The sequence below is a fragment of the Chlamydia sp. genome, assembly GCF_017472245.1.
Classification (GTDB): Bacteria; Chlamydiota; Chlamydiia; order Chlamydiales; family Chlamydiaceae; genus Chlamydia.
Genome location: NZ_JAFUQR010000008.1, coordinates 115,344 through 278,578, shown reverse-complemented (window position 1 = coordinate 278,578; position 163,235 = coordinate 115,344). Strand labels below are relative to the sequence as shown.

The window sequence follows — 163,235 nt, the reverse complement described above, 5'->3', positions numbered from 1 at the left end:
GAGGGATTCGAACCCTCGGTACCCTTTAAGGGGTACGCGTCCTTAGCAGGGACGTACTTTCGACCACTCAGTCATCTTTCCAATGAAACAACCGAACTAACAACCAGCTCGGAAAGAACGAATTTACACAAGAGTAATTTTTTTGAAAAGCAAGAGTTGCCATCTAGCTTCCTTGAGAAAGAACTAGTCCCTGCTGTCCACCGACAGACGATATTCTCTTTGCCCCCGTTTCCTCTTGAGGATATATCACTTAATCCCCTACCCTGACCGAGAAAGTCTCTTCCCTAATGGAATAACAGAATAAAGTGAAACCTGCCATGGCAACCCAAACTAAAAAACCTCATTCTACTCAACTCCTTTCCCTTCCTAATTCAAAAGAATCTGAAATGATTGTGTTGGGGTGCATGTTGACGAATGTCAATCACCTGAACCTTGCAGCGAACCTTTTGCAGGAGGATGATTTTTATTTTTTGGAACATCGTATCATCTTCCGCGTGCTGCAAGATGCCTTCAAATTAGATCGCCCCATGGATCCTCATCTTACGGGAGAAGAGCTGAAGCGACGAGACCAACTTAACGTCATTGGAGGCGCTGCTTACCTGATTACTTTATCAGAATTTGCAGGAACAGCTGCTTATATTGAGGAGTACGCTGAGATCATCCGCTCTAAGTCAATTTTGAGAAAAATGATCCAAGCAGCCAAAGATATAGAGAAGAAAGCTGCTGAAGAACCCCGAGATGTAACTACAGCCCTAGATGATGCTCAAAATATCCTGTTTCGCATAAGTCAAACGACAAACTTAGCCCCTTACGTTCTTGTCGCAGACAAACTCAAGGGTATTTCTTCCACTAAGGATAAATCTTTTTTACTGGCTTTACAGGAACGCCAAGAGGCTTTCCAATCCAGCCCTCATGATGCAAGCATACCAACGCTTTCAGGCTTTCCCACTCACTTTCTGGATCTAGATAGAATGATTAATGGGTTTAGTCCATCTAACCTCATTATTCTTGCTGCACGGCCTGCTATGGGGAAAACAGCTTTAGCACTAAATATTGTAGAAAATTTTTGTTTTGAAAGTCGTCTTCCTGTCGGGATTTTCTCTCTAGAGATGACAGTTGACCAGCTTATTCATAGAATAATCTGCTCACGCTCTGAGGTAGAAGCAAAAAAAATCAGCATCGGAGATATTTCTGGAAGAGATTTTCAACGTGTTGTCTCCGTGGTTAGAGAAATGGAAGAACACACTTTACTGATTGATGACTATCCGGGTCTAAAGATTACGGATCTTCGAGCCCGAGCAAGAAGAATGAAAGAAAGCTATAACATCCAGTTCCTTGTTATCGATTACCTACAGTTAATCTCCAGCTCAGGTAATTTAAGAAACTCAGATTCGCGGAACCAAGAGATCTCTGAGATTTCCCGAATGCTTAAAAACTTAGCTAGAGAACTTAATATCCCTATCCTTTGTCTTTCTCAGCTGTCAAGAAAAGTCGAAGATAGAGCAAATCATAGACCTTTGATGAGCGATTTACGAGAGAGTGGAAGTATTGAACAAGATGCCGATCAGATCATGTTTTTACTTCGCCGGGAGTATTATGACCCCAACGACAAACCAGGAACAGCTGAATTGATTGTTGCTAAAAACCGACACGGCTCAATTGGATCTGTACAATTAGTTTTTGAGAAAGATTTCGCCCGATTCCGCAATTACGCTGGATGCGAGTTCCCCGGATAAACAAGTTTATTCCCAAAAATTGACTGCCATTGTAAACTTCTGCCCATCGCCCGGTGGAAGCTGGGGGGTACTTTAAGGACAAGCCTGAAGAAAACGGAGCTTTCGCTCGGATCTTTAGGAATTAGCTGGGTCTTCTAAAAGACTCACCTATTATTCTTTGCGTAAACTATTAAGAAGAAAACCATGTCATCTGTTAAGAAAAAACGAAGACTTAAGATCGCCAAGCACAAGCGTAAAAAAAGACGCAGAAGAGATCGTCATAAAAATAGATAGTTAGATTGTTTGGGCTCTATGTGGACGTTTCCCGTTGATTACGATGTGATAGTCGTTGGTGCAGGGCATGCTGGCTGTGAAGCTGCGTGTTGCGCTGCTAAAATGGGGGCGTCTGTCCTACTTCTAACCTCAAATCTAGATACTATCGCAAAACTCAGTTGTAATCCCGCTGTGGGAGGTATCGGTAAAGGGCATATCGTCCGAGAAATCGATGCCCTAGGTGGGGTTATGGCTGAAGTTACCGATTTATCTGGGATTCAGTTCCGTATTCTCAATCAAACTAAAGGTCCCGCAGTCCGAGCTCCTCGTGCTCAAGTGGATAAACAGCTTTATCATATCCACATGAAGCGCTTATTAGAGCAAGTGTCAGGTTTGCACATCATGCAGGGTTCGGTAGAGTCTCTCTTAGATAATGGGGAGCGGATTTTGGGAGTGTCAACAAAAGAAGGATGGGCTTATCTAGGGAAGACGGTAGTGCTATCTTCTGGGACTTTCATGCGAGGGCTAATCCATATTGGAACTCAGAATTTTTCTGGAGGGCGCCTAGGAGATGCAGCTTCTTCAGGTCTTTCTGAAAATCTGAAGCGGTTGGGTTTCCCCTTAGGGCGCTTGAAAACTGGGACTCCTGCCCGTCTGTTAGCTTCGTCTATTGATTTTTCGGTAATGGAGGAACAGCCTGGAGATCAAAACGTTTGTTTTGTACATCGAAACGAAGCTTTTGTCCCTCAATTACCTCAAGTTTCTTGTTACATCACTCATACGACAGACAAAACCAAAGACCTTATCATCAATAATTTGCATCGTTCTGCTTTATATGGTGGACGCATAGAAGGTGTAGGACCTCGGTATTGTCCTTCAATAGAGGACAAGATTGTTAAGTTTTCGGATAAGGATCGCCATCATATTTTTATTGAGCCAGAAGGCCTCAATACGCAAGAAGTTTACGTTAACGGGCTATCTACATCGATGCCTTTCGATGTACAGTATGAGATTGTTCACTCAGTAGCAGGCTTAGAAAATGCGGTAATTACGCGCCCTGCTTATGCTATAGAATATGATTACATCCAAGGGAATGTGATTCTCCCCTCTATGGAATCCAAACTTCTTGACGGACTGTTCTTGTGTGGTCAGATCAATGGAACTACAGGATACGAAGAAGCTGCTGCGCAAGGCTTAATTGCCGGGATTAATGCTGTGAATAAAGTCTTGGGGCGCCCAGCATTTATACCTACTCGTCAAGAGTCTTATATTGGAGTTATGCTGGATGATCTCACAACCCAAGTACTAGATGAGCCTTATCGTATGTTCACGAGTAGAGCTGAGCATCGACTACTTTTGCGCCAAGATAACGCTGGCATACGCCTCTCCCATTATGGGCATTCTTTAGGACTACTGTCCAACGAGCGTTTCGCTATGTTTCAACAGCAAAAAGAGTGCATAGAACAAGAAAAAGAACGTCTCGCAAAAATTTTTAGAAAATATGGTGATACAGTTGTTCCTTTGACCAAGGTCTTATGTCGTCCAGAAATTTCTTACCAACAACTTCTTGCAGAGTTTCCTGAAGATGTCAAAAGTTTAGGGCCCATTGTTGAAGCTTCCTTAGAAATGGAAATTAAGTACGCAGGTTACATTTCTCGACAGCAAACCCTAATTCGTAATATGGAGAAATCTGAAAACATTTTAATTCCCGAAGATATGAACTATAACAGCATATCAGCACTAAGTTTGGAAGCTAGAGAAAAGCTTTCTAAATTTACTCCACGTACGATTGGATCCGCTGCCAGAATTTCAGGAATTTCTGTAGCAGACATTCAGGTACTTATGATCTCTTTAAAAAAAGATGCTCATTGATTGTGTTTTTGTCGACTGCGAAGGACTTCCTATTTTTCAACAACTTCAACTTGAAGAAGCCCTTTTACGTACTTCGACTCAAAATTTTTGTTTGGTGAATATATTTCTTCCAGAAGCTGTGGTGTTAGGGATCTCCCGGATCCCAGAAAAGGATCTATACCTAGAACACTTAAGACAAGATAATATTCCCATTATCCGTCGGTATAGTGGTGGAGGAACAGTTTTTCTGGATGCTGATAGTCTAATGGTCTCTTGGATTATTAATTCCCCTTCTCCTTTACCTGCTTCAAAAGATCTTATGCAATGGACAGGAGATCTTTATGCACCAATTTTCCCACCAGGATTTGCAACTACGGAAAACGATTACACCTTTTTTGGTAAAAAAATTGGGGGGAATGCTCAATATATTCAAAAACATCGTTGGGTTCACCACACTACATTTCTTTGGGATATGAACCCCCAAAAGCTTGCTCGTTACCTTCCTATCCCTCAAATACAACCATCTTACAGGAAGAACCGCCCACATAATGAGTTCTTAAGAACCATCCATTCTCTATTTAACTCAAAAGAAGACTTTATATCGCAATTACAGCACGCAGCAGCAGATAAGATTATTTGGGAAAGAGGTTCTGTTCAAGAATTAGAAAAAGCACTGCGACTCCCCCATCGACAGGCGACTCAGATGATTTAAAAAATCCCCTTCCTCTATTCTATACAAGAGAGAAGAAGGGGCCAGCAAAATCTCAAAAACAATTATGCTGCGGAGTTGACTATCTCTGTTTTAGCAAAGAAATACCCCACCTCAACGGCAGCATTCTCTAGACTGTCAGATCCATGAACAGCATTAACTCCTATAGACTCTCCGAATAAAGCTCGTATAGAGCCTTCCACAGCTTCTCTAGGATTCGTTGCTCCCATTAACTCTCTGTTACGAGCGACAGCATTTTCCCCTTGCAGTACCATTACTACAACAGGGCCAGAGATCATAAAGTCTACCAGTTCTTGGAAAAAAGGTCTCTCTTTATGAACAGCATAAAATCCTTCTGCTTCTTTAACCGAGAGATGCACCATTTTCATTGCAGCAACACGCAGCCCAGCTTTTTCAAAAATAGAAATAATTTCCCCTATATGAGCCTTGCCCACAGAATCAGGTTTGATTATTGATAATGTTTGTTCCATATATTCTCCTTTTGCCTCTATTCTTCTTTTGCAACGGCACGCGGCAAGCAATCATCTCCATACAGAAAAGAGGCCATTTTAACACAATTGTGAGAGAACTATAACTGAGCTAAACATTTTCAGAAACTCTCGAAACAAGGCTATAAATTCTAAGCTTTTCTTAAAGCTACAGGAAGGAGTTCCGTTACAGAGGCATCTTCAGATAACTCCTGAACAGCTTCGGTCATCATACGGTCCGCTGCGAACCTGGAAAAGCCTAAGTTCATTAGAGCGCTTATGCCTTCTTTGAAAGAAGAAGAGATAGGTGAAGTCATAGGCTCTTCCAAAGACAGAGGCATTAAAGCAAAAAGCCTTTGTTTAAGATCAATCATAAGCTTCTCTGCTGTTTTTTTCCCTATACCAGGAACCGAAGCAATAGCCTTTATATTTTCAGAACGAACTATAGAACATAGCTCCTGTAAAGGGAACATATTCAAAATAGCCAAGCCAGTTTTGGGGCCAATACCAGAAAAAGAAATTAACAAACGAAAGCATTCCCTTTCCGCTCTTGAGCTAAACCCGTATAAGACATGTTCTGTCTCATTGAAAATACTATGAATATAAACTAGAACTTCTTGGTGCATTAGTTCACGTAAATCAGCCCGAAACCTATCTGAAAGCATGACGGCATAACCTATACCAAAACTTTCAATAACAACATAAGCCCCATCAGACTGGGTTAATTTTCCTTTAATATATTCATACATCTGCGTCTAACGTTATTGATTACAAAAGAACTTTCTTTAAGTTCTGATAAGGAGATAGGTGTGCATGACACATAGCTAGAGCAAAAGCATCCGCAATATCCTCATTATCAGTGGCTAAAAGATCAGGGACATTCAGCAATTTACTTACCATAAGCTGTACTTGCTGTTTCGAGGCATTTCCTTTACCTACAGCGGCCTTCTTAGCAGTATTAGGAGAATACTCAAATACAGAAACGTCGTGTAAAGACGCCGCTAATAACAACACTCCTTTAGCCATTCCTAGCTTAATTGTACTTTGAGGATTTTTATGAACATACTGTGTTTCTAATACAACTGCTTGAGGAGATTCTTGCTGAAGAATTGTGGAAATCTCTGTAAATAACTGCTTATATCTGTGAGACAAAGGCTGTTTCTGAGGAAGTTTGATTTTTCCAAAACTATGTGGGAAGATTTGGTATCGATTCTCCACACGAATGAGTGCATATCCACAAACCAAAGTTCCTGGATCTATTCCCATAATCAGATCCGCCATGCCCCTTTCACCCGAGTCTTTTATTTTCCTTATGTCGTTGTGAATTTTATACAATAAAGGAAAGCGTTACCAAAGGATCTGACAAATTAAACCTCTTCTTTTGCTAAAAATCGATCTATTTGTTCTTCTAGTATCTTAATTTTATGCTCATAGCACAATCGTCTACCTTCGCTAACTTCCATTTGCTGGACGCTCTCAACTAAATCACGTTTCAGCTCATCAATAACATCATTTTGGTGACGTGCTTGCTGCAACTTTTCAGCTAAACGATTTTGCAACCAGCTATTTTCCGCTTGTAACTTAGAAATCTCCTGCCGACTTTCATCTTCTTGAGATGCGAGTTGTGATTTCAATTCACAGACTGTCTTTTCCCATTCTGCCTGTGACTGTTCTCTATTTGCGGATTGTATTTGTATCTGCTTCTGGTTTCTAAGCAAATCTTCGCTCATTTTGGTACAAACACCAAACAGAATCTGGCAAGTATTCTCCCACTCCATAATATCGGCGTCCTTCCAAAGACAGAACAGCTGAAGCATAGAACGAGAATACTCTTCGTATTGATTTGGTGGAATAAACGAACGAATCTTGCGAAACTGCAATAAAGACAGCAGACGTAGCTTAACTAAAGACCAAAGCCACATCAAAAAGATCCCTCTAGTTAAATAGCCTTCCTTACCTATAAATCAAAAAGGCATTATTGTCTCAAGACCTAAGAAAAAAGATGTGCTCAGAACAAGACTCGAACTTGCACGGGCCAAAGCCCAAGGGATTTTAAGTCCCTAGTGTCTACCATTCCACCATCTGAGCAAAAACAACGAGGACTTCTTGAGCCCTCGCCATCCTTTTGAAAAAGGAACCTGCGTACGCAACTAACAGGACCTCAGGGGGATTTTATGTTAAATACTGAAAAAATACAACAAACTTCTCACTCTTCTGAAGAAACACTATCATGAGCAGGAACTTCTAAAGACAAGCTAGGCAGCTCTTCTTGAGGCTCTTGAACAGGCTTTTTATTGTTTTCTCTAGTAAAGACAACCGTATCCTCATCCGCTAAAATAGATTCGATGACATCACTGCTTTCATTTACCAAAGCATTTAAAGACTCATTCAAATCCACAGACGTTACAGGCTTAGACTCTTCAGATGATTGCTCAGGCCCTTCACAAATCAACCGAGTAGGAGGGGGAATTAAAGAAAATCTTCGTTCAGTAGAATCTCCTTCTTCTGAGGAAGACTCTTGCAAACATTCCTCCACAACTGTATCGATCATTTCTTGAGAAGACCCGACCGCATCAGCTATTTCTTTGCTACTACGACGCCGTCCCTGTTTTTTCTTTTCTTTCCACTTCTCGCTCTTAAACTCTTTACGTCTTTCTTTTCTAGACATAGGAGCTGCTGGAGCAGGCTCTGAAACTTCCTCTTCAGCAGAACTTGTATCCTCTCCTGAAGGAGCAGTAATTGGAGCAACCTTCGGCATTTTTAATAAAGCTTCGCGTCCGCTAACAATCTTAACTCCTCGGTCCAAACCAACTGCTTTAAGATTAATTTTGGCATCACGAACTTCCATAACTTCATAATCAGCTGCAGGAACCAAAAATGGCTTACTGTGATCACAATTACGAAAGAAACAAGTACCCCCTAAACGGACTACCTCTATAGCTTCCACAATAAAGGGATCCTGAGATAAATGTTTTGAATTACGAACGGATAACTTGTACCCTTCTTTAGATGTAATAACAGTCTCAATGACTGGATCTCTTGTAAAATACACAACCAAACCTTTATTTAGAGTTTCCTTGTATATACTCTAATAAATCTACTATACGAGTCGCATAGCCTATTTCATTATCATACCAAGCTATCAATTTGAAAAATCGATCATTCAAAGCAACCCCAGCCTGAGCATCAAATACGGACGAATACTCACAACCAATAAAATCAGAAGAAACTACAGCTTCTTCTGTATAATGCATAATACCTTGCATACTCGTATTGGCTGCAAGCTTCACAGCCTCACAGATAGCCTCATAGGTCGTAGCAGAACTCAACTTAACCGTCAAATCCACTACAGAAACATCCGCTACAGGCACCCTAAAAGCCATTCCTGTCAACTTTCCTTTAAGCTCAGGCAAGCACAATCCTACGGCCTTAGCAGCCCCTGTGGAAGCAGGAATAATATTTTGGAAAGCTCCGCGTCCTCCTCTCCAATCCTTCCGAGAAGGTCCATCCACCACACTTTGTGTAGCTGTAGCTGCATGAACTGTTGTCATCAATCCTTCTTCTATACCGAAGTTATCCAACAGCACCTTTGCTAAAGGAGCCAAACAGTTAGTTGTGCAAGAAGCATTAGAAATGATTACGTCATTAACTGAATCGAACTGGTGATGATTAACCCCCATAACAAACGTAGGGACATCCCCTTTGGCAGGAGCTGTTATCAATACTCTCCTAGCTCCAGAATCCAAATGCTTCGCAGCATCATCCCTATTAACAAATAATCCAGTGCTTTCAATGACGACATCAACATCCAAATCCTTCCAAGGTAGCTTTTGAATGTCTTTCTCTGCTAAGAAACGGATCTTTCTCTCTCCAACCACCAAACACCCTTCGGCGAAAGTAGCTTGCGAAGCGAAAGATCCGTGTGTAGAATCATATTTAAATAAATAAGTTAAAAGATCACCTGCGACTAAATCATTAATGGCTACAACTTCAATGGGAGAATTCCTTTTCAGAATCTGTCTTAAAACTAATCGCCCAATTCGTCCAAAACCATTAATTACAACTCTCATTATCAAATCCCAGGTAGTCAGTGTTTTCGAAAAATTAGCGTTAATCCGCTAAAAATTCTATAATACACTTTTGAGCATTATCACCAACCCTATTTTGCAACTTCAAAATACGTGTATACCCACCATTTCTCGAAGAAAATCTGGTTGCTAATACATCAAATAACTTCCCAATAACTCTTCTATCAACATTATAAGCGGATAGGTCTCCTGCCTTAGCCTGACGAGCCTCCTTGCTAGTTAGCGTATTATATCTAACCATAAGACGCCCAACAGCAAGTCTTCTTGCAGCTAAAGTATTTTTCTTGGCTAAAGTCACCATTCTATCTGCATGACGACGCAACTCTTTGGCTTTAGGCAACGTAGTCTCTATTCTTTCATTGTGAATTAAAGACTTTAACATATTAGCCAACATGCAACGATTATGCGAAGAAGTACGACCAACCCTAAATTTTTTTCTAGCGTGTTGCATATCCCTTTTTATCCCTTGGCATTCTTACTCGACCGAATTTTTTCGGCATACCATTTCATTTTTTCTTTGACATTATCTAAGCCAACACCAAATTGGCTGAGGTCCATGCCTAACTCTAATTTCATTTCTTTCAGTTTATTTTTAATCTCACAAAGAGACTTTTTCCCGAAATTTCTAAACTGTAACAGACGAGGTTCTGGCATAATTACTAGCTCCCCAATCGTCTCAATATTAGCATTAGACAAACAATTTGTAGATCTTACTGAAAGTTCGATCTCATTAATGCCCAAAACTAATTTGTGAAGAATATCGTCTTTGTTCTCTTTTTCTACCGATATGGCTTCTTCAAAAACGATCCTTTTCTCGTCCATTCTTTCAAACACTGAAAAATGTTTGCTCAAGATCTGTGTAGCAAAAGCCACAGCCTCTTTAGGAGCCACACGCCCATCAGTTTCTACTTGTAATACTAAACGATCAAAATCTGTATCTTGTCCAACACGGGTATCTTCAACAAAATAATTTACCAAAACAACAGGAGAAAATGCCGCGTCTAAAACAATCTCATTGATCTCTTTTTCTTGAAGAACAATTCTTTCAGAAGGAGTATATCCTCTACCAAAAGCAACCCGCAACATTACTTCAAGCTGCATGGGACGCGTTACCGTAAAAATGACGTGATCTGGATTTACAGCCTCAAACGCCCCTTCCTGCAACAAGTCTTCTAAAGTAACAGCCCTTTGACCTCCGGCAGCAGCTAAATCAGAAGCATCAATAGAGATTGTAGCTCTCAATTTTTGAGAAGATCTTCCCCCTTCACAATCTTGCAGAGGGTATTTTTTAAGCAAAGCACCTTTCAAATTCAAAACGATATTGGTAACATCTTCAATAATTCCCTCTACCGCCATATATTCATGCAAAACCCCTGTCATAGAAAAGGAAACAATAGCAGGAGCTTCCAAGCCGATTAGCAGAGCCCGTCTCAAAGCGCTCCCCAATGTGTGCCCCATTCCCTTCTCCAAGGGATCTGCAACAAACCGAGCTACTTTATCTACGCCACCTGAGGCTCCTTCAATGGGAGACATTTTTACTGATTTTGGCAACTCAAATTTATTATAAAGTAAATTATGCGAACTATCCGACATCCCAAACTCCTTAGCTATACTATACTCTTCGTCGTTTTCTTGGCCGACACCCGTTATGTGGGACGGGAGTTTCATCTCGGATAACAGAAACAATAAGCCCAGAAGAAATCAATGCCCGTACAGCAGACTCTCTTCCAGCCCCTGTTCCTTTTAAGCTTACTTCAACCTCTTTCAAACCAGAGCTCATAGCCGTTTTAGCTGCGTCTTGAGCCGCAACAGTCGCGGCAAATGCAGAAGATTTTCGAGATCCGGAGTAACCAACTTTCCCTGCAGAAGCCCACGAAATTACATTACCAGCAGGGTCCGTTATGGTCACAATTGTATTATTAAAAGTAGCCTTAACATGGACAACGCCCGAAGGAATGTTTTTTACTTGCTTTCTTTTTACGCCTTTTTTTTGCGCTTGATTTTTAACCAAAACACTCTCTCCTAAAAATTATTATTTCTTCTTACCTGCAACAGTTTTACGTTTACCTTTACGCGTGCGAGAATTTGTTTTCGTTCTCTGGCCACGAACAGGCAAAGAAAGTCTATGTCTTTGTCCACGATAAGCATGGATCGTAATTAAACGTTTGATATCAGATTGCACACGACGGCGCAAATCTCCCTCAACAACGTAATCCGACTGCAAAAGAGCGTTCAATCGACCGACTTCTTCTTCAGTCAATTCTGCAGCTCTAGCCTCGGGATTCAACTGCAACTTAGCAATGATCTCTTTAGAAAGAGCTGGCCCTATTCCATAAATATATGTAAGACTTATTTTTAATTTTTTTTTCGCGGGAATATCTATTCCAATGATGCGTGGCATACGAAGGGCCTCCCTTAAAGTAGTATAAGCATCTTAGGTCAAAAATTGTTATTTTTCAACGTCTTCCTTTGGAGCGGTCCTTCTTTAAAACCCCGTCATAACGCCGGACTAAAAGGAAAGCGTCTACTTGCTTCATCGTATCTAAAATAACTCCGACTACGATAAGCATAGCAGTTCCACCCAAAAAATAACTGACGTTTGCGTCAACTCTTAAAATCCTTCCCAAAATAGAAGGTAGTATAGCTACAACAGCTAAAAACATAGCGCCCAACAAAGTCACCCTATTCATCGTGTATTCGAGATAGGTTTGAGTTGGTTTCCCTTGTCTAATACCAGGAATAAACGCTCCATTTTTCTTCATTTCGGAAGCTATTTGTTCTGGGCGAAACTGTGTAGCAGTCCAAAAATAAGTGAAGAATATAATGAGCAGCACATAAAAAATGGAGTAAAATACGCTACCAGGAGACAGCATATTAGCTATACGTTTCAGCCAAGAAGACTCTGAAGAAAGAAATTGGCTAATCGTAGCAGGAAACATGAGTAGTGAAGAAGCAAAAATAACTGGAATCACTCCGGCATAATTCACTTTCAATGGAAGATAAGATCCTCCACCCAAAACCTCTCTTCGTCCGATAATTCTACGTGCATGCTGAACGGGAACTTTTCTAACTCCTTCAATAATTAACACAGTTGCGACCAAAACGAAGACGAAAACCGCGCAAAGAATCAAAAGAGAAATAATTCCAAATTCAGAAGGATCCTGAGATCCCAAATTTAGCTTATTGAAAATAGATCCCAAAACAGAAGGGAATGAAGCTAATATTCCCAAGGTAATGATCAAACTAATCCCATTACCAACCCCCTTATCGGATATCTGTTCTCCAACCCACATGAGCAAAAGAGTCCCTGTTGTCATTACGACAACAGTTGTCAAATAAAATACCCAAGGGGCGCCAAACAATTTTAAAGACAACACCGCAGGAAGAACTATTCCAGGAACAACAAAATTCATTCGTAAAGCGAACTTCGCAAAAAGCAAAGATTGCACACAAGCCAACACCAGTGTGAACAATCTTGTCATTCTACCTAACTTCCGCTTCCCTTGATCAGGAGCTTCTCGCATTTCCCTCTGCAAAGTGGGCATAAAAACCACCAGCAGCTGTACGATAATAGAAGCTGAGATATACGGAACAACTCCAAGAGCTATCACCGTCATTTGAGCAAAAGCCCCTCCGGAAAAAATATCCGCCAACTGAAACAGATTCTGGCTGGATCCTAATAACTGATTAAAATAGGCTACAGCACGCTCTCCGTTAATTCCTGGAACGGGAATAAATACTCCGATCCTACATAGCGCAAGCAAAGAAAACGTAAAAAATATTTTTTGTCTCAGCTCAGAAATCGAAAACACTTGTCGCAATGTAGCCATAAACTTTACCTAAAAGCTTTAGTTAAACAGCCTCGATAAGACTTTTTACCCCTTCTGACAGCACTATTGCAGCATCTTTCCAGATTAATTTCTTATCTAAAGCTCCTCTAAGGATCACTTTAACGCGAGAAGTTTCTCTGTGAATCACTTTTTTCTGTTTTAAAATTTCTAGAGATACTTCTTCACCGTTTTCAAAAATCTCATTCAAGCGTTGTGTTGCGATTTCTTCAACAAGTTTATCAAAACGTTTATGAGAAAACCCTCTCGTAGGCACTCTTCTATACAAAGGAACGCCACCGCCTTCATATCCAAAACGTCTCTTATATCCAGATCGGCTACCATCCCCTTTATGTCCCCGACCACTTGTTTTTCCATGGCCAGAAGATGGGCCTCTACCCAAGAGCTTAGTTCTTCGCTTACGAGGCGAAGGATCTTGTAAATACTCTAACTTAATCATTAGTAACGGCTCTCCTTTTCATAATATCATCTTTACAAGAGAGTGTCAGGAGAGCTTTAAAAGCAGCTTTTACCTGATTCATAGGATTATTAGATCCCAAGCTCTTTGCTACAATGTCTTTCACCCCGGCCATCTCTAAAATTAAACGAATACGAGATCCTGCAACGATTCCGGTTCCTGGCTTAGCAGGTTTCAATAAAAGTTCTGCTCCATCATGGTTAACAAGAACCTCATGAGGAATAGATCCTCCCTCAAGAGAATTGATAGAGACAAGATTTTTTCGAGCAGCATCCCCGCCTTTACGAATAGCGTCGGTCAATTCATTAGCTTTCGCAAACCCGAAGCCTAAACGCCCTTTTCTATCGCCTACTAGAATAAGCGCAGAAAAACTAAACTTACGGCCTCCTTTAACAACCTTACAACAACGGTTGACGACGAGAACCTTCTCTTCCAGCTGATCTTCCTTATGAGAATTTCTTGATAGCGTCATTATCTAAACCTTCATTAAAACTGTAATCCACCCTCTCTAGCGCCATCAGCAACCATAGCCACTACACCATGATACTTATGAGCTCCTCGATCGAAAACAATCCGATCTATCTGAAGGCATTTCCCTAATTCAGCAATTTTTATCCCTAAAGCCTTGGCATTATCCTGATTTTTCTTTGCTAATCCGGAAGTTTTTGAAGCCTTAGCTAAAGTCGAAATAGATGCTAAAGTCTTTCCTTCAACATCATTAATCAGCTGTACATAAATATGTTTATTTGTCTTTACAACGGATAATCTAGGCTTTAAAGCACACCCTTTTAAAGCTTTTCGTACTCTTAAAGCTCTGCGAGTTTTCCCCAAAGTTTTCTTACATAAAGAACTTTCCATAGTTCGACTCTACTTTACCCTCTATTTTTTACCAGTTTTCGCTGCTTTCCCAGCCTTACGACGCACATATTCGTTTTCGTAACGAATTCCTTTGCCTTTGTAGGGCTCTGGAGGGCGTTTTGCACGAACACAAGCCGCAAATTCTCCAACCAATTGCTTATTGATACCTTTGATGGAGATTAAAGTATTTTTCTCAACAGAGACTTCTAATCCTGCCGGAATCGGCATTTTTGTAAGGTGAGAAACCCCGATTGATAAATCTAAAAAGGCACCTTGCACTGCAGCTCTGAAGCCGACTCCAATCATTTCCAAACGCTTCTCAAATCCAAGATGGACACCTTTGACCATATTTGCTATTAAAGCCCAATAAAGCCCTTGCATACGACCAGGTCTATCCGTCACATGAGCCGCAGGAGAAACAAACACCTCATTACCTTTAACAGCAATCTCAACTTCTTTAGCCAATACCTGTGTCAAAGCCCCTTTAGGCCCATTCACGGAGATTTCATTATTTTGAATAGAGACCTCTACGCCTTGAGGAAGTACAATAGGGTCTCGAGCTTTACGAGACATTCGTTACCGTCCTAATCTTTTAACTTGCTACCAAACTAAACAAAGCAACTCGCCGCCAACATTCTTAGCTCTAGCTACAGAGCCTTCTAAAACTCCTTCAGGAGTCGAAAGAACGGCAATACCCATATTTCCGAAAACATAAGGAATTTTTGCAGCAGAAACATAGACCCTTCTAGAAGGCTTAGATACACGCTTAAGAGCATGAATCACAGGTCTGCGATCTTCCCCGTATCGCAAGAAAACCCTCATAAGTCTTTTGCGATTTTCCTCTTTTACTAAAAAATGTGCAACAAACCCGTGTTGCTTGAGAATTCTCACAATCGCCTCAAGCATCTTACTGTGCTCGATATCAATATACAAATGCTCTGCCATTAAAGCATTTCGAATCCGTGTCAATAAATTTGCAATCGAATCACTCGTCATTCCCATACCGACCTACATCTCCCTTATTGAGCCTTCTTGAAACGCAAGCCCATACACTCTAACAAGGTAAGGCACTCCGCATCGGTTTGTGCTGTGGTTACCCATGTAATATTCATCCCCTGAGATCGTTTAACACGATCTAAATCCACCTCAGGGAAGATTTGTTGATCATCTAAACCAAGAGAATAGCATCCTCGCCCATCCCCTTTACAAGAAAATCCCCTAAAGTCTCGAATTCTTGGAGAGACAATATTGCAAAAACGGTCCATAAAGTCATACATACGAATTCCACGTAGAGTAACTTTTGCACCAATTCCTTGCCCTTCACGTAATTTAAAGCCCGCAATAGAGTTTTTAGCTCTCGTTACCAATGGCTTTTGACCAGAAATAACTGCTAATTCCTCCAAATGAGCCTGAAAAAGGTTTTTATCCTTCGCAGCCTCAGCAAGCCCCATGCTTATTACGATCTTTTTAAGAACAGGGATTTGCATAACATTTTCATACTTAAACTTATCTTGAAGAGTTTTTCTGATCTCTTCAGTATACAGTTTTTTTAACCTGCTCATATTAACCCTTTCTCTCTCTTACCAGTCGGTATAATGAAGAACTTCCATCAGAATGCTTATTCCAAAGCTCTCGTCCTTTTTCTGTAACTTTAACAAACAGTCTAGCAGGCTGATTATCGATACTCAAACGTACGTTAGAAATATGGAGAGGAGCCTCAATATTAATGCGCTTCCCTTTAGGATTTTCTTGAGAGCGTTTAATATTTTTCACTCGGACATTAATTCCTTCAACGACAACCTTATCTTTTAAACAACGTAAAACTTTTCCTTGCTTACCCTTGTCGTTTCCAGCAAGCACATAAACAGTGTCACCGACACATACACTACGTCTCTTCATATCATCTTACCTTTAAATCACCTCAGGAGCCAAAGAACTAATTTTAATGAAGCCGCGATCCCGAATCTCTCTTGCTACAGGCCCAAAAATTCTAGTTCCTTTAGGATTGCCTTTATCATCGATGATTACACAGCTATTTGTATCAAATCTTAATGTAGATCCATCTTTACGACGAATGTTATTTCGAGTTCGCACAATAACAGCCTTAACAACATCCCCTTTCCTTACGGAACTATCAGGCTCAACATCTCTTACAGAACAAACAATCACATCCCCGACTGTTGCGTAACGCCGACGAGACCCGCCTAGAACTTTGAAACACTTTACCTTTTTAGCTCCCGTATTATCGGCAACTTTTAACTGACTTTCTTGCTGGATCATAATCGTTAAACCACCACTAATTTACACGCTCGACAACCCGCCATCTCTTTGTTTTAGACAAAGGACGCGTCTCTTGGATTCGAACAGTATCACCCTCTTTCACATCCAACTCATTATGCGCATAATACTTGCTAGAATCCCTAACTACCTTAGCATATTGAGGGTGCGAGTATACTCTTTCCACTCGAACAACAACAGTTTTTTCCATTTTTGATGAGACAACTACACCAATTTTGGTCTTTCTTCGGCCTCTCACATCACTAGCCATGGACTCTATCCTTTTTTTCTTGTTTTATTGTTAGAGCACGAGCAACATTTTTCTTATACACAGAAAATTGATGAGTTTTTACAGCTTTATTCTGTAAAGCAGCTTCTGCTCGTAATGTGAAAAGAGCTTTTTTGTTATCATGAATAAACTCATCTAACTTTTCTGAACTTTTTTCTCTAAGCTCCGCTAATAAATTCTTTTTTGCTCCCATACTACACCCTTTCCACACGCTTAACAAAGCGAGTTCTGATCCCTAATTTCGCTGCAGCTCTTCTCAAAGCGTCTTGAGCATCTTCTTTCGAAACGTTTGCTACTTCAAATAAAATACGTCCGGGACGAACAACAGCTACCCAATGATCAGGAGCTCCCTTACCTTTACCCATTCGAGTTTCAGCAGGTTTTTTCGTTACGCTTTTATCAGGAAAAATTCGAATCCAGACCTTTCCTTTACGTTTTAAATATCTGTTGATAGCAACCCTACATGCCTCAATTTGGCGACTAGTAATCCATCCTCTTTCTAAAGTCTGCATTCCAAACTCGCCGAAGTCAACAAACGTTGCTCCTTTACTTAATCCAGCAAACTGACCTTTCTGCTGCTTGCGAAATTTTGTTCGTTTAGGCATTAACATAATAATTCACACACCCTTATAACCTGCCTGCATTACGCAGCTGCTGTTGAGACAGTACCTGCATGACTAGCCGCAGGAACGGCCTTATTTTCACCAAGATTAATCCAAACTTTTATGCCGATAATTCCATAAGTAGTCTCTGCAGATGCCGTAGCGTAATCAATATCTGCTCTAAGCGTATGAAGAGGAACACGACCGTTTTTATACCACTCTGATCGAGCAATCTCAGCTCCAGCCAAACGACCTGAAACTTGAACTTTAACTCCAAGAGCTCCAGCATCCATCACCGATTGCAAAGCTTTTTTCATGGCTCTTCTGAAAGACACTCTTCTTTCTATTTGTTTGGCAATACCATCTGCTACAAGCTGAGCATTTAACTCTGGACGTTTAATCTCTGCAATCTCGACCCAAACGTCTTTCCCGGTTAATTTTTTCAATTCAGCTTTTAAAGATTCTACCTCAGCTCCCTTTTTCCCAATCACCAATCCAGGTCTAGCTGTATGAATGGTCACTTCTATTTTACCACTCATACGTTTCACAACAAAACCTGCCGCACCTTGACAAGAGGGTTTCTTTTTCAAGAATTCTCGAATTTTCACATCTTCAATAAGAAATTTTCCGAACTCTTGATTATTCCCGTACCATAAAGATCGCCATTTTTTAGTAACCGCTGTACGGAACCCTACTGGACATCCTTTTTGACCCATATCTTACTCCTACTGCCCTCTCTCGCCAACAATTACAGTTAGATGACTCGTGCGCTTCAAAACAGGGGCTCTTCCCCCACGACTTTTTGATTTCATTCTTTTGAACATTGGGCCAGCATCCACCCGAACTTCAACAACGCAAAGATTTTCACGTTTTATATTTTCATTAGATTCCGCATTCGCAACTGCGCTATCCAAAACTTTCTTAAGACATCTCCCAGCTTTCATTTGAGAAAAGCTGAGCTGCTGTTGAGCCTCAATAACACTACGGTTTCTCATTAACCCCGCAGCTAAACGAGCCTTTCTTGGCTGAACCCGTATGTATCGGGCCGTCGCTTTAAACATAACCTGTCTCCTTATGACTTACCCTTTCTTAACGGGATGGCTCTTAAACATTCTTGTTGGAGAAAATTCTCCCAATTTGTGCCCAACCATGGTTTCAGACACAAAAACCGTCAAAAATTTACGACCATTATGAACTTCAAAAGTGTGTCCAATCATTTCTGGAGTAATCATAGAACGACGAGACCACGTTTTAATTGGAGATTTCTTCTCCAAAGAGTTCATATCTCGAACCTTTTTAAGAAGGTGATGATCAACAAAAGGACCTTTTCTTAGCGATCTACTCATAATCCCTATTTCCTTCTATCCTTAACTATCCATTTATTGCTCTTACGTTTATCACGAGTCTTCAATCCTTTCGTGACTTTACCCCAAGGAGTCTGGGAAATATATCCGTTATGACGCCCTTCACCACCACCATGTGGGTGATCAACAGGGTTCATTGCTGTTCCTCGAACTGTTGGACGAATTCCTTTCCAACGACGACGCCCAGCTTTGCCATCTACGCATAAGTTGTGATCTGCATTGGAAACCTCTCCAATAGTAGCTCGACACATTTCATTTAACATACGAAACTCGCCAGAAGGCATTTTTAAAGTAACATACCCGGCAGTTTTGGCAATAATTTGGGCAGAAAGACCTGCAGAACGAACTAACTTACCTCCAGAACATGGTCGCATTTCCACATTATGGACAGAAATGCCCAAAGGAATACTCTTAAGAGTCATACAACATCCGGTCTTAAAAGGACTTCCTTCACCAGAAATGACACGATCGCCACGCTTAATTCCTTTAGGAGCTAAAATATAACGCTTCTCCCCATCTACATAATTTAACAACGCAATGTAAGCAGAGCGATTCGGATCGTATTCTACAGAAGCAACTTTAGCCTCAATCCCATCTTTATTGCGCTTGAAATCAATGACTCTATAAAGACGTTTAACTCCTCCACCGCGATGACGGCAGGAAATATGTCCTAAATTATCTCTTCCTCCAGAACTCTTTTTGAAAAAAGAAAGCTTTCTGTTTGGACGAACACTTCTCTTGGAACCGGATCCTTCTAATTCTCCTCGAGTAGTAAGCTCGTCAAAAGAAGGCAGAATCAACTGTCTCGTTCCGGGAGTTACTGGTTTAAACTTTTTAAACATGTTATTCTTTTCCTTCTTTACTAACCAATGGAATGCCCTTCAACAAAAGTCACGATAGCCTTCTTAAAAGCGGCTGTTCTTCCTTTTCTACGTCCTCGAAATATTCTCGTGGGCTGAGGCTTAACACAAACAATATTTACCTTTTTAACCTTCACCCCTTTAGTAGAATAAACTGCTTCTATAGCTTCAGCGATCATAGGCTTAGTAGCATCTCCAGCAACAATAAACGTATATTTAGGATGTTTGCAGAAACTGCCTTTTTTCTTGCCGTCTCCACCACCGAGGCTTAATCCTTCCAGCATTTTCGCCTTCTCGGTCACATAATGTCTTTTGACAACATCATAAGGATCTTTCATATCTTAGCTTCCCCTTTAATCTTTTGTTGTAGAGACAAGATTCTCGACAAGTAATTCTAAAGCCTTCTCTGAAATCACGATATTTCTAGCAGCAGCAATGTCATACCCACTGATATTCTCGCCATAGGTAAAGCCTCTTACAGCAGCGAGATTGCGTACGCTAAGTCTCAAGTTCACATTGCTCCCAACATGAGCCAAATCATCTACAAACAACACTCCGCGACACTCTACATTGCATTCTTTCAAAAATCTCAAAGCTTCTTTTGTTTTAGGCGCGTTTAAGCTGCCAACAAACACTGCATTCTCTGCAACTATCAATTTGCCTGTTTGAATTTTTTGAGCTAGAAGCAGCCGAATAGCAGCTCTTCTCTCTTTTTTGTTGATACGAATATGTTGATCGAATTTTGGCTTAGGACCAAAAACAATTCCTCCCCCTCGGAATTGGGGAGCTGCCAAACAACCTTGTCGAGCATTCCCCGTACCTTTTTGTCTGAAAGGCTTTTTGGTAGAATGACTGACTTCCGAACGCCCTCTTGTACAAGCGCTCCACTGTCGTTTATTTGCTTGAATAGCCACTAAATAATCCTTCACAGACTGCTCTTTCCCTTCAGTAAAGAAGGCGTCAGGCAACTCAAACTTCCCAGATTCTTTTCCAGAAAAATCAAATTTTGACAATAAAACCATTCGGACCTCTACCCTTCTACTCCGCAAGAACGCTTCACAACAACAACAGATCCTTTAAAACCTGGAATCGCTCCTTTGACGAGCATCACTTTTTTATCTAAGTCAACTTTCACGACTTCTAAATTCTTAACTGTGACTCGATCACATCCCATATGACTAGGTCGCTTACTCCCAGGGAAACAACGGCCAGGAGTGGATCTCATCCCAATGGATCCCGCATGACGATGGAATCCAGAACCATGGCTCTTAGGCCCCCCTCGAAAACCAAACTTTTTCATTACCCCTTGGAAGCCTTTACCTTTAGAAATTCCACAAATGTCAACACTAGACACTTCGTTGAAAATTTCTAAACCAAATTCATCGCCCAAAGAAACCGACTGAACAGCTTCTTCAGAGACGACGACTTCTTTTAAAATACGATAAGCACGTCCCCCAGATTTTTTGAAATGTCCGAGTAATGCTTTAGAAAAACGCTTTCCAATGGTTTTTTCTGGAGCCTTCAATTCATCAGCCCCCATTTGAATAGCATTATAGCCATCTGAAGATGCGGTTTTCAGCTGGGCGACAACGTTTGGCTCTACGCTAATTACCGAACACGCAACAAGATTTCCATTCTTATCGAAGACATGCATCATGCCTTCCTTTTTTCCTATTAGGCTAAGCTGAGACCGCATACTTAATTACCTTATCACACAACTTGACAACGCTTAATAGACCGCCCTTTGTGCCTAATTACACTAAACGGCCATGCCCTCCACCTCATAAAAGCGACTTCTAAACAAAGAAAACGCGACTCTTTAAAGCAAACAAAGGCGGCGAATGGGCAATGGTATATAACCCGCGACATCCACACAAGAGATTTTTCTTGACGTTAAGAAATCCCACACCAAAAAATCGCAAAAACAAAGCCTGAAAAATCGTTCTAGATTTCACTAGTGGAGCTTCCTTGGAAGAAAACTTAAAACGCCTATCCAAGAAAATTAAAAGAACAGATTATCAAAGGGGGATGATTTTTACAATAAGAAAAGCGAAACATCTTTTAGATAAAAAAGGCTGTTTCTTTTTTAGAAACAGCCCCACTCTTAAAAATGTCAAAAAATCTTTTATACCTTGGAACAAAAAGCGCATAAACCGATAACAGCGGATGTTAACGTACATCCAGCAGCCACAATAGCACGAACACCTTGTGTAATTGGCAACGGAACCAACTTGAAAACATCGGCAACACATTCTAAGAATTTTTCTATCATAGTCAGAATTGCATACTTGATACGGGTTAAAGACTTGGCTTTTTCTTTTGCAATTTTTCCCTGGTTTTGACCATCAACTTCTCCTAAAAGCTCCTGACCATTTTCATGAGCTAAACGCTCACAACGCGCCTGACAATCCGCTCTTTCTGCACTAATACTGAGTCCTGCCCCTAAAACCGTTGCAGCATGGTTTGCTGCCATGATATAGCCAACAGATTGCCCCAGCCCATCTTTTGCCCCAGAAGAAAGAAATGGCTTCGCCAGAAGCTTGTTGACCAACAACGCTGGCCGAATCATTCCGAAAGTAGTCAAGTATGTGACACTTCCAACAAAGCCACAAGCCGCTGCTGCAGCTCTTCGTTTGTGAGAAACACAACCATCTTCCGAATCCTCGTCTTCCCCTCTCTTCGCTGCTCTTATATGAGAGAAGACAGATTTCGCGTTTTGAACTGCTCCAGGTAAGGATCCGTTAAAAATATTTCCCAAAGCAATTACAGTTCGCGCATCCCCAAATCCTTTTGCAAACTTAGTAGCGGAGATAAATGAGTCGGCCTCAGCACCTACTGTTTGCTCCAAAACACTTGCCGTAAACTCAGAAGCGGCCTTTGCAGTTTTCGCTATTTTATCCACTCCTTTCGTGCTGTTCACAATCCTTGCCAGTTTATTACCTGGATGTGTAAAAAAAGCCTTTACGGCCTCCCTTGCACCAAATCCTAAACGCCCACATACAGAAGCCATATTTCACCTACCTGCTTCAATGTTTATACACAACCTAGGGGAACATTGTATCACTTCTGCTACTTAAATCGAAAAAAGAAAACTTCCTACTCCTCCCTTAAATAGGCTCCTCGACTCGAAAACCAAAACATTTTTTTAATTTGCGAACGAACGATTTAGATAAAATGGGAAATCAACCGAGATTGCCCATTAAAAAAATCTTTTGCACTCATAGAGCCCTTCCCTTCGGGTTGCACTACGAGTAGTCTTAAAGCTCCTTGACAACAAGCAACTACTAAATCTTCTCCAGAATTCTGAAGCACTTGCCCAGGAGCACCATAATCACCTGAAAGGAATGCCATCCGAGCAGAAAGAATCCCTAGACGCCGTATCTTCCCATCTTTGGAGGAAAAGCGCGTCCACGCCCCTGGGGAAGGAGAGACTCCACGAATATGTGCGTACACTTGAGACGCAGAAGCACTCCAATTCACCAACCCATCCTCCTTAGTCAACTTAGGAGCTAAGGAAGCCATCTCATTATTTTGGGGAATATGATGAATAGTTCCCGCTTCTATTTCTTGTAAAGTTTTTAACAAAAGTTGCCCACCAGAAGCGGCAAGAACTTCAGAAAGCTCACCTGCAGTCATGTCCTCTCCAATAAGGACATGGTTGATATTTGCGATATCTCCGGTATCCATGCCGGCATCCATGCGGATCACTGTATTTCCAGAAAGAGTTCCACCATCCATAATGCAGCGCTGAATAGGCGCAGCCCCTCGATATGCTGGTAACAATCCAGCATGAAGATTATAACACCCATATTTAGGGATATCGAGAAGCTCCTGCTTTAAAATTACCCCATACGCAACAACGACAAAAACATCCGCCTGCCATTCTCGTAGCTGAGTAAGGAAATCAGGATCTGTTGTTTTGATAGGTTGAAGCAAAGGGATATTTTTAGATAAAGCTAACTGCTTTACAGGCGAGCTGATTAATCTAGACGAACGTTTCTGTGGTTTGTCTACTCGTGTAACAACACCAACAACGAGGATATGCGCATCCAACAGCGTTTCTAAAACAGTAGCCGCAAATTGAGGAGTCCCCAGATAAACGACTCTAAGATTCAACGAATGCTCCTTCTTTTTTCTCTATTGACTCTTCGAAAGGCACCTCACAATCTGTACCCCTCTCTATACCTCGCTTACTTGGCTGTCGACAGAATTCAACAAAGTGACGCACTTCGGAGAATTCTCCAAAATCCTCTAACACGCTTTCTAAAGAATCTTGGAAAGACTCCTCTGAACGAAAAACTCGTTTAAAGGTTTTAATTAATGCTAAGCGAGTTTCAAAAGGCACACAACGCCGCTGTAATCCAACTTTGTTAATTCCCCCCAAAGCATATGGATTCCCCGTTCCTATGGTAAAGGGCGGAATATCGCGGCGAACAGCACTCATAGCCCCCACCATTGCATAAGAACCTATGCGAACAAACTGATGAACTCCCACCATGCTGCCTATAGTCACGCAATCACCAACTTGTACGTGCCCAGCCAACTGTACGTGCGTGCTAAACACCACATTATTCCCCACAGAACAATTATGCGCGATATGTGCCCAGGGCATAATTAAGCAATTATTCCCTACAGAAACCTTAGTTCCCTCAAACGTAGAGGAAGTGATCATAGCAAATTCGCGGATTTCACAATGCTCTCCAATTTCAACAAAGGTTTTCTCCCCTTTGAATTTGAGATCTTGTGGTTTATTCCCAATCATTGCAGAAGGCCAAACTATTGTCCCTCGGCCGATTGTTGTGAACCCATCGATATATGCGTAGGACTTGACCACTACATCATCACAAAGCGTCACATTCTTTTTTACAATAGCATAGGGTTCTATCGTTACATTGTTTCCAATCCGCGCCCCATCTTCCACAATTGCTGTAGGATGAATGTTGGTCATACGCTTCCTCTTTATATAGACTCTTTTTTAACAAGAACAAAGCTAAGCTCTCCTTCAGCTGCGACCTGAGAGTCTACAAAAGCTTGCGCCACAGCTTTCCCTCCTTTAGCGGAGATCAAAGAAAAATCTGCTTTCAAAGTCAACACATCCCCAGGTTTAACAGGCTGACGAAATTTTGCTTTCTGAATACCCAAGAATAGTGCGATCTTCTTATCTCGATCATTCTCTAATATCATCCCCAACAACACTCCGGCAGCTTGGGCTAAAGCTTCTAATATTAGTACTCCAGGCATGATAGGAGCCCCCGGGAAATGCCCTGCAAAGAAAGGCTCGTTAATGGTTACATTTTTTTGAGCTACTATCGAACGAGCATCTAAATCGTAAGAAAGGATCTTATCCACCAGCAAAAAAGGATAACGATGCGGAAGTAAATCTTGTATCTCTCGTATTCCTAAAACAGGTTTTTTACTCATTTTGTTAACTCCTATTCATGCTGCAATGCCTCTAAAATTTTGTTTCCTAATGCAACATTGGAAGAATGGCCTGATCCCACGGCAACAATATGTGCTACAAAAGGTTTGGCAACTAGTGACAAATCTCCTATCAAATCTAGTATCTTATGACGGACAGGCTCATCTGAAAAACGTAACTTGCCCAAGCTTACAACACTATCATCCTTAAACAATACCGCATTGCCTAAACAACCTCCTCCAATCAACCCTTTCTCCATAAGAAAGCAGAGTTCGCTGTATAAAGCAAATGTTCTACAAGGTGCAATCTCTTTACGGAAAGACTCTTCTGAAATAACCAACGAGCGATATTGCGTACCTATCGCAGAGTTATGCGAATAATGAAGGGTATAAGAAATTTTAAACTCTTCCGAAGGAAACGCAGCCAAAATCGTATCCTGCGTCTGGTAATAGACAGGACGAGCTAGCTTCGCTATGCGCACCATCTGCTCTTGCTCTTCGATCCCAGCCCGATCTATAAGATCTATAAACACTTGAGCACTGCCATCGCCTATTGGGATCTCGTCTTCACTGCAATGAATTCGCACATTATCTACGCCGAACGCATACAGTGCCGCCAATAAGTGCTCGACTGTAGACACCACATCACCACACAAAGACAAAGTGGTACTACGCCCCGTCCCACAAACATTAGCTAATTGGGCAGGAATGCATTGCCCAGAAGTCGTATGACGCAAAAAAACCACGCCAGTATTTTCCTCCGCTGGCTCTAGAGTAAGCATCGCCGCTTTTCCAAAATGCACTCCCACCCCAGAATAGCATACTCTACGCTTCAACGTTCTCTGAGCTCGACCCACCATGCAAAACCCTGACAAAGAGACCCCGTATATTATCCTTTTTTTTTTTAGCAAGCAAGCGATATCAAAAAATTACTGCTTCGTTTTAAAACACTTGCTACCTTATACCCTTTTCTTTTCCTTTTTTCTGAAAAAATAGAGCATCATTCCTAACATCGAATTCCATGCCACTAATAATAATGGCATGTCTCCTAACTTTGCATATACAGTATTGTATCGGTAAAGAGGGAGCTTAACCTGAAGTACTCCCGGACAAATAGGGCAATCTTTCGATTCCCAAGGCAGAACTCCCACCGTTCTTCCTAAAGAATCTACGGCTGCAGATACTCCGGTATGACAAGCACGAATACAAGGCATTCCTAATTCTTGATTACGCAATACGCCATGATAAAAATGGACCAAAGGAAGCCTTGAACGAGGATACCATCCATCATTGGTAAGATTGACTAAAACATGCGCTTTTTGCTTTTTGTATGGACGAATTGCATATCCAAATGTCTCTTCATAACAAATAGAAATCCCTGCTTTTACCCAATCCGTTACATTTACGACTCTAGAATTCTCCCCTGGTAAACGTTGAAAAGGAAGAACAAACTTAGGGAAAAATTTTTTACATAGACTCAAACCAAAATTGCCTCCCGGAATGTATTCACCCCCAGGCACAAGAATTCTTTTATCGTAGCTAGCTACTTCTCCTAGAGAAGATAAACACCCCGCAGCATTGTACCAATGCATAATTCCGTTCTTATCTTCCCATCTCTCCATGCCCATAATAATAGCACATTGAAATCGTTCCGATAACACACGCATCCAATCAAGATTAGTAAAAAACGTATTCAGAACCCCTTTACAAGCTAAGCTTTCTAAAACTTGTCGGTTTTCATGAAGAGAGTATACAGGTCTATGCAACCCAAAAGGGACTGTCACCTCAGGGAAAACAATCACATCAACAGGTTCCTGAATCATTTTACATAAGGAGACCAGACTGCTCCAAATCATATTTGCAGATCTTCCTGTATGCATATGAGGACTGTAGCCAGGCTGTACGATTGCCACTCGAAGAAATTCAGACTCTGAAAAATGCTTTTTCACATATTCATAATACATCCCTCCCAATAAATAAGGGAAAGCGCACAACATAAACCAGAGACTATATAGAGAATATCTTCGAGATAAAATCGCTACACAACATCCTAAATTTGCAGCAATGACTAAGAAGCTTTGCCCTGCCCAGCCAAAAAAGCTTCCAAACTGTCTTCCATAAGCTGTTGCGGTCAAAGGCCAGCCAATAAAATCAAAAGAAACCCCTGAAAACAATCCATAATAGCGAACAGCCTCTAAACCAACCCAAATTCCTGGTAGCAAAAAAAGAGCTCTCCAGTCTTGTTTACGAAGACAAAACAAAACAAGACAAGAAAAGGAGGCAAAAACAACTGAAAGATAAGAAACCAATATCCCCCAAACAAAATAGATCCCTGCCCCTACATAAAGATCTTCAAGCATCCAAGAGAAATGAAACCCTACAATACTCCAAGTCCAAAAAAAAGCTATCCACCAAACTTTCTTCCAAGAAAAAACATCGATCAAAGAAAGCAGTCCATACCAAAGCAGCCCATACCCACATATACAACTGATAACAGAGGATAGAACACTAATATCGGGCTGAGCAAAACAAACCAGCCCCCAAGAAAGGCAAATAGACAATAAATTTTTTAACACTAAAAGGGACTCCCTTATCACTTTATGTTAAAGACAGAAAAAAAAAAAGAACCCCTTTAACTATCTACTGAAGCCTCAACCGAAAAGCTCGCCGCTGGTCAGCTTCCTCAAAACGTCGAATTTCTTCCTGACTTTCAGGAATTAACTCAGGAACTTCTACAGGAGAATTGTTTTCATCTACTGCAACAAAAGTAAAATATGCCGAAGTGATATGCCGTTGTTCCTGCTTATAAATATTCTCTGCCCAGACTTTCACACCAACTTCCAAAGAAGTTCTCCAAGACCGGTTCACAGAAGCACAACAAATAAGATTCTCTCCCATATAAGCAGGAGCATAAAAACGCATAGCGTCTACAAATGCAGTTACACAAATACTTTCACAATGACGTTCGGCAACAACCAAAGCTAACCGATCTAACAGACTCATTAATAGTCCACCGAAGATAGTATTATTCGTGTTTAAATCGTTAGGGAATATTTTGTAGATATGATCGTTTATGCAACTAGCAGAAACTTTTTTCTTTTTATCTTTGATATCCTTCCTCACACCATCCTTCTAAGAATCCGTTAGTTGTTATCATGACTAGGCTTGAATTACGGACCTCCACCCCAGTCTCTTTCGTAGCGGATAGTAATCTTGATACCGAAGAAAATCAAGCAATTCCTTGAAAGATTATAATCCTAAAAAAGGGTTATTAGCCTGAGCGAATCCAGTGCCTTTTTTACGAGTCTTAATCTCACTGCGAATAGAAAAAAGTAAATCTTGATCAAAGTCCATTTTGGAAGCCCATAACAAATATTCTAAAGGAATATCTGTAAACAAACGCCCTTTATATTTGCCTAGTGGCATATATTTCATTTTAATTGGCTTAGATAAAATGTGCGTGATCTGGGACAATGTGCGAAACCGTTTCGTCAAATGTTTAAACACTTTAACATTCATTTCAACGTCCTTCATGGCTCGATGATTCCCGTGATGAGGAACATTAAAATGTCTCGCCAAAGCTTCTAAAGAATTATTAGGGCTATCTCCATATTCCTTTGCCAGACGTAAAGTATCTATAACATAATGCTGCTTTGGCAGAAAGGTTTTGCCTAAACGTTCACTTTCTTGAGAAAGGACCTGCAAATCAAATCCTACATGATGTCCAACAATGAGATCTCTTTCTTTAAAAAACCCTTTGATTTTAAAAAATACCTCACTAAATTTTGGTTTATCCTTTAACATTGCATCAGAAATTTTATGAATCTTTTGCGATTCTGCTGAAACAGCTCGCTCTGGATGGATAAGAAATTCTACTGAATCGATAATGGTATCGAATGTAAACCGAATGGCAGCGAACTCAATAACACGGTCTTTTTTTACATCTAATCCTGTTGTTTCACAATCTAAACACACGAACTCAGCATCTTTCAATAGTACCACGCGCTAATCTTTCTCCATAAAAAAGCTCAAATCACAATCTTCTGCGACTTCTATAATTACTTCCCTTTGCGCAACCGTAAGAAAGCGCATACGCACACAAAAACTTTTACGAAATTGCGGAAGGAGATTCACTGCTTCAGGCCATTCGATGCAGATAAGATCCTCTTCTTCCGCATCTTGAAAAAGACTTTCTACACTTTTGACATGCATCATTTCAAGACGGTACAAATCATAATGGCAGACTTTTTGCCTGTTCGACTCGTAAACATGAAGTAAAGCAAAAGAGGGGCTTGCCACCTGACTGGCAGCAGCCTCCCCTAAAAACCCTTGAACAATTCCTCTAACAAACTCCGTTTTTCCTGAGCCATAGTCTCCTGATAGCAGAACAACCATTCCAGGAGCCAGGTGCCTCCCGAACGTGGCAGCCAAATCTATAGTTTCTTCATAAGAATTAGTTACTCTTCTGTATCTACCCATTGGCTAATGTACTCATGAAACGCTGTGTCATCTGCAAGGCTTTCGACAAACTCAGCGATCTTTTCCTCCTCTAAAGCATCCTGCAATAGAGTCAAAAATGAGCTTTCTAATTGGAATTTATTCTGATTTTGCACCTCTTCAAGAGTCATAGGACGCAAATATGAAGTTTTAAAATCTTCCAAGAGAGCTGGCAAACTATGGAATAACTTTCCTGTTATAGCGGAAGCATACACAGTCTTGATGATGGGGTCTTTTGGAGGAACTATATACGCTCTAATCACCTCAGGATCATCGGATACCAAAAATCGTTTTACGGCAACCCCGCTCTGACGTTCTCTATTCTGAGGGCAGGAAGAGAGCCAATCATAAATCGCATCTTGAGGATTTGCATAGACATTATCAGCAAAAACTTTCCCCGTAAATGGACAAATATAAATACGCTTTGTCTGTTCATTTACCTCGGGTTTACCAGAAGAAATTTGAATCTCAGTTTCTCTCCAGATTTTTTTACTTGCCTCTAGAAGCTTGATGGCATCTTCTACGCTTTTAAAAATTATTTTATCTCGAACAAAAACAACCGGACTTAAATGCAAAGACTGCTCTAAATAAAACAAGTACGTTGCTAACAATTCTGGGGATTTTTGTTTTTTCAAAAACTGGAGAAGTTTTTGTTTGATACTTCCAGAAATATTCATACTTATCCTTACTTTTTTCAGCTGCTAAATAACATACCGATTCTTCTTTTCACCCAGCTTTCCTTCCAAAGAAGAAAAGTCTTCCACCCATATCCTTGTTCTCTACCTACTCTCACTTCCTTGCAAAAATATTTTTACAAAAAGCAAAACAGGCCTAACCTCCCCAAACTCTAAAGGTAGGGGCATCCTGAATCGACTACATGCTACCACGATTTTTTGTTAGGCACAAGCTCATTACGTTTTCAATAAGACTTTAAATTCAAACAAAAAGCTGTCTCAGTACAAAAAAATCATATTGCTTAGCCTCTTTTGTATCAAAGATCAAAAATTTCCTGCTCCTTATATCTTATCTTCCTAATTTGTAAAAAGTACTTAAAAGACATTCTTACAAGTTTTGCATGAATTTTTGCTTGAGCTTCGTCTTTTATTAAAAAAGCTTTCCTTCTATACTGCCCTTCACGCAGCTATGGCGGAACCGGTAGACGCGCTAGATTCAGGTTCTAGTGAGCTTTGGCTCATGGAAGTTCAAGTCTTCTTAGCTGCAATTTTCTTTTCGCTAAACGCCTTGAATAAAGGTATCTTTCTTGACTTTTGCGCGAAGATTATGGCTAACTGGCTTTCAGAATTTCTGGCAAAAGGAACTGCTCGAAGTTCTAAAAGACTGCTGCAACCTCGTAGCAAAAAATTACACAAGTTTTTAAATTAGGAACGAGTTTTATGGTCCAAATTGTATCTCAAGATAATTTCTCTGATAGCATTGCTTCTGGGCTAGTCCTTGTTGACTTTTTTGCTGAATGGTGCGGCCCTTGCAAAATGCTTACACCTGTACTAGAAGCTGTAGCGACAGAACTCCCTAGCGTAACCGTTTTGAAATTGGACATTGATGCCTCTCCTCGTCCTGCAGAACAATATGGGGTCTCTTCTATTCCAACTTTAATTTTGTTCAAAGACGGGAGAGAAGTTGAGCGTAGTGTTGGTCTAAAAGACAAAGACTCTTTAATCAGACTAATCTCTGAGCATCAATAAAGAATTATTTCTATAAAAGGCCGAGAAGTATCGGCCTTAAAATTCTTTCAAAAGAAATTCTTGATAATTTTGCCGAATAACTTCATACATCACAATCCCCGCAGAAGTAGCCAAATTTAAAGACCGCGTCCCTTTAATCATAGGAATGAATAAACACTGAGACGGATTAGCATCCAAGATCTCTTGTGGTAAACCTTTTGATTCAGCCCCAAAAATATAAGTCCCATCTAGAGGTAACTCCCTCTCTCCATAATAAGAGGAGGCCTTTGTGGTTAAATAAAAAATTTTTTCTTTGGACTCGCCCTGAACAGCTTCTTCTAAAGAATCGACCACGGATAAAGAAAGCTCTCTCCAGTAATCCATACCGGCTCTTTTTACAAACTTATCCGCTAAAGAAAACCCTAGGGGTCGAACCAGTATCAGTTCAGCCCCTAAAGCTACACACGTCCTACCAATATTCCCTGTGTTCTGAGGAATATCTGGATTATGAAGAACTATGCGCATAAAAATTCCCAGTGATTACTCCGTAACCGACGCGTTATCATCATTTGCCTCAACTAACTTCACTTCAAAAATGAGTAAAGAATTTGGAGGTAATTGTCCCGCGGTACCATAAGCTAAATCAGGGTGAATGTACAGAACCCTAACCTCTCCTTCCTTCATCCCTTGCATTCCTTGGGAAAATCCTGGAATTACTTTTGTTAAAGGTAATAAGATGGGTTCTTTGTTTTTCTCCGAAGTATCAAAAACTTGTCCATTGATAAAGCTTCCTGTGTAATGAAGCAGAGCAGTTGGTTTCCCTGAAAGAACTTTTCCTGTCCCTTCTTTTACGATGCGGTATTGTAGTTTGCTGGGTTCAATTTCAACAACACCCGCTTTATTTTTATTTTCTTTTAGAAACTTTTCCGCAGAAGCTAAGTTCTCTGAACATTTTTTCTCAAAACTTACCTTCTGTACTTCTGCCATCTGTGTTTCATATTCAGAATCTGTGAGGGGAGCACTCTTCCCTTCAATCTCGGCTTGTATTCCCCGAACAACTCCAGCAAGATCTAACGTAAAATCTTCCGTACGCTTGAGTTGACGAGCCAATAAATGTCCAAAAGTCATAGATAATTTTTGATTATCTGTTAGTACAGAGTCTTCTGCCATACTTTTCTCCGTCTCAGATGTTTGCGCTCCGCCTCCATTATCACATCCTACGATAGGCAAAGCAATAGCAAACATAAGCATCCAACTTAATATATTCTTCATTCGCTCCTTCCTTAGTTGCACCCGACTTTTACAGACGCGCTTTTTGAAAATCATTTTCTCAAATGAAGGACTTACACCCTCTCTTAGCGTAAAAAAAGTTCTCTTCGCTCAACTTTTAAAGTAAAAACGATATCACAGTTTCAGCCCTAGCTCCTTTAATTGGATCGGTAAAATTTCCGAAGGTGCTGATATCATTAAATCCCCAGCTTTCTGCGTTTTTGGGAAAGCAATAACTTCTCGAATCGTTTCAGCTCCGGAAAGAACCATCATAATACGATCCAACCCTAATGCAATCCCTAAATGCGGAGGTGTCCCAAAACTTAATGCATCGATAAAAAATCCGAACTTCTTTTTCACACTTTCTTGAGACAACTTTAATAAAGCAAATATTTTATTTTGCAAATCTGGATTATGTATACGTTGAGAGCCTGAAGCAATTTCATATCCGTTCAATACTAGATCGTAGCTAGATGAACGAACAGACAAAGGATCCGTATCCAACAGAGGAATATCTTCTTCTAAAGGAGCTGTGAAAGGATGATGCTCAGGACAAAGCTCTCCTTCTTCCTTCGCAAAAAGAGGAAAGTCTGTAATCCACACAAAATTATGTTGTCTCTCATTATAAAGATGACGGTCTTTTGCAATTAATCTTCGTAAATGATCTAAAGACTGGTTTGCAACAGATTCTGGAGCTGCTATCAACAACAGAATATCGTGCTCTTTAGCCTCAAAAGCCTCAAACATTTCTTGAAAAACCTCTTCTGAAGCAAATTTCGCAACGTTGGAAGAAATTCCTCCATCTTGTTTCTTAACCCATACCAATCCCATGGCGCCATAACGCTTCACAAAATCCGTATAGATATCCAATTGTTTTCTTGACATATCTGCTCCACCAGGAACGCAAAATCCTTTAACAGTTCCTCCTTGAGCTAATTGATCCAAGAAAATGGAAAAAGAAAATTTCTGAGCATACTCACAACAGTTTTTAAGACGTAAACCAAAACGTAAGTCTGGTTTATCGGTTCCATAAAAATCTTTAGCATCCTGATATGTCATTCTAGGGAAAGGTGTCGCTAATTCAATGCCTTTAACTGCAAACAACCGCACAACGAGATCTTCTACTATGGGGAAAAGATCTTCAGGCCCCCCAAAGCTCATTTCCATATCTATTTGCGCAAACTCTGGCTGACGATCGGCGCGTAAATCTTCATCACGGAAACAAGTGGCTATTTGGAAATAACGGTCCAATCCTCCGACCATCAAAATTTGTTTAAACAGCTGGGGAGACTGTGGAAGTGCATAAAAATTCCCTGGATAAATCCGCGAAGGAACTAAATAATCCCTAGCTCCTTCTGGAGTAGATTTACCCAAAATTGGAGTCACAACTTCTGTAAATCCTTGCTCATCCAAATATTGTCGACAAGCCAGCATAATTTTATGTCGACACATCAATCTATCTAGAATATCTCCACGACGCATATCCAAATAGCGATAAGTCAGTCTCAACTCCTCATTCACGTGAATATGCTCGTCAGAAATCGAAAAAGGAAGATTTTGTGCCCGAGATAAAACTTCTAGACGAGACACTTCTACCTCGATACATCCTGTAGCTAAATTAGGATTTTCCATTCCCTCCAATCGAGAACAAACAACTCCCTCTACACAGAGCACCCACTCAGATCGCACTTGATCCATAACCTGATGAAGTTCTGGATTCTCTTCTTGTCGACACACGATCTGTATAATTCCAAATCGATCCCGTAAATCGATAAAAACCACTCCCCCGTGATTACGATAACGATGCACCCATCCAGACAAGCGAACATGTTCCCCTACATGATCAAGGGATAACTCATTACATTTATGTGTTCTGTACTTCATAAACTAACCTTTGTTCTACATCTTGTTGAGCTCCTGAGAAGCTTTGATGCAAAACCATATCCTTAACTATAAACCGTTTTGTCGACAACTCCTGATCTCCAATAAGACAAACAAAACCTATTTGTTGATCGGAAGCATCTCTCAATGCTAACTTAGGCTTCTTATGAGCCCAATCTACCTCTGTCGCTACACCTAAAAGACGCAAGTGTTTCGCCCAGTCAAAACAAAATCGATCCGCGCGCTCATCCATAGGGATTAATCTCAACCGCTTTGCAGAAAGGGGCAAAGAGCCTCCTTGCTCCAACAATGTTTGAATTACTCTTTCTAGTCCAACTCCAAAACCAAAAGCTGGCATAGCAGGGCCTCCAGATTGGGCAACTAACTCATCATAGCGGCCGCCACCACCTAATGCATAAGAGTGCTTACCAAGAACATTTACAGCTTCAAATACTAAATCTGTGTAATAATCCAACCCCCGAACGAGACGTGGATTAATTGTATGAGGAATACCTAAAGCTTTTAATTCTGATAACACAATATCAAAATAGGCTAGATCCTCATCATCCACGTACTCTAAAATAGAAGGAGCTTTTTCAATAAGCTCTTGATCTTCCGGCTCCTTAGAATCTAAAATCCGCAACAAGTTCGTTTGATATCTTTCTCTGCTCAATGCTGATAAGGTATCTAGATCATTACGGAAAAATTCTCGTAAAGCCTCATCATAACGAGCTCGTGTCTTTTGTCCTCCTAAAAAATTTAATTGGATCTGCATATGCTTCAGCCCAATAGCTGCATAAAAATCCCATAGTAAAGACAATACTTCAACATCGCGAAAAGGATGCCTTACTCCAATTGCCTCCAAACCAAACTGATGGTGCTGGCGATAGCGCCCAGACTGCTGCCGCTCATAGCGAAACATGGGCAAAATATAATAGATTTTATTATCTCCACGAATGTCAGAAGAATGGTCCAGCAAAGCACGGACGACAGCTGCTGTTCCCTCAGGGCGCAGAGTCAGAGAGCGCCCTTTTTTGTCCAAAAAAGTGTACACCTCTTTTTTAACAATGTCACTATACTCTCCAACTTTCAAAAAAGTTTCTGTTTTCTCAAAAACAGGAGTTCGAATCTCATCAAACCCGTATAAATTACATATGCGATGGGCTGCGTCCTCAACCGTTTTCCATAGAAAGGAATTTCTCCAAAGATTTTTTGGATTGGTTACATAAGGAAAGATATCAAAAACGCCTTTTGGCAACGCATTACTCATTTTGTATAACCGAATTATTCTCCTACAAAAGAAATTTTTTTTGAGAATCTATTAGCATTTCTTTCAAATTTATTTCTTTACACAAAGAACGAGATCATCATGTTACACCAAAAGAGTTTTCAGGACCACTCGAAAACCCACTCCTTCCCTTCTTATAAAAAAGCAAACAGGTTGTCTTCTAAAACTCTTTGAGCTAAATGAAAAAAAATAAGGAGTATTGACGACATTGCTGTAATCGTCCAATATGATGCCCGGGCTGGTCTAGCCTAGATTGATGGCAAAAAAAACGAGGTCTTAGAAGCTGGTACTTCCGTCTCAGCGCGCGTTCGTATTTTTCTTAAGCTTCTAAAACAAACACATTTGAATCGAGCTAATACTTATGAGTCTATGGACCAAAATTTTTCAGCCTCCTCGCCACGTTAAAGAAATCAGTGACCCGGAGTTGGTTAAAAAGCAATACAAATACTGGAGAGTGCGCATCTTTTACAGCATGTTCTTCGGTTACGTATTCTTTTATTTTACTAGAAAAAGTTTTACCTTTGCTATGCCAACCCTGATAGCTGATCTAGGGTTTGACAAGGCTCAGCTGGGCATTATTGGTAGTACACTTTACATTACTTACGGCATTAGCAAGTTTGTCAGTGGCGTGATGTCGGACCAGTCCAACCCTCGTTATTTTATGGCTGTTGGATTGATTATAACGGGGATTTCTAACATTTTCTTTGGGCTGTCATCTACAGTCCCCTTGTTTGTTTTATTCTGGGGAATTAATGGGTGGTTCCAGGGATGGGGATGGCCTCCTTGCGCTCGTTTACTAACCCACTGGTATTCTAAATCAGAAAGAGGAACTTGGTGGAGCGTCTGGAGCACCTCCCACAATATAGGGGGAGCCCTCATTCCCATTCTAACAGGGATTGCTATCGATTATGCAGGATGGCGAGGAGCCATGTTTATCCCAGGAATCATCTGTATTATTATGGGATTTGTGTTGATCGATCGTTTACGGGATACCCCTCAATCTCTTGGGCTCCCTGCGATAGAAAAATTTAGAAAAGATGAGAAAACCCCTCCACATGAAGAAACTACTGCAGAAATTTTAGAAGAAGAGGCAGAAAGAGAGCTTTCCACCAGAGAAATCCTTTTTACCTATGTGCTGTCTAATAAATGGCTATGGTTCCTATCATTTGCTTCATTCTTCATCTATGTGGTCCGTATGGCAGTAAATGATTGGAGCGCTCTTTACTTGATAGAGACAAAAAGCTATTCCACCGTGAAAGCAAATCTTTGCGTATCTCTGTTTGAAATTGGTGGATTATTTGGTATGCTGTTGGCCGGATGGCTGTCTGATACCATTTCTAAAGGGAAACGCGGGCCCATGAACGTTGTTTTCTCGTTAGGACTTTTGCTCTCTATTTTAGGATTATGGGGAACTCACGATCATTTTGTATGGTGGGTTGATGGAACTTTCTTGTTTATCATTGGGTTCTTCCTTTTCGGGCCTCAAATGATGATCGGACTGGCAGCTGCAGAATTATCACATAAGAAAGCTGCTGGAACAGCCAGTGGCTTCACTGGATGGTTCGCCTATTTCGGAGCAGCTTTTGCAGGGTATCCTCTGGGGAAAGTCGCTCAAGATTGGGGATGGCATGGATTCTTTGTTGCTCTCTTAGCTTGTGCTTTGATTGCATTGTTGTTCTTCTTGCCGACATGGAATGCATCCGAACAAAGTTTGAGAAAACATCACCGTTAAGTGAAGAATTGTTTTGACCTGGATACCTTTACATTGTCACTCTCAGTACTCCATTCTGGATGCAACATGCTCAATTAAAAAGTTTGTTGCTAAAGCAGTGGAATACCAAATTCCCGCGCTCGCTCTTACAGACCACGGGAATTTGTTTGGTGCAGTTGATTTCTACAAAACCTGTAAGCAACATGGAATTAAACCTATCATTGGGTGTGAGTTGTATGTTGCACCAGGTTCCCGGTTCGATAAAAAAAAAGAGCGCAAGAGTCGCGTAGCAAACCACCTTATCCTTCTTTGTAAGAATGAAGAAGGTTATCGCAACCTCTGTCGTCTCTCCTCTCTTGCTTATACTGAAGGGTTTTACTATTTCCCTCGTATAGATAGAGAATTGTTAAGTCAATACGCGAAAGGGTTAATCTGTTTATCTGCTTGTTTATCTGGGTCAGTAGCTCAAGCTGCTTTAGAATCTGAAGAAGCTTTAGAGAAAGACTTGTTGTGGTATCAGGATCTCTTTCAAGAAGATTTTTTCAGCGAAGTGCAACTTCATCAATCTTCAGAAGCAAAAATCGCGCTTTTTGAAGAGGAGTGGCTAAAACAAAACTATTATCAATTTGTTGAAAAACAATTAAAAGTTAAAGAAGCCGTTTTAGCTGTTTCTAAGCGTCTTGGTATTCGCCCTGTTGCTACTAATGATATCCATTATTTAAATCCCGATGATTGGCTTGCCCACGAAATTTTATTAAATGTTCAGTCCAGAGAGCCTGTTCGAACAGCAAAACAGAATACTTATGTCCCTAATCCCAAAAGAAAGACCTACCCTAGTAGAGAATTTTATTTTAAATCTCCGCAAGAGATGTCTGCACTATTTGCAGATCACCCAGAAACTATCTCTAATACTCTTATTGTCGCTGAGCACTGCAATTTAGAACTTGATTTCACCACTAAACATTATCCCATTTACGTCCCAGAAGATTTACAAAAAAAAGGATCTTATTCTGAAGAAGAGCGTTATAAGGCATCATCAGCTTTCTTAGAAAAGCTTTGCGAAGAAGGTTTAAAGACTAAATATACTCCTGAAGTTCTATCTCATATCGCAAAAAAATTCCCTGACAAGGATCCCCTCTCTGTTGTAAAGGAACGACTCCATTTAGAATCAACGATTATCATATCTAAAGGAATGTGCGATTATTTGCTCATCGTTTGGGATATTATTAATTGGGCGAAAGATCATGGAATTCCTGTTGGCCCAGGAAGAGGCTCCGGAGCCGGGTCTGTCATGCTTTTTCTCCTGGGAATTACGGAAATTGAACCCATTCGCTTTGATCTCTTCTTTGAGCGTTTCATTAACCCAGAGCGTATATCTTACCCAGATATTGATATCGACATCTGTATGGTCGGAAGAGAACAGGTAATCAATTATGCCATAGAACGTCATGGGAAAGATAATGTAGCCCAGATCATCACATTTGGTACAATGAAAGCCAAAATGGCTATTAAGGACGTCGGTAGGACTCTGGATACTCCCCTATCTAAGGTAAACTTCATAGCTAAGCGAATCCCAGAACTTAATGCCACCATTTCTTCTTCTTTAGAAACTGATCCTGAATTAAGGCAACTATATGTAGATGACACTGAAGCTGCAGAAGTTATTGACATGGCCAAAAAACTAGAAGGCTCCATTCGCAATACCGGAGTACACGCAGCAGGAGTAATTATTTGCGGAGATCCTTTAACGAATCATATTCCCATTTGCGTTCCTAAAGATTCTTCGATGATCTCCACCCAATATTCCATGAAGCCTGTTGAAAGCGTTGGAATGCTCAAAGTGGATTTTTTAGGCCTAAAAACTTTAACCGGCATTCACATTGCAACCCAAGCTATCCACAAAAAAACAGGAATTTTACTACAAGCTTCAACCCTCCCTCTAGATGATCGAAATACCTTTTCCTTACTTCATCAAGGAAAAACTATGGGGATCTTCCAAATGGAGTCTCGAGGGATGCAAGACCTAGCTAAAAATTTACGCCCCGATGCTTTTGAAGAAATTATCGCTATTGGAGCACTTTATCGCCCTGGACCGATGGATATGATTCCATCATTCATTAGTAGAAAACACGGGAAAGAAAATATTGAATATGACCACCCTTTGATGGAGCCAATCCTGAAAGAAACTTTTGGGATCATGGTTTATCAAGAACAAGTCATGCAAATCGCAGGTTCGTTGGCACGATACTCTTTGGGGGAAGGGGATGTTTTACGTCGAGCCATGGGGAAAAAAGACCACGAACAAATGATTAAGGAGCGAGAAAAGTTTTGCTCACGAGCAGCTGCTAACGGTATCGATCCTACTGTAGCTACAACAATTTTTGACAAAATGGAGAAATTCGCCTCCTATGGATTTAACAAATCTCATGCTGCAGCCTATGGACTCATAACCTACACAACTGCCTATCTTAAAGCAAATTACCCTAAAGAATGGCTTGCTGCTCTTCTTACTTGCGATTACGATGATATTGTAAAGGTTGGAAAACTAATTCAAGAAGCGCACAGCATGAACATTCCTGTGTTGCCTCCAGATATTAACGAATCCGGCCAAGATTTTGAAGCCACGCAAGACGGTATCCGATTTTCTTTAGGAGCCATTAAAGGCGTGGGAATGAGCATCGTTGATAGCATCGTTGAAGAACGAGAAAGAAATGGTCTTTATAAGAGCTTACAAGATTTCGTTCGACGAGCAGATTTTAAGAAAGTATCTAAAAAACAGTTAGAAAACCTAGCTGACGCAGGAAGCTTTGATCGTTTCGAACCCAACAAAGACTTAGCTATAGCTATTCTGAATAATCTTTATGATACCTTCTCTAAAGAGAAAAAAGAAGCAGCAACAGGAGTACTGACCTTCTTCTCTCTCGATAGTATGGCTAAAGATCCTGTAGAGACAACAATCTCTCCTGAAAATATTATTTGCCGTTCTCCTAAAGAATTACTAAAACGAGAAAAAGAGCTACTTGGAGTCTATTTAACAGCTCATCCTATGGATACAATTAGACACATGCTGCCATTGTTATCTGTAGTTCAAGCAAGGGATTTTGAAGGGCTTCCTCATGGAGCTGTTGTTCGCACGATCTTTTTAATTGATAAAGTCACAACAAAAATTTCCGCCGGAGAACAGAAAAAATTCGCACTCTTGCAAGTTAGTGATGAGATAGATTCTTACGAACTTCCTATCTGGTCCGATATGTATGCGGAGCACCAAGACTTACTAGAAGAAGATCGTCTTATCTATGCTATTCTAACAATAGATCGACGCGGCGATTCTCTCCGCCTTTCCTGTCGATGGATGAGGGATTTATCCACTGTCAACGATGCTGTAATAGCAGAGTGTGATGAAGTTTATGATAGACTCAAAAGTCAAAAAATATACTCTTCAGCAAAAAAATTAGCCGGAGGTCAATCACAGACAATGGTAAAAAAAGTAGAAACGAAAGAGCTCCCTACAGTAACTATTTCTTTAGACCTAAATAAGCTCCGCCACAGTCACCTGTTTATTCTAAAAGGACTCATACGTAAATACTCCGGATCTCGTTCCCTCTCTTTGGTCTTCACAAAAGATAATCACCGTTTCGCTTCGATCTCCCCGGATACAGACTTTTTCGTAGCAGAAGACATCTCTTCTCTTCTCCAGGAAATCGCAGCAACAGATATCCCTGCTCGAGTCTTGGCAACTTAGGCATAACAAGTAAGAAGAAGTGTAAACACTTCTCAATAAACTCAGTACGTCAAATATTGACACGCTTAAAAAAATTCTTTACTATCTTGGAGAAATTATTCTTTTCGGTACCAAGCACACAAAAAAATGAAAAACTTTCTCCTTACTATAAGTCTGATCTTATGTACTGCTTCTTCCCGTTTTGCTCAAGGATCTGGTGTTCATTCTGTCCTTCCAGAGAAGGCTCATTTAAAACATTCTTCAGAAGTCATTCCACACTCAAAGCACCACTTATGTGGAAAATCTCGCAGACATCTGAAATTGTGTTCTCAAGAATTGATATCGTCATCCCTTCCCTCTAATACTCTTACACGCTATGTTCTCTCAGATTCACAAGATTCTCTAGATGCATCCAAACCCTTGGCCTCAGTCTACATATTGAATCATCCCTTGATACAACACAAAGTCTCTCTTCTTCGAAATAAACATACTAAATCTAAAATATTTCGAGAGTGTCTGAAAGAAATTTCCTTAGGGATTTGCTATGAAGCAACTCGAGATCTCCCCCTTGAAAATATTGCTATTGAAACACCGTTAATTGAATCTAAATGCCCTCATCTCACAGGCCCTAAAGTTGTTGTTGTACCTGTGTTGCGTGCAGGTCTGGGGATGGTTGATGGATTCCTCTCACTTGTCCCTACAGCTAAAGTGGGACATATTGGTATGAGCCGCGATCATGTCACATTCCAGCCTACCCCTTACTGCTGTAAACTTCCTAAAGATATTACAAAATGCCGCGTATTTATCGTTGATCCTATGTTGGCTACTGGAGGATCTGCATCTGCAACCATTCAATTGGTAAAAGAGCATGGAGCTAAAAACATTACCTTAATCAACGTTTTAGCTGTTCCAGAAGGTATTGAGCGAATTCAAAAAGATCATCCAGATGTAACTATTTACGTAGCAGCTCTTGATGAAAAATTAAATGAGCTCGCCTATATTCTTCCCGGATTAGGTGATGCCGGTGATCGTTTCTGTGGAACAGAACATTCTTCTTAATCTGCCGAAAAATTTTAATAGAAAGAGGGCGGAAGATGTCCTCCCTCTTCTTGAAAGGAAATGGAAAAAAGAAAGGCTAAGTAAGGGGAGATGTCGATAGAAAAAGAAGCACTATTTGCGATGGGAAGGGATAAACTCGAAAGGTTTTCCTGTGATAGCATTGATATATTCAACACGAACACTGCTATCTGAAGCTGCGATAGATACTTTATAGACAGGAACGTGAATATTTTCGGAACTTAAAATAAAGAAATTGTCTCCAAATATCATCTCTACCAAATTTTGAATACGATCCTCTGGATACACAACGGAACACACTGTAGCTCCTTTAGGTTTAGCTAACCAAACAGGAGAAGAGTGAAAGACCGTCATACATCCTTTGATAGGCTGAGGTTGTTGAAAGTGGCTATAAATTAGATTGTCATGGCTAAATATTAATTTCTTCTTCTGACACGCGCGAATCACTCTATCAGCACGAACATTCCGCATAGATAATGCTTGAGAGAGAACTTCTTTCGATGCAGATCCTCCCATACCAGCTAATACCTGCATCAGTTGTACATCTTGTTTCCCAGCTTTTAACATCAAACACTCTCTAAACCCTTTGGAGTAAGCCCAAGATCCGGTATTCAATACCATCTCTCCATTCGACAAACTCCACAGCAAAGCCCCTTCGTGACTTCCTATACGTTTGTCTTCCTCTCCCGCAACTCGAACTCGCAAGAGAATATGCGGCACAAATAACAATTCTGCGGAAGCCTTGTCTTTTGCAAACATTGCCAATACCTGTTCTTCAGATACTCGTCGTTCGAATACACATAGACGTTCGTTCCCGGAAATTTTACGTACCAACTGAGAGCTTTTCTCAAATAGCTCGATCCCATAATCTACAGCGAATTGTTTGATACTATGTGAATAAGGAATCTTTTCCCAAAAGACAACAGAACTAAAAATCGCTGCAATAAAAACAATTTTCTTCATAAACAAACCTTTTTGTTTATTTTAATAAATAAAAACAGCGATGCCAAATAATTTTTTTGTTTTTTCTAAAACAAAAGCTATAAGAGATTTGACAAATTCTCTTTTCCTTTTTTATGATGACGCTTTGTTGCCGTTATCTATTCGCCTAGCTATGAAAGTCATTCTAAAAGCACTTTGCTTGTTTTTTCTATTGCCATGCGGTTGCCATGCACGAGTGCCTTCTTTTGAACCATTCCTCGGCATTATGGCCCCAAAAAAATATACTCCAAAACACTCTCCGGAGCTATATTTCGAGACAGGGAATAACTATTTCAAGGATAAGAAATTTAAACAAGCTCTCCTTTGTTTCGGGATGATAACCCATCATTTTCCGGAGCATGCTCTGCTTCCTAAGGCGCAATTTCTTACAGGGCTTTGTTATTTTGAGCTGGGACACCCTGATTTAGCAGATAAAGCATTAACACGATATCAAGAGCTCGCTGGTACAGAGTACTCCGAACAGTTGTTCGCTGTTAAGTACTCTATCGCACAAAGCTTCGCTAACGGGAAGCGTAAAAATGTAGTCCCCCTCGAAGGTTTTCCTAAACTACTCAACGCAGAGGCTGATGCTCTCAGAATTTTTGATGAAATTGTTACGGCGTCTTCGGATACAGCACTCAAAGCATCTGCGCTCTACGCAAAGGGAGCCCTTTTGCTTAATCGAAAGGAATATGGCGAGGCGATTAAAACTTTAAAAAAGGTCTCTTTGCAGTTTCCCTCCCACCCCCTCTCTCCGGAGGCATTCACTCTCATTGCAAAGATCTATTGTTTGCAAGCTTTACAGGAACCTTACAATGAGCAATACCTTCAAGACGCTCGGGTGAATGCTGCGTCTTTACGCAAACAACATCCCAATCATCCAAGTAACACGGAAGTTATGCATTATATTCACCAGATGAGCGAAGCTTATGCTTCATGCTTATATTCCACAGGACGCTTCTACGAAAAAAAACGAAAAGCCTCCTCCGCAAAGATCTATTATTCAATGGCCTTGGAAAACTTTCCTGAAACCTCTTATGTCTCCAAATGTACTAAGCGCTTGGAGAGACTCTCTAAACAAATCAGTTAAGCGAATAGAAAAAATATTTTATGCTTAGAGTCTCGTGGTTAACTAGTCTTATTTTCTGTACGTTTGTTTTGTCATCGTGCGGTTACACTTTGCTCTCTCCTTGTAACACAAAAAAAATTGCCATATCTGAGGGTATTTATGTATGTCCCATAGCCGAGGACTCTTTAGGAGATATTGTTTCCGCTCTTTCTTATGAATTAGAAAAACGGTCTCTTCCAACACGATCACAAGAATCAGCTGCAGGTTATTTACTTAAGGTCTTTCTTTTCAATGAGACAGACGAAAATATAGGATTTACCTACACTCCTAAGAAACCTAGAGAAAAAACAGCAAAACATTTCATTGTCTCGAACGAGGGGCGTTTAGCTTTGTCTGCAAAAGTACAACTTATCAATAAACGCTCTCAAGAGGTTATTGTAGAAAAGTGCCTAAAAGAAACTGTAACTTTTGATTTTCAGCCTGACTTAGGTATAGCAAATGCTCATCAGTTCGCTCTTGGGCAATTTGAGATGCACAATGAAGCGAAGAAAAGCGCTTCTCGTATATTATGCTCGCAATTAGCAGCAAATATCGTACAACAGGTATATTATGACCTCTTCTAAAGAAGAACAAGTTTTCCCCGCAGCATTAGATGAACTCTACAATATGCTCGATTTTGTAAAGCAAGCAGGTATACAATGTAATTGTCCGCAAGAAAAACTATTGAAATTAGAATTAGCTTGCGAAGAGCTGCTGATAAACATTATTACCCACGCTTACAAAGCTCTTCCTTCTCCAGGCTGGATCCGCATCCTTTGCACAGAAACCTCAGAAGCTCTTTTTGTTCGCATCACAGACCACGGCCCAGCTTTCAATCCCATCACAGCTTCTCCTGATATTATGCGTTTAGATCTCCCAATTGAACAAAGAAGAATTGGCGGACTAGGGATATTTTTGGCCAAACGTTCTGTGGATGTCTTTGATTATGAACGCGTTAACGACATGAATGTCGTGACACTAACCTTATATACAGCCCCCAAAAACTCATAATACATTATTCTTCTGATGGGGGAAGTAATGCTTTCAACTCTTTTTCTGTATCTCGAATATCACACAAGTACCTTCGTAAAGCCTCTAAGATTAGACTTGAATTGTTGTATTTCCCAGATGCTTCAAAAGCTAGCTCAGGAGAAAAGGTCTCTCCTTGATTTACAGCGATATAACCACGAGTAATTGCTTCCCCATTAACTAGTTCAGGAACAAGCCACACTACAAAATTTCCATTAAATAAAGTGAGTTTATCTGGAGATTCTGATACGATGAAGTCGTTAGCAGCGCTATCGGTAAGTCCTTCAGCTTTAAAATCTAGGGTCGAACGTGCTAAGATATCAGAAATATCCAGAATCCCTTCCGGAAAAGCTGTATTGCGATTTGCTATTGAACGACGGAAAAAATCTTCTAAAAAATCTAAACTCACTGCCATTTCCCCTTTTCAAAGGGTAATTTTTTATTTGAGGTGCCGTCAAGAGCTTTTTTAGTACCCATGAATCGAAATTCTTAGAAAGCAGCCCTTAGTGGTTCTATGCGTATTCTTTTCTCCTCTTGCTGGTGTTTTATCTGCGTAATTGCTTTTAGCTTGTCTACTCCCTTACTTGAAGCTTCTTCTACCATCTCTACGAAAGGACTAGCTGCGGCAGTAATTCAGGCAGATTCTGGAGCTATCCTTAAGGAAAAAAATCTTGATATGATGATTTTCCCCGCGAGCATGACAAAAATTGCTACAGCTCTACTGATCTTGCGACGATATCCTGATGTTTTAACTCGTTTCATTACTATCCGTAGAGACCCCATTACCTCTATCACTCCTCAGGCAAAACAACAATCGGGCTATCGAAGTCCTCCTTACTGGCTAGAAACCGATGGCACAGCTATTCAGTTAAAAGTGAAAGAAGAAGTTTCTGGATGGGATCTTCTTCATGCTCTTCTCATTAGTTCCGCAAACGATGCTGCAAATGTTTTAGCTGACGCTTGTTGTCATAGTGTTTCCACGTTTATGCAGCAGCTTAACGATTTTTTAAAAGAAATCGGATGCCGAAATACTCATTTCAACTCTCCCCATGGTCTCCATCATCCGAATCATTATACTACCGCAAGAGATCTTGCAATCATCATGAAAGAAGCTCTTAAAGACCCTCTTTTTCGACAAATTATTTACACTAATTCCTATACAATGGAAGCTACTAACTTAAGTCCAGAAAGAGTCCTATCTTCTACAAATAAACTCCTTTCTTCTTCCTCTGCGTATTTTTACCCTCCTTGTTTAGGAGGGAAAACCGGGACAACAAAAATTGCGGGGAAAAACATTGTCTTTGCAGCAGAAAAAAATAATCGCTCTATTATCGTGGTAGCAGCTGGGTATTTTGGCCCCACAGCACAATTGTATCAAGATGCTATAACTATATGTGAAGATCTATTCAACGAGCCACTGTTGCGCTGCTACCTTCTTCCTCCATCGAGTCAATATAAAGTACAAACGAAATTCGGAACTATAACTACTCTAGTATCCAAGGGAGTTTATTATGATTTCTATCTATCCGAAGGAGATCCTCTCCTCTCTTTTTCTCTCAAAACGGAGAAGCTTTCTTTCCCTATTCAACGAGGGGATCTCCTAGGGCACTGGATTTTATCTACTCCAAAGGGAGAGATTGTGCGCTCTGAACCTTTTCTAGCAGAAAGCGATATCTTTCCTACATTTAGACAATGGCTGCTTATAACTGGTTTACGTATTCTCACCACATACAAAACATACTCTCTGATCCTACTTTTCATATGGCTTCGAAGGAAAAGAAAACAGGCTCGAGTAGCAGAAACTTTTTCTAACTCTTTCTTTTCTTAAATCGCTATTATGTAAATCTTTAGCGGACTTTTTTTTTATTTTTTTCTAAGATTTCCTATTGTTGGAGAAAGTTTTTTCTTTCCGTTTCCGTTCTTTCTCAAGAGCTTTTTTCAGATTGCTTAAAGAACCCGTATGTTTATAAAACAATTATTTACTGTACTTACTTTCCTTTATCTTCTTCCTTTTCCCTCTCTGCTAGCATCGCAATCTGCGGCTTCTATCTCAAAAAGACCTTCTTGGCTTCAACTGTTTAAGCATCACTTACCAGAAACGAACCATGAGAAAAAAGAACGTTATCATCTATTCCTTAAGCACGTGAGTCATGCTCTCAAACGCCCAGAGATATGGAATGATTTACAGAACCTTCTTCTTATTCTCATGCAATTCGAACAATTTGCGAATCAAGAAGTCGGCTCTCGCCGTTATGAAGAAATCCTTGCTCAAGTGATAGAAAAAAGAATTCATTTTCTTCTGTCTGAACAACAAGTTTCAGAACTTACAGATATCCTCTCCCCCACAGCAGTAGACTCATGATCCCGTTCCGTCTTCATCACCTTTATAATTTGTTAAATAGCCTATTTTCTTCTCCAATCGGAGAAAGCAATCGTGTGGCTACCTACTTCAAAGAACACCCTGCCCTGGGTTCTAAAGATCGCCAATGGATTAACTTTCGAGTTTTTACTATCTTACGTCACCAACGTCTGTTAGAAGCATTAATCTTAGAAGAAAAAAAAGAAGTCTCGCCTCAAACATTAGTAGAAAAGGTTGAAGAAGGTGTGACAGAAGATGTTGAACAATTTCAGCGCTTCCCCTGGGCTGTACGCTATTCCTTATCCGATGATTTAGCAGAATGTTTATCTACAGACTACGGGGAAGAAGAAGCCCTCCGCTTAGCCAAAATCTTTTTAGAAGAAGCTCCCTGTTCCATTCGCGTAAATACACGACGCATTTCTTTAGATAAGCTTCAAGAAATTTTACCCTTCCCTTGTCACAAAGGAGCTGCTCCTTCCTCTCTACGCTTTGACAAAAGATATCCTTTACAACACACACGAGCTTTTCGCAGAGGACTCTTTGAAATCCAAGATGAATCTTCTCAGATCATTACCAATGCTATTCTTATCAAAGATTCGGATACAATTTTGGATTTTTGTGCAGGAGCTGGCGGTAAGAGTCTTATCTTCGCGCAGCGCGCTCGCCATGTTACTTTGCACGATAGCCGTCCCCAAATTTTAGAGGAAGCCCGCCAACGCCTTTGTCGATCTGGAATAAAAAATTTCACTATTCATTCTTCTGGAAGTATCAAAAAACAAGCCTTCTCTTTGGTCGTCGTAGATGCTCCTTGTACGGGAAGTGGCGTCTTCCGTCGTCATCCAGAAAAGAAACTTCTATTTTCAAAAAAACTTCTCCTAAACAATGCGGCTGCTCAAGAAAAAATTTTAAAAGAAGCGCAAACTTATGTCGCACCTCATGGACGCCTAGTATATATAACGTGTTCTCTACTTAAAGAAGAGAATGAAAAACACATCTCCCGGATGATGTCCCTAGGATGGAAATGCGTAAAAGAAGTAAAAATTCCACTAATTTCCCAACAAGGAGACGCATTTTTTTCTGTACACTTTATTCGATCTCGAGATCTCTAGAATCTTGATCTTAAACTGTAAGTCTAGGTACTATAGAGCGAAAGCTAACTGTCATTCCTTCTTGGTTTTATTCTTTACCAACACGCATTTATACCTTGGGAAAGGCATTGTTTTTGTTTACAGGTAAAAGTCTACTATTTTTTTTATCATGCATAGAAAAACACACTCACATTCTCATAAAGGACTTTCTATTTGGTCTATTGGAGGATCTATTTTTGCTATGTTCTTCGGCGCTGGCAATGTGGTATTCCCTTTAGCCTTAGGACACCATTTCTATCACTATACCTCTTATGCTTGTTTAGGGATGATCCTGACGGCTGTGCTTACCCCCTTATTGGGGCTGTTCGCTATGATGCTATATTCTGGAGACTACCGCTCGTTCTTTTCTTCCATTGGTAGAATGCCTGGTATGGTATTGATGGTTTCTATTCTGTGCATTATTGGTCCTTTTGGAGGCATCCCTAGGACAATAGCTGTTTCTTATGACACATTGGCTTCACTAGGAGGTTCTCAACCGGGTTTAGTCCCCTCTTTGCCGTGGTTTAGCCTAATATTCTGTACTCTCGTATACCTTTTTGTATGTAAGCTCAGCAAGCTTATCCAGTGGTTAGGATCTGTTTTCTTCCCTATTATGTTAGCAACTTTATCTTGGCTTATTATCAAAGGCTTGCTGCTAACAGCCCACTCACCTTCTTTAGAGAATATCACCTTCTCAAAACAACAAGCTTTTGTTGCTGGACTTACGGAAGGTTTTAACACTATGGATCTACTCGCAGCGTTTTTCTTCTGCTCCATAGTCCTCGTGTCAATTCAACAGTTTCTTACACAACAAAAGCATGAATCTACTGAAGAAAAACCTTTAGAATTTCACTATATTGGGAAATCGGAGAAATATAAGTTGGTAATGAGTTTCCTCTTAGCCGCAGCGCTCCTTAGCCTTGTATATCTCGGTTTTGCTTTCTGCGCAGCTCGCCATGCAGGAGCTCTTTTGGATATTCAAAGAGGCCAAATCTTGGGTAGAATTTCTTCTCTTGTTGTTGGCCCAAACAGCTTCTTAACAGGATTAAGTGTCTTTTTGGCCTGCCTAACTACAGCAATCGCAGCGACAGGGATTTTCGCAGATTTCATCGCAAGAGTAGTGTCCTCTCAAAAAATGAATTATTCCAATGCGCTGATCGTAACCCTGATCCCTACATACTTGGTATCGATACTGAGTTTTGAAAACATTAGTAAAATCCTTATCCCCATTTTAGAAGTAAGCTATCCTGCATTAATAGCTTTAACTTGTGGCGTCATTGCAAAAAAACTTTGGAATTTTCAACACGTAAAGACTTTGTTTTATCTTGTTTTTGCGCTCACAGTGATCTATAAGCTATCTACTTAATAGACTTGGTCACAATGAATTGAAGAACATTCTTTTAATAAAGAATGTTCTTCTTTCTGAGTGCGGTACGAAAAAACGACTCTAATAAGACACCTGTATCTTCCCCTAGACATCGTTCCTTTTCTTATGCAGGATCGTGTGCAAGCGTGGGAACATAAAAGAGATTGATTTTTATGATTCTAAATTCATTATCCATGTTTCGTCATCAAGCTACCCGTTTCCTACAAAATAACCGGGAGTCAATAGTCGTTTCTTTCTCTAAAAATACTTATAAAGTTACGATCCCTGATGACGACTCTCCCGATGGAGAATGGACAAGTACCTTATCATTTCATGATGATGAGCACCTATCCTTTGCGGCTTGTAGCTGCCCGGATGGAGATTGTTGCGAGCACCTTCTTATAGCGACTTTAGCTGCCTATGACCCTAAAGAAGGCGCTCTTCTTCACGTTAAATTCGAAACATCTTTCTGGTGGGGATTATTTTATCACCTCTTTTCCAGCAAAGCATCTTTACAAGCTCCTGGAGAGCAATGCTATACCGCGAAATCCGAACAACTTTTTCTGTCCATTCGTTGTCTTTCTGCAAAATCTTTGAGTTCTTGGCTACCAATCATACATGCTTCTCCCGAACCACAAAAAATCTCGAAAGAGACTTTCCCTCAATCCGTTTTCTACCGAATAGCTCGAGAGTTTTTTCTATTTTCCCAAAAAGGAGCTTCTCTTACTGTCCAGGAAAATCCTCAAGGTTTCCCCTCTTTGTTCTCCTTTCAATGGGAAGGAATTGCTTTGTCTATAGAAATCTTAGACGTGGACACTCTAAAAGAGCTCTTTCCCTTACTAGAATTTTCCCAAACCTCCCTATACAGCGGAGAAGTCTATCTTCTTAGCGATGTTCATGTCATCCCCGAACAAGCTAGAATCTCCTTTACCAAAGAATATCCTCCTCTGCCAAAATCTGTGAGAGAGTATCCAGCGACAATCTTAGGGCCTATAGAATATTTTGCAGGAACCTATAAATGCTCTTCTATTCCGAAAAAGCTTTCCCTCCCTATACATATTATCCCTGCTTTAGACGCATTTTTTAGAGAACAGTTGCTTTCCCAGCTGTGTTATGAGACAGAAGAACGTCCTATTCGCTACTCTATTCATTTCTTACGCGATGCTTCTCTCTCTTTTTCTGCATATTTAGAAACGCCTGGAGATCTTGCTGATGGGCATATTATCTATCCAGGATTTTGCTATATTCCCAACAAAGGACTTTTGGCTGTATCTGGACTATTGTCTCCAGAACCCTCGTTCACTATACGCGCAGATCATATAGAAAATTTCTTAGATGAATATGGAACTTTTATTAAAGAACCTGGATTTGAGACATTTTCTAATCAATCCCCAACAGGCGCTCTATCTTATAGTGTTACCGAACAAGGAGTTCTCTTATTCCATTATGATACTGGGAATCCTGCAGATGTAGAAATCCGCTTCGGAAAATGGACTTATTATTCTAGACAAGGGTTCTTTTTGAATAATCGCCTTGACCTAGCTCTTCAAGATGGATTAACCATAAAAGCCCCTCAAGTTGCCGATTTTATTCTGCAACATAAAGTTGCTCTCAAATCTATTCCAAACTTTTTTGCTCCGCAACCCCCGCTCAAAACTATTCGTTTTGAAGCGCATAGAGAGACGAAAGGAGCAGGAATTTACCTAAAGCCAATCTTTGAAGGTTTGGAAAACGAATCTTGTCGCTTATTCGGCCAGTTTTTGTATCGTGAAAATATTGGCTTCAATTTACTCCCCTCCTCTTTACAAATGATTTGCCAGATTCCTACAGAGATTCCTTCAAATCAAGTAGCGGAGTTTTTATTACAATATTCGAAAGATGATCGCATGATATTCCCAGATCCTCAACTTGCTCTTCCGGACCATGTTGAACTCAACATCCTTGCTATTCAAAGACCTCATCCATCATCTCCTCTTCACCTGAAAATAGAAATTAAAACTAATATCGGTTCTATTCCTTTAGGGATGGTGTTACAAGCTTTAAAAAGGAAGAAAGAATTCTTATTCACCAAAGCAGGTTTTTTAAACTTAGATAATTGTTTATTCATTTTCCTAAAACAATTTCTTTCATCCCAACGCTATGATATTCAAGAGAGTACCCTAATTACCATGGTGACAGACATCTTCAAATTAGATGCTCTTGCTCCTCTTGTAACAGATCCGAATATCCAGGCTTCAGAAGAAGATCTTGCTTATTTCTCACAATTGAAATCTGCTTGCCTTCCTCCTATTCCTGTGAACTTATTTTCCACAGATCATAAACTCCGTCCTTATCAAAATAGCGGGTTGTTATGGCTATGGTTTTTATATAATCATCGACTATCTGGTCTTCTTTGCGATGAAATGGGATTAGGGAAAACACACCAAGCAACAGCATTACTCGATATCGTCGCACAAACAGCGAAAGATCCGAAATTCTTAGTAGTGTGTCCAACAAGCGTATTGCCACACTGGGAGCATGTATTAGCCTCTCATCTACCTAAAACTTCTCTCTTTTCTTTCCACGGCCCTCATAAACCTAAGACGCTTCCAGACTGCGATATTATTATCACTTCATACGGCACTTTAAGACAAAACTATGCTCTATTCTATAAGGTCTCTTTCACTGTTGCTGTATTTGATGAAATTCATACGGCAAAAAATAAATCAAGCCAAATCCATAAAATTCTCTGTCGTTTAGATGCTCAAATGAAACTGGGCCTCACAGGGACTCCTGTAGAAAATAACCTTATAGAATTCAAAGGGCTTTTAGATATTATTCTTCCGAACTATCTTCCATCCGATGGGCTGTTTAAACGTTTATTCGCTCATAAAAATTCATCTGAAACTGACGAGGATATTATCTCTTCTAAAGACTTACTACTTAAACTGACTCGCCCCTTTATCCTAAGAAGAACAAAAAAACTCGTTCTTCCAGAGCTCCCAGAAAAAGTAGAATCTTTAATTCCTTGTCGCTTGTCTCCTGAACAGTCTCAGCTTTATGCTACGACATTGAAAAAAGAAAAATGCCAAATTGAACAGCTTGAAAAAGAAGACGACTCTTCTGCGGTTAACTACCTACATGTATTCGCATTGCTCAATCAACTCAAACAAATTTGTGATCACCCAGCAGTCTATTTCAAAGACCCAGAATCTTATACGAAACACGTTTCAGGAAAATGGTCCATTTTTGTAAAACTACTGAACGATTCTTTGGCTGCAGGCTACAAAGTAGTTGTCTTTTCTCAATACATTCAGATGATTCGTATTATTTCCCTGTATTTAGAAGAGCAGAACATCCAATACGCTTTAGTCCAAGGAAAATCACAAAATAGAAAAGAAGAGATCGAACGTTTTTCCAACGACCCGGAGTGTCGCGTTTTCATAGGTTCCCTGTTAGCAGCAGGAACAGGAATCAACCTAACAGCAGGTAACGTAGTAATCATGTACGACCGTTGGTGGAACCCTGCTAAAGAAAATCAAGCTTTAGATCGTGTGCACAGAATCGGACAAAAAAATACCGTTTTCATTTACAAACTAGTCACTGAAGATACCCTTGAAGAGCATATTCATTACTTAATAGAAAAGAAAATGCGTTTACTCAATCAGGTAACGACAACCCAAGATTCCGCCATTCTTCATGTTTTGAATCGAGAAGATCTGATCACTATCCTTTCGTACAAAGATGAACATGGTCTGGCTGAAGAAGTCCAAGAAGACCAAAGTGATTCCTAAAAGCAAAGAACTGGTTGACCTTTTATTCTTCTTTTTACGTATTACCTTGATTTTTTCCTCCTAGGAACTATAATTCGGGAGGGGTATCGTCTCGCAGCCAAGGGGATGTTGCAAAGACATACAGATGGCAGATTGGAAGCCATAAAAAGGCCTCAAAGATTATTAAAGAGGTGATTTCATGCCATTTGCAAAAGAAGCAGATCTACAACGCACGTGTTGGAAATGCGAAGGAAGTGTGTCTGCCTGCATGCCCCAATGTCCTTATTGCAGCGCTTTCCTCCAAGATCCTCCGATAACATCGAAAGGATTTTCTTCTTGCCATATTACTTTCCCTTCAGAAGTATCCAAAAAAGCTGAAGATAGTGATCTGTTTGCAGTCTCTTCAGAAGATTGGGAAGCTGTACTCAATAGCCAAAATACTTTCGAAGAGCCTATTCAAGAACCTTCCCCCTCTCAGTCGACTTGTCTTCAACACTGGCCGATAACAGCTCTTTTTTTAGGTTTTGGATTTCTTGCTTTCTCACTCATCATCCTCCTATTTTCTACGGACGCAGGACTTACTCTCTCTTGGCCGAAAAATCGATCGTATATCTATGCTTTGGTTGGAGCTCTTCTTGCTTATCAAGGGTATCGCTTGCTTCCAGACGACACAAAGTAAACGCGTCATTTATAAAATTTTCTTTCCCTCTGCTATTTCTCCTGATTGAGATTTTATCCAACCAGATGTACAATCCAAAAAGCATGTTGTCTGGAGAGAACTCGTTTTATCATTCTTAAAGACACTGAAAATGAGGGTTCTCTTTCCTTAGTGTGGATTATTACCCGAGGATCATTGCCATTCTCAAAACTCACAAAAAAAGGGATACTATGACTGAAGCTTTCGACTGTGTAGTCATTGGAGCAGGGCCTGGAGGCTATGTTGCAGCAATTACTGCCGCCCAGCAGGGATTAAAGACAGCTCTTATTGAAGAACGAGAAGCTGGTGGAACTTGCTTAAATCGAGGATGCATCCCTTCTAAAGCACTTTTGGCAGGCGCAGAAGTCGTATCCCAAATACGCCATGCCGACCAGTTCGGTATTCATGTTGAAGGGTTCAGCATCAACTACCCTGCTATGGTGCAAAGAAAAGATACTGTTGTTCGAAGCATTCGTGATGGGCTAAATGGGCTAATTCGCAGTAACAAAATTACAGTGTTCCCTGGGAGAGGCACCCTCGTTTCTTCAACAGAAGTGAAGATTGTAGGAGAAACCTCCTCTATCATCAAAGCCCGATCCATTATCCTCGCAACAGGCTCTGAACCTCGTGCTTTTCCAGGTATTCCATTTTCTCCAACATCTCCTAGGATCTTGTGTTCAACGGGGGTATTAAATCTTAAAGAAATTCCCCAAAAAATGGCTATTATTGGGGGAGGAGTTATCGGTTGTGAATTCGCTTCTCTGTTCCATACATTAGGCACAAAAGTCTCTGTCATCGAAGCAAGTCAACAAATTCTTGCTTTGAACAACCCTGATATCTCCAAAACTATGCTTGATAAGCTTACACGTCAAGGAATTCACTTTACGTTAGGAGCTTCCGTCTCGAATATAGAAGACATTGGGGATCGCGTACGTTTAACTCTCAATGGAGCTATCGAAGAATATGACTACGTTCTAGTATCCATAGGACGTCGGTTAAATACTGATAATATCGGACTCGATAAAGCAGGAGTCATTTGCGATGAACGAGGAGTGATCCCTACAGATACCTTTATGCGTACCAATGTCCCCTCTATTTATGCTATTGGCGATATTACGGGAAAATGGCAGCTTGCTCACGTGGCTTCTCATCAAGGAGTCGTTGCTGCCCGGAATATAGCCGGCCATAGAGAGGAAATTGATGATTCCGCAGTTCCTGCTGTAATCTTTACTTTCCCAGAAGTTGCTATGGTAGGTCTTTCCCCAGCAGCAGCTCAGCAGCAAGGGATTCCGGTTAAAGTGACGAAATTCCCATTCCTAGCTATAGGGAAGGCCGTTGCTATGGGAGAAGCTGACGGCTTTGCTGCCATTATTAGTCATGAAATAACACAGGCAATCCTTGGCGCCTATATTATTGGTCCTCAAGCCTCTTCTCTTATCTCTGAAATTACGTTAGCTGTCCGTAATGAATTAACCCTTCCTTGTATTTACGAAACTATTCATGCACATCCAACTTTAGCAGAAGTTTGGGCTGAGAGCGCCTTGTTAGCCGTTGATACTCCATTACATATGCCTCCTACTAAAAAATGAGTTGTGTACCCCCTCCTGAGTTCCCTAAAGAAAAGAAGTCTTTACCAGAAAGATTTCCTAAGTGGTTGCGACAAAAACTTCCCATAGGACGCGTCTTTTCTCAAACAGACAAAACAATAAAAAATAAAGGGCTTCCCACGGTCTGTGAAGAAGCCTCTTGTCCTAATCGCACCCGTTGTTGGTCCAGACACACAGCTACTTATCTCGCATTAGGGGACGCTTGCACACGTCGCTGTGGCTTCTGCGATATAGATTTCACTAAAAACCCTCTTCCTCCAGATCCTCAGGAAGGAGAAAAAATCGCCGCTTCCGCAAAAGCTTTAGGATTAAAGCATATTGTGATCACTATGGTTTCTCGAGATGATCTCAAAGATGGCGGAGCTAGCGCCCTTGCTCGTATTGTCAAAACGTTACATACCGAACTTCCAGAAGCTACTATTGAGGTTCTAGCTTCTGATTTTGAAGGTAATATTGCTGCTTTGCATCACCTACTTGATTCGCAAATCGCTATCTATAATCACAATGTAGAGACTGTGGAGCGACTTACTCCTCTTGTTAGGCATAAAGCCACTTACCGCCGATCCCTTATGATGCTAGAGCATGCAGCTCAATATCTACCTGATCTCATGATTAAATCTGGTATAATGGTCGGACTCGGAGAACAAGAAAGTGAGGTAAAGCAAACCCTGAAAGATCTTGCCGATCACGGTGTGAAAATCGTGACCATAGGCCAGTATCTTCGTCCTTCGCGTAGACATATTCCAGTAAAAGATTACGTCTCTCCAGAAACTTTTAACTATTACCAATCTGTAGGAGAGTCTTTTGGTCTTTTCGTTTACGCAGGACCTTTTGTTCGTTCTAGCTTTAATGCAGATTCCGTTTTTGAAGCTATGAACCAGAAAAAATCTTCATCCTCATCTTTTCCAATTAACGAAGTTAAAACTTAACACGCTCATTTTGAAAGCTTTTTTGAATACAAAATGTTCCCGATTGGCACTAATCTCCCCATTTGCTATGGTGAGTGAAAAGGTGAGCGTGGGTTATGTTTCGTTATACTTTTTCTCGATCCTTATTTTTGATATTAGCTCTATTTTGTTGTTCTGCGTGCGACAGCCGTTCTATGATTGTACACGGACTTTCGGGACGCGACGCTAATGAAATTGTAGTCCTGTTAGTGAGCAAGGGTGTCTCTGCGCAAAAAGTTCCGCAAGCAGCTTCATCAACTGGGGGAGGTTCTGCGGAGCAATTGTGGGACATTTCTGTTCCTGCAGCGCAAATTACAGAAGCTCTTGCTATTCTAAACCAAGCGGGACTCCCTCGTATGAAGGGAACTAGTCTTCTCGATCTCTTTGCTAAACAAGGACTCGTCCCCTCTGAAATGCAAGAAAAGATTCGCTACCAAGAAGGTCTTTCTGAACAAATGGCAACGACCATTAGAAAGATGGATGGTATCGTTGATGCTAGCGTACAAATCTCCTTTTCTCCAGAAGAAGACCAACTTCCTTTGACGGCTTCTGTTTATATCAAACACAGAGGCGTTTTAGACAATCCTAACAGCATTATGGTTTCAAAAATCAAGCGTCTGGTTGCCAGTGCTGTTCCAGGTCTTTGCCCAGAGAACGTCTCTGTAGTAAGCGATCGTGCTTCCTATAGTGACATCACTATTAACGGTCCTTGGGGTCTTTCCGACGAGATTGATTATGTATCTGTATGGGGCATTATCCTCGCTAAAAATTCTCTTACTAAATTCCGCCTTGTTTTCTACTTCTTAATCTTACTCCTTTTCATCCTTTCCTGCGGATTGCTCTGGGTTATCTGGAAAACACATACGCTAATTGCAGCTTTGGGAGGAACAAAAGGATTCTTCAATCCGGCTCCGTACTCGCAGCTTGCTTTTACACAAAATAAAGCAGCAACTAAAGAAGCTCCAGCAGGAACCACAGAAGGAGCAGAAAATCCAGCAGCTACAGAGGAAGCTCCTAAAGAAAATGCGGAAAAACAAGAAGAGAATAACGAGGACGCTTAAGTGACAGCGAATACCTTTGGGATTCTTAATATCCTGATGAAGCATGCAAAAGCAGATGATCTCGCGCAATTTTTGCCAGAGCATCTTCTGTTAGACTCTCCTCATCATCAGGATATTCCTTTGCAGTCGCTATCTTTTAATATGCGTTGGCTGGCAACCGTTCATCCTTCTTGGGTTAGTGTTGCTATGAAAGAATTCCCTTCGGCTGTACAGTCTCAGCTGTTAGCCTGGTTTCCTCATCCTCTCACACAAGATCTTCTTCCTTTTTTAGAAGCAGGCATTGTTCCTGCATCTAAACGTTGTTCACCTTTTGGAGCCTTCTATCTGCTAGATTTATTAAGTAAAAAGATTCGTCCTCCAGGAATTACAGAAGAAATTTTTTTACCGGTCTCTCCCTTTAATGCTATGCTGTACTATTCTGGACCGACAAAAATGGCTTTGATCAACTGTCTAGGACTTTATGCTCTAGCTCAAGAAATGCGCAATGTAGTTGACCGAGTAGTGATTGATCGAGTGCAACGCATGCTATCTGAAACTGAGCGTATGTTCTTGAAATATTGTAAGACTCATCCCATAAAGAATCTCGATCCGACGGCTTTCTTAGCCTCTTGGGAAGAAGATAGTGCTCTGCGTCATTTTATTCATGTTCAAGGCTTACGCTTCCTAGCTCGATCTCTAGCAAAAGAAGACAGTTCTTTTCTTTGGTACTTTATTCGTAGACTCGATGTTGGGCGAGGCTATATTTTTGAGAAAGCATTACAAAGTTTGATAGATAACCCCCATAATGAGTATTTCCGAGAGCGTTTAGAACACTGTATCAGTATTCTCGTACAATAGATCAGGAGTTCTTTTTACTTCTATTACTCTCCCGTATGCAAAAAAAAGAAGCTATGAATAGCGTTGTAGATTTTTTCTATGATGACTATGTTAAAAATGAGAGCAAGCGAGGCAATGGAACACTTCGCTCTCTTTGTAAAAAAGAATGAGATCCTTGTCTACCTATCGATAAGACATACCTCATCGCGTTGGGAATAAAGTAACGAGCAAAGGAGCGAGGTTCCCTGCCTGTTGGCTTTGCCAAAGGATGCCCACCTCGTCAAAAGAATGAAGTTTTTCAGTTTAATATTTAAAGACCAAGAGGTCGTCCCTAATAAAAAAGTTCTCTCCCCAGACGCCTATACCGCTGTGTTAGATGCTCAAGAACTTTTAGCAAAAACGCAAGAAGATTGTGATACTTACACACAAAATACTCATGAAGAATGCGAGCGGCTCCGGGAAGAAGCAAAAAATCAAGGATTCCAAGAAGGTAGCGACGCTTGGAGTAAGCAACTTGCTTTTCTCATTACAGAAACACACGCTACGCGAGAACAAATCAAAACTGCGCTCGTTCCTTTAGCTATCGCTAGCGTAAAAAAAATCATCGGAAAAGAGTTAGAGACGAAACCTGAAACGGTTGTCTCTATCATCTCAGAGTCCTTAAAAGATCTGACACAAAATAAACGGATCATTATCCACGTAAATCCCCAAGATCTTGCTATTGTTGAGCAACATCGTTCAGAATTAAAAAAACTTGTGGAATACGCCGATGTTCTGCTGCTCTCTCCGAAAGCAAGTGTATCCCCTGGCGGTTGTATTATTGAAACAGAAACAGGAATTGTGAATGCCCAGCTTGATGTGCAGCTTGCTGCCTTAGAGCACGCTTTTTCCGATATCCTTAAACAGAAAAAAAACCCGGAAGCTCCCTCAATAGATCATTCCCAAAGCAAGAAAGACTAGGTAGTGACTTTATGCGATTGATTCTTCGAATTTTCTTCTTTCTATGCGTGCTTCATGCTCCTCACAGTTTTGCCAATGGCTGTTCTGATACCTCTTGCTCTTCGGTGCAAGAAGCCTCTTCTTGTCAGCCTTGTGCTTCTGTTCCCCAGCAAGAAAAACCTAGTTCTCCAGAAAATTCAAAGAAAACCCTTCGCTGCCCTTCTTATAGACAGACAGTAGCAGCTCAAGATCTTCTTCCTTCTCCAAAAGATCTTTCTTCTGGAGCTTTCTCAGAAACTTATCCAGATCTGACTACACAAGCGGTTATCCTGCTCTTTCTAGCGCTCTCTCCCTTTTTGGTGATGCTTCTTACCTCTTATCTGAAAATCATCATCACATTGGTCTTACTCAGAAATGCTTTGGGAGTGCAACAAACTCCTCCTAGCCAAGTCCTCAACGGAATTGCTCTCGTTCTATCGATTTACGTGATGTTCCCTACTGGAATGGCTATGTATAGTGACGCAAAAAAAGGTATTGAATCAAACGCCATCCCTCGCGATTTATTTTCTGCAGAAGGAGCAGAAACCGTATTTGTTGCTTTAAATAAATCGAAAGAACCCCTACGTTCTTTCCTGATTAAAAATACTCCTAAACCCCAAATTCAAAGCTTTTATAAAATTTCACAAAAGACCTTTCCTCCGGAACTTCGCTCACAATTAACACCTTCTGATTTCGTGATCGTAATTCCAGCTTTCATTATGGGGCAGATTAAAAATGCTTTCGAAATCGGAGTATTGATTTACTTACCCTTCTTTGTCATCGATTTAGTAACAGCCAACGTCTTGGTTGCTATGCAGATGATGATGCTTTCCCCACTGTCTATCTCGCTTCCTCTCAAACTTCTTCTGGTTGTGATGGTAGATGGATGGACTTTACTTTTGGAAGGCTTGATGATTAGTTTTAAATAAGAGACTTTCCTATGCTGATGCTTGCAACAAGTTTCAAATCTATTCTGTTTGAATATTCGTATGAAGCCCTCTTATTGATTCTAATCATCTCGGCTCCTCCTATCATTCTGGCTTCTGTTGTTGGGATTATGGTAGCCATTTTCCAAGCTGCAACACAGATTCAAGAACAGACATTTGCTTTTGCTATTAAGTTGGTCGTGATTTTTGGAACATTGATGATTACGGGAGGATGGCTTTGTAATATGATCCTACGATTTGCAGCTCAAATTTTCCAAAATTTTTACAAATGGAAGTAGATTGCCATGGCAACGCTCCCCGAGGTTCTTTCAGGATTGAGCTCTTCCTATATCGATTATATATTCCAAAAGCCTGCTGATTATGTCTGGACGGTTTTTCTTTTGTTGTTCGCGCGGGTATTATCCATGCTCGCAATTATTCCTTTTCTAGGAGCCAAACTCTTTCCTTCACCTATTAAAATAGGAATCTCTCTTTCCTGGATAGCCTTGATTTTTCCTCAAGTTATACAAGACACAAGCATTGTCCATTACCAGGATTTGGATATCTTTTATATTCTTCTTATTAAAGAAATCTTAATTGGCTTTTTAATTGGGTTCTTATTCTCATTCCCTTTTTATGCAGCCCAATCTGCCGGATCTTTCATCACTAACCAACAAGGGATACAAGGATTGGAGGGGGCAACTTCTCTAGTATCTATTGAACAAACCTCCCCCCACGGAATCTTTTATCACTATTTTGTTACTATGGTGTTCTGGCTTGCGGGAGGTCACCGTATTGTCTTATCTGTGCTTTTACAATCACTCGAGATAATTCCTTTACATGCAGTCTTCCCAGAAGAGATGATGTCATTACGAGCCCCTATGTGGGTCGCCATACTGAAGCTGTGTCAACTATGTTTAATCATGACTATTCAATTAAGTGCACCAGCAGCAGTAGTTATGCTCATGTCAGATTTATTCCTAGGGATTATCAACCGTATGGCTCCTCAGGTCCAAGTGATCTATTTACTCTCTGCGCTTAAAGCTTTTATGGGATTACTCTTCTTAACCCTAGCTTGGTGGTTTATCGTCAAACAAATCGACTATTTCACTTTAGCCTGGTTTAAAGAGATTCCCGTTATGCTTTTTGGAACTCATCCTCCAAAAGTTTTATGAAATTTTTCTGAAAAAAAATCCCTTCCCCCTTAAACAGGGGAAGGGACCTCGATACTTTTTGATGTACAACCTTCTCTCTTGAAATGCTCACTTTATCTATTGTGAAGAGGTTTTATCTTTGTGCTGCCCCTGAGCCAACAAAACCACTATGATACAAAGCACAATAAAGGAAAGAACAAAAGAAGGAGCTTTGATTAACCAGAAAAGAGCGACTCCGCATACTAGAGCGTTTTTGATAGGTCCATTTTTGGCATAATAGCTCTGAAGATTTTGCAATACAAACAGTATCTCAGGGTAAAAACCCAGGACTATCCCGGAAGCAACGAATAATCCCCCAACCCAGGACACACAGTTCGCTATAATCCCAAAAACAATCAATGCTCCACTAATTGCTTCGCAAGCATGCCGAGACAAAAATCTCTTCATGCCTCCAACTTTTGGATTTGCGTGCAAATCACGAACTTTTTGTCTAAATGAACCTAACTTAGAGGACGAAGGTTGTTGTGAGGAGCTCTCTTTTTGCGTCTCGTCCGCCATAAGCCATACCTGATTTTTTTCTTTTTATTAAACTAATCTCGTACTAAATAACTATCAAAAGATAATTTAAATATAAACATAAAAAACTATTTAATTAATTTTTCTTCTTGAAACGCAACGACTTCTGATAATTCTTTCATTTTCCGGATCCATTACAAAAATGAAATCGCCTGCAGTTCCTAGTGTGTAATCAAAAACTTTTTTATTCAAAAGAGGCAGTAAGTCGTATCGATGAAGAATTACCTGTGTTTTGTCCTGCAATTCTACACGAAAGTCCGTACGGGTTTTAAACATTTCTAATGCAGCAGCTTGCCCATAAGTTTTAACTGCGAGCTCTTGCTGCCGAGCACTCTCCCAAACTTCTTGGCGTACACGCTCCAATTCAACATAAGCCTCAGAATTATTAATAAAAGCTTGGAGAATTATTGGATCTGCAAATAGTAAATTCAACTTTCCTTGATTCGTGTTCTTTTCTTCATACTGTAGGAAATGTAGCAAAGAGCGCACCGTCTTTGTTCCCTTTAACATCGTGTATAACCACCCCGCCTCCTCAGGAGGTAACACTATAGTCTCTATAGAATCAGCTCCTAATTCCCGAGCCCTCGCAATGAGTATATCCTTCTGATCTAATAAAGCGTGCATCACTCGATATTCTGCCCCCTGAGGAATTAAACCGGGCTGGACATACAATGTGTATAATAAACGAGCAAAAATCGCATACGCCGAAGCGGGATCCGTATAGTTCTCTGGAGATTCTTTAAGAAAAGAATACATATTGAACCTGGAGTTATTCGGAGGCCGCGAAAAAGGGACTTCTAGCAAACGATAACGCTTCTGCCGAACGGTTACGCTATCCCGCTCTTTATTTTGCACACGGTGCTCTTCTTTCTTCACAAGTGAAGCTATTCGCTTATTTTTACCTCTATAAATGATCTCAGAAGTCGCGGACTCTCGGGCAGAAAACATTTCTTCTTCTTTTTCTAATGTTTTTGCATAGAAGATTCTCTTACGAGCCCCCACAGCATCAAACGACACCACAGTCAACAGAGAGGTTAAACATAACAATGTGAAAATAAAATGCATGCACCCCTACCCACATACAGAAAACATATATGAAAGAGTTCTTGGAGGCAAAGCCCTTGTTTTTCTAACCAAAGTTAAACTCACTCTATCCACGTCGTCTAACTTCTGGTTTCGGAAAACTTTCCATTCGACAGCGAGCACTTGGTTCCATAAAGGAAGTTTTTCCTGATGCCCCTGCTTTCTTTGACTTGCTAAAATGAGGAACACTTCCTGAGATTCTGGATCGTAATGCAAAGTCCCTTGAACGAAACCAGCTAAATCTGGGTCAATATATACCCCTCGATCAAAAGAAAAAACCAATCCTTCTCTTGTTTCCTTTATTGAAGTCGTCGACAAAAAAAACTCTCTGAGCAAACGATACATTTTCTCTTCATGAAGAAAAATTCTATAAACCTGTTCCTTCTCTTTATGAGAGACCCATATCCGACGAGTCCAGTACCCTAAAGAGCCAAGTAATAAACTAATGAGTACACAGGCGATCAGCAGCTCTGAAAGTAGAAACGAACGTCTCCTCTTTACCGTTCCACACATAAGCACCTCTGCACAGTGGCCCCTCTTTTCTGCCCAGGAAATAGATCCACGGTCACATCTATAGAGCACAGAACAGGTTTTTCTGCGTCGCGTTTTTCTTGTCGAAGATCTATCGTGTAGTTGTAAGGAACCGTTCTTGCCTCGCCTTTACTGGTGTATATATAAACCCCAGAAAGCTCTCCTGATCCTTGAAGCGTGAGCGCTCCTTTTTCCATTTGTTGCTGTATTTTATCCTTCACGGCAAAAAAACAACGATCCGTTAATGCTGGCAATTGTAGGCACAAAATATCCTCCTCAAAAGAACGACTTATCCTCATATAAAAAGCTACACTCGGGATCAATACGGTACAAAGTAGGGAAAGCGAGAGCAACACTTCTACGAGTAAAAAACAGCGTTTGCGCTTGAGGGACATTTTCTTCCTCACCCCCGCTGTTCGTTTCTTACTTTTTTGGATAGCACAACGATATCATCTCCTTTATCGTTCATTTTAACGATTAGATCTTCTCCCCAAGCATCTTTAAGAAGCTTTTTGCCTTCTTTACACCACGCAGAATGCTCTAGGATAGCCTCTCTGTTTGCAATTACCTCTTTCAAAGATACATTCCCGGAAGCATATTCCATCATGAGGACATCATAAACGCGAGCACAGTTCTGCTCTGTTTGGAATATTTTTCCTTTTTGCAAACTTCCTCGCATATTAAAAGCCAATGCTCCCCCGATAATCCCAATGAGAGTGATGACAACCATCATTTCAATTAATGTGATTGATTGTTTTCTTCTTACTTTCCTCACCGCTTTCCTCCTATTTAAAATACTTGAAGACTGCTTGTTAGAGGCAATAGAATTGACAACATAATCAACCCTATAAACCCTCCTAACAACACAAGAACAATGGGCTGACACCAAGCAGTTACCCAAGTTAAAACTCTCTGAATATCATCGTTATAGATCTGTGCCACGTGTGTGAATACCACAGCAAGATCTCCAGATTCTTCTCCTAAAGAGATCATCCTTACTACTAATTTAGGCGTCCATGTACGACGTGATAATTCACGACTTAAGGAGCCCCCACGAACTACGGCCTGGATCACTTCCTGCAAATCTTTTCGCAAGAAATCCTGAGGAATAGCCCCACAACCGAGCGTAAGAGCTTCTATCAAATTTCCTCCCCCCTGTAAAACTGCTGAAGAAACGGAGCAGAATCGACAAAAACTTACTTTAATAACTAGCTTCCGTAAAAAAGGAATATGTTTGACTAAAGCTTCTACCAATCTTCTTCCTGCCCTTTTTTTCGAAATAGCACGAAGTGTAACTCCTCCACCCAGTCCCCCGACTAGAACGAGAAACTTATACTTACAAAACCAAGTACTACAAGAGAAAATAGTCTTAGTAAGACCTGTCATTTCTATATCTTCAAAAGACTCTTTCAAAGAAGGAATGACTCCCACTAGAAAGAATATGACGATAGCACAGGAAAAAACCAATAATATTGCAGGATAACTAAGCGCTGCAGTGATGTTTTTGGATAATTTTTGCTTCTCTTCCAACACCCTAATGATGTTGGCTAAAGCGCCTTCTAAATTCCCAATACTCTCTCCTGAACGCACACTATTTTGATAAAAAGAATCAAAAATTTTAGGGAATCGTCCTAACGCTTCTGAAAGCACCCTTCCTGAACGTAAAGCTTCCATTAAAGAGGTAATCACTCCTGCTAAAGCTCGTCCTTGATACTGATCTCGTAAAGAGGAGAATGCATCGTATAAGGAAATCCCCGAATGTAATAGTAAGGCTAGCTGTTTCGTAAAAATCACAAGCTCCTCTGCTTTTACGTGATAGCCTCGCTCTCTGACTCTTCGAATATCCAAGATCTGAGCACCCTGACTAACGAGAAAATCTCTAACCTCTTGCTGATGGAAAGCTTCTACGAAAGAACGGCGCTTCTTCTCTGTCTGATCAAGATAGATGCAAAGGAACCTCGCCATAATCCCCTCCTGCTACTCTGACCGTTTTGCAACACGCAAAACTTCAGAGAGAGTTGTCTCTCCTGCAAGAGCCAGATCTACTCCGTGCTCCAAAAGAGGTTGATATCCTTCTTGTTCAGCTACACCTCGCAAAATGTGATAGGGTTTCCCTAAAGCAATCTCAGAACGCAGTGTCGTCGTCATATCGATAAATTCATAAATTCCTTGTCTTCCCTTGTATCCCGAACGAAAACATTGAGAACATCCACGACCTTTGTATAAAGCGGCAAAAGGATCTTTTCCTAATGCTCGCAACAAAGCCTGCTCTTGTACATCTGCGTTACATTCTTCCTTACAATGAGAGCATATCTTACGGACTAATCGCTGAGCAACTGCCCCTATCATCGTTGCCGATAATAAATAAGGCTCCACTCCCATATCCAATAAACGGGGAATTGCAGATACTGCGTCATTAGTATGTAATGTAGAGACCACTAAGTGACCTGTAAGAGCTGCTTGAATAGCAATTTCTGCTGTTTCTTGATCACGGATCTCCCCTACCATGAGGACATCAGGATCTTGTCTTAATAAATGACGAAGACCTTTAGAAAAAGTTAGTCCTATTTTAGGTTTTACAGCTATTTGAGCAACTCCGGGGAGTTTATACTCTGGAGGATCTTCGATCGTCATGATATTTGCAAAAGGACCAGAAAGGTGCTGTATCACGCTGTATAAAGTTGTCGTCTTTCCACTTCCTGTAGGTCCTGTAACTAATAAAATCCCCTCAGGGACTCCTATTGCTTTTCTAAACGACGATTCCATTTTTGGGGGCATACATAACCCTGCTATATCCAGAATCACATTACGCTTGTCAAGTATGCGCAACACTACCCGTTCTCCGTGAATCACAGGTACCGTGCTCGCACGCATATCTATTTCTTGCCCACCTAACTGCAATTTAATACGGCCGTCTTGAGGCAATCGATGTTCAGCAATATCCATCTTAGCAAGCACCTTGATACGGGTGACAAGCGCTGCTCGAAGATGGTTAGGAGGCGCGTGACGGTCATGTAGCACGCCATCTATACGATAACGGATACGTAGCAAGTCTTCCACAGGCTCAAAATGAATATCTGAAGCTCGCTCCTCAATAGCCTCCTTAAGGATCAAATTCAACAGCCGTACGACGGGAGCACTATTTTCCTGATTCTCAAGAAGCTCTGTTGTCTCACTTTCAGACTCTTGAACTGTCGACTCTTGCATAGACAACAACATTTCTGAAGCTTTACCGTCTTTATCGCTGTAAAGCTTTTGCAATCCATGAATAATTTCAGATTCTTCCTTAGCAATGAGCGAAAGTGGTTTTTGCACAATCAATTGGACTTCATCCAAAGCCTCTAAAGGAGTCTTTTTAGGATGTCTTGCAAACACGATTCTATCCGATACAGCTTCTACGGGTAGAAGGAAATTTTTCTTTAAAAAAGAATAAGGAAGAAGATCTAATAGGTCTTGCACCATGTACTTATTCTCGTCCATTATACTCCACCCCTTCCTGAAGATGCGAGGAGTCCCCCTCAGGAGATTCTTTTCTTTCCATCGCCAATTTAGCAGCCTGTTGTCCAGCTACTAAAGCTCTACGAAACTCATCGCTCTCTCCTGGTCGGGAAGCTAAGAACGCACATTCTAACTTCTCTTCTTCTTCAACAGGATTGTCTAAAATCTTAGGAGTAATAAACATAAACATTTCTGTTTGAGAGTCAGAGGCTGTATCCATACCGAATAATTTCCCAATCCCCGGTAGCTCTCCTAAAAACGGGATCCCGTCTCGAGAATCCATTGCCTGATTGCAACGAAGCCCTCCAATAATCACCGTTTCTCCATCTTGGATGCGAACTTTATTCGTAATATTTCTTCGCGTAACGTCAGGACGATCTGCTTGATTTTTCCCAGTCGAATCAAACGTAATATCTGTCTCTAGAGTGATAAAGCTTTTCCCTTCCTCTTCTCCAATATTAATTACTGGAAGAATCTTAATCATAATCCCGTACTGGGCTCGATTATATTGTGCCTTATCCTTATCCGAAGACACTGCTATGGACATCTCTTCCACAATGGCAATCCTTGCTGGCGTTTGATTCATAGTAACAACAGAAGGACTTGCGTTAATGCGAACATCTTCTTGAGCCATGAGAAATTGATAAGCGAAATCATAACTGGGGACAATCCCTTTAGCCCCTCCTTTGAATAAGAATTCTAGAATCCCTCCACTTGCCCAAGAGGCTGTATGCGCTCCCTGCTTACAAACTTCTTCACTCAAACGTAATAAATTTAGTCCTGATTTACGCTGACTTGATAATTTTCGCTCAAAGAGTAAGACCTCTATACGCACCATCTTTTTCGGCACATCAAGCTTCTTCAGCAACATTTTGATCTTAGGTAACGCCTCTTTTTCGATAACCATAATCAAAGTACCAGTCTTGGAATCCGCAATAAAACTCCCATATTTTGCGGAACCTTCCTTTACAGAAGCACCTAGAGTCGTATCTATATGTACGGCTAATCCATTCGTCGAAGAAGTCCCGGAATTACTGGAAGAAGCCTCGCTATTACCTGTTGTTCCAGCTCCATTGGAAAAGATATCATGAACCTGCGAAAGGAGAGCTGCGAGTTCCTGAGGATCTGAGTGCTTGACATTGTACCAAAATACTGTCTTGTCTGTAGGATTTTCTATTCCTGCTTCTAATTCTCGAATAAGATCAATTGCTTTCTGGACTATAGGCAGAGCCCCACTTAAGAAAAGAGAACGCCCATGATTCTGCAAAGGCACTACCTTCAATCCAGAACCCGAAGACTCTTCTCCCTCTTTGGCTAAATCTTCTCGAAAAGCGGCTTTCAAAATAGCCAGCATCTCCGAAGGCTCTATTTTCGACAAAGAAATGATGCGATGTTCCTGACGAAGATTGTCTGACTGTAGAAATTCATATATCTTCAAAAGCTCTGCAATTTCGCAGACAGACCCAAACAACCAAACCTTACCCCCAATAAAATCCAGCAACACCGTGTCACTATTAGCAAATTTCCTCAAAGCTTGGACATCAGTTCTTACATCTAAATTCTTGGAAGAGAGAACAAAAGCAATACGAGCAGTTGAAGGCAAAATATCTAGATCTTGTCTGGATCCAAAAATCCCTACAACTCCTGCCTCTTCCCGATTAGCTAAGTATAATTCCTTAATCCAGGGACTTACTTGTCTCACTCCGATTCCCAGACGAGAAAGAAGTAAGGATAAACACTCCTCAAATCCCTCCTTCGGTACAACGAGCCTCGACATAGCAGTAATCCGCATCGCCCCGATATTCTGGGGAATGATATAGATACTTAGTTCATCTCCATAATCGCTGACAAGGTTGTAAATCGTGGTCTCGGGATGATTCCAAAGAGCATAATCTTCAGGATCGCCTCCTTTTTCCCTGACTTCTGATGACCATAAATCTTCTAATGCACGCACTCGTTGTTTGGCATTCATCAATCGATGACGCAAATCACTCCAAACTTCTTCGGAAGTCTCATTTTGAATACGTAGCGACAATGCCTCATCATACAAGGATTTCAGTAAACTATTCGCCTCTTTCAACTCAGCATTGAATGATGAAATATGTGCAAAAGGAGCCTGCGCTTCTATTTTGCCTTCTATAGAAGCTAACTTCTCTGCAACAGTGATTGGAAATACCTGAGTACCAAGACTTCCAAAATAAAAAGTCGCAAGGAAAGTATAGCGCGATAATTTTTTCACTTAAGATCCTCCCCCCATACGAGCATTTTTATTCCCATTCTCTTGCAGCGAATGGCCCTGAGAAGTAACCTCCGTAATCTGCTTTAAAGGCAGAGAAATGGATTCAACAGCAGTACGCTGAGCATTGAACACATGTCCTTTGAAAACAAATTCTCCCCCTTCTTTATCCATTCTTTCAAAGACTAGAAGCGGTGTGCGAAGCTTCCCTGAAAGATAATCTTCTAACCGTTTCCTTGACGTTAGACGTTCCCATCGCTCGCCTGTATAAATTACCCAATCATCCACAGAAAGCACTAATCGATCCTTCCCTGCCATAATGATAGGGCGAGACCATGTTCGTATGCCAACAAACGAAAATTCTTTCACCAACTCTGCAATTTCAATAGGCGATGAGACTTGTTTTACTAGCGTGATCTGCTGGCTCATCAATCCGTCAGGACTCCACAACTCGATCACCATCATTCGCTCGTCAATATGCTTTACTTCAAAAAGAGGAACTTTTGCTCGATCTCCAGAATACGTTCCATAAGAAACCCAGCGATCTTCGTCCCATAAAAGAATATCTCCAACAGCCAGATATTGGCTGTATGCTTCTCCAGATAAAGACTCAAAATCTACACGTTCTTTTACAGCTTGTACGGCATAATCTGCCCCCCCATGCATGAGTAAGAACTTATCACTCCCCACACAGCGTATCCGCTGCTTTACAGCAATACTTGGCTCAACTCGCATCCCTCCTATCTCCCAAGTTTGAGAGCATCTAGGGGCCATTGGTAAGGAAAAACACGCATGATCTCTCGGAGAAGAGATTATCCCCCCTGATCCCCCTTTCATTCGGACGGAAACTTCTAAAGAGTATCCGTCTGTGGAGGGCCGACACTCTAACCATAAAGGAGTAGGGTCTGAACTAAAAATAAGCTCTTCCTCATCCGGATTTTGCTGAAGAAAAACCTTGTCCCCTAAAGCAACCTCTCGAATTTCACTTGTTGATATCAATTCTAAAAAAAATTTACCGCCAAGAACATCGGGACGTTTATTACATCCAAGAAAAAGAATTTGATTACGCAAATCAGGAAGTTTTTCTTCTATAAAAAACTCCTGCAGCTTCCAAGCTCCTGCACAAGCAGGGTGTCTCTCCTCTGCTGCAAGAGGAGAGAATATTCCGGTGATCGCTCCTACTAGAGCAGCGCCCCCTATCCATCGATAAAAAAAGAAACGAAGTCGGCGCATAACAACAAAAAAAACAAAAAAGAATTGTATAAGGTAACTGATTTCAGAAAAAAAATCAATTTTACAAAGAAAACAAGAAAAGCCGTTTCTATTTTTAACAATAAAACAACGGCTTTTATAGAAATTAAATAATAATTATCTCAGGAGAGACTGGCCGATTTGTTAAATTTAAATTTTCCTTGTCACCAATCACAAGTGTATCTTCAATACGAATCCCTCCTATACCAGGGAAATATACTCCTGGCTCTATGGTCACAGCCATATTCACCTGCAGATTTGCCTCCGAAGAAGGAGATAAACGAGGATATTCATGAACTTCTCTACCCACTCCATGGCCTAAACCATGAATAAAAGCTTTCTCTATTCCATACTCTCGCAACACACGCACAGCCTGCTCATGAACATCTCGGCAGGGCACTCCTTCCCGACAAAACTCTAGAGCTACGCGTTGCGCCTCCGCAACAGCAACATACCCATCTAGTATCTGCTGTTCCGGTGCTCCTCCAAAAGCTACAGTACGCGTCATGTCTGAGCAATATCCTTCGTAACAAACACCGATATCGATCAGAACAACATCTCCTTTTTTCAAAGCCCTATTCGTAGGGATAGCATGCGGGAAAGCCGCATTCTCTCCGAATGCTATAATGGGGGGGAAGGAAACCTTTTCAATACCAAGATTAGCCCAAAAAACATGGAGCAGACGCACAACCTCTCTTTCTGTGATCCCAGGACACAACGCAGTTAATATAAAATCATACCCAGCAGAACCAATTTCGGCAGCTCGTAACATCTTTTGAATCTCATCAGGACCTTTCAGACAACGAAGCTTCTCTGCAACTAAGCTCCGAGGTGAAAAATTATACCCGCTACTTATGCGATCTTGCGCTATTCTATAAGGGGTATATTCCCCATCAAACCCTATAGTTTTTAGCCCTTTATCTTCGACATATGTAAACAGTTCTTGATCCACACTTTTAGAACAAAAAACAAGTGCAACACCTTGCACATGAGCATAAAGATCACGGTCTAAAGGAGAGATAAAAAAAACCGCTTCATCACGAGAAACCAATAAGGTCCCGGATCGGGCCTGGTCTCGAAGAAAATAACTAATATCCTCATCTTTCTCTATTAAGAAAGCATCCAAGGCATAATCTGCCAAAAAGTGCTGTAACCGAGTAATCGGATCCTGGTTCATTCCCCTCTCCTACATGAAATCGTCATCCAAAACTAACCGACGTATCGTCTCTCCGTCAAACGCTTTTTCAGGTTTCCCCATTTGCCACAGTAGATCTAGCCAAGAATAATCGAAGGTACGCACATTTCTAGATAGCACTAACTTTTGAACAGTATTTTTAACAAGCTGTTCAAAAGACTCTATCACCTGAAAAGCTCCTTCCTGAGCTAAAGCAACAAGCCAATCCTTTAATTCATCTTCTTGAATAAAAGCGGGAGCACTTTCTACAGCAAAACTATCTGGGCTAATTCGACACAGATCTATCCCTATCGCAGCAAAATCCTCTAGGCGCGTCTGTAAAAAATCAGCTTCTAGCTTAGTCACTTGTATAGATGGCGGAAGAAGAAAGGTTTGACAAACGAATCGCGTATCAGCACGTTCTACCATTAGGGAAGAGTAAAACAAATGCTTACGCGCAGCCTGTACAAATATAGCGTGAACACCTTCTGAATCTTCTACTAATAGTATCTTTCCCAAAGAAGCAAGGAATCGTACTTTCTCTTTAACAGGGCAAGAAACTTGCTCTTGTTTGTTATGAGAACATTCTAATAGCGCGGTTTGTTGGGGATCTTGTTCTTGAAACACAGGAGAAGAAAGTAAAGTCGAAACACGTTCCGGCTCAAAAAGAGGCTCCTTAATATTCCAGCTTTCAACGGTTGAAGACTTTCTGGGTTCACTTGTCTCTAAAGCTGGAGAGCGGTGTAATAAGGTTTCGGAAATAGCTTCTACGAGAAGAGCTCCTATTTTCCCTTCCTGTAATAAACGCACTTCTGTTTTTTGCGGATGCACATTAAAATCACACCACTGGGAGGGCACAAAGAGCTTCAATACAAATACTGGGTACCGCTGTGCTGGAAGCATCCAAGAATAGGCTTCTGCTATCTTCTTAGATATAGAAGAAGATTCCACAGCACGATTGTTGATAAATAACCTTTGTCCCTGTCTAGTAGAGCGATGTATATTGGGAGCTCCTAAAAATCCTATTAACTGCAATTCATTCTTCCGCTTGTCAACAAAAAATGCCTCTTTGACAAAAGCTTCCCCCATTACCAAAGCTACGCGTTCAGTAAAACCCTGTTTCTTGGCAACACTTAATTCTTGCCGTCGTTCACTAATCCATGTCCATCCAATATTATCTGTGGAAAGGATGCTGTTCTCTAGTAATCGCCGAATCGCTAATCGATCCATTTGCAAAGATTTTTGAAAAGATTGCCGCACGGGAACGTTGTAGAAAAGAGAGTGGACCGAGATAGTAGTCCCCGGTTGTCGAGGGCAAGTTTCACAAGAAATCGGCTCTCCTTTTTCCACTAAAGTTTTCGATCCTAGCCCAGAGGATCGTGCCGTATGAATCTCCATTTTGGAGATAGAAGCTATTGCAGGTAAGGCTTCTCCTCGAAATCCAAAACTTGATAGAGAGAAGATATCTGTAAACTGGGAGATTTTTGATGTTGCGTGACGCTGAATAGCTACAGGCACCTCCTCCTGATCCATCCCCGCGCCATTATCCCGAACAATAATCTGTCCTCTTCCGCCTCCTAGTGTTTCTATACTGATTTCATCTGCTCCAGCATCTAACGCATTCTCTATCAACTCTTTAACAACAGAGGCGGCATTTTCTATAACCTCACCAGCCGCTATCTGGTTCACGGTCGCGCTATCTAATAACCGAATCCGAGAAGGTGGTAATGACACAAGGAATCTCCATTCTAGAAACGTTACTTAAAAGGAAATAATAAGAGTGGGGTCTGTGCCTTACGCACAGGAAGCAAAGGTACCTTCTGAACAAAAAAATTGCAAGATAGCAACCTCCCCCTCTTCCAAAAACTAACTTAAGTAAAAAGAATTAGTTACATTTATTTCTGTAATAAAGATTAAAATCATTTTTTATGAATTAAGTTGTTAAATCAATTCAATAAAACTTATTATTGTTAGTAAGAAATATTGTTTTTATTTTTTTAGGAATTATCGCGATGAGTACCCCATCTTCTAATAATTCTAAAAAACCTTCAGCCTCTTTTAATAAAAAGTCGCGCAGCCGTTTGGCCGAAATTGCGGCTCAAAAAAAAGCAAAAGCTGAAGATCTTGAGCAAAAGTATCCTGTTCCTACGGAAGAGGAAACAAAAAAAGTCTTGATGGAGATTTTGCAAGGGTTAAGTGACGGATTAACTCTTCAGCAGATCCTAGGTCTTTCTGACGTACTTCTTGAGGAAATCTATACAGTAGCCTACACCTTCTACTCTCAAGGGAAATATCAAGAAGCTATCGGACTGTTTCAAATTTTAACAGCTTCTAAACCTCAATGTTACAAGTATATTCTGGGATTAAGCTCTTGCTATCATCAATTGAAGATGTATAACGAGGCAGCTTTTGGCTTCTTCCTTGCTTTTGATGCTCAACCAGAAAACCCTATCCCCCCCTACTATATCGCGGATAGTTTAATGAAATTGGATCAGCCTGAAGAGTCCCAGGACTTCCTAGATATCACTATTGATATGTGTAAGAACAAACCAGAATACAAAGTTCTTAAAGAGCGCTGCAACATTATGAAGCAATCTTTAGACGCTATGTTGAAAAAGATGAAAAACACACCAACGGACTCTGAATCCAAAACAACGTCTAAAAGTGCGAAAACAAAAAAAACTCCTTCTAATAAGAAAAAAGGAAAGTAAAGAAGAAGGGCCGAAATATGAGCAAAAAACATAAGGCACATCAAACACGAGCTTCTTCTCAGCCTCAAGTAGAACCTGCGAACATTTCAAAAAAAGAATCCCAAGCCTTGCAGGAATTGCAAGAAGTCATGGTTTCTTTCTCACAGGATCTACCTTTGGCACAGATGTTTGCAGGAATGCAGGATGAAAAACAATTGGCAAAGATGATGGCAGCTTTAAGCGGGATATTAGATTCTTTGCCAATAGAAACGCTTACACAAGGCCTTCTTAATAATCCTAAAGAGGAAGAGCTGCTTTCCAAAGAGATTTCTAACATATTCTCAGGCCTAAAACATCTAACGGAAACAGTAAATAAACATGTTGCTGATGAGAAATAAATTTCTCGTCTTATGAAAAGTTTTTAGAGAGGTCATATGTCCCTTTCATCTTCTTCATCTTCTGACAGCAGCAATCTGAAAAGCATTGTGTCTCAGGTAATTACCTCGACTCCACAAGGTGTTCCCAATGCAGATAAGCTAACAGATAATCAGGTTAAGCAAGTTCAGCATACTCGCCAAAACCGCGACGACTTGAGTATGGAAAGCGACGTAGCCGTTGCAGGAACTGCAGGGAAGGATAGAGCCTCCTCTGTTTCCCAAATGGAAGGGCAAGAGGCGATAGAGCAACAGGGCTTAGCCGCAGGTAAAGAGGCCTCTTCTTTCAGTACAGCGTCTTTATCCTTTAGCTCTACCAGTGGAGCATCCTCTCAAAAGCAGATAGAAGAGGCGAACAAATCTTTAGAACTTTCTTCTTTAAGTTCTTTAGCGTCTACAGATGCAGCTCAACTGCAAGAAATTCAAAATATTGTAGCATCTGCAACAAGCGCCACTGGTAAGCTTTCTCTCACAAATCTAGATACTCCTGGACTACCTAAACCTTCGACGACTCCTCGTCAAGAAGTTATGGAAGTCAGCTTAGCTTTGGCAAAAGCAATTACAGCTCTTGGAGAATCTACACAAGCAGCTTTAGAAAATTTCCAAAGTACGCAATCCCAATCCACTACTATGAATAAAATGTCCCTGGAATCTCAGGGACTTAAAATTGACAAAGAACGCGAAGAATTCAAAAAATTACAAGAGATCCAGAATAAGTCTAATACCAACGCTACGATGGACACAGTCAATAAAGTCATGATTGGGGTCACTGTAGCCATTACTGTGGTTTCGGTTGTAGCAGCATTATTTACTTGCGGTCTTGGCTTAATTGGAACGGCTGCAGCAGGAGCAGCTGCGGCAGCTACGGGAGCAGCTGCGGGAGCAACAGCAGCAGCAACAACAGCGACCTCCGTGGCAACAACAGTAGCTACCCAGGTTACGATGCAAGCAGTGATGCAAGCAGTTAAACAAGCTATTATCCAAGGAGTCAAGCAGGCTATTGTCCAAGCTATTAAAGCAGGGATTAAGCAAGGAATCAAACAAGCTATCAAGCAAGCTATTAAAGCCGCTGTTAAAACTCTTGCTAAAAACATCAGTAAAATCTTCAGTACTGGGAAAAATGCTATTAGCAAGTCTTTCCCCAAATTATCTAAAGTCATCAACACTCTCGGAAGTAAATGGGTGACTATGGGGGTTGGAGCACTTACTGCTGTACCGCAACTTGTTTCAGGGATTAACAGCATTCAGTTATCTGACATGCAAAAAGACCTGGCACAGATCCAAAAAGAAGTCGGAGCACTTACTGCGCAATCTGAAATGATGAAAGCGTTCACATTATTCTGGCAGCAAGCAAGTAAGATTGCTGCTAAACAAACAGAAAGCCCTAGCGAAACACAGCAACAAGCAGCCAAAACAGGAGCTCAAATAGCAAAAGCCTTGTCTGCAATAAGTGGCGCCTTAGCCGCTGCAGCTTAATATTAACCTTTTGATGGAGATCGCGTGTTATGACAACAGGAGTACGTGGAGATAATACCCCAGATCCCTCATTGTTAGCTCAGCTAACCCAAAATGCTAACTCAGCGTCTGCTGCCTCGACAGGGAAAAATGGGCAAGTCAATCAAGCAGCTCAAGAAGATGTTCAAGCAAGTTTTGAAGACTTGATACAAGAATCCCAAGGGTCTGGAAAAAGCAAAAAAACTAGCACTAGTCAAACATCAAAAAACGAGAAAACACAAAAGACTAGCGGATCAACAACGACATCGTCTGTTGCCCAAGCTACCCAAACAGCTACTGCACAAGCTATTCGTGGTGCCAGAAGTTCTGGGTTCAATGATGACGGCTCTCCTTCTCTCCCCTCTCCTTCTGGTGGTGGACAGGTTAATGGGGTCGTTTTGAGAAAAGGAATGGGAACATTAGCGCTCATGGGTCTAATCATGACTTTGTTAGCCCAAGCAAGTGCTAAATCCTGGTCCTCTTCTTTCCAACAACAAAACCAAGCAATCCAAAACCAAGTGGCAATGGCACCAGAAATTGGGAATGCTATTCGTACGCAAGCAAACCACCAAGCACAAGCTACAGAATTACAAGCTAAGCAAAGTTTGATCTCCGGGATTACTAATATTGTTGGATTTGCCGTTTCAGTAGGAGGAGGAATCCTATCCGCATCAAAAAGTCTGGGGGGATTAAAATCTGCTGCCTTCACTAACGAAACAGCAACGGCCGCAAGCTCTGCGGCTAGCTCTGCATCAAAAGTGGCAGCCAATACTCTTGATGACGTTGCTAATATAGCCTCTACAGCTGGGACTAAAGCTGCAGCAGGAGCTTCATCTGCGGCTTCATCTGCAGCAACAAAACTCACACAAGGTATGGCAGAAAGTGCTTCGAAGACAGTCTCACAGACCGCAGGAAAAGCTACGGGAGGTTTATTCGGACAAGCCTTAAATACACCAAACTGGTCTGAAAAAATCTCTCGCGGAATGAACGTGGTAAAAACCCAAGGAGGCCGTGCAGCAGCGTTTGCAGGACGAGCTCTTTCTTCAGCTATGAGCATTTCTCAAATGGTACACGGCTTAACAGCTGGTATTGACGGAATCACAGGAGGAATCATTGGAGCACAGGTAGCTCAAGAGCAAAGAATGGCAGGTATGGCTGAGGCCCGTGCAGAAGAATTGAAATCTCTAAACTCCGTTCAAGCACAATATGCATCTCAAGCACAGCAGCTCCAAGAACAATCGCAACAAAGCTTCAACTCTGCTCTCCAAACTTTACAAAGTATCGCAGATTCTCAGCTACAAACAACAGGAGCCATGTTCAACTAATCCTAATTTTTCTTTTTGATTTTTTCTTTGCACAAAAAAACCGTAAAGCCTCTACTTTACGGTTTTTTTGTTACTAGGAACGCTCCGAAGTAAGGACGTATCCCTGGCGGAATTCTTCATGATAGATGAGCCGGCATCCTAATATCATAAACCCTACAGCAAGTAACAGACCCGGTGGAAAGTGCTCTCCAAGAAGCAGCCAACCAAAGAAACTTGCGAACAGCGGCATGACTAAATTACAAAATGACAAGAAAGTAGAAGAGAAGGAGCGCAATAGTCTGGCAAACAGGTTATAGCAAATCAGATTTGAAAAGATCACTAAAGCTCCTATTGCCTGCACAAATAGTAAAGGCTTTTCCACAGGGAAAGGATCCCAAACTTCAGTAATCCTAGAGTGAGTTAACGATAACACACCGGCGACAACCATAGCGTATGCATTAATCATCGTAATAGGTAAAGACTCACATCCTCGTCCTAATTTCCGAAGCAACGTCCAACCATAAGAAGAAAGACACGTGGCGGCGATTAATAGGAGTTCTGGAAGGCCTAACTGCCACCCCCATTTAGACAAATCTGCCTCACCACCTCCGAAAAATAAATACACCAAATAACTAACTAGACCTAAACTCAGCCCCCCTAACTTTTTCCAAGTAACGATTTCTCGGAGTTGAATATAAGAACAAAATGCTGCAGTAAAAGGGGAAAACCCATAAATAAAACAAGCTTTGGATGAAGAAAGTCCCTGTAGTCCTATAAATTCTAAAACATTTGTTAGATAAAACCCGACTACAGATAGTAACATAATAGGCATGATCGCCTGACGCGGTAAACGTAGATTCTCTCGTTTAACTAGCAAAATCCCAAATAAAACTATCCCTGCTAACAACATCCGACTCCCCGTAACAAATAAGGGAGCTGCGGCCTCCATTGCAAACTTACTTAGGGCAAATGAAGAAGACCAAATAAAAGCATTAAAAAAAATTAAGAAAATCGCCATCTTACAAAAGGATCTAACTCACAGGTTCGCGATACGAGCAACCGCACCACTATAGACCGGGATATACCGATCTGCGATCGGCTCTATGAAGAAACTTATCGCTAATAAAAACGCAAGAGATCCATTGTAAGCGATCTATTCAAAAAAACCCAGTTTGAAAAATTTTTTCTAAAAATTCTATTGTCCTTAGCTTTGCCATCATTATCCTGCATAAAACCCTTTTGCTTAGTTTTCCAAAACGCTACAATAGCTACACTTCGTGAAAGAAGAAATGCTTTCTCGGAAACCTAAAGTCAATTTTTTATTTTATGGAGAAGGAATGATCCAGGTAACTTGTAATCAAGAAGCTTTCGAATTACCAGAAGGCGCCTCGGCAATGGATCTTGCAAACCAGATGAAACATTCTCATGGTCTTGCAGGAGCTCTTATTAACGGTCAAGAAAAGGATCTTTCCACCATCTTAACGAATGGAGATACCATTCTCTTTTTATCTTGGGACGATCCTAAAGGACGTGAGATCTTTCTACATACTTCAGCACACATTCTAGCTCAAGCGGTCTTACGATTATGGCCTTCTGCACAGCCAACTATTGGGCCTGTTATTGACCAGGGGTTCTATTACGATTTTGCGAATCTTTCCATCAGTGAAGAAGACTTTCCTGCTATAGAAGCCATGGCTAAACGGATCGCAGAGGAAAACCTCTCGATTACACGTAGAGTATTCGCAGATAAGGAAGCGGCTCTTTCTTATTTTCCTCAAAATCCATTTAAGACAGAGCTAATTGTTGAGCTTCCCGAAGAAGCAATTATTTCTGCTTACGAGCAGGGAGAATTTTTAGACTTGTGTCGTGGTCCTCACCTTCCATCAACAGCACCTGTTAAAGCTTTTAAACTTCTACGTACTTCTGCTGCCTATTGGAAAGGAGATCCTTCTAAAGAGTCTCTTGTTCGAATATATGGAATCGCATTCCCTACAGCCAAAGAGCTGAAGGAACATCTTCACCAATTAGAAGAGGCTAGAAAACGCGATCACCGTGTGCTCGGGACTAAGTTAGATCTCTTCTCTCAACAACCTTATTCTGCTGGAATGCCCTTTTTCCATCCTAGAGGAATGGTCGTTTGGAATGCTTTGGTGAATTACTGGAAACGGCTCCATCAACTTGCTGGCTACCAACAAATCCAAACTCCTCAGCTTATGAACAAAGAGTTATGGGAAATTTCCGGCCACTGGGAAAACTACAAAGAAAACATGTATACCCTCAAGGTTGATGAAGAAGATTATGCCATTAAACCGATGAACTGCCCAGGATGCATGCTGTATTACAAAACACAACTGCATAGCTACCGAGAATTTCCTCTACGTATTGCAGAAATTGGTCATGTGCATAGACACGAACTCTCCGGAGCGCTGTCAGGTCTTATGCGAGTACGTACGTTCCATCAGGACGATGCCCATGTATTCTTAACTCCCGAACAGGTTGAAGAAGAAACTTTGAACATCCTTAGCTTAGTTTCTGAGTTATATGGGACTTTCGGATTGAAATATCACTTGGAATTGTCCACTCGGCCAGAACAAGGAACTATCGGAAGTGATGAACTTTGGGAGCTTGCTACGGAAGCATTGAAGCGTGCTCTGGTTAAATCAGAAACACCGTTTATTATCAGCCCAGGGGAAGGAGCCTTTTACGGACCTAAAATTGATATCCATGTAAAAGATGCTATTAACAGAACTTGGCAATGTGGAACTATTCAACTAGACATGTTCCTTCCAGAACGGTTCGATCTAAAATATACCAATCCTCAAGGAGAAAAAAGAACTCCAATTATGCTCCATCGAGCATTATTTGGCTCCATTGAGAGATTTTTAGGCATTTTAATCGAACATTTCAAAGGACGGTTCCCCTTGTGGCTGAGTCCAGAACATGTCCGGATTATCACTGTCGCAGATCGCCATGAAGCGTATGCCCAAGAATTGGCAAAACATTTCAACCGGCTTGGAATTATCATTTCCGTCGATTCATCGAGTGAATCTGTGAGCAAAAAAATTCGGAATGCTCAAAACATGCAGGTGAACTACATGATCACTATTGGTGATAAAGAATTAGAAACGCGTTTATTAGCAGTTCGTACACGAGATAATCGTGTATTGAACGACGTTTCTGTCGAGAATTTCACTGAAGCGATTCTCGAAGAGCTTCACTCTCTATCTTTAACACCTTCTTTATAAAAAACCTTGGCTTGTACAGACATAATCTGTACAAGCCATCTATTTTCCTAGATCAACTCCTATCCATTCTTTGCAAACGATCATAGATTTCAAATAGTTGAAATTTATAAGATGTTCGCTGTAGCAAAAAATCCTCAATACGGATAAAACGGACTAGTCTAGAGCTTTGAAGCTAAGCGAAGTTCTACACAGTTTCTATGCGCGCTCTAAAAGAATCCGCATGATGGTTACTACAAAGACCCTTTCCGTTTATAAGAGGATGCTTTCAAATGAGGCTACTCTTTCGGAAAGATACTATACCCAAAATATAGACAACAAGGCATCCGGAGACTTTTCTGATTTTCATTTTTCCGCCTGCCTAATCCGTCCTTACATACGGACAAATCAATATAAGGAATTAAAGCAACTAAAAAGGAGCGAGGATTCCTCCCTATAAGGGCTTCACCTCGTTATGAACATGAAAACAATCGCTGTTAACAGTTTTAAAGGCGGCACAGCAAAAACTTCAACTACTCTCCATTTGGGAGCTGCGCTGGCGCAATATCACAAGGCTCGGGTTCTTCTCATTGATTTTGATGCTCAAGCCAATCTTACAGCTGGATTAGGACTTGATCCTGACTGTTACGATAGCCTTGCTGTTGTGCTACAAGGAGAAAAAAAATAGAAGATGTAATTCGTCCTATAGATTCATCAAGATTAGACCTTATTCCTGCAGATACATGGTTAGAACGAGTTGAAGTATCTGGATCCCTGGCAGCAGATCGCTATTCTCATGAACGCTTAAAAGCAATTCTCTCCACAATAGAACACCGTTATGATTATGTCATCATTGACACTCCGCCTTCTTTATGCTGGCTCACAGAATCTGCTCTGATCGCTGCTCAACATGCTCTCATTTGCGCAACTCCAGAATTTTATAGTGTCAAAGGTCTAGAGAGGCTGGCTACCTTTATTCAAGGAATTTCCTCTCGCCATCCGCTCAATATTTTGGGTGTCACACTATCTTTTTGGAACTACAGAGGAAAAAATAACGCTGCTTTTACAGAGCTGATTCAAAAAACTTTCCCTGGAAAGCTTCTCAATACACGCATACGTAGAGACATTACAATCTCAGAGGCTGCAATCCATGGAAAACCGGTCTTCTCAACCGCCCCCTCCGCACGAGCCTCAGAGGATTATCTAAAATTAACTGAAGAACTGTTATTTTTGTTAAGGGATATGTAACGCTATGGGAAACATTAAAACCCTTTTAGAAAATCGCTTTAAAAAACCCGCTCCCGATAAAATGGAGTCTCTCGCTAAAAAGCGATTAGAGGGAGAACTCTCTCCTTTCCTGAATGGGTTTACAAATCCTAAACTTTCCTCTCAAGAAGAAGCTCAATTCCGACAACTATTAGAAGATTATTCTTTTTCCAAAGAAGTTGCGAATAGTGATGTGCACCAATTGTGTTATTTATCTGCACAAGTCAAACAGATTCACCACCAAGCAGTATTACTCCATGGCGAACGCATCAAAAAAGTCCGTGAATTATTAAAACCTTATCGAGAGGGAGCTTTCTCCGCATGGTTAATGCTAACTTACGGAAATCGACAAACTCCCTACAATTTCCTTGTTTATTATGAGCTTTTCTCTGTTCTTCCTGATACCTTGAAACTCTTATTAGAAAAAATGCCTAGGCAGGCAGCCTATACCTTAGCTTCCCGAGAGGGCTCTCAAGAAAAAAAAGAAGCAATTATCCGTAATTACCAAGGAGAACCTAAGGCAGAACTCCTGGAAATGATCCGTAAAGAGTTTCCCCTACTGCCCACAGATCGACGCCAATCGTCTCTTGTTCAACAAGCTGCATCTTTTTTTGCAAAAGGAACCAAACTATTGCAGCAATGTACCGATCTTTCAGAAGCAGAACTCTTCATCTTGGAAAAATTGATTAAAAAGTTCCAAAAAGTTACAACTAACCTTCTTTCTCATACTAAGGTGTCCCGTAATGACGACGAAACCAAAACCTCTAGAAATTGATAACAACACGTTCCTGCTATTGGAAGGAAATTTAAAAAGAATTTTTGCAACTCCCATTGGATATACGACCTTTAGAGAATTTCAGAACGTAGTGTTTAACTGTGCACAAGGACAGCAAGAACTCGCTAATTTCCTATTTGAAATGTTAATCAATGGAAAACTTTTACAAGAGTTGCCTGCAGGGCAGAAACAATCTGCTCAAAGTCTTATCGTACAATTCATGATGTTGATTCGTGTAGCTAAAGATATCCACGAACGAGGGGAATTTATTAACTTCATTACCTCAGATATGCTTGCTCAACAAGAACGTTGTGTATTCTTGAATCGCTTATCTCGGGTTGATGGTCAGGAATTCTTGCTCATGACCGATGTGCAAAATACCTGTCATCTCATTCGCCATTTACTATCACGTTTACTTGAGGCTCAAAAAAATCCTATTGGAGAAAAAAATCTCCGGGAAATTCAAGAAGATATAGATTCTCTACGCGCTCATTTTGAAGAATTGACGAAATCTATGTAATCGACTAGCCTTCCTAACAACTATTTCCCTGAAAATAGTTAAATCGCCTCTGATGCAGACGGCCTTAGATAAAGCCAAGTCTTTAGGGGCATGTTTTTCATAACTATCAATAACTGATTCGAATCAGCAAATAAGAATTAAAGAAAATGCAAGGAGCGAGGTTTCTTTCCAGGGTTGGGTTCCGCCTCGTTAGTCAGCAATGAATAAAAAACGAGTTCTTACTGGAGATCGTCCTACTGGGAAACTCCATTTGGGACATTGGATTGGATCTATAGTTAATCGTCTCCAATTACAAAACGATCCTCTCTACGAATGTTTCTTCATTATCGCAGATCTTCATACGCTAACAACCAAAACGCGAAAAGAAGAAGTTCTTCATGTCGATAATCATATTTATGATGTCCTTGCTGATTGGCTCAGCGTAGGTATCAATCCTGATCAATCAGCGATCTACTTACAATCAGCAATACCTGAGATTTATGAATTGAATCTAATTTTTTCTATGCTGACCCCACTGAATCACATCATGGGTATTCCAAGTATTAAAGAAATGGCTCGCAACGCTTCTTTAAACGAGGAAAGTTTATCACATGGGCTTGTAGGCTACCCTGTATTGCAAAGCGCAGATATTTTGCTCGCTAAAGCTCAGCTTGTTCCTGTAGGGAAAGATAACGAGGCCCATGTAGAATTGACACGAGACATAGCAAAAACTTTCAATCGACTCTATGGGCCAGTATTTTCGGAACCCGATATCTTACAAGGAGAATTGACCTCTCTGGTAGGAACGAACGGACAAGGGAAAATGAGCAAATCGGCGAATAACGCCATTTATCTCTCGGATGATGCGAAGACTGTACAGGAAAAAATACGGAAGATGTACACAGATCCTAACCGAGTTCATGCAACAACTCCAGGAAGAGTGGAGGGGAACCCTTTATTTATTTATCATGACCTTTTTAATCCTCATAAAGAAGAAGTCGAGGAATTTAAGGCCCGTTATCGTCAGGGGTGCATTAAGGACGTGGAAATCAAAGCTCGCTTAGCAGAAGAAATTAACCTCTTCTTGAATCCTTTTCGAGAAAAACGTAGCGAGCTTGTTGCTCAACCTAAGCTTCTTGAAGAAGCCTTACAAAAGGGTACAGAAAAGATGCGGTTAGTGGCTAAAGAGACAATGGAAGAAGTCCATCATTGTTTAGGATTAAGTCACAAATGGCGGTCTATTCTAGCCTCCTCTAAATAATTGTAACACTATTGTCTAAAGAAGGGAGTTCTAAACCATGTCGTTTGTATTACAAGCTCCCTTCTCTCCTTGCGGAGATCAACCGGAAGCGATTCGTAAGCTCTCCGAAGGCGTTTTACATGGCATCCCTTCACAGGTTCTTCTGGGAACAACTGGCTCGGGGAAAACATTCACCATGGCGAATGTTATTGCAAATATCAATGTCCCCACGTTAGTACTTGCTCATAATAAGACTCTTGCTGCACAACTTTATCAAGAATTTAAAGCATTTTTCCCTAAAAATGCAGTCGAATACTTTATCTCCTATTACGACTATTATCAGCCCGAAGCCTATATAGCTCGGAGCGATACCTATATTGAAAAAAGCCTTCTTATCAATGATGAGATTGACAAACTTCGCCTGTCGGCTACACGCTCAATCCTAGAACGTCGGGACACTCTCATCGTTTCTTCTATCTCATGTATTTATGGTATTGGATCTCCAGATAACTATTCCTCTATGGCTCTCACGTTAAAAGTCGGGGAAGAATACCCACGCTCCCAGCTTTCTTCCCAACTCGTACGCATGCACTACCAAGCTTCGTCTACCCCCCAGCGAAGTGCTTTTCGTGAACGCGGTAGCGTTATAGATATTTTCCCTGCTTATGAAAGCGACCTTGCTATACGCCTAGAGTTCACCAATGATACGCTTGTTTCTGTGGAATACACAGATCCTTTAACTATGATCCCTTCTCATACCACTTCTTCTGTGACCCTTTACCCAGGTTCTCACTACGTCACTCCTGAAGCTGTTCGGGAACAAGCTATTCGCACAATCCGAGAAGAACTTGAACAACGTATGCTTTTTTTTGAAGGACGTCCTATAGAACAAGAGCGACTCTTTCAACGCACTACACATGATATAGAAATGATCAGAGAAATCGGATTCTGTAAAGGTATAGAAAATTACTCACGGCACTTCACAGGATCTGCTCCTGGAGAACCCCCAACCTGTCTCCTTGACTATTTCCCTGAGGATTTTCTTTTAATCATTGATGAATCCCATCAGACTCTTCCACAGTTGCGAGCTATGTACCGAGGAGACCAGTCTCGTAAACAATCTCTTGTTGAATATGGATTTCGTCTCCCCTCAGCTTTCGATAATAGACCTCTTACCTATGAAGAAGCCCGTCGATATTTTCACCGTGTAATTTATGTATCTGCAACCCCAGGCGACCTAGAAATCCGAGAAAGCCAAGGACACATTGTTGAACAGATCATCCGCCCAACAGGAATTCCTGATCCGCTACCAGAAATTCGCCCGGCTACAGGACAAATTGATGACCTTTTAGAAGAAATTCGTCTGAGACTCCATAAGGATAAAGAAAAAATCCTCGTCATTTCTGTAACCAAAAAATTGGCTGAAGACATTGCTGCTTTCCTAGCAGAACTCGGAATCGCTGCGGCCTATCTCCACTCAGGCATCGAAACAGCAGAAAGAACGCAAATTCTTACTGATTTACGATTGGGCGCCATCGATGTCCTCATTGGAGTAAACCTTTTACGAGAAGGGATTGATTTGCCTGAAGTTTCTTTAGTAGCCATTTTAGATGCTGATAAAGAAGGATTTTTACGTAGCAGCGCCTCTCTGATTCAGTTTTGTGGGAGAGCTGCACGGAATATTCACGGAAAGGTCATTTTCTATGCCGACCGAATCACTCCCTCCATGGATCATATGCTCAAAGAAACGGAGCGTCGTAGACAAATACAGTTAGACTACAACAAAAAAAATAATATTACTCCTAAACCTATTATTAAACCAATACTCGCAAACCCTATTACCAAAGAAGGCTCGCAAGAACAACCCTTACTAAATCAATTTTCCCCTGAAGAGCTTGAAACTTCGATAAAAAAATACGAGGAAGCAATGTACAAAGCCGCAGAAGCTTTTCAGTTTGATGAAGCTGCGAAATATCGCGATCTCATGAATGCTGCAAAAAAACAGCTTCTTTTTCATGAAGGCGAAGAACACCCTTCACATTGAAAATGGGTATCCCAGAATTTAATCTCTAGATATGATCCTTTTCTTCCCGTTAACGCATCAGGATCTCTACCCCAGGAAACAGATACAGCGCACTAACAGCTTTGATTAACTATTCTAGAAGAGGATTTTGTTATGTTTGATGTCGTCATCTCTGATATAGAAGCTAGAGAAATTTTAGACTCTCGAGGATATCCTACATTATGCGTTAAAGTAATCACTAATACTGGGATTTTTGGAGAGGCTAGCGTCCCTTCTGGAGCATCTACAGGAATGAAAGAAGCTTTAGAGCTTCGCGATCAAGATCCTAAACGTTATCAAGGGAAAGGAGTTTTACAAGCTATTTCTAATGTCAAAAACGTTCTCTTACCTGCCTTACAAGGATTCAGTATATTTGATCAGATGACAGCGGATGCTATCATGATCGATGCTGACGGTACTTCTAATAAGGAAAAATTAGGAGCTAATGCCATCCTTGGCGTCTCTTTAGCATTAGCAAAAGCCGCTGCTAATACTTTAGAAAGACCTCTTTATCGATACTTAGGAGGATCCTTCTCTCACGTCCTCCCATGCCCTATGATGAACCTAATTAATGGTGGCATGCATGCAACCAATGGACTCCAATTTCAAGAGTTTATGATTCGTCCTATCAGTGCACCTTCTCTCACAGAAGCTGTAAGAATGGGTGCAGAAGTCTTTCATACTTTGAAAAAAATTTTACAAAATCGCCAATTAGCGACTGGTGTTGGTGATGAAGGAGGCTTTGCTCCCCAATTATCCTCAAATTCTGAAGCTCTTGATCTCCTATTAAAAGCAATCGAACAAGCAGGATTTATTCCGGGTGAAGATATCTCACTCGCTCTCGATTGCGCAGCTTCATCTTTCTATAATACTCAAGATAAAACATATGATGGAAAATCTTCCGCAGATCAAGTAGCAATACTCGCTGAGTTATGCGATCGCTATCCTATAGATTCTATTGAAGATGGCCTCGCCGAAGAAGATTTCGAAGGTTGGAAACTTTTGTCTGAAACCTTAGGAGATCGTATCCAACTAGTTGGAGATGACTTGTTTGTAACCAATTCTGTTTTGATTACTGAAGGGATTGCTCAAGGATTAGCTAATGCTGTCCTTATTAAACCAAACCAAATAGGAACTCTTACGGAGACAGCTGAAGCGATCCGTTTAGCAACTTCACAAGGATACGCCACAATCCTCTCTCATAGATCAGGAGAAACAGAAGACACCACAATAGCCGATCTTGCTGTAGCCTTTAATACGGGACAAATCAAAACGGGATCTCTTTCTCGTTCAGAGCGCATAGCTAAGTATAATCGTCTGATTGCTATCGAAGAAGAAATCGGTGCTGAAGGAGTATTCCAAGACTCTAATCCTTTTTCTAAAATATAGCCATTATCAAAACAAAGAGAGTTGAGAAGGGATTTATGAAAAACCCCTTCTCCTCTTTGCTTGTAGATTTTTCTCTAGAAGAGTATGTAGAACCTCAAGACTCTATTCATTCCTTTAGGAGAAAAGTAGAGAAAAGCGGCTTCTATTCACCACAAGAACAGATATTCCATGATCTCTTTCACACGAACTATAGGATTTCGTCTGTGGCTCATCTGCGTAGCCGCTATCATGTTTCCATTAGGCATCAACATTTTCCAACTAAATCTCCAGCAGTACAAAAAAACACTGGCCTCTACGACCTCAGATTTGCGCGAAAATGCTCTATTTAAAGCTCATACACTACAACAAATTATTCCTCTAAATGTAGATATTTTATCTCTTTTTTCCGAGATTTTCGATTTAGATCGGGGAGTTCCTTCTGAACCCGACATTACTCTCAGCAGGGAAATGGAGAAAATTTTTCGCTCTACTTACAAAGAGATCTCTCTTGTAAAAAAAGAGCCTGATGGAAATTTCATTGTTGTGGCCTCTAGTCAACCTCAACAACTTGGGAAAAACTATAATCAAGAAATTTTTCTGTCTGATTCGCAACCTTTTTTAGCTACCTTAAGACATTCTGGAACCAATTCTCAAGTCTTGTCTGTCTTACAAATCAATATTTTCGATATTAGTTCCCAAGAAGTATTGGGTGTTCTCTATACTCTTTCAGATACGGAATACTTACTAGAAGGAGTATTAGCTGCAAAAGATCCTCTTTCTATCAAAACAGCTATCCTTTCTAAAAACGGTATTATTCTCCAAGCAACGGATGCTTCATTGAAGCTAGTATCGATACACAAAAAGGTCTCTAAAGAACAATTCTGTGATGTGTTTCTCCGAGAAGACCTCTGCCCTCCTCATCTTTTATTAAAACCTTCCTTAAATCTCTCTCCTTTACCTTACGGTGAAGGTTTTGTCTCTTTCTACATCAAGAACAAAGAAATGTGGGGCTATATCCATACTCTACCAGACACAGATTTTCGCATCTTAACGTATGAAGAAAAATCCCTGATTTTTACTTCTTTATGGCGTCGGGCTTTATTGTATTTTGCATATTTTTGTTGTGTACTTTTAGGAAGCATTACGGCCTTTTTAGTGGCAAAACGGTTATCTAAACCCATCCGAAAATTAGCCACAGCTATGATCGAGACTCGTCGTAATCATCATCATCCTTATGAACCAGATTCTCTAGGTTTTGAAATAAATCGCCTGGGAGAAATTTTTAATTCGATGGTGCAAAACCTCTCTAAGCAGCAATCTTTAGCTGAAAAAAATTATGAGATGAAACAACACGCACAAAATATCTTACGCTTAGGAGAAGAGGCTCAGCAACGCTTACTGCCTAACCAACTTCCTCATTACCTAACAACAGAAATAGCAAAAGCCTACATTCCAGCTATCACTGTAGGAGGAGATTTCTTTGATGTCTTTGTTATTGGAGAAGGAGAACAAGCGAAACTATTCTTGATAGTTGCTGACGCGTCTGGAAAAGGCGTTAATGCCTGCGCCTATTCTCTTTTCCTTAAAAATATGCTCCGTACTTTCTTAAGCGAACTCTCTTCTATTCAAGAAGCTGTTCAACAAACATCCTCATTATTCTTCAAACAAACTGCAACCTCTGGAATGTTTGTTACGCTATGTATCTATTGTTATTGTTACGCAACACGACAACTAGAATATTATTCATGCGGACATAATCCTGCGTGTTTAAGAGCTCCCAACGGAGAGGTCTCTTTTCTTACCCATCCAGGTATGGCATTAGGATTCTTACCGGATGTCCCTTCTCATCCCGTTTACACTCTCTCTCTTGAAGAAGAATCTCTCCTTGTCCTTTATACAGATGGTGTTACCGAAGCAAGTAACAAATATGGAGAAATGTTTGGAGAGGAACGCTTAAAATCATTGATTGCTTCTCTTCCTCAACAAAGTGCTGAAGAAGCCATACAATCTATCGTACGATCGATTAAATCTTTTGTGAAAGATTACCAACAACATGATGATATTACGCTACTTATTTTAAAAATTACTAAGAGCGCTCCTCTTCGCGAATCCTTATAGATATTTTCTTCTATTCTTCTTTATTGTGCCGATAGGAATCCTCTTTGAAAATGAAAGTGCAGTGCGCAGCATGAGACAAACTTTTACTAAAAGAATCCTTTTTTTCCTTTTTCTTGTAATTCCAGCCCCTCTTCTTTTAAATCTCGTTGTCCTCTCTTTTTTTTCATTTGCAGCAGTTAAAACAACGGTCATTCAGGACCTTCACACGAAGACAATGAATGTAAACTTAGAACTAGAAAAAAAAATCGCTATCCAAACTATTTTTCTTAAACGACTAGCAGAAACATTAGCCTTAAAAAGGCTAACAACAACCAATGATTTTTTCACAGAAGCATATAGTGAAATGGTAGCTCTTGGCGATTCTGATCTATCGCTCTGTCTTCTCTCTTCTGCTAATGATAGCATCCGCACAAAAAATCCTAGAGATCCCTTCGTACGTTACATAAAAACGCATCCAGAAATACGTAACCAACTTGTCCAAAATCCAAAAAAAGTTTCTCTAGTTTCCATCTCAGAAGACGTGGGCTCAGAAGAACACTATCTCGTATTTGCAGAGCCACTCCCTATATACGAAGACCCCTCTCTAACAGGTTGGGTAATTGCTTTCTATTCTATGCAAAAGCTAAGAAACTATCTTTTTCAGAATAACTCGTCTCATCATAATCTTTTATATTGCTACTTAAACAAAAATGGCCAATTACTTTTTTCAGATTCAGACTCTTTGCAACAAGGAGCTTTTTCCCTTTCTTTAGCAGGATACCCTTCTCTATCTTCTCCGCTACCTTCGCATGCTTTAGAAGCATCTCCTAAATTCTTTAAAGCTAAAGAACTTTTACAAGTTTCGTTAGAAGGGAAAACGTTTTTAGCCTATCTATCGTCATGGCAACCCATTCCCAATACGTATTCCCTCGCGCTTATCCCATTATCGACTTGTATTACACAAGCACTGCGACTTCCTATTAATGTTATCTTTTTTTATACCCTGGCCTTTTCTTTGATGGGGTGGGTGCTCTCCAGCACCAGCAAACGGTTAAATAGACCCTTACAAGAACTGACTGTAAGTATGGAATCAGTTTGGAAAGGAAACCATAACGTACGTTATGAGCCACAGCCTTATGGCTACGAAATCAATGAGCTCGGTAATATTTTTAACTGCACGTTACTTCTTCTTCTCAATGTCAAAGAAAAAGCAGATGTAGAATACATTTCTGGAAACGTGTTACAAAAAGAGCTTGCTCTACTGTCCTCTTTGCAAGACACTCTTCTATGTCAACGCTCTAATGAGCTTCCTGGAGGAACGTTTTCTTTACATTATTTAAAAGGAGCTCAACAAGCCGGTCTCTTTTATGGTTGGATACCTTCTTTGAACAAGGATAGTCTTTTCGGAGTCATTGGAATCGCTGGCGATATTGGACTGCCCTCGTATCTTTATGCGCTTTCTGCTCGTAGTTTATTTCTTACGTATGCAAGTTTAGGCTATTCATTGGCCTCTATCTGTGACAAAACAATACGAACATTTGATGAGACCACGGTAGGAAACGAAGCCTCGGTTTCAATGGTCTTTATTGAATATCAGATTTCGTCAAAATCTTTATCAGTACGCACAGAAGGAACAAATCCTCCGGTATTATTCCTGAAACGCCGAGAACAACTTCTTTCTATAGCAGAAACACAAGTCATTGAATCTGGAGACATTCTTGTCTGCCTTACTGGTGGACCACATATCACTCATTATTTACAAACTCTTCCTGTAGAAGCTTTACTTAAAGATCCTCTTGCACCATTAAATTCTGAGAACTTTGCAGAGACTTTAACAGCTATGCTTAAGAATAAAAATCAAACACAGATCGATGGAGCTGTAGGCTTTTTCTCGTTTATCTAACCTTTGAGATCGATAAAATATCTTCATTACTAAAAAAAGCCCTTCGGCAAGCCACTAAGATACCCAGGGGGTGGAGCCATGCCATAATCGATGGGATTAGGATAGAGAACCCAAGGCTTGCGAACGCCAAACCACCGCTCTTTATTTTCTGAAGGCTGTCCAGCCAACCCTAAATAATTGAAATCCCATAAATCTATCTCCTGCGTTCCCGGATGCAAAATAAAACCGAAATATCGATAAGCCCAATTTGTATCTCCAAAAAGAAGTGGTGCAGGATAAGCAAAACCATGATATCGCATAGCAGCAATTAGGCGCATAGAGAGATCTTCTTCATGATAAGCTCGTTGATAACCAGCCATTAATAAGCCTTTATAAAGATGTCTAAGATCTGTAGAGGACAATAAAGAATGTTTTTCGACATTGTCTTCTAATAATGAAGCAAAACGCTCATAAGAAATTCGAGAAGAAACACCTAAATAAGAAGAAAGGTCCTGAATAATTTCTGGTAAACGCTGCTCAGAGATATAAGGAGCTTCCTGAACGAGCTGAGAGGCCACATACCTTTGTAAAGTAACTAAGACGTTCTCATCATTGAAATGTGCTTGGAAAAAGCGCACACTTTTCGCATATAGCTCCGGTATAGATAAGGATAAATCATCACAAAAATAAACAAAATCTTGCACTAGCTCTTGTAAATAATAACGAGAGCAAAAACGTGTGATAAATGCATAAATCGCTGCTTTATCAAAAATAGTGTGCTTTAAAAAAGCTTGATGTTTGGAGACCCATACGTCTCGCAACCAAGTATAGCTGTACCAATCATTAGTCCAAGCATCTTTAAATAGAGGAGCTCCCGCTGTTACCGAAAAGACATGAGAAGGCGCTGCTGCTAATAAAGCATGCTCTCCATCTTCTAAATAATCCTTCACAGCTTCAGGAAGATCTTTCAATGCGTCAGCGAAAAATGCTGCTAATTCATGAGGATCCGCAGGCATTTTTTCCAGCTTAGATAAAGGTTGCGGATTCTCAAAATAATCTCCTATTAAGGTCGTTATTGTTCCTCCAGAAACATAAACCCAGGGAGTATGGGTAACTTGATCTAGATGCTGAAGAATCTCCTCAGGAATAAGGCAATTATAAGCCTTAAGAATCCGTTCCATCGCAGCTTTTTGAAAACGAGGCTCATGTAAAGCAGACACCATTCGATGCAAAAGAATAGAAATTTCCTTTTCTAAACCGCTCGCATTATGCTTGGCTAAAAGGTCCCCTTCCGTAGAGGTAAAAAACTCCGTCAATGCACGAACAAAATCCTCGATAGAGTAGATAGGCTCCCAGGTATTCGGATGGCTTCTCCCGTAAGTAAATAGTATACGAAAACCTGCAGGAACATCCTCATAATGACCTGAAAACTCCCGAATAAAAGCATCATACACACTTCGAAAATAAGTCGGCATCTCCCTCAAATAGAAAGATGATAAAAAATCTGGAAGCGTAACCATTTTTTTTAATTTTTCTTGCGCAGCATTCCAATCTTGCAAAGCCTGATTGAGCTCCTGACGAAAACGCATATGATCCATAGCTAAAATCTGGCTATCTTGCTTGTTAATTGGGTTACGCATCCGACTTTCCACATATTCCAACTGCGCTTTTGCTTCTTGATAAGTTTGTTCACACTTACCAACAAAAGCTTGCGTTGTAGCCACTTCCTCAGCTAAAAAGTTCCGAATAATCTCCCGTAATCCATATTCATCTTCACTATTCCATCCTAAAGCGATCTGTAAATGTTTTGTGGTCGTCGCCTGACTAACATCAGCTAATGTAGCTAAAGTATATTCCCAGGATTTTAACAATACGTTTTGTGTATCACGAATAAATCCCCATTTTGCCTGCTCATAAGCTTGCAAATAGTTGAGTACCTGTTGACTACTCGCAGAAAGTAATACCTCACTAGAAGAAAGTCCCCAATCTTTACTACGTAATCCCTCTTCTAGAACTACCGATTGTACAACAGAAGGAGACACCTGATAATAATGCAATAAACTTCCCTGAATCACATCATGAGGTGTTATCGTCCCGTGAATATCTTGAACTTTTTGATAGATATATTCATTGGCGAGTAATTCCTGCACTTCCTTAGCAATATCTCCTGTCGTTGGAAATACTCCTGAAACCGCAAAAGCTGCTTGAATATCTGGAGCCGCAGCAAGAGTAGCTACAGGGTTGGGATACAAATCCATCACACGAATTGGCTTAAATAAATCCCCTATGCAAAGAAGAAGATTGATTGGCACAGTAATCTCTCGATCACCAACAATACGAGAAATTTTTCCAGAAGATAATAAATCTTCGAGATCCCGAATAAACAACAACGGATATTCTCGATGAACAAGAATCGCTAATGCGGTAGCAAAACACGATCCCACATCTTGTCGTAAATAAGTGAACAAAGAAACTAAGACGGATTCGCGCACATGCCGAACGGTTATAGTTTCATTCATCGGAAGAGCTAACGTATTGCGAATCAAGTCCTGAACTCGAGCATAAGAAGGTACAAAAAAACGCCGGAAGCGATTCTTAATTTCTTGATTATCACGCAAAAATTCCAGCATTTTTAATATATGCTCTCGAGCCGGTCCTTCTTCTTGACGATGAGGCCCTAAGGGATATAAGTATTTCGTTAATAGTTGAATACTTTCAACGATCTTGTCTGCTTCAAAATCTCCCTGATCATTTAAGATATAGCTCGCTAATTTCCTAGCAATGGATAGATTTTTTTTTACTAAAGAAGTTCGTTTATACTGAGCAAAACCTTGAGGCTCTTCGCAACACAAGATATCTTCTAAGAGAGAAGAATTTTCTTTTTTACCCAAGGAATCAAATACGAAAGTGTCCAAGCGAGACATGACTAAGAAACAGTTTTTTCTCTCCCTTTACCATGGAACAAAATTGCGATGCAATCCTCGAAACTTACGCATTAGGCTCTGCTGAATCTTCCTGCTGTTCTTCTGTTTTTTTTCTAAGTAAAGAAGAAAATAATGCTCGCAAAGAAAATCGAGAAACTTCCCTGCCCATAGCTGAAATACTTTCTGTTAAAGGTAATTTCTTTGGGCACACGCGTACACAATTATGTGCTTGCCCACAGCCTTCTATTCCTCTATTTCCCATAAGAACCCGTAGCCGACTTTCTCGACGTTTCTCTCCGGAATAGGAGTTAAAGTAGCGAGCCTGAGCAATAGTAGCAGGTCCCATAAAATCATTTTTTTCATTAACTTGTGGGCAAGCTTCTGTACAACATCCACAAGTCATACACATAGACAACGAATACCTTAAAGCTTGTTCTTTTTGAGAAACTTTCGGACCAGGACCTTCTCCACTTTTATCAGAAGAAATCCACCCTTGGATCTCTTCTAAATTTTTAAACATGACAGAACGATCAACGATTAAATCACGAACTAATGGAAACTTCGAAAGAGGTGCTAACCTGATCTCCTTATTAGCATTCATATTCTCTCGGATCAATACAGCACAAGCTTGTCTTGGAACACCATTCACCAGCATAGCACAAGAGCCACACACCTCTTCCAGACAAGCTTGCTCCCAAACTATGGGATTCACTCTCTTCCCTTCAGTATTTATAGGATTTTTCTCTATTGCCATGAGAGCGCTAATGACATTCTCTCCTGGATGCAATTCCAGCTCAAAACTTTCCCAATACTGTTTTCCAGGAACACCTCTATAGATATGCAATAGGAATGTCTCTCTCACAATAACCTCTTATATAGGGAATGAAATATTCGCTGGGATATTTGCTAATACAACGTCTTGCGACCCCTTCTGAGTATAATCCCGTAACTCTGGATTAACATGCCGAATATCCACAGGCTTATAACAAATTTCTGGTTCATCTTTGGAGTAGGTTGCAAGCGTTGTTTTTAACCAATTTATGTCATCTCTTTTAGGAAATTCTGGTTTATAATGAGATCCTCGAAATTCGTTTCTTAATAGCGCACCTTTTGTAATAGCTAAAGCCAGTTCTAACATCGGCTCCATTTGACGAACAAAATGAAACGTTTTGTTTGCAAACCGAGAAGAATCATGGACCGCCACTTTTTTCATTCTTTCTCTAAACTCTTTTAACTTCTCTAAAGTTTTCGCAAGAGTTTTGTTATCTCTTTTTACTGTAACATTATTAACCATGACTCGTGCGATCTCTTCATGTAAGAAAAATACATTTTCCCCACCTCTACGTGCGAGAATTTCCTGAGAAAGCTCTTCTTCCTGCTGTAAAGCTTGAGTCAAATCCTGCTGTGTACAAAGACTACTACCAAAAGATTCTATAAATCGTGCAGTCTCATTTCCAGCAACTAATCCTGCATATATACAGGCTAATAAAGAATTTGCACCTAAACGATTCGCTCCATGATATTGAAAATCGGACTCTCCACAGTTAAAGCATCCTGGGATATTCGTCATGTGTCGATAACGGTCATCGCGGTCTATATCATCACTCGCAGGCCAATCTACCCAAGCACCTCCCATGGAATAGTGGACCGCAGGAAAAATTCGCATAGGGACTTTTTTAGGATCGTCTCCTGTGAATTTATGATATATATCTAAAACGGCTTCTAGCTTATTCAGAGTCTCTTTAGGTAAATGCGTGACATCGAGAAATACTTCGTAGCGTCCTTCAATTCCTAATCCTGCCTCACAAACTTGTAAAATAGCTCTGGCTCCCACATCTCGGCTAACTAAATTCCCATAAGCAGGGTACATTTCTTCTAAAAAATACCATGGCTTACCCGTCTTTCCACAAGGGCGGAGAGAACCATCTGGAAAAACGATCGTTTTTGATGAACATCCCGGCACCCAAACTCTGCCCCCTTCTCCTCGAACTGATTCGGATATCAACCGCAGCTTATCAATCCCAGGAATTGCCGTAGGATGGATTTGAATAAATTCTGGATTTGCATAACGCATTCCCTGCATAAACAATCGCCCATTAGCTGCTCCCGTACAAATGGTCGAGTTTGTAGACATTTTAAAAATTACTCCTAAACCACCTGTGGCAATTACTACTGCATCTCCTTGGACAACCTCCAAGCGATTATTGAACAAGTTCATCACAATGACACCACAAGCTCGTCCCTCCTTATTGGTAATCAATCGAACGAACTCATGATTTTCTTTTTTGATGATCTTTCCCTGACATTCACGACGACGAACTTGTTCGTCCATCGTGTACATCAATTGCTGTCCTGTAGATGCTCCGCAAAATACTGTACGATGGTATAACGTCCCTCCAAAACGACGCACATCAAGATTTCCATGCTTATCACGATTAAATGGACAACCAAACCTATCCAGCATATGGATAATACGCGGTGCAGTTAAACACATTTCCAAAACAGGTGGCTGATCTGCTAAAAAATCCCCTCCTTTTATTGTGTCGTAGGCATGAATATACGGAGAATCATTCTCTTCTTTTAAATTTAAAGCTGCATTAATCCCTCCCTGAGCACATACAGAATGAGATCTCTTGACTTTTGTTAAAGAAAACAACTCTACTAAAACACCCCGATCTGCAAGCTGCATAGCAGCTGAGAGCCCAGCAAGTCCGCCTCCAATAACAATCACTCGACAACGCTTATTCATCATAACAAATACATATTCCAAATTACGCTAACACCCATAGCCATCACGATACACATACCGATATAGCATAAGATTTGACACACACGTAAATTCCGAGAGGAAACAATGATTCCCCAACGCGCTAAAAACGTCCATATTCCATTAAATCCATGAAAAGCCGCAGCTAAAACAAAAAGTGTGTAGAAAAGCATCATCCACAAAGATCCTAAAACATTTCTCACAGCATAAAGGAAAGCTTTTCCTGCCTCAGGCGTGAATATATAAGCTTTTTGAGACGAAAACAGCGCACGATCCTTTTCTTGTAAAAACTGTTCCGTAATTTGAGGGCCTCCATCAGCAAAAGGAACATTCATGGTAAAAAATCCAGTGGTTCCTCTCACGACAGAGGAATAACGAGCAACATCGAAAGAGACGGCATAAAAAGTTTTCCCCTGGATATTCACCTGAATGGGGTACAAAACGAATCGAAATTGTATAACGTGAAATACTAAACCTATTAGCAAGATCCAAGCGGTAACTCTCTGTAATGTATAAGCAAGATTCCTTCCATAACGTAAACAAGGAGTTTTCTGATCAGAAGAGAAAAAATTCTCTTTACTACGCAATAGATAACCTAATCCAATGACAGAATGTATTCCTAAGGGCAGGGCTAAACAGGTAATCTCAATTATTTTCAACCCAGGAATCTTATGAAACATATTCACTAAGGCAATAAATCCTTGGCTCTTAGCTAAAAAAGAAGAAGCTAAGGCATTTGTAAAGAGATGTTCACACAAAAACAGTGTGAACACACATCCTGATATAGAATGTATACAACGCAGGATAAACTGCTTATAGGAAAACTGTCGTGCAACCTCCCTCTTCATTTGGATCCCTCCATGTTCCTTGTTTTCCTATTTCTCATCTTAAAAGTCTTTCGAATCCTTAAGCATTCAAAATGACGTTAACAAAAACTATATCCGTATCTCTTCAATCGAAAGACTTCCTACCTTTAAGCCCCTCTCAACCACCTTTGCAAATTAGTAGAAACAGCTTCTTGTAGCTCATGTAAAGTGATTCCCTTGATCTCTGAAATCTGTGTTAATGTGTAAATAATATTGGCAGGCTCATTTCTTTTGCCACGAAGAGGAGTGGGAGCTAGGTAAGGAGCATCGGTCTCTACTAATAATCGTTCTAAAGGAATTTCTTTAACAAGGTCTTGTAATCCTCGCGCATTTTTAAAAGTTACAATTCCACTAATAGAAACATACCAGTCTCGAGCGAGCAATTCTTTAGCTTCTTCTTGAGTTCCTGTGAAACAATGCAACATCCCAGGCTTAGCCCGCATATCCGAACAATACACATGATCTAAAATATGGAAAAAATCCTTGAAAGCCCCTCTGCAATGGACAACAAGAGGGAGCTCATGCTGTAAAGCTAACCTTAAATAACGCTGCAGAACTGCCTTCTGTTGTTCTTGTTCGGATTCTTGCACAGCAAACAAATAATCAAGACCAACCTCACCAATCGCTGCAAGCTTACCTCCCTCTGCAGCACGACAAAATTCTTGAAAATCTTCCTCTATATCCTCCTGAGCATCTTGCGGTGGAGTCCCTGCTACGTGATAAAAAACCCAAGACGGATATTTATCTGCGTAAACAAACGATCGCTGCAATTCCGTTTTTGTCGTCGTTACATTCACAACCCGCGTTACTCCTGCCGTTTTACCTCGTAAAACGATTTCTTCAAAATCTTCTACAAACTCCTCACATGAGAGATGGACATGTGCATCGACTATCTCCATATCTTCCTCCTAAGCAATCCTTCTTGATCAAGAATCATGAAGGAAAAAGCCCTTTTAGAGAAAAATTTTCTGCTTGATGAAACGGATTTCTATTTAGAAAATATCGTTTCTTCCAAAATCTTCTGTGATAATCTCTCTGGAAGAATCACCGGAGCACTACTCCCTGAAGGATAATACACATAAGAAGGTACACTTGCTCTGCCTAAACGCGCCAACTCTTCCGTAATTCGTGGATCTTTCTTCGTCCAATCCGCTTCTAGAGTTACGATCCCCATACTAGCAAAAGATGGTGCATTTGCATGAAGAAGAAGCTTATTCATCTGACAAGTTAAACACCATTTTGCTGTAAAATTCACAAAAACAGGAATTCCCTTTTCTCTTAAACTTGCGAGTTTTTCTGGAGAAAAGGATTCCCACTGCGCATTTTGAACCGCGGGAGTATCATTATCGAAATAACGGACGCCTACAGACGCAATAACGAATGAACCGATAATACAAAAAATAAACGCGGTAGAGGCTAAAAGTCTGCGCCTATGGGGAGACACAGGGGTTCCCCAACGCCCTAAAATCCATGCTCCAATAGAAGATAGCCACAATCCCATAAGTAGAATTGTGACCGCTGTTGAACTTGTCTCTACCCCAAAAATCCAAATCAACCAAGTTGCTGTCGCTAGCAACATAAACCCTGTCAGCTGCTTAAATGTATTCATCCAAGGTCCTGGCTTGGGTAAAATTGCCAACATTTTTGGAAAAGAAGCGAACAACAGATAGGGACTTGCCATTCCCAATCCTATCGCAGAGAAAATAGCTAACTGTTTAACGAAGGAGATTGCCATAACTAACCCGAAAACAGAACCTAAAAAAGGTCCCGTGCAAGGAGTTGTCACAAGAGTTGTTAACATCCCATTGAAAAAGGCTCCCCAACGCTGGTGCTTCCTTGCAGAAGCCCCACCCTCTTCTTGAAGTTTTTCTCCTAAACTTAAACAGATCATCCCCATCTCAAAAACACCTAATGAACTAAGTGCAAATAAGAAGAAAATGATGACCAAAACAGCAACAAACATTGGCTCCTGCAGCTGGAATCCCCAGCCTATGTTTTGCCCAAGAAGTTTCAAAAGAAGAGCAAAAATCGCGAGCCCCCAAAAACTAGCAACAGCTCCTAAAGTAAACCATATCCCACTGATAAAAGAAGAAGAATGATGATCTGCTGCAGACTTAATTAAACTAAACACCTTGAGAGTAATCAAAGGCAAAACACAAGGCATAATGTTTAAAAGTATACCCCCAACAAATGCCATAAGGAGAATGGAAAAAAATCCCCAGCCTAAAGTAGAAAATTGCTGTACTTGATCACTCTTAATCTGATACGAAGCTACTACCTTCCCGGCATCATTTGTGAAAACCAGAATTCCAAACAAACGATTCCCCTGGGGCATCTTACCTTCAGGATATTTCAATTGCCATACACGCGTATGTTCTCCTTCCGATAAAGCTTTTTCAGCACAAGCAAAATCTCGCGTACTTTCTGCAATAAACCAAGCTTTTGTTGCCGCATCTGATTTTCCCTCTTTCACAAGAACATTCAAGCCATCCGGATGATGAGAAATCGTAATAGCAGCATCCAAAGGCTTTGGTTGTGCTGCTAAAGAACGAGAGAAAGCCAATCCTTCTGCACTGTTAGGAATCAAAGGGCCTGGACCTACTGGCAACACCAGAGTCCTTAGAGAAGAGCCTGGGATGCAAGCTTCTCCACAAGATAGCCACTCCACCTGAGCTTTTATCTCTAACTGATCAATAGTTAGATTTTTAGAAACACGAACATCAGCAACAATCATTGTAGAATGTTTATAACCAAAGTAAACAGTCCCCGCCTCTTCAAAAACTTCCGGCGTAGGCCAATGTTCCTCCAATAACTCGCAACCTTGAGGTAAAGTCCATGAAATCCGTAAGGGGATCCCTAGTTCCCCAGGGTTTTTCCAATAAATATGCTCCCCTTCCGGAATAGCAATAAGTACTCCAATACGAAGAACTGCACCCTTCACAGCTTGCTCGCTTTCGCTTACAAGCTCCACAGTCGGAAGCGCTCTCTTACTATTTTCTTCTACACAAAAACAAGAAGCTCCACTCAACAGAAAGCAAAGAAAAAATCTCCACCATTGCTGAATCATAAACACCGCTCTCCTCTGGTTTAGCAAAGTACGCAACAACAAAAAGGTTATTTGCGTTCCTGCAATAAATGACATACCAAAAAGGATCTTGGTTCTATACCAGAAATTTGTTAGGATCACCTAGGAACTCGTTGGTTTGGTCTATGTCCTTATGTTCCAACTTATCAATAATCCTATTATCCAATCCTTTCAGGATGCTGATCTTTTTGGAAAGGTGATTTTCCTCTCCTTACTTGCACTTTCGATATGCACGTGGACGGTCCTTCACCAAAAACTCACCATTCAAAAGAAATTTCTAAAATCAGGGAAATCTTTAAAAGAGTTTTTAATAAAAAATCGCCATTCTCCTCTTTCTTTGGACATTCATCCAGAATCTACTCCTTTTACTGATCTCTACTTCACAATTAAACGAGGTACTCTCGAGCTACTAGATAAAAACAGGCAATTAGCGCCTGAACAAAAGCCCCTACTCTCTGGAGAAGATATTCAGTCACTAGAAACACTTTTCCATGCCGTAATGCCTAAATACAGAGCTCTTTTGAACAAAAATAATTTTATTCCAGCAACTACTATTAGTCTGGCTCCTTTTCTAGGATTGCTGGGGACTGTTTGGGGAATTCTACTCGCTTTTGCTCACATCAGCTCAGGACAAGCCAACGGAACTATTATGATGGAGGGCTTGGCTACTGCCCTAGGAACAACGATTGTAGGATTATTTGTGGCTATCCCTTCTCTGGTAGGCTTTAACTATCTCCGAGCACACGCCTCTCAAGTTTCTCTTGAAATTGAACAAATTGCTTTCCTACTACTCAATTCTATTGAAGTCAAATATCGACAAACAAGCCTATGAAACGCTTCTTTTACGAAGATCAAGAAGAGGATCCTAGCGTCAATCTTACTCCGCTCATTGATATTGTCTTTGTCATCCTCATGGCATTTATGATCGCTATGCCTCTTATCAAAATTGATACACTCTCCCTAGCTCCAGGATCTTCTTCTCATCAGTCTCTGGATCAACAGTCCTCCTCTAGAGCAGAGATCAAAGTTTTCCGTAATTATACCATTACGCTTAATGACTCTCCTCTCTCTATACAAGAGCTTCGCTCTCAGCTTGCTATTATTCATACTCAATATCCCAACACAGTTCCTTTACTCCTGCAAGATGGCGACACGACATTTAAATTGTATCAAGAAATCAAATCGACCATTGAAGAAGCCGGATTTCAAGAACTTCACATTGCTTTAAAGAATTAGCTATGTCTAGATCTAAATACTTTCCTTTCTTTTGTGCTTCTGTTGCTATACATATCGGTCTTGGAGGAATTCTCGTTTTTTCTTCTCCTCAGAAGCAAAAACCTCAGTTGTGTTCTTTTAAAGAACGTATAGTTTCCTTACCTGCTGAACCTAAAATAGCTAGTCAAACACCAACTTCTTTCAAACGCCCATCTCAAAATTCGACTCTATCCCCGCAAACACCTAAAACAGCACAAAATACACCATCTCCTAAGAAACCTCCTCTATCTAATCCTACACCGCCACCTAAACCACCAAAGTCATCTCAAAAACCTTCTCCTTCGTTAGAAAAAAAACAGGCAGCATTAAAAAAACTTGCTCAGCTAGCAAATCAACTTGCTGAGGAAGCTGAATCCCAACAATCCCATCTTGAACATTTTTCTTGGCCTACCCAAGTACAGATCTCTGCAGAAACCTTGTCTTATCAGCAAGAAGCGTTTTGTGAGCTATTTCAACGGTATGTGAGTCTTCCTTTCCCAGGAGAAGTACGGATTAAACTTGAATTTTCTAAAGAAGGATTGCTGTTAAACTGTTGGATTTTATCCACTATTGGTGATGCTGATAAACAGCATATTCTCAGACAAATTCAACAAATTCCTTTTCAATCTTTCTTTAATACATACAAAACCTCGAAAAATATCGTTTTTCATATTAGACTGCAGGGAGATTCTGCTTGATGAAAGGTTCTGTTGTGTTTCTCCGTTCTTTTCTCTGTCTGCTCTGTTTTTTCCCTTCCATGATTCATTGTGAAGATTTAGAAATTCATGTACGAGCGGAAACTTCTCTTGTCCCGGTAACGGTCGCTTTACTTTCTTCGCCCAAAGATACACGACAAAATCCCTACCTCCTCTCTTTACGAGACTTATTCATTCGAGATTTAGCCTTAGGGGACCTATTAGCACCAACAAGAGAACCTGCTCCTCTCGCTGTTATTATCGAATCTTCTTATCCAGAGCTGACATTTTCTCTAAAAAGAGATGGAAAAGACGTTCAAAAAATTTTTTCTTTAGAACTTTCTGGAGATCCTTCTAAAGACCATCCAGTCATTCATGGCGCTGCTGATCGCATTCACTTTCTTCTTACTCGGGTTCCAGGAATTAGCTCTGGAAAAATTATTTTTTCCTTGTGTTCAGCCAGCTCTTCCACAGAATTAAAACAAGGAGAATTATGGTCCGTCGATTACGACGGACAGCATCTCTACCCTCTTACTAATGAACATTCTTTATCCATCACTCCAAAATGGATGAATATTAGCCATGTTCCTGCGTATGTTTATGTCTCTTATAAACTAGGAGTTCCCAAGCTTTTCCTCAACACGCTCAATCAGTCTTCTGGGAAAAAAATCCTTGCTATGCAAGGGAACCAATTCATGCCGGCCTTCTCTCCTAAAACTAAGCTCTTAGCCTTTATTTCCGATCGAGATGGTAATCCCGATCTTTTTGTGCAACCTTTCTCACTGGCTACAGGAGCAATTGGTTCACCTAAAAAACTTCTCAATGAGAGCTTTGGCACACAGGGAAATCCTTCTTTCAGCCCTGACGGCTCGCGTCTTGTATTTGTTTCTAACAAGGATGGAACACCTCGCATTTATCAGATGCAGATCTCTCCTGAGCAACATCCTCCCCACCTACTTACAAAAAAATATCGAAATAGCAGTTGCCCAACATGGTCTCCTGATGGTAAAAAAATAGCTTTTTGTTCAGTGATTAAGGGTGTTCGTCAAGTTTGTGTGCATGACCTAACCACAGGAAGAGATGAGCAGTTAACAACGTCTCCGGAACACAAAGAAAGTCCTTCTTGGGCAGCAGATAGTAATCACCTTGTTTATAGTGCGGGATCTTCCAACACTTCCGAACTATTTCTACTGAGCCTAATTACCAAAAAAAGTAAGAAAATTGTTATAGGATCAGGAGAGAAACGCTTCCCTTGCTGGGGAGTATTTCCTTCACAACACATAAAGAAAGCATCATGAGAAAGACTATTTTTAAAGCGTTTAACTTACTACTCCCCCTTTTCTTCCTTTCCTCATGCTCTTATCCTTGCAGAGATTGGGAACATCATGGGTGCGACTCAGCAAGACTTCGTAAGTCGTCTTTTGGATTTGTCCCTTTTTATTCCGAAGAGGAATTTCGACAAGCTTTTGTCGAAGACTTCGATTCCAAGGAAGAACAGCTCTACAAAACAGATGCTCAAAGCACTTCTTTCAGAAATATCACCTTCGCTACAGATAGCTATTCTATTAAGGGAGAAGATAATCTGACTATTCTTGCAAGCTTAGTTCGTCATCTACATAAATCCCCTAAAGCAACCCTGTATATAGAAGGTCACACCGACGAACGCGGAGCGGCAGCTTATAACTTGGCCTTAGGAGCTCGTCGTGCTAATGCCGTGAAACAATACCTCATAAAACAGGGGATAGCTGCAGACCGACTTTTCACTATTTCTTATGGTAAAGAACACCCTATTCATTCTGGTCATAACGAACTAGCCTGGCAACAAAACCGTCGTACTGAATTTAAAATCCATGCTCGCTAATTGCTTATTCCTTATCACTGTCCTCATAGGATCTAGCTATTCTGCTTACGGCGCGGGGAAAGCGCCGTCTTTGCAAGTGATTCTTGCAGAAGTGGAAGATACTTCTTCCCGCTTACAGTCGCATCAAAATGAGCTAGTTATGATCTCTGAGCGGTTGGATGAACAAGATACAAAAATCCAGCAACTTGCTTCAGCTCAAGACGGTAAGCTTCCTCAGCAAGTTCGTCAACTTGAGACGGATCAAAAGGCCTTGGCCAAAACATTGGCTGTTCTCGCACAATCTGTCCAAGATATCCGAGCATCTGTACAAAATAAGCTACAAGAAATTCAACAAGAGCAAAAAAATTTAGCACAAAACCTGCGGGCTCTTCGGAACTCTTTACAAGCTCTTGTTGACGGCTCGTCTCCAGAAAATTATATGGATTTCTTGGCTGGAGAAACACCAGAACATATTCACATTGTTAAACAAGGAGAAACTTTAAGTAAAATCGCAAGTAAATACAATATCCCTGTCTTAGAATTAAAAAAACTTAATAAACTAAGTTCAGATACTATTTTTACAGATCAAAGAATCCGTCTTCCGAAAAAGAAATAGCGGCTCTTTCTAGATAATAAACAAAGGCTGCTGTAGGATCCCAAACTAAGGAACTAATTAGCGTTTGGGATGAAATTTACTGTTGTTGTGTTTGGAGAAGCAGAAAAAGGAAGCTTTGAAGCTGCCTATCTCTGTTCTTCACTAACAGATCTGCATACCCATCTTGGCCAAGGAAAAGACTCTCCCTCAGGAGTTTCTCTTGCTGTACAGGCCATCATGCAGGGGTACGACATCCTGTTCTTCAGGGTAAAGGAAGAGGGCTTTTTCATCGACAGCTACTTCTTTGGGCTTCATTTCCTAAATACCCAAACTTCACTGAAAAATATTATTGCTTTAGCACTACCCGGTGTTGGTGATTACAACGTAATCGAAGCCTCATTAGCTCTTTGCCGAAAATTAAAAAGCCTTCTTTTGTTTTCCGACCAGGACCTGTATGACTTCCTAACCTTTAAAGATGCTTAATCTACTGTCTGGAAATATTCTTTTAGTCCCTCTTCAGAAGGCACCATTCCACGATTCCCAGATTGCCAGTTTGCCGGACAAACCATTCCATGATTTTCAAAGAAAATCAATGAATCCAGAACACGAAGCTCTTCTTCTATTGAGCGTCCTAATGGAAGATCATTAACTACAGCATGGCGAACAATCCCATTCTTATCGATAAGGAAAGTTCCTCTTAATGCAAGAGACCTCTCAGGATTCAAAACTCCATAAGCCTTAGATATTGATAAAGAAGAATCCGCTAGTAATGGATACTCTGTTCCCTGTATCCCCCCAGCACGTCGCTCTACTTCCAGCCATCGCAAATGCGTCTCAATATCATCAACAGAGCATCCAATCACAACAGCTCCACGTTCTTCAAAATCTGATAATCTATCTTGAAAAGCGTGCAACTCTGTAGGGCAAACAAAAGTAAAATCTTTAGGATAAAAGAAAAGAACGACATACTTACCGAAAAAATCTGCCAAAGAAACCTCTTTTTCTTCTCCACATACAACCGCTCTACCCGAAAAACTCGGAGCTTGTTTTCCAACTAAAGATCCCATAGCAATCCTCGCAAAAAAACGCACCAGAGAGGATTTGAACCTCTGACCACCTGGTTCGTAGCCAGGTACTCTATCCACTGAGCTACTGGTGCACAGAAACTACAGGGTAGAAGGATACCGAGCTTTAGCTAAATGATCAAGAAATTCTCCTCAGAACAACAAAAAAACTCTCGCTAAAAATAATTTAACAGTATCTGTGTTTTATTCTTCGGAGCTTTCTATGCCAGAAGGACTCCCCTCCTGTGAAGCAAAAAACAAAGCCGATGTTAATAATAAACCCACAGTCCTTACCGCATGATGGATAGCATTCTGAATACAAAAAGCTTCATCACAAATGCCTTGCGCAACAATGTCTTCTACACCCCCAGAAAGACCATTAAATCCTATGCACCAATCTGCTTGAGAGAAAACTTCTGAAAATATTGCGTCTACATTTTTTCCGCTTCTGGCAACAATAGCACGAAACGGCCTTTCTGCAGCGCTGAGTACAGCGAGGAACCCAAAGCGCTCTCCCAAAGAAAGGGTAATTGGTACAGACACTTCTCTAGCAGCACGAATCAACGAGCATCCTCCTCCAGGTAAACATCCCCCCCGTAAAGATTCTGTCATGGCTCGCACAGAAGCAGCAATATAAGCGAGCTCTCCCTGATGGACAAGTTCTGCAGCAACACGAATACGCACTTCTCCCGTAGAAAGTCTAGCTAACCGTTTTTTTTGCCAAGTACGAGCTTCCTCACTACATAAGCGATCCAGCTCATCTCGTAAAATAGAGCAATGTGCTGCTAATTTTGCCTTATTCGTCCCCTCTCTAGGAATACAAAAGTTCGTTGCAGAAATACAAACTCCCTTTACAAATCCTAATTGACTCATCACTTTTTCTTCAGAAGTTTCCTTGAAAGCCTCTTCTGTGAGTAGGCTCGCTCCTGTTAATGCTGCAATGTCCTCTAAGGATTCTTGCGCATGCTTCCCTCCCACACGTATTGCACAAACAGGGAAACGACCCTCTATTTGATTCATCTCTAATGTAGACAAAAGTCTTCGATCAAAAGATTTAGCTATAATCATAAGAGGAGTTTTTCCTCCCTGAACAATAGCTTCTAGGAAAGCCAAGAAGCATTGATCTGATGAATGCAAAGGACTCTCACTAACTAGAACATAAACTTGACTATATTCTACAGTTTCAGTTTCAGCATGTGTGATAAAATAAGGGGATGTATATCCGAAATCCCACACAGCATATTCTTCCGCTGACCAAGTTGTGCGATTCCCTTCATTTTCTTCTAGAATATAATAACCGTCCTTCCCTGCATAACGAACTGCTTCAGACAAAACGGAAGCAAGGTCGGTATTCACACTCTGAGCTATATCAGAGACACACACTAAATGCTCAAGATCTGTTACTGGGAACTTTTTTCTATGGAAAATTTTTTGCATTTCTTGTTCTGCAAGAAGCATTCCTCGGTAGAGCTCTTGAGGATCGCATCCTTGCTGAAAACCTGTTATACCCTTTTCTAGCAAGGCTTCAATCAACAATGTAGTTGTTTTCGCTCCATCTCCAAACTGACTACGCGTTTGCAAAGCAGTGTCTCGAATCAGCTTGATACCTATGTTTTCAAAAGCATCTAAAAAGACAATGTCTTTAAACATACGCCGACTGTCTCGAGTGGTTTGGATATTTTGAGTATGATGAACAATTGCTCTGAATCCGTAAGGCCCAATTGTTTGAGAGAACATTTGAGATATTACGCAAGCCGCACGAAGAACTGCCTGCAAACCCTCTTCTTGGTTACGAAAACTATTGGACACGACCGTTCCTCTATTCAGCTACAGTCTTTGTCCAAGGTATAGAAAGGCAGTTTATTCTTGTCAAACACCCCTCATTTATCCAGTATAATCAGGGAGAAGAAAAGGTTTTCGTGCCTCTTTAAAATGTTTTCTTCCTTCCACACATAAAGTCCGTAATGGCCAAGTAATATATTTTTTCTCTAAACAGATATTCAAAAATTCTGCATTTCCTAAAAGGCTTTGAACAGCTTTACGACGAGGAATAATTCTATCTAGCAATAGAAACGCTTGCTCACATTCTTTAGGATAAAATGTTTTCAAAACCCCCAGAATCACACTTTGTGTTTCCATTGGAAGGAACATTTTGGGATCTTGAAGCACCAACAATACGCCGGAACAAATCTCCATTTTAAATTTACCAAAAAACGGCTCATACATGAATGGGAGGAATTTTACCCCAGGAAGACGCGCCTTATTGAGTTCTGCGGCTATCTTACATCCATCCATCCAAGGAGCTCCAAAAACCTTAAAAGGCAGCGTATACCCAATACCTATACTTGTGATTGATAAGGCTCCCATAAACCCTGTGGTAGCATAGAAATAAGCAGATTGGGGATCTGGAACCTGAGGACTTGTAGGTATCCATGTTAACCCTGTATCGGAAAAAGTCATGGAACGTTTCCATCCTAGCATAGGAACGACTGTCACGCTAGCTTCAGGTGCATACCATGCTCGATACAGCAAAGCTAGCTCTCCTGGCGTCATCCCATAACAATAAGGAATGGCAGGTAAGACTTCTTTATCTGGTAAAGGACCATCCACCATATCTCCTCCCATAGGATTGGGCCGATCCAGAACAATTAATTCTTTTTTACTACTTTCCGCAGCCCTCACTACCTGTAATAAAACGGATATAAATGAATAAGAGCGGACACCAATATCTTGCACATCATATACGAAGACATCGCATCCTTCCACTAACTCAGGAGGAATCTCTTTAGATGAAAAAAGAGAAACCACAGGAATATTTGCCAATGCAGGATCATAACCTGGTGTCTCAGCAATCGATGCACCAAAATAGCCATGTTCCAACGTACACAAAGCACTCAACGAGCAAAGATTTTTGTGTTTATCAAACACACTCAAGGAATGCTCTCCTTGCTGGTTAACTGCTGCACTATGAGAAATCAATACAATCCGTTTGCCACGTATTTTGTCGAGATATTGCTCTTCCTGAAAAATGCGTTCTAACCCTACCTGAACCAAAGCACTACCTAAACAAGGAAAAAAACCTGCTATCAATACAAGCTTCCAGATTATCCTCATCATTTCCTTCGAATCCTTTTTTCACAAGAAATGGGTATCTTCTCTATTTTTGTTTTTTAGATCTATACCAACTCCGCAAGAAACTTCTTAAAATAAAAAAGCTTAGTGAAAGAAAATTCTTATCGCCGATATTATCATAGTATAGCTCTCTCCCTGGAGAGATTCTTGTTTCTGCTCCATAATCTAAAGGATCTTTATGAAAATTCTTATCGCTAGTTCCCATGGATATAAGGTACGAGAAACTAAGACTTTTCTTAAGAAGCTTGGAGAATTTGATATTTTTTCTCTAGCGGACTACCCGTCTTACCAACCTCCCAAAGAAACTGGGGCAACTCCGGAAGAAAATGCAATCCAAAAAGGCCTCTTTGCTGCACAGACATTTCGATGTTGGACAATCGCTGATGATTCTATGCTAATCATTCCAGCTTTAGGAGGACTTCCAGGAAGATTGTCCTCTTCTTTTGCGGGAGAAAATGCTAGCGAGAAGGACAATCGCAAGAAACTTCTAGAGAAAATGCTCCCGCTAGAACATGCTATCGATCGCTCTGCCTACTTTGAATGTTGTGTGGTTCTGATCTCTCCCTTTGGGAAAATCTATAAGGCGCAAGCCTCTTGTGAAGGAATGATTGTTTTTGAAGAAAGAGGGTCTTCCGGATTTGGCTATGATCCCTTATTTCTCAAACATGATTACAAACAAACGTACGCAGAACTATCAGAAGAAATAAAAAATCAAGTTTCTCATAGAGCAAAAGCTTTAGTAAAACTACAACCTTATGTAGAGGATGCTTTTGCTAAATACTTACTCACCGGGAACGAGAGTCTCTAAAGACCGTTCTAGGCTCGAGCGAATTTCTTGCATCTCGGTAAGAATCTGTTCTGCTCGTGCAAAATCCGCTTCAAGTTTAGTACTGGCTAAAGTTCCTTCTTGAATACTTTGTGTTGCTAAGGACATCTCTAAACTTACCGCGGGTTTCGCTGTTAAGCGGTGTGTAGCACAGAAGGAGCATGTCTGAATTCCGTCGATCATCCTATCTTCCAATTAATCATCGGCTTTCCTTGCTTTTTAAGCAGATAGTTAATTTTTGAAAAGTGACAACACCCAAAGAATCCTCTATGCGCTGCCAATGGAGAAGGATGTGCACAGGCAAGAACAGCGTGTTGATGCTGAGTCTGAAAGAGAAGATCGCATTTTTTTCGCGCAGCACTCCCCCACAAAACAAAGATCACATGTGTCCGATTTTGAATCAATTTAGTTACAATTGCGTCAGTAAAAAGCTCCCATCCTCGTCCAGCATGAGAAAACGCTTCTCCAGAGCGAACAGTTAGCACTGTGTTCAAAAGGAGCACACCTTGATCTGCCCAAGTCTGTAAACATCCTGATTCATTCCGAATACCTAGATCTGTTTGCAATTCTTGAAAGATATTCCGTAAGGAAGGAGGTAATGCCTGTCCCTTAGGGACACTAAAACTTAATCCATGTGCCTGTCCCTCTCCGTGATAAGGATCTTGCCCAAGAATAACTACCTTAACTTGATCAAAAGGTGTGCTCTTTAAGGCAGAAAAAACAAGCTCTTTTTTCGGATAGACAATTGTCCTTGCATACTCATTTTTTAAAAAGTTAAGTAACTGAGACCAGTATGGTTGAGACCACTCATCTTTAAGCTGTTCTTGCCAAGACTGGGGGAGTTGCTCTATAGTAAAGGCCTCATGCATACGCTCTCTCCTTAAATACATAAGAGTATATGCATTCTCGAAAATTTTCTTCGAACCCGAAAAAATTATATTACGTACATATGCTTACATCCGAATTAAATGCAGCTCAAGCTACCGCCGTTACAGCGCCATTACAACCAGTTCTCGTTTTAGCAGGAGCAGGAGCTGGGAAAACTCGAGTAGTTTCCCATCGCATCCTATACTTGATCGAAGAAGTAGGATTAGCTCCTAAACAAATTTTAGCCATCACCTTCACGAACAAAGCGGCAAGCGAATTAAAAGAACGAGTCCAAGCCCAATGTAATCTAAGATATAAAGATTTACCTATGGTAAGTACGTTCCATAGTCTTGGGGTTTATATTCTTCGACGATCTATCCACCTACTAAACAGGCAGCAAAATTTTGCAATTTATGACCAAAGTGATTCAGAAAAACTAATTAAACAATGCTTGCGTAAACTGAATCTTGATAAAAAACTTTGCAATGCTATGCAATTTACTATCTCTCAAGCAAAGAATCGTTTACAAAATCCAGAGGATCTCGATTCCAGAGAGTATCCTGATCCAACTCGCGCTGTTTATACTGAGTATCAGGAACAATTACGTGCTGCCAATGCCTTGGATTTCGATGATCTTCTGTTCTTAACAGAAAAACTCCTTCGTATGCCGGAAATCCAACAAGAGTATGCGGACCTCTGGAAAGCTTTATTGATCGACGAGTATCAAGATACTAACCATGCGCAATACCTCATTGCGAAACGTCTAGCTGCTTCACATAACAATATTTTTGTTGTTGGAGATCCTGATCAGTCTATATATTCTTGGCGGGGAGCCAATATCTCCAATATCCTCAACTTTGAACAAGATTACTCTCAATCTTTAGTTGTTCGTTTAGAAGAAAATTACCGTTCTTGTGGAACCATTCTTGAAGCAGCAAATGCTTTAATTCAGAATAATTCCGCACGTCTTGATAAAACATTGCGCAGCGTGAAAGGTCCTGGAGATAAAATTTTCTGTTTCACAGGGAAAAACGATCGTGATGAGGCAGAACAAGTTCTGGAAGAAATTTCTAATTTACACTCATATAAAGATATTCCACTTTCACATATTTGCATCTTGTATCGAACTAACTTTCAATCTCAATCGTTTGAAGCCGCTCTTCTAAAACGAGGCTATCCTTATGAAATTATAGGTGGAATCTCTTTCTATAAACGTAAAGAAATTCAAGACATTCTTGCCTTCCTACGTTTGTTCTCTAATAACCACGATATGGCCGCTTTCGAGCGTACGATTACACTCAAAAAATGTGGTATTGGAGCTACTACACTTGCATCGCTTATGCATTATGCAACAACTGTAGATCTTCCCATATTGCAAGCTTGTTGGGATGTTTTAGAGAAGAAACCCATTCGTTTGACTAAAAAACAACAGCAAGGACTATTCTCATATCTTACACATTTTCATCAGATGGAGCAGTTATATGGGAACTGCGATCTTCATGAATTCATTAACGAAACGATTCGCATTACAGATTATCTTTCTATTCTCAAAGAAGATCCTGAAACTTACGAAGATAGAAAAAACAACTTGGAGCAATTGTTAGCAGAAACCCAAATATGGGGCAAAAGTAGTGAGAACTTGCCTAATTTTTTAGAAGACTTGGCACTAAAAAGTTCTGCAGACGAAACTGCAAGTTCTAGTGATTGCCTAAAACTCATGACTATTCACAACAGCAAAGGATTAGAATTCCCAGTTGTTTTCCTTGTTGGCCTCGAAGAAGATCTTCTTCCCCATGCAAACTCCAGAGGCTTACATGAAAATATTGAAGAAGAACGAAGATTATGTTACGTGGGAATTACTCGAGCACAAGAATATCTTTACCTGTCTCGAGCAAAAACACGATTCCTTTGGGGAGGAGAACGCATAATGAAACCCAGTAGATTTATTAGCGAGCTTCCTCGATCTCTTTTGAAATTTGTTTAACTTTATATGTTGCATCAGTATCAAACGGCATCTGTAGCTCTTTGCCCCACGTTACATCTCCAACAAGGCTTAGACATGCTGCAGATGCCGGTTGCTGAATTAGCAGCCTTTGTCTCTCAGCAAATTATTCTCAATCCTTGTTTCGATCTTGATGCGTTAGATTCGTATCCAGAATCGTTTTCTTTTTCACCTATTGATGATCAATACCCTTTTATTGAAACACTGTCCTCTCATCTTCTTCGTCAGATAGAGGCTCATTTTTCTTCCTCTCAACAACAAGCTATCGCTCAGTACATCGTAGGAAATCTTTCTCCCGAAGGGTTTTTTCTTGAAAATCCTAGTCTAGCAGCTGCTAACTTAGGAATCTCTACACAGACTTTCCTAGAAGTATGGCAGCAAATTAAACAGTTTCATCCCCAAGGGATAGCTTTCCCCTCTCTCCAAGCTTATTGGGAATCCTTACTTCAAACTTCCTCACATAAAGAAGCATTAACTATAATTCGAAATCACTTCGCTTTACTGACTCGTTGTGATTTCTCAACAATTGCAAAAAAAATGCGTCTGTCAGTGTCTGAAGTTCTTGTATTTCTCAAACGAGCTCTCGCCTCTATTCCCTGGTGCCCTGCGACAGGCTTTTCCCAAGCTCTCCGAACACCCTTACCAGCCCTTCCCGATGCCTATCTGTCTTTTTCAGAAGATTCTCTTTGGACAATTTCGATTAATCAGGAAATCCTTCCCTCTATTAAACTCAACAATGAAGTATTTCATCTTTACGATACACTACCTCATAATGATAAAGAGCATGTATCACAGCAAATCCGTTCTGCGAAACATTTGATCCGCAATATCAAGAAACGAGAAGAAACTCTTTTATCTATTCTTCGTGTGTTAATTCCGTATCAAGAAGAGTTTCTTCTTGAATACCGCGCTTCTCCAAAGGCTTTTTCTGTGAAACAAATAGCTCATGAGCTCTCTCTTCATGAAGCAACAGTTTGTCGTGCTATCGATAATAAAATACTCGCAACGCCTATCGGATGCATTTCTATGCGCTCGTTGTTTCCTCGTGCTGTAGGATCTTGTCCTGATCAATCTAAAGCTACTGTTTTACAATGGATACGTCATTGGATTTCTACAGAACAAAGCCCTTTATCTGATGAAGTTATTAGTCAAAAAATGCTTGCAAAAGGGATTTCCTGTGCGCGTCGTACCGTAGCTAAATATCGCTCACAATTAAACATACCTCCAGCGCATCAGCGTAAATACCTGAATGCCCCTCTGACTAAGAGATGTAAAACGGCTTTACATAGCGAATGTTTAACTTAAAAATGAATAAAGAGCCCCAAAACAAGATATTGTTTTGGGGAATACAATCGTTTCCTTAAGAAGCAATTGCTTTACGACAACTACAAGATGCAGGCTCTAAAAAAGAATCTAAAAATCCATACAAAGACTGAGTCACTTCCTTTGAGGCTTCTAGTACTTGGTCACTGTCATCCTTGAGTAACATAGCAATCAAAGCCTTTTCTTCTTTAGCATGGCGAACATCTGCTTCTTCATGCTCTGTGAAATACGCATAATCTTCGGGATTGGAGAACCCAAAATACTCTGTCAATCCGCGAATCTTCTCTCTCGCAATACAAGGAATTTGACTCTCGTAAGAATATAAAGCCGCCACTCCTGCTGCTAAAGAATCCCCTGTACACCAGCGCATAAATGTTGCTACTTTAGCCTTTGCTGCTTCACCAGGCTGATGCATCTCTAATTCTTCAGGAGAAACTCCAAGAGCAAAAACAAACTGTTTCCACAAATCAATATGGTTAGGATACCCACTCTCTTCGTCCATAAGGTTATCTAACAACAATTTACGAGCCTTTAAATCATCACAGCGACTATGAATTGCTGACAAATATTTAGGAAAAGCTTTGATGTGCAGGTAGTAATCTTTTGCATAAGCCTGCAGCTGCTCTTTCGTGAGCTCCCCTTTCGACCATTTTGTATAAAAAGGATGCTCTAACATGTGTTTGTTTTGAATAATCAAATCTAACTGATCTAAAAAATGCATATTGATACCTCCATCATTCCTTTCCTTGATCCCATGAAACCGCTTGTAGAAGCGGTCCATACAAATCTTCTGTTTCATCTATACGTAAAGAAAAGTACTCTTTCTGAGAAGTAAGATGTTGATGATATGTAATCTTTGGAGCGTCTTCAATCAAAGCCAAAGGTGTTTGCTCATTCCCCTCCCCCATACAAACAACTGCAGCAACCGCCAAAGCATCCACAAGATTACTCTGCGTCATCTGCAGAGGACGCCCAAAACAATCTAGAGATCCTACATAGCTATGTAAAGGAGAAAAGCCATACCAACACAATCCTATCCCCAACACACCTCGACGCATAGGAGTAGTATGACTATCTGCAATAATTACGCCTAATTCTTGCACACGAAAATAACTTTTTAACCACTCCCCAATCCGATTACATGATGCTAAAAGATCCCGAGGATATAAAACAAAAGCTTGATCTGTATTCGATTCGTCTATCCCTGCTGAAGGGATGAGAATACCTTCTTTTTTTGTGAGATATATACCGCTCTGTTCACAAAATATATACGCATCCGCTTCTCTTTTGATTAACTCAGCTTTGCTTATTTGAGCATCAGCAATAGCTCCTTCACACAGGCTTACTATTTTCGAGGAAACCACTACGATGTTTTTTTCTTGAAGCGGAGGTAATGACTCCTTAAAAATCTCCAGTAAAGAATCATTCGCTAATACTTTGCGTGTTTTTATAGGAGTAATTTTCATAACAATAAATCGTAAAATCCACGGTACTACGGATGCATTCTCTGTTCCAATTCGACAAATACTTTAGAGGAAAAATTGTATCCCCCAAGTACTCTTTCTTGATATGCGTCACAAAGCAAGTTTTTAAAAGAGTCTGTTGAAAAAAAACCTCAAAAAGCTCTGCTCCCCCAATCAAAAAAGGATTTTGAAGAAATAATTTCTTATATTCTTCGAAAGAAGAGACCCAAATACCCTGAGAAGCACGATACTTACGTGAAAATACAACAACCTTCCGATTACTTTTATATTTACTAGGAAGCGTTTCCCACGTTTTCCTTCCCATAATGATGGGATTATTTTGAATGGTTTCTGCAAAAAAACGCAAATCTTCAGGATAGCTCCATGGAAGCTTCCCCGAAGCTCCCATAACTCCTTTGGGATCAACAGCAACAACCCCTGTTACTTCCATCATACGGGCATTCCTGCCCAGGCTGCAGCCGCTAAAGCCCGTCTATTCCCCTCAACCTGATGTACACGTAAATAATCGACACCTTGATCATGAAGAGATACAGAACAGCCTATGGTTTCCCAATCACGATCTTCACTACTAAATCGACCCAGCATACTCAAACAAGATTTTCGAGAATGGCCGATTAATATTGGGCATTCTAACGTCTGTTTAAACCGCTCTACACCGTCCATAAGCAACATGGACTGCACAGGAGATTTCCCAAACCCTATACCTGGATCGAAGACTACTTGCCAGCGAGTATCTAACCCTATCCGAGAGAATGTTTCTAATTGAGATTCCCCCCAACGTAACATTTGCTCAACAGGAGATTCTTCGTAAGAAAGAACACAATCCGGACGTGGAGGCAAAGAACACGAATGATTAATCAATAATCGCAATTGAAATTCTTTTGCCAAATGTGCCATTTCCAAAGAGCCACCAGAAACATCATTAACCCAACGAATAGGAAATACTTCAATAGCTCGCCGTATGATCTCAGGACGAAAAGTATCTATCGACACATCTGGATATTGTTTAGCATGTCGCCATCGTTCCGCTAATAGCTTCAAAACAGGCTCTAAACGTTCCCATTCTTCTTCAACATTTCCTAAATCTTTTACCCGGGGATTGATTGCTTGAGCTCCCAAATCAATAATAGAAGCTCCTTCCGCAAATAGCCGCTCTGCATGTGCCGCAGCCCTTCTTGACTCTAAAAATAACCCAGTGTCCGATATAGAATTATCTGTGATATTCACAACGCCCATAATCTGGATTGCAGGCCCGAAACTTCCTAAAACATCGTTTTCCTTGAGTGGATAAATAGCTGAAATTTCTGCAAAGGTTTTCCCGTTGCAAGGTGCCCCTTTTGAATAAAAGAGACGATACGGACATAAGGAGGCAATCATCGAAAGAAGGAAGGGTCTGTCCAATAGTCTGGGATGCGGCACCGTGCATAATTCACTATGGTACGAAAATGCTTCTTCTCCGTAGAGAAGAATATCTATATCAATGGGCCGAGGAGCCCATTTTTGCGAATCATCCCTTCCAAAATCTTTTTGAATATCCTTGATTTTCTTGATGAGTTCGTCTGGAGAAAGCAATGTCTCTCCAATAACTACAGAATTAAAATAAGGAAGATCCCACTCTTTAGGAGCACCATCTAATAGTAGGGCCTTGGTCTCAAGAATCACGGAGCTTTTTATATTTCTTACTCCTGCTTTCTTTAAACTTGCGTAGGCACGTTTTATGTGGTCATGTCGGTTACCTAAATTCGAACCTAAACTTAAACAAACAAAATTCCAACTAGTCACGATACCTCTTTACTTATACTAAAACTGACAGGACTTAATAAATCTGGGACCGGAGGACGCTCTTTACTTACCCGCACATCAATCCTACAAACCTGATCGACTAAAGCCTCTTCGATTTTTTCCAGCAAAACCTTAGCCAAACGTTCAATTAAAGCACAGGGATTATTCGTTACAGTCTTTTCAATCAAAGAAGCGAGCGAAGCATAGCATACACTGTCTGACAGTTGATCAGTAGAGCAAGCCTTGGGTTCTTTTTTAAAAAAAAGAGAAAGAGAAACAAGAACGGGCTGCTCATAATGCCGTTCTTGTTCCGATACTCCCAAAGACACCCAAACACGAAAATCTGCAATATCTAACCGATACAACAAGACTCCTTACAAAAAGAAATACTAATTTTTGTAACTTTTTATCTTTCCTGAGCCAACCTTCTCTTCTTCCAATAAATCCAAAAATGCTCGTAATTGTTTGGAACGGATGGGGTGACGCATTTTCCGCAAAGCCTTAGCTTCAATCTGTCGAATTCGCTCTCTTGTTACATTGAACGCAGACCCAACCTCTTCCAAGGTTTTGGGACGACCATCTAGAAGACCAAACCGATGGATCAAAACAAACCGCTCCCGATCGGTAAGAGTCTTCAATACTTCTTTCATTTTGTCTTTCAACATAGAGTAGCCGGTAGCCTCAGCAGGAGATTCAACAGCGGTATCCTCTAAGAAATCTCCAAAAGAGCTTTCCCCACCATCTCCAACTTCTGCCTGCAGAGAAATCGGGTGCTGAGCTATCTTATAGATCTCTCGAACACGATCTGGAGTGAAACCTAGTTCTTCTCCCAACTCCTCAGGAGTAGGCTCTTTTCCTGTTTCCATCATCAGCTTCTTGGCTCCACGAAGCACTTTATTGATGGTTTCTATCATATGAACAGGAATCCGAATGGTTCTTGCCTGATCAGCAATTGCTCGTGTTACAGCCTGACGAATCCACCATGTGGCATACGTTGAAAATTTGTACCCACGACGATATTCAAATTTTTCCACGGCTTTCATCAAGCCCATATTTCCTTCTTGAATCAAATCTAAGAAAGACAAACCTCTATTGGTGTATTTCTTCGCGATAGAGATGACAAGCCGTAAATTGGATTCAACCATCTCTTTTTTGGCTTCCTGACTCTTATCCATCCAACGCTGCAACATTCGCACGTCTTTCTTAAACTCGTCGAGAGTCCTCCCAGCAGCTACCTCCCGCTTGTATAATTTGCGCCGTGCTGCAGCAAGTTTTGCTGCGGCAAACTTATTCCTTTCTGCTCGCACTTTCAAATCATTGATCTGTTGCTCTAATTGCAAGAAAGAGTCATATGCTTTGAAAACAACTTCCCCAAAATCTTCTGTAACATTGTGACGACAATGGAAGCATCGCAGATACGCTTGTGTTCGAATACGACATTTTTCAAGGTCATCATTTAGTTTAATCTGATCCTGCTTAGATAGTGTAGGATCCTTCAGAGCCAGAAGACGCTCTTCTAAATACGCATCCTCTTCTTTAAGCAGAGAAATCAGTTTAGGTAAAAGATTCAGAAAATGTGTTTTATCCTCGACTTCTTTCTCAGAAACAATTTTATCAAAACGTTCCTTACCATTGATAAGATATTGTGCGATGGACACCGCCTCTTTAGTCGAATAGCGAAAACGTAAAATAATTCTTTCGATTTGTACTTGAGCTTTCTCTATTCGTTTCGAAATCTCGACTTCTTCCTCCCTTGTAAGTAGCGGAACGGTCCCCATTTCTTTGAGGTACATACGAACAGGATCGTCCGGTGTTCCCTCAGAACGTTTAGCTAGCCCTTCTAGCTCTTTGGCTTCTTTTTTTCTTTCTTTCTGCCGTTCTACATCTGCTTGGTTCAGAACCTGAACATCCATCCCCGCAAGAAAAATTAAAACTTGATCGATCTGTTCTGGCGTATCGAAAGAAGGAGGAAGAATTTCGTTAATTTCTTCATATGTAATGAACCCTTGATCCTTAGCAAGAGTAACCAACTCTTCTAATTTTCTTTGGATTTCTTCTTCTTGAGCTGCTTCTGCAGCTTGATTATCTAGCGTATCCATGCGCATGCTGACAAATTAAAACTAAGGAAAAATCGGCCTAGAAAGTGACAGTCTATCTTAAGAAAAACAAGAAATCTAGGTATTTTTGCGATAAAAAAGCCTATTGATCTCACTAAAGCTTAAAAAATCTCAGCGTAAATCTTATTTTATTCTTAAATACAAGAAAGATTTGTAAAGAAACTCGCTTTCGCCGGGTACAAGACACCTAGTATATGCTGAGCAAAAGGTCCTTTATCTAACGTTACCACACAATAGTAAAAAGGAGTAGCTCCGAAAGCTTTCGTTTTAATCACAATTTTTCCAGAACGTTCCACTCGGGATTCTGTGAGTAAATCTCGTTCCCATTGGGCAAACCCCTCAAGAATAACATCATTATCTCCATTTAAAAAATCTTCCAATCCATACCCTGTCCAGTCCTTAAATAGTGCATTAGCAAAGAGTATCCTGCGGGCAAATGGCGCATAAATGAATAACATCCCTAAATTTTCTTCACGCAAACCATCGAACAACTGGCGACAGGCCAAAGAATAGTTGTGTGCTGTTGGATCTGTTCGGGTATACCGTAAAGCAGTCAAAGAGTCCGCAGCTTCTGTCGTCTCAACACGAAAAACTATTTTCCGAAATTCCAGCACAAGTTGAGCCACCACATCACGAGAAGCCACAGGTCTTCCTGGTAAATCCGTTTTAGCTTCCATTTCTAACTGCAGCAAGTTACGTAATTCGCACATCAAATCTTGCACTTTCGCTTCTAAATTACCAATATATGCCTGCCGCTTATCCAACATACTGTGTTGTTCAACAAAAGTCGCTTGATATTCATCATGAAGTTCTTGTTGATAAGCAAGAGTTTCTTTAAGTTCCTGACGTAATTGCTGATTTTCTAAAATTTTTTCATTACGCTCACGAACAGCAGCCTCTAACTGCATGCGCAATTGCTGATTTTCTTCCTTAATACGTCTTGAAATTTCTTCTATGTGATCATAACGCCCCTTCGCTTGAATAAACACTTCTCGAGCTTGGCCAAGTTGTTCCACCAATTTGTCGTTGTGCATCTTCAAACGGTCCGTCTCTTTTTGACGCTTTTCTATAGTTTCACGAATATTTTTTAACCCCTCATCTTGTTCTGTCAGCTTGCGGATCTTAGCTTCAAGAAGTTGTCCAGCAGCAGATCGCAACTGCCGCTCGCGAAACCCGATAGCAAATAACCATCCCAAGGAAGAGACTACAGGGAAAAGAAAATAACTATAACGCCATTGCTGCTCCGATAAAAAAGGCCAACTTCCTACGGGGAGGAGTATCGCTAATATAGGAGGAAGATAATAAAAATATCGAGACATGCAATGCTGAAATTTTTGCTTAATAAGTCTAGATTTGTCTCGATATTTTTTCTTATTCAAAACGTCCCGCGTCATGTCCGGTCCTTTCATCAAAAAATACTGCACTCCTGCAGTGAACTCTCAATAAAGCCTTTATAGTTTGTCAGAGTTCATCATCGTTTTCTTGAATTTTGGAATATAAACCGTTTTAGAATCTACTACGATGTTAACAATTACTAAAACTTCTTTTATATTGATTACTTTAACTTTCTCAACTCTATTTAAATCTCATTTTTCTTCTTCTTCCTCTTGGCTTCGTTTTATATATCCATTTTTCTTTCTATTTTATTGTCCTTTCACATAAAATCTCCATGTGTTCCGTCCCGGGTCACTTGTAAGGTCTAAGCGGATGGCATTGTTACTGCCGACACTCCTGTTAGATATTTGTGTCGGTCTCTGGGGTGACACTCCCAGAAATGACGTAAAGTTTCGGATACAACATTTATCCTACTCTCATGTCATGCCGAAAATCACAGTACGATTACTGTGAGGTGTCACGTTTGTTCTTTGCGTTAAAAATAGCCTAATTGGGAGAGATTATGGCACCAAAAAAACCGAGCAAGAAAGTCGGACCTCAGAAACGCCCTTCCGCAGAGAAGCGGGTTATCACTTCTAAGAAAAAGCAGCTGCGCAATCAAAGCTTCAAGTCGAGAGTGAAAACTACATTGAAAAAATTTGAATTAGCAGTGCAGTCTGGTGATGTAGAATCTATTTCAGCAGGATTACGTTCCGTTTACAGCATTGCAGATAAAGCTGTGAAACGAGGAATTTTTAAGAAGGGCAAAGCTGATCGAGTCAAAGCTCGTGCTTCTGGACGAGCCTGTACCGCCGCTTAGGACTTTCTGTTCTTTCCTAATTAAACGAATTCAGATCCAAGAAGCTGATGAATACGCTCATTTTCAGAAGCTTTTGGATCATTTTTTGTAAAAAATTTGATTTGCTTCGCGTTAAATGCGATTTAGTTCTATAATTTTTTCCCAAAACGCCTTCTTTTTAGTTTTCCTTCACGAAATATTTGAACAAAGAAAGCGCTAAATTCTTACCAGGGGTTTCCAATGGCAATACTACCATTTATGTTGAGTCCGGTGGGAAGATTCATGTCTTCTCCAGTCATGAATTGTCTACGTGGCGGAGCCGGTTCCTTTCGCTCAAAACTAAACACTGTCAATGATCTTTTTGATTTAGCTTCTTCCGCCTGCTCGGTAACGCGACTTGCGCCGGGAGTTTCTTGGTCTGAATCTACCCACCAACAGCTTTCAACTATTGAGTCAACCTTGGGTGCTGCTCAAAGTGCAAACAACTCAGTACAAGTTGGATGTGGGATTGTTCAGATGTTAACAGGCGGCTTGTTCTTCGAAACGAACCCTGACGGTTCTTTCCGAGTAGATCCCGTCTCGAAGCAAAGACAACTTCTATCTCCTTTGACTGCTTTAAGTAAAGTAACGCGTTTGGCTAGTAAGATCCTAAGCACCGCGAGATTTATGGGATCTGCAACCCTTCCTGTTTACCAATTAGGCACACATGCAAGAGGCCTCGGATTATCTGCTTTGGCATTCGGGGCTGTCAGCTCTGCTTTCGATGTTGCTGATAACATTCAAGCAATTCACCATGCCGTTAAAGCAGATCCAAGCGGAGATGGAAAAACTCCTACCTTTGCAGATCGCTGCAAAGCAGCACGCGCTAGCATGTTTGCTCTGCTTTGTAGTGTCCTCGATGTGGTGGCTCAAGGATTCAATTTCGTTGTCGAAGCCATTTCAAGCGTATTTTTGGGAGCACATACGGCTTTTATTGTGGGTATTTTCTGCTTCCTATCTGCTTTGGGGAATATTATTCTTGCTCTTGCTTCCTAGATTTTTACACATTTTTTATATGCGAAGCTCATGGGTATATCTGTGAGCTTCTTTTTTTCTAATTAGAGTAAATTTCAGCAGCTAGGTGAGACAGGACCCCATTGAGAACCTGCATAGACGTGGAAACTAATGTCCATTCTTGTTGGATATTCGTCATCTGGTTTTGTAAGTTTAACTGTTGTGTTTGGCTTTGCGTTAGATAATCGTGTTGATCTGTTTGTACTAAGGTATGCATAGGTCCTAGTCCTCCAGAAGGGCTCGTGTTATCAAACCCGTTAGTAACATATCCTTCTAAGCTCGCTAATGTTGAAATCCAGTCCGTAGGACCCGTGATCTTGTATTTCTTGTCATCGTAAGTATTATTTGATGACAAAGGTTCATAGTTCAGACTGCCCAGTAAAGAATCCAAAACACTAAGCTGTTCAACAATAATTCGAATGAAAGATAAATATAAATTAGCCTGCGTACGCATATTATTGGCTTGAGCAGCCGTCACTTTATTACCAGCCGCCAAAGCTTCAACCTTGCCCAGCAAAGTCTTTCCAAACTCTTCCGCTCGATAACAACTATTGATATCTCTAACGATGTACTCACGTTCTTTCGCTAAAGCACTCACGAACTCGAAGAAATCTCCGCAAAAATAATCGTTCCCTTCTTTGCTCTGTACAAGATAAGAAGAGAGATTATAGTAAACGGAAGATGTAGAGAAATGATTGGTAATTGACAACAGGTCATTGACAGCATTGGCAGCAATGTTATTAAAATTCACTTCCTGAATCAAAGGATTTAAGAAATTTTCTTGCTTAGGAATCTGTGTATTTAAAATGAGGTGGATAAAAGCAGACCCTAAACTTGTTGACTGAACCCAGCTATTCACTGCTTTCACACGTAGAGATTCTTGATTTCCAGAAGAAACATTAAAGCTTGCTTTTGCTGGATCTAACTCTTCATAAGTTGTGTTCAATGCATCTATCTCCTCCTGGAATGTATTCAGATATTCAGCTGCTTTGGTCTGAAACTCCGTCAGCATAGTCTGAGCTTGATTCGCAGCACCAGAAAGGTCTAAGTTTTGTGTAATTACCTTATCTACAAAATTGCTAAAATTAGCTCGGCAGACTCCATTACCATTTCCACTACCATTCGCTATATAGTTAGTTTGTAACTCTGAATCGCTTGGTATAGTCGAGCTAAAAGATTCAAAAAACTTCTGTTTTACAAGTTCTTGCCATTTTTCTTTAACTTTCTGAATCACAGCGTTTTTATCAAGCGTCGTATTTGCCATCGTACATTCCGCTACCTCACAATAAGCCGCCATATAGGATATTACGTGTGCTAAAGTCTGTGTTGTATTGGTATTATTGAGTTGTAGAAATTGGTTCACATACTCTGTGACCAGGGCAATTCCTTTATCTTCCAAAACGCCAGATAGCTGAGATAGCGCCATCAACCCTGCGTAGCACTCCATAACAGACGTCAACCTTATAGATGTAAACGCTTTATTATCGTTTAAACGCTTAACCCCTTCGAGCATACCTTCTAAAGAGGCCTGGGCTTGTTCAAACGAAGTTTTTTTAATTTCCAGCTCTTGGATATTTGATTCTATGCTAGCACGTATAGTTTGGAGATTTTGTGTTGCTTGCTGGAAAGCTTTGACAACAGCTCCTTTACAAATCCCCGCATCTTGCTTAGTCAGGTACTCATCCATAACCTGTGGAGATGGCAGAGCTGCCTGGGTATAAATTTTACTGATGTCGGCCTCATTTAAATTGCTGTTAGTTGCATATGGAATCATGGCAAGTACAGCTTCAATAACCTCTTGAGAACCTCCTAAAGCATACTCCGTCTCTATGGCGTTACTAAAAGCATCCATCCATTCCTTAAGCACCAGCTTGGCATTTTCTGTTTTGATATTATCCTTTGTAAGAGTAGTAGAAACATTGGGTCCCAATGCTAAGCACAAATCTAACATCGTACGAATGTCCTTTCCCACACTTGCACGATACCGCCAGAGAGCTTCTTTTACGTGTGTCTGAAAATACTCAGAGATATAGTAATCCTCATAATCTTTCTGTGAGTCCGCAATCACTTGTTCAGAAGCCCCTTGTGCTGTTAACTGAGCGGTAATACGATCTTTTCCCTCTTGAATGTTTTGCTCTTGTTCTTGCTTGATAACCTCTTTAATAGATTCATCAGAAGGAGTATACGCACTACTAAAAACTGCGTTTTGTTCTGTATCAGAAAGCGAAGGTTTCGATTGATAAGAAGCCATCAAAACTAAAGTAGCGGACACTCCCGCGACTTGAGTCATGGGAAGTTCAGGAATCTCCTCAATAAGCGTATTTAAATTCTCGGTAATCGTAGTGACTAGCGCTTTTGCCGTGCTTGCTTTGATCGCGTCAACAGTGCTACCTGAGATGGTTCCGGAAGAGGGTGTGCTTCCTTCCCAAACTTTCCTTATAACCCTATCTCCTCCTGGGAAAATTCTATTATCTGGGTTGATGATGGAGCCCACACCAAGATATCCAGATTCTAAAGCTACTGCCAAACGTCTTAATACATAGAGTCCAGAGTTTAACTCTTCAATATCAATAGCAGGCTTTGCTTTGTTTTCAAAATGAGAACAAGGGTTTGTGAGTTTGAGTTTAAATAACCCCTCTCCAGATACAGTACTTGGCCGAAAATTTAAATAGTAAGAAGACATAAAAACAAAATTAAAAACTTTTATGTTTTTATTTTCTTATTAAAAAAAGTTTTTTTCTATGTTTGTTTTTATAAAATTTTTTGTGGTAATCTTTTTATAAAAGATAATAGTTGAGATGTGTTCTATGAACATATTTAATAAAATTCATTCTATTTCAAAAGATTACACAAAAATAGAAACATTATTTTCTTCTAAACATGAAAATAATCCCCTCTCTATACACCATATTATGCAATTCCAAAAGGCTGAAATAGAACGAACCGCGATTCAAAATGTTTTATCTCTTTTAGACCAAGGTATACAAGGAAGATATGAGCAGTTGGTGAGCTCTCTGTCGATTGATACCTTTGCCACATCTTCTCAACCATCTATTGACTCTAACTCAGCAAGCTATGATCCTCCTCATTTAGATCCTCTTTACAATGCATCTAAACAGGCCTGGACTCACAATGTATTAGTAAATTTTTTAGCAGTTGTTACTTCCGCAAAAGCAAAAGCCACAGAAATCTCTCAACAACAAAATCCTCCAACGACAGATCTCAAGACTTTCACAGACCTTTCTAGTTTACTGATCGAACTGGTCAATAAGGCTAAAGATGGTGAATTATCTAATGCAGACTTCGAAACTGTTAATCTTCTTCCCGATCAAATCTTTAATGCCATTCAAACTTTTCCCTTTGATGGAAGCCAAAAAGTGACTTTTTCGAATAATTTATTAGCTTCTTTTGGAGAAGACTCCTCTATAGAACAGGTCTTTGCGGATATGCGCATAGAAGGGCTTCAAGATGTTTTAAATATCGTTCAAACAAAACTTTCTCCTGAAGAATTTGCTTCGTTTCAAGATTTACAAGACGTCATAGATACTCTTCGTGAATATGTAGGACCTTTTGATAGTGAAGGTTTCAATACCATTTTACAGACAAGTGAAGCTCTGTCTTCAGCCATTGTCAATACCTCATTAACTAGTAATGAAAAAATTGAGCTCTGCCGCAACATTGCAGACCTCTATAGAGATCAGGCCTCATCTATTAAAAATCTAGATAATGTTTTGAATGAAACTATTTATGTAAATGCAAGAAATAGTTCGCTCTTCTCTAATATTTGTAGCCTTGTTGAGTTCATTATGGGCAGTTTCGCTCCTATTGGATTGAATGAAACAACCATAGAAGTGACGAATGCTATCATTGCTGGAGCATTACAAGCTGTTCGTGCTATTGATTCTCGATTCCATGAACTAACCCCAGAACAACAAACTTTAGTTAATAATACCGTTAATACACTCAATGATTTTAAAGCTGGTGACTATGTCGGAGCTGTCTGGGCCTACTTTATAGCAGCAACGACGATCGCCTCTAAAGACTCTGTAACTGTAGATGAAGTTAAGCAAGCATTACGATCTCAAGCAAATACCATTCACTCTTCCTTTTCTCTTGCCCAAACCCTGGAATCTACACTTACAAGTATTGTTGCAGAAAATGGACAATTCAAAGTTACAGTCGATGGTGTACAGCGGCAGTACACTATTTTCAGCAAAGCTGACAATTCTAATAATGCTGTCCTTAACCCCGTCCTTCTTAACTTCGGATCTATAGGATTCTTACCCAACATCACTGATGCTGCGAATCATCACGCTGAAACTTCTGCTCGAGCCTTCTTTAGATTTAGGGCATTAGCACAAGTAGAGAGTGCGAAATTAGACAACACATTACAAGAAAGCGAAGATCTTTTACAACGAATCACTCAACTACGCAAAGACCTGTTTTCCCAACAACTATTAGCACAATCTTACGAGATCCGTTCTCTTCCTCTTCCTTCTGCTGTTGCTTCCGTTCTGATAGATCGCTATATGCCTAAAGAAATCGACTATTTGACACAGATGAAAGCCGATCTATACTATAGTAATTTTGGCTCTAGCGTAGGAAATGCAATAATTGAAGCTATTTCTTTCTTCGTTAACGGAGCTACGTATTTTAACTTTGCAAGCTTTGCAGGGCAGCAACCTATGACCGGCATGGCTATAGATACTTTCCCAGGATCAAAAGAAACTGCTGAAGCTAAACTAGCTTTAGAAAAACAACAAGCAAAGCTTTACATGGCATATACTGCAAATGCTCTGAATGTTGTACAAGATCAGTTAGATAAAGTTCAGAAAGATACGGTTATTACCAACGAACAACGCTTACGCATTATAGACGCTTTGAATGGTTATGCTGATAACCTCAATGCGATTAATGGTTCCTTAGTACTACTCCAGGTATATCTTAACCCTCTGACCGTAGGTGTTCGCAACGGAAATCAAGCTCAAGACAAAGATCCGGAAGGAACGTTCCATGTATTCGGAGGGCAAGATCAATGGCAAGCTCGTCTAGAAACGCTAGAAGATGCTCTTGTTTCCGGTCTCCCTTCTAACATTATCGGAGGAGGATTGTTTCCTATGCAAGCAACTGTGCAGGCAGATCAACAAGCTTATGCAGATATGGGTCAAAACTATCAACTAGAAATGCAAATGCACATGACTGCTATGCAGCAAGAATGGACTGTTGTTGCTACATCTTTACAAATTCTTAATCAAATCTATCTCGGATTGACTAGAAAACTGGCTGGATAGAAAAAGCAGCTTAAAAGATAAGCTGCTTTTTTAAAACTATCGTATCAAGTTACGAGCTAATCCTAAATAAATTTGATTCAATAGCTGAAGCGAGGTTGCAACAACCATCCACTCTTGCTGCATAGAGGTAAGATGCATTTGTAACTCTAGCTGAAAATTCTGGCCCATATCTGCATAAGCCTGCTGGTTTGAGTGTACAAGTGCTTGCATTTGGAACATTCCAACGTTTACTGCGCTTCCTGCTTCTCCAGAAACTACCGTATCTTCTAAGTTCTGTAAAACCAAACGCCAGTTTGTTCCATCTGTGCCATTTATACCATTGGTAACTTGAAAAACCCCTGCAACATCAGAAACAGCCGCTATCGTAAGTGGTGCCAAGTGAGTCTTTAATGACGTTAAAGAGGTACTGATCGCATCAAGAATACTTGTATACCGTGTCAACTCATCCGTTATACTCTTTTTCTGCTCAGCAGAAAGTTTCGTATCAGCAGTAACAAGACTTTGTTGATTAGTTACCGTAGTCTTGGCATCCGTAGTAATCTTTAGAAAAATATCGACCTGTTTTTTTTCTTCTTCGAGCTTCTCTTTAGCACTATCTACAGATCCTGCAAAAATGTTCTCTCCTGTTTTCCCAGCAGCAGGAGGTTGCCCAATGTAGTTAGCAAACCCAAAATACGTGGCAGAATTCACATACGAACTAATCGCCTCTAAGATTGTATTCCCAATATTAGAGCCGAAATTTCCGTAGTAAAGACGCGCAGATATCGCCTCTAAAAATAACACTTCTTTTGGCATGTAATGATCAATCAATACAGAGGCTACAGCAGAAGGGAGAGGAGAAGCTTCTACTCCTTTGGTTTGCACTACAGTCTTACCTGTATTTAAATCTGTCTGCATCTTCGTTAGAAACTGATTCTTTGATTCCTTTTGAGTAATATGTTTAAGAATAGAGCTTTTCTCAGAATTTGCCCGAAGAATAAAACTATCCCTTTCTTTATGAAAAAGATTAGCTTCAGAAAGTGCAACAGATACCATTGTCCCTAGTATTTGATGAAAACTTTCTCCTAAAGTCATTTCATCACAGATCTCTCTTCCTGATGCATCATAAGAAAATAGCGCGTAATTTTCCCCATTTGTTAATGTTACGGATCCTTGTTGAGAACACGTCTGCAAAACTTTTCGCATAGTAGCCGTCAACACAAACTCTTCACTCAATCCGCTCCATGCTTCTGTAAAACTCTCTTCCACACCTTCCAACAACCTTGTCTCATCGTTCCGACAGTTCACGATGATTAAGTGCGCCCATAGAACACCCAAATACTCATCTATGTTCTGATCCTGTAACGAAGAAACAGCTGCATTAATCATTTGCTGCTGTTCTTTTGTTAAAGAATTAAAAGATATACCTATTGCTCGCACTGTAGGTAAAATACTTACCATCATAGCGGGGTTTAATAAAATACGCTCCTCGTCACTCACTGGAGATAATGACTGCATAAGAGAAGAAACTAATGACACGACCTGTGCAAAGTGACTATGTTGCCAGGAATACACAGATAAAGCTTCCTGCTCTAAATTGTGATATGTCTGGACAGCATCTACCTGTTCTTGGTACATGGCAGCTATCCGTTGGCAAAGGTCTACTTTATAACTAGCTTTTAGCCCTGATTCTACAATTTTAGAAGAAAGGTATCCCCCAACACGAGAGATCGCTTCGATATACTCCGGGCTAAGAAAGATTTCACTGGCGTGTTTGATATAGGAGATTTCATCAACTACATCTTGAAATATCGAAAACTCTTCTTCTGTCAAAAGCTCTTTAACTGTAGATAGAATCTCTTGGAAATGATCCAATCGAACTTTAGCAAAAGATTCCGCTAAACTTTCCTCAGATCCAAAAATATTTGTTAAAAACTGGATAAGCTCTAGTTGCCGAGTACCAGGCAAAGACGCTTTTTGTAAAACACTAATAACATCTTTAGAAAGAGAGAATAACCATCGGAGATCTTCTGCAGATAATCGCTCCTGCTTATCTCGTAGTGAGGCGGCATCCATACGGATGGCAAGCAAATCTCCTCGCTCTTCTTCCGTTAGCAAGGCATCCTCTACTAATATGTGATCAAGAACCTCATGGATGCCCTGAACGAATCGCGCTGCCCAACTTTGCTTAATCCCAGTAAAAATAGGTGTGGCTGAGGAAGAATCTACCACGGCCTGTGCAATGACTTGATTCTCAGCTTGTGTAGAAGAAATAGGTTTTTCTTGGATACGACTATCCTCAGAAAAACGTCCCGTTTTTCTTTCAATTTCAAACTGTTCTAAACGTTTAAGGAGGTTTCGATATTGTTGATCCGCTCTTTGATCAAAGGAAGCAAGAAGAGCTTTAAGAGCTTCTTGTTCGGCCTTGAGCTGCTCATATTGAGTAACCTGAGATAGGATCGTCGTAGAATCTGGTTGGGATAATTTTTTTGCTATAGCCTCAAGAGTGCTATTATAATCCGTTGATGATCCTTGTGTGTGGTTAATACGGTTCATTGCCAGCTCTCTAAAAAACCTTACAGTTTCACTTGTCGCGAACCTAGCCCAACAATATTTTTTTTACAACTTCCTCCCTGGTATTGAAAAACTTTTTTGTTTCTCTTTCTCGAAAAAGAGTCCAAAAAGAAAATTTCTTTTTGGACTCTTCTAGGTCATCATATTCCATCACCTAAACACTAAGAAAGGTAGTTGGAGAATATGGAAGCAATGTTGACCAGTACCTGTTGGATAAACGCGGGTTGTCTTCTGAATGCGTTTTCCTTAGACTCTGCGAGATCACGCTCTCCGTTAATAAATTCTTGCTCCAATTTTGCAGCAAATTTCTGCAAACTATCTGTAGAATTCTGAACCGCAGGATAGCCAAATTGTGGGGCTTTGGTGATCGATGCTGTTAGTTTTTGCATGATCTCTTGCTGATTTGCTTGAGGATTATTGGCAATAGTTCCCATCAAAGAATCCAGCACCTGTAAACGACTATACACATCCCCAAGAGTTCGACTATCTCTCACAATCGTTTCTGCGGCTCTGCGGCTGGCATCTGCACTACGTCCCTGGCTTTCTATACCAGAACGAGAAAGAGTCCTTGAAAGCGCAGGATTAGCGGTTTGACTTATAGCCGACTGCAAACCACTTCTACTTTCCGAATATACAGAATTCAGAGATTGGTAAGCAGAATACCCATCGGCAAGAGCGGATGCATAAGAACTTGATGAAGTCGAAGAGAATGCCGTTTTGTAAAGCTGTTTTACATTTGCCTGGATAGTTCCAGCTGCTCCAGCAGATCCTCCTCCAGTTCTTGCAGCAGCAAAAGCTATTTGTCCTAATGTTGTAGCTAAACCATCCGCGCTTGGTTGTTTCAAAGCTTGAGCAAGAGCATCTTTGATCGCCTGTATTTCTGCAGGGAGCTCGCCATTCGGTCCTTCCATCTGCTCCGTCATAGCTGTTAACTCAGCATTCATAGCTTCTAATTCTTTCGCTGTCGCAGGATTATTTACATTGAACTGCTCGATCATCGATCGAAACCCTTGCATAGCGATAGATGCCATTTCATTATCCGCATCATCCAGCAATAAGGAAATTCTATCTGATCTACCTGAAGTTTTCAAAGCCCCTGCAGCACTACCTGCAGAAGCAGCAGATCCACTTGGCCCAACAATAGGAATATCAGAACCACTAGGTTTTATATCTTCAATATCTTGCTGTGCTTGAGCAATTTGTCCTTCTGCTTTCGATACAAGAGGAGAAGATGTTAGTTCTGAATTCTCTTGTTTTAACTCCTCTACTTTCTCTTTCGATGCCTCAATAATCTCTTTACTTGCAGCAATATTATCAGGACTATTGTTCTGTTGTGCTTGAAGAACAGCTGCTTGGCTCTGATCACCAGCATCTACAATAGTCTGTAAAGCGTTACTCAATTTAAGCCCTGATTCCGAAGAATTCTTGATCACTTCCTCTGCGTTAGAAAGAACGCCATCGTAGTTGCTGATATTACCAGCTTGAAGCTCTTTAATAACATTCTCAGCTTCATTAAGATTAGCTTCAAACTGGCTACCAATTGCAGGAATTTGGCCAGCAGAATCCGTTGTTTTTAACGCCTCTATCAATGAGAGGTTTTGGTTTTGCAACGTAACAAGCTTATCTAACTTATTAATAACCTCTTGTTTATCTTGAAGAGCTTGTTTAATATTCTCGATCTCTGTTTGATGAGTTTGGTCCGAACCTGCTAAGCGCTCCATATCCTGGAGAGCAGCTTTCAATTCCGTCATATTTTTTTCATAATCAGCAAGCGTTGTTGCATCCTGTAAACCAGTCTTTGCTGCATCAAAATCTGCTTTAGCATCATCATAATCAGCTGCCGGAGTACGAGTAACCGCTGAACTAGACGCGCTAGCTTCTACACCAAGCGAAGAACTTGTAAGGCCAGAAAGTTTATTCACAATAGCATCACGAAGAGCCACTAACGCATTTCTTGCTGCCGATAAAAAATTCCATCGACTAACAGAAGTCGATTTGGTAGAGCTAGCTCCTTCAGCTTGTGTCGCTGCCTGAGTCTTCGAATCCGCTGTAACTTGTTCATTTTGAGATGATTGTTGTGAAACAATCGGATTCGGCATACTCTGATTTGAAGAAATTGATTCTGGTCCTGGTCCCATAATAATAAAAAAAATAAAAACTCTTCTTCTTTAATTATAAATGGCAATAAAAAAAAGCCCATACCCGAAATAACGGATATGGGCTTTTACTGACTTTATTTTAAAAATTAGAACGAAGAAATTAATCCAAGATCATATTTTCTATAGGTAAAGTCACTACCAAGCTGATCATTAGCTGGCTTAGAGTATGCCGCATAAGCCCGGAAAGATACTGAATCAGTCAATCCCAAGACGAACTGATAGGCTACCCCTTTGTAGTTAGTAAATCCATTAGCCTCTTTAGGATCTAGTCCTTGCTTTATCGCTTGAGCAAACCAATATTTCATTTGATTTCCTCGACCGATACCAGCTACATCAATCTCTGGAATAGCCAAAGCCTCTACATACTCATAGCGAGCTGTCAAAGACCAATCTCCAGCTCGTCTAACTCCACCAAGAGTACATCCTACAAACCAAGCATGGTTCTCTTTACCATTTGTGATTTGTGTTGCGGGTTGTTTCCAGTTATCTGGTAACTCTGCTAATGGATTAAAGACATAGGCCCCGTAAGTATACAGATTTTTGGTTTGTCCGTTAAACCAAGGTACAGCCGTACTCTTTCCAACTAACCACTGCCATACTAAATAATCATATTTTGTATCTGGTTTAGCGGGTTGAGTTGCGCTTGCATCTGCAGGATCATTCGTTTTTGCTGTTAATGTGTTCCAATCAATAACGCTGGTCTTCACCACAAAATTACCAGGAAGCTTATTCAAGACAGCTTCCACAACCCAGGCGTATTCTTTTTCTGTCATATTTACGACAAAAGGTCCCCCATGAACGATCATAGTGAAGGGAAGGCTTTCGCTAATACGTCGTGCAGCGTATAGGTGGATACCATCGAAATTACTATTAAACTGCACGTCGGAATCAAAAATATCTCCCAATCCAGAACGACCTATTTCTGCAAAAACTTCTGCTTGGGTCTCTGGGTTTTTATAAAATCTATATCCTAAGAAAGCTCTATTGATATCCAAACCGGCTGCAGAAGATTCCCCACCAGCGATAGTCACCCAGTTCATTTTTGAGGTCATCCAACTGTTTGCAGCTGTATAATCCACATACAAGTTGAATTCGCTGCGATAGCGATTGACGGGTAACATAGGCTTAGCCGGCGGCTTTTGTACACTTTCAAGATCTTCTTTGGCATAAATCCATCGAGCACGAACATCCCCAGCTAAACGTAGAATCCCATCGCGCTTACGAGTTTCTACAAATCCTTTAGAACTCAAATAAGAATCTAAATCACTTACAGACCATAGTCGGCTATCGTCAGAATGAACTTGTGCAGAAGCAACATTGGTAGCTCCACAACCGAGTAAAAGAGCGCCTACAATCCTCTGATAAAAGTATTTTTTCATAATGTCCTTGGCATACATACAACCGGCCCATAGTTGGTATTTTATTGAGAAATATTGACGAAATTCTCATTTCTTGGGACGTTTGATTTTTTTCGCAAATAGTTACAATTCTCTTATTTACACAAACATCATTGTAACCAGGACAAAAACTATAGCTTAGGCAGCATTTTTTCCGAAAATACAGTTATCTTCTTGAAGAAAAAAGAAGATCTAAGAGATTAGCTGATACGCTAGTTTCTTAGGATAGACTGATGCCCCTTCCAGTACTGGAAAGAAGTAAGATTGATCAGATCTGCTGCTCTTAATACCTTAGCCAACCCAAACAAAATCACTAAGAAAAGCATAGACTCTGCGAAAAAGACCCCGCATTGATCTAAAAAAGACATTAACGGTTTCACAGGCTGTGTCAATGGATGAATCCACACAACGTACGTAGTATTTGTTACAATATTCACTCCAATTGTAATAGCAGCCGCTAGAATCGTCGTCATGACTGTCTTCCCGCTCTCTTTGACTGTACGCCACATCAATCCTTTGTAAGTAGGTAAGCTCTTGCCCGCACAGTACCATAAAATAGCTAATTGTCCCCAAGATGCTAATGAAGTCGCGTAAGCTAAAACGGCCACATGCTTACAAAACACGCATCCAAGCACGTTGAGAACCATGTTAGCAATAGCGGAAACAATCCCCACCAACATGGGAACTTTATAATTTCTTCTTGCATAAAAAAGCGCAGAAACCAGTGGAGCTAGTGCCATAGGGATAATACTTCCACTATAACCGCGTAGAACTTCCACAATGGCATGCACAGCTGTTGTTGGGAAAACACCATGCTCGTACAGCACTCGTACACCAGGAAGAGCCAATAGCAAAAGCCCCATAGACATAACGAGCATAACAGTGGCAGTAAGCTTCAAAGAAAACCTTAAAAGGTCATATCCTTGTTGATGTTCGTTATCCTGCACACAACGAGAAATAGCCGGAAGAAGTACTGTGAAAACCCCAAGACCAAATAAATGCACAGGTAGCTGCTGTATACGAACAGAGTACATAAGATATAAAGGGCCTACCTCATTGATATATCTTGCTAGCCACATATCACAAAGCAGATTCAATTGAAAAATACCCATAGATAATAATCCTAGAGAAAGCGGAGCGATCAACGCACGAATACTATCCCGCTCCTTAGGAATTTCCCTACTCTGCCCTAAAAACTTCATAACACCAGGAATCGTCACAGCCCATTCTAAAACGAACCCTATAACGAGAACCATAGCTAATCCAAAAATACGTTGGCGAGGGTCACAATTTCGTGCTAAAAAAACCGTGCCGATCCACAGTACATTGACAACAGAAGGAGCTAGTCCTACACTTAAAAACTTCTTTTCACAATGTAACAGTGTAGAATTCACTGTGTACATCATCAGAAAAATCCCTGAAGGAAGTAATATGATCGTTAGTAACAAGGTATCAAATAGACTTCCTTTAACACAGGAACACCAAACACCAAGTCCTAATTCTATAACTAGGGTAAATAGTATGGCGCTGTAACAAAAGAATCTCGAAAAGCTTCTAAAGAAGAAAGCTGCTCGAGAAAGGTTTTGTGCACGCAAAAATTCAAAATGTGGAATAAAAGCGAGACCAAGAATAGGCCCCCCCAGCAGTTTTCTTAAAAAAAAGATTGTTCGAAAAGCCAGCCAAAAAGAGGCAACTAAGGGATCTGCGCCAAAATATGTAGCCATAATAATCTCACGCAACATCCCAGTAAGACGGCTAAAAAATGTTCCGGACAGCAAATTAAATAGCGAGCGCACTAGCGACCCTTCATCGTCTTTCCTCATTCCTCTCCTCGTTCATTTATTTTGAGCTTTTCTGAGCTCCTCTTTGCTAAATAATGGCTGGTAATATTTTTCTGATAATGCACTAATTTCTGCTATTCTCGCTATTTATAGTTTCTTTAATCAAAAACCTCTGGCAATCTTCTATCATGAATAACTAGTTAGAACAATGAGATATGTTTATACTTCCTCCTCCTAATGAGTCTTTACTAGGAGCGCATACTTCTGCTTCTGGAGGACTACACAACGCTCTTTATGAAGGGCGTGACATCGGAGCAACGACGGTTCAACTATTTACTGCGAACCAGCGCCAATGGAAACGACGCTCTTTAACACAAAGCATGATTGAGCAGTTTCAAACAGCTATGGACGAAACCTCTTTATCTTACATAATGAGTCACGCTGGCTATTTGAATAATCCAGGAGCTCCCAATCCAGAAATTCTTGAAAAAACACGTACATGCATGTACCAAGAAATAGCCGATTGCTTAGCTTTAGGTATTTCTTTTGTTAACTTTCATCCTGGAGCAGCTCTTTCTGATTCTAAGGAGAATTGTCTTGATCGAGCAATCTCCAGTTTTTCACAAATGGCTCCTCTTTTCGCAACAAATCCCTCGTTGGTTATTCTACTAGAGACAACAGCAGGTCAAGGCTCCTTGATAGGAAGTACTTTTGAAGAGCTTGCCTATCTCGTACAAGGATTAAAATCTCAGGTACCTATCGGTATTTGCTTGGATACCTGTCACATCTTTGCTGCTGGCTACGATATTTCTTCCTCAGAAGGATGGGAACAGGTACTGAAGCATTTCGATGACGTCATTGGGCTCTCTTTTTTAAGAGCCTTACATCTGAATGACTCAGTGTTTGCTCTCGGAAAAAATAAAGACCGCCATGCTCCTATCGGAGAAGGCTGCATAGGCGAAGAAAGCTTTCGTTTTCTCATGCAGGACCCACGCACACAAAATCTTCCTAAATACTTAGAGACTCCTGGTGGTCCTGATTTATGGGTAAAAGAAATTCGCTACCTAAAGAAAGCTTACCAGGGCTAAAACGCAGTTCATGCTCTCCACAAAAAAGCCCCGCTTTCGCAGGGCTTTGAAAGACGTCTCTACATCACCGAACAAAAAAGTTAGGTTCTGTGGGATAGAAACTCACAAATAACAGAAACATTTACCGGTAAAGGAAGCTGAGAAGCAATCTGATCAATTTCTGGAGCGACTACCAACTCTCCTCTGAAAGCTCCCTTATCCAAGGACAAGTACGCTGGGAGAGAACTTTGATCCTTACCCTCTAAAGATTCCGTAACTATAGCTAATCTTTTCGATTTTTCTTTTAAAGAAACCTGCATACCGGGACGAACAAAGAACGATCGTCTATCTACTTTCTTCCCGTTTACTAAAACATGCCCATGAGAAACCAATTGCTGAGCAGCAAAAATCGTCTTAGCAAAGCCTAATCGATAGACGATATTGTCCAAACGGCATTCAAACTTCTCTAGGAACATCTGCGCAACGTTCCCTTGCTTATTCACGACCTCTTTATAAGCTTTAACCAGCTGCTTCTCCAAGATCATCCCATAGCAAGCCTTCAATTTTTGCTTCTCTTCTAACTGTAAACCATAGTCAGACTTCTTTTTTCTTTGCATGCCGTGCTGACCCGGAGGATTGGGCTTTCTTAGCAAAGGGTTTCGACCTCTTCCAAAGATGTTAGCTCCAAAACGTCTCGCTATTCTGTTTTTAGGGCCACAATATCTCGCCATGTTCAGTCCTTGTTTCATTCCTTAAAAAACACCGCCCCGATAACTTTTCTGGAGACGCTGTTGAACGCGAGTTCCCCGCGCTTGACAAAATACAAAAGAGCATTCTAGTTCGATTTACAATTTTCTACAATGGATTTCCTGGATTCTTATCTCTTAAAAAAACTCTTCTTATTAAAAAGTCTCAAATAGGCATTTTAAACTAGATTTTTGTTTAGAAAGATTGTGAAACTTTCTTTTTATTCCCTCATCAAAACCCTTTGATCTATTCCAGCTATCTCGTATAATTCCCCCTTTAGTCTCTTAAAAAAGTTTCTTAAACTAGATTTTCGAGTTATTTTTAGCTTTAGTTTAATCGTGGGAAAAGTTCTCAGCATATAGGATGTCTTCATGGAAAAGAATTATTATGCTCTAGCGTATTACTACTTTGGTCCCGTAAGTAACCCTCAAGAAGAAATTGCTTTACACAAGCAATTATTCAAAACCATGGACGTTTCTTGCCGGATTTATATCTCTGAACAAGGAATTAATGGTCAGTTTAGTGGATATCAGCCGGATGCTGAACGCTATATGGCGTGGTTGAAACAGCGCCCTGATTTTGCTTCAATAAAATTCAAAATTCACCACATCAAAGAGAATGTATTTCCAAGAGTTACTGTGAAATATCGTAAGGAACTCGTGGCTTTAGGATGCTCTGTAGACGTAACGAAACAAGGGAAACACATTTCTCCCGAAGAATGGCATGAAAAACTCCAAGAGAACCGTTGTCTAGTTTTAGACGTGCGCAATAATTACGAATGGAAGATTGGTCATTTTGAAAATGCTGTTCTCCCAGATATAGAAACTTTCCGAGAGTTTCCAGCTTATGCAGATCGTCTTGCTAAAGAGTATAATCCAGAAAATACTCCAGTGATGATGTATTGTACAGGAGGAATCCGTTGCGAATTATATTCCGCTCTTCTTTTGGAAAAAGGGTTTAAAGAGGTTTACCAGCTTGATGGGGGTGTAATCGCCTACGGGTTGAAGATGGGAACAGGAAAGTGGAAAGGTAAGCTATTTGTATTCGACGACAGAATGGCTGTTCCTATTGACGAAGCAGACACCCATGTTCCTCCTATTTCGCAATGTTCATTGTGCAATATAGAATCTGATACCTACTATAACTGTGCTAATACTGACTGTAACAATCTTTTTATTTGCTGCGAATCTTGTATTGCTAAACATAAAGGTTGTTGTTCAGAGACATGTTCCCAAGCTCCTCGTATTCGAGCATTTTCAACAGAAAGAGGAAATAAACCCTTCCGAAGAAAACATCTTTGCATGGCAACAGAACAAAAGTGTTGTTTAAAGGAAACAGAAGCCTCTTTTGTATAAAACAACAAAAAAGGGAGCACCAGTTAAAACTGGTGCCCCCTTCCAAAGTCTTCCGGGCAAAGGCTAACATATTGAAAGATTTAATGAAATCTGCAAAGCACGTTTTTGCACAAAAATTCTAATGGATCTAAAAACCTTAACCCTTCTTTTTTCAATAAATTCAGATTTTTAATACAAAAGTGAAAAGACTGATCAACCAAATCTATTGCTGCAGATTTTCCGAATAACAGCGCATAGTTTAAATGTTTTTTATCCTTATTATCTTGATCAAGATCGGCAAGATCATCACATAACTGAAACAGAACACCAAAATGTTCCGCAAAATCAGAAACCAGAGACACGCTCCCTCGATTTCCTCCCCCAAATAGCCATCCAGCTACGCACGCTATTTCAAATAGAGCTCCTGTTTTCTTTTTAATGATTCCTAGAACACTTTCTTCAGAAAAATCTTGAGAAAACACATCTTCATACTGACCACCTAAAATTCCTCCAGCACCAAACCGTAATTCAATGAGTTTCAAAATATCTTCATAGGCATCTTCTATTTCCTGCTTGAATGAAACTTTTTCTTTTAAAATTTTTGCGTTCTTATGGATTCTTGCATAAGCTGCAGGAATCAACGCATATGAAGCAAGAAGAGCGGAAGCTTCATCAAAAGCTTTGTGAACAGAAGGCTTCCCTCTACGCAGATCATCATCATCCATGCAAGGTAGATCATCAGCTATTAGCGTAGATGTATGGATATACTCAATAGCAATCGCTGTATCCAGCACATCTCTTTCTTTACGGACCCCATCCGCAAATAAACATACAAGTAAAGGACGAATACGCTTTCCTCCTCCCAGAAGAGCATATTCTATGGGTTCCCGCAATCCACTCTGAGATTTGCCAAAATCTTCCAAAGAATCTCGGAGTTTTTTTTCCACTTTCGATCGATAAACACTGAAATAATCCATATTCTACTTTTTCTTTAAAAGAGCCTCCTAATAAATAGTTTGATTAGGAAGAATCCTTGTAGTACTACTCACATAACATCCAGGGTTAAGCACGGTATTACATCCAATGCTTACTCCGCTACCTAAGAAAGCTCCAAGTTTTTTTCGTTTTGTATCATACCGTTCTCCAGCATAACGAAAGAAAATGGTTTTGCTATCTAATCGAAAATTCGCGCAACGAACCCCAGCACCTAAATTCACCCAAGAACCCAAAACAGAGTCTCCAACGTAAGCAAAGTGTGCCGCCTTAACATGATGTCCTAAATAGCTGTTTTTGACCTCAGAACAATGCCCCACAACACAATGCGCACCTGTGATGACACCTCCGCGTATGTAAGCACCATGACGCACTTGCGTATAAGGTCCAATAATGCAAGGACCACAAATATAGGCCCCAGATTCTACATAAGCACCCTCTTGAATCTCAATCGTCTCTCTATTTTTTAAATAAACCCCTTCTTCGAGATGACCATGAATTCCGGAAAAAGTATGTGAGGAGAGGGTTTCCTCAAGGAGATTAAGAATAGACCAAACAAACTCCGCCCGACTAATAATTTCTGGATAAAGAAATTCTTCTGGGGAAAATAGAGAGGCTGCTAAAACCATACTAAGCTCCGGATAAAAAACTTAGTTGGATATTTAAGCACCCTCTGTTGTTTTAAGAAAGCTTTGTATCTTCTTGAGAACCTTTTTTATCTTGATCTTCATCAGAAAAAAGATATCCAACACCGCGCACAGTGATTATCTTATCTCCATAAGCTCCTAACTTTTTTCTTAAAGAAGCTATATGCACATCTACGTTTCTCGCTACAATTGCTTTAGCGTGATTCTTAATCTCTTCTAAGAGATGTTTTCGCAAACACAGTTGTCCTTTGTTCAGTAGTAGCCTTTTCAAAATACCTGATTCAGAAGGCGTTAAATGAACACTTCCCGCTGGCGTCTCTACCATTAATTTTAAGACATAAAACACATTAGGACCAAAACGCATGCTTTCAGGAACAGAATGCAAAGAATGTTGAGACAGAAAAGAGTGGATTGCAGCTTTTAAAATTCTAGGAGTAACTGGTCGGATTAAAAACCAAAAACCTCGATCCAAAAGATCGATACTAATCTCTTCATCAAAAAAATCTAATAAAACTAAAACAAAGCAACCATCTAATGATTTGGGAGCGCGGACATCTTTAGGAAGTAAAGAGTATTCGCAAACAATAAGATCGGTTGTCAAATCTTGTTTATATTGCTGACCAATTGTGCATCGATATTCTTCAGGATTCAGCAATTCTTTAGTTTGAAAAAACAAATCCCAATTTTCGCTTACTAGCAATACATGTTTAGGCTCTGCCATAATAACAAACTCTTTTAACTTCTAGATCTCCTAATACAACAAAACCCGTTTTTGCAAAGAGTCTCAGAAAAAAAACCGTTATCCTCAGACTTTTTTTCAAGTTTAGACTACACTAGTCCGGGGATGCATTGTTGTCTTCCATCTTTGTCTGAGTGTGATCTAAAATTTTGTGAAAAAATGAAAACAATAATTGATAACAACATTGTTAGATTCAAAAACATTTCCAAAACAAAACAAGGTATTTTTGTTAATTTTCAGGTGAAAGGAGAACGCGGGGGAGCATCTTTTACTGCTTCCATAGCTGTCGATATTGATGCTGCAGACGTTTCTGCTGGAGACTCTTTAGAAACAATCATAGAACGTTGTGCTCATATCGGCATTCGAGAGTTTCAAAAATGCGAGTTTCAGTTTGAAGGGATCACGTGTCTATAGCGGAAGCTTCTGAACTTTAAGATCAAATGTCTTGACTACGAAAGTCTTTACTGCAAAACTGGACGAAGCTAGCATTTTTGCTCTTTTGTTTTCTGGATGTAGCGCAGCCTGGTAGCGCACTTGCATGGGGTGCAAGGGGGCGGAGGTTCAAATCCTCTCATCCAGAACCTTTTAAGCTTTTTTCCGCGACTCTTGTTTCAACCTTCCTAAGTCTGTCTCCGAGTAATCAACAAATTTTAAAAATAGCTCGTAAGCTGGGTGGAATCGTATCACTTCCTTTGCCATATCTATAGCAATCTGTCTGTAGCTGTCATGTCCTTGTGGTTGAGAACGTAACTCACAAAGCCACTGCAGGCCTCTAGCGTTAATATGAAACAGCCAGCGAATATTATAAGCCAAAGGAACAACATACTGAGCTTCCTCTGGAAATTCTTCAGCGATCAAACGATAGGTTTGATCCGCTTTTTCCATAGCTTCTCTAAAAGGAGCTTCCATCGGTGTATCTATCAACTGCTGCGGCAAAGTATACCCTAACTTAGTGGTTAGAAGCTGCCTTTCTTGAGTCAAAATGCGATGTCTCTGTAAATCCCGATAAGCTCCAAAGTCTGCTGTGATGTCAAACGCAAACTCTGCACATTCCAACCCTCGAGGAGACTTATGTCGACGATTTTCCCTGAAAGAAGCTCCTGCTTCTAAAATACGCATAAGTTCCTCATTAGAGATATTACGACAAATATCCAAAAGCTCTGCATAAGTATGCTCTGAATAAGGGAACATGGAAGCTGCAGCAATTTTGTATAATCCGTCAGCATCTCCATAGACTAGTCTAACACCAGTTTCGGTAGAAGGCTCTCTTTCTTCTCCATATCGTTGAGCAAAATTTTTTAATTGCTCTTTCAAAGCCCGGCGATAATCCACCATAGCCTGATGATGATAATGATGAGTCTCCGCTCGACTTACAAAAGAGGGAATAATCTTCATTAACTCTACTAAAGATTGCTCCCCGATATTACGTACTTCAACTAAGTTATTGTCCTGCAAACGATGTAGCAAATTTTGCCAAAACCGCCCATTACCAAAAAAACCAAGATTTGTGAGCGTTGCTGCAGGTAATAAACCTCTTAAACAATCTAAAACCTTTGCTCGCAAAGAGACTGTATAGGCAGATTGAGAAACTTCAGGATCCTTAGGATAAATTTTTTCAAAATGAGATCGCACCCGTGGGATAAGATCGGAATATGTGTTGAATAGGAAATCACAAGTATCCAAGAAGACGTCTTTAAAGGCTGAGGTCATCAAAATAGGATCTCTGTAGTATAAATACTCCCCGTTCACCTTTTGATCGAAATAAACGTATCTAGAAGACTTTTCTAAAGGAGACCCTCCAATACGAGCATCTTCTAGTATTTTCGCAGCAAGCATGGATACTTGCTCCAAAGCAAGATGCGCCCCCCCTAACTCCCCAACAGAGTCATCCCCAAAATTATCCAAAACACGACGATAAAAATCCGCGGCTTTTTGGATACCTATCTCACAATCTTGTCTGTCATCATCGAGAAAATCCCCACCTTCTCCATCTAAAAATTCTTTTAAAAGAAGCGTTCTCAATCCTAGAGTGGACCGAGAATATTTAGAAAATAAAGCTCCCTTAACAACTTCTGGAAGATTTTTCAAAGCGAATATTGGCGAGTCTAAATTGGTCACAAAATGCGATAAACGAGCCCTTTGTTCCGGGGACAAATCCCCTTCTTTGCTCAACATACCAAAACTCCTGTAAAGCAGATCAGCCTATTACACATAGCAAAACACTCAAAGTTTTTCAGCAAAAAAGCTTGTTGAAAAAAGTGTTGACCACCTGTTTACAAATAGGCATAACTTCCAGTCCTAAACAATTTGAACAAGCTTTGAACAGAGTTATGAACATTTTTTTAACAGTGTTTTTCCTCGGAATATCAGAGTTATAAACAATTCCCACACCCCCTAAAGAAGAAGAGACTATTAACTATCTCTAAGTATTTTCTTCTGTTGGTGTGGAAACTTTCGATAAGTGTAGAGCTTTATGACAAAACTTCCTCTTCTCAAAAGACCTCGCAGAAATCGCAAAAGTGCTGCCATTCGTGCGCTTGTTCAGGAAACGCAGATCTCTTCTTGTAATCTTATTTGGCCTATTTTTCTTAAAGACGGCTCTGGAATCCGAGAAGAAATAGAAAGTATACCGGGAGTATATAGGTGGAGTTTAGACACAGTCTCCAGAGAATTAGAGCGCTTGTGCCTTATTGGATTGAAAGCTGTGATCCTTTTTCCTGTCATAGAGTCTCAAAAAAAAGATCAATTTGGAGAGTATGCATCTCATCCTTACAATATTGTTTGTAAAGGAATTCAGGAGATAAAAAAATCTTTTCCGCAACTGTGTGTAATCAGTGATATAGCCCTCGATCCTTTTACCGTTAGTGGTCATGACGGTATTTTTCATAATAATGAAGTTTTGAATGATGAAAGTGTTCGTGTTTACGGCAGTATCGCTGTTTTGCATGCAGAAATGGGGGCAGATATAGTGGCTCCTAGTGACATGATGGATGGGCGAGTCAAGCATATTCGAGAGAAAATGGACCAAATGGGGTTTGTGAACACAGGGATTTTATCGTATAGCGCTAAGTACGCATCAGCTTTATATGGGCCTTTCAGAGATGCTCTCTCTTCTCATCCTCAGTCAGGGGATAAGCGTCAATATCAAATGGATCCAGCAAATATTCGGGAAGCTTTACTAGAGTGTCAATTAGATGAGGAAGAAGGCGCTGACATGGTGATGATAAAACCTGCAGGCTTCTATCTCGATGTCAGTGCTAAAGCTAAAGAGAGTACGAATCTTCCGGTAATTGCTTATCAAGTTAGTGGAGAGTTTTCCATGATGATGGGAGCAAGTATGCGGGGGTGGTTGCACAAAGAATCGGTAATTATGGAGTCTTTGTTAGCAATTAAGCGGGCAGGAGCTACAGCGATAATTAGCTATGCGACTCCTTGGGTTTTAGAGTGGTTAGCTAGAGATGCCTTACCTTTTTAATGTTCTTTGAAGAACCTATGTAGGTTACTATAGGCTATTGAAGCGAAGGCAATATATTTTCTTTTGCATAGCTTAGCAGAGAGTCTTTGACTATAGAAAACATTTCTGTTTTAGAAGGGTCTATGAATGTGGGAAGAGCAAAATCCTCTGGAGCCACTTCTAGAAGGCCTAAACGGCACGCTTCTTCAAAATTCTTAGTTTCTAGAGCCCTAATGATAGGGGCAATAGGAACTGGAATGGCGGAAACTTTCTCATAAATCTCTGCGTCAATGATGGGGCGGTTTTCCCCATGCAAGTTGGTATCCATGTCCATGAACACGCGTTTTCTTTTGAAAAATCCAGAAAGATAAGTTCTTGTAACTGTAAGTTTGTTCCACCCCAGTTTTAAGAAGCTAAATGTTTCACGAATTTTAGGATTAGGGAGGAGAGTGATAGTATGATCTCTCATACCTAAAAAAGGATCTTCTTCTTGCTTACACAATCTTCCTGTGAGAGGATCTCCAGAAATCAAGCTAATGTCGTTACAAGTAAACATTTCAGGAGAAAGAAGATCTTTAAAGCTCGCTCCTTTTGCCGTAATAAGATACCTTCTTTGAGAAGGTGGGAGAGCAGAGCCTGCTAGAGCGACGATTTGTTGTCCTAAAACAAATCCTTTTAAGAATAAATGTCCTATAGATAACACTTCTTGGAAACTAATAGTGAACACAACATCTCTATCGCTTTGAATACGAGCGATATGGTGAATATGTGTTGAAGGGGATCCGGAAGGAAAAGGACCTTTTATCGTGTGTAGATGAGCTACGGATATTAGATCTTGAGTTGGCAAAGTAAGTCTATCTGTAGAAATGATGTGAGGCTTTAGTCCAAATAACTTCGCTATAGCCATAACTCCTACAGTAAAAATGTAATAACCATCTTCTTTGGAGGAAAAAAGACTAAGATGCTTTTCCACAGAAGGAGTAAATGGACGGTTGTCTGCTAAGTTAATAAAAACATCCCTGGGAGATTGCGTAGGGAGAGCGGGTATATCAAAAGGTCGTTGCTTGAAAAAAGCGAAAAGACCTTCTCTTTTAAAGATATCCAAAAGCTCCTTTTGAGATAAGGCATAGAGATCATAAGAAAATTTTGCTTGGGAAATCCCAGGCTTTTTCTTAATAATGATCTCTAAAAGAGAGCGTTTAGCTCCTCTACGAACGTCTAAAACTTCACCATCAACAGGAGAAGTAATATACGCACCCGGAAAAAGTTTATATTCTGCTAAAGGAGATCCAGCAGTTATGTGATCACCAGCAGAAACCTTCACCTTTAAAGGGAAAGGAGAAAAGGGTCTAAGGTCCACAGAAACCCGAGCAGGGTCTATTTTCCCGCAAAACCCCGATTCTTTAGGAGCACCCTTTAAAGACAGATCTAATCCACGAGAAACAACAATTTTCATATCTCGGGATTATAGAGGTTTTTATAAGGGAATCCAATTTTTTTTCTTACTTTTTTTAGAAGAAAGCGGTTTTGCTTTTTTAGGAGACTCGGATACCTTTTCCGAGGTTTCGATCCCACTAGTTACTTCTTTGATGAGCTCTTCTGTTTCTTTTTTATATTCGTCACAAGATGAGCGGATTGTTTCCAGAGCCAACCACTCTTCAGGAGAAAAGTTGTCAGGATTGTTGGCGAACACTTCCATTTGCTCGCGAGTCATTCCGGTCTGTTGGAGAATTTCTTGAGATCTTTTGTCGAGCTCTTGGATTTTTTCTTGTGTTTTTTCAATAAGCATTTGGTAGTCCAGATCACTGTCATTGGTAAGAGCAGCACCAAAAGAGGGATCAAAGTCTATTTTATAAATAGAAAGAATTTGTTTTATAGAATCTATAATTTTTTGAGCGGAATTATTTTTCATAACAAAAACTCGATCTTTTATTTAATAATAAAGTTTTTTTTGTTTTTTGTGATGTAATATTGCTCTTTTTTGTTGGTCGGCGTATATTTCCGGACTAAAAAGGGGAGCCATCGTGGATTATCTAGAAAAGCTGCAGTCCTTAATGGAAAATCATCCTTCGGATTTTTTTAGTTTGTGGGAAGAATATTGTTTTAATGACGTCGTTAAAGGGGACGAGTTAATAGTCTTACTAGAAAAAATCAAAGGCTCGACAATAGCCTCTGCTTTTGGGAAGATAGCAGAAAGCGTGATCCCCTTGTGGGAACAACTTCCTGAAGGAGAAGAAAAAGATAAAGTCCTTTCACTTATCTTTGATGTTCAAACAACAAATAGTAAGCGTTTGTTAGAGATAGGTCTTCAACAAGTCAAAAAATATGAAGGTTCTGCAAACTATAAAGAAGCATTACGGATAGTTGGATTAAGAGATGGAATCTCTTTTCCTCATTGCCTAGAACGTTTTGCTCTTCTGATGCATCTCTGCGAAGGGAACTTTGTTTTCCATCTAGGTGGATGGGGTGTTGGAGAAGTAATGAGTGTTTCTTTTCTCCAACAGAAAGTTCTTGTTGAATTTGAAGGTGTACTTACTCCTAAAGATATCTCTTTTGAAACCGCTTTTCGTATGTTAGCGCCTTTAAGGAAAGATCATTTTTTAGCAAGGCGTTTTGGGGATCCCGATGCTTTCGAGGCTTTTGCGAGAAAAGATCCCATAGCTGCGATAGAGTGTTTGTTGAAAGATTTAGGTCCTAAAAACGCAAAAGAAATTCGTGATGAGTTTGTTGAACTTGTTATTCCTGAAGAGGATTGGAGTCGGTGGTGGCAATCTGCTAAAATCAAAATGAAGAAGAATTCGCGGATTCTTGCTCCAGCAACTTCCAAAGATTCTTATGTATTTGATCCGAAAGGGTTTTCTTTTATTTCTCAATTGCAAGCTTCTTTAGGTGTAAGCAACGATGCAAACAAGAAGATAGTTTCTTGTTATACTTTTGTCAGAGATCTAGGAAGTGAGTTGAAAGACGAGGCAAACCGACAATTAATTATCAAAGAGTTAAAGTCTCTGGATTTGCAAGAGAATCCTGCCTTGTTGATGCAAAGAGCAATGATATTGTCTGAGTTTCTTGGAGAAAAAGCTCCTGAGCTAGATTGTGAAAATATAGCGCAATTATCTGAGGATCAGCTATTCGATATAGTAAGTAATATTGAGATTCTTTCTTTACAGAAAAGTTTTTTAGTTTTGATTCATTCATGTTCTCCAGTTTGGGTACCGGTGTATACGAAAATTTTTCTAACAACTACCGCGTCCATTCTTCGAGAACAAGTTTTTAAAGTTTTGAAAGCAGATAAAGAGGCTCGAGAGAATATATTAGGAAAAATTTCTGATATGATTGAGCAGCCTTTGCTTTATCCCGAGCTTTTTGTTTGGTTGTTCTTCCGAGTGGTTAATGGGGAGGATGGTTTATTTGCTGAATCAGATAAAAAAGAAATCCAGAGACAAATGCTTGCAAGCGCTTTAGAGCTTATGCATAAGGTTGCGACTACTCCTCAAAAAGATTTAGGAAAGAAATTGCATGGATTCTTGGTTGGACAACGGTTTTTAGCTTTGCGCCAGATCATAGAAGATTCTTCTATGGAATATCTTAAAGAATTTATTTTGTTATCATCCAAATGCCCACAATTCACCCAGGGGGATCTTGGGGTTTTGAGAAGCTTAGCAGAGGTTGTGCAGCCAGCGCTTAAGCGAGGGACTCCTGAAGAAGAAGAGAATGTTCTTTGGACAACATCGGATAGCTTTGCTCGCATGAAAGCAAAATTACAGTCTCTTATTGGGAAAGAGATGGTGGAAAATGCTAAGGAAATCGAGGACGCGAGAGCTTTAGGAGATTTAAGAGAGAACTCCGAATACAAGTTTGCCTTAGAAAGACGGGCAAGGTTACAAGAAGAAATTCGAGTTTTATCTGAAGAAATCAATCGAGCAAAGATTTTAACGAAAGATGCTGTTTTCGTAGATGCTGTTGGGGTTGGATGTAAGGTTGTTCTCGAGAATGAGCTAGGAGAAGAAGATTGTTATATGATATTAGGTCCTTGGGATGCGAATCCAGATCAGAAAATCTTATCGTTACAGTCGAAACTTGCTCAAGAAATGGTTGGGAAAAAGGTTGGAGAAACGGTACTATTCCAAGGTAAGAAACATAAGATAAAGAAAATTGCTTCTATATGGGATTAGAGAAGTTTGGAGCATAGCGGGGTCGAACCGCTGACCTCAACAATGCCATTGTTGCGCTCTACCAACTGAGCTAATACCCCAAAGCAAGAGACTAGAGTACCATGTTTGTACGATTTAGGACAATAAGCTGTAGTCCTACTAAAGAAAAAAGATAATAGGCGACTGTTTCGCTACATAGAGGTGTTATTGTGGGGCTTTTTGAACAGATACCTTCCTTTGCTCCGGATTCTATTCTTGGTTTAGCACAAGCTTTTCAGGAGGATCCTCGAGAAGACAAGATTAATTTGTTGTTGGGGACTTACGAGCGAGAAAAGAAACGTTACGGAGGATTTTCAAGCGTTAAAAAGGCACAGACGGTTTATTTTGATGATGAAAAAGATAAGAATTATCTTCCGATAAAGGGATCTGCAAATTTTTTGGAAGAGATAGCCGCTTTATATTTTGGAGAGATCGATGCTAATCGATGGGTTGGTGTGCAATCTATTGGTGGAACGGGGGCTTTACATCTAGGAGCTTCTGTATATGCCAAGGCTGCTTTGTCTGGTAAGGTGTATATTCCTGCTCAAACATGGGGAAACCATACCAGAATTTTTGCTCATCAGGGACTATCTGTGGAACATTATCCCTATTATGATCAAGAGACGAAAGAACTCGACCTACAGGGGTTAAAATCTACTTTGCGTGCAGCACCAGAATCATCTTTAATTCTGTTTCATTGTTGTTGTCATAATCCTACAGGAAAAGACATCCCTCTTTCCGTATGGCCTGAAATTATTGCGATCATTAAGGAACGAGACCTTATTCCTTTTTTTGATATGGCTTACTTAGGGTTTGCTTATGGGATAGAGGAAGATCGTAAACCTGTTCGTCTTTGCATAGAAGAAGGAATTCCTACTTTCGTTGCAGGAAGTTCCAGTAAGAATTTTTCTTTGTATGGTTCTCGAGTTGGTTTTTTTGGAGTGCTTCATCAAGATAAGCACGATCTAAGTAGAATACTCTCCTTTTTAGAAGAGAAGATTCGTGGGGAGTATTCTTCTCCTGCCAGAGAGGGAGCAGCTATCGTTGCCTCAATATTGGGGAATCCTTATCTAAGACAGGAGTGGGAGTTAGAATTGAATGGTATTCGCCAGTCTTTAGAAAATATGCGTGCGAATTTTGTCTTTGCAATGAGAAATATTGTGGGACATTCGTTTGATTTCATTGGATCTCAAAAAGGATTCTTTGGATATCCAGATTTCTCAAAGGAACAAGTGGTCTTTCTTAGAGAAGAGTTGGGTATTTATACGACAGCGGGTGGGCGATTCAATTTAAATGGTATTACAGATAAAAATATCAATCGTGTTACCCACGGTTTTGCTCAAGCTTATGAATACCAGCGGTCCATATCATAAACGCGTTCGATTTGCTACCTACCTTTTTGTTGCTTTTGGGATTGTGATTAGTTGGAACCTTCCTCGAAGTGTTTACGAATCGGTTCAGAGTGTGTTTGTTCGTATATGTTCTCAACTTCTTCCTGAACAAGGAACTGATGGGGAGGTCTTGGTTGAGGAGACTGGAGATTTTTTATTAAGAGAACGAATTCGTTTATTAGAAGAACGAATTTATTCTCTTGAAGAAACTCAAGAGAAACCACCTCTATTTTCTGAAATTCTATCTTCTTATTTTCGATCGCCTATCATAGGTAGGGTGATTTTTCGAGATCCTGCGCATTGGGGGAGTTCTTGTTGGATCAATATTGGAAAAGAACATGGAGTTAAGAAAAATTCTCCTGTTGTTTGCGGAAAGGTTGTTGTTGGATTAGTGGATTTTGTTGGTGAAGCGCAATCGAGAGTGCGATTGATTACAGATGTCGGAATCAAACCCTCTGTTATAGCTATTCGCGGAGAAATTCAAACTTGGGTTGTGAAAGATCAGCTTCGAACATTAGCAAGAAATGTAACTAATCTTCCAGCTTCTGCCTTTACAGATAGTGATAAGCGAAAAGCTTTACAGGTTTTGCAACAGCTAGAAAGTTCGTTACTATTGTCAGGACATAATGACTTCGCTTTACGAGGAATTGTTTGTGGTCGAGGGGATCCTATTTGGAAGCCAGAGGCATCGGTATTGAATGGTAGTGATTTTGGCTTTGTAAATGGGAAAACAGTAGAAGTTGGCGATATTCTTGTAACCACAGGTTTAGACGGAGTTTTCCCACCAGGATTACTGGTTGCCACTGTTAGTGAAGTTTTACCAAAAAGTGAAGGGGCATGCTCTTTAAACATAAAGGCCCAATCACTAGCTCCGGATTGCTCAACAGCAGATTTTTTAGTATTGCATCCAATGGATTTTAATCCTAACGATCGTCCTGATATTTTTGGGTTAATTTGGGATTAGGCGAGTCTAGTTTGGAAAAGGTTGCAAAAATCCATTGCCTTTATTATCTACTCCTCGAATAAAAATAAAAGCCATTTCTACATGCAGAGAGGAATGAAATTGGTGTAAGAATTTCTGAGCAGCTTTTTTATATAAAATTTCCTGTTTGTCTAATCCTTGGCGCTGGATATAAAAAAGAAGCTTATCAGGAGAATAACAAGAAGTTTCGTCTCCAAGAAAAGAACTTTTCCAATCTATAATAAAAAAATTTTTTTGATGCTCAAAGAATAGATCGACAATGCCTTGCCACAACTCTCCTTTTTCTTGTAAGAGAAACATTTCCTCTACACGTATTTTGTGAGGGTCTACGTCTTTCAGAGCGAAAGATCCGGAAGCAAAGGGAAGAGGTGTGGAGAATAGAGTAAGAACCTTTTCCGTAATTGTCGATTCGAAACCTTCTAAAAGCGTGTTTTTGAATAAAGATTGCGCTTTGTTGAAAATTTCTTCAAAAGAAGCACTAAAGTTCTCTGCTAACGATTCTAAAAGTTTATGAATTAGTGTTCCTGTTAGGGATCCTCCAGGAAATAGGAGGGAAGGGGAAAGATCTTGATTGGAATCAGGAAAGAAAAGCCCTTCTGTTGTGGAGGAAAAAGAATAGATAGTTCGAGATGGTTGTATGGGGAGAGAAAAGAATTCTTGTTGAGGAAGAGGTTTTGTATGGAAAGCAGGAGCGCTTTCTGGAGGTATTGCATTTGATGAGAAGAGCTTTGGAAGAGAAGAAGACAGGGTTTCTACTAATGAAGAAACACTGCTATGTTGTGTAATACAGGCGTAATTAGCAAGTGCGGAGAGCTTTTTTGCATTTACAGAGCGATTCTCTATTGGAGAAAAAGGGATGAATAAGAATTTTTTAGCTCGAGTACAGGCAACATACATTTCTCGCATATGAACAGATGTCGATTTTTCTTTAGCCTTATTGAGACTAGAACAAAAAACGACATCATATTCTAGTCCTTTAGAGGAATGGACTGTAGTAATTTTAATTACATTCTCGTCATTGGATTGAGAAGAGAAAGAAAGTTCCTCGTCATATTTACCTGTATCAAGAATACTCAGAAGATGCAGTAGTTTATGAAAAGGATTATCCGTTATTTTATCAAGATACAAGCAAAGAGCTTCCATTTCTTGGAAGATGATGTCTCCAAGAGGAGTTTGTAATAAGATTTCTCCAATTGTTTGTGTACAAACTTTTTCTCCGATCAACTTATAGAACGTAGCTAGTAAAGAGTGTTTATGGAGATACGTATTTAGCATGAAGAATAGAGAGGAAAACACTTTTAAATGTTGTTGAATATCTGAGGCAGAAAGGCGAAAAAGTCTACTAAGTAAAATAGACCGAATCTTTTGTTGGTTTTCTGGATACAGAAGAGCTTCCAATAGCAGGATAAGAAGATAAGGGGATTCTGTACGATCAAAGATTTGTTTCTCTTTGCAATAGGCCATAGGAACGGTGCTATGGGTGATCAACTTGAGAGCTTGAGGGTAGTCTTGTACTAAAACAGCCATATTCCCAAAAGGAATAGCACATGTGGTGCGTAGATAAGAGGCTGTTTTTGCAATCCACAAAGCTTCTTCTTGGATAGTTTGCGTAGCAAAAAAATGAATGGGGCTAAACTCTGTGTAGGAGGCTTCTGTATTTCCTTTAGAATGTAAAGGGTGATAAAGAATATTTTGAGGAGTCTTTAAAAATGGTTGGGGAAGAGAAAATAAGTGATTGAGTGCTTGCATGAGTTGGGGAGTAGAGCGGTAGTTGGTATCCAAGAGGAGTTGAGATTCTTTAGAAAAAGAATGTTTCGCTTGGAGATATGTAGGAAGATCTGCGTTTCTCCATTCATAAATCGATTGTTTAGGGTCTCCGATAAGGAAGAGGGACCCAGAATAATCAGAGGAAGCAAAGAGTTTGGAGAAGATTTGCCATTGACGTTTGTCAGTGTCTTGGAATTCATCGATCAACACTAGCTGAAATTGATTACGTAGTTGAGTTACAACATGATCATTATTAGCAAGTAGGGACGCCAGAGTCGTAATGCTTTCATCATGAGAATATGATGGCGAATAATGTGTTTTTAAGTGTTGTTGCACATGTTTAAGCAGTGTATGGAAAATGGAATCCTTTTGACAGAATGGATAAGCCAGTTGTACCCAATCTTGGATCAAAGGGTCTAAGGGAGAGAAAGGGGATCCTAATTTTTTTTTGTTTCGGTTTTCGTTATGAAATTTCTGAGCCATTCCTGGAAAAAAAAGAATATCTAAGGAATTGGGGCTGGTTTCAAATTTCTGAACAAAATCGGGAAGTTCGTGTTCGATGGATAGATCACGGTGTTTGAAACGGAGAGCGAATTGTTCTAATTCTTCAAAAGCAAGAGGAGCAAGATCTGCGTATTTCGCAGCCCAGGTCTTCAGTCTTTGAAGAGTATGCGAGAGAGGAGGAAGAGCAAGATTAGGAGTAGAAGAATAGTCTTGAAGAAGCTTTTCTGTAATATGGCGAGTTTTTTGTGTCGTGGCTCGATAGGAGTAGGATAAGAAAGCATATTGTTTAGGAGTTAGTACGGCTTCCCAAAGATGTTTGCGTAGGTAATCTAGTATATGTTGTTGTATGGTTTGGGGTTCTGAGAAAATCGAAGAAGAATGAGAAGATTGTTCCCAAGGAAAGTATTGCTCTAGGGTAAAACGGCAAAATCCATGAATTGTGAAAATGTTCATTTCATCCAAAGTTGCTAGACTATTACGGATCTTGATGTAAAGCTGTTTTACTTTGGTGCGAGAAGAAGAGAGATAAGGGGGAAGAGGGGTATCAGGACAAGAGAGGGCTTCAGAGAAAAGGCTTAAGGCTTGTTTGAGACTTGCTTGAATGCGTAACTTTAACTCATTGGTTGCGGCATTGGTGAATGTAACTACAAGAATGTTCTTAGTTTGTTCCACTGACCCTTCCAATAAGGAACGAAGAATAACTTGCTCTATTGTGAAAGTTTTCCCAGTACCTGCAGAGGCTTCAAGGAAAAATTTTCCGGAAACAGAAGTGTTTGGAGAAAAAACGTCAAAAGAGCTCATGGTAGTTTTATTGTATATCCGGGTTTACAAAGAGAGCAAGAAGCTGGGTAAGAATTTCTGTAGAAAGAGCTGAGCAGATTTCCTCTGTATCGCGATTGTGAAACAACCAGAAGCTATTTGCCAGAGGATCTTCTTCATTATCCAATAATTTTTTTATGAGAGAAGGCGCTGTATCGGTTTTCTTGAGATATTCCCAGGCTTGTGCGGAAAGAAGGGGAACCGCATGGTTTTGTATGTACTCGTACAGACTCAGTACACGAAGAAGATAGGCTTCTGGAGAGCAGAAAGGAGGTTGTATGGGTTCAATAGCATAGGGAGTCACGCGGAGAACAGTCGCTTCTTTGGGAAGAAGTTGTGTAAATTGAAGCATTGCTAAGGAGAGATAAGATTCGAGATAGGATTCAAGCTCGAACAAGTCTCTAGGGAAACCCTGTTTTTTATTGTTTTTTTTAAAAGTTTCTCCAGGAAGCATGGAGAATAAATACACTCCTTGTGAGCAAACCCCGCGAACGTCCCCTTGAAGATATACGGTTTTTTGGTTGAGAGCAAGGGAAATAGGGGGGACGTGCTTATCGTGAGGACTTTTAAGGTCATGGAAGAGCTGGTGAGAAAAGATTACAGAAAAAGGAGCCGTCAACGGATCTTCTTGTAAAGTCTCTAACCGTTGATTTATCGAATCTTGTACTTGAGTATATAAGGATTCGGTGAATGCAGAAAGATAGTTAGTCGTGGGAAGCGGGGATCGGGAAGACAGATGGTGATCCCAAAAGGCTTTTGCATCGTAAGGACTAGGAAATACTTTTTCAGATTTTGAGAAGACAGATTTAGGATGAAAAGAAAAGCCATGTTGAGTGTTTAGGAAAACATTAAGTGGATCTTTGAATGCCTTGATAAGATGTTTGAGGGATATATAAGTAGGAATAGGTTGTGTCTCAGAAGTAGTAAAAAGAGAAGGTGCTTTGTTTTGTAAAGATGAAACCTGGGCCATACGGTAGTAGGTGTGATAAGACTGATGTAATGGCTGAGAAGAAAAGTTATCTTTTGCATAGAGTTTCCCAGAAAGAATCTCCTCTCGGATAGGTACAGCATCTAATAAATGTTTGAGAGCAGAATTGGGTAAAGCGGGATTTTTTGAAGAGGAAAGATAACTAATATGTAGCTGATGTTTAGTAGAAACGATCGTTTGCAGGAAATGTAGATGATCTTCATCTTCTGTAGAAGAAAAAAGCAAGTCTTCCTGCATGAGCGAAGGATCTATCAGAAAACTTGTATCTAAAGAGAGATCTCTTTTATTAGCGCCAAGAATGAAGGTATAGCCTTTAGGGATTAGGCTGAGACTATTCAAAGACCCAACAAACGGTCCCGGCTGATTATATAGTTGGCTGTGACCAGGAATATGTGAAAGAAAATCTAAGCAAAATTCTGAGAAAATAGTTAAGGAGCAGATAGAGTTTGTAAAAGCTTGTAAAGTTTTCGATAGAGAAACAAGAAGAGAAAGTTCTTCTGTAGATAGGAAAAAGATCTTTTTCAAAGAGGAAAAGATGACTTCTAGATGTTTCTCATAGGTCTTATCCCCGGAGTCTGTATAGTTAGCAGTGAGTTCTTGTAATGTATCAAGAAGGGGAATAATGATTTCCCAGGTTTCTGTTTCGTTCACACTTCCTGTATCATCGATGAAAGGATATTCATCCAAAATGTGATGCATGAGTTGGGTGAGTAGAGGTGCTTTTTGTGATAAAGATTTCCAGTAGTCAGAAAGTTTCTGTGTAATGAAGCCGATTTTCGTAGTTTCTAAAGGGATAAGCAGGTGAGGATGGGTTAGGATGCGTAATAGATCATTTAGAGAACCTTTAGAGAATAGAAAAGAAAATATTAGGAATAATTTGCTTCTCAGATCGCATGTTTGAGTCTTTTCAGTTTTAGTTTGGTATAGGGGAAGGTGCGGTTCAAAAATACCTTTTAAGAGAGTTTCGTACTTAGAGATGTTAGAAGAAACGATAAATATTTCATGTGCAGGAACTCCTGAGTGAAGGAGCTGGGAGATAATAGAAAATAATTCGTGGACTTCTCGGAAGGCAGAAGACGCTTGTCGTACGAAAATAGTTTGAGGTGATTGAGCAAAGAGCTTTTGATCTATGGGTTGTAGATGGAAAAAGCTATCTTTTACGATTTCTAAGGAAGAATTTTTTCCACAAGGTTGAAAGAGCTCTTCATAGGGAACGCTATAGTCCAAAAAGAAGTTTTGTAAAGATTGAGAGCGGTGAGCAAGGTTTGCCAATAAGGCTAACCGATCATTTAACACGTATTTTTCCCAAGTCTCTTGGTGAGGTTCTGGAATTTTAGGAGAGAGCAGAGCCATAGCCTTATCAGACAGTAAATCTCCGAAATAGGCTGCACTGGGGGAAAAACAATAAAAATGTACGGGAAAATGTTTGCCTAAAGCAATGAAAAAGGAAGCAACATGCTGGGGGAGTTGTGGGTATCCAAAAATATGGAGAGAACAAGGATATTTGGGAGGATAGGTTAGGATTGAAGAGAAGATCGTTTCTAAAGGAGTATATGTACTTTTTAACTGTGAAAACAGATGTTGGTAGTATGCATTATTAGTCGAAGGTTCTTGGGAAAACGTGTAAAATTTTTTAAAAATAGAAGAAAGTTTTTGCAGATGCGCATAAGAAACTTCTGAAGAAGAAGTGAAAAAAGACTCTTGTAAGAGATGATAAATCGTGAGTGGTAAAGTAATGTGATCAGGAGTTGAGCGGTCAGCAAAAGGCGTCCCAGAGAATAAGTATTTGACAAAAGCATCGAAAGAGGCAAAAATATGCGTCCCCATGAAGATGTGATTGGATGAAGCCTTTACCAATTCTCTTCGTAGCCAGTGATCTGTGTCTGAGCTCGGCACCAGGATCCATCGTTTTGTCATGGGAGTTTGGTTGATAGAGAACAGGTCTTGAGCAAGTTTAGCCAGAAGAACTTCTGGGTGGTTGCTAAACGTTGCTTGGCTGTGAGATAGTTCATTCATTGGTTGCATTCATGAATATTACTGCAAGGAAACGATCTTTCCGGGCATTGGTCGTTACACATTTTCTTACGATTATAAACGACAATCTCTATAAGTTTCTGTTAGTTTTTTTCTTATTGGAGGGAAAAAATTTAGAAGAGAATGCCAAGATCCTCTCTTTGGTTAGTTTCTTTTTTGCTCTCCCTTACATCCTACTGGCACCTTTCTCGGGTAGTTTGGCAGATCGGTTTCAAAAACGGAATATTATTTTGTTAACCCGTGTTGTCGAAATCATCTGTGCCATTTTAGGTGTTTTCTTCTTCCACATCAATTCGGTAATGGGGGGTTATACTGTTTTGGTATTGATGGCTTGTCATTCCGCCATTTTTGGTCCGGCAAAAATGGGTATACTACCAGAAATGCTTCCTATAGAAGAGCTATCAAAAGCAAATGGAATGATGACTGCAGCTACATATTCAGGGAGTATTCTAGGGTCGTGCTTAGCACCACTCATGGTTGATTTAACTCAAGATTTTGTTACGAATAGTTATGAGTTGTCGGTTTGTTTTTGTGTTGTATCTTCAATTTTGAGCTTATTTATCGCCTTTGGGATTCGTGCAAGCAATGTAAAAAATAAAAGACAGAAAATCACATATGTGAGTTTTAAAAATCTTTGGACCGTCTTTCAGGAAACCCGTAAGATAGCTTACCTTACGGTTTCTGTGTTTTTTGTCGCTTTCTTCCTTTTCGTTGGTGCGTATGTCCAATTGCAGATTATTCCTTTTGTAGAGTTTACCCTGGGATATTCGAAACATTATGGAGCTTATCTATTTCCTATAGTAGCTGTAGGAATGGGAGTGGGCTCTTATATGGCGGGTTGGTTGTCTGGAAAAGACATCAAGCTAGGGTTTTCCCCCCTAGCTTCGTTAGGGGTTGGCTTTTCTATGATGGTCCTTTGTTTATTCTCGTTTTCGATAACCGCAGTTCTTATTCTTCTTTTTTGTTTAGGCCTTTTTGGCGGAATCTATCAAGTTCCCTTACATGCGTATATCCAGCTTGTCAGTCCTGAGCACAAAAGGGGTCAGGTATTAGCTTTAAATAATTTTTTAGATTTTTTAGGCGTTTTAATGGCTGCTGGGGTTGTTCGTTTGTTAGGGTCGGGTCTGCGCTTAACTCCAGATCAAAGTTTCCTTTATATGGGAGCGTTGGTTGTGAGTTTTGCAATACTTTCTCTTTGGCTATTCAAAGAACATGTGTATCGTTTGCTTTTAACTCGAGTGCTAGGTAGACAGCTGAGGAAAAGTTTTTCTGCTCCTAAAGCAGAAAAAGTATGTTGCTTTTTTGCATCCGCTACTTCCTATAAGGAGGCACGCCGTATTCTTGCATTATTTCCTAAAACATTACGTAGTCGTGTGTTTATCTTAGACAAAAAACTACAGCCGGGGTGGACCTCTTATTTAATCCCTCATTTTGTGACCACTATTTTCTCGTATGGGGTTGAAGGACAAGCTTTTTCTTCTTGGATAGATCGACAAGTGGAAGAGGTTGGTGCGCTATTGAAAAAACAGCCTTCTTTAGGCATTGTTTGTTTAGGGGATCAGGTCCAAAGTCAGCTTTTCTTTACTCAATTGAAACAGGCTGGGCTATCAGTGCAATATGTGCAACTAGTTCAGGATACCGGTCCTCAGTATTCTTTGCTTGTATCTCAGTAATTTCTAAGATAATTCATAGCTTTTAAGTGAAGTAACTTTGATAAATTTGTCGCCACCGGATACTTTTGAGCTTTTCCTTTCTAGCGAAGTCTTCTAGCACTGCTGTAGGTTGTGTGGCAAAAAAACGGATTTCCTTGTCTGTTAGGCGCAGAAGTACCCAAAGTGGTTCTATGCCTAAAAGCTTGCGGATTTTTTTCTTGGCTTTATGAAAAAGGCTTTGAGTTCGGAATAATCGAGAGAAAAAGAAAATGTTGGGAGAGAATATGCAAGCAAGGCCTATCAAAGGGACCCAAGGAAGCAAGAGAGCTCCGAATAATACAAAAAATAGAAAGAAATGTGTTTCATCTGCGGAACGGAACAATGGTCCGAAAAATCTTCTCCACCAACGTTTGGAAGTGCTATAAGCAAGCACTTCTTCAAAAATGGGCTCATAAAATTTCATGCGTACAGCATGAACTGCTTCATGAGACAACACCTCATCCTTGGAAAAAAAACCAAACCAAAAAGGAGAGCGTTGAAATCGTTTTCGTAGTTGAATCGTTACTCTATGATCTGTGATCCAAGTACATCCTGCTTCCCAGGCATCAAGGCTTTCATTAGAGTAGGTAACTTCTAGGAAAAAAGGATGAATATCAAATAGTTTTTGTAGTTCAAGGGGGAAAGTGGTTGGGTGAAGAGGAGCTTCATCTAATGTTTTTTCTACTCGTAGAAAAAACGCTTGTTTTTCTTCTCCAGGACCAGCAATGAAACCTTCTTTATTGAGTTGCAGCAAATCATCGTAGGAATCCGAGGAAGACGAGAGAAATTCAAGTGTGTTCAAGGCTGATCCCAAGAGTTTTAGTCTGCAATGAAGACTCGTTACGCTGCTTTCTTATGTGCTAGCTTAGACTTTACCATACGTAAGTATAGGTTTTTTGCCAAAGGATAGCGGAGATCTGAAGTTTTTGTAGGATGGGAATTTTGTTGGCGGGTAGAGCTCTCAGAGGCTTTTGGTTATAGAGTTGTAAAAGTCTGCGATGAGAGGAGTAAATGTCCTTGACATTTTCCTTAGACCCAATATCATTGGGCTCCGGGAAAGATTGCTATCCTGCAAAATCTTGCTGCAGTTGGAAGGTTCTGTATAACTGTTTTGAAAAAAGTCATTAACTGTTGGGCTTTTTGCAGAGAAACTATCTGGAAAGCTTAGCGGGCTTTTTCTCAGCAGCTCTTCGATCCAATTTTGTTGTTGAAAGTCTTTGCAAAGACTTCTCATTAAGACTTTAAGGTACGAGATCGTGCGGTTGAGGTTATGAGAAGAAGATGGATCCCTCATGTGATTGATCTATAAGTACATTTCTTTTGCCTCAAAAAGGTGGAAGATCCAGAGAAGTATCCATTGCGAGGGAATCTTGGGGTTAGCTTCGGACTGGATGGTCCTAAGCTGCAAAGATGGTGTTTGCTTGTGGTAATTCTTATTGACATAAGAAACTTTCGAAATGATGAAAGGGATAGAATTTCCTTTCGTTGTTTAGTTAAGCTCTTTGCTAATAAACATGAGTGCGAAGAATCGTAATTTTCTAAAAAAGAATAACTAATGCAAAAAGATTTTTGGAAAGGAATCGAAATAAGAAAAAGGTAAATGAAGAGGGACTAATATAATCGTATAAGAAAAGGTTCTTTTTTTTTAAAAAAAGCTTTTGTGCGAAAGACCAGGATCCCGATTGTTGGCATTGGTATATGAAAAAATCCTTAATCATCGTTGAGTCCCCAGCTAAGATTAAAACTCTAAGGAAGTTATTAGGAGAAGGGTTTATTTTTGACTCCTCTTTAGGGCATATTGTCGATCTTCCTGCAAAAGGGTTTGGTATTGATATTGAAAATGGATTTATTCCGGATTACCAAATTTTAGAGGGAAAAGAAGACGTCATTCGGAAAATTTGTGCGGAAGCAAAAAACTGTGATGTTGTTTATCTGGCTCCTGATCCAGACCGGGAAGGAGAAGCTATAGCGTGGCATATTGCCAATCAACTGCCAAAAAATACAAAAATTCAACGTATTTCTTTCAATGCGATTACGAAAAGTGCT

At 40.3% G+C, this 163,235-nt stretch carries 149 protein-coding genes, 5 tRNA genes and 2 pseudogenes (1 of these 156 only partly in view); 62 read left to right on the top strand and 94 right to left on the bottom strand.

The window, feature by feature from the left end:
• The first annotated feature begins 317 nt into the window (after nt 1–317).
• The 4 genes from dnaB (at nt 318) to IJ490_RS04340 (ending at nt 4,551) form a co-directional block, all read left to right on the top strand.
• On the top strand, nt 318–1,736 hold the full coding sequence (dnaB, locus tag IJ490_RS04350; RefSeq protein WP_291894678.1) for a replicative DNA helicase: 1,419 nt from the start codon (nt 318–320) through the stop codon (nt 1,734–1,736).
• Between the two features lie 183 nt (nt 1,737–1,919).
• Complete coding sequence (locus IJ490_RS04600) at nt 1,920–2,009, top strand: AURKAIP1/COX24 domain-containing protein (RefSeq protein ID WP_071804592.1); 90 nt, start codon at nt 1,920–1,922, stop codon at nt 2,007–2,009.
• 18 nt (nt 2,010–2,027) lie between these two features.
• The gene (mnmG, locus tag IJ490_RS04345; protein ID WP_291894674.1) at nt 2,028–3,860 is read left to right on the top strand and encodes a tRNA uridine-5-carboxymethylaminomethyl(34) synthesis enzyme MnmG; all 1,833 of its coding nucleotides are present in this window, start codon (nt 2,028–2,030) and stop codon (nt 3,858–3,860) included.
• A complete protein-coding gene (locus IJ490_RS04340; protein WP_291894671.1) occupies nt 3,850–4,551 on the top strand; it encodes a lipoate--protein ligase family protein in 702 nt (233 codons plus the stop codon). Before mnmG ends, IJ490_RS04340 begins: the two co-directional genes overlap by 11 nt.
• Nucleotides 4,552–4,613: 62 nt before the next feature.
• On the opposite strand, the gene ndk is transcribed toward IJ490_RS04340, so the two are convergent.
• The 40 genes from ndk to IJ490_RS04140 all read right to left on the bottom strand — a co-directional run bounded on the left by ndk (nt 4,614) and on the right by IJ490_RS04140 (nt 30,271).
• Nucleotides 4,614–5,039, bottom strand: coding sequence for a nucleoside-diphosphate kinase (ndk, locus tag IJ490_RS04335; RefSeq protein ID WP_291894668.1), 426 nt, complete (start codon nt 5,037–5,039; stop codon nt 4,614–4,616).
• Nucleotides 5,040–5,188: 149 nt separating this feature from the next.
• Nucleotides 5,189–5,785, bottom strand: a complete 597-nt coding sequence (gene ruvA / locus IJ490_RS04330; protein ID WP_291894665.1) for a Holliday junction branch migration protein RuvA — start codon at nt 5,783–5,785, stop codon at nt 5,189–5,191.
• 19 nt (nt 5,786–5,804) lie between these two features.
• Nucleotides 5,805–6,317: a crossover junction endodeoxyribonuclease RuvC gene (gene ruvC, locus IJ490_RS04325; protein ID WP_291894664.1), complete on the bottom strand. Its 513-nt coding sequence runs from the start codon at nt 6,315–6,317 to the stop codon at nt 5,805–5,807.
• Between the two features lie 86 nt (nt 6,318–6,403).
• Nucleotides 6,404–6,958 carry a hypothetical protein gene (locus IJ490_RS04320; RefSeq protein WP_291894662.1) on the bottom strand — a complete coding sequence of 185 codons (555 nt, stop codon included), beginning with the start codon at nt 6,956–6,958 and terminating at the stop codon, nt 6,404–6,406.
• A gap of 83 nt (nt 6,959–7,041) precedes the next feature.
• A tRNA-Leu gene (locus tag IJ490_RS04315) sits at nt 7,042–7,124 on the bottom strand.
• A gap of 118 nt (nt 7,125–7,242) precedes the next feature.
• Nucleotides 7,243–8,088, bottom strand: coding sequence for a GrgA family transcription factor (grgA, locus tag IJ490_RS04310; protein WP_291894660.1), 846 nt, complete (start codon nt 8,086–8,088; stop codon nt 7,243–7,245).
• 10 nt (nt 8,089–8,098) lie between these two features.
• A complete protein-coding gene (gap, locus tag IJ490_RS04305; RefSeq protein ID WP_291894658.1) occupies nt 8,099–9,106 on the bottom strand; it encodes a type I glyceraldehyde-3-phosphate dehydrogenase in 1,008 nt (335 codons plus the stop codon).
• A gap of 40 nt (nt 9,107–9,146) precedes the next feature.
• Nucleotides 9,147–9,575 (bottom strand): 50S ribosomal protein L17, encoded by a 429-nt coding sequence (gene rplQ / locus IJ490_RS04300; RefSeq protein WP_291894656.1) that lies wholly within the window; start codon nt 9,573–9,575, stop codon nt 9,147–9,149.
• Between the two features lie 8 nt (nt 9,576–9,583).
• A complete protein-coding gene (locus tag IJ490_RS04295) occupies nt 9,584–10,717 on the bottom strand; it encodes a DNA-directed RNA polymerase subunit alpha (RefSeq protein ID WP_291894654.1) in 1,134 nt (377 codons plus the stop codon).
• 19 nt (nt 10,718–10,736) lie between these two features.
• Entirely contained in the window at nt 10,737–11,135 is a 399-nt protein-coding gene (gene rpsK / locus IJ490_RS04290; protein ID WP_291894652.1) for a 30S ribosomal protein S11, read from the bottom strand.
• A 21-nt stretch (nt 11,136–11,156) separates the two neighbouring features.
• On the bottom strand, nt 11,157–11,525 hold the full coding sequence (rpsM, locus tag IJ490_RS04285; RefSeq protein WP_291894648.1) for a 30S ribosomal protein S13: 369 nt from the start codon (nt 11,523–11,525) through the stop codon (nt 11,157–11,159).
• A 55-nt stretch (nt 11,526–11,580) separates the two neighbouring features.
• A complete protein-coding gene (gene secY, locus IJ490_RS04280; RefSeq protein ID WP_291894644.1) occupies nt 11,581–12,954 on the bottom strand; it encodes a preprotein translocase subunit SecY in 1,374 nt (457 codons plus the stop codon).
• 22 nt (nt 12,955–12,976) lie between these two features.
• Nucleotides 12,977–13,411, bottom strand: coding sequence for a 50S ribosomal protein L15 (gene rplO, locus IJ490_RS04275; protein ID WP_291894642.1), 435 nt, complete (start codon nt 13,409–13,411; stop codon nt 12,977–12,979).
• Nucleotides 13,404–13,901 carry a 30S ribosomal protein S5 gene (rpsE, locus tag IJ490_RS04270; RefSeq protein ID WP_291894639.1) on the bottom strand — a complete coding sequence of 166 codons (498 nt, stop codon included), beginning with the start codon at nt 13,899–13,901 and terminating at the stop codon, nt 13,404–13,406. The genes rplO and rpsE overlap by 8 nt, the downstream gene beginning before the upstream one ends.
• Nucleotides 13,902–13,915: 14 nt before the next feature.
• Nucleotides 13,916–14,287, bottom strand: a complete 372-nt coding sequence (gene rplR / locus IJ490_RS04265; RefSeq protein WP_291894636.1) for a 50S ribosomal protein L18 — start codon at nt 14,285–14,287, stop codon at nt 13,916–13,918.
• A gap of 21 nt (nt 14,288–14,308) precedes the next feature.
• Complete coding sequence (rplF, locus tag IJ490_RS04260) at nt 14,309–14,860, bottom strand: 50S ribosomal protein L6 (protein ID WP_291894633.1); 552 nt, start codon at nt 14,858–14,860, stop codon at nt 14,309–14,311.
• Nucleotides 14,861–14,887: 27 nt separating this feature from the next.
• Nucleotides 14,888–15,289, bottom strand: a complete 402-nt coding sequence (rpsH, locus tag IJ490_RS04255; protein WP_291894630.1) for a 30S ribosomal protein S8 — start codon at nt 15,287–15,289, stop codon at nt 14,888–14,890.
• Nucleotides 15,290–15,306: 17 nt separating this feature from the next.
• Nucleotides 15,307–15,849 carry a 50S ribosomal protein L5 gene (gene rplE, locus IJ490_RS04250; RefSeq protein WP_291894627.1) on the bottom strand — a complete coding sequence of 181 codons (543 nt, stop codon included), beginning with the start codon at nt 15,847–15,849 and terminating at the stop codon, nt 15,307–15,309.
• 1 nt (nt 15,850) lies between these two features.
• The gene (rplX, locus tag IJ490_RS04245; RefSeq protein WP_009872719.1) at nt 15,851–16,186 is read right to left on the bottom strand and encodes a 50S ribosomal protein L24; all 336 of its coding nucleotides are present in this window, start codon (nt 16,184–16,186) and stop codon (nt 15,851–15,853) included.
• Nucleotides 16,187–16,198: 12 nt separating this feature from the next.
• Nucleotides 16,199–16,567 (bottom strand): 50S ribosomal protein L14, encoded by a 369-nt coding sequence (gene rplN / locus IJ490_RS04240; RefSeq protein ID WP_291894584.1) that lies wholly within the window; start codon nt 16,565–16,567, stop codon nt 16,199–16,201.
• Between the two features lie 16 nt (nt 16,568–16,583).
• The gene (gene rpsQ / locus IJ490_RS04235; RefSeq protein ID WP_291894581.1) at nt 16,584–16,835 is read right to left on the bottom strand and encodes a 30S ribosomal protein S17; all 252 of its coding nucleotides are present in this window, start codon (nt 16,833–16,835) and stop codon (nt 16,584–16,586) included.
• The gene (rpmC, locus tag IJ490_RS04230; RefSeq protein ID WP_291894578.1) at nt 16,828–17,046 is read right to left on the bottom strand and encodes a 50S ribosomal protein L29; all 219 of its coding nucleotides are present in this window, start codon (nt 17,044–17,046) and stop codon (nt 16,828–16,830) included. Before rpmC ends, rpsQ begins: the two co-directional genes overlap by 8 nt.
• A gap of 1 nt (nt 17,047) precedes the next feature.
• Nucleotides 17,048–17,464: a 50S ribosomal protein L16 gene (gene rplP / locus IJ490_RS04225; RefSeq protein ID WP_291894574.1), complete on the bottom strand. Its 417-nt coding sequence runs from the start codon at nt 17,462–17,464 to the stop codon at nt 17,048–17,050.
• A gap of 32 nt (nt 17,465–17,496) precedes the next feature.
• On the bottom strand, nt 17,497–18,171 hold the full coding sequence (gene rpsC / locus IJ490_RS04220; RefSeq protein ID WP_291894571.1) for a 30S ribosomal protein S3: 675 nt from the start codon (nt 18,169–18,171) through the stop codon (nt 17,497–17,499).
• A gap of 9 nt (nt 18,172–18,180) precedes the next feature.
• Complete coding sequence (rplV, locus tag IJ490_RS04215; protein WP_291894568.1) at nt 18,181–18,516, bottom strand: 50S ribosomal protein L22; 336 nt, start codon at nt 18,514–18,516, stop codon at nt 18,181–18,183.
• An 18-nt stretch (nt 18,517–18,534) separates the two neighbouring features.
• The gene (gene rpsS / locus IJ490_RS04210) at nt 18,535–18,801 is read right to left on the bottom strand and encodes a 30S ribosomal protein S19 (RefSeq protein ID WP_291894565.1); all 267 of its coding nucleotides are present in this window, start codon (nt 18,799–18,801) and stop codon (nt 18,535–18,537) included.
• 5 nt (nt 18,802–18,806) lie between these two features.
• A complete protein-coding gene (rplB, locus tag IJ490_RS04205) occupies nt 18,807–19,661 on the bottom strand; it encodes a 50S ribosomal protein L2 (RefSeq protein WP_291894562.1) in 855 nt (284 codons plus the stop codon).
• A 20-nt stretch (nt 19,662–19,681) separates the two neighbouring features.
• A complete protein-coding gene (locus IJ490_RS04200) occupies nt 19,682–20,017 on the bottom strand; it encodes a 50S ribosomal protein L23 (RefSeq protein WP_291894559.1) in 336 nt (111 codons plus the stop codon).
• A 15-nt stretch (nt 20,018–20,032) separates the two neighbouring features.
• Nucleotides 20,033–20,701 (bottom strand): 50S ribosomal protein L4, encoded by a 669-nt coding sequence (gene rplD / locus IJ490_RS04195; protein WP_291894556.1) that lies wholly within the window; start codon nt 20,699–20,701, stop codon nt 20,033–20,035.
• A gap of 8 nt (nt 20,702–20,709) precedes the next feature.
• The gene (gene rplC / locus IJ490_RS04190) at nt 20,710–21,375 is read right to left on the bottom strand and encodes a 50S ribosomal protein L3 (protein ID WP_291894553.1); all 666 of its coding nucleotides are present in this window, start codon (nt 21,373–21,375) and stop codon (nt 20,710–20,712) included.
• Nucleotides 21,376–21,804: 429 nt separating this feature from the next.
• On the bottom strand, nt 21,805–22,689 hold the full coding sequence (locus IJ490_RS04185; protein WP_291894550.1) for a hypothetical protein: 885 nt from the start codon (nt 22,687–22,689) through the stop codon (nt 21,805–21,807).
• Nucleotides 22,690–22,844: 155 nt separating this feature from the next.
• Nucleotides 22,845–23,795, bottom strand: a complete 951-nt coding sequence (gene fmt / locus IJ490_RS04180) for a methionyl-tRNA formyltransferase (protein WP_291894546.1) — start codon at nt 23,793–23,795, stop codon at nt 22,845–22,847.
• On the bottom strand, nt 23,785–24,627 hold the full coding sequence (lpxA, locus tag IJ490_RS04175; protein WP_291894543.1) for an acyl-ACP--UDP-N-acetylglucosamine O-acyltransferase: 843 nt from the start codon (nt 24,625–24,627) through the stop codon (nt 23,785–23,787). Before lpxA ends, fmt begins: the two co-directional genes overlap by 11 nt.
• Nucleotides 24,628–24,638: 11 nt before the next feature.
• Nucleotides 24,639–25,100, bottom strand: coding sequence for a 3-hydroxyacyl-ACP dehydratase FabZ (gene fabZ / locus IJ490_RS04170; protein WP_291894540.1), 462 nt, complete (start codon nt 25,098–25,100; stop codon nt 24,639–24,641).
• An 11-nt stretch (nt 25,101–25,111) separates the two neighbouring features.
• Entirely contained in the window at nt 25,112–25,957 is an 846-nt protein-coding gene (gene lpxC, locus IJ490_RS04165; protein ID WP_291894537.1) for a UDP-3-O-acyl-N-acetylglucosamine deacetylase, read from the bottom strand.
• A 99-nt stretch (nt 25,958–26,056) separates the two neighbouring features.
• Nucleotides 26,057–27,673: an apolipoprotein N-acyltransferase gene (lnt, locus tag IJ490_RS04160; protein WP_291894534.1), complete on the bottom strand. Its 1,617-nt coding sequence runs from the start codon at nt 27,671–27,673 to the stop codon at nt 26,057–26,059.
• Nucleotides 27,674–27,737: 64 nt separating this feature from the next.
• Nucleotides 27,738–28,220 (bottom strand): acyl-CoA thioesterase, encoded by a 483-nt coding sequence (locus IJ490_RS04155; protein WP_291894531.1) that lies wholly within the window; start codon nt 28,218–28,220, stop codon nt 27,738–27,740.
• A 126-nt stretch (nt 28,221–28,346) separates the two neighbouring features.
• Nucleotides 28,347–29,099, bottom strand: a complete 753-nt coding sequence (locus IJ490_RS04150; protein WP_291894528.1) for a DUF3820 family protein — start codon at nt 29,097–29,099, stop codon at nt 28,347–28,349.
• A gap of 3 nt (nt 29,100–29,102) precedes the next feature.
• Nucleotides 29,103–29,576 (bottom strand): tRNA (adenosine(37)-N6)-threonylcarbamoyltransferase complex ATPase subunit type 1 TsaE, encoded by a 474-nt coding sequence (gene tsaE / locus IJ490_RS04145; protein ID WP_291894524.1) that lies wholly within the window; start codon nt 29,574–29,576, stop codon nt 29,103–29,105.
• Nucleotides 29,555–30,271, bottom strand: coding sequence for a DUF2709 domain-containing protein (locus IJ490_RS04140; protein ID WP_291894522.1), 717 nt, complete (start codon nt 30,269–30,271; stop codon nt 29,555–29,557). The genes tsaE and IJ490_RS04140 overlap by 22 nt, the downstream gene beginning before the upstream one ends.
• 460 nt (nt 30,272–30,731) lie before the next feature.
• On the opposite strand from IJ490_RS04140, the gene IJ490_RS04135 reads away from it, so the two are divergent.
• Nucleotides 30,732–30,815, top strand: a tRNA-Leu gene (locus IJ490_RS04135).
• Nucleotides 30,816–30,988: 173 nt separating this feature from the next.
• Nucleotides 30,989–31,297 (top strand): thioredoxin, encoded by a 309-nt coding sequence (trxA, locus tag IJ490_RS04130; RefSeq protein WP_291894519.1) that lies wholly within the window; start codon nt 30,989–30,991, stop codon nt 31,295–31,297.
• A 36-nt stretch (nt 31,298–31,333) separates the two neighbouring features.
• On the opposite strand, the gene IJ490_RS04125 is transcribed toward trxA, so the two are convergent.
• The 4 genes from IJ490_RS04125 to hisS form a co-directional block, all read right to left on the bottom strand.
• Entirely contained in the window at nt 31,334–31,801 is a 468-nt protein-coding gene (locus IJ490_RS04125; protein WP_291894516.1) for a tRNA (cytidine(34)-2'-O)-methyltransferase, read from the bottom strand.
• Between the two features lie 15 nt (nt 31,802–31,816).
• The gene (locus IJ490_RS04120) at nt 31,817–32,548 is read right to left on the bottom strand and encodes an FKBP-type peptidyl-prolyl cis-trans isomerase (RefSeq protein WP_291894513.1); all 732 of its coding nucleotides are present in this window, start codon (nt 32,546–32,548) and stop codon (nt 31,817–31,819) included.
• A 132-nt stretch (nt 32,549–32,680) separates the two neighbouring features.
• Entirely contained in the window at nt 32,681–34,429 is a 1,749-nt protein-coding gene (aspS, locus tag IJ490_RS04115) for an aspartate--tRNA ligase (RefSeq protein ID WP_291894510.1), read from the bottom strand.
• Entirely contained in the window at nt 34,410–35,696 is a 1,287-nt protein-coding gene (hisS, locus tag IJ490_RS04110; RefSeq protein WP_291894507.1) for a histidine--tRNA ligase, read from the bottom strand. Before hisS ends, aspS begins: the two co-directional genes overlap by 20 nt.
• Nucleotides 35,697–36,075: 379 nt before the next feature.
• On the opposite strand from hisS, the gene IJ490_RS04105 reads away from it, so the two are divergent.
• From IJ490_RS04105 to upp, 3 genes are all read left to right on the top strand, one after another.
• Nucleotides 36,076–37,446: an MFS transporter gene (locus IJ490_RS04105; RefSeq protein ID WP_291894504.1), complete on the top strand. Its 1,371-nt coding sequence runs from the start codon at nt 36,076–36,078 to the stop codon at nt 37,444–37,446.
• 13 nt (nt 37,447–37,459) lie between these two features.
• The gene (dnaE, locus tag IJ490_RS04100; protein ID WP_291894501.1) at nt 37,460–41,167 is read left to right on the top strand and encodes a DNA polymerase III subunit alpha; all 3,708 of its coding nucleotides are present in this window, start codon (nt 37,460–37,462) and stop codon (nt 41,165–41,167) included.
• A gap of 126 nt (nt 41,168–41,293) precedes the next feature.
• Nucleotides 41,294–42,205, top strand: coding sequence for a uracil phosphoribosyltransferase (gene upp / locus IJ490_RS04095; protein WP_291894498.1), 912 nt, complete (start codon nt 41,294–41,296; stop codon nt 42,203–42,205).
• A gap of 111 nt (nt 42,206–42,316) precedes the next feature.
• On the opposite strand, the gene IJ490_RS04090 is transcribed toward upp, so the two are convergent.
• Nucleotides 42,317–43,186 carry a hypothetical protein gene (locus tag IJ490_RS04090; protein ID WP_291894495.1) on the bottom strand — a complete coding sequence of 290 codons (870 nt, stop codon included), beginning with the start codon at nt 43,184–43,186 and terminating at the stop codon, nt 42,317–42,319.
• A 151-nt stretch (nt 43,187–43,337) separates the two neighbouring features.
• Between IJ490_RS04090 and bamD the strand changes: the two genes are divergently transcribed.
• The 3 genes from bamD to IJ490_RS04075 are packed head-to-tail and all read left to right on the top strand — an operon-like array spanning nt 43,338 to nt 45,323.
• On the top strand, nt 43,338–44,294 hold the full coding sequence (gene bamD, locus IJ490_RS04085; protein ID WP_291894724.1) for an outer membrane protein assembly factor BamD: 957 nt from the start codon (nt 43,338–43,340) through the stop codon (nt 44,292–44,294).
• A gap of 20 nt (nt 44,295–44,314) precedes the next feature.
• A complete protein-coding gene (locus IJ490_RS04080; protein ID WP_291894492.1) occupies nt 44,315–44,896 on the top strand; it encodes an LPS assembly lipoprotein LptE in 582 nt (193 codons plus the stop codon).
• Complete coding sequence (locus IJ490_RS04075; RefSeq protein ID WP_291894489.1) at nt 44,883–45,323, top strand: anti-sigma regulatory factor; 441 nt, start codon at nt 44,883–44,885, stop codon at nt 45,321–45,323. Before IJ490_RS04080 ends, IJ490_RS04075 begins: the two co-directional genes overlap by 14 nt.
• Nucleotides 45,324–45,327: 4 nt before the next feature.
• Here IJ490_RS04075 and IJ490_RS04070 read toward each other — a convergent pair whose 3' ends face one another.
• Nucleotides 45,328–45,750 carry a hypothetical protein gene (locus IJ490_RS04070; RefSeq protein ID WP_291894722.1) on the bottom strand — a complete coding sequence of 141 codons (423 nt, stop codon included), beginning with the start codon at nt 45,748–45,750 and terminating at the stop codon, nt 45,328–45,330.
• Nucleotides 45,751–45,855: 105 nt separating this feature from the next.
• On the opposite strand from IJ490_RS04070, the gene IJ490_RS04065 reads away from it, so the two are divergent.
• The 14 genes and pseudogenes from IJ490_RS04065 to IJ490_RS04000 all read left to right on the top strand — a co-directional run bounded on the left by IJ490_RS04065 (nt 45,856) and on the right by IJ490_RS04000 (nt 62,152).
• Nucleotides 45,856–47,169, top strand: coding sequence for a D-alanyl-D-alanine carboxypeptidase family protein (locus IJ490_RS04065; RefSeq protein ID WP_291894486.1), 1,314 nt, complete (start codon nt 45,856–45,858; stop codon nt 47,167–47,169).
• A 132-nt stretch (nt 47,170–47,301) separates the two neighbouring features.
• The gene (locus tag IJ490_RS04060; RefSeq protein ID WP_291894483.1) at nt 47,302–47,703 is read left to right on the top strand and encodes a hypothetical protein; all 402 of its coding nucleotides are present in this window, start codon (nt 47,302–47,304) and stop codon (nt 47,701–47,703) included.
• Between the two features lie 178 nt (nt 47,704–47,881).
• Nucleotides 47,882–48,809 (top strand): annotated as a pseudogene (locus IJ490_RS04055) (RsmB/NOP family class I SAM-dependent RNA methyltransferase).
• A 148-nt stretch (nt 48,810–48,957) separates the two neighbouring features.
• On the top strand, nt 48,958–50,193 hold the full coding sequence (gene brnQ / locus IJ490_RS04050) for a branched-chain amino acid transport system II carrier protein (RefSeq protein WP_291894481.1): 1,236 nt from the start codon (nt 48,958–48,960) through the stop codon (nt 50,191–50,193).
• A 173-nt stretch (nt 50,194–50,366) separates the two neighbouring features.
• Nucleotides 50,367–53,966 (top strand): DEAD/DEAH box helicase, encoded by a 3,600-nt coding sequence (locus IJ490_RS04045; RefSeq protein WP_291894479.1) that lies wholly within the window; start codon nt 50,367–50,369, stop codon nt 53,964–53,966.
• Between the two features lie 178 nt (nt 53,967–54,144).
• Complete coding sequence (locus IJ490_RS04040; RefSeq protein WP_291894477.1) at nt 54,145–54,624, top strand: phage holin family protein; 480 nt, start codon at nt 54,145–54,147, stop codon at nt 54,622–54,624.
• Nucleotides 54,625–54,833: 209 nt separating this feature from the next.
• Nucleotides 54,834–56,231, top strand: a complete 1,398-nt coding sequence (lpdA, locus tag IJ490_RS04035; RefSeq protein WP_291894474.1) for a dihydrolipoyl dehydrogenase — start codon at nt 54,834–54,836, stop codon at nt 56,229–56,231.
• Nucleotides 56,228–57,178: a lipoyl synthase gene (gene lipA / locus IJ490_RS04030; RefSeq protein ID WP_291894471.1), complete on the top strand. Its 951-nt coding sequence runs from the start codon at nt 56,228–56,230 to the stop codon at nt 57,176–57,178. The genes lpdA and lipA overlap by 4 nt, the downstream gene beginning before the upstream one ends.
• Before the next feature lie 95 nt (nt 57,179–57,273).
• Complete coding sequence (sctJ, locus tag IJ490_RS04025) at nt 57,274–58,257, top strand: type III secretion system inner membrane ring lipoprotein SctJ (RefSeq protein WP_291894468.1); 984 nt, start codon at nt 57,274–57,276, stop codon at nt 58,255–58,257.
• The gene (locus IJ490_RS04020; protein ID WP_291894465.1) at nt 58,258–59,094 is read left to right on the top strand and encodes a hypothetical protein; all 837 of its coding nucleotides are present in this window, start codon (nt 58,258–58,260) and stop codon (nt 59,092–59,094) included.
• Nucleotides 59,095–59,361: 267 nt separating this feature from the next.
• Nucleotides 59,362–60,033: an HrpE/YscL family type III secretion apparatus protein gene (locus IJ490_RS04015; RefSeq protein WP_291894462.1), complete on the top strand. Its 672-nt coding sequence runs from the start codon at nt 59,362–59,364 to the stop codon at nt 60,031–60,033.
• Between the two features lie 11 nt (nt 60,034–60,044).
• Nucleotides 60,045–60,980 carry a type III secretion system export apparatus subunit SctR gene (gene sctR, locus IJ490_RS04010; protein WP_291894459.1) on the top strand — a complete coding sequence of 312 codons (936 nt, stop codon included), beginning with the start codon at nt 60,045–60,047 and terminating at the stop codon, nt 60,978–60,980.
• Nucleotides 60,981–60,991: 11 nt separating this feature from the next.
• A complete protein-coding gene (cdsS, locus tag IJ490_RS04005) occupies nt 60,992–61,276 on the top strand; it encodes a SctS family type III secretion system export apparatus subunit CdsS (RefSeq protein ID WP_291894456.1) in 285 nt (94 codons plus the stop codon).
• Nucleotides 61,277–61,282: 6 nt separating this feature from the next.
• Nucleotides 61,283–62,152 (top strand): EscT/YscT/HrcT family type III secretion system export apparatus protein, encoded by an 870-nt coding sequence (locus IJ490_RS04000; RefSeq protein WP_291894453.1) that lies wholly within the window; start codon nt 61,283–61,285, stop codon nt 62,150–62,152.
• 96 nt (nt 62,153–62,248) lie between these two features.
• Here the strand turns inward: IJ490_RS04000 and IJ490_RS03995 are convergent, their stop codons facing one another.
• The 11 genes from IJ490_RS03995 to mutL all read right to left on the bottom strand — a co-directional run bounded on the left by IJ490_RS03995 (nt 62,249) and on the right by mutL (nt 74,214).
• Nucleotides 62,249–62,689, bottom strand: coding sequence for a hypothetical protein (locus IJ490_RS03995; protein WP_291894450.1), 441 nt, complete (start codon nt 62,687–62,689; stop codon nt 62,249–62,251).
• A 90-nt stretch (nt 62,690–62,779) separates the two neighbouring features.
• A complete protein-coding gene (locus IJ490_RS03990; protein WP_291894447.1) occupies nt 62,780–63,772 on the bottom strand; it encodes a hypothetical protein in 993 nt (330 codons plus the stop codon).
• 6 nt (nt 63,773–63,778) lie between these two features.
• Nucleotides 63,779–64,303 carry a DUF1494 domain-containing protein gene (locus IJ490_RS03985; RefSeq protein WP_291894444.1) on the bottom strand — a complete coding sequence of 175 codons (525 nt, stop codon included), beginning with the start codon at nt 64,301–64,303 and terminating at the stop codon, nt 63,779–63,781.
• Nucleotides 64,288–64,716: a type II secretion system protein gene (locus IJ490_RS03980; protein WP_291894440.1), complete on the bottom strand. Its 429-nt coding sequence runs from the start codon at nt 64,714–64,716 to the stop codon at nt 64,288–64,290. Before IJ490_RS03980 ends, IJ490_RS03985 begins: the two co-directional genes overlap by 16 nt.
• An 8-nt stretch (nt 64,717–64,724) precedes the next feature.
• Nucleotides 64,725–65,096 carry a type II secretion system protein gene (locus tag IJ490_RS03975; RefSeq protein ID WP_291894436.1) on the bottom strand — a complete coding sequence of 124 codons (372 nt, stop codon included), beginning with the start codon at nt 65,094–65,096 and terminating at the stop codon, nt 64,725–64,727.
• Nucleotides 65,097–65,110: 14 nt separating this feature from the next.
• Nucleotides 65,111–66,286 carry a type II secretion system F family protein gene (locus tag IJ490_RS03970; RefSeq protein WP_291894433.1) on the bottom strand — a complete coding sequence of 392 codons (1,176 nt, stop codon included), beginning with the start codon at nt 66,284–66,286 and terminating at the stop codon, nt 65,111–65,113.
• 12 nt (nt 66,287–66,298) lie between these two features.
• Nucleotides 66,299–67,804 (bottom strand): GspE/PulE family protein, encoded by a 1,506-nt coding sequence (locus IJ490_RS03965; RefSeq protein ID WP_291894719.1) that lies wholly within the window; start codon nt 67,802–67,804, stop codon nt 66,299–66,301.
• The gene (locus IJ490_RS03960; RefSeq protein WP_291894431.1) at nt 67,788–70,058 is read right to left on the bottom strand and encodes a type II secretion system protein GspD; all 2,271 of its coding nucleotides are present in this window, start codon (nt 70,056–70,058) and stop codon (nt 67,788–67,790) included. Before IJ490_RS03960 ends, IJ490_RS03965 begins: the two co-directional genes overlap by 17 nt.
• Nucleotides 70,059–71,288: a hypothetical protein gene (locus IJ490_RS03955; RefSeq protein WP_291894428.1), complete on the bottom strand. Its 1,230-nt coding sequence runs from the start codon at nt 71,286–71,288 to the stop codon at nt 70,059–70,061.
• A gap of 124 nt (nt 71,289–71,412) precedes the next feature.
• Nucleotides 71,413–72,483, bottom strand: a complete 1,071-nt coding sequence (locus IJ490_RS03950; protein WP_291894425.1) for an aminopeptidase P family protein — start codon at nt 72,481–72,483, stop codon at nt 71,413–71,415.
• Nucleotides 72,484–72,492: 9 nt separating this feature from the next.
• A complete protein-coding gene (gene mutL / locus IJ490_RS03945; RefSeq protein ID WP_291894422.1) occupies nt 72,493–74,214 on the bottom strand; it encodes a DNA mismatch repair endonuclease MutL in 1,722 nt (573 codons plus the stop codon).
• 278 nt (nt 74,215–74,492) lie between these two features.
• On the opposite strand from mutL, the gene IJ490_RS03940 reads away from it, so the two are divergent.
• From IJ490_RS03940 to sctE, 4 genes are read left to right on the top strand one after another with little or no spacing between them, the layout of a single operon-like run.
• Nucleotides 74,493–75,191 carry a SycD/LcrH family type III secretion system chaperone gene (locus IJ490_RS03940; protein ID WP_291894418.1) on the top strand — a complete coding sequence of 233 codons (699 nt, stop codon included), beginning with the start codon at nt 74,493–74,495 and terminating at the stop codon, nt 75,189–75,191.
• Between the two features lie 17 nt (nt 75,192–75,208).
• Nucleotides 75,209–75,568: a hypothetical protein gene (locus tag IJ490_RS03935; protein WP_291894415.1), complete on the top strand. Its 360-nt coding sequence runs from the start codon at nt 75,209–75,211 to the stop codon at nt 75,566–75,568.
• A gap of 36 nt (nt 75,569–75,604) precedes the next feature.
• The gene (locus tag IJ490_RS03930) at nt 75,605–77,080 is read left to right on the top strand and encodes a secretion system protein (RefSeq protein ID WP_291894412.1); all 1,476 of its coding nucleotides are present in this window, start codon (nt 75,605–75,607) and stop codon (nt 77,078–77,080) included.
• A gap of 29 nt (nt 77,081–77,109) precedes the next feature.
• The gene (sctE, locus tag IJ490_RS03925) at nt 77,110–78,423 is read left to right on the top strand and encodes a type III secretion system translocon subunit SctE (RefSeq protein ID WP_291894409.1); all 1,314 of its coding nucleotides are present in this window, start codon (nt 77,110–77,112) and stop codon (nt 78,421–78,423) included.
• Nucleotides 78,424–78,496: 73 nt separating this feature from the next.
• Here sctE and IJ490_RS03920 read toward each other — a convergent pair whose 3' ends face one another.
• A complete protein-coding gene (locus tag IJ490_RS03920; RefSeq protein WP_291894406.1) occupies nt 78,497–79,420 on the bottom strand; it encodes an S-adenosylmethionine/S-adenosylhomocysteine transporter in 924 nt (307 codons plus the stop codon).
• A 319-nt stretch (nt 79,421–79,739) separates the two neighbouring features.
• Here IJ490_RS03920 and thrS point away from each other — a divergent pair, with 319 nt between their 5' ends.
• The 8 genes and pseudogenes from thrS to IJ490_RS03880 all read left to right on the top strand — a co-directional run bounded on the left by thrS (nt 79,740) and on the right by IJ490_RS03880 (nt 90,951).
• Nucleotides 79,740–81,647, top strand: coding sequence for a threonine--tRNA ligase (gene thrS / locus IJ490_RS03915; RefSeq protein ID WP_291894717.1), 1,908 nt, complete (start codon nt 79,740–79,742; stop codon nt 81,645–81,647).
• Between the two features lie 457 nt (nt 81,648–82,104).
• Nucleotides 82,105–82,871 (top strand): annotated as a pseudogene (locus IJ490_RS03910) (ParA family protein).
• 4 nt (nt 82,872–82,875) lie between these two features.
• Entirely contained in the window at nt 82,876–83,664 is a 789-nt protein-coding gene (locus tag IJ490_RS03905; protein ID WP_291894403.1) for a pGP6-D family virulence protein, read from the top strand.
• The gene (locus IJ490_RS03900) at nt 83,633–84,184 is read left to right on the top strand and encodes a CT584/Cpn0803 family type III secretion system protein (protein ID WP_291894400.1); all 552 of its coding nucleotides are present in this window, start codon (nt 83,633–83,635) and stop codon (nt 84,182–84,184) included. Before IJ490_RS03905 ends, IJ490_RS03900 begins: the two co-directional genes overlap by 32 nt.
• Before the next feature lie 199 nt (nt 84,185–84,383).
• Nucleotides 84,384–85,424: a tryptophan--tRNA ligase gene (gene trpS / locus IJ490_RS03895; protein ID WP_291894397.1), complete on the top strand. Its 1,041-nt coding sequence runs from the start codon at nt 84,384–84,386 to the stop codon at nt 85,422–85,424.
• A 37-nt stretch (nt 85,425–85,461) separates the two neighbouring features.
• Nucleotides 85,462–87,447 (top strand): excinuclease ABC subunit UvrB, encoded by a 1,986-nt coding sequence (uvrB, locus tag IJ490_RS03890; protein ID WP_291894394.1) that lies wholly within the window; start codon nt 85,462–85,464, stop codon nt 87,445–87,447.
• Nucleotides 87,448–87,579: 132 nt separating this feature from the next.
• A complete protein-coding gene (eno, locus tag IJ490_RS03885) occupies nt 87,580–88,854 on the top strand; it encodes a phosphopyruvate hydratase (protein WP_291894391.1) in 1,275 nt (424 codons plus the stop codon).
• Nucleotides 88,855–89,022: 168 nt separating this feature from the next.
• Nucleotides 89,023–90,951: a SpoIIE family protein phosphatase gene (locus tag IJ490_RS03880; RefSeq protein WP_291894389.1), complete on the top strand. Its 1,929-nt coding sequence runs from the start codon at nt 89,023–89,025 to the stop codon at nt 90,949–90,951.
• Here the strand turns inward: IJ490_RS03880 and IJ490_RS03875 are convergent.
• Complete coding sequence (locus IJ490_RS03875; protein ID WP_291894386.1) at nt 90,946–91,143, bottom strand: hypothetical protein; 198 nt, start codon at nt 91,141–91,143, stop codon at nt 90,946–90,948. The genes IJ490_RS03880 and IJ490_RS03875 overlap by 6 nt on opposite strands.
• A gap of 22 nt (nt 91,144–91,165) precedes the next feature.
• Between IJ490_RS03875 and IJ490_RS03870 the strand changes: the two genes are divergently transcribed.
• Nucleotides 91,166–92,833 carry a PP2C family serine/threonine-protein phosphatase gene (locus IJ490_RS03870; protein ID WP_291894383.1) on the top strand — a complete coding sequence of 556 codons (1,668 nt, stop codon included), beginning with the start codon at nt 91,166–91,168 and terminating at the stop codon, nt 92,831–92,833.
• 29 nt (nt 92,834–92,862) lie between these two features.
• Here IJ490_RS03870 and IJ490_RS03865 read toward each other — a convergent pair whose 3' ends face one another.
• The 6 genes from IJ490_RS03865 to IJ490_RS03840 form a co-directional block, all read right to left on the bottom strand.
• Nucleotides 92,863–95,736 carry a hypothetical protein gene (locus IJ490_RS03865; protein WP_291894380.1) on the bottom strand — a complete coding sequence of 958 codons (2,874 nt, stop codon included), beginning with the start codon at nt 95,734–95,736 and terminating at the stop codon, nt 92,863–92,865.
• Nucleotides 95,737–95,800: 64 nt separating this feature from the next.
• Nucleotides 95,801–96,598 carry a succinate dehydrogenase iron-sulfur subunit gene (sdhB, locus tag IJ490_RS03860; RefSeq protein ID WP_291894377.1) on the bottom strand — a complete coding sequence of 266 codons (798 nt, stop codon included), beginning with the start codon at nt 96,596–96,598 and terminating at the stop codon, nt 95,801–95,803.
• A 9-nt stretch (nt 96,599–96,607) separates the two neighbouring features.
• Nucleotides 96,608–98,488, bottom strand: coding sequence for a succinate dehydrogenase flavoprotein subunit (sdhA, locus tag IJ490_RS03855; RefSeq protein ID WP_291894374.1), 1,881 nt, complete (start codon nt 98,486–98,488; stop codon nt 96,608–96,610).
• Entirely contained in the window at nt 98,485–98,991 is a 507-nt protein-coding gene (locus IJ490_RS03850; protein WP_291894714.1) for a succinate dehydrogenase, read from the bottom strand. The genes sdhA and IJ490_RS03850 overlap by 4 nt, the downstream gene beginning before the upstream one ends.
• Nucleotides 98,992–99,476: 485 nt before the next feature.
• The gene (locus tag IJ490_RS03845; protein WP_291894370.1) at nt 99,477–100,268 is read right to left on the bottom strand and encodes a TatD family hydrolase; all 792 of its coding nucleotides are present in this window, start codon (nt 100,266–100,268) and stop codon (nt 99,477–99,479) included.
• An 89-nt stretch (nt 100,269–100,357) separates the two neighbouring features.
• Nucleotides 100,358–102,436 (bottom strand): thioredoxin family protein, encoded by a 2,079-nt coding sequence (locus IJ490_RS03840; protein ID WP_291894711.1) that lies wholly within the window; start codon nt 102,434–102,436, stop codon nt 100,358–100,360.
• 151 nt (nt 102,437–102,587) lie between these two features.
• On the opposite strand from IJ490_RS03840, the gene IJ490_RS03835 reads away from it, so the two are divergent.
• The 7 genes from IJ490_RS03835 (at nt 102,588) to IJ490_RS03805 (ending at nt 107,321) form a co-directional block, all read left to right on the top strand.
• A complete protein-coding gene (locus tag IJ490_RS03835; RefSeq protein ID WP_291894367.1) occupies nt 102,588–103,286 on the top strand; it encodes a MotA/TolQ/ExbB proton channel family protein in 699 nt (232 codons plus the stop codon).
• Nucleotides 103,283–103,690 carry a biopolymer transporter ExbD gene (locus IJ490_RS03830; RefSeq protein WP_291894364.1) on the top strand — a complete coding sequence of 136 codons (408 nt, stop codon included), beginning with the start codon at nt 103,283–103,285 and terminating at the stop codon, nt 103,688–103,690. The genes IJ490_RS03835 and IJ490_RS03830 overlap by 4 nt, the downstream gene beginning before the upstream one ends.
• 2 nt (nt 103,691–103,692) lie before the next feature.
• Complete coding sequence (locus tag IJ490_RS03825) at nt 103,693–104,406, top strand: inclusion-associated protein (protein ID WP_291894361.1); 714 nt, start codon at nt 103,693–103,695, stop codon at nt 104,404–104,406.
• Nucleotides 104,406–105,701, top strand: a complete 1,296-nt coding sequence (gene tolB, locus IJ490_RS03820) for a Tol-Pal system protein TolB (RefSeq protein ID WP_291894358.1) — start codon at nt 104,406–104,408, stop codon at nt 105,699–105,701. The genes IJ490_RS03825 and tolB overlap by 1 nt, the downstream gene beginning before the upstream one ends.
• On the top strand, nt 105,698–106,264 hold the full coding sequence (locus IJ490_RS03815) for an OmpA family protein (RefSeq protein ID WP_291894355.1): 567 nt from the start codon (nt 105,698–105,700) through the stop codon (nt 106,262–106,264). The genes tolB and IJ490_RS03815 overlap by 4 nt, the downstream gene beginning before the upstream one ends.
• Nucleotides 106,254–106,859 carry a LysM peptidoglycan-binding domain-containing protein gene (locus IJ490_RS03810; RefSeq protein WP_291894352.1) on the top strand — a complete coding sequence of 202 codons (606 nt, stop codon included), beginning with the start codon at nt 106,254–106,256 and terminating at the stop codon, nt 106,857–106,859. Before IJ490_RS03815 ends, IJ490_RS03810 begins: the two co-directional genes overlap by 11 nt.
• Nucleotides 106,860–106,928: 69 nt before the next feature.
• Nucleotides 106,929–107,321: a hypothetical protein gene (locus IJ490_RS03805; protein ID WP_291894349.1), complete on the top strand. Its 393-nt coding sequence runs from the start codon at nt 106,929–106,931 to the stop codon at nt 107,319–107,321.
• Here IJ490_RS03805 and IJ490_RS03800 read toward each other — a convergent pair.
• The 4 genes from IJ490_RS03800 to IJ490_RS03785 form a co-directional block, all read right to left on the bottom strand.
• Nucleotides 107,318–107,905, bottom strand: a complete 588-nt coding sequence (locus tag IJ490_RS03800) for a peroxiredoxin (RefSeq protein WP_291894345.1) — start codon at nt 107,903–107,905, stop codon at nt 107,318–107,320. The genes IJ490_RS03805 and IJ490_RS03800 overlap by 4 nt on opposite strands.
• 19 nt (nt 107,906–107,924) lie before the next feature.
• Nucleotides 107,925–107,997: transfer RNA gene (locus IJ490_RS03795), tRNA-Arg, on the bottom strand.
• Between the two features lie 109 nt (nt 107,998–108,106).
• Entirely contained in the window at nt 108,107–109,711 is a 1,605-nt protein-coding gene (gene groEL2 / locus IJ490_RS03790) for a variant chaperonin GroEL2 (protein WP_291894341.1), read from the bottom strand.
• Nucleotides 109,712–109,786: 75 nt separating this feature from the next.
• Nucleotides 109,787–111,016, bottom strand: a complete 1,230-nt coding sequence (locus IJ490_RS03785) for an exo-beta-N-acetylmuramidase NamZ domain-containing protein (protein WP_291894708.1) — start codon at nt 111,014–111,016, stop codon at nt 109,787–109,789.
• Nucleotides 111,017–111,212: 196 nt separating this feature from the next.
• Between IJ490_RS03785 and IJ490_RS03780 the strand changes: the two genes are divergently transcribed.
• A complete protein-coding gene (locus IJ490_RS03780) occupies nt 111,213–111,842 on the top strand; it encodes a non-canonical purine NTP pyrophosphatase (RefSeq protein WP_291894337.1) in 630 nt (209 codons plus the stop codon).
• Here the strand turns inward: IJ490_RS03780 and IJ490_RS03775 are convergent.
• Nucleotides 111,816–112,055 (bottom strand): hypothetical protein, encoded by a 240-nt coding sequence (locus IJ490_RS03775; RefSeq protein ID WP_291894335.1) that lies wholly within the window; start codon nt 112,053–112,055, stop codon nt 111,816–111,818. The two genes, IJ490_RS03780 and IJ490_RS03775, sit on opposite strands and share 27 nt — an antisense overlap.
• Nucleotides 112,040–112,729 carry a uracil-DNA glycosylase gene (gene ung, locus IJ490_RS03770; protein ID WP_291894333.1) on the bottom strand — a complete coding sequence of 230 codons (690 nt, stop codon included), beginning with the start codon at nt 112,727–112,729 and terminating at the stop codon, nt 112,040–112,042. The genes IJ490_RS03775 and ung overlap by 16 nt, the downstream gene beginning before the upstream one ends.
• An 80-nt stretch (nt 112,730–112,809) precedes the next feature.
• Here ung and IJ490_RS03765 point away from each other — a divergent pair, with 80 nt between their 5' ends.
• Nucleotides 112,810–114,711 carry a UvrD-helicase domain-containing protein gene (locus IJ490_RS03765; protein WP_291894705.1) on the top strand — a complete coding sequence of 634 codons (1,902 nt, stop codon included), beginning with the start codon at nt 112,810–112,812 and terminating at the stop codon, nt 114,709–114,711.
• Nucleotides 114,712–114,717: 6 nt separating this feature from the next.
• The gene (gene rpoN, locus IJ490_RS03760; protein ID WP_291894331.1) at nt 114,718–116,034 is read left to right on the top strand and encodes an RNA polymerase factor sigma-54; all 1,317 of its coding nucleotides are present in this window, start codon (nt 114,718–114,720) and stop codon (nt 116,032–116,034) included.
• A gap of 55 nt (nt 116,035–116,089) precedes the next feature.
• Here the strand turns inward: rpoN and IJ490_RS03755 are convergent, their stop codons facing one another.
• From IJ490_RS03755 to IJ490_RS03725, 7 genes are all read right to left on the bottom strand, one after another.
• Entirely contained in the window at nt 116,090–116,773 is a 684-nt protein-coding gene (locus IJ490_RS03755) for a CADD family putative folate metabolism protein (RefSeq protein WP_291894702.1), read from the bottom strand.
• A 13-nt stretch (nt 116,774–116,786) separates the two neighbouring features.
• Nucleotides 116,787–117,518, bottom strand: a complete 732-nt coding sequence (locus IJ490_RS03750) for a putative folate metabolism gamma-glutamate ligase (protein ID WP_291894329.1) — start codon at nt 117,516–117,518, stop codon at nt 116,787–116,789.
• Nucleotides 117,475–117,969, bottom strand: coding sequence for a dihydrofolate reductase (locus IJ490_RS03745; protein ID WP_291894326.1), 495 nt, complete (start codon nt 117,967–117,969; stop codon nt 117,475–117,477). The genes IJ490_RS03750 and IJ490_RS03745 overlap by 44 nt, the downstream gene beginning before the upstream one ends.
• Nucleotides 117,966–119,318 carry a dihydropteroate synthase gene (gene folP, locus IJ490_RS03740; RefSeq protein ID WP_291894323.1) on the bottom strand — a complete coding sequence of 451 codons (1,353 nt, stop codon included), beginning with the start codon at nt 119,316–119,318 and terminating at the stop codon, nt 117,966–117,968. The genes IJ490_RS03745 and folP overlap by 4 nt, the downstream gene beginning before the upstream one ends.
• Nucleotides 119,315–119,683 (bottom strand): dihydroneopterin aldolase, encoded by a 369-nt coding sequence (gene folB / locus IJ490_RS03735; RefSeq protein ID WP_291894321.1) that lies wholly within the window; start codon nt 119,681–119,683, stop codon nt 119,315–119,317. Before folB ends, folP begins: the two co-directional genes overlap by 4 nt.
• A 24-nt stretch (nt 119,684–119,707) precedes the next feature.
• Nucleotides 119,708–121,423: an RNA polymerase sigma factor gene (locus tag IJ490_RS03730; RefSeq protein ID WP_291894318.1), complete on the bottom strand. Its 1,716-nt coding sequence runs from the start codon at nt 121,421–121,423 to the stop codon at nt 119,708–119,710.
• A gap of 146 nt (nt 121,424–121,569) precedes the next feature.
• Nucleotides 121,570–122,859 carry a hypothetical protein gene (locus IJ490_RS03725; RefSeq protein ID WP_291894314.1) on the bottom strand — a complete coding sequence of 430 codons (1,290 nt, stop codon included), beginning with the start codon at nt 122,857–122,859 and terminating at the stop codon, nt 121,570–121,572.
• 473 nt (nt 122,860–123,332) lie between these two features.
• Here IJ490_RS03725 and rpsT point away from each other — a divergent pair, with 473 nt between their 5' ends.
• Together rpsT and IJ490_RS03715 are read left to right on the top strand one after the other, a co-directional pair.
• The gene (gene rpsT / locus IJ490_RS03720) at nt 123,333–123,629 is read left to right on the top strand and encodes a 30S ribosomal protein S20 (RefSeq protein WP_291894311.1); all 297 of its coding nucleotides are present in this window, start codon (nt 123,333–123,335) and stop codon (nt 123,627–123,629) included.
• Between the two features lie 219 nt (nt 123,630–123,848).
• A complete protein-coding gene (locus IJ490_RS03715; protein ID WP_291894308.1) occupies nt 123,849–124,643 on the top strand; it encodes a hypothetical protein in 795 nt (264 codons plus the stop codon).
• A 58-nt stretch (nt 124,644–124,701) separates the two neighbouring features.
• On the opposite strand, the gene IJ490_RS03710 is transcribed toward IJ490_RS03715, so the two are convergent.
• The gene (locus tag IJ490_RS03710) at nt 124,702–127,344 is read right to left on the bottom strand and encodes a CT620/CT621 family type III secretion system effector (protein ID WP_291894305.1); all 2,643 of its coding nucleotides are present in this window, start codon (nt 127,342–127,344) and stop codon (nt 124,702–124,704) included.
• A gap of 115 nt (nt 127,345–127,459) precedes the next feature.
• Between IJ490_RS03710 and IJ490_RS03705 the strand changes: the two genes are divergently transcribed.
• A complete protein-coding gene (locus IJ490_RS03705; protein ID WP_291894302.1) occupies nt 127,460–129,952 on the top strand; it encodes a CT620/CT621 family type III secretion system effector in 2,493 nt (830 codons plus the stop codon).
• Nucleotides 129,953–129,988: 36 nt separating this feature from the next.
• On the opposite strand, the gene IJ490_RS03700 is transcribed toward IJ490_RS03705, so the two are convergent.
• From IJ490_RS03700 to murJ, 4 genes are all read right to left on the bottom strand, one after another.
• Nucleotides 129,989–132,487, bottom strand: coding sequence for a CT620/CT621 family type III secretion system effector (locus IJ490_RS03700; protein ID WP_291894298.1), 2,499 nt, complete (start codon nt 132,485–132,487; stop codon nt 129,989–129,991).
• Between the two features lie 179 nt (nt 132,488–132,666).
• A complete protein-coding gene (locus IJ490_RS03695; protein WP_291894296.1) occupies nt 132,667–134,643 on the bottom strand; it encodes a hypothetical protein in 1,977 nt (658 codons plus the stop codon).
• Nucleotides 134,644–134,750: 107 nt separating this feature from the next.
• Nucleotides 134,751–136,043, bottom strand: coding sequence for a hypothetical protein (locus IJ490_RS03690; protein ID WP_291894293.1), 1,293 nt, complete (start codon nt 136,041–136,043; stop codon nt 134,751–134,753).
• Nucleotides 136,044–136,273: 230 nt separating this feature from the next.
• Nucleotides 136,274–137,884 (bottom strand): murein biosynthesis integral membrane protein MurJ, encoded by a 1,611-nt coding sequence (gene murJ / locus IJ490_RS03685; RefSeq protein WP_291894290.1) that lies wholly within the window; start codon nt 137,882–137,884, stop codon nt 136,274–136,276.
• 173 nt (nt 137,885–138,057) lie between these two features.
• On the opposite strand from murJ, the gene IJ490_RS03680 reads away from it, so the two are divergent.
• Nucleotides 138,058–138,930 (top strand): deoxyribonuclease IV, encoded by an 873-nt coding sequence (locus tag IJ490_RS03680; protein ID WP_291894287.1) that lies wholly within the window; start codon nt 138,058–138,060, stop codon nt 138,928–138,930.
• 80 nt (nt 138,931–139,010) lie between these two features.
• Here the strand turns inward: IJ490_RS03680 and rpsD are convergent, their stop codons facing one another.
• Complete coding sequence (gene rpsD / locus IJ490_RS03675; RefSeq protein ID WP_291894284.1) at nt 139,011–139,640, bottom strand: 30S ribosomal protein S4; 630 nt, start codon at nt 139,638–139,640, stop codon at nt 139,011–139,013.
• A 387-nt stretch (nt 139,641–140,027) separates the two neighbouring features.
• Between rpsD and IJ490_RS03670 the strand changes: the two genes are divergently transcribed.
• Nucleotides 140,028–141,011, top strand: coding sequence for a rhodanese-related sulfurtransferase (locus tag IJ490_RS03670; RefSeq protein ID WP_291894281.1), 984 nt, complete (start codon nt 140,028–140,030; stop codon nt 141,009–141,011).
• A gap of 80 nt (nt 141,012–141,091) precedes the next feature.
• Here the strand turns inward: IJ490_RS03670 and IJ490_RS03665 are convergent, their stop codons facing one another.
• The 3 genes from IJ490_RS03665 to IJ490_RS03655 are packed head-to-tail and all read right to left on the bottom strand — an operon-like array spanning nt 141,092 to nt 143,351.
• A complete protein-coding gene (locus IJ490_RS03665; RefSeq protein ID WP_291894278.1) occupies nt 141,092–141,967 on the bottom strand; it encodes a polyprenyl synthetase family protein in 876 nt (291 codons plus the stop codon).
• A 27-nt stretch (nt 141,968–141,994) separates the two neighbouring features.
• Complete coding sequence (locus tag IJ490_RS03660; RefSeq protein WP_291894275.1) at nt 141,995–142,612, bottom strand: LpxA family transferase; 618 nt, start codon at nt 142,610–142,612, stop codon at nt 141,995–141,997.
• 52 nt (nt 142,613–142,664) lie between these two features.
• Nucleotides 142,665–143,351, bottom strand: coding sequence for a response regulator transcription factor (locus IJ490_RS03655; protein WP_291894272.1), 687 nt, complete (start codon nt 143,349–143,351; stop codon nt 142,665–142,667).
• 177 nt (nt 143,352–143,528) lie between these two features.
• Here IJ490_RS03655 and IJ490_RS03650 point away from each other — a divergent pair, with 177 nt between their 5' ends.
• Together IJ490_RS03650 and IJ490_RS03645 are read left to right on the top strand one after the other, a co-directional pair.
• Complete coding sequence (locus tag IJ490_RS03650; RefSeq protein WP_291894268.1) at nt 143,529–143,783, top strand: hypothetical protein; 255 nt, start codon at nt 143,529–143,531, stop codon at nt 143,781–143,783.
• A 92-nt stretch (nt 143,784–143,875) separates the two neighbouring features.
• Nucleotides 143,876–143,949: transfer RNA gene (locus tag IJ490_RS03645), tRNA-Pro, on the top strand.
• A gap of 5 nt (nt 143,950–143,954) precedes the next feature.
• Here the strand turns inward: IJ490_RS03645 and IJ490_RS03640 are convergent.
• Nucleotides 143,955–145,544, bottom strand: coding sequence for an FAD-dependent thymidylate synthase (locus IJ490_RS03640; protein ID WP_291894265.1), 1,590 nt, complete (start codon nt 145,542–145,544; stop codon nt 143,955–143,957).
• A gap of 298 nt (nt 145,545–145,842) precedes the next feature.
• On the opposite strand from IJ490_RS03640, the gene hemB reads away from it, so the two are divergent.
• Entirely contained in the window at nt 145,843–146,844 is a 1,002-nt protein-coding gene (hemB, locus tag IJ490_RS03635; RefSeq protein ID WP_291894262.1) for a porphobilinogen synthase, read from the top strand.
• 34 nt (nt 146,845–146,878) lie between these two features.
• Here the strand turns inward: hemB and IJ490_RS03630 are convergent, their stop codons facing one another.
• Entirely contained in the window at nt 146,879–148,279 is a 1,401-nt protein-coding gene (locus IJ490_RS03630; protein WP_291894259.1) for a Na(+)-translocating NADH-quinone reductase subunit A, read from the bottom strand.
• 21 nt (nt 148,280–148,300) lie between these two features.
• Nucleotides 148,301–148,735 (bottom strand): hypothetical protein, encoded by a 435-nt coding sequence (locus tag IJ490_RS03625; protein WP_291894257.1) that lies wholly within the window; start codon nt 148,733–148,735, stop codon nt 148,301–148,303.
• Nucleotides 148,736–148,847: 112 nt separating this feature from the next.
• Between IJ490_RS03625 and IJ490_RS03620 the strand changes: the two genes are divergently transcribed.
• Entirely contained in the window at nt 148,848–150,995 is a 2,148-nt protein-coding gene (locus IJ490_RS03620) for a GreA/GreB family elongation factor (protein ID WP_291894254.1), read from the top strand.
• A gap of 7 nt (nt 150,996–151,002) precedes the next feature.
• Here IJ490_RS03620 and IJ490_RS03615 read toward each other — a convergent pair.
• Nucleotides 151,003–151,075: transfer RNA gene (locus IJ490_RS03615), tRNA-Ala, on the bottom strand.
• Between the two features lie 108 nt (nt 151,076–151,183).
• Here IJ490_RS03615 and IJ490_RS03610 point away from each other — a divergent pair.
• Entirely contained in the window at nt 151,184–152,386 is a 1,203-nt protein-coding gene (locus IJ490_RS03610; protein WP_291894251.1) for an aromatic amino acid transaminase, read from the top strand.
• Entirely contained in the window at nt 152,361–153,368 is a 1,008-nt protein-coding gene (locus IJ490_RS03605) for a rod shape-determining protein MreC (RefSeq protein ID WP_291894699.1), read from the top strand. Before IJ490_RS03610 ends, IJ490_RS03605 begins: the two co-directional genes overlap by 26 nt.
• A gap of 6 nt (nt 153,369–153,374) precedes the next feature.
• Here IJ490_RS03605 and recB read toward each other — a convergent pair whose 3' ends face one another.
• Together recB and IJ490_RS03595 are read right to left on the bottom strand one after the other, a co-directional pair.
• Nucleotides 153,375–156,458, bottom strand: a complete 3,084-nt coding sequence (recB, locus tag IJ490_RS03600; RefSeq protein WP_291894248.1) for an exodeoxyribonuclease V subunit beta — start codon at nt 156,456–156,458, stop codon at nt 153,375–153,377.
• A gap of 7 nt (nt 156,459–156,465) precedes the next feature.
• On the bottom strand, nt 156,466–159,480 hold the full coding sequence (locus tag IJ490_RS03595) for an exodeoxyribonuclease V subunit gamma (protein ID WP_291894245.1): 3,015 nt from the start codon (nt 159,478–159,480) through the stop codon (nt 156,466–156,468).
• Nucleotides 159,481–159,491: 11 nt separating this feature from the next.
• Between IJ490_RS03595 and IJ490_RS03590 the strand changes: the two genes are divergently transcribed.
• Nucleotides 159,492–161,171 carry an MFS transporter gene (locus IJ490_RS03590; RefSeq protein ID WP_291894242.1) on the top strand — a complete coding sequence of 560 codons (1,680 nt, stop codon included), beginning with the start codon at nt 159,492–159,494 and terminating at the stop codon, nt 161,169–161,171.
• Between the two features lie 22 nt (nt 161,172–161,193).
• Here IJ490_RS03590 and IJ490_RS03585 read toward each other — a convergent pair whose 3' ends face one another.
• Complete coding sequence (locus IJ490_RS03585; protein WP_291894239.1) at nt 161,194–162,003, bottom strand: hypothetical protein; 810 nt, start codon at nt 162,001–162,003, stop codon at nt 161,194–161,196.
• 884 nt (nt 162,004–162,887) lie between these two features.
• Between IJ490_RS03585 and topA the strand changes: the two genes are divergently transcribed.
• Nucleotides 162,888–163,235: the beginning of a type I DNA topoisomerase gene (gene topA, locus IJ490_RS03580; RefSeq protein ID WP_291894236.1), read on the top strand. 2,223 nt of this gene lie beyond the right edge of the window; 348 of the gene's 2,571 nt are visible here — the first part of the coding sequence; it begins with the start codon at nt 162,888–162,890; the stop codon falls past the right edge of the window.

Excerpts from the sequence above, each read along its gene's own strand:
- dnaB (WP_291894678.1), top strand. The coding sequence starts at position 318 with ATGGCAACCCAAACTAAAAAACCTCATTCTACTCAACTCCTTTCCCTT.
- IJ490_RS04600 (WP_071804592.1), top strand. The coding sequence starts at position 1,920 with ATGTCATCTGTTAAGAAAAAACGAAGACTTAAGATCGCCAAGCACAAG.
- mnmG (WP_291894674.1), top strand. The coding sequence starts at position 2,028 with ATGTGGACGTTTCCCGTTGATTACGATGTGATAGTCGTTGGTGCAGGG.
- IJ490_RS04340 (WP_291894671.1), top strand. The coding sequence starts at position 3,850 with ATGCTCATTGATTGTGTTTTTGTCGACTGCGAAGGACTTCCTATTTTT.
- ndk (WP_291894668.1), bottom strand. The coding sequence starts at position 5,039 with ATGGAACAAACATTATCAATAATCAAACCTGATTCTGTGGGCAAGGCT.
- ruvA (WP_291894665.1), bottom strand. The coding sequence starts at position 5,785 with ATGTATGAATATATTAAAGGAAAATTAACCCAGTCTGATGGGGCTTAT.
- ruvC (WP_291894664.1), bottom strand. The coding sequence starts at position 6,317 with ATGGCGGATCTGATTATGGGAATAGATCCAGGAACTTTGGTTTGTGGA.
- IJ490_RS04320 (WP_291894662.1), bottom strand. The coding sequence starts at position 6,958 with ATGTGGCTTTGGTCTTTAGTTAAGCTACGTCTGCTGTCTTTATTGCAG.
- gap (WP_291894658.1), bottom strand. The coding sequence starts at position 9,106 with ATGAGAGTTGTAATTAATGGTTTTGGACGAATTGGGCGATTAGTTTTA.
- rplQ (WP_291894656.1), bottom strand. The coding sequence starts at position 9,575 with ATGCAACACGCTAGAAAAAAATTTAGGGTTGGTCGTACTTCTTCGCAT.
- IJ490_RS04295 (WP_291894654.1), bottom strand. The coding sequence starts at position 10,717 with ATGTCGGATAGTTCGCATAATTTACTTTATAATAAATTTGAGTTGCCA.
- rpsM (WP_291894648.1), bottom strand. The coding sequence starts at position 11,525 with ATGCCACGCATCATTGGAATAGATATTCCCGCGAAAAAAAAATTAAAA.
- secY (WP_291894644.1), bottom strand. The coding sequence starts at position 12,954 with ATGGCTACATTGCGACAAGTGTTTTCGATTTCTGAGCTGAGACAAAAA.
- rplO (WP_291894642.1), bottom strand. The coding sequence starts at position 13,411 with ATGATTAAGTTAGAGTATTTACAAGATCCTTCGCCTCGTAAGCGAAGA.
- rpsE (WP_291894639.1), bottom strand. The coding sequence starts at position 13,901 with ATGACGCTATCAAGAAATTCTCATAAGGAAGATCAGCTGGAAGAGAAG.
- rplR (WP_291894636.1), bottom strand. The coding sequence starts at position 14,287 with ATGGAAAGTTCTTTATGTAAGAAAACTTTGGGGAAAACTCGCAGAGCT.
- rplF (WP_291894633.1), bottom strand. The coding sequence starts at position 14,860 with ATGTCTCGTAAAGCTCGAGACCCTATTGTACTTCCTCAAGGCGTAGAG.
- rpsH (WP_291894630.1), bottom strand. The coding sequence starts at position 15,289 with ATGGGAATGACGAGTGATTCGATTGCAAATTTATTGACACGGATTCGA.
- rplE (WP_291894627.1), bottom strand. The coding sequence starts at position 15,849 with ATGAGCAGGTTAAAAAAACTGTATACTGAAGAGATCAGAAAAACTCTT.
- rplX (WP_009872719.1), bottom strand. The coding sequence starts at position 16,186 with ATGAAGAGACGTAGTGTATGTGTCGGTGACACTGTTTATGTGCTTGCT.
- rplN (WP_291894584.1), bottom strand. The coding sequence starts at position 16,567 with ATGATCCAGCAAGAAAGTCAGTTAAAAGTTGCCGATAATACGGGAGCT.
- rpsQ (WP_291894581.1), bottom strand. The coding sequence starts at position 16,835 with ATGGCTAGTGATGTGAGAGGCCGAAGAAAGACCAAAATTGGTGTAGTT.
- rpmC (WP_291894578.1), bottom strand. The coding sequence starts at position 17,046 with ATGGGAGCAAAAAAGAATTTATTAGCGGAGCTTAGAGAAAAAAGTTCA.
- rplP (WP_291894574.1), bottom strand. The coding sequence starts at position 17,464 with ATGTTAATGCCTAAACGAACAAAATTTCGCAAGCAGCAGAAAGGTCAG.
- rpsC (WP_291894571.1), bottom strand. The coding sequence starts at position 18,171 with ATGGGTCAAAAAGGATGTCCAGTAGGGTTCCGTACAGCGGTTACTAAA.
- rplV (WP_291894568.1), bottom strand. The coding sequence starts at position 18,516 with ATGTTTAAAGCGACGGCCCGATACATACGGGTTCAGCCAAGAAAGGCT.
- rpsS (WP_291894565.1), bottom strand. The coding sequence starts at position 18,801 with ATGAGTAGATCGCTAAGAAAAGGTCCTTTTGTTGATCATCACCTTCTT.
- rplB (WP_291894562.1), bottom strand. The coding sequence starts at position 19,661 with ATGTTTAAAAAGTTTAAACCAGTAACTCCCGGAACGAGACAGTTGATT.
- IJ490_RS04200 (WP_291894559.1), bottom strand. The coding sequence starts at position 20,017 with ATGAAAGATCCTTATGATGTTGTCAAAAGACATTATGTGACCGAGAAG.
- rplD (WP_291894556.1), bottom strand. The coding sequence starts at position 20,701 with ATGGTTTTATTGTCAAAATTTGATTTTTCTGGAAAAGAATCTGGGAAG.
- rplC (WP_291894553.1), bottom strand. The coding sequence starts at position 21,375 with ATGCGGTCTCAGCTTAGCCTAATAGGAAAAAAGGAAGGCATGATGCAT.
- IJ490_RS04185 (WP_291894550.1), bottom strand. The coding sequence starts at position 22,689 with ATGGCTTCTGTATGTGGGCGTTTAGGATTTGGTGCAAGGGAGGCCGTA.
- lpxA (WP_291894543.1), bottom strand. The coding sequence starts at position 24,627 with ATGACCAACATTCATCCTACAGCAATTGTGGAAGATGGGGCGCGGATT.
- fabZ (WP_291894540.1), bottom strand. The coding sequence starts at position 25,100 with ATGAGTAAAAAACCTGTTTTAGGAATACGAGAGATACAAGATTTACTT.
- lpxC (WP_291894537.1), bottom strand. The coding sequence starts at position 25,957 with ATGGTGGGTCGAGCTCAGAGAACGTTGAAGCGTAGAGTATGCTATTCT.
- tsaE (WP_291894524.1), bottom strand. The coding sequence starts at position 29,576 with ATGGGTAGATACAGAAGAGTAACTAATTCTTATGAAGAAACTATAGAT.
- IJ490_RS04140 (WP_291894522.1), bottom strand. The coding sequence starts at position 30,271 with ATGAATATTTCTGGAAGTATCAAACAAAAACTTCTCCAGTTTTTGAAA.
- trxA (WP_291894519.1), top strand. The coding sequence starts at position 30,989 with ATGGTCCAAATTGTATCTCAAGATAATTTCTCTGATAGCATTGCTTCT.
- IJ490_RS04125 (WP_291894516.1), bottom strand. The coding sequence starts at position 31,801 with ATGCGCATAGTTCTTCATAATCCAGATATTCCTCAGAACACAGGGAAT.
- IJ490_RS04120 (WP_291894513.1), bottom strand. The coding sequence starts at position 32,548 with ATGAAGAATATATTAAGTTGGATGCTTATGTTTGCTATTGCTTTGCCT.
- aspS (WP_291894510.1), bottom strand. The coding sequence starts at position 34,429 with ATGAAGTACAGAACACATAAATGTAATGAGTTATCCCTTGATCATGTA.
- hisS (WP_291894507.1), bottom strand. The coding sequence starts at position 35,696 with ATGAGTAATGCGTTGCCAAAAGGCGTTTTTGATATCTTTCCTTATGTA.
- IJ490_RS04105 (WP_291894504.1), top strand. The coding sequence starts at position 36,076 with ATGAGTCTATGGACCAAAATTTTTCAGCCTCCTCGCCACGTTAAAGAA.
- upp (WP_291894498.1), top strand. The coding sequence starts at position 41,294 with ATGAAAAACTTTCTCCTTACTATAAGTCTGATCTTATGTACTGCTTCT.
- IJ490_RS04090 (WP_291894495.1), bottom strand. The coding sequence starts at position 43,186 with ATGAAGAAAATTGTTTTTATTGCAGCGATTTTTAGTTCTGTTGTCTTT.
- bamD (WP_291894724.1), top strand. The coding sequence starts at position 43,338 with ATGAAAGTCATTCTAAAAGCACTTTGCTTGTTTTTTCTATTGCCATGC.
- IJ490_RS04080 (WP_291894492.1), top strand. The coding sequence starts at position 44,315 with ATGCTTAGAGTCTCGTGGTTAACTAGTCTTATTTTCTGTACGTTTGTT.
- IJ490_RS04075 (WP_291894489.1), top strand. The coding sequence starts at position 44,883 with ATGACCTCTTCTAAAGAAGAACAAGTTTTCCCCGCAGCATTAGATGAA.
- IJ490_RS04065 (WP_291894486.1), top strand. The coding sequence starts at position 45,856 with ATGCGTATTCTTTTCTCCTCTTGCTGGTGTTTTATCTGCGTAATTGCT.
- IJ490_RS04060 (WP_291894483.1), top strand. The coding sequence starts at position 47,302 with ATGTTTATAAAACAATTATTTACTGTACTTACTTTCCTTTATCTTCTT.
- brnQ (WP_291894481.1), top strand. The coding sequence starts at position 48,958 with ATGCATAGAAAAACACACTCACATTCTCATAAAGGACTTTCTATTTGG.
- IJ490_RS04045 (WP_291894479.1), top strand. The coding sequence starts at position 50,367 with ATGATTCTAAATTCATTATCCATGTTTCGTCATCAAGCTACCCGTTTC.
- IJ490_RS04040 (WP_291894477.1), top strand. The coding sequence starts at position 54,145 with ATGCCATTTGCAAAAGAAGCAGATCTACAACGCACGTGTTGGAAATGC.
- lpdA (WP_291894474.1), top strand. The coding sequence starts at position 54,834 with ATGACTGAAGCTTTCGACTGTGTAGTCATTGGAGCAGGGCCTGGAGGC.
- lipA (WP_291894471.1), top strand. The coding sequence starts at position 56,228 with ATGAGTTGTGTACCCCCTCCTGAGTTCCCTAAAGAAAAGAAGTCTTTA.
- sctJ (WP_291894468.1), top strand. The coding sequence starts at position 57,274 with ATGTTTCGTTATACTTTTTCTCGATCCTTATTTTTGATATTAGCTCTA.
- IJ490_RS04015 (WP_291894462.1), top strand. The coding sequence starts at position 59,362 with ATGAAGTTTTTCAGTTTAATATTTAAAGACCAAGAGGTCGTCCCTAAT.
- sctR (WP_291894459.1), top strand. The coding sequence starts at position 60,045 with ATGCGATTGATTCTTCGAATTTTCTTCTTTCTATGCGTGCTTCATGCT.
- cdsS (WP_291894456.1), top strand. The coding sequence starts at position 60,992 with ATGCTGATGCTTGCAACAAGTTTCAAATCTATTCTGTTTGAATATTCG.
- IJ490_RS04000 (WP_291894453.1), top strand. The coding sequence starts at position 61,283 with ATGGCAACGCTCCCCGAGGTTCTTTCAGGATTGAGCTCTTCCTATATC.
- IJ490_RS03995 (WP_291894450.1), bottom strand. The coding sequence starts at position 62,689 with ATGGCGGACGAGACGCAAAAAGAGAGCTCCTCACAACAACCTTCGTCC.
- IJ490_RS03990 (WP_291894447.1), bottom strand. The coding sequence starts at position 63,772 with ATGCATTTTATTTTCACATTGTTATGTTTAACCTCTCTGTTGACTGTG.
- IJ490_RS03985 (WP_291894444.1), bottom strand. The coding sequence starts at position 64,303 with ATGTGTGGAACGGTAAAGAGGAGACGTTCGTTTCTACTTTCAGAGCTG.
- IJ490_RS03980 (WP_291894440.1), bottom strand. The coding sequence starts at position 64,716 with ATGTCCCTCAAGCGCAAACGCTGTTTTTTACTCGTAGAAGTGTTGCTC.
- IJ490_RS03970 (WP_291894433.1), bottom strand. The coding sequence starts at position 66,286 with ATGGCGAGGTTCCTTTGCATCTATCTTGATCAGACAGAGAAGAAGCGC.
- IJ490_RS03955 (WP_291894428.1), bottom strand. The coding sequence starts at position 71,288 with ATGCGCCGACTTCGTTTCTTTTTTTATCGATGGATAGGGGGCGCTGCT.
- IJ490_RS03950 (WP_291894425.1), bottom strand. The coding sequence starts at position 72,483 with ATGAACCAGGATCCGATTACTCGGTTACAGCACTTTTTGGCAGATTAT.
- IJ490_RS03940 (WP_291894418.1), top strand. The coding sequence starts at position 74,493 with ATGAGTACCCCATCTTCTAATAATTCTAAAAAACCTTCAGCCTCTTTT.
- IJ490_RS03935 (WP_291894415.1), top strand. The coding sequence starts at position 75,209 with ATGAGCAAAAAACATAAGGCACATCAAACACGAGCTTCTTCTCAGCCT.
- IJ490_RS03930 (WP_291894412.1), top strand. The coding sequence starts at position 75,605 with ATGTCCCTTTCATCTTCTTCATCTTCTGACAGCAGCAATCTGAAAAGC.
- sctE (WP_291894409.1), top strand. The coding sequence starts at position 77,110 with ATGACAACAGGAGTACGTGGAGATAATACCCCAGATCCCTCATTGTTA.
- IJ490_RS03920 (WP_291894406.1), bottom strand. The coding sequence starts at position 79,420 with ATGGCGATTTTCTTAATTTTTTTTAATGCTTTTATTTGGTCTTCTTCA.
- thrS (WP_291894717.1), top strand. The coding sequence starts at position 79,740 with ATGATCCAGGTAACTTGTAATCAAGAAGCTTTCGAATTACCAGAAGGC.
- IJ490_RS03905 (WP_291894403.1), top strand. The coding sequence starts at position 82,876 with ATGGGAAACATTAAAACCCTTTTAGAAAATCGCTTTAAAAAACCCGCT.
- IJ490_RS03900 (WP_291894400.1), top strand. The coding sequence starts at position 83,633 with ATGACGACGAAACCAAAACCTCTAGAAATTGATAACAACACGTTCCTG.
- trpS (WP_291894397.1), top strand. The coding sequence starts at position 84,384 with ATGAATAAAAAACGAGTTCTTACTGGAGATCGTCCTACTGGGAAACTC.
- uvrB (WP_291894394.1), top strand. The coding sequence starts at position 85,462 with ATGTCGTTTGTATTACAAGCTCCCTTCTCTCCTTGCGGAGATCAACCG.
- eno (WP_291894391.1), top strand. The coding sequence starts at position 87,580 with ATGTTTGATGTCGTCATCTCTGATATAGAAGCTAGAGAAATTTTAGAC.
- IJ490_RS03880 (WP_291894389.1), top strand. The coding sequence starts at position 89,023 with ATGATCTCTTTCACACGAACTATAGGATTTCGTCTGTGGCTCATCTGC.
- IJ490_RS03875 (WP_291894386.1), bottom strand. The coding sequence starts at position 91,143 with ATGACCGTTGTTTTAACTGCTGCAAATGAAAAAAAAGAGAGGACAACG.
- IJ490_RS03870 (WP_291894383.1), top strand. The coding sequence starts at position 91,166 with ATGAATGTAAACTTAGAACTAGAAAAAAAAATCGCTATCCAAACTATT.
- IJ490_RS03865 (WP_291894380.1), bottom strand. The coding sequence starts at position 95,736 with ATGTCTCGCTTGGACACTTTCGTATTTGATTCCTTGGGTAAAAAAGAA.
- sdhA (WP_291894374.1), bottom strand. The coding sequence starts at position 98,488 with ATGATGAATAAGCGTTGTCGAGTGATTGTTATTGGAGGCGGACTTGCT.
- IJ490_RS03845 (WP_291894370.1), bottom strand. The coding sequence starts at position 100,268 with ATGGAGATAGTCGATGCACATGTCCATCTCTCATGTGAGGAGTTTGTA.
- IJ490_RS03840 (WP_291894711.1), bottom strand. The coding sequence starts at position 102,436 with ATGATTCAGCAATGGTGGAGATTTTTTCTTTGCTTTCTGTTGAGTGGA.
- IJ490_RS03835 (WP_291894367.1), top strand. The coding sequence starts at position 102,588 with ATGTTCCAACTTATCAATAATCCTATTATCCAATCCTTTCAGGATGCT.
- IJ490_RS03830 (WP_291894364.1), top strand. The coding sequence starts at position 103,283 with ATGAAACGCTTCTTTTACGAAGATCAAGAAGAGGATCCTAGCGTCAAT.
- IJ490_RS03825 (WP_291894361.1), top strand. The coding sequence starts at position 103,693 with ATGTCTAGATCTAAATACTTTCCTTTCTTTTGTGCTTCTGTTGCTATA.
- tolB (WP_291894358.1), top strand. The coding sequence starts at position 104,406 with ATGAAAGGTTCTGTTGTGTTTCTCCGTTCTTTTCTCTGTCTGCTCTGT.
- IJ490_RS03815 (WP_291894355.1), top strand. The coding sequence starts at position 105,698 with ATGAGAAAGACTATTTTTAAAGCGTTTAACTTACTACTCCCCCTTTTC.
- IJ490_RS03810 (WP_291894352.1), top strand. The coding sequence starts at position 106,254 with ATGCTCGCTAATTGCTTATTCCTTATCACTGTCCTCATAGGATCTAGC.
- IJ490_RS03805 (WP_291894349.1), top strand. The coding sequence starts at position 106,929 with ATGAAATTTACTGTTGTTGTGTTTGGAGAAGCAGAAAAAGGAAGCTTT.
- IJ490_RS03800 (WP_291894345.1), bottom strand. The coding sequence starts at position 107,905 with ATGGGATCTTTAGTTGGAAAACAAGCTCCGAGTTTTTCGGGTAGAGCG.
- IJ490_RS03785 (WP_291894708.1), bottom strand. The coding sequence starts at position 111,016 with ATGAGGATAATCTGGAAGCTTGTATTGATAGCAGGTTTTTTTCCTTGT.
- IJ490_RS03780 (WP_291894337.1), top strand. The coding sequence starts at position 111,213 with ATGAAAATTCTTATCGCTAGTTCCCATGGATATAAGGTACGAGAAACT.
- ung (WP_291894333.1), bottom strand. The coding sequence starts at position 112,729 with ATGCATGAGGCCTTTACTATAGAGCAACTCCCCCAGTCTTGGCAAGAA.
- IJ490_RS03765 (WP_291894705.1), top strand. The coding sequence starts at position 112,810 with ATGCTTACATCCGAATTAAATGCAGCTCAAGCTACCGCCGTTACAGCG.
- rpoN (WP_291894331.1), top strand. The coding sequence starts at position 114,718 with ATGTTGCATCAGTATCAAACGGCATCTGTAGCTCTTTGCCCCACGTTA.
- IJ490_RS03755 (WP_291894702.1), bottom strand. The coding sequence starts at position 116,773 with ATGCATTTTTTAGATCAGTTAGATTTGATTATTCAAAACAAACACATG.
- IJ490_RS03750 (WP_291894329.1), bottom strand. The coding sequence starts at position 117,518 with ATGAAAATTACTCCTATAAAAACACGCAAAGTATTAGCGAATGATTCT.
- IJ490_RS03745 (WP_291894326.1), bottom strand. The coding sequence starts at position 117,969 with ATGATGGAAGTAACAGGGGTTGTTGCTGTTGATCCCAAAGGAGTTATG.
- IJ490_RS03730 (WP_291894318.1), bottom strand. The coding sequence starts at position 121,423 with ATGCGCATGGATACGCTAGATAATCAAGCTGCAGAAGCAGCTCAAGAA.
- rpsT (WP_291894311.1), top strand. The coding sequence starts at position 123,333 with ATGGCACCAAAAAAACCGAGCAAGAAAGTCGGACCTCAGAAACGCCCT.
- IJ490_RS03715 (WP_291894308.1), top strand. The coding sequence starts at position 123,849 with ATGGCAATACTACCATTTATGTTGAGTCCGGTGGGAAGATTCATGTCT.
- IJ490_RS03710 (WP_291894305.1), bottom strand. The coding sequence starts at position 127,344 with ATGTCTTCTTACTATTTAAATTTTCGGCCAAGTACTGTATCTGGAGAG.
- IJ490_RS03705 (WP_291894302.1), top strand. The coding sequence starts at position 127,460 with ATGTGTTCTATGAACATATTTAATAAAATTCATTCTATTTCAAAAGAT.
- IJ490_RS03700 (WP_291894298.1), bottom strand. The coding sequence starts at position 132,487 with ATGAACCGTATTAACCACACACAAGGATCATCAACGGATTATAATAGC.
- IJ490_RS03695 (WP_291894296.1), bottom strand. The coding sequence starts at position 134,643 with ATGGGACCAGGACCAGAATCAATTTCTTCAAATCAGAGTATGCCGAAT.
- IJ490_RS03690 (WP_291894293.1), bottom strand. The coding sequence starts at position 136,043 with ATGAAAAAATACTTTTATCAGAGGATTGTAGGCGCTCTTTTACTCGGT.
- murJ (WP_291894290.1), bottom strand. The coding sequence starts at position 137,884 with ATGAGGAAAGACGATGAAGGGTCGCTAGTGCGCTCGCTATTTAATTTG.
- IJ490_RS03680 (WP_291894287.1), top strand. The coding sequence starts at position 138,058 with ATGTTTATACTTCCTCCTCCTAATGAGTCTTTACTAGGAGCGCATACT.
- rpsD (WP_291894284.1), bottom strand. The coding sequence starts at position 139,640 with ATGGCGAGATATTGTGGCCCTAAAAACAGAATAGCGAGACGTTTTGGA.
- IJ490_RS03670 (WP_291894281.1), top strand. The coding sequence starts at position 140,028 with ATGGAAAAGAATTATTATGCTCTAGCGTATTACTACTTTGGTCCCGTA.
- IJ490_RS03665 (WP_291894278.1), bottom strand. The coding sequence starts at position 141,967 with ATGGATTATTTCAGTGTTTATCGATCGAAAGTGGAAAAAAAACTCCGA.
- IJ490_RS03660 (WP_291894275.1), bottom strand. The coding sequence starts at position 142,612 with ATGGTTTTAGCAGCCTCTCTATTTTCCCCAGAAGAATTTCTTTATCCA.
- IJ490_RS03655 (WP_291894272.1), bottom strand. The coding sequence starts at position 143,351 with ATGGCAGAGCCTAAACATGTATTGCTAGTAAGCGAAAATTGGGATTTG.
- IJ490_RS03650 (WP_291894268.1), top strand. The coding sequence starts at position 143,529 with ATGAAAACAATAATTGATAACAACATTGTTAGATTCAAAAACATTTCC.
- IJ490_RS03640 (WP_291894265.1), bottom strand. The coding sequence starts at position 145,544 with ATGTTGAGCAAAGAAGGGGATTTGTCCCCGGAACAAAGGGCTCGTTTA.
- hemB (WP_291894262.1), top strand. The coding sequence starts at position 145,843 with ATGACAAAACTTCCTCTTCTCAAAAGACCTCGCAGAAATCGCAAAAGT.
- IJ490_RS03630 (WP_291894259.1), bottom strand. The coding sequence starts at position 148,279 with ATGAAAATTGTTGTTTCTCGTGGATTAGATCTGTCTTTAAAGGGTGCT.
- IJ490_RS03625 (WP_291894257.1), bottom strand. The coding sequence starts at position 148,735 with ATGAAAAATAATTCCGCTCAAAAAATTATAGATTCTATAAAACAAATT.
- IJ490_RS03605 (WP_291894699.1), top strand. The coding sequence starts at position 152,361 with ATGAATACCAGCGGTCCATATCATAAACGCGTTCGATTTGCTACCTAC.
- recB (WP_291894248.1), bottom strand. The coding sequence starts at position 156,458 with ATGAGCTCTTTTGACGTTTTTTCTCCAAACACTTCTGTTTCCGGAAAA.
- IJ490_RS03595 (WP_291894245.1), bottom strand. The coding sequence starts at position 159,480 with ATGAATGAACTATCTCACAGCCAAGCAACGTTTAGCAACCACCCAGAA.
- IJ490_RS03590 (WP_291894242.1), top strand. The coding sequence starts at position 159,492 with ATGAATATTACTGCAAGGAAACGATCTTTCCGGGCATTGGTCGTTACA.